The 230,686-nt window shown below is 68.7% G+C and carries 168 protein-coding genes, 1 tRNA gene and 4 pseudogenes (2 of these 173 cut by a window edge); 100 read left to right on the top strand and 73 right to left on the bottom strand.

Annotated features, from left to right (window positions below; all coding sequences use genetic code 11):
- The 14 genes and pseudogenes from pheT to G6N37_RS05690 form a co-directional block, all read left to right on the top strand.
- A protein-coding gene (gene pheT / locus G6N37_RS05625) for a phenylalanine--tRNA ligase subunit beta (RefSeq protein ID WP_163677054.1) crosses the window boundary here: on the top strand, window positions 1-873 show its final stretch. It extends 1,626 nt beyond the left edge of the window; only the last 873 of its 2,499 coding nucleotides appear in the window; its start codon lies beyond the left edge, outside the window; the stop codon is at window positions 871-873.
- A gap of 35 nt (window positions 874-908) precedes the next feature.
- Window positions 909-1,968, top strand: a pseudogene (gene argC / locus G6N37_RS05630) (N-acetyl-gamma-glutamyl-phosphate reductase).
- Entirely contained in the window at window positions 1,965-3,176 is a 1,212-nt protein-coding gene (gene argJ / locus G6N37_RS05635) for a bifunctional glutamate N-acetyltransferase/amino-acid acetyltransferase ArgJ (protein ID WP_163677060.1), read from the top strand. The pseudogene argC and the gene argJ overlap by 4 nt, the downstream one beginning before the upstream one ends.
- Window positions 3,173-4,060 carry an acetylglutamate kinase gene (argB, locus tag G6N37_RS05640; protein WP_163677063.1) on the top strand — a complete coding sequence of 296 codons (888 nt, stop codon included), beginning with the start codon at window positions 3,173-3,175 and terminating at the stop codon, window positions 4,058-4,060. The genes argJ and argB overlap by 4 nt, the downstream gene beginning before the upstream one ends.
- The gene (locus tag G6N37_RS05645; protein WP_163677066.1) at window positions 4,057-5,241 is read left to right on the top strand and encodes an acetylornithine transaminase; all 1,185 of its coding nucleotides are present in this window, start codon (window positions 4,057-4,059) and stop codon (window positions 5,239-5,241) included. Before argB ends, G6N37_RS05645 begins: the two co-directional genes overlap by 4 nt.
- A 50-nt stretch (window positions 5,242-5,291) precedes the next feature.
- Complete coding sequence (gene argF, locus G6N37_RS05650; protein WP_163677069.1) at window positions 5,292-6,215, top strand: ornithine carbamoyltransferase; 924 nt, start codon at window positions 5,292-5,294, stop codon at window positions 6,213-6,215.
- Window positions 6,215-6,715 (top strand): arginine repressor, encoded by a 501-nt coding sequence (locus G6N37_RS05655; protein WP_163677073.1) that lies wholly within the window; start codon window positions 6,215-6,217, stop codon window positions 6,713-6,715. The genes argF and G6N37_RS05655 overlap by 1 nt, the downstream gene beginning before the upstream one ends.
- Window positions 6,716-6,727: 12 nt before the next feature.
- Window positions 6,728-7,936, top strand: coding sequence for an argininosuccinate synthase (locus G6N37_RS05660; RefSeq protein WP_163677076.1), 1,209 nt, complete (start codon window positions 6,728-6,730; stop codon window positions 7,934-7,936).
- On the top strand, window positions 7,933-9,351 hold the full coding sequence (argH, locus tag G6N37_RS05665; protein WP_163677078.1) for an argininosuccinate lyase: 1,419 nt from the start codon (window positions 7,933-7,935) through the stop codon (window positions 9,349-9,351). The genes G6N37_RS05660 and argH overlap by 4 nt, the downstream gene beginning before the upstream one ends.
- Window positions 9,352-9,456: 105 nt before the next feature.
- Window positions 9,457-10,518, top strand: a complete 1,062-nt coding sequence (locus G6N37_RS05670) for a type III polyketide synthase (protein WP_163677081.1) — start codon at window positions 9,457-9,459, stop codon at window positions 10,516-10,518.
- Between the two features lie 85 nt (window positions 10,519-10,603).
- Window positions 10,604-16,975: a type I polyketide synthase gene (locus G6N37_RS05675; protein ID WP_163677084.1), complete on the top strand. Its 6,372-nt coding sequence runs from the start codon at window positions 10,604-10,606 to the stop codon at window positions 16,973-16,975.
- Window positions 16,920-23,321, top strand: a complete 6,402-nt coding sequence (locus tag G6N37_RS05680) for an SDR family NAD(P)-dependent oxidoreductase (protein ID WP_372514649.1) — start codon at window positions 16,920-16,922, stop codon at window positions 23,319-23,321. The genes G6N37_RS05675 and G6N37_RS05680 overlap by 56 nt, the downstream gene beginning before the upstream one ends.
- A gap of 1 nt (window position 23,322) precedes the next feature.
- The gene (locus G6N37_RS05685; RefSeq protein WP_163677089.1) at window positions 23,323-26,376 is read left to right on the top strand and encodes a type I polyketide synthase; all 3,054 of its coding nucleotides are present in this window, start codon (window positions 23,323-23,325) and stop codon (window positions 26,374-26,376) included.
- Window positions 26,377-26,503: 127 nt separating this feature from the next.
- A complete protein-coding gene (locus G6N37_RS05690) occupies window positions 26,504-27,565 on the top strand; it encodes a type III polyketide synthase (RefSeq protein ID WP_163677092.1) in 1,062 nt (353 codons plus the stop codon).
- A 5-nt stretch (window positions 27,566-27,570) separates the two neighbouring features.
- On the opposite strand, the gene G6N37_RS05695 is transcribed toward G6N37_RS05690, so the two are convergent.
- The 9 genes from G6N37_RS05695 to G6N37_RS05735 all read right to left on the bottom strand — a co-directional run bounded on the left by G6N37_RS05695 (window position 27,571) and on the right by G6N37_RS05735 (window position 37,780).
- Window positions 27,571-28,326 (bottom strand): SGNH/GDSL hydrolase family protein, encoded by a 756-nt coding sequence (locus G6N37_RS05695; RefSeq protein WP_163677095.1) that lies wholly within the window; start codon window positions 28,324-28,326, stop codon window positions 27,571-27,573.
- A 7-nt stretch (window positions 28,327-28,333) separates the two neighbouring features.
- Window positions 28,334-30,106, bottom strand: coding sequence for an ABC-F family ATP-binding cassette domain-containing protein (locus tag G6N37_RS05700; RefSeq protein WP_163677098.1), 1,773 nt, complete (start codon window positions 30,104-30,106; stop codon window positions 28,334-28,336).
- Between the two features lie 19 nt (window positions 30,107-30,125).
- Window positions 30,126-30,854, bottom strand: coding sequence for a PAS and ANTAR domain-containing protein (locus G6N37_RS05705; RefSeq protein WP_163677101.1), 729 nt, complete (start codon window positions 30,852-30,854; stop codon window positions 30,126-30,128).
- Window positions 30,855-30,925: 71 nt separating this feature from the next.
- Window positions 30,926-32,032 carry an enolase C-terminal domain-like protein gene (locus G6N37_RS05710; protein WP_163677104.1) on the bottom strand — a complete coding sequence of 369 codons (1,107 nt, stop codon included), beginning with the start codon at window positions 32,030-32,032 and terminating at the stop codon, window positions 30,926-30,928.
- Window positions 32,029-33,036, bottom strand: coding sequence for an SDR family oxidoreductase (locus G6N37_RS05715; protein ID WP_163677107.1), 1,008 nt, complete (start codon window positions 33,034-33,036; stop codon window positions 32,029-32,031). Before G6N37_RS05715 ends, G6N37_RS05710 begins: the two co-directional genes overlap by 4 nt.
- Window positions 33,033-34,853, bottom strand: coding sequence for a glycoside hydrolase family 15 protein (locus G6N37_RS05720; RefSeq protein ID WP_163677110.1), 1,821 nt, complete (start codon window positions 34,851-34,853; stop codon window positions 33,033-33,035). The genes G6N37_RS05715 and G6N37_RS05720 overlap by 4 nt, the downstream gene beginning before the upstream one ends.
- Window positions 34,846-36,549 carry a GMC family oxidoreductase gene (locus tag G6N37_RS05725; protein WP_163677113.1) on the bottom strand — a complete coding sequence of 568 codons (1,704 nt, stop codon included), beginning with the start codon at window positions 36,547-36,549 and terminating at the stop codon, window positions 34,846-34,848. Before G6N37_RS05725 ends, G6N37_RS05720 begins: the two co-directional genes overlap by 8 nt.
- Window positions 36,549-37,295 carry a gluconate 2-dehydrogenase subunit 3 family protein gene (locus G6N37_RS05730; RefSeq protein ID WP_163677117.1) on the bottom strand — a complete coding sequence of 249 codons (747 nt, stop codon included), beginning with the start codon at window positions 37,293-37,295 and terminating at the stop codon, window positions 36,549-36,551. Before G6N37_RS05730 ends, G6N37_RS05725 begins: the two co-directional genes overlap by 1 nt.
- A 5-nt stretch (window positions 37,296-37,300) precedes the next feature.
- Window positions 37,301-37,780: a hypothetical protein gene (locus G6N37_RS05735; RefSeq protein WP_163677121.1), complete on the bottom strand. Its 480-nt coding sequence runs from the start codon at window positions 37,778-37,780 to the stop codon at window positions 37,301-37,303.
- A gap of 397 nt (window positions 37,781-38,177) precedes the next feature.
- On the opposite strand from G6N37_RS05735, the gene G6N37_RS05740 reads away from it, so the two are divergent.
- The gene (locus G6N37_RS05740) at window positions 38,178-39,614 is read left to right on the top strand and encodes an HNH endonuclease signature motif containing protein (RefSeq protein WP_163677123.1); all 1,437 of its coding nucleotides are present in this window, start codon (window positions 38,178-38,180) and stop codon (window positions 39,612-39,614) included.
- On the opposite strand, the gene G6N37_RS05745 is transcribed toward G6N37_RS05740, so the two are convergent.
- Window positions 39,615-40,259 (bottom strand): MspA family porin, encoded by a 645-nt coding sequence (locus tag G6N37_RS05745; protein ID WP_163684666.1) that lies wholly within the window; start codon window positions 40,257-40,259, stop codon window positions 39,615-39,617. It lies immediately after the preceding gene.
- Window positions 40,260-40,542: 283 nt separating this feature from the next.
- Between G6N37_RS05745 and G6N37_RS05750 the strand changes: the two genes are divergently transcribed.
- The 3 genes from G6N37_RS05750 to G6N37_RS05760 all read left to right on the top strand — a co-directional run bounded on the left by G6N37_RS05750 (window position 40,543) and on the right by G6N37_RS05760 (window position 44,141).
- Complete coding sequence (locus tag G6N37_RS05750; RefSeq protein ID WP_163677126.1) at window positions 40,543-40,788, top strand: hypothetical protein; 246 nt, start codon at window positions 40,543-40,545, stop codon at window positions 40,786-40,788.
- 157 nt (window positions 40,789-40,945) lie between these two features.
- Window positions 40,946-43,933 (top strand): acyl-CoA synthetase, encoded by a 2,988-nt coding sequence (locus G6N37_RS05755; protein WP_232075299.1) that lies wholly within the window; start codon window positions 40,946-40,948, stop codon window positions 43,931-43,933.
- On the top strand, window positions 43,926-44,141 hold the full coding sequence (locus G6N37_RS05760; RefSeq protein WP_083173841.1) for a Trm112 family protein: 216 nt from the start codon (window positions 43,926-43,928) through the stop codon (window positions 44,139-44,141). The genes G6N37_RS05755 and G6N37_RS05760 overlap by 8 nt, the downstream gene beginning before the upstream one ends.
- Here the strand turns inward: G6N37_RS05760 and G6N37_RS05765 are convergent.
- From G6N37_RS05765 to G6N37_RS05780, 4 genes are all read right to left on the bottom strand, one after another.
- Window positions 44,107-44,730, bottom strand: coding sequence for a TetR/AcrR family transcriptional regulator (locus G6N37_RS05765; RefSeq protein WP_163677133.1), 624 nt, complete (start codon window positions 44,728-44,730; stop codon window positions 44,107-44,109). The genes G6N37_RS05760 and G6N37_RS05765 overlap by 35 nt on opposite strands.
- An 18-nt stretch (window positions 44,731-44,748) precedes the next feature.
- Complete coding sequence (locus G6N37_RS05770; RefSeq protein WP_167527363.1) at window positions 44,749-45,567, bottom strand: ABC transporter permease; 819 nt, start codon at window positions 45,565-45,567, stop codon at window positions 44,749-44,751.
- A complete protein-coding gene (locus G6N37_RS05775) occupies window positions 45,501-46,256 on the bottom strand; it encodes an ABC transporter ATP-binding protein (RefSeq protein WP_163677136.1) in 756 nt (251 codons plus the stop codon). The genes G6N37_RS05770 and G6N37_RS05775 overlap by 67 nt, the downstream gene beginning before the upstream one ends.
- Window positions 46,257-46,404: 148 nt before the next feature.
- Window positions 46,405-47,676 carry an ammonium transporter gene (locus G6N37_RS05780; protein WP_163677139.1) on the bottom strand — a complete coding sequence of 424 codons (1,272 nt, stop codon included), beginning with the start codon at window positions 47,674-47,676 and terminating at the stop codon, window positions 46,405-46,407.
- Window positions 47,677-47,747: 71 nt separating this feature from the next.
- Here G6N37_RS05780 and G6N37_RS05785 point away from each other — a divergent pair, with 71 nt between their 5' ends.
- Complete coding sequence (locus G6N37_RS05785; protein WP_163677142.1) at window positions 47,748-48,359, top strand: DNA-3-methyladenine glycosylase; 612 nt, start codon at window positions 47,748-47,750, stop codon at window positions 48,357-48,359.
- 6 nt (window positions 48,360-48,365) lie between these two features.
- Here G6N37_RS05785 and G6N37_RS05790 read toward each other — a convergent pair whose 3' ends face one another.
- Window positions 48,366-49,250: a bile acid:sodium symporter family protein gene (locus G6N37_RS05790; protein WP_163677152.1), complete on the bottom strand. Its 885-nt coding sequence runs from the start codon at window positions 49,248-49,250 to the stop codon at window positions 48,366-48,368.
- A 129-nt stretch (window positions 49,251-49,379) separates the two neighbouring features.
- Here G6N37_RS05790 and tyrS point away from each other — a divergent pair, with 129 nt between their 5' ends.
- The 13 genes from tyrS to xerD all read left to right on the top strand — a co-directional run bounded on the left by tyrS (window position 49,380) and on the right by xerD (window position 62,393).
- The gene (gene tyrS, locus G6N37_RS05795; protein WP_163677154.1) at window positions 49,380-50,651 is read left to right on the top strand and encodes a tyrosine--tRNA ligase; all 1,272 of its coding nucleotides are present in this window, start codon (window positions 49,380-49,382) and stop codon (window positions 50,649-50,651) included.
- A 75-nt stretch (window positions 50,652-50,726) separates the two neighbouring features.
- A complete protein-coding gene (locus G6N37_RS05800; protein ID WP_269475753.1) occupies window positions 50,727-51,101 on the top strand; it encodes a DUF732 domain-containing protein in 375 nt (124 codons plus the stop codon).
- A gap of 27 nt (window positions 51,102-51,128) precedes the next feature.
- Window positions 51,129-51,917, top strand: a complete 789-nt coding sequence (locus tag G6N37_RS05805) for a tetratricopeptide repeat protein (RefSeq protein ID WP_163677160.1) — start codon at window positions 51,129-51,131, stop codon at window positions 51,915-51,917.
- Complete coding sequence (locus G6N37_RS05810; RefSeq protein ID WP_163677178.1) at window positions 51,914-52,915, top strand: HAD-IIA family hydrolase; 1,002 nt, start codon at window positions 51,914-51,916, stop codon at window positions 52,913-52,915. The genes G6N37_RS05805 and G6N37_RS05810 overlap by 4 nt, the downstream gene beginning before the upstream one ends.
- A gap of 12 nt (window positions 52,916-52,927) precedes the next feature.
- The gene (locus G6N37_RS05815; RefSeq protein ID WP_163677181.1) at window positions 52,928-53,113 is read left to right on the top strand and encodes a hypothetical protein; all 186 of its coding nucleotides are present in this window, start codon (window positions 52,928-52,930) and stop codon (window positions 53,111-53,113) included.
- An 8-nt stretch (window positions 53,114-53,121) separates the two neighbouring features.
- Complete coding sequence (locus G6N37_RS05820; RefSeq protein WP_163677185.1) at window positions 53,122-53,931, top strand: TlyA family RNA methyltransferase; 810 nt, start codon at window positions 53,122-53,124, stop codon at window positions 53,929-53,931.
- On the top strand, window positions 53,928-54,860 hold the full coding sequence (locus G6N37_RS05825; protein ID WP_163677188.1) for an NAD kinase: 933 nt from the start codon (window positions 53,928-53,930) through the stop codon (window positions 54,858-54,860). Before G6N37_RS05820 ends, G6N37_RS05825 begins: the two co-directional genes overlap by 4 nt.
- A gap of 23 nt (window positions 54,861-54,883) precedes the next feature.
- The gene (gene recN / locus G6N37_RS05830) at window positions 54,884-56,641 is read left to right on the top strand and encodes a DNA repair protein RecN (protein ID WP_163677191.1); all 1,758 of its coding nucleotides are present in this window, start codon (window positions 54,884-54,886) and stop codon (window positions 56,639-56,641) included.
- Between the two features lie 190 nt (window positions 56,642-56,831).
- Complete coding sequence (gene steA, locus G6N37_RS05835; protein ID WP_163677193.1) at window positions 56,832-58,013, top strand: putative cytokinetic ring protein SteA; 1,182 nt, start codon at window positions 56,832-56,834, stop codon at window positions 58,011-58,013.
- A gap of 7 nt (window positions 58,014-58,020) precedes the next feature.
- Window positions 58,021-58,965, top strand: a complete 945-nt coding sequence (locus G6N37_RS05840) for a copper transporter (RefSeq protein ID WP_163677196.1) — start codon at window positions 58,021-58,023, stop codon at window positions 58,963-58,965.
- A 122-nt stretch (window positions 58,966-59,087) separates the two neighbouring features.
- The gene (locus G6N37_RS05845; protein ID WP_163677199.1) at window positions 59,088-60,839 is read left to right on the top strand and encodes a CTP synthase; all 1,752 of its coding nucleotides are present in this window, start codon (window positions 59,088-59,090) and stop codon (window positions 60,837-60,839) included.
- On the top strand, window positions 60,832-61,455 hold the full coding sequence (locus tag G6N37_RS05850) for an NUDIX domain-containing protein (protein ID WP_163677202.1): 624 nt from the start codon (window positions 60,832-60,834) through the stop codon (window positions 61,453-61,455). Before G6N37_RS05845 ends, G6N37_RS05850 begins: the two co-directional genes overlap by 8 nt.
- The gene (gene xerD, locus G6N37_RS05855) at window positions 61,452-62,393 is read left to right on the top strand and encodes a site-specific tyrosine recombinase XerD (RefSeq protein ID WP_163677205.1); all 942 of its coding nucleotides are present in this window, start codon (window positions 61,452-61,454) and stop codon (window positions 62,391-62,393) included. Before G6N37_RS05850 ends, xerD begins: the two co-directional genes overlap by 4 nt.
- A gap of 13 nt (window positions 62,394-62,406) precedes the next feature.
- On the opposite strand, the gene G6N37_RS05860 is transcribed toward xerD, so the two are convergent.
- Entirely contained in the window at window positions 62,407-63,159 is a 753-nt protein-coding gene (locus tag G6N37_RS05860) for an O-methyltransferase (RefSeq protein WP_163677207.1), read from the bottom strand.
- A 194-nt stretch (window positions 63,160-63,353) separates the two neighbouring features.
- Between G6N37_RS05860 and G6N37_RS05865 the strand changes: the two genes are divergently transcribed.
- The 8 genes from G6N37_RS05865 (at window position 63,354) to G6N37_RS05900 (ending at window position 69,063) form a co-directional block, all read left to right on the top strand.
- Window positions 63,354-64,217 (top strand): ParA family protein, encoded by an 864-nt coding sequence (locus tag G6N37_RS05865; protein ID WP_179961881.1) that lies wholly within the window; start codon window positions 63,354-63,356, stop codon window positions 64,215-64,217.
- Window positions 64,214-65,029 (top strand): segregation/condensation protein A, encoded by an 816-nt coding sequence (locus tag G6N37_RS05870; RefSeq protein WP_163677210.1) that lies wholly within the window; start codon window positions 64,214-64,216, stop codon window positions 65,027-65,029. The genes G6N37_RS05865 and G6N37_RS05870 overlap by 4 nt, the downstream gene beginning before the upstream one ends.
- A complete protein-coding gene (scpB, locus tag G6N37_RS05875; RefSeq protein WP_163677213.1) occupies window positions 65,030-65,725 on the top strand; it encodes an SMC-Scp complex subunit ScpB in 696 nt (231 codons plus the stop codon).
- Window positions 65,725-66,468: a pseudouridine synthase gene (locus tag G6N37_RS05880; protein WP_163677216.1), complete on the top strand. Its 744-nt coding sequence runs from the start codon at window positions 65,725-65,727 to the stop codon at window positions 66,466-66,468. The genes scpB and G6N37_RS05880 overlap by 1 nt, the downstream gene beginning before the upstream one ends.
- A complete protein-coding gene (gene cmk / locus G6N37_RS05885) occupies window positions 66,465-67,148 on the top strand; it encodes a (d)CMP kinase (protein ID WP_232075303.1) in 684 nt (227 codons plus the stop codon). The genes G6N37_RS05880 and cmk overlap by 4 nt, the downstream gene beginning before the upstream one ends.
- Window positions 67,145-68,545 (top strand): ribosome biogenesis GTPase Der, encoded by a 1,401-nt coding sequence (gene der / locus G6N37_RS05890; protein ID WP_163677219.1) that lies wholly within the window; start codon window positions 67,145-67,147, stop codon window positions 68,543-68,545. Before cmk ends, der begins: the two co-directional genes overlap by 4 nt.
- A gap of 166 nt (window positions 68,546-68,711) precedes the next feature.
- Entirely contained in the window at window positions 68,712-68,927 is a 216-nt protein-coding gene (locus tag G6N37_RS05895; RefSeq protein ID WP_163677222.1) for a hypothetical protein, read from the top strand.
- A gap of 59 nt (window positions 68,928-68,986) precedes the next feature.
- Window positions 68,987-69,063 (top strand) — tRNA-Pro (locus G6N37_RS05900).
- A 182-nt stretch (window positions 69,064-69,245) separates the two neighbouring features.
- Here G6N37_RS05900 and G6N37_RS26120 read toward each other — a convergent pair.
- The 6 genes and pseudogenes from G6N37_RS26120 to G6N37_RS05925 form a co-directional block, all read right to left on the bottom strand.
- A pseudogene (locus G6N37_RS26120) lies at window positions 69,246-69,527 on the bottom strand (tyrosine-type recombinase/integrase); the annotation flags it as partial.
- Window positions 69,528-69,696: 169 nt separating this feature from the next.
- Window positions 69,697-69,984, bottom strand: a complete 288-nt coding sequence (locus G6N37_RS26125) for a hypothetical protein (protein ID WP_232075307.1) — start codon at window positions 69,982-69,984, stop codon at window positions 69,697-69,699.
- Window positions 69,985-70,735: 751 nt separating this feature from the next.
- The gene (locus tag G6N37_RS05910) at window positions 70,736-75,733 is read right to left on the bottom strand and encodes an ATP-binding protein (RefSeq protein ID WP_163677225.1); all 4,998 of its coding nucleotides are present in this window, start codon (window positions 75,731-75,733) and stop codon (window positions 70,736-70,738) included.
- A complete protein-coding gene (mads7, locus tag G6N37_RS05915; RefSeq protein WP_163677227.1) occupies window positions 75,730-77,433 on the bottom strand; it encodes a methylation-associated defense system protein MAD7 in 1,704 nt (567 codons plus the stop codon). Before mads7 ends, G6N37_RS05910 begins: the two co-directional genes overlap by 4 nt.
- A complete protein-coding gene (locus G6N37_RS05920; RefSeq protein ID WP_163677230.1) occupies window positions 77,430-81,161 on the bottom strand; it encodes a protein kinase domain-containing protein in 3,732 nt (1,243 codons plus the stop codon). The genes mads7 and G6N37_RS05920 overlap by 4 nt, the downstream gene beginning before the upstream one ends.
- Window positions 81,154-82,770, bottom strand: a complete 1,617-nt coding sequence (locus G6N37_RS05925) for a 3'-5' exonuclease (RefSeq protein ID WP_163677234.1) — start codon at window positions 82,768-82,770, stop codon at window positions 81,154-81,156. Before G6N37_RS05925 ends, G6N37_RS05920 begins: the two co-directional genes overlap by 8 nt.
- Before the next feature lie 548 nt (window positions 82,771-83,318).
- On the opposite strand from G6N37_RS05925, the gene G6N37_RS05930 reads away from it, so the two are divergent.
- Together G6N37_RS05930 and G6N37_RS05935 are read left to right on the top strand one after the other, a co-directional pair.
- Complete coding sequence (locus G6N37_RS05930) at window positions 83,319-83,840, top strand: hypothetical protein (protein ID WP_163677237.1); 522 nt, start codon at window positions 83,319-83,321, stop codon at window positions 83,838-83,840.
- Between the two features lie 313 nt (window positions 83,841-84,153).
- Window positions 84,154-84,507 carry a DUF2283 domain-containing protein gene (locus G6N37_RS05935; protein ID WP_163677241.1) on the top strand — a complete coding sequence of 118 codons (354 nt, stop codon included), beginning with the start codon at window positions 84,154-84,156 and terminating at the stop codon, window positions 84,505-84,507.
- 8 nt (window positions 84,508-84,515) lie between these two features.
- Here the strand turns inward: G6N37_RS05935 and G6N37_RS26595 are convergent, their stop codons facing one another.
- From G6N37_RS26595 to G6N37_RS05950, 3 genes are all read right to left on the bottom strand, one after another.
- A complete protein-coding gene (locus tag G6N37_RS26595; protein ID WP_372514650.1) occupies window positions 84,516-84,749 on the bottom strand; it encodes a DUF4258 domain-containing protein in 234 nt (77 codons plus the stop codon).
- Window positions 84,746-85,129, bottom strand: a complete 384-nt coding sequence (locus G6N37_RS05945; protein ID WP_163677247.1) for a DUF6941 family protein — start codon at window positions 85,127-85,129, stop codon at window positions 84,746-84,748. Before G6N37_RS05945 ends, G6N37_RS26595 begins: the two co-directional genes overlap by 4 nt.
- 573 nt (window positions 85,130-85,702) lie before the next feature.
- Complete coding sequence (locus G6N37_RS05950; protein WP_163677250.1) at window positions 85,703-86,380, bottom strand: TetR/AcrR family transcriptional regulator; 678 nt, start codon at window positions 86,378-86,380, stop codon at window positions 85,703-85,705.
- Between the two features lie 215 nt (window positions 86,381-86,595).
- Here G6N37_RS05950 and G6N37_RS05955 point away from each other — a divergent pair, with 215 nt between their 5' ends.
- Window positions 86,596-87,717: an NDMA-dependent alcohol dehydrogenase gene (locus G6N37_RS05955; RefSeq protein ID WP_163684673.1), complete on the top strand. Its 1,122-nt coding sequence runs from the start codon at window positions 86,596-86,598 to the stop codon at window positions 87,715-87,717.
- Window positions 87,718-87,737: 20 nt separating this feature from the next.
- On the opposite strand, the gene G6N37_RS05960 is transcribed toward G6N37_RS05955, so the two are convergent.
- Window positions 87,738-88,961: a cytochrome P450 gene (locus tag G6N37_RS05960; RefSeq protein ID WP_163677253.1), complete on the bottom strand. Its 1,224-nt coding sequence runs from the start codon at window positions 88,959-88,961 to the stop codon at window positions 87,738-87,740.
- Between the two features lie 313 nt (window positions 88,962-89,274).
- Here G6N37_RS05960 and G6N37_RS05965 point away from each other — a divergent pair, with 313 nt between their 5' ends.
- Genes G6N37_RS05965 through G6N37_RS05985 form a run of 5 tightly spaced genes read left to right on the top strand, consistent with a single transcriptional unit; the run spans window position 89,275 to window position 95,831 of the window.
- Complete coding sequence (locus tag G6N37_RS05965; protein ID WP_163677256.1) at window positions 89,275-90,477, top strand: amidohydrolase family protein; 1,203 nt, start codon at window positions 89,275-89,277, stop codon at window positions 90,475-90,477.
- Between the two features lie 4 nt (window positions 90,478-90,481).
- Window positions 90,482-92,014, top strand: a complete 1,533-nt coding sequence (locus G6N37_RS05970) for an aldehyde dehydrogenase family protein (RefSeq protein WP_163677261.1) — start codon at window positions 90,482-90,484, stop codon at window positions 92,012-92,014.
- 45 nt (window positions 92,015-92,059) lie between these two features.
- Window positions 92,060-93,226: a CaiB/BaiF CoA transferase family protein gene (locus G6N37_RS05975; RefSeq protein WP_163677264.1), complete on the top strand. Its 1,167-nt coding sequence runs from the start codon at window positions 92,060-92,062 to the stop codon at window positions 93,224-93,226.
- On the top strand, window positions 93,227-95,590 hold the full coding sequence (locus tag G6N37_RS05980; protein ID WP_163677267.1) for a CaiB/BaiF CoA transferase family protein: 2,364 nt from the start codon (window positions 93,227-93,229) through the stop codon (window positions 95,588-95,590).
- A gap of 49 nt (window positions 95,591-95,639) precedes the next feature.
- On the top strand, window positions 95,640-95,831 hold the full coding sequence (locus tag G6N37_RS05985) for a ferredoxin (RefSeq protein WP_163684675.1): 192 nt from the start codon (window positions 95,640-95,642) through the stop codon (window positions 95,829-95,831).
- An 83-nt stretch (window positions 95,832-95,914) separates the two neighbouring features.
- Here G6N37_RS05985 and G6N37_RS05990 read toward each other — a convergent pair whose 3' ends face one another.
- Window positions 95,915-96,343: a DUF4189 domain-containing protein gene (locus G6N37_RS05990; RefSeq protein ID WP_163677270.1), complete on the bottom strand. Its 429-nt coding sequence runs from the start codon at window positions 96,341-96,343 to the stop codon at window positions 95,915-95,917.
- A 245-nt stretch (window positions 96,344-96,588) separates the two neighbouring features.
- On the opposite strand from G6N37_RS05990, the gene G6N37_RS05995 reads away from it, so the two are divergent.
- On the top strand, window positions 96,589-96,819 hold the full coding sequence (locus tag G6N37_RS05995; RefSeq protein WP_163677273.1) for a DUF6400 family protein: 231 nt from the start codon (window positions 96,589-96,591) through the stop codon (window positions 96,817-96,819).
- A gap of 255 nt (window positions 96,820-97,074) precedes the next feature.
- Here G6N37_RS05995 and G6N37_RS06000 read toward each other — a convergent pair whose 3' ends face one another.
- Window positions 97,075-98,343, bottom strand: coding sequence for an aldose epimerase family protein (locus G6N37_RS06000; protein WP_232075312.1), 1,269 nt, complete (start codon window positions 98,341-98,343; stop codon window positions 97,075-97,077).
- Window positions 98,344-98,492: 149 nt separating this feature from the next.
- On the opposite strand from G6N37_RS06000, the gene G6N37_RS06005 reads away from it, so the two are divergent.
- Window positions 98,493-99,395, top strand: coding sequence for an alpha/beta fold hydrolase (locus G6N37_RS06005; protein WP_163677276.1), 903 nt, complete (start codon window positions 98,493-98,495; stop codon window positions 99,393-99,395).
- Between the two features lie 22 nt (window positions 99,396-99,417).
- Here the strand turns inward: G6N37_RS06005 and G6N37_RS25825 are convergent, their stop codons facing one another.
- Together G6N37_RS25825 and G6N37_RS06010 are read right to left on the bottom strand one after the other, a co-directional pair.
- Complete coding sequence (locus G6N37_RS25825; protein ID WP_167527365.1) at window positions 99,418-99,576, bottom strand: hypothetical protein; 159 nt, start codon at window positions 99,574-99,576, stop codon at window positions 99,418-99,420.
- Window positions 99,577-99,590: 14 nt separating this feature from the next.
- The gene (locus G6N37_RS06010; protein WP_163677279.1) at window positions 99,591-100,265 is read right to left on the bottom strand and encodes a DUF2510 domain-containing protein; all 675 of its coding nucleotides are present in this window, start codon (window positions 100,263-100,265) and stop codon (window positions 99,591-99,593) included.
- Between the two features lie 175 nt (window positions 100,266-100,440).
- Here G6N37_RS06010 and G6N37_RS06015 point away from each other — a divergent pair, with 175 nt between their 5' ends.
- From G6N37_RS06015 to G6N37_RS06025, 3 genes are all read left to right on the top strand, one after another.
- Window positions 100,441-100,740 carry a hypothetical protein gene (locus tag G6N37_RS06015; RefSeq protein ID WP_163677283.1) on the top strand — a complete coding sequence of 100 codons (300 nt, stop codon included), beginning with the start codon at window positions 100,441-100,443 and terminating at the stop codon, window positions 100,738-100,740.
- Window positions 100,741-100,900: 160 nt separating this feature from the next.
- The gene (locus G6N37_RS06020; protein WP_163677286.1) at window positions 100,901-101,665 is read left to right on the top strand and encodes a cutinase family protein; all 765 of its coding nucleotides are present in this window, start codon (window positions 100,901-100,903) and stop codon (window positions 101,663-101,665) included.
- Window positions 101,666-101,790: 125 nt separating this feature from the next.
- Complete coding sequence (locus tag G6N37_RS06025; protein WP_163677288.1) at window positions 101,791-102,618, top strand: isocitrate lyase/PEP mutase family protein; 828 nt, start codon at window positions 101,791-101,793, stop codon at window positions 102,616-102,618.
- Window positions 102,619-102,633: 15 nt separating this feature from the next.
- Here the strand turns inward: G6N37_RS06025 and G6N37_RS06030 are convergent, their stop codons facing one another.
- The 4 genes from G6N37_RS06030 to G6N37_RS06045 form a co-directional block, all read right to left on the bottom strand.
- Window positions 102,634-103,068 carry a DUF4383 domain-containing protein gene (locus tag G6N37_RS06030; RefSeq protein ID WP_163677291.1) on the bottom strand — a complete coding sequence of 145 codons (435 nt, stop codon included), beginning with the start codon at window positions 103,066-103,068 and terminating at the stop codon, window positions 102,634-102,636.
- Window positions 103,069-103,153: 85 nt separating this feature from the next.
- Window positions 103,154-103,732: a cyclic nucleotide-binding domain-containing protein gene (locus G6N37_RS06035; RefSeq protein WP_163677294.1), complete on the bottom strand. Its 579-nt coding sequence runs from the start codon at window positions 103,730-103,732 to the stop codon at window positions 103,154-103,156.
- Window positions 103,733-103,804: 72 nt separating this feature from the next.
- Window positions 103,805-105,361, bottom strand: coding sequence for a succinic semialdehyde dehydrogenase (locus G6N37_RS06040; RefSeq protein WP_163677297.1), 1,557 nt, complete (start codon window positions 105,359-105,361; stop codon window positions 103,805-103,807).
- 120 nt (window positions 105,362-105,481) lie between these two features.
- The gene (locus G6N37_RS06045) at window positions 105,482-106,261 is read right to left on the bottom strand and encodes a GAP family protein (RefSeq protein ID WP_163677300.1); all 780 of its coding nucleotides are present in this window, start codon (window positions 106,259-106,261) and stop codon (window positions 105,482-105,484) included.
- Window positions 106,262-107,385: 1,124 nt separating this feature from the next.
- Here G6N37_RS06045 and G6N37_RS06050 point away from each other — a divergent pair.
- Window positions 107,386-107,607, top strand: coding sequence for an MbtH family protein (locus G6N37_RS06050; protein WP_163677303.1), 222 nt, complete (start codon window positions 107,386-107,388; stop codon window positions 107,605-107,607).
- Between the two features lie 52 nt (window positions 107,608-107,659).
- Window positions 107,660-138,769, top strand: coding sequence for a non-ribosomal peptide synthase/polyketide synthase (locus tag G6N37_RS06055; protein WP_163677319.1), 31,110 nt, complete (start codon window positions 107,660-107,662; stop codon window positions 138,767-138,769).
- An 18-nt stretch (window positions 138,770-138,787) separates the two neighbouring features.
- On the opposite strand, the gene G6N37_RS06060 is transcribed toward G6N37_RS06055, so the two are convergent.
- Window positions 138,788-139,126 carry a DUF732 domain-containing protein gene (locus G6N37_RS06060; RefSeq protein WP_163677323.1) on the bottom strand — a complete coding sequence of 113 codons (339 nt, stop codon included), beginning with the start codon at window positions 139,124-139,126 and terminating at the stop codon, window positions 138,788-138,790.
- Between the two features lie 537 nt (window positions 139,127-139,663).
- Here G6N37_RS06060 and G6N37_RS06065 point away from each other — a divergent pair.
- The 4 genes from G6N37_RS06065 (at window position 139,664) to G6N37_RS06080 (ending at window position 147,130) form a co-directional block, all read left to right on the top strand.
- Window positions 139,664-141,469: an N-acetylglutaminylglutamine amidotransferase gene (locus G6N37_RS06065; protein ID WP_163677326.1), complete on the top strand. Its 1,806-nt coding sequence runs from the start codon at window positions 139,664-139,666 to the stop codon at window positions 141,467-141,469.
- Window positions 141,466-143,259 (top strand): N-acetylglutaminylglutamine synthetase, encoded by a 1,794-nt coding sequence (gene ngg / locus G6N37_RS06070; RefSeq protein WP_163677329.1) that lies wholly within the window; start codon window positions 141,466-141,468, stop codon window positions 143,257-143,259. Before G6N37_RS06065 ends, ngg begins: the two co-directional genes overlap by 4 nt.
- A 55-nt stretch (window positions 143,260-143,314) precedes the next feature.
- A complete protein-coding gene (locus tag G6N37_RS06075; protein ID WP_163677333.1) occupies window positions 143,315-144,799 on the top strand; it encodes an MFS transporter in 1,485 nt (494 codons plus the stop codon).
- Window positions 144,800-144,952: 153 nt separating this feature from the next.
- Window positions 144,953-147,130 carry a glutamine synthetase III family protein gene (locus G6N37_RS06080; protein WP_163677336.1) on the top strand — a complete coding sequence of 726 codons (2,178 nt, stop codon included), beginning with the start codon at window positions 144,953-144,955 and terminating at the stop codon, window positions 147,128-147,130.
- Between the two features lie 70 nt (window positions 147,131-147,200).
- On the opposite strand, the gene G6N37_RS06085 is transcribed toward G6N37_RS06080, so the two are convergent.
- The 6 genes from G6N37_RS06085 to G6N37_RS06110 form a co-directional block, all read right to left on the bottom strand.
- Complete coding sequence (locus G6N37_RS06085) at window positions 147,201-147,563, bottom strand: hypothetical protein (protein ID WP_163677339.1); 363 nt, start codon at window positions 147,561-147,563, stop codon at window positions 147,201-147,203.
- A 100-nt stretch (window positions 147,564-147,663) separates the two neighbouring features.
- Window positions 147,664-149,178 carry a serine/threonine-protein kinase gene (locus G6N37_RS06090; protein WP_163684679.1) on the bottom strand — a complete coding sequence of 505 codons (1,515 nt, stop codon included), beginning with the start codon at window positions 149,176-149,178 and terminating at the stop codon, window positions 147,664-147,666.
- 97 nt (window positions 149,179-149,275) lie between these two features.
- Window positions 149,276-150,100: a DUF1707 SHOCT-like domain-containing protein gene (locus tag G6N37_RS06095; protein ID WP_163677342.1), complete on the bottom strand. Its 825-nt coding sequence runs from the start codon at window positions 150,098-150,100 to the stop codon at window positions 149,276-149,278.
- An 8-nt stretch (window positions 150,101-150,108) separates the two neighbouring features.
- On the bottom strand, window positions 150,109-151,899 hold the full coding sequence (locus G6N37_RS06100) for a serine/threonine protein kinase PknE (RefSeq protein WP_163677345.1): 1,791 nt from the start codon (window positions 151,897-151,899) through the stop codon (window positions 150,109-150,111).
- A gap of 101 nt (window positions 151,900-152,000) precedes the next feature.
- Entirely contained in the window at window positions 152,001-152,342 is a 342-nt protein-coding gene (locus G6N37_RS06105; RefSeq protein ID WP_163677383.1) for a hypothetical protein, read from the bottom strand.
- A 195-nt stretch (window positions 152,343-152,537) separates the two neighbouring features.
- Complete coding sequence (locus tag G6N37_RS06110; RefSeq protein WP_163677386.1) at window positions 152,538-153,290, bottom strand: DUF2182 domain-containing protein; 753 nt, start codon at window positions 153,288-153,290, stop codon at window positions 152,538-152,540.
- A 114-nt stretch (window positions 153,291-153,404) separates the two neighbouring features.
- Here G6N37_RS06110 and csoR point away from each other — a divergent pair, with 114 nt between their 5' ends.
- From csoR to G6N37_RS06130, 4 genes are all read left to right on the top strand, one after another.
- Complete coding sequence (gene csoR, locus G6N37_RS06115; RefSeq protein ID WP_163677389.1) at window positions 153,405-153,761, top strand: copper-sensing transcriptional repressor CsoR; 357 nt, start codon at window positions 153,405-153,407, stop codon at window positions 153,759-153,761.
- Between the two features lie 73 nt (window positions 153,762-153,834).
- On the top strand, window positions 153,835-154,113 hold the full coding sequence (locus tag G6N37_RS06120) for a DUF1490 family protein (protein ID WP_163684681.1): 279 nt from the start codon (window positions 153,835-153,837) through the stop codon (window positions 154,111-154,113).
- A gap of 62 nt (window positions 154,114-154,175) precedes the next feature.
- Window positions 154,176-156,527: a copper-translocating P-type ATPase gene (locus G6N37_RS06125; RefSeq protein ID WP_163684683.1), complete on the top strand. Its 2,352-nt coding sequence runs from the start codon at window positions 154,176-154,178 to the stop codon at window positions 156,525-156,527.
- 36 nt (window positions 156,528-156,563) lie between these two features.
- The gene (locus G6N37_RS06130; RefSeq protein ID WP_163677393.1) at window positions 156,564-157,148 is read left to right on the top strand and encodes a hypothetical protein; all 585 of its coding nucleotides are present in this window, start codon (window positions 156,564-156,566) and stop codon (window positions 157,146-157,148) included.
- A 29-nt stretch (window positions 157,149-157,177) separates the two neighbouring features.
- Here G6N37_RS06130 and G6N37_RS06135 read toward each other — a convergent pair whose 3' ends face one another.
- The 6 genes and pseudogenes from G6N37_RS06135 to G6N37_RS06165 form a co-directional block, all read right to left on the bottom strand.
- Window positions 157,178-157,867 carry a pyrimidine reductase family protein gene (locus G6N37_RS06135; protein WP_232075314.1) on the bottom strand — a complete coding sequence of 230 codons (690 nt, stop codon included), beginning with the start codon at window positions 157,865-157,867 and terminating at the stop codon, window positions 157,178-157,180.
- A gap of 2 nt (window positions 157,868-157,869) precedes the next feature.
- Window positions 157,870-158,367, bottom strand: coding sequence for a flavin reductase family protein (locus G6N37_RS06140; RefSeq protein ID WP_163677396.1), 498 nt, complete (start codon window positions 158,365-158,367; stop codon window positions 157,870-157,872).
- A gap of 46 nt (window positions 158,368-158,413) precedes the next feature.
- Window positions 158,414-158,821 carry an ArsI/CadI family heavy metal resistance metalloenzyme gene (locus G6N37_RS06145; protein ID WP_163677400.1) on the bottom strand — a complete coding sequence of 136 codons (408 nt, stop codon included), beginning with the start codon at window positions 158,819-158,821 and terminating at the stop codon, window positions 158,414-158,416.
- A gap of 26 nt (window positions 158,822-158,847) precedes the next feature.
- Window positions 158,848-160,357, bottom strand: a pseudogene (gene arsB, locus G6N37_RS06155) (ACR3 family arsenite efflux transporter).
- On the bottom strand, window positions 160,354-160,680 hold the full coding sequence (locus tag G6N37_RS06160) for an ArsR/SmtB family transcription factor (RefSeq protein WP_163677410.1): 327 nt from the start codon (window positions 160,678-160,680) through the stop codon (window positions 160,354-160,356). Before G6N37_RS06160 ends, arsB begins: the two are co-directional and overlap by 4 nt.
- Before the next feature lie 38 nt (window positions 160,681-160,718).
- A complete protein-coding gene (locus G6N37_RS06165) occupies window positions 160,719-161,966 on the bottom strand; it encodes an APC family permease (protein WP_264065457.1) in 1,248 nt (415 codons plus the stop codon).
- Window positions 161,967-162,030: 64 nt separating this feature from the next.
- Between G6N37_RS06165 and G6N37_RS06170 the strand changes: the two genes are divergently transcribed.
- Window positions 162,031-162,771 (top strand): arsenate reductase/protein-tyrosine-phosphatase family protein, encoded by a 741-nt coding sequence (locus G6N37_RS06170; RefSeq protein ID WP_197745728.1) that lies wholly within the window; start codon window positions 162,031-162,033, stop codon window positions 162,769-162,771.
- Between the two features lie 46 nt (window positions 162,772-162,817).
- A complete protein-coding gene (locus G6N37_RS06175) occupies window positions 162,818-164,236 on the top strand; it encodes a multicopper oxidase family protein (protein ID WP_163684691.1) in 1,419 nt (472 codons plus the stop codon).
- A 13-nt stretch (window positions 164,237-164,249) separates the two neighbouring features.
- On the opposite strand, the gene G6N37_RS06180 is transcribed toward G6N37_RS06175, so the two are convergent.
- The gene (locus G6N37_RS06180; RefSeq protein ID WP_163677413.1) at window positions 164,250-165,374 is read right to left on the bottom strand and encodes an FAD-dependent oxidoreductase; all 1,125 of its coding nucleotides are present in this window, start codon (window positions 165,372-165,374) and stop codon (window positions 164,250-164,252) included.
- 104 nt (window positions 165,375-165,478) lie between these two features.
- Between G6N37_RS06180 and G6N37_RS06185 the strand changes: the two genes are divergently transcribed.
- Window positions 165,479-166,336: a hypothetical protein gene (locus G6N37_RS06185; RefSeq protein ID WP_174813914.1), complete on the top strand. Its 858-nt coding sequence runs from the start codon at window positions 165,479-165,481 to the stop codon at window positions 166,334-166,336.
- 4 nt (window positions 166,337-166,340) lie between these two features.
- On the opposite strand, the gene G6N37_RS06190 is transcribed toward G6N37_RS06185, so the two are convergent.
- A complete protein-coding gene (locus G6N37_RS06190) occupies window positions 166,341-167,261 on the bottom strand; it encodes a TIGR03619 family F420-dependent LLM class oxidoreductase (RefSeq protein WP_163677416.1) in 921 nt (306 codons plus the stop codon).
- Window positions 167,262-167,394: 133 nt separating this feature from the next.
- Between G6N37_RS06190 and G6N37_RS06195 the strand changes: the two genes are divergently transcribed.
- Window positions 167,395-168,084 carry a PadR family transcriptional regulator gene (locus G6N37_RS06195; protein ID WP_163677419.1) on the top strand — a complete coding sequence of 230 codons (690 nt, stop codon included), beginning with the start codon at window positions 167,395-167,397 and terminating at the stop codon, window positions 168,082-168,084.
- Here the strand turns inward: G6N37_RS06195 and G6N37_RS06200 are convergent.
- On the bottom strand, window positions 168,081-169,793 hold the full coding sequence (locus tag G6N37_RS06200; protein WP_163677434.1) for a 3-ketosteroid-delta-1-dehydrogenase: 1,713 nt from the start codon (window positions 169,791-169,793) through the stop codon (window positions 168,081-168,083). The genes G6N37_RS06195 and G6N37_RS06200 overlap by 4 nt on opposite strands.
- A gap of 102 nt (window positions 169,794-169,895) precedes the next feature.
- On the opposite strand from G6N37_RS06200, the gene G6N37_RS06205 reads away from it, so the two are divergent.
- Together G6N37_RS06205 and G6N37_RS06210 are read left to right on the top strand one after the other, a co-directional pair.
- A complete protein-coding gene (locus tag G6N37_RS06205; RefSeq protein ID WP_163677438.1) occupies window positions 169,896-171,032 on the top strand; it encodes a Rieske 2Fe-2S domain-containing protein in 1,137 nt (378 codons plus the stop codon).
- Window positions 171,032-171,322, top strand: a complete 291-nt coding sequence (locus G6N37_RS06210) for a hypothetical protein (RefSeq protein WP_047323870.1) — start codon at window positions 171,032-171,034, stop codon at window positions 171,320-171,322. Before G6N37_RS06205 ends, G6N37_RS06210 begins: the two co-directional genes overlap by 1 nt.
- An 84-nt stretch (window positions 171,323-171,406) precedes the next feature.
- On the opposite strand, the gene G6N37_RS06215 is transcribed toward G6N37_RS06210, so the two are convergent.
- The 7 genes and pseudogenes from G6N37_RS06215 to G6N37_RS06245 form a co-directional block, all read right to left on the bottom strand.
- A complete protein-coding gene (locus G6N37_RS06215; RefSeq protein ID WP_163677441.1) occupies window positions 171,407-172,483 on the bottom strand; it encodes a hypothetical protein in 1,077 nt (358 codons plus the stop codon).
- 67 nt (window positions 172,484-172,550) lie between these two features.
- Window positions 172,551-173,512, bottom strand: a pseudogene (locus G6N37_RS06220) (alpha/beta hydrolase); the annotation flags it as partial.
- A gap of 1 nt (window position 173,513) precedes the next feature.
- Window positions 173,514-174,386 carry an SDR family NAD(P)-dependent oxidoreductase gene (locus G6N37_RS06225; RefSeq protein WP_163677446.1) on the bottom strand — a complete coding sequence of 291 codons (873 nt, stop codon included), beginning with the start codon at window positions 174,384-174,386 and terminating at the stop codon, window positions 173,514-173,516.
- A complete protein-coding gene (locus G6N37_RS06230; RefSeq protein WP_163677449.1) occupies window positions 174,383-174,862 on the bottom strand; it encodes a nuclear transport factor 2 family protein in 480 nt (159 codons plus the stop codon). The genes G6N37_RS06225 and G6N37_RS06230 overlap by 4 nt, the downstream gene beginning before the upstream one ends.
- A gap of 70 nt (window positions 174,863-174,932) precedes the next feature.
- Complete coding sequence (locus G6N37_RS06235) at window positions 174,933-175,958, bottom strand: acyl-CoA dehydrogenase family protein (protein WP_163677452.1); 1,026 nt, start codon at window positions 175,956-175,958, stop codon at window positions 174,933-174,935.
- Window positions 175,955-177,094: an acyl-CoA dehydrogenase family protein gene (locus tag G6N37_RS06240; protein ID WP_163684695.1), complete on the bottom strand. Its 1,140-nt coding sequence runs from the start codon at window positions 177,092-177,094 to the stop codon at window positions 175,955-175,957. The genes G6N37_RS06235 and G6N37_RS06240 overlap by 4 nt, the downstream gene beginning before the upstream one ends.
- Window positions 177,095-177,119: 25 nt before the next feature.
- The gene (locus G6N37_RS06245; RefSeq protein WP_163677465.1) at window positions 177,120-178,706 is read right to left on the bottom strand and encodes an acyl-CoA synthetase; all 1,587 of its coding nucleotides are present in this window, start codon (window positions 178,704-178,706) and stop codon (window positions 177,120-177,122) included.
- Window positions 178,707-178,808: 102 nt separating this feature from the next.
- On the opposite strand from G6N37_RS06245, the gene G6N37_RS06250 reads away from it, so the two are divergent.
- A complete protein-coding gene (locus G6N37_RS06250; RefSeq protein WP_163677468.1) occupies window positions 178,809-180,740 on the top strand; it encodes a flavin-containing monooxygenase in 1,932 nt (643 codons plus the stop codon).
- Window positions 180,737-181,624, top strand: a complete 888-nt coding sequence (locus tag G6N37_RS06255; protein WP_163677471.1) for an SDR family NAD(P)-dependent oxidoreductase — start codon at window positions 180,737-180,739, stop codon at window positions 181,622-181,624. Before G6N37_RS06250 ends, G6N37_RS06255 begins: the two co-directional genes overlap by 4 nt.
- A 23-nt stretch (window positions 181,625-181,647) precedes the next feature.
- On the opposite strand, the gene G6N37_RS26130 is transcribed toward G6N37_RS06255, so the two are convergent.
- From G6N37_RS26130 to G6N37_RS06285, 7 genes are all read right to left on the bottom strand, one after another.
- Window positions 181,648-182,274 (bottom strand): Dabb family protein, encoded by a 627-nt coding sequence (locus tag G6N37_RS26130; RefSeq protein ID WP_232075316.1) that lies wholly within the window; start codon window positions 182,272-182,274, stop codon window positions 181,648-181,650.
- Complete coding sequence (locus tag G6N37_RS26135; protein WP_232075318.1) at window positions 182,267-182,614, bottom strand: hypothetical protein; 348 nt, start codon at window positions 182,612-182,614, stop codon at window positions 182,267-182,269. Before G6N37_RS26135 ends, G6N37_RS26130 begins: the two co-directional genes overlap by 8 nt.
- Before the next feature lie 10 nt (window positions 182,615-182,624).
- Window positions 182,625-183,434, bottom strand: coding sequence for an IclR family transcriptional regulator (locus G6N37_RS06265; RefSeq protein WP_163684698.1), 810 nt, complete (start codon window positions 183,432-183,434; stop codon window positions 182,625-182,627).
- A gap of 152 nt (window positions 183,435-183,586) precedes the next feature.
- Window positions 183,587-185,053, bottom strand: coding sequence for an FAD-dependent oxidoreductase (locus G6N37_RS06270; RefSeq protein WP_163677474.1), 1,467 nt, complete (start codon window positions 185,051-185,053; stop codon window positions 183,587-183,589).
- A complete protein-coding gene (bphC, locus tag G6N37_RS06275; RefSeq protein WP_163677477.1) occupies window positions 185,050-185,958 on the bottom strand; it encodes a biphenyl-2,3-diol 1,2-dioxygenase in 909 nt (302 codons plus the stop codon). The genes G6N37_RS06270 and bphC overlap by 4 nt, the downstream gene beginning before the upstream one ends.
- A gap of 9 nt (window positions 185,959-185,967) precedes the next feature.
- Window positions 185,968-187,152, bottom strand: coding sequence for an acyl-CoA dehydrogenase family protein (locus tag G6N37_RS06280; protein ID WP_163677480.1), 1,185 nt, complete (start codon window positions 187,150-187,152; stop codon window positions 185,968-185,970).
- A gap of 91 nt (window positions 187,153-187,243) precedes the next feature.
- Entirely contained in the window at window positions 187,244-187,522 is a 279-nt protein-coding gene (locus tag G6N37_RS06285) for a 2Fe-2S iron-sulfur cluster-binding protein (protein ID WP_163677482.1), read from the bottom strand.
- 126 nt (window positions 187,523-187,648) lie between these two features.
- On the opposite strand from G6N37_RS06285, the gene G6N37_RS06290 reads away from it, so the two are divergent.
- The 3 genes from G6N37_RS06290 (at window position 187,649) to G6N37_RS06300 (ending at window position 190,755) form a co-directional block, all read left to right on the top strand.
- Entirely contained in the window at window positions 187,649-189,265 is a 1,617-nt protein-coding gene (locus G6N37_RS06290; protein WP_163677485.1) for a flavin-containing monooxygenase, read from the top strand.
- Window positions 189,262-190,062 carry a mycofactocin-coupled SDR family oxidoreductase gene (locus G6N37_RS06295; RefSeq protein WP_163677487.1) on the top strand — a complete coding sequence of 267 codons (801 nt, stop codon included), beginning with the start codon at window positions 189,262-189,264 and terminating at the stop codon, window positions 190,060-190,062. The genes G6N37_RS06290 and G6N37_RS06295 overlap by 4 nt, the downstream gene beginning before the upstream one ends.
- 99 nt (window positions 190,063-190,161) lie before the next feature.
- Entirely contained in the window at window positions 190,162-190,755 is a 594-nt protein-coding gene (locus tag G6N37_RS06300; RefSeq protein ID WP_163684700.1) for a PaaI family thioesterase, read from the top strand.
- A gap of 5 nt (window positions 190,756-190,760) precedes the next feature.
- Here the strand turns inward: G6N37_RS06300 and G6N37_RS06305 are convergent, their stop codons facing one another.
- On the bottom strand, window positions 190,761-195,248 hold the full coding sequence (locus tag G6N37_RS06305; RefSeq protein WP_163677489.1) for a cation-translocating P-type ATPase: 4,488 nt from the start codon (window positions 195,246-195,248) through the stop codon (window positions 190,761-190,763).
- 355 nt (window positions 195,249-195,603) lie between these two features.
- Between G6N37_RS06305 and G6N37_RS06310 the strand changes: the two genes are divergently transcribed.
- A complete protein-coding gene (locus G6N37_RS06310; protein WP_163677491.1) occupies window positions 195,604-196,086 on the top strand; it encodes a nuclear transport factor 2 family protein in 483 nt (160 codons plus the stop codon).
- Between the two features lie 20 nt (window positions 196,087-196,106).
- Here the strand turns inward: G6N37_RS06310 and G6N37_RS06315 are convergent, their stop codons facing one another.
- The 4 genes from G6N37_RS06315 to G6N37_RS06330 form a co-directional block, all read right to left on the bottom strand.
- Entirely contained in the window at window positions 196,107-196,970 is an 864-nt protein-coding gene (locus G6N37_RS06315) for an alpha/beta fold hydrolase (RefSeq protein WP_174813796.1), read from the bottom strand.
- 48 nt (window positions 196,971-197,018) lie between these two features.
- Window positions 197,019-198,413, bottom strand: coding sequence for a WS/DGAT/MGAT family O-acyltransferase (locus G6N37_RS06320; RefSeq protein WP_163677494.1), 1,395 nt, complete (start codon window positions 198,411-198,413; stop codon window positions 197,019-197,021).
- 183 nt (window positions 198,414-198,596) lie between these two features.
- Window positions 198,597-199,037, bottom strand: a complete 441-nt coding sequence (locus tag G6N37_RS06325) for a nuclear transport factor 2 family protein (RefSeq protein ID WP_163677497.1) — start codon at window positions 199,035-199,037, stop codon at window positions 198,597-198,599.
- 42 nt (window positions 199,038-199,079) lie between these two features.
- Window positions 199,080-199,262: a hypothetical protein gene (locus G6N37_RS06330; protein ID WP_163677500.1), complete on the bottom strand. Its 183-nt coding sequence runs from the start codon at window positions 199,260-199,262 to the stop codon at window positions 199,080-199,082.
- A gap of 227 nt (window positions 199,263-199,489) precedes the next feature.
- Here G6N37_RS06330 and G6N37_RS06335 point away from each other — a divergent pair, with 227 nt between their 5' ends.
- The 4 genes from G6N37_RS06335 (at window position 199,490) to G6N37_RS06350 (ending at window position 203,942) form a co-directional block, all read left to right on the top strand.
- Entirely contained in the window at window positions 199,490-199,915 is a 426-nt protein-coding gene (locus tag G6N37_RS06335; protein WP_163677503.1) for a PPOX class F420-dependent oxidoreductase, read from the top strand.
- A 51-nt stretch (window positions 199,916-199,966) separates the two neighbouring features.
- Window positions 199,967-202,207 (top strand): molybdopterin-dependent oxidoreductase, encoded by a 2,241-nt coding sequence (locus G6N37_RS06340; protein ID WP_163677506.1) that lies wholly within the window; start codon window positions 199,967-199,969, stop codon window positions 202,205-202,207.
- A gap of 116 nt (window positions 202,208-202,323) precedes the next feature.
- Window positions 202,324-203,430: a type III polyketide synthase gene (locus G6N37_RS06345; protein ID WP_163677509.1), complete on the top strand. Its 1,107-nt coding sequence runs from the start codon at window positions 202,324-202,326 to the stop codon at window positions 203,428-203,430.
- Window positions 203,431-203,438: 8 nt separating this feature from the next.
- The gene (locus tag G6N37_RS06350) at window positions 203,439-203,942 is read left to right on the top strand and encodes an isoprenylcysteine carboxyl methyltransferase family protein (RefSeq protein WP_163684704.1); all 504 of its coding nucleotides are present in this window, start codon (window positions 203,439-203,441) and stop codon (window positions 203,940-203,942) included.
- A 15-nt stretch (window positions 203,943-203,957) separates the two neighbouring features.
- On the opposite strand, the gene G6N37_RS06355 is transcribed toward G6N37_RS06350, so the two are convergent.
- Complete coding sequence (locus tag G6N37_RS06355; RefSeq protein ID WP_163677512.1) at window positions 203,958-204,803, bottom strand: SDR family NAD(P)-dependent oxidoreductase; 846 nt, start codon at window positions 204,801-204,803, stop codon at window positions 203,958-203,960.
- Window positions 204,804-204,989: 186 nt separating this feature from the next.
- Between G6N37_RS06355 and G6N37_RS06360 the strand changes: the two genes are divergently transcribed.
- Window positions 204,990-206,027, top strand: coding sequence for an alpha/beta hydrolase (locus G6N37_RS06360; protein ID WP_163677515.1), 1,038 nt, complete (start codon window positions 204,990-204,992; stop codon window positions 206,025-206,027).
- 322 nt (window positions 206,028-206,349) lie between these two features.
- On the top strand, window positions 206,350-209,016 hold the full coding sequence (locus tag G6N37_RS06365; RefSeq protein WP_163677518.1) for an ATP-binding cassette domain-containing protein: 2,667 nt from the start codon (window positions 206,350-206,352) through the stop codon (window positions 209,014-209,016).
- Window positions 209,017-209,028: 12 nt separating this feature from the next.
- Here the strand turns inward: G6N37_RS06365 and G6N37_RS25830 are convergent, their stop codons facing one another.
- Window positions 209,029-209,193: a hypothetical protein gene (locus G6N37_RS25830; protein WP_167527366.1), complete on the bottom strand. Its 165-nt coding sequence runs from the start codon at window positions 209,191-209,193 to the stop codon at window positions 209,029-209,031.
- Between the two features lie 258 nt (window positions 209,194-209,451).
- On the opposite strand from G6N37_RS25830, the gene G6N37_RS06370 reads away from it, so the two are divergent.
- The 9 genes from G6N37_RS06370 to fadD1 are packed head-to-tail and all read left to right on the top strand — an operon-like array spanning window position 209,452 to window position 218,485.
- Entirely contained in the window at window positions 209,452-210,630 is a 1,179-nt protein-coding gene (locus tag G6N37_RS06370) for an acyl-CoA dehydrogenase family protein (RefSeq protein WP_163677522.1), read from the top strand.
- A gap of 3 nt (window positions 210,631-210,633) precedes the next feature.
- On the top strand, window positions 210,634-211,758 hold the full coding sequence (locus G6N37_RS06375) for an acyl-CoA dehydrogenase family protein (RefSeq protein WP_163677525.1): 1,125 nt from the start codon (window positions 210,634-210,636) through the stop codon (window positions 211,756-211,758).
- The gene (locus tag G6N37_RS06380) at window positions 211,755-212,255 is read left to right on the top strand and encodes a MaoC family dehydratase (RefSeq protein WP_163677527.1); all 501 of its coding nucleotides are present in this window, start codon (window positions 211,755-211,757) and stop codon (window positions 212,253-212,255) included. The genes G6N37_RS06375 and G6N37_RS06380 overlap by 4 nt, the downstream gene beginning before the upstream one ends.
- Window positions 212,256-212,262: 7 nt before the next feature.
- Window positions 212,263-212,706, top strand: a complete 444-nt coding sequence (locus tag G6N37_RS06385) for a hotdog family protein (RefSeq protein WP_163677530.1) — start codon at window positions 212,263-212,265, stop codon at window positions 212,704-212,706.
- Window positions 212,703-213,905 (top strand): thiolase family protein, encoded by a 1,203-nt coding sequence (locus tag G6N37_RS06390; RefSeq protein WP_163677534.1) that lies wholly within the window; start codon window positions 212,703-212,705, stop codon window positions 213,903-213,905. Before G6N37_RS06385 ends, G6N37_RS06390 begins: the two co-directional genes overlap by 4 nt.
- Before the next feature lie 2 nt (window positions 213,906-213,907).
- Window positions 213,908-214,309: a Zn-ribbon domain-containing OB-fold protein gene (locus G6N37_RS06395; protein WP_163677537.1), complete on the top strand. Its 402-nt coding sequence runs from the start codon at window positions 213,908-213,910 to the stop codon at window positions 214,307-214,309.
- Between the two features lie 27 nt (window positions 214,310-214,336).
- Window positions 214,337-215,293 (top strand): alpha/beta hydrolase, encoded by a 957-nt coding sequence (locus tag G6N37_RS06400; protein WP_163677539.1) that lies wholly within the window; start codon window positions 214,337-214,339, stop codon window positions 215,291-215,293.
- A 19-nt stretch (window positions 215,294-215,312) separates the two neighbouring features.
- The gene (locus G6N37_RS06405; protein WP_163677542.1) at window positions 215,313-216,899 is read left to right on the top strand and encodes a flavin-containing monooxygenase; all 1,587 of its coding nucleotides are present in this window, start codon (window positions 215,313-215,315) and stop codon (window positions 216,897-216,899) included.
- Entirely contained in the window at window positions 216,896-218,485 is a 1,590-nt protein-coding gene (gene fadD1 / locus G6N37_RS06410) for a fatty-acid--CoA ligase FadD1 (RefSeq protein ID WP_163677545.1), read from the top strand. Before G6N37_RS06405 ends, fadD1 begins: the two co-directional genes overlap by 4 nt.
- Here the strand turns inward: fadD1 and G6N37_RS06415 are convergent.
- The gene (locus G6N37_RS06415; protein WP_232075320.1) at window positions 218,461-219,330 is read right to left on the bottom strand and encodes a DMT family transporter; all 870 of its coding nucleotides are present in this window, start codon (window positions 219,328-219,330) and stop codon (window positions 218,461-218,463) included. The two genes, fadD1 and G6N37_RS06415, sit on opposite strands and share 25 nt — an antisense overlap.
- Window positions 219,331-219,587: 257 nt before the next feature.
- On the opposite strand from G6N37_RS06415, the gene G6N37_RS06420 reads away from it, so the two are divergent.
- The 5 genes from G6N37_RS06420 to G6N37_RS06440 all read left to right on the top strand — a co-directional run bounded on the left by G6N37_RS06420 (window position 219,588) and on the right by G6N37_RS06440 (window position 224,858).
- Window positions 219,588-220,685, top strand: coding sequence for a ferredoxin reductase (locus G6N37_RS06420; protein WP_163677548.1), 1,098 nt, complete (start codon window positions 219,588-219,590; stop codon window positions 220,683-220,685).
- Window positions 220,686-220,701: 16 nt separating this feature from the next.
- A complete protein-coding gene (locus G6N37_RS06425) occupies window positions 220,702-222,108 on the top strand; it encodes a fatty acid desaturase family protein (protein WP_163677551.1) in 1,407 nt (468 codons plus the stop codon).
- Between the two features lie 70 nt (window positions 222,109-222,178).
- Window positions 222,179-222,919 carry an SDR family oxidoreductase gene (locus tag G6N37_RS06430; RefSeq protein ID WP_163677554.1) on the top strand — a complete coding sequence of 247 codons (741 nt, stop codon included), beginning with the start codon at window positions 222,179-222,181 and terminating at the stop codon, window positions 222,917-222,919.
- A gap of 57 nt (window positions 222,920-222,976) precedes the next feature.
- Window positions 222,977-224,341, top strand: coding sequence for a molybdopterin-dependent oxidoreductase (locus G6N37_RS06435; RefSeq protein ID WP_232075498.1), 1,365 nt, complete (start codon window positions 222,977-222,979; stop codon window positions 224,339-224,341).
- Entirely contained in the window at window positions 224,334-224,858 is a 525-nt protein-coding gene (locus tag G6N37_RS06440) for a hypothetical protein (RefSeq protein ID WP_163677557.1), read from the top strand. The genes G6N37_RS06435 and G6N37_RS06440 overlap by 8 nt, the downstream gene beginning before the upstream one ends.
- Here G6N37_RS06440 and G6N37_RS06445 read toward each other — a convergent pair.
- Window positions 224,835-225,194 carry an SHOCT domain-containing protein gene (locus G6N37_RS06445; protein ID WP_163677560.1) on the bottom strand — a complete coding sequence of 120 codons (360 nt, stop codon included), beginning with the start codon at window positions 225,192-225,194 and terminating at the stop codon, window positions 224,835-224,837. The genes G6N37_RS06440 and G6N37_RS06445 overlap by 24 nt on opposite strands.
- 923 nt (window positions 225,195-226,117) lie before the next feature.
- On the opposite strand from G6N37_RS06445, the gene G6N37_RS06450 reads away from it, so the two are divergent.
- The 5 genes from G6N37_RS06450 to G6N37_RS06470 form a co-directional block, all read left to right on the top strand.
- The gene (locus tag G6N37_RS06450; RefSeq protein WP_163677563.1) at window positions 226,118-227,716 is read left to right on the top strand and encodes a class I adenylate-forming enzyme family protein; all 1,599 of its coding nucleotides are present in this window, start codon (window positions 226,118-226,120) and stop codon (window positions 227,714-227,716) included.
- Window positions 227,713-228,486, top strand: a complete 774-nt coding sequence (locus G6N37_RS06455) for a class II aldolase/adducin family protein (RefSeq protein WP_163677566.1) — start codon at window positions 227,713-227,715, stop codon at window positions 228,484-228,486. Before G6N37_RS06450 ends, G6N37_RS06455 begins: the two co-directional genes overlap by 4 nt.
- Before the next feature lie 116 nt (window positions 228,487-228,602).
- A complete protein-coding gene (locus G6N37_RS06460; protein WP_163677569.1) occupies window positions 228,603-229,871 on the top strand; it encodes an amidohydrolase family protein in 1,269 nt (422 codons plus the stop codon).
- 121 nt (window positions 229,872-229,992) lie between these two features.
- Window positions 229,993-230,463 carry a GbsR/MarR family transcriptional regulator gene (locus tag G6N37_RS06465; protein ID WP_163677572.1) on the top strand — a complete coding sequence of 157 codons (471 nt, stop codon included), beginning with the start codon at window positions 229,993-229,995 and terminating at the stop codon, window positions 230,461-230,463.
- On the top strand, window positions 230,460-230,686 hold the beginning of the coding sequence (locus tag G6N37_RS06470) for a class I SAM-dependent methyltransferase (protein ID WP_163677575.1). Its footprint extends 595 nt past the window's final position; the window shows 227 of its 822 coding nt (coding positions 1-227); its start codon is at window positions 230,460-230,462; the stop codon falls past the right edge of the window. The genes G6N37_RS06465 and G6N37_RS06470 overlap by 4 nt, the downstream gene beginning before the upstream one ends.

Genomic DNA, 230,686 nt, shown 5'->3' on the forward strand with positions numbered 1-230,686 from the left:
GACCCGCGGCGCACCACCACCCAGGTGCTCAACCCCCTGGAGGCCGACCGCCCGCATTTGGCCACCACGTTGCTGCCCGCGCTGCTGGAAGCCTTGGTGCGCAACGTGTCCCGCGGGCTGGTGGACGTCGCGCTGTACGCCGTGGCGCAGGTGGTGCAGCCGACCGAGGAGACCCGCGGCGTGCGGCCCATCCCCGTGCACCGCCGGCCGACCGACACCGAGATCGCCCAGCTGAACGCCTCGCTGCCGCGCCAGCCGCAGCACGTCGCGGCCGTCCTGGCGGGCCTGCGCGAACGCCGCGGACCGTGGGGTCCCGGCCGCCGCGCCGAGGCCGCCGACGCCTTCGAGGCGGCGCGCATCATCGCCCGCGCCAGCGGGGTCGAGGTCAGCCTGCGGGCGGCCCAGCACCTGCCGTGGCACCCCGGCCGGTGCGCCGAGGTGCTCGTCGGGGAGACCGTCGTCGGCCACGCCGGGCAGCTGCACCCGGCGGTGATCGAGCGATCCGGCCTGCCGAAGGACACCTGCGCCGTCGAACTCAACCTCGACGCGATCCCCGTCGCGGTGGCGTTGCCGGCACCCAAGGTGTCGCCGTTCCCGGCCGTCTTCCAGGACCTCAGCCTGGTGGTGCCCGCGCACGTGCCGGCCCGGGCGGTGGCCGACGCGGTCCGGGAGGGCGCCGGCGAGCTGCTCGAAGACCTGCAACTGTTCGACGTCTTCACCGGCCCGCAGGTCGGGGAGGGCCGCAAGTCGCTGACGTTCGCGCTGCGCTTCCGCGCGCCGGACCGCACGCTGACCGAGGACGACGCCAGCGCGGCCCGCGACGCCGCGGTCCGGCGCGCCGCCGGGGCGGTCGGCGCGGAACTGCGCGCCTGACCCGTCGGAATGGATTTGCAAAGCACTGCATAACCATGCAGAATCGGCGGAATGGCCGACGTACTGAAGGTGGCCGTTGCCGGGGCCAGCGGCTATGCGGGCGGGGAAATCCTGCGCCTGCTGCTCGGGCATCCCGCCCACGCCGACGGCCGCCTCGCCATCGGGTCGCTGACCGCCGCCACCAGCGCCGGCAGCACGCTCGGCGAACACCATCCGCACCTGACGCCGCTGGCTCAGCGGGTGGTCGAGCCCACCGAACTCGCCGTGCTCGCCGACCACGACGTGGTGTTCCTGGCCCTCCCGCACGGGCATTCGGCGGCGCTGGCCGATCAACTCGGCCCCGACACGCTGATCGTCGACTGTGGCGCCGACTTCCGGCTGACCGACGCCGCCGACTGGGAGCGGTTCTACGGCTCCGCGCACGCCGGCAGCTGGCCGTACGGGCTGCCGGAACTGCCGGGCGCGCGGGAGCGGCTGCGCGGTGCGCGCCGCATCGCGGTGCCGGGCTGCTATCCGACCGCGGCGCTGCTGGCGTTGCTGCCCGCCGTGGCCGAGGACCTCATCGAGCCGGCGGTCACGGTGGTCGCCGTCAGCGGCACCTCCGGGGCCGGTCGCGCCGCCAAGACCGACCTGCTGGGCTCCGAGGTGATCGGGTCCGCGCGGGCCTACAACATCGCGGGCGCCCACCGGCACACCCCGGAGATCGCCCAGGGGCTGCGGGCGGTCACCGACCGCGACGTCACGGTGTCGTTCACGCCGGTGCTGATCCCGACATCGCGCGGCATCCTGGCCACCTGCACGGCGCGCACCCGCTCGCCGCTGTCACAGCTGCGGGCGGCCTACGAAAAGGCTTACGACGCGGAACCTTTCGTCCACCTGCTGCCCGAGGGGCAGCTGCCCCGCACCGGGTCGGTGATCGGCAGCAACGCGGCGCATCTCGCGGTCGCGGTGGACGAGGCCGCAAGTGCGTTCGTGGCCATCGCCGCCATCGATAACCTCGTCAAAGGCACCGGCGGCGCCGCGGTGCAGGCGATGAACCTGGCGCTGGGCTGGCCGGAGACGGAAGGCCTCTCGGTGGTCGGGGTCGCGCCGTGACCTCCACGGCCGAGGCGCGCCTGGTGCGCGAACAGGGCGTCACCGCGCCGGCGGGGTTCCGGGCCGCCGGCATCGCCGCCGGCATCAAGGCGTCGGGCAACCGCGACCTGGCCCTGGTCCTCAACGAGGGACCCGACTACGCGGCCGCCGGCGTGTTCACCCGCAACAAGGTCAAGGCCGCGCCGGTGCTGTGGACCCAGCAGGTGCTGACCACCGGCGCGCTGCGCGCGGTGATCCTCAACTCCGGTGGTGCCAACGCCTGCACCGGCCCGGGCGGCTTCCAGGACGCCCACGCCACCGCCGAAGCGGTCGCGGCCGCGTTGTCCGACTGGGGCACCGAGACGGGGGCCATCGAGGTCGCGGTCTGCTCCACCGGCCTGATCGGTGACCGGTTGCCGATGGACAAGGTGCTCGCCGGGGTGCGGGCCGTCGTGCAGGACATGGCCGGGGGGCTGAGCGGCGGCGACGAGGCCGCGCGCGCGATCATGACCACCGACACCGTGCCGAAACAGGTTGCGCTGCACCACCCGGGCAACTGGACGGTCGGCGGGATGGCCAAGGGCGCGGGCATGCTGGCGCCGTCGCTGGCCACCATGCTCTGCGTGCTCACCACCGACGCGGCCGTCGACCAGGCCGCCCTCGACCGGGCGCTGCGCCGCGCCACCGCCCAGACCTTCGACCGGCTCGACATCGACGGCTGCTGTTCGACCAACGACACCGTGCTGTTGCTGGCGTCGGGGGCCAGCGAGATCACCCCGGCCCAAGCCGAACTCGACGAGGCGGTGCTGCGGGTCTGCGACGACCTGTGCGCGCAGCTGCAGGCCGACGCCGAGGGCGTCACCAAGCGCGTCACCGTGACCGTGACCGGGGCGGCCTCCGACGACGACGCGCTGACCGCCGCGCGGGTGATCGCCCGCGACAGCCTGGTCAAGACCGCGGTGTTCGGGTCGGACCCCAACTGGGGCCGCGTGCTCGCGGCGGTCGGCATGGCGCCGGTCACCCTCGACCCGGACCGGATCCGGGTGTCGTTCAACGGTTTTGCCGTGTGCGTCGACGGCGTCGGCGCGCCCGGCGCGCGCGAGGTGGACCTGTCCGGCGCCGACATCGACATCACCGTCGACCTGCGCGTGGGCGACGGCCGCGCCGCCGTGCGCACCACCGACCTGTCACACGCCTACGTCGAAGAGAACTCGGCGTACAGCTCATGACCATCGACACCCGCGAGTTGCCCACCGCGGTCAAGGCGCAGGTGCTGGCCGAGGCGCTGCCCTGGCTCAAGCAGCTCTACGGCAAGGTCGTCGTCATCAAGTACGGCGGCAACGCCATGACCGACGACACGCTGCGGCACGCCTTCGCCGCCGACATGGCCTTCCTGCGCAACTGCGGCATCCACCCCGTGGTGGTGCACGGCGGTGGCCCGCAGATCACCGCCATGCTGCGGCGCCTGGGCATCGCGGGCGATTTCAAGGGCGGCTTCCGGGTCACCACACCGGAAGTGCTCGACGTGGCGCGGATGGTGCTGTTCGGGCAGGTGGGCCGCGAACTGGTCAACCTGATCAACGCGCACGGGCCCTACGCCGTCGGGATCACCGGCGAGGACGCGCAGCTGTTCACCGCGGTGCGGCGCAGCGTCACCGTGGACGGCGTGGCCACCGACATCGGGCTGGTCGGCGACGTCGAGCGGGTCAACACCGCCGCGGTGCTGGATCTGATTGCGGCGGGCCGCATCCCGGTGGTGTCGACGCTCGCCCCGGACGCCGAGGGCGTGGTGCACAACATCAACGCCGACACCGCCGCGGCGGCCCTCGCCGAGGCCCTGCGGGCCGAAAAGCTGTTGATGCTCACCGATGTCGAGGGCCTCTACACCAGCTGGCCGGACCGCGATTCGCTGGTCAGCGAGATCGACACCGCCACTTTGGCGCAACTGCTGCCCACGCTGGAGGCCGGCATGATCCCCAAGGTGGAGGCGTGCCTGCGGGCTGTGACGGCGGGCGTGCCGAGCGCGCACGTCATCGACGGGAGGGTCAATCACTGTGTGCTGGTGGAGCTTTTCACCGACGCGGGAACCGGCACCAAGGTGGTGAGCGCATGACGAACGCGGATGCTATGAGACACCGCTGGGAAGCCGTCATGATGAACAACTACGGCACCCCGCCGCTGGCCCTGGCCACCGGCGACGGCGCCGTGGTCACCGACGTGGACGGCAACACGTACCTGGACCTGCTGGGTGGCATCGCCGTCAACGTCCTCGGCCATCGTCACCCGGCGGTCATCGAGGCCGTCACGCACCAGATGACGACGCTGGGCCACACCTCCAACCTGTATGCCAGCGAACCGGGCATCGCGCTGGCCGAAGAGCTGGTGGCCCTGCTCGGGGCGGACGCGCCGGCGCGGGTGTTCTTCTGCAACTCGGGAACCGAGGCCAACGAGGTGGCTTTCAAGCTGTCCCGGCTGACCGGGCGCACGAAACTGGTTGCGGCGCAAGGCGGTTTCCACGGGCGCACCATGGGCTCGCTCGCGCTCACCGGTCAGCCCAGCAAGCAGGCGCCGTTCGAGCCCCTGCCGGGATACGTCACGCACGTGCCCTACGGCGACGCCGCCGCGCTGGCCGCCGCGGTCGACGACGCCACCGCCGCGGTGTTCCTCGAACCGATCATGGGGGAGGGCGGCGTCGTCGTCCCAACGGAGGGCTACCTGAGCGCCGCGCGTGACATCACCTCGCGGCACGGCGCGCTGCTGGTGCTCGACGAGGTGCAGACCGGAATGGGCCGCACCGGAGCCTTTTTCGCCCATCAGCACGACGGCATCACCCCGGACGTCGTGACCATGGCCAAGGGACTCGGCGGCGGGCTGCCCATCGGCGCGTGCCTGGCCATCGGTCCGGCCGCCGCCCTGATGACCCCGGGCCTGCACGGCAGCACCTTCGGCGGCAACCCGATCTGCGCCGCGGCGGCGCGGGCGGTGCTGCGGGTGATCGCCGACGAGGACCTCGCCCGGCACGCCGAGGTGCTGGGCAAGTCGCTGCGCCACGGCATCGAGTCGCTGAATCACCCGCTGGTCGACCACGTGCGCGGACGCGGGCTGCTGCAGGGCATGGCGCTGACCGCGCCGCGCGCCAAGGACGCCGAAATGGCCGCGCGCGAGGCCGGATTCCTGATCAACGCCGCCGCGCCCGACGTCATCCGGCTGGCCCCGCCGCTGATCGTCACCGAAGCCCAGCTCGACTCCTTCGTCGCGGCCCTGCCCGGCATCCTCGACAAGGCCGCGGCATGAGCCCCCGGCAACGACGATGCAGAGCGAAGCGATGAGGAGGAGTGGCGCACATGCCTAAGCACTTCCTGCGCGACGACGACCTGTCACCCGAGGAGCAGGCCGAGGTGCTGCAGCTGGCCGCGGAACTGAAGAAGGACCCGTTCAGCTGCCGGCCGCTGGAGGGGCCGCGCGGCGTCGCGGTGCTCTTCGACAAGAACTCCACCCGCACGAGGTTCTCCTTCGAGGTGGGCATCGCCCAGCTCGGCGGGCACGCCGTGGTCGTCGACGCCCGCAGCACCCAGCTGGGCCGCGACGAGACGCTGCAGGACACCGCACGGGTGCTGTCCCGCTACGTCGAGGCCATCGTGTGGCGGACCTTCGCGCAGGACCGCCTCGAGGCGATGGCCGAGGTGGCGACGGTGCCGGTGGTCAACGCCCTGTCCGACGAGTTCCACCCCTGCCAGGTGCTCGCCGACCTGCAGACCATCGCCGAACGCAAGGGATCGCTTGCGGGACTGCGGATGTCGTACTTCGGCGACGGCGCCAACAACATGGCCCACTCGCTGCTGCTCGGCGGGGTGACCGCCGGCATCCACGTCACCATCGCCGCGCCGGACGGCTTCGCCCCCGCACCCGCCTTCGTCGCGGCGGCCCACGAACGCGCCGAAGCCACCGGCGGTTCGGTCACCCTCACCGCCGACCCCGACGCGGCCGCGGCCGGCGCCGACGTCCTGGTGACCGACACCTGGACGTCGATGGGGCAGGAGGACGACGGGCTGGACCGCCTCACACCGTTTCGGGCGTTCCAGGTCAACCAGCGGCTGCTGGGCCTGGCGGACCCGGAAGCCATTGTGCTGCACTGCCTTCCGGCCCACCGCAACGACGAGATCACCGACGAGGTGATGGACGGGCCGGCCAGCGTCGTCTGGGACGAGGCCGAGAACCGGCTGCACGCCCAGAAGGCGCTGCTGGTGTGGCTCTTGGAGCGGCGCTGATGACTCGTAGCAAGACCAGCCCCGAGACCACCCGCGCCGGCCGGCAGGACCGCATCGTGGCGATCCTGTCGTCTGCGTCCATCAGCAGCCAGAGCGAGCTGGCGGCCCGGCTGGCCGACGAGGGCATCGAGGTCACCCAGGCCACCCTGTCGCGCGACCTCGAGGAACTCGGCGCGGTGAAGCTGCGCGGCGCCGACGGCGGCGTCGGCGTCTACATCGTCCCCGAGGACGGCAGCCCGGTGCGCGGCGTATCGGGCGGCACCGCCCGGCTGTCGCGGCTGCTCAGCGAGCTGCTGGTGTCGGCCGATGCCAGCGCCAACCTCGCCGTGCTGCGCACCCCGCCCGGCGGCGCCAACTATTTGGCCAGCGCGATCGATCGCGCGGCGCTACCGTACGTCGTCGGCACCATCGCCGGCGACGACACGGTCTTCGTCGCGGCCCGAGACCCGATGACCGGCGCCGAGCTGGCCCGCACGCTCGAAAGCCTCACCACAACCTAAGGAGATTGGTTCATGTCGGATCGCGTCATCCTGGCGTATTCAGGCGGTCTGGACACCTCGGTCGCGATCAGTTGGATCGGCAAGGAGACCGGCCGCGAGGTGGTGGCGGTCGCGATTGACCTCGGCCAGGGCGGCGAGGACATGGAGGTCGTCCGCCAGCGGGCCCTGGACTGCGGGGCGGTGGAGGCGGTCGTCGTCGACGCCCGCGACGAGTTCGCCGAGGGCTACTGCCTGCCCACCATCTTGAACAACGCCCTCTACATGGACCGTTACCCGCTGGTGTCGGCCATCAGCAGGCCGCTGATCGCCAAGCACCTGGTGGCGGCCGCCCGCGAGCACGGTGGCAGCATCGTGGCGCACGGCTGCACCGGCAAGGGCAACGACCAGGTCCGGTTCGAGGTCGGATTCGCTTCGCTGGCACCGGATTTGGAGGTGCTGGCGCCGGTCCGCGACTACGCGTGGACGCGGGAGAAGGCGATCGCGTTCGCCGAGGAGAACGCCATCCCGATCAACGTCACCAAGCGCTCGCCGTTCTCCATCGACCAGAACGTATGGGGCCGCGCGGTGGAAACCGGCTTCCTGGAACACCTTTGGAACGCGCCGACCAAGGACATCTACGCCTACACCGAAGACCCCACCATCAACTGGAACACCCCCGACGAGGTGATCGTCGGGTTCGAGCGCGGGGTCCCGGTGACCATCGACGGCAAGCCGGTATCGGTGCTGCAGGCCATCGAGGAGCTCAACCGCCGCGCCGGCTGCCAGGGGGTGGGACGGCTCGACGTGGTCGAGGACCGGCTGGTGGGCATCAAGAGCCGCGAGATCTACGAGGCCCCCGGGGCGATGGTGCTCATCACCGCCCACACCGAGCTCGAACACGTCACGCTGGAGCGCGAATTGGGCCGGTTCAAACGGCACACCGACCAGCGCTGGGCCGAGCTGGTCTACGACGGGCTCTGGTACTCGCCGCTGAAGACCGCGCTGGAGGCCTTCGTCGCGAAGACGCAGGAACACGTCACCGGCGAGATCCGAATGGTGTTGCACGGCGGCCACATCGCCGTCAACGGCCGGCGCAGCGCGCAGTCGCTCTACGACTTCAACCTGGCCACCTACGACGAGGGCGACAGCTTCGACCAGTCGGCCGCGAAGGGCTTCGTCTACGTGCACGGGCTGTCGTCCAAGATCGCGTCGCGCCGCGACCTGGCGGCCGACGAAGCGTGAGCACGCGCGAGGGGTCGCTGTGGGGCGGGCGGTTCGCCGACGGCCCGTCGGACGCGTTGAGCGCCCTGAGCAAATCCACCCACTTCGACTGGGTGCTCGCCCCCTACGACATCGTCGCCTCGCGGGCCCACACCGTGATCCTGTTTCACGCCGGGCTGCTCACCGAGGAGCAGCGCGACGGGCTGCTGGCCGGCCTGGACAGCCTCGCCGAGGACGTCGCCGACGGCAGCTTCACGCCGCTGGTGACCGACGAGGACGTGCACGCCGCGCTGGAGCGCGGGCTGATCGACCGGGTCGGCCCCGACCTGGGCGGGCGGTTGCGGGCCGGGCGCTCGCGCAACGACCAGGTGGCCACCCTGTTCCGGATGTGGCTGCGCGACGCGGTGCGCCGGGTCGCGGCCGGGGCGCTGGAGGTGGTGGCCGCGCTGGCCGCCCAGGCCGCCGAGCACCCGACGGCGATCATGCCGGGCAAGACGCACCTGCAGTCCGCCCAGCCGGTCCTGCTGGCCCACCACCTGCTCGCCCACGCGCACCCGTTGCTGCGCGACGTCGACCGCATCGTCGACTTCGACCGGCGCGCGGCGGTGTCCCCCTACGGCTCGGGGGCGCTGGCCGGCTCGTCGCTGGGGCTGGACCCGGACGCGATCGCCGCCAAGCTCGGTTTCGCGGAGGCCGCAGCCAATTCCATCGACGCGACCGCCGCGCGGGATTTCGCCGCCGAGGCCGCGTTCATCTTCGCGATGATCGCCGTGGACACCTCGCGGCTGGCCGAGGACATCATCCTGTGGAGCTCGACGGAGTTCGGCTACGTCAGGTTGCACGATTCGTGGTCCACCGGCAGCTCGATCATGCCGCAGAAGAAGAACCCGGACATCGCCGAGCTGGCCCGCGGCAAATCCGGGCGGCTGATCGGCAACCTGGCCGGGCTCCTGGCGACGCTGAAGGCCCAGCCGCTGGCCTACAACCGCGACCTGCAGGAGGACAAGGAGCCGGTGTTCGACTCGGTGGCCCAGCTGGAGCTGGTGCTGCCGGCGATGGCCGGCCTGGTGGCCAGCCTGACGTTCGACGTCGAGAGGATGGCGGCCCTGGCCCCGGCCGGGTACACGCTGGCCACCGACATCGCCGAATGGCTGGTGCGCCGCGGGGTGCCGTTCCGGTCCGCGCACGAGGCCGCCGGGGCCGCCGTGCGCGCCGCCGAGGGCCGCTCCGTCGGGCTCGACGAGCTGACCGACGACGAGTTGGCCGCCATCAGCCCCGAACTGACGCCGGAGGTCCGTGAGGTGTTGACGATCGAGGGCTCGGTGTCCTCGCGCGACGGGCGGGGCGGGACCGCGCCGGCCCGGGTCGCCGAGCAGCTCGAAGCCGTCCTGGCCGAGGCCGAGGAGCTACAGGCCCGGCTCGGCGGCAGGGAATGAGATGACGCCGTTTACGCGCCGGTCAATTCCCAGCGGACTAGACTTCCGGCTAGCGATGCGGCTGAACCTGTCAGGCCAAATCTTCGTCACCAAGGGGTGGGACCAATGAGCGTCGTCGCGGGCGTATTCGGTGCGTTGCCGCCGTATCGGTACTCGCAGCGGGAGCTCACCGACTTCTTCGTCAGCATCCCGGAGTTCGACGGCTACGAGGACATCGTCCGGCAGCTGCACGCCAGCGCCAAGGTCAACAGCCGGCACCTGGTGCTGCCGCTCGAGCGCTATCCCACCCTGACCGACTTCGGCGTGGCGAACCGGATCTTCATCGACAACGCCGTCGACCTGGGCTGCGAGGCGCTGTCGGGCGCGCTGGACGAGGCGGGCCTGCGCCCGCAGGACCTGGACGCGCTGATCACGACGACGGTCACCGGCCTCGCGGTGCCCTCGCTGGACGCCCGGATCGCGGGGCGGCTGGGCCTGCGCGACGATGTGCGCCGGGTGCCGCTGTTCGGCCTGGGCTGCGTGGCCGGGGCCGCCGGCGTGGCCCGGCTGAACGACTACCTGCGGGGCGCACCGGACGCCGCCGCGGCCCTGATCTCGGTCGAGCTCTGCTCGCTCACCTACCCCGGATACCAGCCGTCGCTGCCGGGCCTGGTCGGCAGCGCGCTGTTCGCGGACGGGGCGGGCGCGGTGGTGGCCGTCGGGGAGCGCCGCGCCGAACAGGTAGCCGCCCGCGGGCCCGCGATCCTGGACTCCCGCAGCACGCTGTATCCCGACTCGCTGCGCACCATGGGCTACGACGTCGGCGCGGCCGGATTCGAGCTGGTGCTGGCCAAGGACCTGGCCCAGGTGGTCGAGGAGCACATCGAGCAGGACGTCTCCGGGTTCCTCGGGGCGCACGGGCTCACGACGACCGACATCGGCGCCTGGGTCAGCCACCCCGGCGGCCCGAAGATCATCGACGCGATCAACGCGAGCCTGGGCCTGCCGCCGGATGCGCTGGAGCTGACCTGGCGGTCGCTGGGCGAGATCGGCAACCTCTCGTCGGCCTCGGTGCTGCACGTGCTGCGGGACACCCTGGCCAAGCCGCCACCCAGCGGAAGCCCCGGCCTGATGATCGCGATGGGTCCGGGATTTTGTTCCGAACTCGTCCTGCTGCGCTGGCACTGACATCCAAGGCGTTGCTTCTTGTGCCCCGCAGAGAATCAGTGATGGAACGGCGAACGACCCCGCTTCCCCGCCCAGGTCGCGCTTCATGACCGGCACCTCCGAAGAACTCGTCCAGGCCCTCCGTGCGGCGCTGAAGGACAACGAGCGGCTGAAGCGGGAGGCCCGCGAATACCTCACCGCGGCAACCGAACCCGTGGCGGTGGTCGGGATGGCTTGCCGCTATCCGGGGGGTGTGGATTCCCCGGAAGCCCTGTGGCAGATGGTGGTCGAGGGCCGCGACGTGGTCTCGGACTTCCCGGCGGACCGGGGCTGGAACCTGGCGGGGCTGTTCGATCCCGACCCCGACGCGGTGGGGAAGTCCTATGCCCGGTGCGGCGGCTTCCTGGCCGACGTGGCCGACTTCGACGCCGCGTTCTTCGGCATCGCGCCCAGCGAGGCGCTGGCGATGGACCCGCAGCAACGCCTGCTGCTGGAGGTGTCCTGGGAGGCGTTGGAGCGGGCCGGGATCGACCCCGCCGAGTTGCGCGGCTCGGCGACGGGCGTGTTCGCCGGGATCTTCCACGGCTCGTATGGGGGCCAGGGCCGGGTGCCGGGGCACCTGGAGCGCTACGGCTTGCGCGGGTCGACGTTGAGCGTGGCGTCGGGCCGGGTGGCCTACTCGCTGGGCCTGGAGGGCCCGGCCGTCTCGGTGGATACGGCGTGTTCGTCGTCGCTGGTGGCCCTGCACCTGGCGGCGCGGTCGCTGCGCGCCGGCGAGTGCGACCTGGCGCTGGCCGGCGGCGTGACGGTGATGGCCACCCCGGCGATGTTCGTCGAGTTCAGCCGGCAGCGGGCGCTGGCCGCCGACGGGCGGTGCAAGGCCTATGCGGGTGCCGCCGACGGCACCGGCTTCTCCGAGGGCGTCGGCGTGCTGGTGCTGGAACGGCTGTCCGACGCGCGCCGGCTCGGCCATCGAGTGCTGGCGTTGCTGCGCGGCTCGGCGGTCAATCAGGACGGCGCCTCGAACGGGCTGGCGACGCCCAACGGGCCCTCGCAGCAGCGGGTGATCCGGGCCGCGCTGGCCGACGCGCGGCTGAGCAGCGCGGACGTCGATCTGGTGGAGGGTCACGGGACCGGCACCACCCTCGGGGATCCGATCGAGGCGCAAGCGGTTCTGGCGACCTACGGGCAGGACCGGCCGGCCGACCGGCCGCTGTGGCTGGGGTCGATCAAGTCCAACATGGGCCACACCTCGGCGGCGGCCGGCGCCGGCGGGGTGATCAAGATGGTGCAGGCGATCCGGCACGGGGTGATGCCGAAGACGTTGCACGTGGATGTGCCCACGCCACACGTGGATTGGTCGGCGGGCGCGGTGTCGCTGCTGACCGAGGCGCGGCCATGGCCGACGGAGGACCGGCCGCGTCGCGCCGGGGTGTCGTCCTTCGGGATCAGCGGCACCAACGCGCACGTCATCGTCGAGCAGTCACCGCAGGAGACCGAAAGCCCCGCGCCCGCCGGCGATGACGCGCCGGCGCCATGGGTGCTGTCGGCCCGGTCGGCCGACGCGCTGGCCAACCAGGCGTCGCGGCTGCTGGCGCGGGTGAGCGACGACCCGGGCCTGCGCATGGTCGACGTGGCCTGGTCGCTGGTTTCGACGCGTTCACTGTTCGAGCACCGGGCCGTGCTGGTCGGCGGCGACCGCGAGCGCCTGCTGGCGAGGTTGGCCGAAGTGGCCGTCGGCGCGCCGGGAGCGGGCGCGGTGGTGGGCCGGGCGCAACCGGTGGGCAAGACGGTGTTCGTGTTCCCCGGCCAGGGCTCCCAATGGGTCGGCATGGGAGCCGAATTGCTCGACCGTTCAGTGATTTTCGCCGAGCACCTGCAGCGCTGCGAGAAGGCGCTCGCCGAACACGTGGACTGGTCGCTGCTCGACGTCATCCGCGGGACGCCCGGGGCGCCGGGGCTGGACCGGGTCGACGTGGTGCAGCCGGCCCTGTGGGCGGTCATGGTGTCCCTGGCCGAGTTGTGGCGCTCGCTCGGCGTGGTCCCCGACGCGGTGATCGGTCATTCGCAGGGGGAGATCGCGGCGGCGTACGTCGCGGGGGCTCTTTCGCTGGAGGACGCCGCCAGGGTGGTGGCGCTGCGGAGCCGGCTGCTGGTGGGGCTGTCGGGTGCGGGCGGCATGGTGTCGCTGGCCTGCGGCCAGGCCAGGGCCGAAGAACTGATCGCCGAGTGGGGCGATCGGTTGAACATCGCCGCCGTCAACGGCGTTTCGGCGGTGGTGGTGTCCGGCGAGGTGGCGGCGCTCGACGGGCTGATGCGGCGCTGCGAGGCCGACGACGTCCGCGCCCGCCGGATCGACGTCGACTATGCCTCCCATTCCCGGCACGTCGACGCCATCCGCGCGGCGCTGGCCGAGGCGCTGGCCGGGATCGAGCCGCGGTCGTCCTCGGTCGCGTTGTTCTCCACGGTGACCGGCGAACTCCTGGACACCGCGGGCCTGGACGCCGACTACTGGTATCGCAGCATCCGGCAAACGGTGCAGTTCGAACGGGCGGTGCGCAACGCGTGCGGCGCCGGCTATGGCGTGTTCGTCGAATCCAGCCCGCACCCCGTGCTGCTCGCCGCCGTCGAGGAGACGCTGGCCGACTGCGGCCACGATGCGATCGTGGTCCCGTCCCTGGGCCGCGATGACGGTTCCCTGCAACGGTTTTGGCTTTCGGCCGGTCAGGCCCACGTGGCCGGCGTGGCGGTGGACTGGCGCGCCGCCATCGCCGGGCTGGGCGGGCGGCGCGTGGACTTACCGACGTATGGCTTCGCGCGGCAGCGGTTTTGGCTGCCCGGCGGCGCCACCGGGTCGGGCGACGTGGCCACCCTGGGGCTGGCGGGCGCGCAACACGCGCTGCTGGGTGCGGTGGTGGCGCGGCCCGATTCCGGTGGGGTGGTGCTGACGGGCCGGCTGTCCACGGCCGCCCAGCCGTGGCTGGCCGACCACGCGGTGGGCGGCACGGTGTTGTTCCCCGGTGCGGGATTTGTGGAACTGGCCGTCCGCGCCGGTGACGAGGTCGGCTGCGCCGTCCTCGAGGAGCTGACGTTGTCGGCGCCGTTGGTGCTGCCGGCCGCGGACGGTGTGCAGGTGCAGGTGGTGGTCGGTGCCGCCGCCGAGTCGGGCCGGCGCGGGGTGTCGGTGTATTCGGCCGGCGCGCAGTCGGAGTGGGTGCTGCACGCCCAGGGCCTGTTGGGCGCGGCTGCGGTCGCGCCGGCCGCCGACATGTCGGTGTGGCCGCCGGTGGGGGCGACGCCGGTGGAGGTGGGCGACGCCTACGCGCGGCTGGCGGAGCGGGGCTACGAGTATGGCCGGGCATTCCGCGGCCTGCGCGCGATGTGGCGGCGGGGCGACGAGATCTTCGCCGACGTCGCCCTGCCGGACGACGCCGGCGCGCAGGACGGCGGGTTCGGCATCCACCCGGTGCTGCTGGACGCGGCGCTGCACGCGATCGGTGTCGCCGCCGAGCAGACCCAGACCGTGCTGCCGTTCTCCTGGCAGGGGGTGTCGTTGCACGCGGCGGGCGCGTCGCGGGCGCGGGTCCGGATAGCGCCCGCGGGCGCCGGGGCGGTCTCGGTGGAATTGGCCGACGGCTCCGGTCTGCCGGTGTTGTCGGTGCGCTCGCTGGCGATGCGCCCCGTTTCAGCCGAGCAGTTGTCCCTCGCGGCCGCACCCGCCGAGGGACTGTTCGAGGTGGCGTGGTCGCCAATCGCGTTGACGGGCAACGGCTTCAGTGCGGATGCCACGGTGTGGGAGCCGGTTGCGCACGCCGGTGACGCCGCGCGATCGGTGCACGCGGCGACCACCGAGGCGCTGGGCGTGCTGCAAACCTGCTTGGGCGATGCCGGGTCGCCGGTGTTGGTGGTGCAGACCCGGGGCGCGGTCGCGCTCGCCGGTGAGGACGTCACCGACCTGGCCGGCGCGGCGGTGTGGGGCCTGGTGCGCTCCGCCCAGGCCGAGCATCCCGGCCGGGTGGTGTTGATCGACTCCGACGGATCGCTCGACGCGCGGGCCGTGATCGGGTGCGGCGAGCCGCAGTTGGCCGTCCGCGCGGGCGTGGCCTACGCGGCCCGGATGCGGCCGTTACGACGGGGTTCGGTGCTCCGGCTTCCGCCCGGGGGGTGGCGGCTGGATGCCGGCGGCGGGGGCACGCTGGAGGACCTGGTGGTGAGCCCGTGCCCGCGGCCCGAACTGGAGGCCGGGCAGGTCCGGGTGGCCGTGGCCGCGGTCGGGGTGAACTTCCGCGACGTGCTGGTCGCCCTGGGCATGTATCCCGGCGGCGGCCAATTGGGGGCCGAGGGCGCCGGCGTGGTCGTCGAGGTCGGCCCCGGGGTGACCGGGCTGGCGGTCGGCGATGCGGTGATGGGGCTGCTCGGCGTCGTCGGTGCCGAAGCGGTGGTGGATCAGCGCCTGGTGACACCGGTGCCGGAGGGCTGGTCGCTGGTGACGGCCGCGGGGGTGCCGGTGGTGTTCCTCACCGCGCTCTACGGGTTGTCGGTGCTGGCGGGGTTGCGCCCCGGCGAGCGGGTGCTGGTGCACGCCGCCACCGGCGGGGTGGGCATGGCCGCGGTTCAGCTGGCGCGCCATTGGGGCGCGGAGGTGTTCGCCACGGCGAGTCGCGGCAAGTGGGACACCTTGCGCGCGATGGGATTCGACGACGACCACATCGGTGATTCGCGGACGCTGGACTTCGAGGAGAAGTTCACGTCGGCGACCGGCGGGGCCGGGGTAGACGTGGTGCTCAATTCGCTGGCCGGTGACTTCACCGACGCGTCGCTGCGGCTGCTGGCTCCCGGCGGGCGTTTCATCGAGATGGGCAAGACCGACGTCCGCGATCCGGACGTCGTCGCCGAACGGTACCGGGGCGCGCAGTATCGCGCCTTCGACCTGATGGAGGCCGGCGCCGACCGCACGGCGGCGATGCTGGCCCAGATCGTGCAATTGCTGCGGGACGGGGCCCTGGAGCCGCTGCCGCTCAAGACGTTTGACGTCCGCTGCGCCTCGGCGGCCTACCGGTTCGTCAGCCAGGCCCGCCACATCGGCAAGGTCGCGCTGACCGTTCCGACCGGGCCCGGCGCGGTGCTCAGTGGGTGCGGCGGGCTGGCCGGCGGCAGCGTGGTGATCACCGGCGGCACCGGCATGGCGGGTTCGGCGCTGGCCCGCCACCTCGTCGAGCGCTACCGGGTGGCCCACGTGGTCCTGGCCAGCCGCGCCGGCGCCGGGGCGGCGGGGGTCGCCGAGTTGGTGGAGCGCCTGCAGGAGGCCGGCGCCGGCGTGTCGGTGGTGGCCTGCGATGCCGCGGACCGCGACGCGGTCGCGGCGATGCTGGCGCAGATACCGCGGCAGTATCCGCTGCGCGGAGTGGTGCACGCGGCCGGCATCCTCGATGACGGGCTGGTCTTGTCGTTGACGCCGGAGCGGCTGGACGCGGTGTTGCGGGCCAAGGTCGACGGGGCGTGGCACCTGCACGAGCTGACGCGGGAGCTGGATTTGTCGGCGTTCGTGGTGTTTTCGTCGATGGCCGGCATCGTGGGCACCCCCGGCCAGGCCAACTACGCGGCGGCCAACAGTTTCCTCGACGGGCTGGCCGCGTATCGGCGTGCGCGCGGGCTGCCGGGTCTTTCGCTGGCCTGGGGCCTGTGGGAGCAGGCCTCGGCGATGACGGCCCACCTCGGCGAGCGTGACAAGGCCCGGATGAGCCGGATCGGGATCGCGCCGCTGTCGACCGAGCAGGCACTCGAGTCGTTCGATGCCGCCATGCTGACCGAGGCCCCGGTGCTGATGGCCGCCCGCCTGGACCGGGTCGCCTTGTCCGACAACGCCGCCGGGCTGCCCCCGCTGTTGAGCGAGCTGGGCGCCCGTACCACCCGGCGCGTCATCGACGACGCCGATACGACCGCCCTGATGACCGGCCTGACGGCGCGGCTGCACGGCCTGACCCCCGAGGCGCGGCAGCGTGAACTGGTCGACCTGGTCTGCGGCAATGCGGCCACCGTGCTGGGGCTGCCGAATCCCGCCGACATCAACGCCGGCCGCGCATTCCAGGACCTGGGCTTCGATTCCCTCACCGCCGTCGAGCTGCGCAACCGGCTGAAAACCGCCACCGGGCTGACGCTTTCGCCCACGCTGATCTTCGACTATCCGACCCCCGCGGTGCTGGCCGGGCACCTGGACACCCAACTGGCCGGCGCGGGGCCGGACGACCAGCCGGACCTGATGGCGCGCTTCACCGACATCACCCGCGAACTGCAGGCACTGCTCAGCCGGCCCACTTGGGCCGCGGGCGACAGATCGGCGCTGCGGGCCCGCCTGCACACCCTGCTCGCCACCCTGGCCCCTGACGATCACCCCGACACCGAAGGCCTGGACTCCGACCTCGATGCCGCCACCGAAAGCCAACTCTTTGCCATCCTCGACGAAGAACTCGGCCGCTGAGACCGCGATGCCGGATACCTCGCAGCACGTCGACTACCTGAAACGCCTGACGGCCGATCTCAGGCGGGCGCGCCGACGCGTCTCGGAGCTGGAAGGCCAGCTATCCGAACCGATCGCGGTGGTCGGCATGGCGTGCCGCTACGCGGGCGGGGTGGATTCCCCGGAATCCTTGTGGGACTTGGTGAATGACGGCCGTGACGCGGTATCCGACTTCCCGTCGGACCGCGGCTGGGATGTTGAGGGGCTCTACGACCCGGATCCCGACGCGGCGGGCAAGATGTACACCCGCCAGGGCAGCTTTCTGCGCGACGCGGCGGACTTCGACGCCGGATTCTTCGGGGTCGGGCCCAGTGAGGCCCTGGCGATGGATCCCCAGCAGCGGCTGATGCTGGAGATTTCGTGGGAAGCGTTGGAGCGGGCGGGAATTGACCCACTGGCGCTGCGCGGCTCGGCGACCGGGGTGTTCGCCGGTGTCATCCACGCCGGCTACGGCGGCGAGGTGAAGGGCGAGCTGGAGGGGTACGGGCTGACCGGTTCGACCCTCAGCGTGGCCTCGGGCCGGGTGTCCTACGTGCTGGGCCTGGAAGGCCCAGCGGTGTCGGTGGATACGGCGTGTTCGTCGTCGTTGGTGGCGATGCATCTGGCGGCGCAGTCGCTGCGCTCCGGGGAGTGCGACCTGGCGCTGGCCGGCGGCGTGACCGTGATGGCGACCCCGGCCGCGTTCGTGGAGTTCAGCCGGCAGCGGGCGCTGGCCCCGGACGGCCGGTGCAAGGTGTACGCGGGTGCGGCGGACGGCACGTCGTGGTCGGAGGGTGCCGGCGTCCTGGTGCTGGAGCGGCTGGCGGACGCGCGGCGGCTCGGGCATCCGGTGCTCGCGGTGCTGCGGGCCACCGCGGTGAACCAGGACGGCGCCTCCAACGGCCTGACCGCGCCCAACGGGCCGTCCCAGCAGCGGGTGATCCGCGCCGCGCTGGCCAACGCCGGTTTGACCACCGCGGACGTCGACGTGGTCGAAGGCCACGGCACGGGAACGGTTTTGGGTGACCCGATCGAGGCCCAGGCCCTGCTGTCGACGTACGGGCAGGACCGGCCGGCGGACCGGCCGCTGTGGCTGGGGTCGATCAAGTCCAACATCGGTCACACCTCGGCCGCGGCCGGAGTGGCCGGGGTGATCAAGATGGTGCAGGCCATGCGGCACGGGGTGATGCCCAAGACGCTGCACGTGGACGTGCCGTCACCGCACGTGGATTGGTCGGCGGGCGCGGTGTCGCTGCTGACCGAACCCCGGCCGTGGCCGGCGCGGGACGGCCGCCGCCTGGCGGGGGTGTCGTCGTTCGGGATCAGCGGCACGAACGCCCACGTGATCGTCGAGCAGCCCCCGGATGAGCCGGAAACCGTTGCAGTGCAAGGTGATCCACCGGATCCCGTGGTGGCCTGGGTGGTGTCGGCCCGGTCGGCCGACGCGCTGGCCGCCCAGGCCGCGCGGCTGTCGGCCCGGCTGGACGCCGAGCCGGGCCTGCGGGCCGTGGACGTGGGCTGGTCGCTGGCCACCACCCGGGCGGCCCTGGAACACCGCGCGGTGCTGGTGGGCGCCGACCGCGACACCCTGGCCGCCGGGCTGGCGGGCGTGGCGGCCGGACGGCCCGGCCCGGGCGTGGCGGTCGGGCGCACCCGCGCCGTCGGTAAGCGCGCGTTCGTGTTTCCCGGCCAGGGTTCGCAGCGGCTCGGGATGGGACGGGACCTGCACGGGCGCTTCCCGGTGTTCGCCGAGGCCTTCGACGAGGCCGTGGCGGCGGTGGACGCCCACGCGCGGCTGCCGCTGCGCGACGTGATGTGGGGCAGCGACCCGGAGCTGTTGCAGAGCACGGAATTCGCCCAGTCGGCGTTGTTCGTGCTGGAGATCGCACTGGCTGCCCTGTGGCGGTCCTGGGGCGTGACACCCGACGTGGTGATCGGCCATTCGGTGGGGGAGATCGCCGCGGCCTGCGTCGCCGGCGTGTTGTCGCTGCCGGACGCGGCGCGGGTGGTGGCGGCCCGCGGCCGGTTGATGGCCGCACTGCCGGCCGGCGGGGTGATGGTGGCGGTGACCGCCACCGAGGCCGAGGTCGCGCCGCTGCTGAACGGCGACGTGAGCATTGCGGCGGTCAACGGCCCCGAAGCGGTGGTGCTGTCCGGCGAACGGGCCGCGGTGACGAGTGTGGCGGATCGGCTGACCGAGCGCGGCAGGCGGGTGCGGCAGCTGGCCGTCTCGCACGCGTTCCACTCGCCGCTGATGGAACCCATCATCGAGGAGTTCGCCGCGGTGGTGGCCGGAGTGTCACCCGGCGCGCCGCGAATCGACCTGGTGTCCAACGTGACCGGGCAACTGGCCGGGCCGGGATACGGATCCGCCGACTATTGGGTCGAGCACGTGCGCCGCCCGGTGCGGTTCGTCGACGGTGTGCGCGGGGCCGAATCACTGGGCGCCGGCACGTTTTTGGAGGTGGGCCCGGGCGCGGCGCTGACGGCGGCGGTGGAACAGTCCCTGGCGGCCGAGCCGGCCGTCGCGGCGGTGTCGATGCCCAAGGACCGCCCCGAGATCGAGGCGCTGCTGCTGGCGGCGGGGCAGCTGTTCGTGGCCGGCGCCGACGTGAATTGGGCCGCGGTGTACGCCGGCCTGCCCGCCCACCGGGTCGACCTGCCGACGTATGCCTTTCAGCGGCGCAGGTTTTGGCTTCCGACCGAGTCGGTGGGCGCCCGCGACACCGCCGGCCTGGGGTTGGCGGCGGCCGGGCATGCGCTGCTGGGCGCGGTCGTCGAGCGGCCCGATTCGGGCGGCGTGGTCCTGACGGGCCGGCTGTCGACGGCGGCCCAGCCCTGGCTGGCCGATCACGCGGTGACCGAGACGGTGTTGTTCCCCGGCGCGGGGTTCGTGGAGCTGATGCTGCGGGCCGGCGACGAGGTGGGCTGTCCGGTGATCGAGGAGCTGATGCTGTCGGCCCCGTTGCCGCTGCCGGCCGCGGGCGCGGTACGGGTGCAGGTGGTGGTGGATGCCCCCGACGAGAGCGGAACCCGTTCGGCGGCGGTGTATTCGCAGGCCGGGTCGCAGTGGACGGCGCATGCCCAGGGTGTGCTGAGCGAAGGCTCGCCCGCGCCGGCTGCCGACCTTTCGGTGTGGCCGCCGGTCGGCGCCACGGCGGTCGACGTGACCGGCGCCTACGATGATTTGGCCGCGCGCGGCTACGGGTACGGCCCCGCCTTCCGGGGTCTGCGCCAGGTGTGGCGGCGTGGTGCCGAGATCTTCGCCGAGGTGGAGGCCCCGCAGCAGGCCGGCGTGACGGTGGGCGGCTTCGGGATTCATCCGGTGGTGCTGGACGCGGCCTTGCATGCCCTGGGGGTGGCCGACCAGGGGGCCGAGACCGTCCTGCCGTTCTCCTGGCAGGGGGTGTGTCTGCATGCGGCCGGGGCGTCGCGGGTCCGGGTGCGGCTTGCGCCGGTCGGCAAGGGCGGCGTGTCGGTCGAACTCGCCGATCCCTCGGGCCTGCCGGTGCTGTCGGTCCGGGAGTTGGCGACGCGTCCGGTCTCGGCCGCGCAGCTGTCGGCGGCCGCGGCGGCGCGATCCGGGGGCGGCGAGTTGCTGGAGGCGGTCTGGTCGCCGGTTCGGTTGCCCGACAACGGCACCGGCGCGGCCCCCGAGGTGTGGCGGCCGCCGCTGCATGCGTCGGGGGTGGTCGGATCGGTGTACGCCGCCACCCATGAGGCGTTGCGTGTCCTGCAGTCCCGCGGTGATGGGGCCGGGCCGTTGGTGATCCTGACCCATGGCGCCGTCGCGCTGCCGGGCGAAGACGTGTCGGACCTGGCCGGCGCGGCGGTGTGGGGGCTGGTGCGCTCGGCGCAGGCCGAGCATCCGGGCCAGGCGGTGCTGGTCGACTCCGACGGATCCCTGGACCTCGGTTCCGTGCTCGGCTGTGGTGAGCCGCAAGTGGCGGTGCGCGAGGGGGTCGCCTACGGCGCCCGGTTGAAGCCGCTCACGGCGCACCCGGTGTTGCGGGTGCCCGAGGCGCCGTCGGTCTGGCGGCTGGCCGCCGGTGCGGCCGGGACGCTGGAGGACCTGGCGGTGCAGTCCGGCCCGCCCGCGGAACTGGCGGACGGCCAGGCGCGGGTGGCGGTGGCGGCGGCCGGGGTGAACTTCCGCGACGTGTTGGTGGCGCTGGGGATGTATCCGGGCGCCGCGCAGTTGGGCGCCGAAGGCGCCGGGCTGGTGACCGAGATCGGCCCCGGTGTAACGGATCTGGCCGTCGGTGACGCGGTCATGGGAATCTTGGGCCTGACCGGGTCCGAGGCGGCCGTCGATCGGCGGCTGGTGACGCGGGTTCCGCCGGGCTGGTCGTTCGCCGAGGCCGCGGGAGTGCCGGTGGTGTTTCTGACCGCGTATTACGGGTTGTCGGTCCTGGGCGGCTTGCGGGCCGGTGAGCGGGTGCTGGTGCACGCCGCCGCGGGCGGGGTGGGCATGGCGGCCGTGCAGCTGGCCCGGCACTGGGGCGCCGAGGTTTTCGCGACCGCCAGCCGCGGCAAGTGGGACACCCTGCGCGCCATGGGTTTTGACGACAAGCACATCGCGGATTCGCGAACGCTGGACTTCGAGGACGAGTTCTCCATCGTCACGGGCGGTGCCGGAATGGACGTCGTGCTCAACTCGCTGGCCGGCGAGTTCACCGACGCCTCGCTGCGGTTGTTGGCCCCCGGCGGGCGATTCATCGAGATGGGTAAGACGGACCTACGCGACCCGGCGGTCCTCGCCGCATCCGGTATCGGCTACCGCGCGTTCGATCTGATGGAGGCCGGACCCGACCGCATCGCCGAGATGCTGGCCGAGCTGATGCGGTTGTTCGCCGCCGGGGTGCTGACGCCGCTGCCGGTCAAGGCCTTTGACGTGCGGCGCGCCGCAGACGCTTACCGCTTCGTCAGCCAGGCCCGCCACATCGGCAAGGTCGTGCTGACCATGCCCGACGGGCCCGCCGGGCTGGCCGGCGGCACCGCACTGATCACCGGCGGGACCGGCATGGCGGGTTCGGCGGTGGCTCGCCACCTGGTCGAGCGTTACCGGGTGCCGCACGTCATGCTGGTCAGCCGCAGCGGTGAGCGGGCCGACGGGATGTCCGGTCTGGTCGCCGAACTGCGCGACGCCGGGGCCCAGGTGTCGGTGGTGGCCTGCGACGTCGGCGACCGGGACGCCGTGGCCGGGCTGCTGGCGCGGGTCCCGGCGCATCTCCCGCTGCGCGCGGTCTTCCATGCCGCGGGCGCGCTGGACGACGCGATGATTGCGTCGCTGACGCCGGAGCGCATCGACACGGTGCTGCGGTCCAAGGTCGACGGGGCGTGGCACCTGCACGAGCTGACCCGGGAGCAAGATCTCGCGGCATTCGTGATGTTTTCCTCGATGGCGGGGATCGTCGGCGCCCCGGGGCAGGGCAACTACGCGGCCGCCAACAGCTTCCTCGACGCGCTGGCGGCGTACCGCCGCGCCCACCGGTTGCCCGGCTTGTCCATCGCCTGGGGGATGTGGGAGCAGGCGTCGGCCATGACCGAGCACCTCGGCGACCGCGACAAGGCCCGGATGAGCCGCGCCGGGCTCGCCGCGCTGCCCACCCGGCAGGCGCTCGGCCTGCTCGACGCCGCGCTGCTGGCCGAGCCGCCGGTCGTCGTGGCCACCCGGCTCGATACCGCCGCGCTGGCGCACGCCGGCGCCGCGCTGCCGCCGCTGTTGAGCCAGTTGGCATCTCGGCCGGCGCGGCGGGTGCTCGACCCCACCGACATGGTGTCGCTGACGGGCCTGCGGGCCCGGCTGGAGGGCCTGGGCCCCGAGCAGCGTCGCCGCGAGCTGGTCGAGCTGGTCTGCGACAACGCCGCCACGGTGTTGGGGCACAGCACCGCGGACGTCAACCCCGAGCACGCCTTCGCCGATCTCGGCTTCGACTCGCTGACCGCCGTGGAGCTGCGCAACAGGCTCAAGATCGCGACGGGACTGACCCTTTCGCCGACGCTGATCTTCGATCACCCCACGCCCGCGGCGCTGGCCGAGCATCTCGACGGGCAGCTGACCACCGGGACCACCGGCGAGCCGCCCGACCGGTTGGCCCGCTTCAACGACGTGGCCCGCGAACTGCAGGCGCTGCTCGGCCAAGGCGACTGGAGTCCCGGTGACAAAGCGCAGCTCGTCACCCGGCTGGAAGGCCTGCTGAACAGCCTGACCGGCCCCGGGCAGGTGCCCTATTCGGAGCCCGCCGACGACCTGTTCGACGACGACATCGCCACCGCCACCGAAAGCCAGCTCTTCGCCATCCTCGACGAGGAGATCGGCCCCTAGCATGACGGACGTCGCGATCATCGGTCTCGCCTGCCGATTCCCCGGCGCGGAAAATCCGCGCGAGTTCTGGGAGGTCCTCCGCGACGGTCGCGAGGCGACGCGGCTGCCCGGCGACGTCGCCGAGTTCGACGCCGACTTCTTCCACGTCTCGCCGCGCGAGGCGTGCGCGATGGACCCCCGCCAACGGCTGGCGCTCGAACTGGCCTGGGAGGCATTCGAAGACGCCTTCGTGGCGCCGGAAACGATGCGCGGCGAGGCGATTTCGGTGTACGTCGGTGCTATGGCCGACGACTACGCCGTGCTGACGCTGCGCGACATCGCCGACAACCTGGACCACCACTCGTTCGCCGGGATCAGCCGGGGGATGATCGCCAACCGGATCTCGTATGCGTTCGGGTTGCACGGGCCCAGCATGACCGTCGACTCCGGGCAGTCGTCGTCGCTGACCGCGGTGCACCTCGCCTGCGAGAGCCTGCGTACGGGCGAGTCGGCGCTGGCGATCGCCGGCGGGGTCCACCTCAACCTGGCCGACGAAACCGCGATGCTGGAACGCGAATTCGGCGCGCTGTCGACATCGGGTCACACCCACGCGTTCGATCGACGCGCGGACGGCTACGTGCGGGGCGAGGGCGGGGGACTGGTGCTGCTCAAGCCGTTGCCCGCGGCCCTGCGGGATGGGGACCGCATCCACGCGGTGATCCGGGGCAGCGCCGTGGGCAACGCCGGGCACAGCGCCGCGGGCCAGACGGTGCCCTCGGTTTCCGGGGAGGCCGACGTGATCAGGCGGGCACTCGCCGCCGCCGGCCTGGGCAGCGGCGACATCGACTTCATCGAGGCCCACGGCACCGGCACCAAGGTCGGCGACGACGCGGAGGCCAGTGCGCTGGGCGAGGTGTTCGGTGCGCGCGGGCGCCCGCTGAACGTGGGTTCGGTGAAGACCAACATCGGCCACGCCGGCGGCGCCGCGGGAATCGCGGGCCTGCTCAAGGCCGTGCTCGCGCTGACGCATCCGGTGATCCCGCCGAGCCTCAACCACGCCGGCGCCGATCCCGAACTCGAGCGCCTGGGGCTGCGGGTCAACACCGCCGCGCTGCCGTGGCCGGTGGCCGACCGACCGCGCCGCGCCGGGGTGTCGTCGTTCGGCATGGGCGGCACCAACGCGCACGTCGTCGTGGAACAAGCTCCCGCGCAACCGGATACGCCCGCGGACGCGCCCGACCGGCCGGTGGCGTGGGTGCTGTCGGCCCGATCCGAGCAGGCGCTGGCCAACCAGGCGCGCCGCCTGGCGGCGTGGGCGGCCGACCCGGGGGTGACCCCGGCGGACGTCGGGTGGTCGTTGGTGACGACGCGCTCGGTGTTCGACCATCGGGCGGTCGTCGTGGGCGGCGATCGCGAGGCGCTGACGCGCGGCCTGGCCGGCGTGGCGGCCGGGGAGCCGGCGCCCGGTGCGGTGGTCGGCCGCGCCGGCCCGGCGGGCAAGACGGCCTTCGTGTTCCCCGGCCAGGGCTCGCAATGGCCCGGGATGGGCCGCGAGCTCCATCACCGGTTCCCGGCCTTCGCGCACGCCTTCGACGAGGCCGCGGCCGCGGTGGACGCCCACCTGCGGGCGCCGGTGCGCGACGTGATGTGGGGCGACGACGCGGAGTCGTTGCGGGACACCGAGTTCGCGCAGCCGGCGCTGTTCGTGCTCGAGGTGGCCCTGGCCGCGCTGTGGCAATCGTGGGGTGTGACACCCGACGTGGTGCTGGGCCATTCGGTGGGGGAGATCTCGGCGGCGTGTGTGGCGGGCGTGTTGTCGCTGACGGACGCGGCGCGCGTCGTGGCGGCGCGTGGCGAATTGATGGCCCGGTTGCCGGCGGGCGGGGTGATGGTGGCGGTCAGCGCCGCCGAGGCCGAGGTGGCCCAGATGCTGACCGCGGGTGTCGGCATCGCGGCGGTCAACGGCCCCAACGCGGTGGTGCTGTCCGGTGAGCGCGCCGCGGTGGGCGCAACGGTGGATCGCCTGGCGGGCGCCGGCCGGCGGACGCACCGGTTGGCGGTCTCGCACGCCTTTCATTCGGCATTGATGGAACCGATGCTCGACGCGTTCTCACAGAGGGTCGCCGACGTCGGACCGCGGCAGCCGCGAATCTGCCTGATTTCCAACGTGTCCGGCGAACCGGCCGGCCCGGGGTACGGGTCCGCGCGGTATTGGGTCGACCATGTGCGCCGGCCGGTGCGGTTCCTCGACGGCGTGCGTGCCGCCGAGGCCCTGGGGGTAACGGCGTTCCTCGAGGTGGGCCCGGGCGGTGGGTTGAGCGCGGCGGTGGATCAGTCGCTGACCACCGAGCGGCCGGTCTCGGTGGTCACCATGCCCAAGGGCGGTCCCGAGATCGAGTCGACGCTGCAGGCGGCCGGCCGGCTGTTCACCTCCGGGGTGGGCGTGAGCTGGCCTGCGGTGTTCACCGGCTCGCGAGCGCGCCGGGTCGACCTGCCGACGTATGGCTTTGCGCGGCAACGATTCTGGCTGGGAAGCGGACGGGATACACTGCCCGCCAAGGCAACCCGCGCCCCGGACCTGGCCGAGCAGTTGCACGCCCTGCCCCCCGCGGAGCAACTGCGGCGGCTGGTCGAGCTGGTCTGCGGGCACGCCGCCGCCGTCTCGGGGCACCCGGGCGGCCGTGCCATCGACCGCGACCGCGCCTTCGCCGACCTCGGATTCGACTCGCTGACCGGCGTCGAACTGCGCAACCGGCTCACGACGGCAACCGGCCTGGCCCTGCCGCGCACCCTGATCTTCGACTACCCCACCCCCGCGGCCCTGGCCGATCTGCTGCGGCAGCAACTGTTCCGCGGCGACGACGGCGAATCCGACGAGGAGAAGTTGTGGTCTTCGCTGCGCAGGATTCCGCTCGCCGAGCTGCGCAGGACCGGATTGCTCGACAAGCTTCTGTTACTGACCGGTGAAGCGGAAAGCCCTGGCGCCGAACCGGAAATCGACATGATCGATTCGCTGAGTCCCGAGGCGTTGGTCGCGATGGCGCTCCACTCGACGGACGACGAGGGCGCCAAATGACGAAATCCCAACGCAATTGGGCACATGTCGAATACGCCGAGTTTTTGCCGGAGTACTCGGATCGGCCTACACTTCAGGAATTGGCTCAAGTCCCGTTTGAGCTGGGATGCAAGCAAGAGGGTGGGGCATGAGCGTCATTGCGGGTCTGTTCGGAGCGTTGCCGCCGCATCGTTACAGCCAGGCCGAAATCACCGATCAGCTCGTCGAATTCCCCGCTCTCAAAGAGCACGAGGGGGTCGTCCGGCGGTTGCACGCCGCCGCCAAGGTCAACAGCCGTCACCTGGTCCTGCCGCTCGAGCGCTACCCGTCGCTGACCGATTTCGGTGAGGCCAACGAGATCTTCATCGAACACGCCGTCGACCTCGGCTGCGAAGCGCTGCTGGGCGCGCTCGACGAGGCCGGCCTGCGGCCGGAGGACATCGACATGATCGCCACCACCACGGTGACCGGCGTCGCGGTGCCGTCGCTCGACGCGCGGATCGCCGGGCGGCTCGGCCTGCGCCCGGATGTGCGCCGGATGCCGCTGTTCGGGCTGGGCTGCGCGGGCGGGGCGGCGGGAGTGGGCCGGCTGCACGACTACCTGCGCGGCGCGCCGGACGGCGTCGCGGTGCTGGTGTCGGTCGAGCTGTGCTCGCTCACCTTCCCGGCGGTCAAGCCGACCGTATCCGGCCTGGTGGGCACCGCCATGTTCGGCGACGGCGCGGCCGCCGTGGTCGCCGTCGGCGACCGTCGCGCCGACCGGCTGAGCCCGGACGGGCCCGACATCGTCGATTCCCGCAGCCGCCTCTACGCCGACTCGCTGCACATCATGGCCTGGAACGTGAGCTCGGCCGGGCTGCACCTGGTGATGGCCCCGGAGCTGACCAATCTCATCGACCGCCACCTGGCCGACGACGTGAGCCGGATCCTGGGCCCCCACGGCCTGACGAAGGACGACATCGGCTCCTGGGTGGCGCATCCCGGCGGCCCCAAAGTCATCAACGCGATCGCCAACAGCCTCGAGCTGCCCCCCGATGCCCTCGAGCTGACCTGGCGGTCGCTGGGCGAGGTCGCGAACCTGTCGTCGGCGTCGGTGCTGCACATCCTGCGCGACACCATCGCCAAGCCGCCGCCGGGCGGAAGCCCGGGGCTGATGGTGGCGCTGGGCCCGGGGTTCAGCTCCGAGCTCGTGCTGTTGCGCTGGCGCTGAGCCGGTCAGCTCGCCCCCGCGGGGGAGTCCAGGAAGCCTTGCACGGCATCGGTGAGAATTCGGCCGCCGCGGGTGTTCAGGTGGATGCCGTCGATGTGAAACTCCCATCCGTTCATCCGGGAGATCTCGTCGAAGCTGCGCCGCAGCAGCGCCTCCCGGATCAGATAGTCGCGGTAGAACGACGGGAAAGAGAACCGGGTGAACGGCTTGGCGGTGTTGGCGCGGACCAATTGGTCCTGGAAGGCTTCGAAGAACCCGATGTAGTCCGTCCCCTCGCGCGACGCCACCGCCCGGATCGCGTCGTTGTAGGCGGCGCATTCGTGGTTCAGCCGCGCCTGAACGACGTGCCGGGAATGCGGGTCTTCCCCCACGGGCGCAAGGGAACTCAGCGCGATCCGGGCGTCGGTCTCGTGCCGCAACCTGCGCGTGATGATTGCCAGGGTCTCCTCGAACCGCGGCGCGCTCGGCTCGGCGGGCAGCCCCTTCCACACCCGCACCACCCTGCGGAAGTTGGGAAAGACGCTGGCCAGAATGTCGTTGGTGCCGATCAGGACGATCACCCGGTCGGGCCGGCTGGCCGTCACGCGGCGCAGCCGCCGAATGGTGTTGAACGACAGGTCGCCACCCACGCCGAAATTCAGGAATCGGAACCGCCCGTTGCGCGGCCGGCCCTCCAGTTCGGCGATCCACCGATAGGTTCCCTTGGCCGCGGTGGTGCTCGAGCCGACGCATGCCACCGTTTCGGGGAAGTCGGAAGTCACAGTCGCATTATTCGAGGATCTCCGACAGGTCCAGCCAGCGACTCTCGGTCGAGGCGACCTCGTCTTCCAGCGCGCGCAGCTCCTGGGTGAGCCGCGCGATGCCGATGTGGTCCGATTGGTCGTGCTCGGCCAGTTCGTGGTGTTTGGCCGCGATCCGGTCGGCCAGGCGCGCAAGCTGGCGGTCCATGCCGGCCAGCTCCTTCTCCGCGGCCCGGCGCTCGGCGCCCGACAGCGCCGGCTCCGGGGCGGGGGCGGGCGCGGGGGCCGGTGGGGCGGCCCGGCGGGCGGCCAGCCGCAGGTACTCGTCGATGCCGCCGGGCAGGTGCCGCAACCGGCCGTCGAGGATCGCGTACTGCTGGTCGGTGATCCGCTCGAGCAGGTACCGGTCGTGCGAGACGACGATCAGCGTGCCCGCCCACGAGTCGAGCAGATCCTCCATGGCGGTCAGCATGTCGGTGTCGACGTCGTTGGTCGGTTCGTCGAGGAGCAACACGTTGGGCTCGGACAGCAGGGTGAGCATCAGCTGCAGCCGCCGCCGCTGCCCGCCGGAGAGTTCGCCGATCCGGGCGGACAGCTGGCCGCGACCGAAGCCGAGCCGCTCCAGCAGCTGGGCCGGCGTCACCTCGCGGCCTTCGACTTCGTAGCCGACGCGCAGCCGGCCCAGCACGTCGGCGATCCGGTCGTCGATCAGCTCGGCCAGGGCGTCGCCCTGCTGGTCGAGCACGGCGAGCCGAACCGTCTTGCCGCGCTTGACCCGTCCGGTGTCCGGCGTGACGGTGCCGGCGATCAGCCCCAGCAGCGTCGACTTGCCGGCGCCGTTGGCGCCGACGATGCCGGTGCGTTCGCCCGGGGCGATCCGCCACTCGACGTCGCGCAGCACCGGGCGGCCGTCAAACGCCACCGACACGTCGAGCAGGTCGACGACGTCCTTGCCCAGCCGCGCCGTCGCCAGCTTGGCCAGCTCGACGGTGTCGCGCAGCGGCGGCACGTCGGCGATCAGCTGGTTGGCCGCCTCGATGCGGAACTTGGGCTTCGAGGTGCGCGCGGGCGCGCCGCGCCGCAGCCACGCCAGCTCCTTGCGCATCAGGTTCTGCCGCTTGGCCTCGGTGGCGGCGGCCATCCGGTCCCGCTCGACGCGCTGCAGCACGTAGGCCGCGTAGCCGCCCTCGAACGGCTCCACGATCCCGTCGTGCACCTCCCACGTCGTGGTGGCGACCTCGTCGAGGAACCAGCGGTCGTGCGTCACCAGCAGCAGGCCGCCGGTGTTGCGCGCCCAGCGCTGTTTGAGGTGCTCGGCCAGCCAGGTGATGCCCTCGATGTCCAGGTGGTTGGTGGGCTCGTCGAGCGCGATGACGTCCCACTCGCCGACCAGCAACTCCGCGAGCTGGACCCGCCGGCGCTGACCGCCGCTGAGCGTGGCGATCGCTGCGTCCCAACCGATGTCGGACACCAGGCCGGCGACCACGTCGCGGACGCGCGCGTCACCGGCCCATTGGTGTTCGGCCGCCTCGCCCACCAGCGTCCAGCCCACCGTGCGGTCCGGGTCCAGGGTGTCCGCCTGGCTCAGCGCGCCGACCCGCAGGCCGCTGCGCCGGGTTACCCGGCCGGAGTCGGGCGCCAGGTGACCGGTCAGCAGGCGCAGCAGGCTGGACTTGCCGTCACCGTTGCGGCCGACGATGCCGATGCGCGCGCCGTCGTTCACGCCGAGGGTGACCGAGTCGAAAACCAGTTGGGTCGGGTATTCGAGTCGGACGGCCTCGGCCCCCAATAGGTGCGCCACCGGCCCGACCCTACTGGCGCTATTCGAGGGTCAGCAGCGCCCGGTCCACCTGGCTTTGCGTCTCGGCCGACGCCTTGCTGGTCAGGGCGTCCAGGAAGCGGCCGGCGAGGTCGCGCAGTTTGAGGTTGGTTTCCTGGGAGCGCCACACCAGGATGTCGAACGCCCGCTCGGCGGAGATGCCGTAGGCGGCCATCAGCACGCCCTTCGCCTGCTCGATTCGGGCGCGGGCGTCGGCCACCGCCGACAGCACGTTGTTGATGTCGGTCTGCAGCGAGTCGGTGACGTCGACGTAGAAACCGGACGTCCCGATCAAAGTGCCGCTGTCGTCGACCATCCGGTCGCCCGCGACGACGACGCAGCGGGTGCGCCCGCCGGTGTCGATGATGCGGTGGCGGCTGCTGAACGGCTTGCCCTGCATCACGCGATCCAGGACGGCCGCCACGCGCTCGCGGTCGTCGGGATGCTTGTGCTTGAGCAGCAATTCCGTGGTGGGCTCCACCTGGCCCGGCCGATACCCGTGCATGCGGGCGACCGCCGCCGACCACTCCCAACGGTGGCCGTCCAGATAGAACCGGAACCGGCCGACGCTCTGCGGCTCGCCGAGGCCCAGGACCACGTCGACCGCGCTGAGGTCTCGTTCTTCGACGGCGTCGGACATGAACGCCTCACACGCCGAGTCCGCCGAACCGTCGCGGGCGGGCTCGCCGTCGCGGCCCTGCACGGCCTCGTCTTCGAAGTTCACGGTCATCGCGCGTTGCCCTTCAGATCCGTAACTATGTCCCCTGCATATCAATGCCCACTTTTGCGCGGGTCCATGCATCAGGCCTTCCGGTAGGGCTCGGCGTCGGCGCGTCTGAATTCCAGGCCCAGACCGGGCCGATCCTGGTCCGGCCGCAGCGCGCCGCCGTCGGGCGCGAGCGCGCCGTCGAACAGCAGGTGTTCGATGCGGTGATGATCGTGGAAGTACTCCAGGTGCCGCAGATTGGGGATCACGCTCGCCACCTGGGCGTGCAGGTTGGGGGCGCAGTGCCCGGACACGTCGACGTTGTGGGCGGCGGCCACGGCGGCGGCCCGCAGCCAGTCCGTGATGCCGCCGCAGCGGGTGACGTCGATCTGCAGGCAGTCGACCGCCCCGGCGGCGAGCATCCGGTGGAAGTAGGCCAGGTCGTAGCCGTACTCGCCGGCGGTGACGTCCGGGCTCACCTGGTCGCGGACCTCCCGCAACCCGGCCAGGTCGTCGGAGGGGACGGGTTCCTCGAACCACGTGACGTCGTGGTCGGCCATCGCCTGGGCCACCCGGATCGCCTGCTTGCGGCGGTAGCCACCGTTGGCGTCGACATACAGTTCGACGTCCGGCCCGATCACCCTGCGGGACAGCGCGATTCGGTCGAGGTCGCGGCGCTCGTCGGAGCCCCACGACTCGCCGATCTTGATCTTGACCCGGGGGATCTTCCAGTCGCCGACCCAGCGTTCGAGTTGAGCCCGGGTCGTGCGCTCGTCGTACGTGGTGAACCCGCCGCTGCCGTAGATCGGTACCGCGTCGTGCGCCATGCCGAGCAGCCGGCAGACGGGCAGGTCCAGCAGCTTGCCCTTGAGGTCCCACAGCGCGGTGTCGACCGCCGAGACCGCGCACGACACCAATCCGGGCCGGCCGTTGTTACGCATCGCCCGGACCATCGCCTGCCACCGCCCGGTGATGTCGAGGGCGCTGTGCCCGGTGAGCGTGCCGGCGAGCGGCCCGGTGATCAGCTCGCCGCACGCGCCGCCGGCGTAGGTGTAGCCGATCCCGCGCCGCCCGCCCGCGGTCACCTCGGCCAGCACCAGGGTGGTCGACGACCAGGACAACGTTCCGTCGGCTTCCGGTGCGTCGGTGGGGATTTCGAAGACCTGCGCGGTGACCTCGTCGATGGGTGCGTCGACGTTCATCGGGCCCACCGGCGCGCCGCGAGCCACGCGCCGAGTCCCGCCGCGCCCAGCGCGCCCGTGCCGCTGGCGACGGGATGGTGGGACGCCCACAGTTGCGGGCTCAGCGTGTGGGAGTTGCCGTCGAACCCGCCGTGCGCGCCGTGGTCGCTGCCCGGTTCCTGGTCGAGCGGCCGCCACAGGTTGTGGGGCCGCGCGGGGCTGACGTGCTCGTCGGTCTGTTGCGAGTCGTATCCGGTGCGGCCCAGGTAGCGGTCCAGCAGCGGCGCGACGAACTTCTGCGCCAGCAGCGTCGCCGCGGTGCTGTCGCCGACCCAATATTGTTTGCGCTCCGGATGATCGGCGGCATACAGGACGCCGCGGGCGGCGACCTCGGGCTGGTAGATCGGCGGCACCGGTTGCGGATGGCGCGGCAGCCGCGAGAGCACCCAGGAGAACTGCGGGGTGTTGACGGCGGGCATCTGGGCCACGGTGATGCGGACCTTCGAGTGCTCGTGCAGCAGCTCGCAGCGCACCGATTCGGTGAACCCGTTGATGGCGTGCTTGGCGCCGCAGTAGGCCGACTGCAGCGGGATGGACCGCTGGCTGAGCGCGGAGCCGACCTGCACGACGGTGCCGCGGTCGCGCGGCCGCATCTTGGCCAGCGCCGCCATGGTGCCGTGCACGTAGCCGAGGTAGGACACCTCGGTCACGCGTTTGAACTCCTCGGCGCTGATCTCGCTGAACGGTGCGAACACGGAGGTGAACGCGACGTTGACCCAGACGTCGATGGGGCCGAACGCCGCCTCGGTCTCGTCGGCGGCGGCGACGACGGCCGCGTGGTCGGCCACGTCGACGGGGATGGTCAGCGCCTTGCCGCCGCCGGATTCGACGTCGCGGGCCGCGCCGTCCAGCCCGGCGGCGCCGCGGGCGAGCAGGGCGACGTTCGCCCCGCGCCGGCCGAACAGCTGGGCGGTGGCCCGGCCGATGCCGGCGCTGGCTCCGGTGATCACCACTGTCTGCGTCATCGCGCGATCTCCTTTCCGTTCAACAGGTCATGGTGGACGGCGTCGTCGGCGAGCGTGGCCGTGCATTCCAGCATCAGCGCGTGCGCGAAGGCCTGCGGGAGGTTGCCGCGCAGCTGACGCTGCCTGACGTCGTATTCCTCGCAGAACAACCCGGGTGGCCCGCAGGCGGCGCGGTTGCGTTCGAACCAGCGCATCGCGCAATGCGCGTGTCCCAGTTGATGTTCGGCGAGCGCCATCATGAACCCGCAGAGCAAAAACGCCCCCTCGGCGTCGCCGAGGTCACGCTCGTCGTGCCGGAAGCGGTAGACGAATCCGTCGTGGCTGAGCTGCCTGCGGACGGTGTCCAGCGTGGCCCGGGTGCGCGGGTCGTCGGCGGGCACCGCGCCGCGCACGGGTGGCAGCAGCAGCGACGCGTCCACCCCGGGCAGCCGCGGGCTGCGTTGCCAGTAGCCGCCCTGCGGGTGCAGGCTGCCGGCGGCCGTGTCGGCCAGGATCCGGTCGGCTAGCGACGCGCAGGCGGCCACCTCGGCGCCGCCGCCCGCCACTTTCGCGATCGCGCGCAGGCCGGCGACGCACGCCAGGCGCGACTGCGTCCAGTGCTCGTCCTCGATCTCCCAGATCCCGGCATCCGGGTCGCGCCAGCGCTTTTCGATCGCGCCGATCGCCGTCTGCGCGGCCCGCCAGCCCTCGGCGTCGAGGCGGCCGGCGTTGCCCGCCCAGGCCAGCAGCTGCAGCGCCTCGCCGAACACGTCGAGCTGGAACTGCTGGTTGACCCAGTTGCCCACCTTGTCGGTGCCCCCGGGATAGCCGGGCAGGTCGAGGGTTTCCTCGCTGGGCACGCTGTCGCCCGTGACGGTGTAGGCCGGCTTGAGGTCGGGCCCGTGTTCGAGCAGCCGGGCGCCGACGAATTCGACCGCGCGGTCGAGCAGTTCCGTCGCCCCGACGGTCGCGGCGGCGATGCCGGCATAGACCTGATCCCGGATCCATGCGTAGCGGTAGTCGTAGTTCTGGTTGGCGTGCGCGCGCTCGGGCAGGCTCATCGTGGCGGCGGCCACCATGCCGCCGCCGCTGCTGGTCAGCCCGCGCAGCACCGCGTAGGAGTGGCGACCGTCGCGGGGCGCGATGGTGCAGTTCAGCTCGGGCACGCTGCGATGCCAGGCGGCCTCCGTTGCGTCCCAGGCGATGTCGGGATCGGGCGGCTGGTCGGGAAGCGCGCGCTCGGAGAGCTCCAGCACGAAGTCGTGCTGACCGCCCTCGTCGACGGTGATCTCACACATGAGCAGTTCACCGCGCCCGTCGGCCGCTTTGACGGCGCGCGCGTCGCAGGCACCCAGCCAGCGCCAGTGCAGCCGCCCCGACGTGCCGCGCCACACCCCGTCGTCGGCGCTCAGGTCGCCGGGGCCGTGCCGACCGAACGCCGCGCCCGGCTGCAGCAGCACCCGCACCCGAGCGCTCCCGCGGCGACCCATGAGACGGCGCAGCAGCACCGCGCGGTCGGGATCGCCGGGGAAGGCGAGCGCCTCACGGCATTCCACGATGCCGTCGCGGGTGATCCAGCGATTGCGCCAGATCAGGGTGCCCGGCTCGTAGTAGCCGCCCCACACGTGTCGCACGTCGGTCGGCGTGATCGCGTATATCCCGCCGCCCCCAATGAGATTGGAGAAGACCCCGTCGGAATCCCACCGCGGCGCGCACATCCAGGCGACGTCGCCCTGCGGGCCGATCAGGGCGCCCCGCTCGCCGTCGGCGAGCAGCGCGTACTCGCGCAGCACCCGCGGCGAGAACGTCGCCTCGATGTCGATCGTGCGGTCAGCCACGGGCCCCCGCCTTTACCCGCCGGCCGGCCGGGGCGTCGCGGCGGATCTTCCCGGTCGCCATCCGCTCGGCCAGCCGCGAGGCCAGCGCCATGATCGTCAGTGCCGGGTTCGCCGAGCCCTGCGTCGGGCACACCGAGCCGTCGGCGAGGAACAGGTTCGGCACGCCCCACACCCGGTGGTCTGAGTCGACGACGGAGTTGTCCGGCCGGGTGCCCATCCGGGCGCCCCCGATGAGGTGGGCGAAACGCTCGATGGTCAGCACGTCCTGGGCGCCGGAGGCGTGCAGGATGTCGCCGATCACCTTGGTGGAGTAGGCCATGTTGGCCTTGTCGTTGTCGCACAGCGTGTAGTCGAACCGGGCGACGGGGATGCCGTACGGGTCGGTTTCCCGGGCCAGGGTGACCCGGTTGTCCGGCAGCGGCAACAGCTCGTTGAGCACGCCGATGGTCGCCCAGTGGTTGTAGTCGCGCATGTACTCGCGTAACGCGCGGCCCCAATGCCCGTCGGCCAGCACGTGTTCGGCCCACCCGATGGGCAGCGGCGACACGGTCTGGATGGAGAAGCCGCGGGCGAACCCGCGCGACGGGTCGGTCTCGTAGAACTGCTCCGAGGACACCTCCGGGGGAGGGGCCTTGTACATCCGGACCTCGTCGGCCCACCGGCCCGCGGACTGCGTGGCGCCCTGCACCATCACGTAGCGGCCGACCTGGTCTTCGTTGTTGCCCAAGCCGTTCGGGAAGCGTTCGCTCGCCGAGTTCAGCAGCAGGCGCGGCGTTTCGATGGAATACCCGGCGATGGCGACGACCTTGGCCCGCTGCAGCCGTTCGGTGCCGCCGGCCTCGTCGTAGTAGACCACGCCGCGTGCGGCCCCGTTCTCGTCGAGCTCGACGCGGGCCGCCATGCAGTTGGCCCGGATCTCCACGGCGTGCGCCAGCGCGTCGGGCAGGTGCGTGACGTAGGGGCTGGCCTTGGCGTTGACCTTGCAGCCCTGCAGGCAGTAACCGCGGTAGATGCAGTGCGGGCGGTTGCCGAAGGTGCCGTTGACGATGCCGACGGGCCCGACCCGCATCTCGATGCCGAGCCGCATCGCGCCCCGCCACAGCTTGGCGGCCGCACCCGAAATCGGGTGCGGTGAAAAGGAATACCGATGCGGGTAGCCCCAGGGCCAGTTCTGCCCGGCCACCGGCAGCTCGAGCTCGATCCGCTCGTAGTGGGGGCGGATGTCCTCGTAGCGGATCGGCCAGTCCGCGCCGACCCCGTCGAGGGTGTGGGTGTGAAAATCGCTGGGATGGAACCGCGGGGTGTAGCCGGCGTAGTGGACCATCGAGCCGCCCACCCCGCGCCCGGAGTTGTTCTTGCCCAACTCAATTGGATCCTCGCCGCCGATGATGCGCTTTTGCGTCCAGTACAGGGCGTGCGAACCCGCCTCGTCGGACACCCAGTCCTCGTCCGGGTGCCAGAACGGGCCCGCCTCGAGGATTACCACCCGCCAGCCGGCCCGCGCGAGGCGCTGGGCGAGCACCGATCCGCCGGCACCCGCGCCGACGACCACCAGGTCGACCTCGTCGTCGTCGCGGTAGCGTTGCATCGTTTTTTCGCCGGGCAGGTCGCGCGAGTGCACGTCGAGCAGGAACCGCGATTCGTTGTCCCTGGGCCCGACCGCTCCCTTGAGCAGTCCGCGGGGTCGGTCGCCCATCACAGCTCACCGCGCTGCACCACGCGGACCGGGTCCTCGTCCGTCGCGCCCCTCGTCTCGAACGGTTCGCGCGCCGCGGCGTCCCCGGTCGCACCGCCCAGGCGCATGAACCCGCGCGGGTAGGCCGGGCCGCCGAAACCGATCTCGTTCCACGCCCACGGATGGGAGTAGAACCCGGACAACACCATTCGCATGCACACCGACCACGCGCGTTTGACGTTCAGGCGCTCCCAGGTTCCGCCCTCCAAGCGGCCGTCGGAGAACCGGTCGATGATCGCCTCGCGCGTGTCGGGCTCGGCGGCGGCGAACGAGTCCTTGCCGTAGCGGCTCGACGCGGTCTCGTCGAGCGCGCGCAGCACCAGCCGCCAGGTGTCGCGGTCGTCGGGCATGTCGGCGTACTGGTAGCCGTCGAGCCGGCCGTCGGCGAGCTTGGAGTCGACGGACTCGGCCACCGGCACGCGCGGCTCGGTGTCCTGGGCCAGCACCGTGTCGCAGAACGCGCGCAGACACGGCTCCTCTTCCGCTGTGAAGAACCGCAGCGGGCCGGGCGGCTCCAGCCGCGCCAACACCACTTTCTTGGTGGCCCGGTCCCAGGTGTCGGTCGTCTCGAGCACGTCGAAATCCGGGTACCGGCCGATCATTTGGGGGGTGACTCCCCGGCGTTGTCGGGGGAGCCAGGACGGGTGCGGCGGCTTGCGATCGGGTCGCAGGTTCGGCAGGTGGTCGGGGCGTGTGGTGTCGGCCATCGCGCTCAGCCCCGGAACCGCTCGCGCCGCAGGATGGAGGCCAGCAGCCCCATCCCGCCGACCATGCACATCAGCCCGGGCGCCGCGATCGGTGGGCCCATGGGCACGTTGTAGGACGCGTTCTTCCATCCGCCCGGCTTGCGTGCCACCCCGCGCGCGTGCAGGTACTCGCCCATGAGGCCGTTGGCCGTGTAGACGCCCGCCGTGATCGGCAGCCACAGCTTGGCCCAGCGTCGCGAGAACACCCCGCCGATTCCCGCGACGACCACGGGCGGGGTGACCACGATCGGGCTCCACATCCATTTGTTGCCGAAACTGGCTTTGTAGTGCTCGAAATAGATTTCGGCCGTGGTGACCAGGGCCGCCATGGCCGTCAGCCCGGACAGCGAGCGTTCGAAGCGCCCGTGCGCGACGTCATACAACGCCCGCTCGCCCAACAGCATGGCCTCGTGCTTGCGCCTTCCACCGTTGCCTAACAACAACATTGGTTTCCCTTCCTGGCTCGTTGGTCCATGTGCGTCAGCCGATCGATTACGCGCACTGATCTACGCGGAGATACGGGATGTATTGCGAGGCACGAACTGTCGGGATAGCCTGCCGCTCCGGTGGCCGCGCACCGAGAATGTCGGCCGCCGTCTTACCCATGCGTCACCTCACTCCCGACACGAAACACGCTCAGGCAGCCAGCGCGAGGACCGCCCAGAGAACTGGCATGCGCCCAGCTGCGTGTTTCAACCGAGGTGGCCCCGACGGCCCGTCGTGACCGAAGCGCATCCGGTGCGTACCCGATTCCTGCCGGCGTAAACAGTTCGATCGGTGTCGGGTTGGCGATCCTCGCGCCTCTCAGTGATGTTGTCGGTGGGGCGTCCTACTATCGAACCTATGTTCGAGTATGCCTACGCTTCGCGGTCGACGCCGGAGTCGGCGGCGGTGCTGGCTCGGGTGCGGGAAGCGGGTCGCGCGGAGGCGCGGGCGGCCGCGGAACGTCTTGTGGCAGTCGGGGACTTGCTGGTGTTGCGCTGCCGCGATACCGGCGAGCGGGCGGACTGGGCGGCCGACGCGTGGGCCGCGGTCGCCGGGCAAGTCGGCGCGGCGTTGGGCTGCAGTCTGGCGGTCGCGCATACCCACTTGCGCCATGCGATGGCGATGCGCGAGCGGCTGCCGCAGGTCGGCGCGGCGTTTCAGGCGGGCGACCTGGACTATCGGGCTTTTCAGACGATCGTGTTCCGCACCGACTTGATCACCGACCCCGACGTCATGGCGCGGGTGGATGCCCGGCTGGCGGCGCTGCTGTCGCGGCGCCCGTCGCTGACCCGGGCGGGCCTGAGCGCGGCGGTGGATCGCGTGGTGGCGCTGGTGGATGCCGACGCGGTGCGCCGGGCCAGGGAGGCGATCGCGGATCGGTTTGTGGATGTGCAGGCCAACGAGTCGGGGATGGCGTGGCTGACCGGCAGCCTGTTCGGCGCTGACGGGCATGCGCTGGATCGGCGCCTGGATGAGTTGGCGCGCAGCGTGTGTGGCGCCGATCCGCGCACCCAGCGGCAGCGCCGCGCGGATGCGCTGGGCGCGCTGGCCGCCGGTGCGGATCGGTTGAGCTGTCAGTGCGGCACCCCGGCGTGCGCCGGCGCTGGGCGCGCGCCGAGCAGTGTGGTGATCCATGTCGTGGCCGAGCAGGCCACGGTCGCTGGGCGCGGCGCGGCCCCGGGTGTGCTGCCCGGTTTCGAAGGACTCCTGCCCGCCGAGGTGATCGCCGAGTTGGCGCGCTCGGCCAGGCTGGTCCCACTCAGCGTCCCCGCCCAGGCTGAACCCCGGTACACGCCGTCGGCCAAGCTGGCCGACTTCGTGCGCTGCCGGGATCTGACCTGTCGGGCGCCCGGATGTGACCGGCCGGCCCTCGACTGCGACATCGACCATACGATCCCCTACGCCGGGGGCGGACTTACGCATCCGTCGAACCTGAAATGCCTGTGCCGCCAACATCATTTGCTGAAGACCTTCTGGGGTTGGCACGATCAGCAACTGCCCGACGGCACCGTCATCTGGCGGCTACCCGACGGGCACACCTACGTCACCACTGCCGGCAGCGCGCTGCTGTTCCCCACGCTGTGCGCGCCCACCGGCGACCTGCCCGCGCCCCGCACCACACCCGAGCGCTGCACCGAGCGCACCGCGGTGATGCCCCTGCGCACCCGCACCCGCGCCCAGAACCGCTCCACCCGTATCGCCGCCGAACGCCATCACAACAGCCGGGCCCGCTCGGCGACCCAAACCGCCCAAACCGGCCCCGCGCCACCGGACGACGAACCCCCGCCGTTCTGATCAGACGGACTTGGTGACGCCGACGTAGGACAGCACCACGTCGGATTCGTCGGTCATTTGGGTCAGCGTCGCGTAGGACCGGATGAACGACTGCCCCACGCACCCGTCGATTTTGACGTGGAAGCCGGTGACGATGACCCGGGGATTCGGGCCCTTGAAGTCTTTCCGTGCCACGGGTACGACGAGTACGACACCGGGCTTGAGGCCGACGGTGACCACGCCGTTCAGCGGTGTAGTAATCAAAGGCACGACTGTCGGCGCACCGGTCACCAGGCCCGTGAAGCCAAGGCCCGGGCTGACGCCGGCGCTGCCGGCGATGGTGACGCCGTTGGACGTGCTCATGTCGATTCCGCAGCCGATCTCGTAACCCACCTCGAGGACGCCGCGAGGCTGCTCGAGCCCGCCCAGCGAACCGAAGAACGTTCCGCGGGCGAGGTATTCGCGGGACGAGACGGCGGTGGTCAACGGCGCTATGGGGACTTGCGACTCGTCCTTGGCCGCGAGGGTCAATGTCCAGCCTTCGGGCGTCGTGAAGGTCACCGGGTCGGACGACGGCACCAGCGCGTCGTCCGGTGGCTCCGCAGTGGCCGCGACGTTTTCCGCGTCGGGATCGGCGGGCGCCGGAGGCGCCGAGATCACCGACATGACGACGCACAACGCGAGAATCGCGACGCGACGGACGACGACGGCAACCGGCCACACGACCGATACCGTATGCACGGCACGATTCCGGTCTCGAAATTTGCTGCTCGCCCAGCCGAAGTCGTTGTGCGTTCGTGACCGTTATGGGATAAGGGTGCGGAATTCTGAGGTGACGGGTCGCGCAAGTCGGTGTCGGCCACAAGAAGCCGTCCGCACTTCGTTTGCCACACCGGTAGAATTGTTGCTTCGGTGGACCGCGTTCCGGCCGACGACAGAAGGGGTGGCGATGAAGACCCATCTGCGCGCCCGCGGACTGCTGGCCGGTGCCGTGACCGCCCTGGCTCTCACGGGCGGCGCCGGCGTGGCACACGCGGATTCCGACCCTGCGCTGCCGCCAGGGCCGGGCATAATCAATCAACTCATCACGTCGACTCCGGCGCTGTCTCCGGATCCGGCCGACGAAGACGGCCCATCCATGGGCTCGAATGCTGTCGGCATGTATTGCGAGAACCGATTCGCGCGCTGCCGGTAGCGAGACCGGCGGGACGCATGCCGAGCGGCTGAAGCCACCGCCCTCGGGCCTCGGGCCGGTCCTCATCCGATCGCCCGCGGGCAAATCGCCTGGCCAGAACCATCGGGCCAGCCGGTATGCCATGATGTCGGAGCTGTCAAGACATAGGGGAGCGGCCGTGGATCTCAACTTGTCGATCGTCACGCGACCGGTGGAGCGCCTGATAGCTACGGCGCAGAACGGGCTGGAGGTCGTCCGGCTGGGGGGCCTGGAGACGGGTAGCGTCCCATCGCCGTCGCAAATCGTCGAGAGCGTGACGATGTACAAGCTCCGGCGTTATTTCCCGCCCGACAGCCGCCCGGACAAGCCGCCGGTGGGGCCGCCGGTGCTGATGGTGCACCCGATGATGATGTCGGCCGACATGTGGGACGTCACCCGCGAGGACGGCGCGGTGGGCATCCTGCACGCCAACGGGCTCGACCCCTGGGTCATCGACTTCGGCGAACCCGACAAGGTCGAAGGCGGCATGCGCCGCACCCTGGCCGACCACATCGTCGCGCTCAGCCAGGCCATCGACACCGTCAAGGACGTCACGGGCAGCGACATCCACCTGGTCGGATATTCCCAGGGTGGCATGTGGTGCTACCAGGTCGCCGCCTACCGGCGCTCGAAGAGCCTGGCCAGCATCGTCACCTTCGGGTCGCCCGTCGACACCCTGGCCGCCTTGCCGATGGGCATCCCGGCAAACTTCGCCGCGCCCGCCGCCAACTTCATGGCCGACCATGTCTTCAGCCGGCTGGCCATCCCCAGCTGGATGGCGCGCACCGGATTTCAGATGCTCGACCCGCTCAAGACCGCCAAGGCGCGCGTCGACTTCGTCCGCCAGCTGCACGACCGGGAGGCGCTGCTCCCGCGCGAACAGCAGCGCCGATTCCTCGAACGCGAAGGCTGGATCGCCTGGTCCGGCCCGGCGATCTCCGAACTGCTCAAGCAGTTCATCGCCCACAACCGGATGATGACCGGCGGCTTCGCCGTCAACGGGCAGATGGTCACGCTCACCGACATCACCTGCCCGGTGCTGGCCTTCGTCGGCGAGGTGGACGATATCGGGCAGCCGGCGTCGGTGCGCGGCATCCGGCGGGCGGCCCCGGACGCCGAGGTCTACGAAAAGCTCATCCGCACAGGGCATTTCGGTTTGGTTGTCGGATCCAAAGCGGCGCAGCAGAGCTGGCCGACCGTCGCCGAATGGGTGAAATGGCTCTCCACCGGCGGCGACAAACCGGACGGCATCGACCTGATGGCCGACCAGCCCGAGAAGCACACCGACAGCGGCGTCGCGCTCAGTTCCCGGCTCGCGCACGGCATCGGTGAGGTCTCCGAGGCGGCGCTGGGCGTGGTGCGCGGCGCGGCCAACACGGTGGTCGCGGCCAACAAGTCGGTGCGCACCCTGGCCGTCGAGACGGCCCGCACACTGCCCCGCCTGGTCCGGCTGGGCCAGATCAACGACCACACCCGCATCTCGCTGGGCCGCATCATCGACGAACAGGCCCACGACGCCCCGCAGGGCGAATTCCTGCTGTTCGACGGGCGCGTGCACACCTACGAGGCCGTCAACCGGCGCGTCAACAACGTCGTCCGCGGCCTGATCGAGGTCGGGGTGCGGCAAGGCGACCGGGTCGGCGTCCTGATGGAGACGCGGCCCAGCGCGCTGGTCGCCATCGCCGCGTTGTCGCGGCTGGGCGCGGTCGCCGTCGTGATGCGACCGGACTCCGACCTGGCGGCGTCGGTCCGGCTCGGGGGAGTGACGGAGCTGCTGACCGACCCCACCAACTTGGAGGCGGTGCTGGCGTCGGACCGCCAGGGGCTGTGTCAGGTGCTGGTGCTCGGCGGCGGCGAGGCGCGTGACCTGCACCTGCCCGACGACAGCGACGTCATCGACATGGAACAGATCGACCCGGACGCCGTCGAGCTGCCCGGCTGGTATCGGCCCAACCCGGGGCTGGCCCGGGACCTGGCGTTCGTCGCGTTCAGCGCGGCCGGCGGCGAGCTGGTGGCCAAGCAGATCACCAACTACCGCTGGGCGGTGTCGGCCTTCGGGACCGCATCGACCGCCGCCCTGGACCGCCGGGACACCGTGTACTGCCTGACGCCGCTGCACCACGAGTCGGCGCTGTTGGTGAGCCTGGGCGGCGCGGTGGTCGGCGGCACCCGCATCGCGCTGTCGCGCGGCCTGGACCGCGACCGGTTCGTTCAAGAGGTGCGGCAGTACGGCGTCACGGTCGTCTCCTACACCTGGGCCATGCTCCGCGAGATCGTCGACGATCCCGCATTCGTGCTGCACGGCAACCACCCGGTGCGGCTGTTCATCGGTTCCGGTATGCCGACGGGCCTGTGGGCCCGGGTCGTCGACGCGTTCGCGCCCGCTCATGTCGTCGAGTTCTTCGCGACCACCGACGGGCAAGCGGTGCTGGCCAACGTGTCCGGCGCCAAGATCGGCAGCAAGGGCCGCCCGCTGCCGGGCGCCGGGCGTATCGAGCTGGCCGCCTACGACGTCGAGCAGGACCTGATCCTCGAGAACGACCGCGGCTTCGTCCAGATCGCCGAGCCCAAACAGGTCGGGGTGCTGCTCGCGGTGTCCAACGGCCCGATCGACCCGACGGCGTCGGTCAAACGCGGCGTCTTCGCCGCCGGCGACACCTGGATCTCGACCGAGTACCTGTTCTACCGCGACGACGACGGCGACTACTGGCTGGCGGGCAGGCGCGGCTCGGTGGTCCACACCGCGCGCGGTCCCGTGTTCGACGAGCCGGTCAACAACGTGCTCGGCTGCGTCAACGGCGTCGACCTCGCGGTGACCTACAACGTGCCCGTCGGCGACCGCCAGGTCGCCGTCTCGGCGGTGACGCTGCTACCGGGGGCCAGCGTCACCGCGGCCGACCTGACCGACGCCGTGGCCAAGATCCCCATCGGCGTCGGCCCCGACATCGTTCAGGTATGCCCGGAGATGACGTTGAGCGCGACCTACCGCCCGACGGTCAGCGCCCTGCGCGCGGCGGGAATTCCCAAACCGGGCCGCCAGGTGTGGTACTTCGACGCCGAGGGCAACTTCTTCCGGAAACTGACCCCGAGCGTGCGGGCCGAGCTGAGCGGGCGCGCCGATGGTTGACGATGCGCTGCTCGCCATCCTGGTCTGCCCGGCCGACCGGGGCCCGTTGCTGCTGGTGGATGACGAGCTGCTGTACAACCCGCGGCTGCGGCGCGCCTACCGCATCGAGGACGGCATCCCGGTGCTGCTCGTCGACGAGGCCCGCGACGTCGACGACGACGAGCACGCCCGGCTCATGGCACGAGCCCGGCCGGCAGATCCCCGGTGAGGTAGCGCTGCAGGTTCGGCGCTATGGTCTGCGCGACCTGCTGGGCCGGCAGCGACGCGAACGGCTCCAGCTGCAGGATGTAGCGCGCCATCACCACGCCGACCAACTGCGACGCGACGAACTGGACGCGGATGACCCCGCTTCCCGGCGGATTGTCAACTCGCGGGCCGACTTCCACCGCGATCACGTCCTCGATGAACGTGCGGAACAGATTGACCTCCGAGCCGGCCAGGATGGACCGCAGCGTGGCGATGAATCCCGTGCCCAGGTCGGAATCCCACAGCGGCAACAACATCGAAGGCAGCCGGTAGCCGACCTCCTCGATCGGCACGTCGCGCAGCGGGCCGATGATGTCCATCGGATCGATCGGGATGTGGACGGCCGCGGCGAACAGTTTCTCCTTGGTGCCGAAGTAGTGATGCACCAGCGCCGAATCGACGCCCGCGGCCGCCGCCACCGCGCGGATGGACGTATTGCCAATTCCATTGGTGGCGAACAGTTCCCGGGCGCTGGCAAGAATGCGGTTGCGGGTGTCGGAGCTCCCGGCGGGGCGCCCGGGCCGCCTGCGCCCGGTGTTGGTATCCGTCACGTTAAGCTATCCGCCACGTTAAGGCGTCCGTCGCCGCAACGTCGCGGCGGCCAGGCACAGCGACGCGAGCGCGAAACCCAGCACGACGACGATGTCGCGCACCGCGGTGTAGGTCAGCTGCGAGTGCGCGCCCACCTGCTGCAGCGCCTCCAGCGCGTAGCTGGCCGGCATCGCGTCGCTGACCCACTGCAGCCAGTGCGCCATCAAGGCCCGGGGCACGATGATGCCGGCCAGCAAGAGCTGCGGCACCATCACCAGCGGGATGAACTGCACGGCCTGAAACTCGGTGCGGGCGAAGGCACTACACAGCAGGCCCAGGCCCACACCGAGGACGGCGTTGACGATCGCGATCACGAACACCCACGCGGGGCTGCCTGCGGTGTCGAAGCCGAGCAGCCAGAACGACACGATGCACGCCAGGGTGGCCTGTGCCGCGGCGGCCGTCGAGAAGGCCGTGCCGTAGGCCATCAGCAGGTCGAACCGCCGCAGGGGAGTGGTCAGAATGCGCTCCAGCGTGCCGGAGGCCCGTTCCCGCTGCATGGTGATCGCCGTGATGATGAACATCACGAACAGCGGGAAAAGGCCGAGCAGGATCAGGCAGGCGTTGTTGAACGGCGAGGGCATGCCCGGCCGGTGCGGCTCGTTGGGGAGCATGTAGTACATCAACGTGATCACCAAGACCGGCACGAACAGGATCATCGCGACGCTGCGGTGGTCGGCCGCCAGTTGGCGCAGGATGCGCGTCGTGGTGGCGGTATACCCCTTGAGGCCTAACCGGCCTGGCGCATGATGTTGCGCTTGATGATGGACAGAAACGCGTCCTCCAGTGACGTGCATCCGGTGTCCTCTCGTAGTCGGGCCGGGGTGGTGTGCGCGAGCAGGTGACCGTCGCGCATCAGCAGCAGGTCACCGCAGTGGTCGGCCTCGTCCATGACGTGGCTGGACACCAGCAGGGTGGTTCCGCCGCGGGCGAGATCGGCGAACTGCTCCCACAGGTCCGCGCGCAGGACGGGGTCCAGGCCCACGGTCGGCTCGTCGAGCACCAGCAGCGACGGCCGGCAGACCAGCGCACACGCCAGCGACACCCGGGTGCGCTGACCGCCGGAAAGGTTGCCGCAGAAGGCGGTTCGGTGATCAACCAACCCGACCCGCTCGATCGCGGCGTCGGCGGCCTGGTGGTCGAAACCGTACAGCGAGGCGAAGTACCGGACGTTGTCGACGACGCGCAGGTCGTTGTAGATGGTCGGGTCCTGCGGCAGGTATCCGACCCGGCGGTGCAGCGGCGCCGACCCGGCGGGGTGGCCGAGCACGGTGACGGATCCCGAGTTCACGATCTGAGTGCCGACGATGCACCGCATCAGGGTGGTCTTGCCGCAGCCGGACGGGCCGAGCAGGCCGGTGATGCTCCCGCGTGCGATCTGCACCGAGAAGTCGTGCAGGGCGGGCCGCTTGCCGCGGATCACCCGCAGGTGATCGATGCGGACGACGGGTTCGGTGATTAATTCATCACACGATGAAGTCATCATGTGATGAATAATCGTCCTCGGAGGGGGGACTGTCAAGAGCGCAGACGTAAAGGTTTTCGGTTGCGCAGGGACCCGGGTCATCACGGCGAGGGGCACTGGCTTAAGGGGATTCGCCCCTTGTTCGATGCGACGGCGCCGTGGCGGCGTTTCAACGGTTGGGCGAGCCAGGGCGGCTCTGGGGCAGGTGCCCGTGCACACCCTCGGCGTAGGCCGTCTCGGCGTGCTGCGTGAGGTCGACGCCGGTGGTCTCGTCTTCGGCGCTGACCCGGAAGCCCATCACCCGGTCGATCACCTTCGCGAGCACGAACGACACCGCGAACGCGTAGAGCGCGACGACGACGATGGCGAGCGCCTGCTTGCCCAGTTGGGTGAAGCCGCCCCCGTAGAACAGGCCGCGCGGGCCCGACGTCATGACCGCCGTCGCGAGCAGCCCGATCAAGGACACTCCGACGACGCCGCCGACGAAGTGCACACCGACCACATCGAGCGAATCGTCATAGTTGAAGCGGAATTTCGCGCTCACCGCGAACGAGCACACGACGCCCGCCGCGAGCCCGACGACCGCCGCGCCCAGCGTGTTGACGGTTCCGCACGACGGCGTGATGGCGACCAGCCCGGCCACCACGCCGGACGCCGCGCCGAAGGTCGTGGGGCGGCCGTCGCGGACCTGTTCGACCGACAGCCAGCCCAGCATGCCCAGGCACCCGGCGACGAGCGTGTTGAGGAAGATCGCCGCGGCGGTGCCGTTGGCGGCCAGGGCGGAACCGGCGTTGAACCCGAACCAGCCGAACCACAGCAGCCCGACGCCGAGCAACACCAGCGGCAGATTGTGCGGCCGCATGGCGTCCTTCTTGAAGCCGATGCGGGGGCCGAGCACCAGCGCCAGGGCCAGGGCCGAGGAACCGGACACGATCTCGACGACGAGGCCCCCCGCGTAGTCGAGCACCCCGAGCTTGGCCAACCAGCCGCCGGGTCCCCACACCCAGTGCGCCACAACCGAATACACCACGACCGTCCACACCGGGACGAACACCATCCACGCGGCGAACTTCGCGCGGTCGGCGATCGCGCCACTGACCAGGGCGGCCGTGATGATCGCGAACGTGACCTGGAACGTGGCGTACAGCAGCTCCGGGACCGCGCCGTGCGCGGTGTCGGGGGTGATGCCCAGCATCCCGACATGCCTGAGGTTGCCGAGGAACCCGCTCACCCCGTCCTCGGAGAACGCGATGGTGTAGCCGAGCAGCAGCCACGCCACCGTGACCAGCGGTATGGAGATGAAGCTCATCATGATCATGTTGAGCACCCCGGTGGTGCGGACCATGCCGCCGTAGAAGATGGCCAGACCGGGAGTCATCAGCAGCACCAGCGCGGTGCTGGCCAGTAGCCACGCGGTGGCGGCGGGGTCGATCGGATGCATGACGCGCGCTCCTTCACAGGTCCCAAGACACCGGGATACTGCCATGACGGCGCTGCCGGTACGTTCGGTGGGTGGCCGCACGCCAGCTGCTCGTCGACCCCGTCGCGGCCGCGCAACGGCTCCTCGGCGCCACGCTCACCGGGCGGGGCGTCAGCGCCCTCGTCGTCGAAGTCGAGGCGTACGGCGGCGTACCCGACGGCCCCTGGCCGGACGCCGCGGCGCATTCCTATCGCGGCCTCAACGGGCGCAACGCGGTGATGTTCGGGCCTCCCGGCCGGCTCTACACCTATCGCAGCCACGGAATCCATGTGTGCGCCAACGTGTCCTGCGGCCCGGACGGGACCGCGGCGGCCGTGTTGCTGCGGGCCGCCGCCCTCGAGGAGGGCACCGATACCGCGCGCGCCCGGCGCGGGGAGCTGGTCCGCGGCGCCGCGCTGGCGCGCGGCCCGGGCAACCTGTGTTCGGCCCTGGGAATCACCATGGACGACAACGGCATCGACCTCTTCGACCCCGCCAGCGCGGTGACCCTGGACCTCAACGCGCCGATGGCCGCCGTGTCCGGTCCGCGCGTCGGGGTCAGCCAGGCCGCCGACCGGCCGTGGCGATTCTGGCTTGCTGGCCGCCCGGAGGTGTCGGCCTACCGGCGCAGCCCGCGCGCGCCGGCGCCCGGCACCAGCGACTAGGTGCGACTAGGCGGTGGCTTCCGCGGGGGCGACGGCGCGAAAGGCGGGGTCGACCCGGCGGGCGAGGAAAACGAAGCTGACGGCCAGCAGGGGCGCGACGGCGCTGTATAACGCGGCCGGCATGGCCATTTCGGCGCTGTTCAGCAGCTGCGGGCTCAACGCGACGCCCATCGCCACCACGGCATTGTGCATTCCGACCTCCAGGCTGACCGCCACGGCCTGCCGGGGCGCCAGACGCATCAAGCGCGGCGCGAGATAGCCGACCGTCAAGCTCACGGCGCAGAACGTCACGACGGCTCCGCTGAGCGCGCCGAAGTGATGCCACAACGTCGTTCGTCCTCCGGCGACGGCGCCGAGCACGGCGACGACCAGCAGCACCAACGCGATGATGCGGACCGGCTTCTGCAGCCGCCCGGCCAGCTCCGGGAAGCGGTGGCGGAAGGCCACCCCGATCGCGATCGGGATGAGCACCAGGCCGAACACCGTGAAGAACTTGTCCACCTGAAGCGGGAGGAACCGGCCCCCGCCGAGGAACCAGGTCATCGACACGGCCAGGATCGCGGGCAGCGCGACGATCGACAGCACGGCGTTGATCGCGGTCAGCGTGAGGTTGAGGGCGAGGTCGCCGTTGAAGAGGTGGCTGAGGATGCTGGACATCGTCCCGCCGGGGGTGGCGGCCATCAGCATGAGCCCGACCGCCAGATGGGGCTCGAGGTGGAAGGCCTCGGCGATCGCCAGGCACAGGGTGGGCAACAGCAGCGACTGGCAGGCCAGTGCCACCGCCAGGGGTTTCCGCATGGTCGCGGCCCGCTTGAAGTCGGCGACCGTGAGCGTCAGCCCGAGGGCGAGCATCACCACCACGACGACCAGCGGCCAGTATCGGTTGTCCATAACGCTCCACGTCGTCGGTGCGCTCAGTGGGGGAAGGCGTTGGCGCGACGATGCGCCGCGCAGTCAGCTTGCCTTATCCCGCAGCGCGTGGGCGAATCGCGGCCGCGCGAGCGACTAAAGTCGGCGGCGATGTCTTCCGGGATCCTTGACGAGCTGGGCTGGCGCGGGCTGATCGCGCAGTCCACCGACCTCGACGCGCTGGCCGCCGAGGCACAGCGCGGGCCGATGACCGTGTACGCCGGTTTCGACCCCACCGCGGCCAGCCTGCACGCGGGGCACCTGGTGCCACTGCTGGCGCTGCGCCGGTTCCAGCGCGCCGGCCACCGCCCGATCGTGCTCGCCGGCGGGGCCACCGGCATGATCGGGGACCCGCGCGACGTGGGGGAGCGCACCCTGAACGAGGCGGACACCGTCGCCGAATGGACCGAGCGCATTCGCGGGCAGCTGGAGCGCTTCGTCGACTTCGACACGTCGCCGACCGGGGCCGTCGTCGTCAACAACCTGGACTGGACGGCCCCGTTGTCGGCCATCGAGTTCCTGCGCGACCTCGGCAAGCACTTCTCGGTCAACGTCATGCTGGATCGCGACACCATCCGGCGGCGGCTCGAGGGCGAGGGCATCTCCTACACGGAGTTCAGTTACCTGCTGCTGCAGGCCAACGACTACGTCGAACTGCACCGCCGTTACGGCTGCGCGCTGCAGATCGGCGGCTCCGACCAGTGGGGCAACATCATCGCGGGGGTCCGCCTGGTTCGCCAGAAGCTCGGGGCGGCGGTGCACGCGCTCACGGTGCCACTGGTGACCGCGGCCGACGGCACCAAGTTCGGCAAGTCCACCGGCGGCGGCAGCCTGTGGCTCGACCCGGCGATGACCACCCCCTACGCGTGGTACCAGTACTTCGTCAACACCGCCGACGCCGACGTGATCCGCTACCTGCGGTGGTTCACCTTCCTGTCGGCCGACGAGCTGAGCGAGCTGGAACAGGCGACGGCCGAGCGCCCGCAGCAGCGCGCCGCCCAGCGACGACTGGCCCGTGAGCTGACCGTGCTGGTGCACGGGGAGGCGGCCACCGAGGCGGTCGAGCATGCCAGCCGGGCGCTGTTCGGCCAGGGCGAACTGGACCGCCTCGACGAGGCGACGCTGGCGGCGGCGCTGCGCGAGGCCTCGGTCGCCGAGCTCAAACCCGGCGGCCCGGACGGGATCGTCGACCTGCTGGTGGCCAGCGGCCTGTCCGAGAGCAGGAAGGCCGCGCGCCGCACCATCGGCGAGGGCGGGGTGTCGGTCAACAACGTCCGGATCGACAGCGAGGAGTGGGCGCCGCAACCCACGGACTTCCTGCACGGCCGGTGGCTGGTGCTGCGCCGCGGCAAGCGGACGATCGCGGGGATCGAAAAGGTCTAGGACCGCATCCGCAAAACGCGTTGGTGCGCAAATCTTTACCGTACGGTGTTGCGGTTGTGACCCGCGTTGGCCAGGGTGGTCACGATGACATCCCTCAGGCGTGTGGAATGGGCCCTGCTGCGCGTCCTGGGGGTGAGTGCGTGCGTGGCGGGGATGGCCGCGCCACTGGCGGCGCCCGTCCGCGCCGACATGCGGGGGAACGCGTTCCTGATGGCGCTCAGCAACGCCGGCATCACCTATCCGCACCCGGAGGGCGCCCTGGCGCTGGGCCAGTCGGTGTGCCCGATGCTGGTCATGCCGGGCCAGTCGTTCGACTCGGTCGCCGACGAAATGGCCAGCCGCAGCGGCCTGGGCTACGAGTCGGCGGGCCTGTTCACCATCGTCGCGGTGGCCAACTACTGCCCGGCGGTGATCGCGCCGCTGCTGCAGAACCGGCTCACGGCGTACTAGCGATCCAGCCCCCGTATCCTCGGCTGCGTGGTCGACGACAGGCAGCGGCAGCGGGGTGAACGGCGCCCGCGCCCGTCGGGCAACTGGTCGGGGCCCGGCCGTGCCCGGCCGGTCCAGCCGCAGCAGCCCGACGCCCGCCGCACGCCGGAGCCCGGGCCGCCGATACCGCCCGGCGTCGAGGCCCGGCAGCTGGCGCCCGAGATCCGTGGCGAACTCAGCACCCTGGACCGCGCCACCGCCGACGCGGTGGCGCGCCACCTGGTCGCCGCCGGTGAGCTGCTCGACGAAGACCCGGAGGCGGCGCTGAGCCACGCCCGCGCCGCCCGCGCGCGGTCCAGCAGGATCGCCGCGATTCGCGAGGCCGTCGGAATCGCCGCCTATCACTGCGGTGACTGGGCGCAGGCGCTGGCCGAATTGCGCGCCGCCCGCAGGATGGGCAGCAAGTCCAACCTGCTCGCCCTGATCGCGGATTGCGAACGCGGCCTTGGCCGCCCGGAACGGGCCATCGAGCTCGCGCGCGGTCCGGAGGCGGCCCAGCTCGACGGTGACGACGCCGACGAGCTGCGCATCGTCGCCGCGGGGGCACGCGCGGACCTCGGGCAGCTGGAGCAGGCGCTGACCGTCTTGTCCACGCCGCAACTCGACCCGGCCCGCAGGGGCTCGACGGCGGCGCGGTTGTTCTACGCCTATGCCGACACGCTCCTGGCCCTCGGCCGCGATGACGAAGCGCTGCAATGGTTTCTGCGCTCAGCGGCCGCCGACGTCGAAGGCGTCACCGACGCCGAAGACCGGGTCAGCGAGCTGGGCTCCCGATGACAAGCGTTGCGCGCCAATACGATTGCCTGCTACTCGACCTGGATGGGACGTTGTTCCGCGGCCGCCGGCCCACCGAGGGCGCGGTGCAAGCCCTGGCCGAGGTAAAAAGCCGCGCGTTCTTCATCACCAACAACGCGTCGCGCAGCGCCGCCGAGGTCGCCGCACACCTGACCGAACTCGGCTTCACCGCCACCGCCGACGATGTCGCCACCAGCGCCCAGAGCGCGGCCCGGCTGCTGGCCGCTCAGCTGCCGGCCCGGTCGCCGGTGCTGATCGTGGGCACCGACGCGCTGGCCGACGAGGTCGCGGCCGTCGGGCTGCGCCCGGTGCGCCGGTTCGACGACGACCCGGTCGCCGTCGTCCAGGGTCTGTCGATGAGCATCGGCTGGCCGGACCTGGCCGAGGCCGCGCTGGCCATTCGGTCCGGCGCGCTGTGGGTGGCGGCCAACGTCGACCCGACGCTGCCCACCGAGCGGGGCCTGCTGCCGGGGAACGGGTCCATGGTCGCCGCGCTGCGCGCGGCCACCGGCGCCGAGCCCCAGGTCGCGGGCAAACCGGCGCCCGGACTGCTCACCGATGCGGCGGCCAGGGGCGATTTCCGCGCGCCCCTGGTGGTCGGCGACCGGCTGGACACCGACATCGAGGGCGCCAACGCGGCCAAGCTGCCCAGCCTGATGGTGCTCACCGGGGTCAACTCCGCGCGCGACGCCGTGTACGCCGAACCCGTCCACCGGCCCACCTATATCGGCCACGACCTGCGGGCGTTGCACCAGGACGGCGAGCGGCTGGCGGTCGGGCCGCAGCCGGGCTGGCGGGTCGACGTCTGCGAGCGGGCGGTGACCGTCAGCGCTGACGGGCCCGACGACGGCGACGGGCTGGCGATCGTGCGGGCCGTCGCCGGCGCGGTGTGGGGCGCGCGGCGGGACGGGCGGCCGATCACCGTCGAGGCCGGCGACGCGCGCGCCCGCGAGGCGCTGCAGCGGTGGTCTCTGGGCTAGCGTTAGAGCGCAATGACTATCGATCCTGAAGAGATTCGCGCGGAAATCGACGCCCTGCTGGCCCAGCTGCCGGAGCCGGGCGCCCCGGAAAGCCCGGACAGCGGGCCGTCCCTCACCGAGCTCGAAGAGATAGCGCGCCGCCTCTCCGAGGCGCACGACGTGCTGCTGGCCGCGCTGGAATCGGCGGAGAAGGGCTGAGTGCCCGCATGTCTCGCCGCGCCCGCGTCGACGCCGAGCTGGTCCGGCGCGGCCTCGCGCGATCGCGTCAGCAGGCCGCGGAGTTGATCGGCGCCGGGCGGGTCAGCATCGACGGGCTGCCGGCCCGCAAGCCGGGCACCGCCGTCGCCCTCACCGCGGCGCTGACGGTGACCGACGACGGCGAACGGGACTGGGTGTCGCGCGGCGCGCACAAGCTCATCGGCGCGCTGGACACCTTCGGGATCGACGTGGCGGGCCGCCGCTGCCTGGACGCCGGGGCCTCGACGGGCGGCTTCACCGAGGTCCTGCTGGACCGGGGCGCCGCGGAAGTGGTCGCCGTGGACGTCGGCTACGGCCAGCTGGCGTGGTCGCTGCGCTGCGACCCGCGGGTGGTCGTCGTCGAGCGGACGAACGCCCGTGACCTGTCCCGGGAGGCGATCGGCGGGCCGGTCGACCTGGTGGTGGCCGACCTGTCGTTCATCTCGCTGGCCACCGTGTTGCCCGCGCTGGCTGGATGTGCTTCCCCCGCTGCGGATATCGTTCCCATGGTGAAGCCGCAGTTCGAGGTGGGCCGGGGCCAGGTCGGCGCCGGCGGCGTCGTGCACGACCCCGCCCTGCGCGCCGACGCCGTGCTGGGCGTGGCGCGGCGCGCCGGCGAGCTGGGCTGGCACACCGTCGGCGTCACCGCGAGCCCGCTGCCGGGCCCGTCGGGCAACGTCGAATACTTCCTGTGGCTGCGCGCCCGGACCGATCGGGGATTGGCGGATGAGGAGTTGGTGACGGCGGTGCGGAACGCCGTGAGCGAGGGCCCGCAATGACCGCTTCGACCGAGCACCGCACCGTGCTGATGGTGGTGCACACCGGCCGCGAGGAAGCCACCGAGACGGCGGCCCGCGTGCAGAAAGTGCTGAGCGACAACGACATTGCCCTCCGTGTGCTGTCCGCCGAGGCGGTCGACCGCGGCTCGTTGCAGGTGGCTCCCGACGACATCCGGGCGATGGGCGTCGAAATCCAGGTCGTCGACGCGGATCCGCATGCCGCCGACGGCTGCGAACTGGTGCTGGTACTCGGCGGGGACGGCACGTTCCTGCGCGCGGCCGAACTGGCACGCAACGCAGGGATTCCGGTGCTGGGCGTCAACCTGGGCCGGATCGGGTTTCTGGCCGAGGCCGAGGCGGAGGCCATCGACAAAGTGCTGGACCACGTGGTCGCCCGCGACTACCGGGTGGAGGACCGGTTGACGCTCGACGTGGTCGTGCGCGCCGGCGGTCGCGAGATCGAACGCGGGTGGGCGCTCAACGAGGTCAGCCTGGAGAAGGGCCCGCGGCTGGGCGTGCTGGGGGTGGTGGTCGAGATCGACGGGCGGCCCGTATCGGCGTTCGGATGCGACGGGGTGCTGGTGTCGACGCCCACCGGGTCGACCGCCTACGCGTTCTCCGCGGGCGGCCCGGTGCTGTGGCCGGACCTCGAGGCAATCCTGGTGGTGCCCAACAACGCTCACGCACTGTTCGGCCGGCCGATGGTCACCAGCCCCGCCGCCACCATCGCCATCGAGGTCGAGGCGGACGGCCACGACGCCCTGGTGTTCTGCGACGGTCGCCGCGAAATGCTGATCCCGGCCGGCAGCCGGATCGAGGTGAGGCGCTGCGACACGCCGGTGAAATGGGCACGGCTGGACAGCGCCCCGTTCACCGACCGGTTGGTGCGCAAGTTCCGGTTGCCGGTCACCGGGTGGCGTGGGAAGTAACGGCGCGGCTCGGAGCTGACTGAATGCTGACCGAAATCCGCATCGAGTCGCTCGGTGCCATCAGCGCGGCGGTCGGGGAGTTCGACCGCGGCCTGACCGTGCTGACCGGCGAGACCGGCACTGGCAAGACCATGGTGGTGACCGGGCTGCACCTGCTCGGCGGTGCCCGCGCCGACGCCACCCGGGTCCGGTCGGGTGCCGACCGCGCGGTCGTCGAAGGCCGTTTCACCACAACCGATCTCGAGGACGCCGTGGTGGCGCAGCTGGACGAGATGCTGGAGGCGTCGGGCGCTGAACGCGACGAGGACGGCAGCGTGATCGCGCTGCGCTCGGTCAGCCGCGACGGGCCGTCGCGGGCTTATCTGGGCGGTCGCAGCGTGCCCGCCAAGTCGCTGGGCGACTTCACCACCGAGCTGCTCACGCTGCATGGGCAAAACGACCAGCTGCGGCTGATGCGGCCCGAGGAGCAACGCGCCGCCCTGGACCGGTTCGCCAAGGCCGGAACCGCGCTCGAGCGCTACCGCAAACTGCGCGACGCGTGGCTCACCGCGCGCCACGACCTCGCCGACCGCCGGAACCGCATGCGCGAACTCGCGCTGGAGTCCGACCGGCTGACCTTCGCGCTCAACGAGATTGACGCCGTCGACCCACAGCCGGGCGAGGACGACGCGCTGGTCGCCGATATCGTGCGGCTCTCCGAATTGGACACGCTGCGCGAGGCCGCGACCACCGCGCACGCGGCGCTGTCCGGGGCTCCCGACGACGTGGAGGCCTCCGGACACAGCGCCGCCGACGGCCTGGGCCGCGCGAAGGCGGCCTTGGAGTCGACGGACGACGCGAAGCTGCGGGCGCTGGCCGGGCAGGTGCGCGAGGCGCTGACGGTGGTCGCCGACGCGGCCGGCGAACTGAGCGGATTCCTGGACGAGCTGCCGGTCGACGCCAGCGCGCTGGAGGCCAAGCTGGCCCGGCAGGCCGAACTGCGCACGCTGACCCGCAAGTACGCCGCGGACGTCGACGGGGTGCTGCGCTGGGCCCAGGAGTCGCGGCAGCGGCTGGCCCAACTCGACGTCTCCGAGGAGGGTTTGACGGCGCTGGCGGCCCGGGTCGACGAGCTCGCGCGTGAATTGGCCCAGGCCGCAGTCGATCTGAGCGGAATCCGGCGTAAGGCGGCCAAGCGGCTGGCCAAGGAGGTCACCGCCGAGCTGTCCGGGCTGGCGATGGCCGACGCGCAATTCAGTATCGACGTGAGCGACGACGTCGTCGCCGACAAGGACGATCCGGCCGCGCTCGCGCTCCCGTCCGGCGGGCTGGCCCGCGCCGGCATCGACGGCGTCGACCAGGTCGAGTTCGGTTTCGCGGCGCACCGCGGGATGGACCAGCTGCCGCTGGCCAAGAGCGCGTCCGGCGGCGAGCTGTCCCGGGTGATGCTGGCGCTGGAGGTGGTGCTGGCGGCCTCGGCGGCGGGCACCACCATGGTGTTCGACGAGGTCGACGCCGGCGTCGGCGGCCGCGCCGCGGTGCAGATCGGGCGGCGGTTGGCGCGGTTGGCGCGCACCCACCAGGTGATCGTGGTGACGCATCTGCCGCAGGTCGCGGCGTACGCCGACGTGCACCTGGTGGTGCACAGCGCCGGGCCCAAGGGCACCAGCGTGGTACGGCGGGTCACCGGCGACGAGCGGGTCGCCGAACTGGCGCGGATGCTGGCGGGGCTGGGCGAATCCGACAGCGGGCGCGCGCACGCCCGGGAACTGCTCGACGCCGCCCAGCGGGACGAGATCTGAGCCGCCGCCCCGCCCTGCGGCGAGGGTGCGTGTTTGTCCGAGGACACGCCGCGCAAGCCGCGCAACTGCGCACCGTGGCGCGACCAACCCGTTAGGAGCTTGTGACTAATGGGACTCTAGATAACTTCTGAGGCTGGTGTTACGGCGCGCCTCCACGCCTGATCCGGGCATCACCGACAGAATCGCCCCCATGAAGATGTCAGGGCTGCTTACTCGTAACACCGCCCGGCCGGGCCTCGTCGGCACCGCACGGGTGGACCGGAACATCGACCGACTGCTGCGCAGGGTGTGCCCCGGCGACATCGTGGTGCTCGACGTCCTGGACTTGGACCGCATCACGGCGGACGCCCTGGTGGAAGCCGACATCGCCGCGGTCGTCAACGCCTCGCCCTCGGTGTCGGGCCGCTATCCCAACATGGGTCCCGAGGTGCTGGTCAACAACGGGGTCACCCTGATCGACGAGACCGGACCCGACATCTTCAAGAAGGTCAAGGACGGCGCCAAGATCCGGTTGTACGAGGGCGGGGTGTACTCGGGCGACCGCAGGCTGGTGCGCGGCACCGAGCGCACCGACCACGACATCGCCGACCTGATGCGCGAGGCCAAGAGCGGCCTGTCCGCGCACCTGGAGGCGTTCGCCGGCAACACGATTGAGTTCATCAAGAGCGAGAGCCCGTTGTTGATCGACGGCATCGGCATCCCCGACATCGACGTCGACCTGCGCCGCCGGCACGTGGTCATCGTCGGCGACGAGCCCAGCGCCGAGGAGGACCTCAAGTCGCTCAAGCCGTTCATCAAGGAGTACCAGCCGGTGCTCTTCGGCGTGGGCAGCGGCGCGGACGTATTGCGCAAGCAGGGTTATCGTCCGCAGGTCATCGTGGGCGACCCCGACCACATCAGCGCCGACGCCCTCAAGTGCGGCGCCCAGGTCGTCCTGCCCGCCGACGCCGACGGCCACGCACCCGGGCTGGAGCGCATCCAGGACCTGGGTGTGGGGGCGATGACGTTCCCGGCGGCGGGTTCGGCGATCGACCTGGCCCTGCTGCTGGCCGATCACCACGGCGCCGCGCTGCTGGTGACCGCGGGCCACACCGCCAACATCGAGACGTTCTTCGACCGGACGCGCGCGCACAGCAACCCGTCGACGTTCCTGACCCGGCTTCGGGTGGGGGAGAAGGTGGTGGACGCCAAGGCGGTGGCCACCCTGTACCGCAATCACATCTCGGCGGGCGCCATCGCGTTGCTGGCGCTGACCATGTTGATCGCCGTCATCGTCGCACTGTGGGTGTCCCGCACCGACGGCGTGGTGATGCACTGGATCACCGAGTACTGGAACCACTTTTCCCTGTGGGTTCAGCACCTGGTGACCTAGGTTTCTGATGATCTCGCTGCGCCAACACGCGTTATCGCTGGCCGCCGTCTTCCTGGCGCTGGCCGTGGGAGTCGTGCTCGGATCCGGCTTCCTGTCCGACACCCTGCTGTCCAGCCTGCGTGACGAGAAGCGGGATCTGCACTCGCAGATCGACGGGCTCAACGACCAGAAGAACGTGCTCAACGAAAAGCTCAGCGCGGCAAACAACTTCGATACCCAGCTGGCCGGCCGGATCGTGCACGACACGCTCGGCGGCAAGTCGGTCGTGCTGTTCCGCACCCCGGACGCCAAGGACGACGACGTGGCCGCGGTGTCGAAGTTCATCGGCCAGGCCGGGGGCGCGGTGACCGGAACCGTGTCGTTGACGAGTGAGTTCGTCGAGGCCAATTCCGCGGAGAAGCTGCAGACCGTGGTGAACTCGTCGATCCTGCCGGCCGGACAGCAGCTGAGCACCAAGCTCGTCGACCAGGGCTCGCAGGCCGGCGACCTGATGGGCATCGCCTTGCTGATCAACGCCAATCCCGCGATCCCGCCCGTCGACGAGGCCCAGCGGGGCACCGTGCTGGCGGCGCTGCGCGACACCGGGTTCATCACCTATCAGCCCGCCGAGCACATGGGCGCGGCGAACGCCGCGCTGGTCGTCACCGGCGGTGCGCTACCCCAGGACGCCGGCAACCAGGGCGTCAGCGTCGCCCGGTTCGCCGCCGCGCTGGCGCCGCACGGGTCGGGCGCCCTGCTCGCCGGGCGCGACGGCTCGGCGACCGGCGGGGCGGCCGTCGCCGTGGCCCGCGCCGACGCCGGGATGAACTCCGTGGTGAGCACCGTGGACGACGTCGACACCGCGCCCGGCCGGATCACCGCGGTGCTCGGCCTGCACGACCTGATCAACGGCGGGCACGCGGGGCAGTACGGCACCGGTCACGGCGCGACTTCGATCACGGTGCCCCAGTAGCGGGCGTGTTCCCCACGCCACCGCGGTGGTGGATGTTAGGGTGGGTTTCCGTGGGTCGGCAGGCCCTACTAGTTATTCGCTAGCAAAATTCGACGCCCTGCCCGTCTTCACGGAGGTCGCCTGTGCGAAAGCACCCGCAATCCGTCACCAAGCACCTCTTCGTCAGCGGGGGCGTCGCGTCCTCGCTGGGCAAGGGCCTCACCGCCAGCAGCCTCGGTCAGCTGCTGACGGCCCGCGGGTTGTACGTCACCATGCAAAAGCTCGACCCGTACCTCAACGTGGACCCGGGCACCATGAACCCGTTCCAGCACGGCGAGGTGTTCGTCACCGAGGACGGCGCCGAGACCGACCTCGACGTCGGCCACTACGAACGGTTCCTGGATCGCGACCTGTCCGGCTCGGCGAATGTCACGACGGGGCAAGTGTATTCGACCGTCATCGCCAAGGAGCGGCGCGGCGAATACCTCGGCGACACCGTTCAGGTGATCCCGCACATCACCGACGAGATCAAGCGCCGGATCACGGCGATGGCCGAGCCGGACGCCCACGGCAACCGCCCCGACGTGGTCATCACCGAAATCGGCGGAACCGTCGGCGATATCGAGTCGCAGCCGTTCCTGGAGGCGGCGCGCCAGGTCCGCCACGACCTGGGCCGGGAGAACGTCTTCTTCCTGCACGTCTCGCTGGTGCCGTATCTGGCCCCGTCGGGCGAACTCAAGACCAAGCCGACCCAGCACTCGGTGGCCGCGCTGCGCAGCATCGGTATCACGCCGGACGCGCTGGTGCTGCGCTGCGACCGGGACGTCCCCGAAGCGCTGAAGAACAAGATCGCGCTGATGTGTGACGTCGACATCGACGGGGTGATCTCCACCCCGGACGCGCCGTCGATCTATGACATCCCCAAGCGGCTGCACCGTGAGGAACTCGACGCCTACGTGGTGCGCCGGCTCAGCCTGCCGTTCCGCGATGTCGACTGGACCGAGTGGGACGACCTGCTGCGCAGGGTGCACGAGCCGCACGAGACGGTGCGAATCGCGTTGGTGGGCAAGTATGTTGAGCTCTCCGACGCCTACCTGTCGGTCACCGAGGCGCTGCGCGCCGGCGGGTTCAAGCACCACGCCAAAGTGGAGATGCAATGGGTGCCCTCCGACGACTGCGAGACCGCGGCGGGCGCGGCGGCGGCGCTGGCCGACGTGCACGGCGTGCTGATCCCGGGCGGCTTCGGCATCCGCGGCATCGAGGGCAAGATCGGCGCCATCCGGTACGCGCGGTCGCGAGGGCTGCCGGTGCTGGGCCTGTGCCTCGGCCTGCAGTGCATCGTGATCGAGGCCGCGCGCTCGGCCGGGCTCACCGAGGCCAACTCGGCCGAATTCGACCCCGACACACCGCATCCCGTCATCTCCACGATGGCCGACCAGGTCGACGCGGTGACCGGGCAGGCCGACCTGGGCGGCACCATGCGGCTGGGCGCGTATCCCGCTGTGCTGCAGCCGGATTCGATCGTGGCCCAGGCCTATGGCACCACGGAGGTGTCGGAGCGGCACCGGCACCGCTACGAGGTCAACAACGCCTACCGTGACAAGATCGCCGAGAGCGGCCTGCGGTTCTCCGGGACCTCGCCCGACGGGCATCTGGTGGAGTTCGTCGAGTACCCGCCCGAGGTGCACCCGTTCATCGTCGGCACCCAGGCGCACCCGGAACTCAAGAGCCGCCCCACGCGGCCGCACCCGCTGTTCGTCGCGTTCGTCGGGGCGGCCATCGACTATCAGTCGGGCGAGCTGCTCCCGGTGGAGATCCCCGAGCACGCCTCGAACGGCAACCAGCAGCGGGACGGCGTCACCCAGTCGCTACCCGAGCCCGCGACCCGTGGCTGAGCACAACTTCGAGACGGCGTCATCCGAAACGCTGTACACCGGAAAGATTTTCGCACTGCGCAGTGACCAGGTGCGGATGCCGGGCGGCGCCACCGCGATTCGTGAAGTCGTCGAGCACTACGGGGCCGTCGCCATCGTGGCGCTGAACGAGGACAACAACATCGCGATGGTCTACCAATACCGCCACGCATTCGGCCGGCGGCTGTGGGAGCTGCCGGCCGGCCTGCTCGACGTGGCGGGGGAGCCGCCACAGGAGACGGCGGTCCGCGAGCTCCAGGAGGAGGTCGGCCTGCGGGCCGGAACCTGGCAGGTGCTGGTGGACCTCAACTCCGCGCCGGGCTTCAGCGACGAGTCGGTGCGGGTGTACCTGGCCACCGAGCTGACCGAGGTGGCGCGGCCCGAGGCGCACCACGAGGAAGCCGACATGACCATGCGCTGGTTTCCCGTCGCCGAGGCGGTCCGGATGGTGTTCAGCGGCGAGATCGTGAATTCCATTGCCATTGCCGGGATTTTGGCCGCCCACGCGGTGACCGCAGGCGTCGCGGAGCCGCGCCCGGTGGACAGCCCGTGGCCCGACAAGCCGACCGCGTTCGCCGCGCGCAAGGCCGCGCGATGACGACGGCGGCCCTGGACACCCAACTGCAGGGCTATCTGGACCACCTCACCATCGAGCGGGGTGTCGCCGCGAACACGCTCAGCTCCTATCGCCGCGACCTGCGCCGCTACACCAAGCACCTGGCGGACCGGGGAATCCACGATCTGGCCAAGGTCGGCGAGGACGACGTCAGCGAGTTCCTGGTCGCGCTGCGCCGCGGCGACCCCGACTCGGGGACCGCGGCGCTGTCCGCGGTGTCGGCGGCGCGCGCCCTGATCGCGGTTCGGGGCCTGCACCGGTTCGCCGCCGCCGAGGGGCTCGCCGAGCTGGACGTGGCGCGCGCGGTCCGCCCGCCGACGCCGGGCCGCCGGCTCCCCAAGAGCCTGACGATCGACCAGGTGCTGGCGCTGCTGGAAGGCGCTGGCGGCGACAGTGCGTCCGACGGCCCGCTCACGCTGCGAAACCGCGCGCTGCTGGAGCTCCTGTACTCCACGGGGGCGCGCATCTCGGAGGCCGTCGGCCTCGACGTCGACGACATCGACACCCGCGCCAGGTCGGTGCTGCTGCGCGGCAAGGGCGGCAAGCAGCGGCTGGTGCCCATCGGGCGGCCGGCCGTGCAGGCACTCGACGCTTACCTGGTCCGCGGCCGCCCGGACCTCGCCCGCCGCGGCCGCGGGACGCCGGCCATCTTGCTCAATGTGCGCGGCGGGCGGTTGTCGCGGCAAAGCGCGTGGCAAGTGCTGCAGGACGCCGCCGAGCGCGCCGGGATCACGTCGGGGGTGTCGCCGCACATGCTGCGGCACTCGTTCGCGACCCACCTGCTCGAGGGCGGCGCCGACGTGCGGGTGGTGCAGGAGTTGCTGGGGCACGCCTCGGTGACGACGACGCAGATCTACACGATGGTCACCGTGCACGCGCTGCGTGAGGTGTGGGCCGGCGCCCACCCCCGCGCGCAGTAATCGGGATCGGTATCTAACCCAGGTACTCGGATTCCAGGACCAGGTCGGACACCAGCGACTGGTATTCCAGGTGCGTCTTGTGTTCGACGGTGTTCCATTGCTTGCCCTGCTGCCGGCGCATGTACTCGCGGTACTTCGGCGCGCCCGGAATCCTGACGTTGTCGGCGACCACGACGGCGCCCGGGCGCAGCCAGCCGCGCGCCGCGATGCTGTGCAGGTCGTCCAGGTAGGCGTCCTTGTCGTGGTCGAGGAAGACGAAGTCGAGCCCGCCGGGCGTGAACCCGTGCTCGTCGGCCAGGGCGTCCAGGGTGCGTCCGCCGTCGCCGATGGTGCCGACCACGCAGGTCACCCGGTCGGCGACGCCGGCATGGGCCCACATCCGCCGGGCGTTGGCGGCGTTGGCCTCGGCGAGTTCGACGGAATACACCTTGGCGGTCGGGGCGGCCCGGGCGATGCGCAGCGCGCCGTATCCGACGTAGGTGCCCAGTTCGAGTGCCACGGCGGGATCGGCCCGGCGCACCGCGGCGTCGAGGATCCGCCCCTTCTCGTCGCCGACGTTGATCAGCATCGACTTCTCGTAGGCGAATTTGTCGATGGTGGCCAGCACGTCGTCGATGTCGCCGGCCTTGGCGTTGCGCAGGACGTAGTCCACCGCGGCGGCCTCGCGTCCGTCGCCGATCTGACCCGTCGTGGTGATGTTGCGCGCCCCGGTCGCCATCCGCCAGACCGACCAGCGCAGCAGGGGGATCCGTCGCTTGAGGTCCATAGGAATCCACCTTAGGCCGGGGACGGGCGCGCCCCGATGGTGCGGATGTGGCTGGTGTGACAGGGCGTGCGAAAACTGGCTGCGACAAGCGATTTCCGCGCATATTGGCTGGTAAATTGCCTGCGGGTCGCCCGGCTTCCGCGCGCGAACCGGTTAGACTTTCGGTCGATGTTCACCTCGCGAACACCCCCGCCATGACCGAGCAGCCGGATAGCGGCGTCGAGCTCGGCCTGACCGGGCGGCCGCCGCGGGCGATCCCGGAACCGCAGCCGCGCACCTCGCACGGCCCGGCCAAGGTCGTCGCGATGTGCAACCAGAAGGGCGGCGTCGGCAAGACCACGTCGACCATCAACCTGGGCGCCGCCCTCGCCGAATACGGCCGGCGGGTGCTGCTGGTGGACATGGACCCGCAGGGCGCGCTGTCCGCCGGGCTCGGCGTCCCGCACTACGAGCTGGAGAAGACCATCCACAACGTGCTGGTCGAGCCGCGGGTGTCCATCGACGACGTGCTGCTGCAGACCCGGGTCAAGTACATGGACCTGGTGCCCAGCAACATCGACCTGTCCGCCGCCGAGATCCAGCTGGTCAACGAGGTGGGCCGCGAACAGACCCTGGGCCGGGCGTTGCATCCGGTGCTGGATCGCTACGACTACGTCCTGATCGACTGCCAGCCGTCGCTGGGGCTGCTCACCGTGAACGGGCTGGCCTGCGCGGACGGCGTGGTGATCCCCACCGAATGCGAATTCTTCTCGCTGCGTGGCCTGGCGCTGCTGACGGACACCGTCGACAAGGTCCGCGACCGGCTCAACCCGAAGCTGGAGATCAGCGGCATCCTGCTCACGCGGTACGACCCGCGCACGGTCAACTCCCGCGAGGTGATGGCCCGGGTGGTGGAACGGTTCGGCGACCTGGTGTTCGACACCGTCATCACCCGAACCGTCCGATTCCCCGAGACCAGTGTGGCCGGTGAACCCATCACCACCTGGGCCCCGCGCTCCACGGGCGCCATCGCCTACCGCAACCTGGCCCGCGAGTTCATCGACCGATTCGGCGCGTGACGGCCAGCGCAAACGGTGAGGCGCCAGCCAAGAACGGTTTTCAAGTCCGCCTGACCAACTTCGAGGGTCCGTTCGATCTGCTGTTGCAGCTGATCTTCGCCCACCGGCTCGACGTCACCGAGGTGGCGCTGCACCAGGTCACCGACGACTTCATCGCCTACACCCGTGAGATCGGCTCGCAGCTGGATCTGGAGGAGACCACCGCCTTCCTGGTGGTCGCCGCGACGCTGCTCGATCTCAAGGCCGCCCGGCTGCTGCCGGCCGGGCAGATCGACGACGAAGAGGACCTGGCGCTGCTCGAGGTGCGCGACCTGCTGTTCGCCCGGCTGCTGCAGTACCGCGCGTTCAAGCACGTCGCGGAGATGTTCGCCGAGCTGGAGGCGACCGCGCTGCGCAGCTACCCGCGCGCCGTGTCGCTGGAGGACCGGTTCACCGAACTGCTGCCGGAGGTGATGCTGGGCGTCGACGCCGAACGCTTCGCCCAGATCGCCGCGATCGCGTTCAGCCCGCGGCCGGTGCCGATTGTGTCCATCGGGCACCTGCACGACGTGGCGGTCTCGGTGCCCGAGCAGGCCAAGAAGCTGCTGGCGATCCTCGAGTCCCGCGGCAGCGGCCAATGGGCCACGTTCTCCGAGCTGGTCTCCGACTGCGAGGCGCCGATGGAGGTCGTCGGGCGCTTCCTGGCGCTGCTCGAGCTCTATCGGAGCCGGGCGGTAGCATTCGACCAGTCGGAGCCGCTTGGCGTGCTCCAGATTTCATGGACCGGGGAACGTCCGGCCAACGAAGCCTTGCTAGAAGTGCGGGACGAATAGATGAGTGAATCGGAGCCCGACGTCGATCTGGACGTCGGCATCCCGGACATCGCCGAGGCGGCACCCATGGACGCCGAGGAACTCGGCTCCGTCCTGGAGGCGCTGCTGCTGGTGGTCGACACCCCGGTCACCGCCGAGGCGCTGGGCGCGGCCACGCAGCAACCCGTCTACCGGGTCGCCGCCCGGCTGCAGCAGATGGCCGACGAGCTCACCGAACGCGACAGCGGCATCGACCTGCGCCAGACCAGCGAGGGCTGGCGGATGTACACCCGGGCGCGGTTCGCGCCGTATGTGGAGAAGCTGCTGCTGGACGGCGCGCGGTCCAAGCTGACCCGCGCCGCTCTGGAGACCCTGGCCGTGGTGGCCTACCGCCAGCCGGTGACCCGCGCGCGGGTCAGCGCGGTCCGCGGTGTCAACGTCGATGCCGTCATGCGCACGCTGCTCGCGCGCGGCCTGATCACCGAGGCCGGGGTGGACGACGACACGGGCGCAGTGACTTTCGCGACCACCGACCTGTTCCTGGAACGGTTGGGGCTGACGTCGCTGGCCGACCTGCCCGACATCGCCCCGCTGCTTCCCGACGTCGACACCATCGAGGACTTGAGCGAATCCCTGGACAGCGAGCCGCGTTTCATCAAACTCCGGGGCGGGCAGCCGTCCGAGCAGGCGCTGACGTTCGACGTGGACCACGATTGATGGTCGAGACCGAAGGAATCCGGCTGCAAAAGGTGTTGTCCCAGGCCGGGATTGCGTCGCGGCGCGCCGCCGAGAAGTTGATCATCGACGGCCGTGTCGAGGTCGACGGGCAGGTGGTGAGGGAGTTGGGCACCCGGGTGGACCCCGATGCGTCGGTGATCCGGGTGGACGGCGCCCGGGTGGTCCTCGACGAGTCGCTGGTGTACCTGGCGCTGAACAAGCCGCGGGGCATGCACTCCACCATGTCGGACGACCGGGGCCGCCCGTGCATCGGCGACCTGGTGGAACGCAAGGTGCGCGGCAACAAGAACCTCTTTCACGTCGGGCGGCTGGACGCCGACACCGAGGGGCTGATCCTGCTGACCAACGACGGCGAGCTGGCGCACCGGTTGATGCATCCCTCCCACGAGGTGCCCAAGACGTACCTGGCCACGGTGACGGGGTCCGTGCCGCGGGGGCTGGGCAAAAGGCTGAAGGCGGGCATCGAATTGGACGACGGCCCGGCCCGCGTCGACGAATTCGCCGTGGTGGACGCGATTCCGGGCAAGACGCTGGTGCGGGTCGTGTTGCACGAAGGGCGCAACCGCATCGTGCGCCGGCTGCTGGGCGCGGCCGGCTTCCCGGTAGAGTCGTTGGTGCGCACCGACATCGGTCCCGTGTCGCTGGGCAAGCAGCGGCCGGGCACCTTTCGGGCTCTGAGCCACGGCGAGGTCGGGCAGCTGTACCAGGCGGTCGGCCTGTGAATCGTGTGGTGGTGGCCATCGACGGGCCCGCCGGGACCGGAAAGTCTTCGGTGTCACGGGGATTGGCGCGCGCGCTGGGCGCCCGCTACCTGGACACCGGGGCGATGTACCGGATGGTGACGCTGGCGGTGCTGCGCGCGGGCGTCGACCCGACCGACGAGGCGGCCGTCGGGCGCATCGGGTCCACGGTGCGGCTGTCGGTGGAGTACGACGCCGACGGCGACCGCTATTTCCTTGCCGGAGAAGATGTTTCAACCGAGATCCGCGGCGATGAGGTGACCCGCGCCGTCTCGGCCGTGTCGTCGGTGCCCGCCGTGCGCGCCCGCCTGGTCGGGCTGCAGCGCGAGATGGCAGAGGGGCCCGGCAGCGTCGTCGTCGAGGGCCGCGACATCGGCACCGTCGTCCTGCCCGACGCCCCGGTGAAGATCTTCCTCACCGCGTCGGCCGAAACCCGCGCGCGGCGCCGCAACGACCAGAACGTCGCGACCGGCCTGGCCGACGACTACGACGCGGTGCTGGCCGACGTCCGGCGCCGCGATCACCTGGACTCCACCCGCGCCGTGTCGCCGCTGCGCGCCGCCGCCGACGCGGTGGTCGTCGACACCAGCGAGATGACCGAGGGGCAGGTGATCGACCACCTGCTGGAACTGGTCGAGCAGCGAAGCGGGGCGGTGCGGTGACTTCCGACGGCACCTGGACCGACGAAAGCGACTGGGAATCCGTCGAATCCGGGCTCGACGAGCAGGCCGAGGCCGGCCCCGCGCCCGTCGTCGCGATCGTCGGACGGCCCAACGTCGGCAAGTCGACCCTGGTCAACCGGATCCTGGGGCGGCGCGAGGCGGTCGTGCAGGACATTCCCGGCGTGACCCGCGACCGGGTGTCCTACGACGCGCTGTGGACCGGCCGCCGGTTCGTCGTGCAGGACACCGGGGGATGGGAGCCCGACGCCAAGGGGCTGCAGCAACTGGTGGCCGAGCAGGCGTCGGTCGCCATGCGGACCGCCGACGCGGTGATCCTGGTGGTCGACGCCACCGTCGGCGCCACCGCGGCCGACGAGGCCGCCGCCCGGATCCTGCTGCGGTCGGGCAAGCCGATCTTTTTGGCCGCCAACAAGGTTGACAGCGAAAAGGGCGAAGCGGACGCCGCGGCGTTGTGGTCGCTCGGGCTCGGCGAGCCGCACGCCGTCAGCGCGATCCACGGCCGCGGGGTCGCCGACCTGCTCGACGAGGTGCTGGCCGCGCTGCCGGAGGTGTCCGAAGCCGCACCCGCGCCGGGCGGCCCGCGACGGGTGGCGCTGGTCGGCAAGCCGAATGTGGGCAAGAGCTCGCTGCTGAACAAGCTGGCCGGGGACGAGCGCTCGGTGGTGCACGACGTCGCCGGGACGACCGTGGACCCGGTGGACTCACTCATCGAACTCGGCGGCAAGGTATGGCGATTCGTCGACACCGCGGGCCTGCGGCGCAAGGTCGGCCAGGCCAGCGGGCACGAGTTCTACGCGTCGGTGCGCACCCACTCGGCGATCGACTCGGCCGAGGTGGTGGTCGTGCTGATCGACGCCTCGCAGCCGCTGACCGAACAGGACCAGCGGGTGCTGTCCATGGTCATCGAGGCCGGCCGGGCGCTGGTGCTGGCCTTCAACAAGTGGGACCTGGTCGACGAGGACCGGCGCGAGCTGCTCGAGCGTGAAATCGACCGCGAGCTGGTGCAACTGCGGTGGGCCCAACGGGTCAACATCTCCGCCCGGACGGGCCGGGCGGTGCAGAAGCTGGTGCCGGCGATGGAGACGGCGTTGGCGTCCTGGGACATGCGCATCCCGACGGGCCCGCTGAACGCGTGGCTGAAAGAGGTGGTGGCCGCGACGCCCCCGCCGGTGCGCGGGGGCAAGCAGCCGCGCATCCTGTTCGCCACCCAGGCCGCCGCCCGCCCGCCGACGTTCGTGCTGTTCACCACCGGTTTCCTGGAAGCCGGCTACCGGCGTTTTCTGGAGCGGCGGCTGCGGGAGACCTTCGGCTTCGAGGGCAGCCCGATCCGGATCAACGTGCGCGTGCGCGAAAAGCGGGCCGCCAAGCGGCGCTGAGGGCTTCGGCTTCGGGCTCTCCCGAACCAATCGGCGACTCTCGAACTTGATAGCACCGGCGATATCGCGTCGGCGAATCGCCAAGTGGTCCGCGGCGTTGCCTTTCCGACCCACGATGGGGAATGTGGAAGCTGGATCGCAGGAATTTGTGTCGGTTTTTGCAGCGGTGACGGACATACGGTTCTCGACCTTCGTCAACAGGTGGTGTCGCCGCACGGTGCGGGGAATCGGCGCGTTGGGGGCGTTGCACCAGGGCGTCTACGGGCACGCGGTGGCCGCCAGCGTGCCCGTGCCGGCCGTGCTACGGTCGCGACGCCGAACTCGCGGGGCCCTGCTGAGCTGGGTCGACAGGGCCGGCGCCGCGTTGGGGAAGGTCGATTAGCAAGTTGTCCGGTCGTCTGCGGTAGGCTTTCGACCTGCTGCCGCCGATTCGGGCGGCACCGGGCTGTGGCGCAGTTTGGTAGCGCACTTGACTGGGGGTCAAGTGGTCGCAGGTTCAAATCCTGTCAGCCCGACCAGACAAGTAGCAGTTCAGAGGCGGTTTTCGAGAAATCGGGAGCCGCCTTTCTCATACTCAAAGGGAGGATGGATGGCAACGCGGATGGCAACCCGGCGGCAGAATGGGGCCGGATGGCAATGAAGGCAAACTGCAGTCTGCAGTTCTGGCCGACCCCGGCCCGGTGTCTGTAGTTCGTAGATCTCAGAGACCGAGTGAGGCGCTGAGCCCGTCAACCGCTGCCCGCGCCGAATCGTCGGACGTGTGCCCGTAGATGTCGCCAGTGATCGCGATTGACAATTGCCCGAGCAGATCGGCGACCGCCTTGATGTGGACGCCAGCCTCCAGCCAAGCCACCGGGGCGCTCTGCCTCAGCGTGTGAACGTCGGCCTCAACCCCGGCGGCCTTCGCGGCGACCTCGATGGTGCGCAGGAGGTTGCGCGGATCGACCGGCTTACCCAATTCGGTGGTGAACACCAAGCCGCTGTTTCCCGCTGATTCGCCGCCCGCAGCCGCTCAGCCGCCTGGACCGCCTTGTTGCTTGTGGAGCCTCGCAACAACCGCGGGGGAGACCGGCACCGTTCGCCGCGACCGCACTGTCTTGGGGGTGTGATGACCAGCTGGCCGTCCACCCTGCCGACCGTGGCAAGCACCTTCAACACGCCGTAGTCCAGATCGACCCGATCCCACCGCAGCGCCAAGACTTAACCCCGACGCAACCCGCTTGCAGCAGCGCATCTTGGTACCGCGACCCCTCGGCGGCGGCGAGCACCTTCGTCACCGCGTTGCGATCCAGATGCTTCGCCTCGGTGCGCTCCACGCCGGGCCACTTGACGACGACTGCAGGATTCTTCGCTAGCAGGCCGTCGCGCACCGCGCCGTCGAGGCCCGTCCGCAGCACCGTGTACACCTGCCGGATCGTCGAGTCGGACAACGCCCGCACCGGATCACTAGGATCGCCGTCGGCCTCGTTCTGGCCCGGCGCGCATCGACAACACCAGCTTCTCAATATCTGACGGCTTATCTGACGGCCTCAACTTATCCAGTCGGATCGCGCCGAACGGATCGGGTTCGAGATGCCGCCGGGACAAGTTGGAGTACAGCTCGCGGGTGGCCGGCTTGCGGGCGCTGGTCCCGAGCGTGGTGGCACGCCAGTGCGCCGGCCACGCCCCGACGGGCATTGTCGCGTCGCGAGCCGGCGCTCCGGACTCGATGCGCTCGCGAGCCTTCTTGAGCTTGTCGCGGGTGTCGGCGCGTGTCGGCCCAGACACCCGCACCCGCTTCGTTACGTCGTCGGGATCGGTGTAGGTGAACGCGCCGGCGTACCCGGCGGGGCGACCGTCGCGGGTACGCTTTGTAGATCGAGCCTTCGCCGTTCGCGTTCTTCGCCATACGCCCGCCCCTGATGTAATTTGCGTTACTGAGATCAAGTGGTCGCCCTTGGCGGAATGGACATGAACGAGATGGAACTCTCACGAGGCGAGATCCGCGCCGGCCTTCTCGGCATCGTCGGGTTCCTGCGGCTCGGCGCACTGGTAGCTAAACAATCCCCGACTCCGTGAAGGACCTGCGTCCGCAAACGTTTTTCAGGAAGTGGAGGTCTCACCAACTTCCGAGGTGCTAAAGAATGCCCCGCGCACGAATATCGATTGGCGAGGGCTGGTGCTCTGGAGTGCCCCGCTGCAGCGGATGCGCTATTGAAACATCGCCGTCTTGCGCGCCTGCGGTACATCAGCTGTTGCGACGTAGGCTTGCCCGACTCCGAGTTTTTCGACTTCGACGCTGAGATCCTGCCCGGCGCGGCCGCGAAGGTATCTGGCGACCGACTTACTTTCTGGGTGGTTCGTCCGGAAAACGATCTTCATTCCGGCGTTGCCCAGCACGTCGCGGTGGAAATCGGACAGACCCTGGCTTGCCACGACGACGACGACACCGTACTTGCGGCCTTCTTTCATCAGCTTGGGCAGCGTGACGTCCTTAGCGACGCGATGTGCCTCATCGAGGACGATCGCCAGCTTGAGCGTGCCGTCCTGCGGCCAAGAAAACATGTCTCGGTAAACCTTACGCAACAAGAACGAAGTGGCTGCGATCTGAACTTCCTCCAACACCAGCTTGCTCAGATCCACAACCATCCCGGCTTGGCGCGGGTTGAAACCGCCTGACGCGCTTTCGTCGAACAGCCCAAAGTCAGTGAGCGGCCGTACGCGTTCCCGTGCGTTTTGCGCACCGCGCGCACGTCGCTCAATGTCCTCCAAAGCGGTAGCGAACTCCGTGAGAGTCGGCACTCGCATTTCGCCGATAGCTAGCTTGTAGACCTCTTGGAGGGCCTTGTAGACATTGCTGCGTTGAATCTCGCCCATGGATCCGACGAACTGGATGACCTCGGCGAGCTCCCAGGCTGCTTGATTAATCTTCGCAGATTCATCGGAGGTGAGAGCGTCGAAAGGTGTGAACGGCAGCCCGGTCTCGGCGCGTAGCACTTGCGCATTGGCCGGGGGATTGGCGGCCATATCCCCGTGAAAGTCCATGACGAGCGAAGGCAATCCCTGCCGCGCCAGCTCCCGGATGATCAGCCGTGTCGTTACCGACTTGCCTTGGCCAGGGATGCCAACGATGAACGCGTGAGGGCTGCCCTTAATGCTCGGCTCCCAGGTGACAACGGTACCTGCAGTGTCCTTGCCAATCGATACCTCGACGTTGCGAACTCCCGTCCCCTCCTCCGGCGCTTCGGTATGCGATTCGGCAGCCTGGTCGCCGGCACCCCCAGTAGACGCCTCCGCCTTGCTTGGTGGCCCCACCGGCTTCACCTCGGGGCGTTGCTCCGCGGCGCCGGCATCATTCTCCCGATTCAGCTCGTCGTTTACCTGGTCACTTTCAGGCTCGTGCTTGTCGTCGGGCTCAGAGCTAGGCACAGACTCGTAATCATCTGACTTCGAGTACCTTTCATCTTCACCGATGCCTGATTCCGCACTTTGGCCGTCGTTGGATTCTGCCGTTTCGGCGGTCGGTGATATCGTAAAGCCCAGTCGGCCAAGGTCGGAGGCAGTAAGCACGGAGATGGGAATGCCGCGATGTTTGGCTGGGATACCCTCGGCCCCAGTCAAACTGATGACGTAGCCGTGCATCAGTATTTCGACGTCCACGCCTCCTTCTACGAGGCTGTCGATGTGCTTGTGGGTTTCTGCAACTTTGTCGGAAGCGATGAGCCCATTCGTCACGGCGCGGTCGGCATAGTAGTGCAGCAGTCCTGCGAGTTGGGCGCGTTGGAGTCTAGCGTCGATACGTGGCGGGTCGGTGGCGAAATAGCGTTGCTCTAGTAGGTCTCGGGTATTTTCGAGCTGGTCAGCGATGCCATCGGCGAGCTCGGCGGGAAGGGCCGCGTAGCGTCTGGATTTGACTTCGACGCATTCAATGCTGAACTTGCGTGGGCTGACGCGCACGATGAGCATGTCGCAGCGGCGGCCCGTTTCGTTGCCCGGCGCGTTTCGGCCGAAGATTTCCTGATGTGAGTCGACCGGCACAATGATTGCGCCGTCTAGCTTGTTCTGACCGCGCAGGTGTGCCACCAGCGCTGCCAGACTTACGGATTCGCGAGCGAAACCTTCACTACTTTGCAGGCGCAGTATCAGTCGCCCTGAGACGGTCATCAGGTCATCAAGCACCTGGGTTGAGCTAGCCTCGAGGGCATCAAGTCCGAGGTCGGTCATCGCGTTCTTCAGGATTGAGGTCACCTCTGCACGATGCGATGTGGTGACTGTCAGCCGATGGCTCATCCCGTCGATGAAATCCGGCGCGTAATCAAGGATGTAATTGGTGGTGCCTTGGCGGAAGTGTCCACTTTCGTAGAAGTTGAGGCCAACGAAGCGGTCGAGGGTAAGAACCCAGTCTGATCGTTCGTGCAACACCCTGATGTCGTCGAGGGTGTCACCGGTGACCTCAACACGCAGCGCGGGGGGCCCGTCGAGGCCAAGGGTCGCGCCTGCCGCACTCTGATGAGAGTGGTGACTGGCGACGAGGTAGGAATTGTCACCAGTGGTGCGCGGGTTCAGCGCTGGAGACACCGTCCATCCGCGTTCGCCGTCCGGCATATTGGTGGTGACCAGAGGGGACAGCAGGTCGTCGAGGGAAGCGAATCTCTTCAGAGCCGCCGGCGGTGTTGGCGCCTTCTGCAGATTGCTGATCCCGGTGGCAAGCGCGACGTGAATTGACTCTGGGTCGCTGACGATTCTGTCCAGCGGGCGCAGTGACGCTCCAATGGGTGGAAAAAGCGGACTCTGTTTGGCTTTTCGGCCGCCCGTCTCGGCGGTGTCGCCGGTCTGATCGGCCGATCCCGCCCCTGTCGTTTGTCCGTCGCGCGCAACTTGCAGACGGGTGAGCGGCGCCAGCGGCTCGGCGTAGCGGTCACGCTGTCCGTAGGCAACGACCTCGAGCCGCAGACTGTCGTCTTGGGTCCGTTTGTAGAAGGCGGCGAGGGCATCTGCGAGAACGGCGCCATCTCCAGGATGCATAGCTGCCAAACGGATTGCTCTTGGGTCGAGATGCGCTTTGCGGTACTCGATGAGTCGATCGGCGATCATCGTCGCATCCGAGGACATCGACGCAGACTGACGGATAAGGCCGAACACGCTGCTCATCGTTGCCGCGAGGACCTCCGGCGCCGGGTGACCAACGGGAAGTAAAAGCCCTAAGCCAAAAGTCAATTCGTCGAAGTAGACGTTTAACTCGCGATGGGCGGTCGCCACCGTGAAAGGAATATTGATCGGCGCTATTCGGGTTAATCCATCGAAGTCGATCAGGTTTTTGCGCTCAGCGGCAGTGGCTGCCCGCTGGATGAGATCCTCGCCCCAGTTGCGGCTGAGCTCGTCGTAAGCGGCTAACCAGGCTAGACGAATCGGGTGCAGTGGTAACACCACAGTGGCTCGTACCGAGCCGGCTGCGGCGCTTCCCACCGCGAGCTCAATGGTGTCCAGGCGCTGAAGTACTTCCAGCGCATGGCCTTCCGCCGCGTCAAGAGCACGTTTGTAGGACTGCAGATACTCCTGGACGGTCGCTCGGCCGTGATCACTCCACGGAAACACTTCCGGAACGTCGCGGGGTGCCGCAGTGACCAGCAACTCCATCACTTGTTGGCGTTTCTTGGCCAATGCCGGCGGCAACTCGCCGCGCAGCGGCTCGAAGGCTTCGGCTTGCAGCGCCAGCCCATAGGGGGACTCGGCACTGTAGCCAGTAATTGTTGGATCATTCGTGATCTGTCTTTGCAGCGCGACCGTCGTCGCATTTGCGGGGACCTGTACGCTTCGCGATCCGCCGATTCGCAGACAGAACACCTGGCGATTCCACTCCCAGACGGGATGGGTTTCCTCGAGGGTGTTGGCGCCGTTGGATACTGCGCGCAGGCGCGCCACGGCCAGACTGTGGGCGGTTGCAGACGAACGGGTTAGTTCCAGTGGTTGAGGATCCTCGATGATTACGAGTTCGAATGCTTCTGACTCGGTCAGTGCCGACTCAGGAAGCTCGACGGGCTGACCGTCGGCGTCGAGGGGGAGCACCTCCACGACAAATAGGCGGCCGCCGGTGATGTCGTCGCTTGCAAGGTCTAGTTTCAGTGTCGCGCTACGTTTCGTGCCTGCGACCCGTGTCTCGACCAGAGCGGCCTCGCCCTCTTCACGGAGATCGTCTGGGTGTACGAGGCGCAACAGCCACCGGTGCACGCGTTTGGTCTTGGTGGGCGTGGTGCGCCACTTGATCAACACCTTGCCCGTTGAATCCTCTGGGATCTCACAGACCAGGTTGTCGTCGACCAGAACCAGCCCGGTGGACTTGGCTACCGTTCCTGTCGGGGAGCGAAAGGGCAGCACTTCGAGATCGTCGAGATCGGAGTCGCTCTCCGCCTCAACGAGTTTGAACTGGTCGAACTTTACGCCGATATGCTCGGCAATCGCCTTCGTCCACTCTCGTGCGTCGTCGAGGTGATCTTCCCGGTCGGTCAACACCCGAAGGATTTGGTCAAACTGGCGACCGGGGGCCAGGCGAGTCTGGCGCAAGCGATCGTCGATGGCATGCCCAGCCGCAGCCGGGTCGATAACCTTGCGGACAAATGCGTCGTTATCGCGCAGACGCCCCTTGGCTGCGTCGTCGTCTCCACCGTCAGGCACCAACCCGACGTACCAGAGGTACTGACCGAAGGGTTGGAGGGGGTTGCGGTCGATAGATTCGAGGAATTCCAACCAGTACTCGATCGGAGTTCGGCCGCGGGTCAGGCGAAGTAGTTCGTTGGCCGGAAAGTCGGGTCGTGTGGCGCGAATGCGATCGATTGCACGGTCGGCCGCAGCCTCAAGGAGATCCGCGTAGGGCAAACGTTGAAAGGCATTGTCGAGTGAACTTGCTTCGCGCGCCAGAGTCGGGGGTACCAGGAGAATCAAGATGGCTCCGTGCTGATCGCTAAGAGCGACGTCGTTGCGTAGCCCGACAGCCTCCTCAATGGTGACACGTCCTTCACCACCGACCTGATCCAGGACACGAACCTTCACCGGTGTCTGAAACTTGCGCTCACTCAGCACGTCGGTGACGGCAGCCTGCAGCTCCATAGCCTCGTCGGCGGTGAGATCGTCAACGCGCAGACAGTGGCCGGGTTTGGCCGTCGTGATAGCCGAGAGAAGAAGCTCAGATAGCGTCTCAGTGCGTGGTGTCATTGTGTCTCTCCAATGAGCAGCGGGTTGAGGACAACCTGAGCACTGAAGTCGTCACTGAGGCCGTCGAAGACGCCCAGCAGCTTGAGCCGGCGCTTGAAGGCGTCAAAGTTATCGCTCGCTGCGGACCGCGCGGCCACCGTATCTAATTCCGGTGGTGGCTGGTCGATGAGAAGCCCGAATCGGTCGGCGAGTTGGACCAAGACATCGCTGAGCATCATCTCGCGGCGGGCCCTCCCATGATCGTCGGTGAACACAATGCCCAAAAGTGCCGTCAACAGGTCGTTTCCAGGCGCATAGGCCCAGGTCTCGCGGCGCCGCGAGTCTCCGACCAGCATCCCGTTAGATCGGTTGAGCCCCCCGGTGTCGCGGAACCAGCTCAGCGCGGCATGCCTAGCGCGAGCTTTGGTGGCTTCGAAAAGCGCGGTCGTCAGACGTTCGAGGGCTGGGCGCGTGGGATCGGCAAGTCCGGCCAAGAACGCGACTGTCTCCTCGTCCTCGGCGCCGTCGTTGGCTCTGCGAACTGCCTGCAGGTCCTGTTTGAAATATGGTTCGAGATCGGCGTTGTCTCGCAGCTCAGCCAGATACTGGAATCGCTGCGGCCCAGACCATTCTTCGTAGTCTTTGGCCAGCACTTCGCTGGTCTCGGCAGCTCGCCGTACCGTCTTGAGCACCAACCGATCCCGCAGACCGGTGTGGATGAGCCGCAGATCGCGCTGGACGCAGGCGCGTGCGAGTTCACGCGAGTCCGAGGTGGCGTCACCAGAGAAGTCAATGTACTCGTCGAGTGAATTGGCGGCCACACTGTTCTCCATGTCAGGCGGCAGCTCATGGTGCTCAAGGAGGTGATGGATCGCCCTCGAGGTCCGCAACGGCAGCTGGAAAAGGCGGAACCCCAAGATCGCGGTGAGGTGTTGGGCCGTCTGCAGCGGGGTGGAGTGACGATAGGTCACCAGGTACGTCACCACATCGCGACCCAGGGGGGAGGCCGCCGCCGGTACCGCGGGATCGGTCCGGTAGCGCGCATCGCGGCTTTTAGCTCCCTTTTTGACGGTCTCATCCCGCGCCGAGACGGCCTCGAACCCCTCTAAGAACAGCAGAGTCAACAGAGTGGAAATGTCGACCTCGGTGTGGCCGTCGTATTCGGGCGCCCACTGCGGTGGGTCGGTGATTTTGACGCCATCCCCGACGGACTCTCGAACCATTTCGCGAAGGACTTGCATGGCAGTGCCGTTGCCAGCGAGGAGGCCCTGCTCTTTGCGTCGCTCGACCTCTTGAAGCATCTGGGCGTATGTGACGCTGTCGGCCTGTCGGCTGCGGCGCCGATCCGGGAAACCCGCACGATATGCCGCGAGGGTGCGTGCCCGAATAAAGTCCATCTTGTCAACACGTTGGGAGAGGCCGGACCTGCCGAAGGCCACCACCGAGGAGCGGAGCCAGGCGTCGATGACGTCTTTGCCCATCGAAGTATCAAAGCCGATGATATTCTCCTCACGCCCCAGCAGCCTGGGTAGGTAGATGTCCTCGTAGGCTTTCGCCGAGAAGTCCTTTAGCGCCGGGGCGTGTCGGCCGCCCTTGATTGCGGACTCGTATATGTGTGGCAGCAGCCGATCAACCTCGATTGAGTTCAGCTCGACCAGGTTCAGCTCGGTGAATACGAAGCTTCTCAGCTCCTTGGGCTCTTTGGGCAGGCTGATTTTCATACGTGATTCTCCAGAACGATTGCGCCGCTTCGTGCCGCCACTGCCTGCGGGACGCCGGCGGGGTTAACGACAATTGCTGACGAGGCGGGCTGCAACATCAGCTTGCCGGCCAACAAGGACAACTCGAGCTTGATCGCGCTAGCCGCAGCGTCGTTAATGAGTTCTCCGTCGCTAGCTCGCAAGATCAGCTCAACGGAATCTAACGTCAACGTCAGATGTGCGCGGGGATGGATGAGGACCAGTTCATCGGCTTGCTGCTCGACGTAGGGTGACGGGGCGGGACGGCGCTCAAGGCGGAAGTCCGCGGCCGGAATTTCCCGAAGGACCGCCCAGCCATTGTTCTCTCCGTCCTGAAGGGCGAGTTTGGATCCCTCATAGCCGAAGGCGCCCAATAGACGGCTGAGCCCCTGCAGGATTCGGCTTAACAGCTGCCCGGCGGCCTCGTCACTGCCCAACGCCAATTGGAAGTCCTCTAGGTAACGATATGGCGTTGCCTCACGCTGGTGGACGGCATCACGGACAAGGTCGCCGAAGAACGCTCGTCGGTTCAGCGACTCTCGGCGATGCCACGGCTCGTGGCCGTCCGAGGCGCGATCGTCGCGCTCGAGTGCTGCTACGGGGAGCCGGGTCGGGTCCAGATCCGCCCATTCACGAATCAGGTAGTCCGTTGACCGTGGGTCGAAGGCTAAGTCGAAGTGCAAGGCGTCGTCGCCCAAGCGCAAGTCAATCTGATTGTCGACCGCCGCGTGCACATCGCCGCAGCCTCGATCGCCAGTGATTATCCATCCTGCGGCGGAACGGAAATCGCGGAAGGTAGCTCGGCGTTGGCGACGCAAGTGGGAGATTGTCACCAAGTCCAGCAGACGTGCCCGGCCGGTGCCAAGCAGTTGGTTTCGGTTCCTCAGGATTGGACATACTTCACGGGCATTACAGCCTTTGCATTCTGTCCACCGCGCATCGTGAGTGAAGGTGTCGAGCGTGCGTCCGGCGATGCCATCGGCGTCAGCCGCTGTCGGGGCTAGCGAGCGGCGTTTCAGATCGACGTAGGCGACTCGACTTGCCTCGTCTGGGTTTTCGCCGTGCAAGCCTTTGCGTATCGCCTTGTGGTAGGCGGCGTATTGGTCGGAGTAGTCCTGAATGAAGAACTGGCGCAAACGGCCGTCGTTGATCGCCAGGAGCGCGGTATGTCCGATTTGCGGCTTGGGGGCGGTCAAGGCTTCGATCACCAGCTCGTCGGAGGTCTTCCCGTCGCGTGCTTCGCTGGCGTCGTAGACCGCCGAGAAGGTACGCGTGGAGGTTTCACAGGTCCAGCCGCCAAGTCCGTCGTTGAGCATTTTGGCGCCACCGTCGACGAGGTAGCCGCGCAGCTTCTTCAGATATGAGGTTTTTCCGTCACCGGGGTTGCCGGTGAGGATCACCAGATCAAGTTGTCCGTGAACGATTTTGGGAGTCAGCTCGGTGTCGAGCATGGTGTCGACGTAGGTGGTCTCGGCGAAGTCGGTGTCGAGCCCGCGGTTGCCGGCATTGCCCAGTGCGCTGCCGCGGTAGAGCTGGCGCAGCAAGTCGACTGTCGGATTGACTTTGGGCCTGCCGGGTTCGGCGGCAATGGGGGCGGCGCGGCGCAGGTCGTCGGCGAATTGCCGCGCTGACTCCGGCCGTTGAGTCGCCTCTGGCGCGATAAGTCGGAAAAACTGCTCGGCGACAGCAACTCCCAGCGGACCTAGCGTCGTCATTTCCTCTTCGCTGAGCGGTCTAAGCGCCGTCTTGTCATAGTCGCCGTCGACCTCCTGATAGGGGAAGCGCCCCAGCATGCAACGAAGAAATGTCGCGCCTAGCCCGTAGAGGTCGCAGGAGGTGCTGCGTTTAGTGTGACCGGCCAACTCCGGCGCAGCGAATAGCGGTGTCAAGCCAAGTTGGGTTTCGGATTCTCTCCACCGAGCCAGACCAAAGTCGATTAGGCGAGCGCGCCCATCGGGTTCGATGATGATGTTGCCGGGGGTGATGTCGTTGTGCAGGAAATCGTGGTCGTGCATATACGTCAGGGCCTCAAGGATGTCGAGCGCGTAGCGGCGATAGTCCTCAGCTGAGATCGGCGACTTGCAGGCATTGTGGAGGCTCTCGCCGTCGACGTAATCCGTCACCAGGAACGCTGGGTCAAAGTAGATGTCCCACACCCTGGCGCAGCGATCGTGAACGATGCTGGAGGCCGCCTTAAACTCCTTCTTGGCAGTATCGCTGGGCACCGAATCCGAATACTGCTTGAGAACTCGCTTCTGGGTGGTCTTTTGGTCAGTTGCCAGCCAGGATTTCGCGAAGCCGCCCTCTCCTAAGGGGCGCTCAATAAGGTATCTGCCGGCGACGAGCTCACCCGGAGCGAAGTTTTCGCTAATAGTCATGGGCACCAATTCCGTTAGCTCAGCGATGATCGCATCGATAGAGGGCCGCTTCGCTGGATCGGGCGCGGTGCACTGACGAAGCGTGGTAGCGGCCGCTGCGAGCTCTGGTTCTTTCGGGCTCGCGTCGACGCTGGGGGCGGCGTTGGGATCGGCATGTAGCCACCACAGCAGGCACAGCCCCAACGAGTAGACATCCGACGCGGCTGTTGCAGCGCCGATGCAGTCTCTACATTCAGGTGCGCGGAAAGGCACGCCAAGGTCGGCTAGCTCGTTGAGTGAAGCTGCCACGGTCACTTCGCCGCTGAGTTGGGCCAGATACAAGTCGGTGAATTTCACCGTCCCCTCGCCGTCGATCACCACCCTGGACGGTGCAACACCTCGGTGGACAACGCCTTCGGAGTGAATATCCTGCAAACCGCGGAACGCATCGATGAGTAAATGGATGACATCGGCGGCATCGCTGGTGGCCGGACTGACCGGCGATGTCGGCATGGTCAGAAGCTGTACAAGGTTCTTCATTGGTTCCATTACAATGGGAACCACGATCCAACGGTGCAAATCTTCAGCGAAGACAGGCTGGCTTTGAAGGGTGCGCCCGCTACGGGAGAGTTTCTCAATTGCCTTGCGCTCGCGACGAATGACGTTGCTGGGGTCGACGTTTGGGCCCCACCCGTCCATCGGATAGCAGCGCAGGAAGACGAGGTTGTTGACATCGTCGTGGGCGGCGAATACCCGTGCGCGCCCGAGGGGTGCGACTTCTTGGACGACCCGGTAGGCGCCGATTTCCGTCGGGACCTCGCTTCGTCCCTTCCACCCGTCGAGGTAGGCGATCGTCGACTCGCGGGCACCCTGCAGCGCAGAGACTGCCGCGGCATCCTCGGCTTCAAGCGCTTGGGCCGCCTCAGCCAGTAGCACCACCATGTCGGACTCTGGGCCGGCCTCCGACCAGTCGACTTGCACGCCGGGATAGGACAGCACGACGTGGCTTGTGACCAAGCGGCCCCTCTTCGGATACCCGGACACCTTGTTCCGCAGCAGCCCGGCGAGTTTGCGTGCCAAGAAGGACACACGATCGGTAGGGTTCTGACGGGATTGCTTCTTGACGATCCATGCGCCGGGAGTGACCTTGATCGACGGGCCCCAGTGTTTGTCCTCTAGGACGAAGATAAGATTGCTTCCGATGACGGTGAGATCGAGGTCATCGTGTTCTTGGGTCGGCAAGGATCGGTTCGCGATCACCACCCAGTCGCCGGGGAGCTGATCCGCCAGCGTTTCGGCGGTCAATTGCTCACCAGGACCACGGTATTCCCCTACGACACGCAGCTCAGCCACTGGCAGCCTCCTCGTAGTCATCGGGCCAGCTGTATCGCGCCACGTCCTTCTCGTCGGAACTGAGCCGTGTAAGGAACTTGTTGTCGCGCGTGTAGGTGATGATCAAGTTGTCCATTGCGCGTGTCGCCCCGACGAAGGCCACCCGAGCACGCCGCAAAGTTTCTGGATCGGAGGCGTCGGGGTCTGGGAGTGCCTCCAGGCCGAATAGAATGACCACCTTGAACTCGTAGCCTTTAGCCGAATGCACTGTGAGCAGCTTCACCGTGTTGGAGAAGAGGTCGAAGTCGCTCTTGTCCTTGGGGTCCATTGCGCTGTAAGGGATCTCGTACTCGTCGAGTGCGCGTTTTAGGCGCCCGTAGGCGCCGCGGTACTGGGTGACCAGGATGCCGATGTCGCGGGGCTCTAGACCACGATTGGCTAGCATGGTGGCGGTTTCGCAGGCAACGCAATTGGCTTGTTCGTCCCAACTTGCGGCCCACACCAAATCCACTGGGGGACCCTCGGGCGCGTCGTCAAGACCGACGATGGCGAACGCGGGGTCTAGGTTCTGCACCGCAGAGAGGATTTGTCTCGTACTGCGGTACGGTCGACGCAGCTCCAGGTGCTCGGGGTGGATCTTCCGCAGGTACTTCTCGGGGTCGCCTTCCGTGTAGAGGGCCTGGGCATGGTCCCCCGCCAGTAACATGCCGCCGCGGCCGGGCCGCAGGAGGGCATGCGCTAGCTCGATCCAGGCTGTCCGGAAATCTTGGACCTCGTCGATTAGCACTGCATCAAAGGACTGAGGCAATCCCGCGTGTTTGGCGGCTTTGAGTCCCGCGGAGACCACGTTGTCGTCGGAGTAGGAGAACCGGATGCCGAACTCGTGGGCGATTTCCCAAACGCGGCTCACCTTAACGTTGGGCAAGCCGGCAACCAAGCGCCGAAAGTAGGGCACGAGTGTCTTGTTGTAGCAGAGCATCTGAATGCGCCAGTCGGGATGCTCGGTGGCGAGTCGGCGGGCCCGCGCCGCCAGCACCAGCGTCTTGCCACTGCCGGGCGGCCCCGTCAGCAGAAGCGCGTCGGCAATTTCTCGCTCGGCGATTTGGGCTTGTTGCTGGTCGAGCACGACCCGCAGGGCGGCGCGATCGTCGGCACCCTCCTGAGAGATGCCGCGCCGCAACTTGGCCGTGAATACGATGCTGGGGAAAAGCGTCGCTCGGACTTCTTCGAGAGCGTGTGGATCCGGTGTCTTTGTCGGGATGAGGTCGAGCCAACGCCAGTCACTGATTTGCGCGACGGGAACGAGTACCCGGCCAGCCACCGATCGGGCTGTCGTTGACAGGCCGTTGCCGACCGCAAGCACGCGCGCAATCGGCAAGTCCTCATCGGGCTGGGTATCCGCGCGGAACGCTTCGATGCGGCGGTTGAGCTCGACAAATTCCGCGCGAGCCTCGTCATCCACTGAGCGGTGAACATCGACCGCAATAAGGCCGCGGGTGGAGTCGACAAAGACGAGATCGGGATACGCCGGCGACGTGGGTGGAGCGATCTCAACAGGGCAGTGTTGATGGCCAAGGGAGGCCCGTAGGTCGGCAACAAGGGTTTCGGCCGTGTCGCTGTTATGCCTCATTCACTCCTCCCCCCGGGAACAATACTGTGAGTGGTTCTGGTACACCGGCGAAACAATTAGGTGACATCGAAACCAAGTGGCGCGCTAGACGGCTGACCTGGTCGAGCGTCGCCAGGTGTCACGGTAACCAACCGCGCTGACATCAGCGGCCAACGCGGACCGCGCCGCGGTTCATGAAGTGCCGTGCACGCCGGGGCCTAGCAAACTTGGTGTGGTCGATGAAGCGAGGGTGTCGCACGCCGAGATCCGTCGCGCCGTCCGGTCGTCGCCGCCCTAGTGAACGGTTGCGATGTGACATTGCCTCACGGACTGTGGCCGAGGCCGGAAGTTTCACGACACGCAATGCCTTCGGAACTGTCGTTAAATGACTGTGTCCTAGCTAGTTGTAGCCGGGCGCTGGAAAAAAACCCCGGGGGTATATGTCGCCTATGCCCGCGAGAGGTGGGCGACCAAACCGGGGGTCACCCCCCAGGGCGCGCAGTCGCTGGAGGCCCTCGAGAGGTCTGTTTGTGCTTCGACAGGCGCCTGCCGTACATAGGATCCGGTGCGTGGAAATGCCGCCCAAGAATCTTGATGAGGATCCGCCGGATCCTGATGCGGATGCGCTTGAAGGTCTCAAGAACGGACCTCGTTACCCGTTTACGGAGTCGCCCAGGCGTCACATCAAGATGGACGTGCGCGCTGGGGTCTACACGATCTGGCGTGGCGACGAGTTGATTTATGCGGGCTACTCGGGGCGTGACGGCACGAAGAGCGGTCCGGCCGGCCGACTCTCCGCGCATAGGAGCGGGCAGCGGTCGGGGGACAAGTTCTGTGTTTATGTTTTCGACCGCTTCATCCTGCCGAAGTTGACTGCAGACGAGATTAGGCGTGCGGCGGCAGGGGATCTGAACTTGGACGAGATCATCCGGGCTTTCATTGCCGAGGAGTTGGAGTACCGATATGTGCCGCGTGACAGTCAAATGGCGGCTGAAGCTCTTGAGCGGCGGGTCATTCGTGGGGAGCTTGGATCTAGGCCGCTGCTGAACTCGATCCGGGACGATGAGGGGGACACGGGCGACGCTGGCTGACCTCTAGAGGCCGGTTTTCGGCAGTCCCGAGTGGGTAACCGCCGCTCAGCGGGCTTGAGGGGCCGCGCAGGGTGTGAGGGGTCGCCATGGATGTGTCTATCGGTGGCTCATCCACCGATTCAACTGCCAAACCCAGGTGCGTGATACTGGATCGAGCCATGCGGCGCGCACTGGGTACCCGACCGCTGCCTCTACTTATGTCGGTGCTGGGTCTTGGCACACCCGATGCCGTCGTTCTTGAGAGATTCATCGCCGGCGGGATCACGGCGAACCAACTCAGCCCATTCTTCGCAGGAGGGACTACAGTAGTTCTGTGGGAACCAGCCAGCCACTTGCCGAATTCGCCGGGCTTCAAGTGCGGATAGACATGGACGCCAACGCGGCGTACGTCAGGTTTCGGTGTGCTCCAGTAGCTCAGACCAAACGGTTTGCGGATTCCGAGAACGTTCTGGTTGACGTTGATGCGCAAGATCATTTAATTGGCATTGAGATCATCGGCTTGCAGACAGACATCCCGATCGAAAAACTCTCTCAGGCCTTCGGCTTCTCCGAGAACACTATCTACGCGCTCAAGGAGATTCAGTATTCGCTGCACCAGGGGACAGTCATTTCCGTTGGTTCAGACGGAGGACTTAGTACTGGGACGCTGCCCTGGAGTAAACGGTAACCCCGGTTTCATTCCCAGTAGGCAGTCACAATTTTTACTGGGTCAAGAGCGACGCCTGGACGTTCCGCAATGACGTTTAGAATTCTCGTCCCAACCCCTACATAGCCGATGTAACGGACGGTGGTGTCTGTACCGCCGGGCTGCGAGTCATGGAAGTGCTCTAGCACGGACCGAACGTCGTCCTCCGTAATATCGCGACAGGCCATTTGTTCACGTGCATGAACCGTGAACCTCGGTATCACGGTGAGACGGCCTCGAAAGCGAGTGTCCTCGCGTGCTCTCCGTCTATCGAGATCTCAATCCGGAAGAGTCCGTGGGTTGATAAGGGCACCCCCGTCCGGAGAGCGAACAGAATGCCAACTTTGCCGTCATATACCTGGTGGCCATCTGTTCGAAGCTCGCTTTGCCAGGTGATCTTCGTGCTGTCATCTGGAGCGACAATCTGGATCGCGAGGTCGACAATTCCGGCTTCTACAGGTGCGCGGACCCTGCCGGCGACGGCGAATTGGAACACGGCTGGAACTGGGGTGGTGACCGCGATGAAGCTAGCGTTTACTGCCGTGAGCTTGCCATCTATGACCTGCGCAAACTCGGCAAGATAGGCATAATCAAGTTCGGCCACGGAGCGCAACGATACCTGGCTTGTTGGTTCTCGCCGGGTGCTACTGAGATCGACCGCTACAAGAGGCGTGCCGATCTATCTGTGTAGCGGGTTGCGGAGCTACGCGGGTATACCGCAACCGGTGCAGCAACAACCTGCCGGATTTCGGGCTTTCCCTATCTGAACGTCATGGACCTCAGTACGTCTTTTCAGCATTCCCGGGCGACAACCTGCACAAGCAACCTCGACTGGTCGCATCACATCATGGACATCTGCGATGTTAGGCCCGCGAGCGGACTAACGACGCACCCGTTGGGTGGCAACGCGGATGGCAACGTGGGGCATTTTGCGTGTTTTCGGCGGTCTTCGCCCGCCATCGCGAAATCCTTGTAGCTGCGAAGACAGGTCGCCGGCGAAGGCGGGCGAAGGCCACTCCGCAATCTGGGGGTCAAGTGGTCGCAGGTTCAAATCCTGTCAGCCCGACCAGACAAGACACCCGCCGGCGACAGCCGAGCGGGTTCCGCTCCGGGCGGGGTACATGATGCTGGGGCCGAGCGCGGGGAAAATACGACCGTCGGCTACCGCACGAGCGTCCTAAGCACCCGATCGTGATCGTGGCCGACGCCCCGTCGAGCGCTTAATGACTTTGCGCGGAGATGACGGCCGGACGCCGTCGGCGAAGATTCGCGCCCCGACTTTTATCTGGGTGCGGACGTCGGCCTCGGCGGTACCGAACCAGCGGGGCCCGACAGTTGCCGTGAAGATCGTGAAGTTGGCGAGCAGTTCGGCCACGGTGGCAGGGTCAACGTCGGGCGTGACTTGGCCTAGATCTTGATAGTGGGCGACGCCCTCGGCGATCACCGACACTCGGTGTTCGTGATTGGGTCGCATGACTCGCATGGAGAACGAGGGGTCAGATAGGGCCCGTCCCGCGATGTCCCAGCCCGGCACAGTGCCGTGACCCCGGTGCAGTCGCGTCTCGAATAGCTGCTCGACGAATTCGACGAACTCGTTCGGCAGCGCCTCCATGACTTTGTCTTCTGATTCGGTTACCGCCTCCGCGATCTGGCGCGATACCACCTGTTCGAAGATTCCTTGCTTGTCGCCGAAGTAGTGGAAGAGCATCGCCTCCGAGCAGCCGGCGCGTCGAGCTATCTCCTTGGTCGCTGCGGCATCAAACCCCTGTTCCGCGAAAACCTCAGTCGCCGCCTCCATCAACGCGCGTTGCTTCCCGTCCTTGTCTCGGACCCGCTTCACCCCGCTCCCGCTCATTCGGACACAGTAACGCGGGGCACCGTTGCGCGAACCGGCCATGATTGCAGAGTCATACCGCCCCGAATCGGGCCACGAGCCGTGTAGGTTTCTGGCAGCCCATCCGGAGAGCCTTTCGCATAGGGGGCCCAGCTGGGCTGAGCCGGTCACCTCTATGCAACCACTATCGAGCAACACTTGACAGCATCACCGCGACGTCGTTAAATGCGTCGACAATGAAGATGAATGCAGCGGTGCTATGGGACCTGCACCAGAAGTGGAGCGTCGAGGAGGTCGAGCTCGACGGCCCCCAAGAAGGCGAAGTGCTCGTTTCCTACGAGGCGACCGGGCTGTGCCATTCCGACCATCACGTCCGCGAGGGCGACCTTCCCCTGACACTTCCGCTGGTCGGGGGGCACGAGGGGGCCGGCATCGTCCAAGAGGTCGGACCGGGCGTGCGGAACCTGAACGTCGGCGATCATGTCGTGGGCCTGTTCTTGCCGTCGTGCGGCCGATGCCGATGGTGTTCGAGCGGCCACCAAAATCTGTGCGACCTCGGTGCCCAGATGGCGACCGGCGAGCAGGTCGGCGGCGGCTTCCGCCGTCACGCCAAGGGCCGGGACATCGGCGCGCTGGCCTGGCTCGGCGCATTCGCGCAATACGGCACTGTGCCGGAGGCATCGGTGGTCAAGATCGACGAGGACCTGCCGCTGAACCGGGCCTGTCTCGTCGGCTGTGGGGTGACGACCGGCTGGGGATCGGCAGTGAATACCGCGCAAGTAAAACCTGGCGACACCGTCGTGGTGATCGGATGCGGCGGTATCGGCAGTGGCGCGATTCAGGGCGCGCGGTTGGCGGGTGCCGAGAAGATCATCGCCGTGGACATCGTTGAGGCCAAGCGCGACATGGTTTCTCAGTTCGGTGCCACCCACTTCGTGACATCGATGCCCGAGGCAACCGCCTTGGTCGCGGAACTGACCCGCGGCGTGATGGCCGACTCGGCCATCGTGACGGTCGGACTGGTCGAGGCTCCGATGATCGTCGACGCACTCAACATCGTCAGCAAGAACGGGGCGGTCGTGGTCACTGCACTGGGGTCGATGCTCGACACGACAACGACCCTGCCGATGTCGATGGTCGCGATGGTGACTCTTTTTCAAAAGCGCTTGCTGGGAAGCCTTTACGGCCAGGCCAACCCGCGCTCCGATATTCCGCGCCTACTCAGCCTGTACCGCGAGGGCAAGCTTCTCCTGGATGAAACGGTCACCACGGAGTACAAGCTTGCCGACATCAACGACGCCTACGACGACATGCTCGCCGGCCGCAACATCCGGGGTGTGATCGTCCACGACCACTGACGGCCGAACGGCACGAAACGTCAGTCGAGTGCAACGCGGGACCCCGGTGTGAATACGACTGGGACTTCCCGATATCCACGCGTCACCGAATTGCCGTGGAAGATCGACTCAGCATCGGTCGCCACGGTGAAGTCGGGCATTCTGGCCAGCACCCGCTCGACGCCGGTACGGAACTCCAACCGTGCGAGGTTCGACCCCAGACAGCGGTGAACGCCGGCGCCGAACCCGAGATGACGGTTGGTTTCGCGGTCGAGGATGCACCGGTCCGCATCGGGGAACTCGCGGTCGTCGCGATTGGCCGACGCGTAGTTGACGATGACCTGCTGTCCAGGGCACAGCTTCTGCCCACCGAATTCGACGTCTTTGGTCACTGTTCGCGGAATGCCGTGGATCGACCCGGCGAAGCGGATCAGTTCTTCGACCGCGGTCGACATGAGCTCGGGTTCGCGGATCAACCGGTCCCGTTCGTCGGGATGGCTGCCCAGGTAGTGGAAGGCGCATGACATTGCGCTTGCAGTCGTCTCCAAACCCGCCTGCACCAAGAGCATCGCATTTGACACCACGTCATCGAACTTCAGCTTGACGCCGTCGATCTCGGCCGATAGCAGGACGTCGATCATGTCGTCCTGAGGTTCGCCCTCCATTCGAGTGGTGACGGCGTTGGTGATGTGCTGATAAAGGCCTACCCAGGCTGTTAGCCGGATCGCCTCAGTTTCCCCGTTCAGTGCGGTATCGGTGAGTTCGATGCACAACGGCACATCGCCAACCGGCATGCCAAGCAGATACTTGAAGAACACGATCCCGGGCTGCTGCCAGGCGACAGTCGCCAGATCGCCGCGACCCTCTTCGATGAAATTGTTGATGAGGGCGTCGGTCTCGGCGCGGATCTGCGGTTGCAGCAACTTCATCCGACCGGGGGAGAAATACGGGTTGAGCACCTTGTGGAGCTTCTGTTGGCGTGGCGGATCCAAGATGATGACGACGTCACCCGACATCTGGATCGCATCGTTGGGACCGGGCGTGCTCGAGAAGGTTTCCCAGTCTCGAAGGATTTCGTAGCACTCGTCGTAGGCCATCGCGAGCCAGGCGCCGTCTTCCCGCGGGGTCAGAAACGGGAAGTCGGTATGCGCGATCGCTGCCTTTTCACGCATATGCGAGTAGACCTCGTACAGATACTCCGGGTCGTTGAAATCCTCGTGGCGAAGATCCAGATTTTCGGCGTGGTCCTCGAGCGACTTGGGCACTGGGGCGAAGTCCTTCTTCTCTTGATGCAACCGAGACTGAGTTGTCGCGGCCGCACCGGGCGGTCGTCCAGCAGCGGTCAGCCTCGGGCCGACGTGCGTCCGAAAGCCGTGTTTTCGCACGATAGATCGCGGATATCTGCTAGTCAAGTGACACTTGATAGCTGACCGAAAGATTATCGAGTAGCACTTGACAAGTCCGGTGCTCGCTCATACTGTCCGAACTGGTTGGGCCTAGTGGCGATCGAACGAGCCCCTCTGCTCGACCAGCCCGACGCGCATTCCGCGGACGGTCACAACGGCCCAGGGAGTATCGGTGGAAGAAGATCTGCACTGGCTCATCTCCGTTGACGATCACATCATCGAACCGCCGAACGTCTGGGTGGACCGGGCATCTGCCGCAGATCGCGACCGCGTGCCCCACGTCGAACGCATCGACGGTGTCGACACCTGGGTCTACGAGATGCACCGCGCCACAGTCATGGGCATCTTGGTGGCTGCCCATCAGCAGCCCGATGACTACTCTCCATTGTCGGTGAACTACGACGAATTGCCGGAGGTCTACTACGACCCCGCGGCAAGAATCCCCGACATGGATGAGGATCACGTCATCGCGGGATTGAACTTCCCGTTCTTTCCGCGCTTTTGCGGACAAGTATTTTCGCAAGTTCGGGACCGCGAACTTGGTCTGAAATGCCTTGCCGCATACAACGACTACATCATCGATGAGTGGTGCGGGACGGCGCCGGGTCGCTACATTCCAATGATCATCGTGCCCCTGTGGGACGAAGCACTGGCCGTCGCCGAGGTGCACCGGTGTGCAGACAAGGGCGCGAAAGCGATCGCGTTTTCAGAAAACGTTCATGCGCTTGGCTTCCCGTCGATCCACTCGGGGGAGTGGGATCGGTTCTTCGCGGCCGCGAACGAAACGCAGATGCCGCTCTGCACGCACATCGGGTCCTCGTCGGTCAGCCCGAACACCTCACCGGACGCACCGTTCGGGGTGCAATCGGTGAACATCGGCCTCAACCTCGCCCACTCGACAACAGATTGGCTGTTCTCGGGCAAGTTGCAGAAGTTCCCCGACCTCAAGATCGTGTTGGCCGAAGGGGGCATCGGGTGGATTCCGTATCTGCTCGAGCGTGCGGAGCACGTCGCCTCCGAATATCGCTATCTGCGCGCCAACAACTGGACCGTCGATCCGGCAACCATGCGGATGAGCGCAATCGAAACGGACCCGGCCATCTTCCCGGAGTCGCCCCGGCAGTTGTTCCGCGATCACATATACGGCTGTTTCATCGAGGATGAGTTCGGCGCTGCGAACCTCGATTACATCGGTGTCGAGAACGTGATGATCGAAACCGACTACCCGCATACTGACAGCCTGTGGCCGCGTTCTCTGCAAGCCGCGCTCAAGAGCCTCGAGGGCAGGTCGGACGCGGACAAGTACAAGGTGCTGCAAGGCAATGCCCGGCGCGTCTTCAATTTCGAGCCCGCTCCGTACCCGGTCGCGAAGTAGCGGCGTGGCGATCCGCCAGTACGAGAACTTCATCGACGGGCGATGGACCAGTGACAACGCGGGCCCGTCAATCGATGTGATCGATCCAGCCACCGAAGAGGTGGTCGGCCGGGTTCTTGATGGCGGCCTCAAGCAAGCGGTCATGGCTATCGAAGCGGCGCGCCGGGCGTTCGACGAGGGTCCGTGGCCGTGGATGTCCGTGCGAGACCGCGCGAGAATCTTGAAGCGCTTCAGCGAAATCATGGAGTCGCGGCACGACGAGCTCCGCGAGCTCATTGTTTCCGAGATCGGTTCGACGAGCTTTCTCACCGATTTTCTTCAGGTGGGCGGAGCGATCGAAGCATCGCACTACTACAGCGATTTCGCCGAGCACGACGTCACATGGGTGGAAGCCCCCGGCGGCCCGACGGTGTCGCCGACCGGACTCGGCGGCACGGTTGTCGTTCGCGAACCGGTCGGGGTGGTCGGCGTCATCACACCGTTCAACTTCCCCTTCTCGATCAACCTGCAAAAGTGTTTGCCCGCGCTGGCGGTCGGTTGCACGGTCGTATTGAAGCCACATCCGTGGACACCGATGAACGCGCTGGAACTCGCCGGCATAGGCGAGGAAGCCGGTCTACCGGCCGGTGTCTTCAACGTCGTGGTGGGCGGCGGTGACGTCGGGGAGGAGTTGTCGACGAATCCCCTGGTGGACATGATCGCCTTCACCGGGTCGACGGCGACCGGAAAGCGCATCCGGGAGGTATCGGCGCGGACGATGAAGCGGGCCCAGCTGGAACTCGGCGGCAAGAGCGCGCACATCGTTCTCGACGACGTGACCGAGTCCGAAGTCGCCGGCATCGGTTTCGGACAAGTGCTCATGCATTCGGGGCAGGCGTGTGTTGCCGCGTCCCGCCTGTTGCTACCAGAGCACCTGCTCGATGCCTACATCGACGGCGTGAAAGCCATGGCGCCGAACCTCACGATCGGTGATCCCCGCGACCCGGCCACGGTGGTGGGTCCGCTGATCCGTGAGCAGCAGCGGCAGCGAGTCGAGAGCTATGTGGAATCGGCGCTCGACGAGGGAGCCACGCTGGTTGCCGGCGGCAGGCGGCCGCCGCATCTGGGCAAGGGCTTCTTCTACGAGCCGACGGCATTCATCAACTGTCGCAACGACATGCGGATCTGCCAGGAAGAAGTCTTCGGCCCCGTTCTGACCGTCCTGACATACCAGAGCCAGCAGGAGGCGGTACGGATTGCCAACGACTCCGACTTCGGACTCGCGGGCGTCGTGATGACGCGCAACGCCGCACGGGGTTTCAACGTGGCACGCCAAATCCGCACCGGCACAATCATTGTGCAGACCACCGGTGGTGGGGCGGCTGATCCTGGGCCCAATCCGGGGAACGGCTCGGGTCCGGGCTGGTCCGTGCCCGGGCGTGGGCTGTTCAACGGCGGGGGCCCGTTCGGTGGTTTCAAGCACAGCGGCATTGGCCGCGAGCAAGGGCGGTGGGGCTTCGAGGAGTTCACCGAGATCAAGTCGATCTCCTGGATGTGAGGCGAAGGTGCACAAGGGCTTCGGATATCTGAGAGGTTAGCGGCTGTGCTTCACGATGTCCGTGTCCTCGAGCTGTCTCTGTTCTCGCCTGACGCCCTCGGTGGGCACCTCGCCGACCTGGGCGCTGAGGTGATCAAGGTCGAACAACCTGGGGGAGGCGGATTCCGCGGCGACCTCTTCCCGCCGGACAACGTGCAAAACCTCCAGTGGAACCGCGGCAAGAAGAGCGTCACGCTCAACTTGAAATCGGAGAAGGGCGTTGGGATCTTTCGCCGCCTCGCCGCCGAGGCCACGGTGGTGATCGACGGCTTGAGGGCGGGAGCCGCCGAGCGACTCGGCCTCGGCTATGACGACGTCGTCGCAATCAACCCCACGATCGTCTATTGCAGCCTCAACGGAATGGGCAGCTACGGCCCATACGCGAAGCTTCCCACGCACGGATTGTCCTTCGATTGTTTCGCCGGCCTGAACCCGCCGGTGATTCAAGCCGACGGAACCCCGCGCCTGTCGGCCGGCGCCACCGGCACCACGGGAGTGTTGGCAGGTCCTCTCTATGCCGCGATGGCCGTTCTCGCGGCACTTCACAGCGCTCACCGCGACGCGAAACCGCAATACGTCGAGGTCTCCCAGGTCGACGCCGCGATCGCGTGGAACTTCCAAAAACTGACGGCGCTCGCGAACGGGCTGTTCGGCTACTCAGACGGTATGCAGGCGTCGTTGCGGTATCAGTATTACCGGACCAGCGACGGCCACTACGTGGTGTTCAACGCGTTGGAAGACAAGTTCTGGCGTCGATTCTGCGACGCAGTGGACCGGGCGGATCTCTATGAATCCGGACAAGCCCCCCTGGGCGCCGACCCGCAAGCAGACGAACACCTGCGCGGTGAACTCACCACCATCTTCAAGAGCCGTACCCGCCGTGAGTGGACCGAGTTCTTCATCGCCACCGATATCGCCGGAGCGCCGGCCTTCGAGAGCACCGATCTTCTCGACGACGAACACGTCAAAGCACGCGGCATGGTGTACGAGCCGCCTGACCACGGCCGACCGCCCTTGCGACTCATCGGAATTCCTGTCAAGACGAGGCCGGACCGTCCGTTCGCCGCGGACCTCCCGCCGGCTGTCGGCGCACACACCGACGAGGTGCTCAGGACGCTGGCCGGCTGCGATGAATCAGAACTCGCTCAACTCCGCCGAGACGGAGTGATCTGAATGAACATCCTCCAGGGTGTGCGGATCGTCGAGATCGCCGACGAGATTGCCGGACCGTACTGCGGCAAGCTGTTCGCAGACGTTGGCGCCGAAGTGATCAAGGTCGAGTCAGCACAGGGCGATCGGCTTCGCCGCAGGGGGACGGGGCGGCGCGCGGGCGACGACGGGGCCCTGTTCACGTTTCTGAACGCCGGAAAGCGCTCGGCCGTGGGGGTTTACGGTGAACCGCACATCGACGATTTGATCGCCGGAGCCGACATCGTGATCGATGCCGGAGTCTGCGGACGGATCGACCACGACGAATTGCTTCGTCGATTGCCGCATCTGGTAATCGCAGCGATGTCACCGTTCGGCTTGACCGGGCCGTATCGCGACAAGCCTGCGACAGAGTTCACGCTGCAGGCCGAAAGCGGGACCATGGGCTTGCGAGCTCGACCGGATCAGCCTCCGCTCCAAGCCGGGGGCCGGGTGTTCGAATGGGTTCTCGGAAGCTACGCGGCGGTCGGTGCTTTGGCTGCATACCTCAGCGCCCGAGACGGACGCGGCGGCGAGATCATCGACTGTTCGCTGATGGAGGCATGCCACCTCAGTGCCAGCGGCTTCATCGACATGTACTACGCCCTCGCGGGCAGTCCGCCGATTTCGGCTCCGCCGCGAATGACTGAACTGCCCTCAATCGAGCCGACAGCCGACGGCTGGATTGGGTTCAATACCAACACCCGTCAGCAATTCGAATCCTTCTTGCTCATGATCGAGCGCTACGACCTTCTCGAAGAGGACCCGGCCTGGGCCCTCGCGCCGACTCGATACGAGCGAATGGAGGAATGGAACAAGATCGTCCGTGACTGGACCACCCGGCACACTACCGAAGAGATCGTCGACCTCGCCTCGGCACTTCGCATTCCCGTCGCACAGGTCAACAACGGCCAGACCGTTCTCGACCACCCCCACTTCAACGCCCGCGGCGTCTGGAGCGTCAGCGCCGACGGCTCATTCACCCATCCGCTTCCGCCCTACCGCATCGACGGCACGAGACCGGGCAGCAGACCCAAGCCCGCGCCGCGACTCGGAGAGCTCAATGTCGTTGAGCTTCCTGCGAAGCCGAGGCAACCGGACACCGCCCGATCAGCCGGGAGCCTTCCCTTGGCGGGCATCCGCATCATCGACGCGACGGCGTGGTGGGCCGGGCCTTCGTCCACCCACATCCTCGCCGCGCTGGGCGCCGACGTGATGCACCTCGAGTCGATTCAGCATCCGGACGGCGCGCGGATGACAGCCGCAGCGTTCATTGACCAACCCAGCTGGTGGGAACGTTCGGCCATGTTCTTGGCCACCAACACCAACAAGCAGGGCCTGACCCTCGACCTTTCCTCCGCGCGAGGCCGAGAGGTGTTCTTCCGGCTTGTCGAACAAGTCGACGTTGTGGTCGAGAATTTCTCGCCGCGCGTCTTTGAGAATTTCGGTATCACGTGGAAAGCATTGAGTGCCGTCAACCCACGGCTGATCATGACCCGCATGCCTGCCTTCGGTCTGGACGGACCGTGGCGGAATAATGTCGGTTTCGCGCAGACCATGGAGCAGATGACCGGCATGGCGTGGGTGACCGGCCACGAATATGACCAACCCCGGATCCCACGTGGCCCATGTGACCCGCTGGCAGGCATGCATTCCGCCTTTGCGATGCTTGCCGCCCTGAGGCGGCGTGAGCAGACCGGTCGTGGCTCTTTCGTCGAAGTTTCGATGGTGGAGGCGGCCCTCAACGCTGCCGCTGAGCAGCCGATTGAGTACACCGCTTACGGCGCCATACTGTCGCGGTTAGGCAACCGGAGCAGGGACGCAGCCCCGCAGGGCCTGTACCCATGCCGCGGTGACGAACGATGGTTGGCTATTTCCGTCGCCTCCGATGAGCAGTGGACTGCGCTGAAGACTGTGCTCGGTCAGCCCGACTGGGCAGATGACCCCTCGCTCGACACGCACGACGGACGTTGGCGTGCACATGATTTGATCGACAAGCACCTCGAAAAGTGGGCCGGCGGCCAAGACTGCGTCGATGCGGCGGCCGCGCTGTCGGCTTCCGGAGTTCCTGCCGCACAGCTCTACGATGCGCGCCTCAGTCCTCAACACCCGCAGCTGGCCGCGCGTGGCTATTTCGAACAAGTGGATCACCCAATTGTCGGTAAGCACCACGTGCCGACCATTCCGTTCCGATTCCGCAGTGTCGGTCAATGGTGTCGGTCCTCAGCACCCACCGTGGGAGAGCACAACGAGTCGATCCTGAAAGAACTGCTCGGATTGGACGAGGCCGCAGTCGAGGCGCTTGCCGCAGAATCTGTGGTTGGCTCGCGACTCAAGGGCGTCGAATAACCGCATGTCGGAATTTCGATTGACTTCGGATGCAGGGGAGAGGGCAACGATGCGTTTACGGATAGACCTCGATGCCTGCCAGGGTCACAGTCGCTGTGCCTTGGCCTATCCCGAGATTTTCGACGTCGACGACGACGCAAAGGCATTCGTTCATGTCGACAGCGTTCCCCCGGAATGGGAAGACAAAGCGCTGATCGCGATTGCGAACTGCCCTGAGCGCGCCATCAGCATGGACGAATGACGACGCCAGTGATCCCGCAGAGGGGCGATACATAAAAAACGGACGATTTGGGCAGCGCAAGGCGACAGCGCGCCACGGCCTCGCTACTGTGTGGCCACGAACGAGAAGTTCCTGGCAGAGGAGACCAGATCCGGGTCGACGACGCAGCGAGTGCCGTCGACGTTTGCCTGCCCCGACACCACCCTGGCCGCCGCCGCGGCGCCGGCGGCATTGCGGGTGGGGCCCCAGCCGCCGACCAGGCCGTGGCCGTTATCCGACAGGGCCACACAGCCACCCCGGCCCTCGGCAAGAACGTGGCAATCGGTTGCGCCATGCCGCTCGGCGCAATGACTCATCGCGTACGCCTCAACGTCGCCGAGGCTGGCCGTGTTGCTGCCAACCGTGACTTCGACAGCGTGGGTGGAATCCGAGCCCGCGATCACGATGTACCCACCACCCTGGGCCTGTGCCGGTGCGGCCAGCTCGACAGCACAGACAGCAAGAACAACGGCGGACGCAAGAGGCTTGAACACGTGCTTCCTTTCGCGGCGCCCGGGCAGTAAGGAGCGCCGTAGTAATACGGTGCTCGCTCACCGGGGGATGTGCCCCGTCATTAACAAGGCCTTGACACGCGCGTAGCAAATCTTCACAGGGGGTGCCCCCGTGCGAGGCGGATTGTGACGAGCCTCAACCAGCTAAAGTGACGCACCTCATAGCCTGACCAGCGTCAATTAGGTCATCCTAACCATCGTTCGTGTATCTGATGGCTGGGAGCGCGATGGCCGACCTGAACTTTGCCTATGACCTGACCCTCGACGAGGCGCGTCGACGCAGCGCGGTGCTCGAGGCGATGGGGGACGACTGGGACCCGGTCGCCGTCCTCGCGGAGGAAGAGACGGCCTACGACATGCTCTACTCGAACTTGGACGCCGAGCAGCAGCGGGTCTACGACGAGCTGGTCCGCGCCGGCGTCCTGCCCTCACGGACGGCTGATCGTGTTACCGATTGATCCGACGGCCGACCGTAGCCGCCGCGCCTGGCTGCCCTGTCCGCGCTGCGACCACCGCGCACACTGTGGTGAATGCCGCGACCGGCGGAACTGCGATACGCACTGGCAGTACCTGCTGAGCAACAGGGGGACGCTGGTGCACTTGCAGTGCTCGGATTGCGGTCATCTCTGGTCGACGGACACGCATCGCCGCACCGCCTGACCCGCCGGGCACGATGTGACCAGGACAGTCGATGCTGTGTGCTCGCCAACCGGTCATCGCGCGCTGAAGGCTAAAACCGTTGTCGAGTCGTAGGTCTGGTCCGGGTTGAGCGTGGTGCTCGGAAAGGTCGGGTGATTCGGAGAATCGGGGTAGTGCTGGGTTTCCATCGTGAATCCCGCACCCTGCCGGTAGGTATGCCCGCTGGTGCCCGTGAACGTCCCATCGATGAAGTTGGACGTGTAGAACTGCAGACCTGGCTCGGTCGTGGAGACAGTCAATGTGCGCCCAGACTTCGGGTCCTCGGCCCTGGCCGCCACCACCGGCCCGCTGTTGTTGCCGCGGTTGATCACCCAGTTGTGGTCGTAACCCCGGGCCAGCAACAGCTGCGGGTCATCAGCGCTGATATGCGCGCCGATAGCGGTCGGTGATGTGAAATCAAACGGTGTGCCCTTCACCGGGGCGATCTGACCGGTCGGGATCTGTGTGGGGTCGGTTGGAAGGTAGTTGTCGGCATAGATGGTGACCTTCTGGTCGTAGACGTCGAGCGTGTCCTCACCTGCCAGGTTGAAGTAGCTGTGATTGGTCAGGTTGATCACGGTCGGCGCATCGGTGGTCGCGTGGTAGTCGATGCGCAGTTCGTTGTTCTGGCCCAGGGTGTAGGTGACGGTAGTCGTCAGCATTCCGGGATAGCCCATTTCACCTGCGGGACTGACATATTGGAGCTTGAGGCTCACGCTGTCGCCACCGTTTTGTTGAGTGGCCTGCCACACCTTCGTATCGAATCCCGCGGTGCCGCCATGCAGGCTGTTGCCATTATTGTTGGTCGGCAAGTGATACTCGTTGCCGTTCAACGGGAAAGATCCCTTGGCGATCCGGTTGCCATAGCGGCCGATGATCGCGCCGAAATAGGTCTTGGCGGGCCCCGTGTTGTTCAGGTATCCGACCAGGGTCGGAAAGCCCAGCACCACATTGTCGACGCGTCCGGTGCGATCGGGGACCTCGATCGACTGAATGATGCCGCCGTAGGTCAGGATTCGGACGCGCACGCCGTGCCCGCTGGTGAGCGTGTAGCGGATCACCGGGGTCCCACCGACTTGACCGAACGGCTCGCTGGTGATTGATGGCGGACCTGCGGGCATCGATCTATTGCCACTGTCCGCGGTGGAGTTCGTCGTCGTGTTGCCACATGCCGCCAGCCCCGTCGCACCGGCGAGTGCGATCAGTTGAAGTAGCCGTTTCCCGCGCATCGCGCTCCTCGCATTGGTACCGAAACCACCCCGGCAGCTCGTGATGAGGAAGGATATGGCCGTCGGCGTGATCACCGCGCCAGACCCTGGTCGAGGATAGCGCTGGCGTCGCGCGGATCGGCTTGATCGGAACACCGAGTTCACGGCGCATTCCCGGTGGTGATCGAGCAGTTTGCGCGGTGACCGCTCGCGCGAACCCCGATGGCCGAAGGATGATGGCTGTCATGGACGCTGAACTCAAACGCTGGCTGGACTCCGGGGAGTACTTCGACTACCTCGGGTTCGACATCTTCTACCGAGTGGAGGGCAGCGGACCGCCATTGCTGCTGATTCACGGATATCCGTTCAATTCCTTTGACTGGGCCCGCATTTGGCCTACGCTGTCCCAACGGTTCACCGTGATCGCCCCGGACATGATCGGCATGGGGTTCTCCGCCAAGCCCGTGGCCTACGAGTACTCGGTGACGGACCACGCCGACATGCACGAAGCTTTGCTGGCGCACCTCGGCATCGGCAGCGCGCACATTCTGGCCCACGACATCGGCGACTCCGTGGGCCAGGAGTTGTTGGCCCGTCACGAGTTCGGCCAACAAACGTACGGCGAGTGGCACATCGACTCGATCACCTGGCTCAACGGGGGGATGTTCATCGAGGCCTACACGCCCAGGGCGGCGCAGAAGCTGATGTCGGGCACCCCGTTGGGCGACATCTTCAGTCATGTGCAGAACAGCCCGGTGTCCCGGCGGCTGTTAGAGCCGACGCTGCGCGAGATGTTCGGCCCGAACACCAAGCCGACCCGGCACATGATGGACGTGTTCAACCAGATCTTGGATTACCACGACGGTCGCCGCGTGCTCCACAAGGTCGGCCGGTTCATCAACGATCGCTACACGCACCGCAATCGGTGGGTGCGTGCCATGCGCCAGACCGCGGTGCCGATGCGGTTGATCGACGGGCCGGTCGACCCCAACTCCGGTGCCCACATGGCGCGCCGCTACGCCGAAGTGATTCCCGAACCCAATGTCGTGATGCTGGCCCACGACATCGGGCACTGGCCCCAAATCGAGGCGCCCGACGCGGTGCTGACGCACTTCCTCGCCCACATCGACCGCGTCGCCGCCGACTGAACCACTCGTCGTCTGGGATCGGCTAGCCGTGATGCGGCGGTCGCTCGTCGCGCAGGCGGCCCTCGTCCGACGCCGCGCGCATCTGCTCCTCGTCACCGAACCTCTCCAGGTCCTCGGGCGTGACGCGCGGAGTCGGCGGCTTGGGCGCGGCCGGAGTGGGGCGTGGGGGTTCGGCGGGCACGACGCGATTATCGCCTACGGCTGAAACGCCGGGAGGATCGTGCCGGAATCGCGAATCTCCCAGATGCTGGCTTTGGTGATGCCGTCGAAGTTGATCTTGTTCAACGTTGCTCGCGAATACGTCAGATCGATGGCGACCTGGGTCGAGGTGTTGCCGTACGGGTCGGTCATCGGGAAGGTGCCCTGCACGTTCACGGCGGACGCGTCGGGATACGTGGCTCTCGCGTACTTGAGAATGTCGATGGTGTCCATCCGGGCGCCGTCCTTGATCATCTGCTCGGTGTAGTTGTCTCGAATGGCGAATCGCGCGTCGACCACGTCGCCGTTCGGGCCCGGCGCAACGGTGAAGGTGACGCCGTCCGGCTTCTTGGGACCGGCCGGCGTCGACGGCGCCGCCTCGGTCGGTGCGGGCGGTGCGGCCGTGGCCGAGCTGCTCGACGGGATGTCCTTCTTCTCGTCGAAAACCCAGTTCCTGCCGATGACGACCAGGAGGACGAGGGCGCCCAGTGCCGCCAGGGCCAGGGCCGCCTTTCCGGAGTCGCCCTTCTTCGACGGCTCCGTGGCGAAAGCCCAATCGCTGGTCCAGTTGGTGCCGTCGAAGTACCGTTGTAGCCCGTGGCCTACCCCCGCGGGATCGGGGTACCAGCCCGGCGCCGATTGCGGCGGGGGCGGGGCCTGTTCAGACGGCATGTATCCATTTTCGTCGCGACGGAGACATCCCGGCTACCCGTTGCGCCGGCCGCCCGAAACGGGACGGAAGCAAGACGCCTGGCCATGTGAACCCGAGATGGCCCTGGCGTGACGGTTCGGCGCGAGGCCGGGCATTCGATGCGCCCGGGTGGCCGGTAACCGCTATGACATTACGGTGAGCAACCGCCAGGTGAACCTGACCCAGCAGGAAAGTTCGTTGATCGGCGAGAGTCATCCCGAGGCTCTCACGCGTATGGACGAGCAGTCGCTGAAGGAATTGCAGAGCCGCCTCAGGCACGCGCGCGACAAGAACTTCAGCCTCTTGCGGCGTCAGGGTGCGGCCCGGGTGGAGGCCGAAGGTGCCCGCGGCGCGGTCCAGCCGGCCAACGAAAAGCGCGGCGAGAAGGTCGAGATCTTCGACGCGGCGCTGGCTCGGGTGAGCGAGCGCCTTGACGACCTCCGCGGCACCGAGTAGCGGCTCACGTATCGAGCTCGTGGTGTACGAACCCCAGTTCGCCGAGTGCGTTTCTTGCGAACCTCGTCAACGACGGCGAGCTGGCCGGTGACGGGGGAGGACCCGGTCGGCGCAGGAAAAATCGTGGTTTAGAAACGGCAGTTGTTGGGCAAACACCGCCATGGCCGCGCGTCATGGCGCCTGTTTTCTTGCTTCCGCGGTAGTCGCGGTGTCGGGCGTAAGTGCTTCGATCGTCGCTTCTGCCATACCGCTTGCCTCCGCCGATCCTTGTCCGGACGTCCAGGTGGTGTTCGCCCGCGGTACCGATGACCCGCCGGGTCTTGGTCCGACCGGGCAGGCATTCATCGACTCGCTGCGCCCGCGCGTTGGCGCAAATTCGTTCGACGTATATCCGGTCAACTATCCCGCCACCCATGACTGGACGAATGCGGGCGAGGCGGGCATCAGGGACGCGGGCGCGCACGTCGTTTCGATGGCACACGACTGCCCCAACACCAAGATGGTGCTCGGCGGATATTCCCAGGGCGCGGCCGTGATGGGCTTCGTCACCTCGGCTGTCGTACCGGCGGGGATCGACCCTGCGAGCGTGCCCAAACCGTTGGACCCCGAGGTGGCTAACCACATCTCCTCGGTCGTGCTCTTCGCATTGCCAAGCGACAAGGCGATGAACTTCTTCGGCGAGCCGCCGGTAGTCATCGGCCCGCTCTATCAGGCCAAGACCATCCAGGTATGCGCCGCCGGCGATCCGATCTGCTCCGACGGGATGAACTTCGCCGCACATGACACGTACTCGACCAACACGGCAATGATCGACCAGGGTGCGGCGTTTGCGGCCAGTCGCCTTGGCGGAGGTTCCGGCCCGGCGTGGGTTGCGGGTCCGGGCGCGTCGACGAGCGCCGGCGGGCTTCCAGGCGCTCCCGGCTGAACTCGGGTTCGGCGTACGTCCGGAAGCGCAACTCGAATATCAATTCGCACAAGCTATTTCGTGTCCCATGTCGGTCGAACGCCGCGCGCGGCGAGTGCCCGCAGGACGCGGGCATAATCGGGGTGGTGGACTCAGACGGCGGCGTTGGAGCGCATTTTCGTCGGCTACATCAAGAGGGGTGTTTTGTCATCCCGAACCCGTGGGATGCCGGCTCGGCAATCGCCCTGGAAAAGCTTGGCTTTCCCGCGCTGGCCACGACGAGCGCCGGGCTGTGCTTCGCGCGCGGCCTGCCCGACACGGTGACCGCGCTCTCCGTCGACGAGGCGCTGGAGAACATCGCCGAAATAGTGGCCGCGGTCAGCCTGCCCGTCAACGCGGACTTCCAGGCCGGCTACGCCTCCGACTCCGAGGCGCTCGCCCAGAATGTGGCGCGCTGCGTGGCCACCGGCGTGGCCGGGCTGTCGATCGAAGACGGCACGGGTCTCGCCGATTCGCCGCTCTTCGAACCGGCCGAGGCCACCGATCGCGTCCGCGCCGCGCGTGCGGCGATCGACGAGTCGGGAGCCGACGTCGTGCTGACCGGCCGCGCCGAATGCTTCCTCTACGGCCACCCCGACCCCCTCGCCGAGGCCATCAGGCGGCTGCAGGCTTACGCCGAGGCGGGAGCTGAGGTGCTCTTCGCGCCGGGAATCCGCACGAGGACGGACATCGCGACTCTCGTCGACGCCGTGGCGCCATACCCGGTCAACGTTTTGATGTCGTCCGACACGGGGTTGACGGTGACCGACCTCGGAAAGCTGGGGGTGCGGCGGATCAGCCTCGGGTCGGCTTTCAGCCGGGTCGCGTGGGGTGCGTTTCTGGCCGCCGCGCGCAAGTTGGTGGAGGACGGGTCGTTCGCGGGACTGACCCAAGCGGCGAGCTTCGACGAGCTGAACGCGCTGTTCACCGGGTAGCGGCGGCCGGAGGTCCTAACGCGCCTTCCGGAGATCGGCGAGAGAGTTTCGCAGTCCACCGTCCATGCGGATCTGCACGGCCGCCACCGCCACCATCACCGCCGCGGTCACCAGGTGCACCACCGCGTCGGTGACGTTGTTGGGAAAGGTGAAAACGACCGCGACCTGGTGGGAGAAGAAGGCCCAAATGCCCGGCAGCGCACCGGCTATCGCGGCCAGCAGCAGATACAGGACGGCCCAGGACTTGCGCATCGCGAACACCAGGCCGGGAGCGAACAGGGCGAGACCGGCGACGGCGTGCCAGCCGTTATAGTCCATGCCGAGCAATTGCACGGTCGGCGCGGACGGCCCGGTCGCGAAGCTCGGATTCATGATGAAGCCGATCACCGCCTGCACGACATGAAAAGCGCAAATGATCAGCAGCCCGATCTGGGCGAAACTCCACCTCACGTTGCACCCCCTTGTGCACGGTGGGATAGCCCAGATACTACGCTCAGTAGTAGACCCTGGCAACGAAAACGGCGGGCCGCGATGGCTACGCTGTGCCGTTCCGTTCGATCCACTGAGTGATCGCGTCTTCGAGCGCGGTCGCGACGTCCACACCGGCGCTGTCGGCGGCCTGCTCAAACCGCTCGACCAGCTCGGTGCGGACCGAAGCGCCCAATTTCGTGCGCTCCGGTTTTGGCTTCGGGGGCAGGTCTACCGGGACGTGTCGCGCGACAGACGCGTCAATGATTTCGCGAAGTGCCGGGATGTCGTCGAGCAATCTGGCGAGATCGTCGCGCTCGATACGCAGTACCTCAGCCGGCCCGATCGTCGTTACGGTCGCAGAACGCAGTTTCCCACGGTGGAGCGCCGATTCGCCGATCACCTCGCCCGGCCCGAGCACGGCGATGCGGTCCCGCCCGACGTACACGCCCACCTCGCCGCTGAGCAGGATGTAGCAGGAGTCCGACGGCGTCTGCTCATGAATCAGCGGCAATGGAGCCGACGTCGAAGTGCGGTGAGCCGCTCGGGCGAGACGCTGCAGTTCAGCGTCCGAGAAGTTCGCGAAGGTTGCGTACTGGCGCAACCGGCGAGCGTCTTCCTCATATTGCTTTTCGTCGGCCTTCATGCGGACTCCTGACGTGCGACTTGACGCTATATCGAGGAGCGTAACGCGGAATTGCCCGACAAATGGCGAAAGTCAGTTCCGGCCGGGCAGCTTCATGATCGTCCGCACGACGGGCAGTAGCGACTTCTGCCACACGGTCCCCGGAATGCCAAGGGGCGGATCGAGATTGAACACACGGGCCGTCGCGATGGTCTGGGATTCGGTGTACTTCAGCAGGCCCTCGGGGCCGTGCCGGCGGCCGACGCCGGATTGACCCATTCCGCCCATCGGGGCGCTGAGGCTGCCCCAGGCGAACGCGTAGCCCTCGTTCACGTTCACGGTTCCCGACCGCAACCGTGCGGCGATCTGCTCGCCCTCCGCGGACGAGCCGGCCCACACGCTGGCGTTGAGCCCGTACGCGGTGTCGTTGGCCTTCTCGACCGCCTCGTCCACGTCGGCGACGGGATAGATCGAGACGAGCGGCCCGAAGGTCTCGTTGGCCGCGCACTCCATCTCCGGCGCGACGTCGGTCAGCACCGTCGGCTCGTAGAACAGCGGCCCGATGTCGGGCCGTGCCTTGCCGCCCGCGATCACCTTGGCGCCCTTGGCTTTCGCGTCGTCCACGTGGTCCGTCACCGTTTCCAGCTGGCCCGCGGAGATCAGGCTGCCCATGTCGACCGAGAAGTCGTACGCGGTGCCCAGCTTCATGTTCCGGACCGCGGCACCGAACTTACCGGTGAACTCGTCGGCGATGTCTTTCTCGACGTAAATCCGCTCGATGGAGATGCACAGCTGGCCCGCGTTCGAGAAGCACGCGCGGGTTGCCGCCCTGGCCGCCTTGTCGAGGTTGGCCCCCCGCGTGACGATCATCGCGTTCTTGCCCCCGAGCTCGGCCGAGAAGCCGATCAGGCGGCGGCCGCAATGCTCCGCGAGCTGCCTTCCGGTGGCGGTCGAGCCGGTGAACATCAAGTAGTCGCAGTTGTCGATGATCGCGGTCCCGACCACCGAGCCCGGCCCGGGCACGATCGCGTAGAGCGCTCGCGGCAACCCGGCCTGATAGAGCAGCTCGGCGCAGGCCAGCGCGCAGTACGGCGTCTGGCTGTCCGGCTTGAGCACCACCGCGTTGCCCGCCAGCAGCGCCGGCACCGAGTCGGACGCCGTCAGGGTCATGGGGTAGTTCCATGGCGAGATCACCCCGACCACGCCCTTGGGCTGGTAGGCGACCGTGGTCTTGCCGATCCCCGGGAGCAGCGACTGCACCTTGCGCGGCTTCAGCAGGTCGGCGGCGACGCGCGCGTAGTAGTTGGCGTTCGCCATCAGGTCGACGATTTCCTCCTGCGCCGCCCAGCGGGCCTTGCCGGCCTCGGCTTGCAGCAGGTCCATGAGGAAGTCGCGGTTCTCGATGACGAGGTCGCGATAGCGGGCGATCACGTCGACGCGCTCGGTGACCGGCCGCTTCGCCCACTCGACCTGGGCGGCGCGCGCCTCGGCGAAGGCCGCCTCGACGTCGTCGGCCGTGCCGATGGGGATCGTGGTCAGAGGTCTGCCGGTGAAGACCTCGTCGATCGCCTTGGTCTCGCGGGCGGTGACGTCTTTGATCGCGGCCAGCTGACGCAAACGGTCAAAGACTTCGGCTGACGGTGCAGGCATGTCGCTTCCTCTCGCAGAAGCACGGGCGGTCAAGACACCAGGCTATGCCGTGCGGTGTCGGACCAACCAGAAAGCTCAGCTCGGCACACCACCCGGTCATGCGGCGGCGGCATCGCCGGCTCAGAGGATCTGCATGCCCTGGGCCAACTGTGTCACTCCGACCACCGTGAATACCGTCACCAGGATCTGCCGGTGGTAAGCCCGCACCCAGTCGTGCAGCTGACGCAATACCGCGTGGGTTCGGGCCGGCGCGGCCACATAGCCGACCAAGATCATCTCGACGACGGAATACATCAGCAGCACGAACGCGATGGAGGCGCTGACCTGCGTGGCGACCGCAGCCCTCGACGCCACGATGATCGCGAGAATGAAGAGAACCCCGTCGACCGGCACCGACGCCAAGCCGATGACCCACGCGATCCACAACGACCCCTTCTCCCACGCGCGGTGGGCGCGGTGGAGCAGCCGCCGGAGTCCGGAGCGGTCCTCGGGGGAGACGTCTTGTGCGCGGCTCAGGAATCGTGGAACCGCGATCGGCGCCCCGGGGCCCGGCGTCGACCTCGAGGTCGCGCGCGCCTCCGCCCGCCGACGCGTCCAGAAGCGCACCGCCATCAGCGCGGCGATCGACAACCTGAGCACCCCGAGGCCAATTTGGATGTGCGGGAGGGTGGAGCTCGCCGCCGGGCCGGCCGAACCATGCCGGAACGATCCGAACGCGGACGTGAAGTTCAACAGCATCAGCGGCGCGAGCAGCTCGGGCACGCATACGGTCAGACCACCGACCCAGTAGGCCAGCAGGTTCGGCCCGGGTCGCGGCCTGGAGATCATCAGGAGGGCAAGGCCGAGGCGCACCGGATTGAGCGCCGCCAGAATTCCCAACCCCAGCACTGACCCCCACATTGCCGCAGCTCTACCCGGGCCCCCCGGTGTCTAAACCCTCGCGCCGCGGGTCGGTGTCGCCGAGAAGGACGGCACCAGTTTGGCCGGCCGAGCATATTCGGCGAATCGAAATCCCGTTCTCACGCAACACGTTCGGACGCCGCTCGCGGCGGCATGGACGGATGAACGCTCCGCCAACCCCGCGTGAATGCGCCGGAGCAAACCCTCGTGAGGCGAATCACAACGGGCGGGGCCCATGGGCGGTGAGGTAGCCAGCCGCGGCCCCAGCCGCGGAGGCCAACGGCCGTCGGGTGCGATGCCGCTGGCGCAGCGTCTCCGTCTCCAGCTAAGGCGCAGTGCCGGTGGGTAGGAGTCGCCGCCGTGTTCGGTGCCGGGAACCAGCAAGCTCCCGCGGTGTTCTCTCCCGGCCGCGCCGGTGGTAATTCGAAAAAGGTTGACAAACCATCTCAACGGTCGCGGTTGGCAACTACGATGCGTCAATGCCGGTTCTCGTCCCCGTCATGCCGCAGCCAGAGGGCTGCTTGCCGTGGGGTGAACCGGAACGTGATCGCAAAGCGAGTGCGGTCGTTTCGGCGGCGTGTGCGTGCCGGGTCAGCAAATGGCGGCCGCTGCGGCCGGAGGGCGTCAAAAAGGTGGGGCCTCTTCTCTGCGTCGGGATGACAGAGTGGGCGGGGACAAAGGTTGGTTTTGCTGAAGAACGAAGAATGCGCCCGGCGGCTTGGGCGTGCGAATCTCTTATGCAAGAAGGAAATTCACAGGTTTGACGGCGCGGGCAGGCGGGTAACCGGCGAGCCGTGGAGTACGACATCCGAGGTCGTCGTGCCAGCATGCTAGCGGTCCGCTGGTGCATCGACGGGGAACCCCCGCGGAATGCCTTCCGCGGTTTCGGGGTTACCGTTGACATTGCGGACGGTATTGCGAGTCGGGCTGGGGAAGAACTGGGGCCCGAACTGCAGCCAGTCACATCACCACGGGGATATCCGCGACGACGCCCACCGGCGTCGTGCCCATGGGTGGATCGGCACACTGGTCGAAACTAACGGCCAATCCTGAAGCGCTGCACAGCTTTTTGTGCTGCGCGTAGGACTTCTGCAGTTCTCGTCTCGGTTCTAGGAGGTCGTCCGATGCAGTCCAATCCCTTCGATGACGACAGCGGCAAATTTTTCGTGGTGGTCAATAAAGAGGAACAGCACAGCCTTTGGCCGGTCTTCACCGATGTGCCGGCCGGCTGGCGGGTGGTGTACGGAGAGGCCGACCGCGCCGCGTGCCTCGAGTACATCGAACAGAACTGGCCCGACATCCGGCCGAAGAGCCTGCGTGAGAGGTTGGCCGCTCCCGGTTTGTGATGTGTAGATGGTCTAGGTATGAAGGAGTTGGGAAAGCTCTTGGGGGGACTTAGTGGAACGCAGTGACCGCGGCTTGCCGTTGACGCGGGCGCAGCTGGATATTTGGCTCGCGCAGCAAACGGGTCACTTCGACGTGGCGTGGCAGCTCGGTGTGCTCGTCCGGATCGAGGGCGCGGTCGACCGCGCACTATTCGAGCAAGCGATCCGTCACGTGGTCGGTGAGGCCGAAAGCCTCCGGGCGTGCTTCTTCGAGGTGGACGGCCAAGTCTTCCAGAAGGTGATCGAAGACCCGGATGTCGACCTGCCCTTCTACGACCTCAGCGACTCGCCCGATCCCGAGCGCGAGGTCCGGGAGCGGGCGTCGGCCATCCAACGGACGCCGATGCCGCTCACCGGTCCGATGATCAACTTCTACCTCTTCCAAACGGCGCCCGATGAGTACTACTGGTTCACCTGCTGCCATCACATCGCGATCGACGGGTTGGGCATCGCGCTGCTTGGCCGCCGGATCGCGGCCGTCTATTCCGCCCTCGCCTCCGGTGCGGCCATCTCGCCGGCGTTCTTCGGCTCGTTGCGCGACCTTGTCGACAGCGAGTCGGAGTACGCGGCTTCCCCGGAATACGTGGCGGATCAGGCCTATTGGGCCGACCACCTTCCTTCGGCGGGCGAACCGGATTATCGGTTGACCCAGGCCGCCAGTGAGCGCGATCCCTACACGCCCTCTGCGCCAGTCCAATTGGACTCTTCGGTGGTCGGCCTCATCAAACAGTTGTCCAAAGCGCTGGGCATCCGCCGGTCGTCGGTCCTCACCGCTGCGTGCGCGCTGTTGGTGCGCGGGTTCCGCGCTGAGAATTCGGACGAAGTGGTGCTCGACTTCCCGGTCAGCCGCCGGCTTGATCCGGAGTCGAAGACGCATCCCGGAATGCTCGCCGGGGTCGTGCCGCTGGTCTTGAACGCGCCGCCGCACCTGGCGGTCGCCGATTTCCTTCAGCAGGTCGATACCCGTTCACGGGAGGCGTTGCAGCATCAGCGGTTTCCCGTGCACATGCTCGGCGGCAACGGCGGCTTCCGCGGCGCGCCGCAGACGTCCAACCGCGTCGTCGTCAACTTCGTCCCTGCTCGACTCACCCTCAGCCTGGCCGGCGTCCCGGCGACCGCGACCTACACCACCTTCGGCCCCGTGGGCCACTTCGGGCTGTTCTTCCTCGGCTTCGGGGATCAGCAGTTCCTGAGCACCGTCGGTGTCGGGCAACCGTTCGCGAACTTCGATGTCTCGGATTTGGCGGAGCGCTTGCAGCGGGTGTTGGTGGCGTTGGTGGCTGATCCTTCGCGGGCGTTGTCGTCGGTGGAGGTGGTGGGTGAGGTTGAGCGGTCGCGGTTGGCGACGTTTGGTAATCAGGGGGTTTTGAGGGGTCCGGGGTCGGTGTGGGGGTCGGTGCCTGCGTTGTTTGCCGGGCGGGTGGTGTGTGCGCCGGGGGCGGTGGCGGTGTCGTGTGGTGGTGTGTCGGTGTCGTATGGGGAGTTGGATGCGGCGTCGAATCGGTTGGCGCATCGGTTGGTGGCTGAGGGTGCGGGTCCGGGACGGATTGTGGCGCTGGTGTTGTCGCGGTCGGTCGAGGCTGTTGTGGCGATGTTGGCGGTGCTTAAGACCGGGGCGGGGTATGTGCCGATTGATCCGGTGTCGCCGGATTCGCGGGTCGGGTTCATGCTCGCCGATGCCGCACCGGTGGCCGCGGTCACCACCGCGGAGTTCGCCGGGCGGCTGGCCGGTCATGGGGTGGCGGTCGTCGATGTCGATGATTCCCGAATCGACGCCGAACCCGAGGTGGCGTTGCCCGAGCCGGACGCCGAGGGTGTGGCGTATGTGATTTATACCTCGGGGACTACGGGTGTGCCCAAAGGTGTTGCGGTGACGCATCGTAACGTGACGCAGTTGATCGGTTCGCTGGATGCGGGGTTGCCGGTGCCGGGGGTGTGGTCGCATGCGCACTCGCTGGCGTTCGATGTGTCGGTGTGGGAGATTTTCGCGCCGTTGTTGCGTGGTGGGCGGGTGGTGATCGTTGATGAGGACACCGCGCGGGCGCCTGAGGAGTTGCGCGCGGTGCTGGTCGCTCAGGGTGTGACGGTGTTGACGCAGACGCCCTCGGCGGTGGCGATGCTGGATCCGGCGGGCCTGGATGGGGTGGCGTTGGTGATGGCTGGGGAGGCCTGCCCGCCGGAGGTGGTGCATCGGTGGGCGCCGGGTCGGGTGATGGTCAACGCTTATGGTCCGACCGAGACGACGATGTGTGTGGCGATCAGCGCCCCGCTGACACCGGAATCGGGGGTGGCGCCGATTGGGTCGCCGGTGCCGCAGGCCGGGGTGTTCGTGCTCGATGGCTGGTTGCGGCCGGTGCCGGTCGGGGTGGTCGGGGAGTTGTATGTGGCCGGGGCCGGGGTGGCTACCGGTTATGTGGGGCGGGCGGGGTTGACCGGGGCGCGGTTTGTGGCGTGCCCGTTCGGTGCGGCCGGTGAGCGCATGTATCGGACCGGGGACCTGGCGTGCTGGGGTGCTGATGGGCAGCTGCGCTATCTGGGTCGCGCTGATGAGCAGGTCAAGATCCGCGGGTATCGCATCGAGTTGGGTGAGATCCAGGCCGCCCTGGCCGGTTTGGACGGGGTGGGGCAGGCGGTGGTGATCGCCCGTGAGGACCGCCCCGGCGACAAGCGTCTGGTCGGCTACATCACCGGGACCGCCGATCCCGCCCAGCTGCGCGCCCAGCTGGCCCAGCGGTTGCCGGGGTTCATGGTGCCCGCGGCGATCGTCGGGCTAAAGAACCTGCCGCTGACCGCCAACGGCAAGCTGGACACCCACGCGCTGCCCACCCCCGAATACAGCACCGGGGACTACCACCCCCCGCACAACCCCACCGAAGAAATCCTGGCCACCATCTACGCCGACGTCCTGGCCATCGACCGCGTCAGCACCCACGACTCCTTCTTCGAACTCGGCGGCGACAGCATTTCGGCCCTGCAGGTGGTGTCGCGGGCACGGGCCGCCGGCCTGAGGTGCCGGCCCCGCGATGTCTTCGTCGAGCAGACCGTCGCCCGCCTGGCGCGCGTGGCGGCCGTGACCGGCGGCGAAACCGACGTGATCGACGAGGGTCTCGGTGCGGTGCTGGCCTCCCCGATCATGCGGTGGCTGCACGGCGTGAACGGCCCGGTCGACCAGTTCAACCAGACGATGCTGCTGCAGGCGCCCGCAGGCGTCACCGATGCCGACGTGGCGATTGTGTTGCAGGCCTTGCTGGATCGGCATGCGACGCTGCGGCTGCGCGTCGACGGCGACGGGTCCCTTTGGGTACCCGAGGCGGGGTCCGTGGACGCGGCCGGGTGCCTGCGGTCGGCAGACGTCTTGTCCGGCGAGGTGCTGGCGGAGGCGCGGTCGCGCCTGGATCCGGCCGCCGGAAGGATGCTGAGCGCGGTGTGGGCCGGCCCCAACCGTCAGCTCGCGTTGATCGTCCACCACCTGGCCGTCGACGGGGTGTCCTGGCGAATCCTCTTGGAGGACTTGAACATCGCGTGGGCGCAGCACCGCGGCGGCCAGCCGGTGGCGTTGCCGCCGGGCGGCACGTCGTTCGCCCGGTGGGCGTCGTTGCTCGACGCGCACGCGCGCCGGCCGGAGGTCATCGAGCTGGTCGGGGCCTGGAAGCGGATCGCGGAGACCCCGCCGGCCCTGCCGGCGGTGCGCCCCGAGGCCGACACCTACGCCACCGCCGGGCAGCTGTCCGTGTCGCTGGACGTCGACGTCACCCGGACGCTGATCGGCGCGGCGCCGGCGGCCTTTCACGCTGGCGTGCAAGACATTCTGCTGATCGCGTTCGCGCTGGCGTGGGCGGAGTTCCTGGACCCCGACATTGCCAGTGCCGCACCGATAGCCATCGACGTCGAGGGGCACGGCCGCCACGAGGAACTCGCTCCCGACGTGGACCTGTCGCGTACCGTCGGCTGGTTCACCTCCAAATACCCGGTCTCTTTGACCGTCGGCGGGATGTCCTGGAGTCAGGTGCTGGCCGGCGAGCCGGTGTTGGGAACGCTGATCAAAGACGCCAAGGAACAGCTCCGCGCCGTGCCGCACCCGCTGACCTACGGCGTGCTGCGCTACCTCCACGGCGACGCGGACCTGGACGGCGCCGACCCGGCGATCGGCTTCAACTACCTCGGCCGCCTGGTCGCGGCGAGCGATCCGTCCGATGAGCTGTGGCGGCTGCACCCGGAGAGCCTGGCCCTGACCGCCGCCGCCGCGGCCATCCCGATGCCGTTGGCGCACACCGTCGAACTCAACGCCGGGACCGTCGACACCGACGCCGGCCCGCGGCTGCACGCCAATTGGACCTGGGCGCCGTCGGCGCTCGATGAAGCGCAGATCGGCCGGCTGAGCCAGTTGTGGTTCGACGCCCTATCCGGCATCTGCGCGTACGTGCGGGCCGGGGGTGGCGGCCTCACGCCGTCGGACATCGCGCCCGCCCGGCTGAGCCAACCCCAAATCGACGAGCTGCACCGGCGATACGACCTCGCCGACATCCTGCCGCTGACCCCGCTGCAGCAGGGCCTGCTCTTCCACTCCAGCACCGCGCACGGCGACGACATGTACGCCGTGCAACTGGATTTCACGCTCACCGGCCCGCTGGACCCCGACCGCCTGCACGATGCGGTGCGGACGGTGATCAACCGGCATCCGCACCTGGCGGCCCGGTTCTACGAACGGTTCGACGAGCCGGTGCAGATCATCCCGGCCAATCCCGTGGCGGAGTGGCGGTACGTCGAGCTCGACACCGAGCGGCAGATCGAGGAGCTCTGCGCCGCCGAACGCGCCGGCGTCGCCGACCTGGCCGACCGGCCGCCCTTCCGGGTGGCGGTGATCCGCACCGGGGAGAACCTGCACCGGTTGGTGCTGACCAACCACCACATCGTGCTCGACGGGTGGTCGCTGCCGATCCTGCTGCGCGAAATCTTCACCAGCTACTACGGTGAACGGCTGCCCGCCGCGGCGCCCTATCGCAGCTTCGTCACGTGGCTGGCCGATCGCGACCTCGACGCCGCCCGCGCGGCCTGGGCCGAGGTGCTCGCCGACTTCGAAACGCCCACATTGGTCGGCCCAAATCGGTTGGGGCAGGGACGACGCGGAGCGGCATCGTTCCGCGTGGCCGAGGAGACCACACGCGCCCTCACCGAGCTGGCCCGCTCCTGCCACACCACCGTCAGCACCGTCCTGCAGGGCGCCTGGGCGTTGCTGCTGAGCTCGCTGACCGGTCGGCATGACGTCGTCTTCGGCACCCCGCGGTCCCGGATGGGCCAGCTCGACGTCGACGGCGCGGAATCGATGGTGGGGCTGCTGATCAACACCGTGCCGGTGCGGGCCACCATCACCGTGACCACCACCGCCGCCGACCTGCTGCGCCGGCTGCAGGACACCAACAACGACACGCTCGAGCATCAGCACCTGGCGCTCAACGACATTCATCGCCTCACGGGTCACGAGCAGCTGTTCGACACCCTGTTCGTCTACGAGAACTACCCGATCGGCGACGGCATGCAGCTGGGTCCCGACGGGCTGGCCATCGCGGAGTTCACCAACCGCGAATACAACCACTACCCGCTGACCATGGAGGCCCTCCCGGGCCGCGAACTCGGCCTGCACGTCGAATTCGACGCCGACGTGTTCGACACAGCGGGCATCGAGGCGCTCGTCGAGCGGTTCCGGCGGGTGTTGGTGGCGATGACATCGCATCCCGGACGGCGCCTGTCGGCGGTGGAGCTACTCGACCCCGGGGAGCGCGACCTGGTGCTGGCGGAGTTTTCCGGCGCCGGGGTGTCCGCGCCGGTGGGCGTGGCGCCGGAATTGCTGGCCGCGGCGGTGGCGGCCGACCCCGATGCCGTCGCCGTGGTCGACGGCGAGCGGCATGTGTCGTACGGCCAACTCGACGACTGGTCGAACCGCCTGGCGCGCAAGCTGATCGACGCCGGCGTGGGCCCCGGGCGCGCGGTGGGCGTGGCGATAGATCGCCGCCTCGAGTTGGTGGTCGCGTGGTGGGCGGTCGCCAAGGCGGGCGGCGCGCACGCACCGGTGGATCTGGACCACCCCGTCGAGCGGATCACCACGGTGCTTCAAGCCGCGGGTGCGGTGTGCGTGTTGGCTTGCGGCACCAATCGAGTCGCCGCGGCCGGGACACGTCCGGTGCTGCGCATTGACGGGCTCGACCTGTCCGGGGTCAGCCCGGACGCGATCACCGACGCCGATCGGTTGGCGCCACTGACGTCCGACGATGCCGCCTATGTGATCTTCACATCCGGGTCGACCGGCATCCCCAAAGGTGTGGTGGTGGGTCACGAGGGACTGCTGGGATGGGCTGCCGCACAACGTGAGTCGTGCGGGTTGGACGCGGCAACGCGGGTGCTGATGGTGGCCGCACCGACCTTCGACGCGTCGGTCGGCGAGATGCTGTTGGCGGCGGTGTCCGGGGCGGCGCTGGTGGTGGCACCTCCCGGGGTGTACGCCGGGGAGCCGCTGACCGCGTTGCTGGCGAACCAACGCGTCAACGCGGCATTCCTGACCCCGACGGTGCTGTCGTCGCTGGATCGTTCCCGGCTGCCCGAGTTCGACAGATTGCTGGTCGGCGGCGAGGCCTGCCCGGCGGAGTTGGTCGCCGCCTGGGCGCCCGGCCGGCGCATGTTCAACGTCTACGGCCCGACCGAAACCACCATCTGGGTCACCATGAGTGCACCCCTGTCGGCCGAGGGGCCGGTTCGCATCGGCACCCCGATCCCGGGTGTGTGCGCCATGGTGCTCGACGCCTGGCTGAACCCGGCGCCGATCGGCGTGGTGGGTGAGCTGTATGTGAGCGGGCCCGCGCTGGGGCACGGCTACATGGGGCGCGTGGACCTGACGGCGGAACGGTTCGTAGCCAACCCATTTGGCGGCGCCGGGTCGCGCATGTACCGGACCGGCGACCTGGTGCGCTGGACCCGCGACGGCTCCCTGGATTTCGTGGGTCGCGCCGACAACCAGATCAAACTGCGCGGACAGCGCATCGAATTGGGTGAGGTCGAGAACACGCTGCTGGCCTGCCCGCACGTCACCCAGGCCGCCGTCACCGTGCACGACGGCGCCGCCGGCTCCCATCTGGTCGCCTACGTCACCCTGGACCACAACACCAACGCCGACCACGACGTGGAAGACGTCGAAGAGTGGCAACACCTTTACGACGACCTGTACGGCGCCGATCTCGGATCCCGTTTCGGCATGGACTTCCGCGGCTGGAACAGCAGTTACACCGGCGAGCCGATCCCGCTCGAGGAGATGATCGAATGGCGTGCCGCCACGGTGGATCGCATCATGGCGCTGCGGCCGCGGCGCGTGCTCGAGATCGGCGCGGGGTCGGGATTGCTGCTGTCGCAGATCGCCCCGGAGTGCGATCAGTATGTGGCCACCGACTTCTCGCCGGTGGCGATCGACAACCTGGCCCGCTCCCTGGAGCAGATGCAATTCGGCTGGCGGGACCGAGTCGAGTTGCTCACCCAGCCCGCCCACGTCACGGGCCCGTTGCCGCAAGGCCATTTCGACACCATCATCGTCAACTCGGTCGTCCAGTATTTCCCCAACGCGGGATATCTGGCCGAGGTCATCGACCACGCGATGGGGCTGCTGGCCCCCGGTGGGGCGCTCTTCATCGGCGACGTCCGTAACCACGCACTGCAGGGCGCGTTCCAGACCGGGATAGCCCTGTCCCGCAGCGCCGAAGCCGCCGACGCCGACGAGATCCGCAAGTGGGTTCGCCACGCCATGCTCGGTGAAACCGAATTGCTTTTGGCCCCGGACTTTTTCACCACCTGGGCCGGCAACCGCGCATCGGGGGGCGGACTGGACATCCAAGTCAAACGCGGCGTGGCCGACAACGAGCTGAACCGGTACCGCTACGACGTCGTCATCCACAAGGCACCCGCGCAGGTGCGGTCGGTGGCCACCGCACCCACCTGGTCGTGGGCCGAGCGCGCGGGCCTGGATGCACTGCGCGACGACTTGACGTCGCTGCGCCCTGCCGTCGTCCGCGTCACCGACATCCCCCAGGCCGGGGTGGTTGCCGACGTCCGCGTCCAAACCGCGCTCGCCGCGGGCCTATCCGTCGAGGACGCGCTCGCCCAGGCCGGTCCCGACGTCCCCGTCGCCGTCGCCGAAGAACTGCATCGCCTCGGCGACTCCACCGACTATCGCGTCGGTGTTACCTGGGGTACCCAACCCGGCACTCTCAGTGCGGTTTTCGTCGACGCCGACGACCAGCCCGCCGCGGCCCTGACCGATCTCTACCTGCCGCCGGGCGGAACCCGGCAGCGCACCAGCCACGCCAATGATCCCCGCACCAACACCAAGATCGGCGAGGTGCGCGAGCAGCTGAACGCGTGGTTGCCCGAATACATGGTGCCGACACACATCGTGGCGCTCGAGGAATTCCCGATGACCTCCTCGGGCAAGCTCGATCGCAGGGCCCTGCCCGAACCGGAGTACCAGGACGTGGATCGTTACCGCGCCCCGTCCACTCCCGCCGAAGAGATCCTCGTCGGCATCTACGGACAGGTGCTGGGGCTGGAGCGGGTCGGCGTCGACGACTCGTTCTTCGACCTGGGCGGGGACTCGCTGTCGGCGATGCGCCTGATCGCCGCGGTCAACGCCAGCATGAACGCGAACCTCGGGGTGCGGTCCGTCTTCGAGGCGCCCACCGTCGCCGAGTTGGTGCTTCTCATCGGTGACGAAGCCAACCGGCCCGAGCCCCTGGTGGCGCGCGACCGCCCGGCGGTGATCCCGCTGTCGTTCGCCCAGACCCGGCTGTGGTTCATCGACCAGTTCCAGGGCCCCTCACCGATTTACAACGTCACCATCGCGTTGCGGCTGCGCGGGCACCTGAACGCCGACGCGCTGGGCGCGGCGCTGGCCGACGTCGTGGCCCGCCACGAAAGCCTGCGCACGGTGTTTGCGGCCGCCGACGGGATCCCGCAGCAGGTGGTGATTCCCGCCGAGCGGAGAGGCTTCGCCTGCGAAGTCGTGGACGCCCGCGGGTGGCCGGACGACCGGCTGCGTGAGCGCATGGCCGCGGCGGCCCGCTACACGTTCGATCTGGCAAGCGAAAGCCCGCTGCACACAGAGCTTTTCGCCATCGGCAACGACACACACATTCTGGTCGTCGCGGTGCACCACATCGCCGCCGACGGCTGGTCGATCACTCCGTTCGCGCGTGACCTTGGGGTGGCATATGCCAGCCGGTGCGCCGGGCGGGCCCCCGACTGGGAGCCGCTGGCGGTGCAGTACGTCGACTACACGCTGTGGCAGCGCGCGCATCTCGGCGACGTGGACGATGCCGACAGCCGCATCTCGGCGCAGCTGAACTTCTGGGCCGACGCTTTGGCCGGACTTCCCGAACGCCTGCAGCTGCCCACGGATCGGCCCTACCCCCAGGTCGCCGACCACCGCGGCGCCCGTCTGGCGCTGGACTGGCCGGCGGAGTTACAGCAGCAAATTCGCCGCGTGGCACGCGAGCACAACGCGACCAGCTTCATGGTGATCCAGGCCGCGTTCGCCGCGCTGCTCGCCAGGATCAGCGCGAGCGACGATGTGGCAGTGGGCTTCCCGATCGCCGGGCGATCCGAGCCGGCGCTGGACGAACTGATCGGCTTCTTCGTCAACACCCTGGTGCTGCGGGTCGACGTGGCCGGGGACCCCACGTTCGCCGAGCTGCTGGCGCAGGTGCGACGGCGCAGCCTGGCCGCCTTCGAACACCAGGACGTGCCCTTCGAACTGTTGGTGGAACGGCTGAACCCCGCGCGGAGCCTGACCCATCATCCGCTGATTCAGGTGTTGGTGGGCTGGGAGAACTTCCCCGGGGAGGTCGCCGCCCCGGCGGGCGGGTTGGAGCTGGGTGATCTACAGGTCATGCCGATGCCGGTGCACACCGACACCGCCCGGATGGATTTGACGTTCTCTCTGGCCGAACGCTTCACCGAATCCGGTGCGCGCGCCGGCATTGTCGTGACGGCGGAATACCGCACCGACGTGTTCGACGCCAACACGGTCGAGCGATTAATCGAGCGGTGGCAGCGGCTGTTGACGTCGGTCGCCGCGGAACCGGAGCGACGGTTGTCGTCGGTGGACCTGCTCGGTGCCGGCGAGCACGCGCAGCTGCAGAGGTGGGGCAACAGGGGAGTGCTGGCCCGGCCCGCGACGCCGGCGTCGGTTCCGGCGTTGTTCGCGGCGCAGGCGGCGCGCACCCCCGAGGCCGTCGCGCTGGTGTGCGACGGCAAGTCCATGACCTATCGGGAGCTGGACGAGGCCGCCAACCGGCTGGCGCACCTGCTGATCCACCACGGGGCACGGCCGGGTGAGCGTGTGGCGCTGCTGTTCTCGCGTTCGGCAGAGGCGATCGTGGCGATCCTGGCCGCGCTCAAATCCGGGGCCGCCTACCTGCCGATCGACCCCGCACTGCCGGCGGCCCGGATGGAGTTCATGCTCACCGACGCCGCGCCGATCGCCGCGGTCACCACCACCGCGTTGACCGACCGGTTGAGCGGGTTCGACCTGGCGGTCGTCGACGTCAGCGACCCCGCCGTAAACGCCCAGCCCAGCACGGCGCCGCCCGCGCCCGCGCCCGACGACCTCGCCCACATCATCTACACCTCCGGCACCACCGGGGTGCCGAAAGGCGTTGCGGTAACCCACTACAACGTCGCGCAGCTCTTCGACTCGCTGCAGATCGGCATCGAGCTCAAGCCGGGACAGGTGTGGACCCAGTTCCACTCCTACGCCTTCGACTTCTCGGTGTGGGAGATCTGGGGCGCGCTGCTGCACGGCGGGCGACTGGTGGTGGTGCCCGAATCGGTGGCCCGCTCACCGGAGGAATTCCACGCCCTGCTGGTCGCCGAGCGCGTCACCGTGCTCACCCAAACCCCGTCGGCCGTGGGGATGCTTCCCACGGACGGCTTGGATGCGACCGCGCTGGTGATCGGCGCCGAGCCCTGCCCGCCCGAGCTGGTCGACCGCTGGGCACCCGGACGGGTGATGGTCAACGTCTACGGCCCAACCGAAACCACGATGTGGGCATCCAAGAGCGCGCCGCTGCAAGCGGGATCGGGCTTCCCCCCGATCGGCTCCCCGGTCACCCGGGCGGCGTTCTTCGTGCTCGACGAATGGCTGCGGCCCGTCCCGGCCCGCGTGGTCGGCGAGCTGTACCTGACCGGCGACGGCGTCGGCGTCGGGTACTGGCGGCGGTCCGCGCTGACCGCGTCGCGCTTCATGGCCTGCCCGTTCGGCGCCCCCGGAACCCGCATGTACCGCACCGGTGACCTGGTGTGCTGGGGCCCCGACGGGCAGCTGCGCTACCTGGGCCGTGCCGACGAGCAGGTCAAGATCCGCGGCTACCGCATCGAGCTCGGCGAAATCCAGTCGGCGCTGGGCAGTTTGGACGGCGTGGAGCAGGCGGTGGTCGTCGCCCGCGAGGACCGGCCCGGCGACAAGCGCCTGGTGGGTTACGTCACCGGCGCGGCCGACGCGGGCAAGGCCCGTGCCGCGCTGGCCGAGCGGCTCCCCGCCTACATGGTCCCGGCGGCGGTCGTCGTGCTGCCGGCGCTGCCCATGACGGTCAACGGCAAGCTCGACACTCGGGCCCTGCCCGCACCCGACTACCGGGACGTCGACAACTACCGCGCCCCGACCACCGCGACCGAGGAGATCCTGGCCGGCATCTACGCCGAGGTGCTCGGCACCGAACGCGTCGGGGTCGACGACTCGTTCTTCGACCTCGGCGGCGACTCGCTCTCCACGATGCGGCTGATCTCGGCGATCAACTCCTCGCTGGACACCGACCTCCCGGTGCGCGTCGTGTTCGAGGCGCCCACGGTCGCGCAGTTGGCGCCCCGCATCGACGAAGGCGCGGGCCGGCTGGCCCCGCTGGTGGCCGGCGACCGGCCGCCGGTGATCCCCTTGTCGTTCGCCCAGAGCCGGTTGTGGTTCATCCAGCAGCTGCAGGGCCCGTCACCCATCTACAACATGGCGGCCGCGTTGCGGCTGAGCGGGCGCCTCGACGCAGGCGCGCTGCGTGCGGCCCTGGCCGATGTGGTGCGCCGTCACGAAAGCTTGCGCACCCGATTCCCCGCCCGCGGCGGAACGCCCGAGCAGGTGGTGGTTCCCGCCGAGGAGGTCGATTTCGGCTGGGACGTCGTCGATTGCACGGGATGGGCGGACGGCGAGCTCGACGAGGCCATCGGAGCGACGACCAGCCACACCTTCGACCTCGCTGCCGAAACACCGCTGCGCGCACGGCTGTTCGCCCTCGGCGAGCTCGAACACCTGTTGGTGATCGTGGTGCACCACATCGCCTCGGACGGGTTGTCGCTCACGCCGCTGGCCGCCGACCTGGGTGTGGCGTACGCCGGCCGGTCCGCGGGGCAGGCGCCGGGCTGGCCCGACCTGCCCGTGCAGTACGTCGACTACACGCTGTGGCAGCGCGCGCAATTCGGTGAACTGGACGACAGCGCCAGCCCCATCGCGGCCCAGCTGTCCTACTGGCTCGACGCCCTGGCCGGCATGCCCGAGCGGTTGCAACTGCCCACCGACCGGCCCTACCCGCCGGTCGCCGACCAGCGCGGCTCGAGCGTGGTCGTGGACTGGCCGGCGGAACTGCAGCAGCAGATCCGCCGGGTGGCCCGGCAACACAACGCCACCACGTTCATGGTGGTGCAGGCCGCGCTGGCCGTCCTGCTGTCGAAGATCAGCGCGAGTTCCGATGTGGCGGTGGGCTTCCCGATCGCCGGGCGGCGCGACCGCGCGCTCGACCAGCTCGTCGGCTTCTTCGTCAATACGTTGGTGCTGCGGGTCGACCTGGCCGGCGACCCCAGCGTCACCGAACTGCTGGCGCGCGTCCAGGCGCGCAGCCTGGAGGCCTTCGAAAACCAGGACGTGCCGTTCGAGCTGCTGGTCGAGCGGCTCAACCCGGCCCGAAGCCTGACCCACCACCCGCTGGTGCAGGTGATGCTGGCCTGGCAGAACTTCGCCGGGCACGACGATCCGGCCGCCGGTCTGACGCTGGGCGACCTCGAGGTCACCTCCGTGCCCGTCGACACCCATTCTGCCCGCATGGATCTAGTGTTCTCCCTGGCCGAACGCTGGAACGAGACCGGTGAGGCCGCCGGCATCGGCGGCCGTGTGGAATTCCGCACCGACGTGTTCGATGCCGAGAGCATCGAGACGCTGATCGAACGCCTGCGGCGGGTGCTGGCCGCCATGACCGCCGACCCCGGTCAGGTGTTGTCGTCGGTGGAGGTGCTCGCCGACGATGAGCGCAGCCGGTTGGCGACGTTTGGTAATCAGGGGGTTTTGAGGGGTCCGGGGTCGGTGTGGGGGTCGGTGCCGTCGTTGTTTGCCGGGCGGGTGGTGTGTGCGCCGGGGGCGGTGGCGGTGTCGTGTGGTGGTGTGTCGGTGTCGTATGGGGAGTTGGATGCGGCGTCGAATCGGTTGGCGCATCGGTTGGTGGCTGAGGGTGCGGGTCCGGGACGGATTGTGGCGCTGGTGTTGTCGCGGTCGGTCGAGGCTGTTGTGGCGATGTTGGCGGTGCTCAAGACCGGGGCGGGGTATGTGCCGATTGATCCGGTGTCGCCGGATTCGCGGGTCGGGTTCATGCTCGCCGATGCCGCACCGGTGGCCGCGGTCACCACCGCGGAGTTCGCCGGGCGGCTGGCCGGTCATGGGGTGGCGGTCGTCGATGTGGATGATTCCCGAATCGACGCCGAACCTGAGGTGGCGTTGCCCGAGCCGGACGCCGAGGGTGTGGCGTATGTGATTTATACCTCGGGGACTACGGGTGTGCCCAAAGGTGTTGCGGTGACGCATCGTAACGTGACGCAGTTGATCGGGTCGCTGGATGCGGGGTTGCCGGTGCCGGGGGTGTGGTCGCATGCGCACTCGCTGGCGTTCGATGTGTCGGTGTGGGAGATTTTCGCGCCGTTGTTGCGTGGTGGGCGGGTGGTGATCGTTGATGAGGACACCGCGCGGGCGCCTGAGGAGTTGCACGCGGTGCTGGTCGCTCAGGGTGTGACGGTGTTGACGCAGACGCCCTCGGCGGTGGCGATGCTGGATCCGGCGGGCCTGGATGGGGTGGCGTTGGTGATGGCTGGGGAGGCCTGCCCGCCGGAGGTGGTGCATCGGTGGGCGCCGGGTCGGGTGATGGTCAACGCTTATGGTCCGACCGAGACGACGATGTGTGTGGCGATCAGCGCCCCGCTGACACCGGAATCGGGGGTGGCGCCGATTGGGTCGCCGGTGCCGCAGGCCGGGGTGTTCGTGCTTGATGGCTGGTTGCGGCCGGTGCCGGTCGGGGTGGTCGGGGAGTTGTATGTGGCCGGGGCCGGGGTGGCTACCGGCTATGTGGGGCGGGCGGGGTTGACCGGGGCGCGGTTTGTGGCGTGCCCGTTCGGTGCGGCCGGTGAGCGGATGTATCGGACCGGGGACCTGGCGTGCTGGGGTGCTGATGGGCAGCTGCGCTATCTGGGTCGCGCTGATGAGCAGGTCAAGATCCGCGGGTATCGCATCGAGTTGGGTGAGATCCAGGCCGCGTTGAGCGCCCTCGAGGGTGTGGGGCAGGCGGTGGTGATCGCCCGTGAGGACCGCCCCGGCGACAAGCGTCTGGTCGGCTACGTCACCGGGACCGCCGATCCCGCCCAACTGCGCGCCCAGCTGGCCCAGCGGTTGCCGGGGTTCATGGTGCCCGCGGCGATCGTCGGGCTAAAGAACCTGCCGCTGACCGCCAACGGCAAGCTGGACACCCGCGCGCTGCCCACCCCCGAATACAGCACCGGGGACTACCACCCCCCGCACAACCCCACCGAAGAAATCCTGGCCACCATCTACGCCGACGTCCTGGCCATCGACCGCGTCAGCACCCACGACTCCTTCTTCGAACTCGGCGGCGACAGCATTTCGGCGATGGGCTTGATCTCCGCCATCAACAGCACCCTGGGCGTCGGCCTTCCCGTGCGCGTCGTGTTCGAGGCCCCCACCGTCGCCCAGCTGGCGCTGCGGATCGGTGAGGGCACGGGCGGGCTGGAGCCGCTGGTCGCGGCCGAGCGGCCCGCGGTCGTTCCGTTGTCGTTCGCGCAGAACCGGCTGTGGTTCCTCGACCAATTGCAGGGCCCGTCACCGGTTTACAACATGGCGGCCGCCCTGCGGCTCACCGGGCCGCTCGAGGCCGCCGCGCTCGGCGCCGCGCTGACCGACGTGGTGGCCCGGCACGAGAGCCTGCGCACCCTGATCGCCGCGCCCGAGGGCACCCCCCAGCAACTGGTGACCCCCGTCGAACAGGCCGATTTCGGCTGGGAGATCGTCGACGCCAGCGGCTGGTCGGCCGGCCAGCTCGGCGAGGCCATCGGGGATACGGCGCGCTACACCTTCGACCTGGCCACCGAAATCCCCTTGCGCGCAGAGCTTTTCCGCATCGACGACGACGAGCATGTGCTGGTGGCCGTGGTCCACCACATCGCCGCCGACGGGATGTCGATCACCCCGCTGGTGCGCGACCTGAGCGTGGCGTATGCCAGCCGGTGCGCCGGGCACCCGCCCGCCTGGGCGCCGCTGCCGGTGCAGTACGTCGACTACACGCTGTGGCAGCGTGCGCAGTTCGGCGACCTCGACGACCGCGAGAGCCCCATCGCCGCCCAGCTGGCCTACTGGGAAGAGGCCCTGGCCGGCATGCCCGACCGGCTGCAGCTGCCCACCGATCGGCCCTACCCGCTGGTGGCCGATCAGCGCGGCGCCACCGTCGAAATCGACTGGCCGACCGCGCTTCAGCGGCAAGTCGGCGCGCTGGCCCGCAAGCACAACGCGACCAGCTTCATGGTGGTCCAGACCGCCCTGGCGGTGCTGCTGTCCAACCTCAGCGCGAGTTCCGATGTGGCGGTGGGCTTCCCGATCGCCGGGCGGCGCGACCCCGCCCTCGACGACCTCGTCGGGTTCTTCGTCAACACCCTGGTGCTCCGGGTCGAGGTGGCCGGTGATCCCACGTTCACCGGCCTGCTGTCCCAGGTGCGCCAGCGCAGCCTGGCCGCCTACGAACACCAAGACGTGCCGTTCGAGGTGCTGGTCGAACGGCTCAACCCGGCCCGAAGCCTGACCCACCACCCGCTGGTTCAGGTCATGCTGGCCTGGCAGAACTTCGCCGGGCAGGACGGCGGCGGCCCGGCCGCCGGGCTGTCCCTGGGCGGCGTCGAGATCACGCCGATGCCGGTGGACACCCAGACCGCCCGGATGGACCTGACCTTCTCGCTGGCCGAGCGCTGGGACCCCGCCGGGGAGCCCGCCGGCATCGGCGGGACCGTGGAGTTCCGCACCGACGTGTTCGATCCGGACAGCATCCGGGCGCTCGTCGGACGGTTGCAGCGGGTGCTGACGGCCATGACCGCCGACCCTGCCCGGCCGCTGTCGTCGCTGGATCTGCTCGACGACGCCGAGCACGCCCGACTCGACGAGATCGGGAACCGGGCGGTGCTGACCGCGCCGATGGCGGCGCCGGCGTCCCTTCCGGCGCTGTTCGCCGCGCAGGTGGCCCGCACCCCCCAGGCCGTGGCTCTGGTGTGCGGTGGCCGGTCCATGACCTACCGCGAGCTGGACGAGGCCGCGAACCGGTTGGCGTTCGTGTTGGCCGGCCGCGGGGCCGGCCCGGGAGAGTCCGTAGCGCTGCTGTTTTCGCGTTCGGCCGAGGCGATCGTGTCGATCCTCGCGGTGCTCAAGGCCGGGGCGGCGTACCTGCCGATCGACCCCGCGCTGCCCGAGTCCCGAATCGGATTCGTGCTCTCCGACGCGGCCCCGATGGCCGTCGTCACCACCGCCGACCTGGCCGACCGGCTCCTCGGCCGCGACGTGCCGGTCATCGACGTGGGCAACCTCGAGCCCCCCACCCGGCCCGGCACGGCGCTGGAGGCGCCGGCACCCGAGGACCTCGCCTACCTCATCTACACGTCGGGCACCACCGGTGTCCCCAAGGGCGTCGCGGTCACCCACCAGAACGCGACCCAACTGCTGGCGCGCATGGACGCCGGTCTACCGCGCGCCGGCGTGTGGTCTCAGTGGCATTCGCTGGCCTTCGACGTCTCGGTCCACGAGATCTTCGGCGCGTTGCTGCACGGCGGCCGGCTGGTCGTGGTGCCCGAGTCGGTGGCGCGGTCACCCGAAGACTTCCACGCGCTGCTGGTGGCCGAGCAGGTCGACGTGTTGAGCCAGACGCCGTCCGCGGCCGCGATGCTCTCGCCCGACGGGCTGGACGCCGTCGCCCTGGTGGTGGCCGGGGAGGCGTGCCCGGCCGAACTGGTCGACAAGTGGGGTGCGGGCCGGGCGATGATCAACGCCTACGGCCCGACCGAGGCCACGGTGTACGCGGCGGTCAGCGAGCCCCTGGAGCCGGCCTCGGTCGAGTCCGGCCCCGAATCACACATAGTGCCCATCGGCTCGCCGGTACCCGGTGGCGCGTTGTTCGTGCTCGACGGGCGGTTACGGCCGGTGCCCGTCGGCGTGGTCGGCGAGCTCTACGTCGCCGGTGCCGGCGTGGCGTGCGGATATTGGCATCGGGCGTCCCTGACGGCGTCGCGGTTCGTGGCCTGCCCGTTCGGCGGGGCCGGAAACCGCATGTACCGCACCGGGGACTTGGTGCGCTGGCGCGCCGACGGGCAGCTGGACTACCTGGGCCGCGCCGATGAGCAGGTCAAGATCCGCGGGTACCGCATCGAGCTCGGCGAGGTGCGCGCCGCGCTGGCCTGGCTCGACGGCGTGGAGCAGGCGGTGGTCGTCGCCCGCGAGGACCGGCCCGGCGGTACGCGGTTGGTCGCTTACCTCACCGGAACGGCCGACCCGGCCGGCGTGCGCGCCGCGCTGGCCGAGCGGTTGCCGGCGTACATGATCCCGGCCGCGGTGGTGGTGCTCGACGCGTTGCCGCTGACACCCAACGGCAAGCTCGACATCCGCGCCCTGCCCGCACCGGAATACTCCGACGCCGACCGCTACCGGGCCCCGGACACCGCCGTCGAGGAAATCCTGGCCGGCATCTACGCCCAGGTGCTGGGGCTGGACCGGGTCGGTGTCGACGACTCGTTCTTCGACCTCGGTGGCGACAGCATCTCGTCGATGCAGGTGGTGACGCGGGCCCGGGCCGCCGGCCTGATCTGCCGGACCCGTGACATCTTCGTCGAGCAGACCGTCGCCCGGCTGGCGCGGGTGGCCGAGGTGGCCGACGCCCGCGCCGACGTGGCTGACGAGGGCGTGGGTCCCGTGCCGCCCACCCCGATCATCCGCTGGCTGCAGGGCGTGGATGGCCCGGTCGACCAGTTCAACCAGGCGATGCTGGTTCAGGCCCCCGCCGGGGCCGGCGAGGCCGACGTGCTGGTGGTGCTGCAGGCCCTGCTCGATCGGCACGCCATGCTGCGGCTGCGTGTCGACGACGGATGGTCGCTGGCGGTGCCGGAGCCGGGTGCGGTGGACGCCGCCGAATGTCTGCACACCGTGGCCGAGTTGTCCGACGCGGCGCTGGTCGAGGCGCGGTCCCGGCTGAACCCGGCCGCCGGGGCGATGCTCAGCGCGCTGTGGGTCAGCTCCACCGCCCAGCTGGTGGTGATCATCCACCACCTGGCCGTCGACGGCGTGTCCTGGCGAATCCTGTTGGAAGATTTGAACATCGCCTGGGCCCAGCACCGACTGGGCCAGCCGGTGGCGTTGCCGGCGGCGGGGACGTCGTTCGCGCGGTGGGCGGCGCAGCTGACCGAGCGCGCCAACGACCCTGACGTGGTGGACCAGCTGGAAACCTGGAGGCACGTGGTGGCGACGCCCGCGACGCTGCCCGCGGTGCGCCCCGACGTGGACACCTTCGCCGCCGCCGGGCAGCTCTCGGTGGAGCTGGATGCCGAGACCACCGGCGCGCTGCTCGGCGAGGTGCCCGCGGCGTTCCACGCCGGCGTGCAGGACATCCTGCTCATCTCGTTCGCCCTGGCCCTGGTCGAATTCCTGGGCCCACGCATTGCCGGCGCGGCGCCGACGATCGGCATCGACGTCGAAGGCCACGGCCGCCACGAGGAGCTGGGCCGCGACGTCGACCTGTCGCGCACCGTGGGGTGGTTCACCGCCAAGTACCCGGTGTCATTGGCGACGGGTGAATTACGTTGGGCGCAAGTCGTTTCCGGCGACCCCGCGGTGGGGGCGGCGATCAAGGACGCCAAGGAACAGCTGCGCGCCCTGCCCGATTCACTGACCTACGGGCTGCTGCGCTATCTGAACACCGATGCCGACCTGGAGGGATCCGACCCACCGATCGGGTTCAACTACCTGGGTCGCCAGGGTGGGGCCGAGCTCACCGAGGAGATGTGGCGGCCCGTGCCGGGCTCGGTCACCGGCGCGGCCGCGGCCATCCCGATGCCGCTGATGCACACGCTGGAGCTCAACGCGGCCACCGTCGACATCGAGACGGGACCGCACCTGCAGGCGCATTGGACGTGGGCGCCGTCGGCGCTGGACGAGGGGCAGGTCACCCGGCTGAGCCGGTTGTGGTTCGAGGCGCTGGCCGGGATCTGTGCCCACGTGCGATCCGGCGGCGGCGGATTGACGCCGTCGGACCTCGCGCCCGCCCACCTCAGCCAGCAACAGATCGACCGGCTGGAGCGGCAATGCCGCATCGCCGACGTGCTGCCGCTGACCCCGGTGCAGCAGGGGCTGCTCTTTCACGCCAACACCGTGCGGGGCGCCGGACAGGATGCCAGCGACCTCTACGCCGGCCAGCTCGACATCGCCATCACCGGCCCGCTCCACCCCGGCCGCCTGCGCGACGCCGTGCTCGCGGCGGTCCGGCGGCATCCGAACCTGGTGGCCCGATTCTTCGACCAGTTCGACGAGCCGGTGCAGGTGATCGTGGCCGACCCCGCGCCGGCCTGGCAGTACCTGGAGCTGGGCGCCGAGGTTGACGTCGACGAGCGCGTCGAACGGCTCTGCGCCACCGAACGCGCCGCCGTCTGCGACCTCGACAGCCAGCCGCCCTTCCGGGTGGCCCTGATCCGCACCGCCGTTGACCGGCACCGGCTCGTGCTGACCAACCACCACATCGTGCTCGACGGCTGGTCGATGCCAATCCTGTTGGGCGACATCTTCGCCGGCTACTACGGCCAGCGGCTGCCCGCCGCGGCGCCCTACCGCGACTTCGTCACCTGGCTGACCGCCAGGGACCGCGACGCCGCCCGCGCCGCCTGGGCGGAGGAATTCGCGGGCTTCGACGCGCCGACGCTCGTCGGCCGCCAAGACCGGTTGCAGCCGGGCACGCAGGGCCTCCAAACGCACAGCCTGCCGGCCGATCTCAGCCGGGCCGTCGGCGAACTGGCCCGCTCCTGCCACACCACCGTCAACACCGTGCTGCAGGCCGCCTACGCGCAACTGCTGTGCTGGTTGACCGGGCAGCACGACGTCGCCTTCGGCACCACGGTCTCGGGCAGGCCGGCCGAACTCCCGGGTGCGGAATCGATGGTCGGCCTCATGATCAACACCGTGCCGGTGCGGGCGAACATCACCCCGACGACCAACGCCGCCGAGCTGATCGAGCAACTGCAGGGCGCCACCAACGACACCTTCGATCACCAACACCTGGCGCTCAACGACATTCACCGCATCACCGGTCACGAGCAGCTGTTCGACACCCTGTTCGCCTACGAGAACTATCCGATCGACGCCACCGCGTTATCGGGTGATCAGGAGTTGTCCATCACCGGCATCACCAGCCGGGAGTCCACCCACTACCCGCTGACGATTCAGGCCCAGCCCGGCGAACAGCTGCGCCTGCAGGTCGCATACGACACCGACGTTTTCGACCCCGACGCGGTCGGGACGCTGATCGAGCGGCTGCGCCGGGCGTTGGTGGCCATGACCACCGAACCCGGGCGGCGGTTGTCGGCGACGGACGCGCTGGACGCCGCCGAGCACCGCAGGCTCGACGAGATCGGCAACCGGGCGGTGCTGAGCCGGCCGTGGGTGCCGGTGTCGATTCCGGCGTTGTTCGCCGCGCAGGTGGCCCGTACCCCGATGGTGACGGCGGTCCGTTTCGAGGGTCGGTCGATGACGTATCGGGAGCTCGATGAGGCGTCGAACCGGTTGGCGCACGCGTTGATTGGCCGCGGCGCGGGCCCGGGGGAGTCGGTGGCGGTGCTGTTGGAGCGTTCGGCCGAGGCGATCGTGGCGATCCTGGGTGTGCTCAAGTCGGGGGCGGCGTATCTGCCGATCGACCCGGGGTTGCCGGCGGCGCGCATCGAGTTCATGCTCGCCGATACCGCGCCGGCGGCGGCGGTGACCACCGCGGAGCTGGCCGAGAAGCTGGCGGCTCGCGTGCTGCCGGTCGTCGACGTGCACAGCCCGGCCCTGCAGGCGCAGCCAACGACGGCGTTGCGGGGGCCCGATCCGGAGGATGTCGCGCACATCATCTACACGTCGGGGACCACGGGGGTGCCCAAGGGGGTGGCGGTCAGTCACGCGAATGTGACGCGGTTGTTCGACGCGCCGGCGGTGGGGGTGGCGTTGGCGCCGGATCAGGTGTGGACCCAGTTCCATTCGTATGCCTTTGATTTCTCGGTGTGGGAGATCTGGGGTGCGTTGTTGCATGGGGGGCGGTTGGTGGTGGTGCCCGAGGCGGTGGCCCGCTCGCCCAAGGATTTCCACGCTTTGCTGGTCGCCGAGCGGGTCACGGTGTTGAGTCAGACCCCGGCGGCGGTGCGGATGCTCTCACCGCAGGGTCTGGATTCCACGGCGCTGGTGATCGGGGCCGAGCCGGTGCCGGCGGAGCTGGTGGACCGGTGGGCGCCGGGGCGGGCGATGATGAACGTCTACGGGCCGACCGAGAGCGCGATCTTTGCCTCGATGAGCACCCCGTTGGCCGCCAAATCGGGGGCACCGCCGATCGGGTCGGCGGTGCCCGGGGCGGGGTTGTTCGTGCTGGACGGGTGGTTGCGGCCGGTGCCGGTCGGGGTGGTCGGTGAGTTGTATGTGGCCGGTCGCGGGGTGGGGCTGGGGTATGTGCGCCGGGCGGGGTTGACCGCGTCGCGGTTCGTGGCGTGCCCGTTCGGCGGGCCCGGTGAGCGGATGTATCGGACGGGCGATCTGGTGTGCTGGGGTGCTGATGGGCAGCTGCGGTATGTGGGGCGCGCCGACGAGCAGGTCAAGATCCGCGGCTACCGCATCGAGGTCGGCGAAGTCCGCTCGGCGCTGGCCGCCCTGGACGGCGTCGAGGACGCGGTGGTCATCGTGCGGGAAGACCGCCCCGGCGACAAGCGCCTGGTCGGCTACCTCACGGGCACCGCCGACCCCGACGGCGTGCGCACCGCGCTGGCTCAGCGGCTGCCCGGCTACATGGTCCCGGCCGCCATCGTCGCACTCGAGTCACTGCCGATGACCCTCAACGGCAAACTCGACACCCGCGCCCTGCCCGCACCCGAATACACCGCGTCCGGGTACCGCGCCCCAACCAATCCCACCGAGGAGATCCTGGCCGGCATCTACGCACAAGTCTTGGGCCTCAAACGCGTCGGCATCGACCAGTCGTTCTTCGAACTCGGCGGAGACAGCATTTCAGCGATGCGCCTGATCGCCGCGGTCAACACCGACCTCGACGAGTACCTGTCGGTGCGCGCCATCTTCGAGGCGCCCACCATCGCCCAGCTGGCACCCCGGATCGGCGAGGGTGCGGGCGGCCTCGCGCCGCTGGTGGCCGGCCCCCGGCCCGCTGCGATCCCGCTGTCGTTCGCCCAGAGCCGGTTGTGGTTCCTCGACCAATTGCAGGGTCCGTCACCGGTTTACAACATGGCGGCGGCCATGCGGCTGCGCGGCAGGCTCGACGCGCAGGCGCTCGGTGCGGCGCTGGCCGACGTGGTGGCCCGCCACGAAACCCTGCGCACCGTGTTCGCCGCGCCCGGCGGAACACCGCAGCAGGTGGTCATCCCCGCCGAGCGGGCCGACTTCGGCTGGCGGGTCGTCGACGCGCATGACTGGTCGGCGAGCCGACTGGAGGAGGCCGTCAAGGACGCGGCCCGCGACACCTTCGACCTGGCCACCGATATTCCGTTGCGCGCCTGGCTTTTCCGCGTCGCCGACGACGAGCACGTGCTGGTGGCCGTGGTGCACCACATCGCCGCCGACGGCTGGTCGCTGCGGCCGCTGGCCGCCGATCTCGGTGTCGCGTATGCCGCCCGCTGCGCGGGGGAGCCCCCGGGGTGGACCGAATTGCCGGTCCAGTACGTCGATTACACGCTGTGGCAGCGCGACCAGTTCGGCGACCTGAAGGACCGCGACAGCCGCATCGCCGCCCAGCTGGCCTACTGGGAGAAGGCCCTGGCCGGCATGCCGGAGCGGTTGCAGCTGCCCACCGACCGGCCCTACCCCCAGGTCGCCGACCAGCGCGGCGCCACGGTGGCGATCGACTGGCCCGCCGACCTGCAGCAGCAGGTCGCCGCGGCCGCCCGTGAGCACAACGCGACCAGCTTCATGGTGGTGCAGGCCGCGCTGGCGGTGCTGTTGTCCAAGGTCGGCGCGAGTAGCGATGTGGCGGTGGGGTTCCCGATCGCCGGGCGCCGCGACCCCGCGCTCGACGACTTGGTCGGGTTCTTCGTCAACACCCTGGTGCTGCGGGTCGACGTGGCCGGCGACCCCACCTTCGCCGAGCTGCTGGACCGGGTGCGCGCGCGCAGCCTGGAGGCCTTCGAGCATCAGGACGTGCCGTTCGAGGTGCTGGTCGAGCGGATCAACCCGACCCGCAGCCTGACCCATCACCCGCTGATCCAGGTGATGCTGGCCTGGCAGAACTTCGGGGGGCAGGACAGCGACGCCGCGACCGGACTGGCCCTGGGCGACGTTCAGGTCACCTCGATGCCGCTGGACATCCAGGTCGCCCGCATGGACCTGACGTTCTCGCTGGCCGAGCGCTGGACCGAGGCGAACGAGCCCGCCGGCATCGGCGGGCGGGTGGAGTTCCGCACCGACGTGTTCGACGCCGGCAGCATCGAGACACTGGTCGGGCGGCTGCAGCGGGTGCTGGCGGCGATGACCATCGATCCCACCCGACCCGTCTCGTCGGTCGACCTGCTCGACGCGGCCGAGCGTGCCCGCCTCGACGAGCTCGGCAACCGGGCGGCGCTGACCGCGCCGGTTGCCGCGCCGGTGTCGATTCCCGAGGCGTTCGCCGCCCAGGTGGCGCGCACGCCGCACGGGCCGGCGCTCGGCTGCGGCAAGCGGTCGTGGACGTATCGCGAGCTCGACGAGGCGTCAAACCGGTTGGCACACCTGTTGATCAGCGCGGGCGCGGGCCCGGGCCAGGCTGTGGCGCTGATGTTTTCGCGGTCGGCCGAGGCGATCGTGGCGATCCTCGCGGTGCTCAAAACCGGGGCGGCCTACCTGCCCGTCGACCCCGCCCACCCGGCGGCCCGCATCGGTTTCATGCTCGCCGACGCCGCGCCGGTGGCGGTGGTCACGACCGCCGAGCTGGCGCACCGGCTGGACGAGCACGACACCACGGTCATCGACGTGGACGATCCCGCCGTCGAGGCCCAGCCCGCCACCGCCCTGCCGCCGCCCGGCGCGGAGGACATCGCCTACCTCATCTACACCTCGGGGACGACCGGGACGCCCAAGGGCGTGGCGGTCAGCCACCGCAACGTCACCCAGCTGGTGGCGTCGGTGGACGCCGGCCTGCCGGACGCCGGGGTGTGGTCGCAGTGGCACTCCTACGGCTTCGACGTGTCGGTGTGGGAGATCTTCGGCGCGCTGCTGCGCGGGGGGCGCCTGGTGGTGGTCCCCGACGCGGCGGTCCGCTCCCCGGAGGACCTGCACGCGCTGCTGATCGCCGAGCGGGTCAGCGTGCTAAGCCAGACCCCGTCCGCCGCGGCGATGCTGGACCCGCGGGGGTTGGAGTCGGCCGCGTTGGTCGTTGCCGGCGAGGCCTGCCCGCCGGAGCTGGTCGACCGGTGGGCGCGCGGGCGCGTGATGATCAACGCCTACGGCCCCACCGAGACCACGGTGTACGCGGCGATCAGCGCGCCGCTCAAGACCGGAGACGCGGTGGTTCCGATCGGCTCCCCGGTCGCCGGCGCGGCGTTGTTCGTGCTCGACGAGTCCCTGCGGCCGGTGCCCCCCGGGGTGGTCGGCGAGCTGTACGTGGCCGGGGGCGGGCTGGCCCGCGGGTACTGGCGGCGGGCGGCGCTGACGGCGTCGCGGTTCGTGGCGTGCCCGTTCGGCGGCCCGGGGGCGCGGATGTACCGCACCGGTGACCTGGTCCGCTGGGGCGCCGACGGGCAGCTGCAGTACCTGGGCCGCGCCGACGATCAGGTCAAGATCCGCGGCTACCGGATCGAACTCGGCGAGATCCAGGCGGCACTCGCCGAGCTGCGCGGGGTGCGGCAGGCGGCCGTCGTCGCCCGCGAGGACCGGCCCGGCGAGAAGCGCCTGGTCGGCTACGTCACCGGGTTCGCCGACGCGGCGGATCTCCGCGCGCGGCTGGCCGACCGGCTGCCCGCCTACATGGTCCCGGCGGCCGTCGTGCCCCTCGACGCGCTGCCGCTGACACCCAACGGCAAGCTCGACACCCGCGCCCTGCCGGCGCCGGAATACTCCGACACCGACCGCTACCGCGCCCCCGGCAGTCCCGTCGAGGAGGTCCTGGCCGGCATCTACGCCCAGGTGCTCGGCGTCGAGCGGGTCGGGGTCGACGACTCCTTCTTCGACCTGGGCGGCGACAGCATCTCGTCGATGCAGGTGGTGACGCGGGCCCGCGCCGCGGGCCTGGCGTGCCGGACGCGCGACGTCTTCGTCGAGCAGACCGTCGCCCGGCTGGCCCGCGTCGTCGGGGTGCCCGACGGCGACGCCGACCCCACCGACGAGGGCACCGGGGAGCTGCCCGCGACGCCGATCATCCGCTGGCTGCAGGAGGTCGACGGGCCGGTCGACCAGTTCAACCAGACGATGGTCGTGGAGGCGCCCGCCGGGGTCACCGAGCCCGACGTGCTGGCGGTGCTGCAGGCCCTGCTGGACCGGCACCCCATGCTGCGGCTGCGCATGGGCGCCGCGGGGTCGCTGACGGTGCCCGAGGCCGGGTCGGTGCACGCCGCCGACTGCCTGCACACCGTGGACGACCTGTCCGGCGCGGCGGTGGTCGAGGCGCGGTCGCGGCTGAACCCGGCCGCCGGGGTGATGCTGAGCGCGCTGTTCGCCGCCCCCGCCCGCCAACTGGTGCTGATCGTCCACCACCTGGCCGTCGACGGGGTGTCCTGGCGAATCCTGTTGGAGGACTTGAACATTGCCTGGGCCCAGCATCGCGGCGGGCAGCCGGTGGAGCTGCCGCCGGGCGGGACGTCGTTCGCCCGCTGGGCCGCCCTGCTGAGCGAGCACGCGCACAGCCCGGCGGTCGTCGGGCAGGCCGACGCCTGGAGGCGGATCGCGGCGACCCCGCCCGCGCTGCCGGCGCTACACCCCGACGCGGACACGTACGAGACCGCCGAGCACCTGGCGGTGCAGCTCGACGCCGAGACCACCCGCACGCTGCTCGGTGAGGCGCCGGCGGCCTTCCATGCCGGCGTCAACGACATCCTGTTGATCGGCTACGCCCTGGCCTGGGCGGAGTTCCTGGGCGGCGCCGCACCGATCGGCATCGACGTCGAGGGCCACGGCCGCCACGAGGAGCTCGCCGCCGGAGTCGACCTGTCGCGCACCGTGGGCTGGTTCACCACCAAATACCCGGTGTCCCTGGCAGTGGGTGAGTTGCCTTGGGCGCAAGTGGTTTCCGGCGATCCCGCGCTGGGGGCGGTGCTCAAGGAGGTCAAGGAGCAGCTCCGCGCCCTGCCCGACCCCCTGACCTACGGGCTGCTGCGTTACCTGAACGCCGAGGTCGACCTGGCCGGCTCCGACCCGGCGATCGGCTTCAACTACCTCGGCCGGGTGGGCGGCGCCGCGGCCGAGCTGTCGGATGAGCTGTGGCGGATCTCCCGCGACGGCTCCCCGGTCACCGGCACCAGCACGGCGGTGCCCATGCCGCTGATGCACACCGTGGACCTCAACGCGGGCACCGCCGACACCGAGGCCGGCCCGCAGCTGCATGCCAACTGGACGTGGGCGCCCTCGGCGCTGGACCGCGAGCAGGTCACCCGGCTGGCCCGGCTCTGGTTCGAGGCGCTGGCCGGCATCTGCGCCCACGTGCGATCGGGCGGTGGCGGGCTGACCCCGTCGGACCTCCTGCCGGCCCGCTTGACGCAGCGGCAGATCGACGAGCTCGAACGGCACACCCCGATCGCCGACGTGCTGCCGCTGACCCCCCTGCAGCAGGGGCTGCTGTTCCACGCCACCACCACCCGGGGCAGCGCGGACGACCTGTACGTGGTGCAGCTGGACATCGGCGTCACCGGCCCGCTCGACCCCGCCCGGCTGCGCGACGCGGTGCAAACCGTGGTGGACCGGCACCCACACCTGGTCGCCCGGTTCTGGGACCAGTCCGACGAACCGGTGCAGATCATCCCCGCGAACCCGACGATGGCATGGCGCTACGTCGGACTCGACGACGATGACCCCGGCGCGCGCGTTCAGGAGCTCTGCGCCGCCGAACGCGCCGCGGTCTCCGACCTGGCCGACCGGCCGCCCTTCCGGGTGGCCATGATCCGCACCGCGAACAACCGGCACCGGCTGGTGCTCACCATCCATCACCTCGTGCTGGACGGCTGGTCGGTGCCCATCCTCGTCAACGAGACCTTCGCCGCCCTCACCGGGCAGCGGCTGGCCCCGCCGGCGCCGTATCGGCGCTTCGTCGCCTGGCTGGCCGACCGCGATGTGGACGCCGCGCGGGCGGCGTGGGGTCAGGTGCTCGCGGGCTTCGACACCCCGACGCTCGTCGGGCCGCCGCAACAGCTGGAGCTGGGCGCCCGCGGCCTCGAGACGTTCGCGGTGTCGGCCGAGACCACCCGGGCGCTCGGCGAGCTGGCCCGGTCTCACCAGACCACCGTGAGCACCGTGCTGCAGGCCGCGTGGGCGCAGCTGCTCACCTGGCTGACGGGCAACTACGACGTGGCGTTCGGCACCACCGTCTCGGGCCGGTCGGCCGAGGTGGCCGGTGCCGAGTCGATGGTGGGCCTGTTGATCAACACCATCCCGGTGCGCGCCCGCATCACCCCGGAAACCAGCACCGCCGACCTGCTGGACCAGCTGCAGAGCGCTCACAACGACACGCTCGAGCACGAGCACCTGTCGCTCAACGAAATCCACCGGATGACCGGCCACGAAAAGCTGTTCGACACGCTGTTCGCCTACGAGAACTATCCGTTGGAAACGTCCGCGATGGCGGTCAACCACGAGCTGTCCATCACCGACTTCGACGTCTTCGAACGCAACCACTACCCGCTGACCATGCAGGCCGCCCTCTCCGGCGAACGGCTCGGCCTGCGCGTGGAATACGACGCGGGCGTGTTCGACGCGCACACCGTCGCCGCGCTGACCGAACGGCTGGAGCGGGTGCTGGTGGCGATGACCACCGACCCGGCCCGGCGGCTCTCGTCGCTCGACCTGCTGGACGCGTCGGAGCATGCCCGGCTGGACGACATCGGCAACCGGGCGGCGCTGACCCGGCCGGTGCCCGCGCCGGCGTCGATCGTCGAGTCGTTCGCCGCGCAGGTCGCGCACCGCCCGGACGCGGTCGCGATCGGCTGGGCCGACGTGTCCATGACCTACCGGGAGCTGGACGAGGCGGCGAACCGGCTGGCGCACCTGTTGGTCGCCGAGGGCGCCGGTCCCGGTCAGTCTGTGGCGCTGCTGTTCTCGCGGTCGGCGCAGGCGATCGTGGCGGTCCTGGCGGTGCTCAAGACCGGGGCGGCGTACCTGCCGATCGACCCGGCCGCCCCCCGCTCCCGGATCAGCTTCATGCTCGAGGACGCCGCCCCGGTCGCCGCGGTCACCACCGCGGGATTGCGGTCACGGCTGAACGGGTGCGACGCGCGCGTGATCGACATCGAGGACCCGCGCATCGACGGCTCTCCTTGCGGTCCGCTGCCGGCGCCCGCGGCGGACGGCGTGGCCTACATCATCTACACCTCGGGGACAACCGGTGTGCCCAAGGGCGTGGCGGTCACCCATCAGAACGTGACCCGGCTGATCGGCTCGCTCGACGCCGGCCTGCCGAACCCCGGTGTGTGGACGCAGTGCCACTCGTACGCCTTCGACGTGTCGGTGTGGGAGATCTTCGCCCCGCTGCTGCGCGGCGGCCGGGTGGTCGTGGTCCCCGAGTCGGTGGTGCGCTCGCCGCGGGACTTCCGCGCCCTGCTCCTCGACGAAGGCGTCACCGTGCTGACCCAGACCCCGTCGGCGGTGGCGATGCTGGACCCGGCCGGGCTCGAGGGTGTGTCGCTGGTGATGGCCGGCGAGGCCTGCCCGGCCGAGGTGGTCGATCGCTGGGCGCCGGGTCGGGTGATGGTCAACGCCTACGGCCCGACCGAGACCACCATGTGCGTGGCCATCAGCGCCCCGCTGACGGCCGGGTCGGGCGCACCACCGATCGGCTCGCCGGTGGCCGGCGCCGGGCTGTTCGTGCTGGACGCCTGGTTGCGGCCGGTGCCGCCCGGGGTGGTCGGCGAGTTGTACGTGGCGGGCACCGGGGTGGCGGCCGGCTACCTCGGGCGGGCCGGGCTGACCGGGTCGCGGTTCGTGGCCTGCCCGTTCGGCGAACCCGGCGCACGCATGTACCGCACCGGTGACCTCGTGCAGTGGGCCGCCGACGGGCAGCTGCGGTACGTGGGCCGCGCCGACGAGCAGGTCAAGATCCGCGGATACCGCATCGAACTGGGTGAGGTCCAGGCCGCGCTGGCCCGGCTGGACGGCGTCGACCAGGCAGTGGTGATCGCCCGCGAGGACCGCCCCGGCGACAAACGGCTGGTCGGCTACGTCACCGGGACGGCCGACCCCGCCGAGGCGCGCACCGCGCTGGCCGGACGCCTGCCGGTCTACATGGTGCCCGCCGCCGTGCTGGGACTCGACGCGCTGCCGCTGACACCGAACGGCAAGCTCGACGCCCGCGCCCTGCCCGCACCGGAGTACGCCGGCGGCGCATACCGGGCCCCGACGAACGCGACGGAGGAGATCCTGGCCGGCATCTTCGCCCAGGTGCTCGGCGCCGAGCGGGTCGGCGTCGAGGACTCCTTCTTCGACCTGGGCGGCGACAGCATTTCCGCCATGCGACTGATCGCCACGATCAACGCCAACCTGGCCGTCGACCTGGCCGTGCGCACCCTGTTCGACGCGCCCACGGTCCGGAGTCTGAGCCAGCGGCTGGTCACGGACACCTCGCCCGCCCAGGACGTCGTTCCGGTACAGACCCTGAAGCGGGGCGCCGGCGTTCCGCTGTTCTGCATCCACCCGGCGGGCGGCGTGAGCTGGCCGTATCAGGTCCTCGGCAATTACCTGGACTGCCCGATCGTCGGGATCCAACAGGTCCGCCGGGGCGGGGAAAGCGCGCCCCGGTCGATCCGGGAGATGGCGGAAAACTACGCCGACAGGCTGCAGGAGGTTTACCCCTCCGGCCCCTATCACCTGCTCGGCTGGTCGTTTGGCGGGGTCGTCGCGCACGAACTCGCGGTTGAGCTTCAGCGGCGCGGATGCGTGGTCACCCGCCTGATCCTGCTCGACGCCCAACCCGCCATCGACGACGGCGTAACCCTGCCTGGCGACGCCCTGGGCGAGGACCAGCCGGCGCAGGCCCCGCGATCCGGGCGGCTGCTCGACCTGCTCGCCGAAAACCTCCGCGAGAACGTCGAGCGGTACCGCGCTCACCGGCCGAGGGTCTTCAACGGCGACGTCACCGTCTTCTGCGCCGCGCAGGACGCGGGTGATCGCGGTGGATCCCTGTCGCGGTCCTGGCGGCCGCACGTCGCCGGCGAGGTCCTGACGTACGCGATCGAGTGCGGGCACGACGACATGCTGACCAGCGAATCGGTGGGCCTGTACGGGCAGCGGCTCAGGCGTTCGCTGGCCCTGGCGGAACGGCGGCTCGAGCTCGCCGGTGGCGGTCAGCGCCCCGCGGCGTCGCGCGACGACAAGCTGCCCGGGGAGCGCGCCGGTTAGCGGCCCGCACCCGGCGGCTCAGGACGCCGAGGCGCCCACAGCGGCCCGGTGCTGGGGGCAATAGGACGCCACGGAAGCGCCGAGAAGGAAGGCCGCTTCGTGTGCCGACAGATCGGTGGCCCGCACGACGTTGAGCACCAGGGAGGTCGGCGTCTTGCCCTTGTCGAGTCCGGCGCACATGTTGTGCCCCGCGGCGATCGCGGCGCCACGGTCGGTGAAGACGACGCCGTTTCGCTGAATCTCGGCAATGAACGAATCGTCGATTTGATCGGCTGACGCCGGGGCGGAAAAAAGCACCCCGGCGGCCGCGAGCGCGACCGCGCCGATTGCCGACCAATTTCCACGATGCGCATTCATTCGCGTCAAGGTCTTCCTCAATGTGCGGCTGAGCCCGGTGGTTCCAACGGTGGCTGAACATTAGCCAGAATCGGGGCATCTTTCTCGCCGGCGCCAACCGCGCCACCTCACACGATTCGGCCCGGTGGCGGTGAGACCGCTCGCCGGCTCGTGGCCGGGGCCGCCGACGGCACCGGGCGCAAGATGCGGTGAAAGCCGTTGTGCCGCAGCGCAGTCCCGCAGCGGGCGTCCCGTCACGCGGCTGCCGACCGGCGAGAGCCGGGAGCGCGGGCGTCGCGACCGGCCCGCGCGGGACCCGACGGCGAGAGCAGAGCGCAACCAAGATTTAACCGTCGCGGGGATCGCGGCGCGCAAAATCGGGCACCGCGGCGCATAACCCCGCCGGCTTATTCCGAACCATTCGGTGGCCGTCGCCCGTGTGCTCGCACCGGCGCGAGCCGGAACACCACGATTGCCCGTTGACCCGAACACATCCGCCGACACATTTCACAGCGGCCTTACGGGCGCGCCGCAACCACCTTCGGTATGGTCCAAGGAGTGTGCGGAGTCACCGGGGAGGTACGGCTCGACGGGCGGGTCCCCGATGTAGCAGCGGTGTCGGCGATGGCCGCGGTGATGACCCCAAGGGGTCCCGACGCGTCCGGCGCCTGGTCACAGGGCCGCGTCGCGCTCGGTCATCGCCGCCTCAAAATCATCGACCTCAGCGAGGCCGGCGCCCAGCCGATGGTCGACTCGGAGCTGGGGCTGGCCATCGCCTTCAACGGCTGCATCTACAACTACAAAGAACTGCGCAGCGAACTCACCGGGCACGGCTACCGGTTCTTCTCGCACAGCGACACCGAGGTCCTGCTGAAGGCCTACCACCGCTGGCGCGACGATTTCGTCAGCCACCTGCACGGCATGTTCGCCTTCGCCATCGTCGAACGCGACAGCGGCCGGGTGCTGCTCGGCCGCGACCGGCTCGGCATCAAGCCGCTCTACCTGACCGAGGACGCCCACCGGATCCGGTTCGCCTCGGCCCTGCCGGCGCTGTTGGCGGGCGGCGGCGTCGACACCCGCATCGATCCCATTGCGCTGCACCACTACATGACGTTCCACTCGGTGGTCCCCGCGCCGCTGACCATCCTGCGGGGCGTCCGCAAGGTGCCGCCCGCGTCGCTGATCGCGATCGAGCCCGACGGCCGGCGCGTCACGACCACGTATTGGACCCCGGACTTCACCCGGCACCAGGACCGCGCAGGCTGGTCGGAGACCGACTGGGAAGACGCCGTGCTCGACGCGCTTCGGGTGGCGGTCAAGCGCCGGCTGGTCGCCGACGTGCCGGTCGGCTGCCTGTTGTCCGGCGGCGTCGACTCCAGCCTGATCGTCGGCCTGCTCGCCGAGGCGGGCCAGCACGGCCTGATGACCTTCTCCATCGGCTTCGAGGCGGCCGGCGGCGTCGAAGGTGACGAGTTCCGGTGGTCGGACATCATCGCCCAGCGTTTCGAAACCGACCACCACCAGATCCGCATCGGAACCGACCGGATGCTGCCCGCGCTCGACGGGGCCATCGGCGCGATGAGCGAACCGATGGTCAGCCACGACTGCGTCGCCTTCTACCTGCTCAGCCAGGAGGTGGCGCGCCACGTGAAGGTCGTGCAGTCGGGCCAGGGCGCCGACGAGGTGTTCGCCGGCTACCACTGGTACCCGCCGATGCGCTCGCCGGCCGCGGCGTCCCTTCCGGGGGCGGTCGCCGAGTACCGCGGCGCCTTCTTCGACCGCGACTCGGCGGAGCTGGCGGGCCTGCTGGGGCCGGGCATCATGGCCCCGGGCGACCCCAGCGAGCGCTTCGTCAGCGAGCACTTCGCGCGCGCCGGCGCCGAGACGGGCGTCGATCGCGCGTTGCGGCTCGACACGACCGTCATGCTGGTGGACGACCCGGTGAAGCGGGTCGACAACATGACGATGGCCTGGGGCCTGGAGGGCCGGGTGCCGTTCCTCGATCACGAGCTCGTCGAGCTGGCGGCGACCTGCCCGCCCGAGCTGAAGGTCGCGCACGAGGGCAAGGGCGTGCTCAAACAGGCGGCGCGGCGGGTGATTCCGTCGTCGGTCATCGACCGGCCCAAGGGGTATTTCCCGGTTCCCGCGCTCACCCACCTCGAGGGGCCCTACCTCGACATGGTGCGCGACGCGTTGTACGCGCCGGTCGCCAAGGAGCGCGGCCTGTTCCGCACGGAGGCGGTCGACGCGCTGCTGGCCGACCCCAACAGCAAGCTGACCCCACTGCGCGGCAATGAGCTCTGGCAGATCGCCCTGCTCGAACTCTGGCTGCAGCGGCACGGAATCACCGGTCCGGTGGCATGACCGTCATCGATCCCTCCGGAGACCCCACCGAGGCGATCACGATGGGCCTCCACGACGCCTCGCCGCCGGAGCTGGTGGAGGCGATGGCCAAGGATGTCGAGCTGGAACTGGGCTGGGGCCGGCTCATCTTCGGCCAGACGTTCGCCGATTCCCAGCAGCTGGTGGAGGCGCTGCGGCGGGAGGGGCCCGGGCGTCGCGACATCTGCATCTACGCCCGCGAATCCCACGTGGTGGTCGCCGAAGCGCCGACCGAGCTCTTCATCGACCCCAGCCACACCTATCGCCTGCGCTTCGCCGATTCCTCGCCGGAGGATCTGTCGCCGTCGCCGCTGGGCATCACCGTGCGCACACTGAACGACCCGGTCGACGCCGACGCCATGAACCGCGTCTACGTGCGCTGCGGCATGGTGCCCGCCGGGGTCGACGTCATCTGGAACAACCACCTCAACGTGCCGGCGGTGACCTACCTGCTGGCGGTGCGCGACGCGGACGGCGCCGTGGTGGGCACCGTCACCGGCGTCGACCACGAGTTGCTGTTCTCCGACCCCGAGCAGGGGTCGAGCCTGTGGACCCTGGCCGTCGACCCGGCGGCTGGGCTGCCCGGTATCGGCGCGGCGCTCACCCGGGCCCTGGCCGAGCGCTTCCGCAACGCCGGGCGCGCCTACATGGACCTCTCGGTCGCCCACGACAACGCCGCCGCCATCGGCCTGTACGAGAAGCTGGGTTTCCGCCGCGTCCCGGTGCTGGCGATCAAGCGCAAGAACGCCATCAACGAGCCGCTGTTCAGCCCGCCGCCCGAGACGGTCGACGACCTCAACCCCTACGCCCGGATCATCGCCGACGAGGCACTGCGCCGCGGCATCTGGGTCGAGGTGCTCGATGCCGAGACCGGCGAGATGCGGCTCACCCACGGCGGCCGCAGCGTCATCACCCGCGAATCGCTGTCCGAGTACACCTCGGCGGTCGCCATGTGCCGCTGCGACGACAAGCGCCGGACGCGGCGCCTCGTCTCCGAGGCGGGCATCACGGTGCCGCGCGCCCGCCTGGCCACGTTCGACGAGGGCGACTACACGTTCCTCGCCGAAGTCGGCGAGGTGGTCGTCAAACCGACCCGGGGCGAACAGGGCAAAGGCATCACCGTGGGGGTGACCGCCGACAACGGTCCCCAAGAGCTCGCCGACGCGCTGGCCCGCGCGCGTGAGCAATACCCGGACGTGCTGATCGAGCAGCGGGTGCAAGGCGACGACCTTCGGCTCGTGGTGATCGACGGCCGGGTGGTCGCCGCCGCGCTGCGGATGCCGCCCGAGATCATCGGCACGGGGGAGCACAGCATCCGGGACCTGATCGCGGCCGAAAGCCGGCGGCGCTCGGCGGCCACCGGCGGCGAGTCCCGCATCCCGCTCGACGACCTGACCGAGGCGACGGTCGCCGAGGCGGGCTGGACGCTGGACGACGTGCTGCCCCAGGGCACCCGGCTGCGCGTTCGCCGCACCGCGAACCTGCACCAGGGCGGGACGATCCACGACGTCACCGCCGTGGTGAACCAGGAACTGTGCCGCGTCGCGGTCACGGCGGCCGAGGCGATCGGCATCCCCGTCACGGGCATCGACCTGCTGGTGCCCGACGTCACCGGCGCCGAGTACGCCTTCATCGAAGCCAACGAACGGCCGGGGCTGGCCAACCACGAGCCACAGCCCACGGCCGCGGCTTTCATCGACTTCCTGTTCCCCGGACACCCCGGCCAGCCGGCGGCCTGGACCCCCGAGGAGTCGCGCACCGACCGTGGCTGACGCTTGCCATCCGCTTCGCTCGGGTATTTCTGAAGATCACTCGGAGAGGAGCTCGATGAGCGACAGCGTGCGGACCGGGACCATCACCACCCACGTGCCGGCGCGGCTGGACAGGCTGCCCTGGTCGCGATTCCACTGGCGGGTCGTCATCGGCCTCGGCGGGGTGTGGATCCTCGACGGGCTCGAGGTCACGATGGTGGGCAACGTGTCGGCCCGCCTCACGGAAAAGGGCAGCGGCATCGACCTGAACCCGGCGCAGATCGGCATGGCGGCCGCGTTCTACATCGCCGGCGCGTGCCTGGGCGCGCTCTTCTTCGGACACCTGACGGACCGCTTCGGGCGGCGCAACCTGTTCATGCTGACGCTGGCGGTGTACCTGGTCGCCACCGTCGCGACCGCATTCGCCTTCGCCCCCTGGTACTTCTTCCTCGCGCGGTTCTTCACCGGCTCCGGCATCGGCGGCGAATACGCCGCGATCAACTCGGCCATCGACGAGCTGATCCCCGCCCGCCTGCGCGGCCGGGTCGACCTGATCATCAACGGGACATACTGGCTCGGCTCGGCCGCGGGAGCGGCCGGCGCGCTCGTCCTGCTGGACACGTCGAATTTCGCGCCCAACATCGGCTGGCGGCTCGCCTTCGGCGTCGGCGCCATCTTCGGCATCTTCGTGCTGCTCGTGCGGCGCAACGTCCCGGAGAGCCCGCGCTGGCTGTTCATCCACGGCCGCGACGAGGAGGCCGAGCGCGTCGTCGGCGAGATCGAGGACGCGGTGCGGGCCGAAACCGGCGAACCGCTGCCCGAGCCGCAGGGGCGCAAGCTGAAAATCCGCCAGCGCGAGACCATTTCGTTCCGCGAGATCGCCAGGGTGGCGTTCAAGCTCTATCCGCAGCGCGCGGTCCTCGGGCTGGCCCTGTTCACCGGGCAGGCATTCCTCTACAACGGCGTGACGTTCAACCTGGGCACCCTGTTGAGCGGGTTCTACGGGGTGCCGTCGGGGAAGGTGCCGCTGTTCTTCATCCTGTGGGCCCTGAGCAACTTCGTCGGGCCGCTGGCCCTGGGGCACCTGTTCGACAGCATCGGCCGCAAGCCGATGATCACGGCCACCTACATCGGCTCCGCGGTGGTGGCGGTCGTGCTCGCGATCCTCTTCGTGACCCAGACCGGCGGCGTCTGGGCGTTCATCGGCGTCCTCGCCGTCGCGTTCTTCCTGGCCTCGGCCGGCGCCAGCGCCGCCTACCTGACGGTCAGCGAGATCTTCCCGATGGAGACCAGGGCGCTGGCGATCGCGTTCTTCTACGCGGTGGGCACCGCGATCGGCGGCATCACCGGCCCGTTGCTGTTCGGGCAGCTGATCAATTCGGGCGAACGCGGCCAGGTGGTGTGGTCGTTCCTGACGGGCGCCGCGGTCATGGCGATCGCGGGGCTGGTCGAGCTGCGGCTGGGCATCGCGGCCGAACGACGTCCGCTCGAGGAGCTGGCGCTGCCCCTGACGGTCGAGGACGCCGACCCCCACGACCGCCGCGAAGGCGGGACGCCGTAGCCCGGCGGGTTCGCGACTTCTGTTCGCAACCATCGCGGCGGTAGCGTTGACGCGCGTGTAACAAGCTCGCCATCGAGAGTTCCTACAGTGAGCCGGTCCACCCCGTTTGTTCCAGGACAACCGGTGGTGCCCCCTTGAGCGATAGGAATTCCATTGAGCGGCAACGCTGTCCGCCTGCAGGCGATCAACAACGTCGAGGCATACGTCCCTCCGGCCATCAGCTTCGTCCCGGGCGAACTGCCGGGCGAGATCTTCGGTTCCAACGTCTTCACCAAGGCGGAGATGCAGGCCCGGCTGCCCAAGGCGGTGTACAAGTCCGTCGTGGCGACCATCGACAAGGGCGCCAAGCTGGACCCGGCCGTCGCCGACGCGGTCGCCGTCGCCATGAAGGATTGGGCGTTGGAGAAGGGCGCCACCCACTACGCGCACGTCTTCTACCCGATGACCGGGCTGACCGCCGAAAAGCACGACAGCTTCCTCGAACCCGTCTCCGACGGACAGACACTCGCCGAATTCGCCGGCAAGACGCTGATCCAGGGCGAGCCCGACGCCTCCAGCTTCCCCTCGGGCGGGCTGCGCAGCACCTTCGAGGCGCGCGGCTACACCGGCTGGGACGTGACCAGCCCGGCCTACGTGCTGGAGAATCCTAACGGCAATACCCTTTGCATCCCAACGGTTTTCGTGTCGATGACCGGCGAAGCGCTCGACTACAAGACGCCGCTGCTGCGCAGCCAGCAGGCGATGGGCGTCCACGCCGAGCGGATCCTGAAGCTGTTCGGGCACCAGGACCTGAACAAGGTGGTGTCCTTCTGCGGGCCGGAGCAGGAGTACTTCCTCGTCGACCGCCACTTCTTCCTGGCGCGGCCGGACCTGATCAACGCCGGCCGCACCATGTTCGGTGCCAGGCCGCCCAAGGGCCAGGAATTCGACGACCACTACTTCGGCTCGGTGCCCGAGCGGGTCCTCGGCTTCATGATGGACACCGAACGGGAGCTCTTCAAACTCGGCATCCCCGCCAAGACGCGGCACAACGAGGTCGCCCCGGGCCAGTTCGAGATCGCCCCGATGTTCGAGCGGGCCAACATCGCCTCCGACCACCAACAGCTGCTGATGACGGTGTTCAAGACGCTGGCCAAAAAGCACGGCATGGAATGCCTGTTCCACGAGAAGCCGTTCGCCGGCGTGAACGGCTCGGGCAAGCACGTCAACTTCTCGGTGGGTAACTCCGAGCTGGGTTCGCTGCTGGTGCCCGGCGACACCCCGCACGAGAACGCCCAATTCCTGGTGTTCTGCGCGGCGGTGATCCGCGCCGTGCACAAGTTCGCCGGACTGCTGCGCGTCTCGGTCGCATCGGCGACCAACGACCACCGACTCGGCGCCAACGAGGCGCCGCCGGCGATCATCTCGATCTTCCTCGGTGATCAGCTCGCCGACGTGTTCGAGCAGATCGCGAAGGGTGCGGCGACGTCGTCAAAGGGCAAGGGCACCATGATCATCGGTGTCGACACCCTGCCGCACCTGCCGACGGATGCGGGCGACCGCAACCGCACCAGCCCGTTCGCGTTCACCGGCAACCGGTTCGAGTTCCGGGCACCCGGTTCGGGGCAGACGGTCGCCGTCCCGATGATCGTCCTCAACACCATCATGGCCGAGTCGTTCGATTACATCGCAACCACTTTGGAGAAGGCCGTCGACGGCGGCGAGGACTTCGACGCCGCGGTGCAGAAACTCCTCACCGAGATCATCACCGATCACGGCGCGGTGGTCTTCAACGGGGACGGGTATTCGGAGAACTGGCAGATCGAGGCGGCCGAGCGCGGCCTGCCCAACCTGAAGACCACGCTGGACGCCATCCCGGAACTGATCAAGCCGGAATCGATCGAAGTGTTCGAGAAGTACGGCGTTTTCAACGAACGCGAGCTGCACAGCCGTTACGAGGTGCGCCTGGAGCAGTACGCGCTGACGATCGGGGTCGAGGCGAAGCTGACCCTCGAGATCGGGACGACGGTCATCTTGCCGGCGGCGCTGCGGTACCAGACCGAGCTGGCCTCCAACGTCGCGACGCTGAAGGCCGCCGGGGTCCAGCCGAGCATGGCCGCGCTGGAAGCGGTTTCGGCTCCGCTGGCCGACCTCACCGCCGCGCTGACATCGTTGGGGGCGGCGCTGTCGGAGCACTCGGCGGCCTCGGCGCTCGAGGAGGCCAGGCACGCCCAAGAGGAGCTGCTGCCGGCGATGGAGGCCGTGCGCGCCGCGGCCGACGCGCTGGAAGGCGTTGTGGCCGACGACCTGTGGCCATTGCCGACCTACCAGGAGATGCTCTACATCCTCTGATGGATGAGGTCACCAGCAACATGGGAGCCGCGCAGACGAAGGGCCGACGCGACGAACCGAATTTGTCAGCTCACCGGGGTGCCGAGTGTGTTGGTGGCGTCGGCGGCAGCGAGGGCCCCAGCTTTGGCCCCAGCGGGAGGTCCTGAATGCCTCCCTTGCTGTCCATAGCCGCTGTACACACATGCGTGTTCTGGTTCCAGGTTCCGTGGGCCCACAGGCAGCAAGCCGCGTGGTAGGTCTCTTCAGAGTCCTCGACATGCGGCTGGTGCATGCAGTTGTTGTACGTCGTCATGTTGAATTCGGCGCTGGCGATCGCGATGTGTCCGAACGCGTTGGCTGCGAGGGCGATCGCCCCGGCGAGTAGGGCGGCACATGAAATCCTGCGCACCCCTGCGGGACGGGCGATGACCATGGTCGAGTTACCGATGCTCATGGATATTCTCCTTCGGTGTTCGCAGGCCGGTTGGCTGCGTCCACCAGCTAGGAGCGACCAGGAACCCAAGCGGTGACACATTTCTGTCATCCTCTAGGGATCAGCCGTAGGCGTCCCACCACGTGTGCAGGTCCTCGACGGTGGCCGGGTCGCCGGAGACGTCGCTGAGCATGAGTTTCTCGTCGTTGGTCCAGACGACGTTCGGGTGGTTGTTGTACGTGCCGCAGGCGATCAACCCGGCCATCTCGTTGGGGGTCTGGTCGTAGTGCCAGCTGACGGGTGAGCGGCCCTCGCCGGGGCAGTTCACCAGGCTGACGTTTCCGATGTCGTCGGTGAAGGCCTTCTTCAGCCGGTCGGGCGTCGGGAAGAGCCCATAGGTGGCGTGGCTGGGGCCGCCGGGCTGGGTGTTCTGCCCGCAGGTCACCATCGCCACCGCGTGCACCCAGATGCTGCCCGATTCCGGGGTGGCCGGCGTGCACGTGCCGGCCAGGTAGCCGGGCGGCAGCAGGCTGATCAGCCGCGCCTGCGCGTCGTTGGGGGCGGCGCTGGACGGCGGGGGGGTTTTGCCGACGGTGGCCTTGGCGTGGCGCTGGCTGGAGGGTCTGAGCAGGAGCCACAGGCCGACGGCGCAGACCGCCACGACGAGCGCCGCTGCGGCCGCCACGATCGGCCAGCGGTTCCGACGGCGCGGTGCGGCCGGCGCGCCCGGGTGCCCGGAATCCGGCGCGGGAGCAAGGATTTCACTTTGGCGCAGGATCGTTTCGGCGCGTTCCCGCTCGGGGGCGCTGAGCGCCTTGTGGGCGGCCTCGGCCAGGGCACCGGCGGTGGGGTAGCGCTCGATCGGGTTCTTGGCCATGCCGGCGGCGATCACCGCGTCGAACGCCCGGCTCACTCCGGAGCCCTGCTCGCTCGGTTTGGGGATGGGCTGCATCATGTGGGCGCTGACCAGCATGCCGGTGCTGTCGGCGCGGTAGGGCGGGGTCCCGGTCAGGCATTCGTAGAGCACGCACGCCAGCGCGTAGACGTCGGCGCGCGGGGTCGCCTCTTCGCTGGAAAATCGTTCGGGCGCCATGTATTTCAGGGTGCCCACCGCGGTGCCCAGCTGGGTGAGTTTGTCGTCGCTCTGCGCGCTGGCGATCCCGAAGTCGACGAGGTAGGCGAAGTCGTCGGCGGTGATCAGGATGTTCTGCGGTTTGACGTCACGGTGGGTCACCCCGGCCGCATGGGCGGCGTCCAGGGCCGACGCGACCTGCCCGATGATCGCCACCGCCCGGGGCGCGGGTAGCGGCCCGTCCCGCTCGAGCAGGCTGCCCAGGTCGACGCCCTCGATGAGCCGCATCTCCAGATACAGCTGCCCGTCGATTTCGCCGTAGTCGTGGATGGGGACCACGTGGGGTTCCAGCAGCCGGCCGGTGATGCGGGCCTCGCGTTCCATCCGCTTGCGGAACACCGGGTCCTGGCTGAAGGTGTGCGACATCAGCTTCAGCGCCACCGTCCACTGCTTGACGGTGTGCTCGGCCTCGTAGACCTCACCCATCCCGCCGCGGCCGAGCAGCCGCTTGAGACGGTAGGGGCCGAACGTCGACCCCACCCGCGAGCCCTGCGCGCCGGTCAACTGCTGACTCCCGTCGAAGAGGTGAGCGCCCAGCGGTCCCACCGCAGGAAAAGTAGAACATGACCGCGCAGGCGTGGCCCGTCAAGCGCGACCGCGATCAGTGGACCGGGGGAGCGATGTCGGTGACGGTGCCGTCCGCGGCCAGCACGATGGTGCCGCTGAGGGCGCCGTCGCTGGCGTTGATCTGCAACCGCAAGCCACCGTCCTTGCGGGACTCGATCGTCAGAAAGAGTTGGTTGGCGTCGTAGATGTGCAGGGTTTGGGGCGCCTGCTGGACGACGCTGACGACCGCCTGCACGTCGAACGTGCTGAGATCACCGACCACCAGTCTCGACGCGACGGCCATCTCGGGCCCGACGCTCGTCCAATTCCCGTCGCGGAAAAGCCATGAGACCACCTTGTGGGGGTTGGCGGTGTCGGGACGTTCGACCACCGCCTGTTCCTGGTAGATGTTGAGCTGATAGCCCAACGTGTCGCCGAACTGCGCCCGCATCTGGGCCAGGAACCCGCTCACCCCGCTCAGGGTCAGCAGCCGCGGCGGCGGGGGCGCCGGCGGACTGGTGGTGGTCGCTGAGCTGCCCGCGGCGACGGACCCGGTGGTGGGGGTGGTCGAAGCCGAAGGGCCGGAAGGGTTGTCGCCCTGCAGTCCCCAGGCGATGGCGGCGGCGAGCAGCACCAGTGCAACCGTGACGGCGATCCACGCCCGGCGCCCATGGAGCCTCGACGCCGGCTGCTCGGTGGCCGGGTGGATCTGCAAGTCGGCGACCAGAGCCTGCAGCTCGCGCAGCGTGGTGGCCCGGGTGGCGGCGCTCACCCGCTCGCGGTGCTCCTCGGTCGACAGCTGACCGTCACCGAGCGCCGCGTCGAGCGCCTGACAGATGCGGTTACGGTCGTTGTCGCTCGCCCTGAGGTCGTCGCTCATCTCCCCGGCTACCCGATCAGCTTGGTCAGCCAGGTCGGGTCGGAGTAGTTCACCGACGCGGTGCCGTCCCACACGAACGGTGTGGAATTGGCGTTCAGGCCGGACAGCGTCGCATACCCGTTCGCGGACTTCGCCTTCCCCATGCCGACGTCGTCTCCCGACTTGATGCAGGTCAGCACTTCCCCGTTCGCGCCGACGTTCTTGGCCAGTTGGGCCAGTTCGCCGTCGGTGCGGTCCTCAGCGGCGTCCTCGGCGGGCTGAAAGTTGCTGGCGAACAACCCCGAATAAAAGGCCGAGTACAGCTTGGGGTCGTTTTGCGCGGCGACGCAGTACGACGCCGCCACCGCCCGGGTCGAGTAGTTCTTGCTGTGCGACTTGTCGTCGAGAAAGTCGAGCAGGTGGTAGCGCACCGCGAGCTTCTTGTTGTTCACCGCGGTCTCGATGTCGCCCGCATTGGACCGGATGAAGCTGCCGCACGGCGGGCAGATGGGTTCGTTGAAGATGTCGATCGTCATCGACGCCGCCGAACTGCCCACGAACACGCCGTCGTCGAGGACGCGCAGCGCGACGGCGTCCGGTGGTGGCGGCTGCGACGTCGGCTCGGCCGGCGACGACGAGTCCCACGGCCGGACGATGGCCAGGACCAGGCCCACGACGGCGATCAGGGCGACGCCGGTGACGCCGACCCACAGCCAGGGCTTCCGGCTCGGTCGCGGCGGTTGACCCCACGGCTGCGCCCCGACCGGCCCGGCGGTACTGGGTCCCCACGCGGGGGCGCCGCCCCAGCCCGTCGGCTGGAGCACCTGACCCCCGGGCGCCGGCGGCGCCGCCCACATCGCGCCCGAGGCGGGGGCGTGTGCCGGGGGAGCCTGGGCGATCCCGGCGGCTTGGTGGTTGGCGAATGCGGCCGGTAGCCGTGCCACCTGGCTGCGCTGCAGGATGTCGGTGGCCCGGTCCTGATCGGGTTCGGCCAGCGCCGCGTAGGCGGCCGCGGACAGGTCGCCGCAGGTGGCGTAGCGCTCCGCGGGATCCTTGGCCATGCCGCGGGCGATCACCGCGTCGAAGGCGACCGGGATGCCCGGCCGCGCGGCGCTGGGCTGCGGGATCGCCTGGTGCAGGTGGGCGCCCATCACGCTGACCTGGTCGCCGGTGTACGGCGGGGATCCCGTCAAGCACTCGTAGAGCACGCAAGCCAACGCGTAGATGTCGGCGCGATGGGTGACCTCGGCGTCGCTGAACCGCTCGGGGGCCATGTACTTGACGGTGCCCACGGTGGTGCCGAACTGGGTCAGCTTCTCGTCGGACGTGGCGCTGGCGATCCCGAAGTCGACGAGGTAGGCGAAATCGTCGCCGCTCACCAGGATGTTCTCCGGCTTGACGTCGCGATGCAGCACCCCGGCGGCGTGCGCGGCGTCGAGCGCCGAGCCGATCTGGCGCACGATGGCCACCGCCCGCGGCGGGGATAGCGGCCCGTACCGGCTCAGCATGGTGGCCAGGTCCTTGCCGTCGATCAGGCGCATGTCGACGTAGAGCTGGCCGTCGATCTCGCCGAAGTCATGAATCGGCACGACGTGCGGTTCCTGCAACCGGCCGGCTGTGCGGGCCTCCCGCTGCATGCGGGACCGGAAGACGGGGTCGTTGGACAGCGTCTGCGACATGAGTTTCAGCGCGACGACCCGCTCCCGGACCGTGTCCTCGGCCTCATAGACGTCGCCCATGCCGCCGCGGCCGACCAGCCGCCGCAGCCGATACGGACCGAACTGCGAACCCTCCCGCGAATCCGCGGTCGTGTCACCCATCCCGACTCCTCAGCCACCGACCGTGCGCAGGCATAAGGCTAAGGTTTCACCGGCCGCTGGGCACGGCGAATAGCGAAAGCCAGCTCATTCGGTGACGGGGATCAACGGAGTTCGTCGTCACCGCTGGTGCGTTCGGTCAGCCCCTCGCGGGACAGGGCGCGGACGAATCCGAAGGCCTGCATCCCGGCGGGGCCGGGGTTTTCGGTGATCCAGTCGTTGATCTTGCCCAGGGCGTTGGCCAGGTCGTCGCGCTTGACCCGGACGAGATACGTCAGTCGGTCGTCGTCCGGATCGTCGATGGATTCGGCGACGGCGACGGGATTTTTGAAGGCGTACGCGATTCCGTGCACGGCGTCATGGTTCAGCGCCCATTGAAGTTCGCTGGGCCGCAGCCGGTTCACCGCCAGGTTGCGGTAATCGTGGTCGTCTTTTGAGCTGCTCACCTGGCCGATGGTCCTCCTCTGTGCGGCTCGAGAAAGTGGACGGCGAGGAACTGAATACGATGCCGCTGAGGCGATTCGATTTCAGTGTGCAACCGGGCCTTTCCATCATAGGAAGCCGCTCCCTCGGCTGCATGTCGAGCGGTGGACCGACAACTCGGCCCCGGGTGCCACCCGCTGCGGCCTGCACGGCCGAGATCAGGAGATGAGGTGGCTGACAAGTGTCGGGTGGACCAGCAACGTGATACCCAGAAGTACCAGGATCGCCGTCGTCAGGCGCCTCAGCTGGTCGCCGAAGGGGGTCGACTTTTCCAGCCAGATCACCGCCGCGAGCGCCACCATCCATGCCAATTGCATTGTGCCGAAGGCGATCATCAACAACATGAGCAACCAGCAGGAGCCTACGCAGTAGACGCCGTACCGGCCTCCGGCGAGAAGTGCGCGGCCCGCCCCGCCGAGGCGGCCGGATCCGCCGGGCGCGGACATCGGCCATCGGCAATGCCGCAGGCATGTCGCCTTGAAGGGCGTGAGCTGATGCAGACCCGCGAGCACTGCCACCGCACCGGCGACGCGGCCGACCCACGAGCACGTGTGGACCATCGGATCCAAGCGGATTGAAGCCAGGTAGGCCGGAACGCCCACGGCGCCCCACACGCCCAGATATCCGGTGACGAACATGATCGCCGGCGCGGCCTCGTCGGCGGCGGCGTGGGCGTAGCGCCGGACGACGGGCAGGACGGGCGGCAGCATCATCGCGGCCATCATCGCCGCCCATGCGATGAGGAACGCGACCAGCGACATCGCAGACTGGGCATTCATCCGCATCGAGTCGCCTGGCATGGCCGCGGCGCCGGCTACCGACCACCACCAACCGAGACCCGCTATCGCCAGCAGGATTGCCGGCAACCAGATGTCGGTCCACGTCCACCCCCGTTGTTGGCTGCCGTCCACGACCACTCCCTTCGTTGATGCCCAGCGCAATTTGATGGGGACCCTACCCCACCCCGGGTGGGGTAGGGTACGGTGAAGGCGATTGGTCCGTACGGCACCAGGAGGGAGCAGGTCATGGGCGACGAGTTGACGGATAAGAAGCGCGCGGCGCTGAATCGGCTCAAGACGGTTCGGGGCCATCTCGACGGGATCATCCGGATGGTGGAGTCCGACGCGTACTGCGTGGATGTGATGAAGCAGATCTCCGCGGTTCAGTCCTCGCTCGAGCGCGCCAACCGGGTGATGTTGCACAACCACCTTGAGACCTGTTTTTCCGCCGCGGTGCTCGATGGCCGTGGCCCGGCCGCCATCGACGAATTGATCGATGCGGTCAAGTTCACGCCCGCATTGACGGGCCCACAGGCGCAGTTGACCGGCGCCGCGGTCGGCGAGGCTGCGGACAACGAACCGGCGACGGCGGGAAACCGGTGATGAGGACCGGATTCGTAGTGCCGGCGACGGCACCCTTGAGCCGGGCAACAACACGAAGGGATCGGTGAAAACGATGGCGGTGCATGGATTTGTGGCAAAGGCGATGCCCACGGTGGTGACCGGCGTGGTTGGGGTCGCCGCCTACGAGGCCTTGGCGAAAGCGCCGTGGCGGAAGGCGACCGTGATGGCTACCGCCTGGGGGATGCGCGTCGTCCGCGAGGCGGAGCGCAAGGCGGGCCAGAGCGCCGAGCAGGCTCGATTGACGGTCGCGGATGTGGTGGCCGAGGCGAGAGAGCGTGCCGGGCAGGAAGGCTCACCGCTGACGGTTGCGGGCTCGGGCGACGACGAATGACCACTGGTGTCCTGTGCGACGTCGACGTCGCGTTGAAGGTCGTGTCCAACGCGTTCGGGCGAATGCGGGTGCACGTCAACGGGTTTGATGTCGACCCGGTCCGGGCCGTCGCGATCGAGGAGACGGTCGCCAAGGTGGCCGGCGTGCAAGCCGTCCAAGCCTATCCGCGGACGGCGTCGGTCGTGATCTGGTATTCGCCCCAGCAGTGCGACACCGCTGCCGTGTTGTCGGCGATCGGCGACGCCGAACACGTCCCCGCGGAGTCGGTCCCCGCGCGCGCCCCGCACTCCGCCGACATCCCCAAGACAGGTGTGGTGCGCAGGATCGCCGGCGGGATCGGGCTGGCGCTTCTGGGCCTGCGCCACCGCACGTCCGAGGGTTCGGCCGATGCCGCGAATTGCGGCGGCTGCGGTTCCGCACCGGTCACCGGGGTAGCGCTGTCGCCGGACGAGCAAAGTAGGCGCGAGCGACGCACATGGCTTCGTCGGGTGTTGCTGGCCTTCCCCTTGGGTCTGGTCGCGATGGCGTCGACGATGCTCTTCGGTGCTTATCCCTGGGCCGGGTGGTTGGCGTTCGCCGCCACCGTGCCGGTGCAGTTCGTCGCCGGGTGGCCGTTCCTCAAAGGGGCGGTACAGCAGGCGCGGGCATTGACGTCCAGCATGGACACGCTGGTCGCGCTGGGCACGCTGACCGCGTTCGTCTACTCCACCGCGCAGTTGTTCGTCGGCGGCCCCCTGTTCTTCGACACCTCGGCGCTGATCATCGCGTTCGTGGTGTTGGGCCGGTATTTCGAGGCCAGGGCCCACGGCAAGGCGCGAGAGGCGATCAGCAAGCTGCTGGAGATGGGCGCCAAGGAGGCCACGCTGCTCGTCGACGGTGACGAGCGGCGCGTGCCGATCGATCAGGTCCGAGTCGGAGACCTGGTGCGAGTGCGCCCCGGCGAGAAGATTCCCGTCGACGGCGAGGTCGTCGACGGGCGCGCGGCCGTCGACGAGTCGATGTTGACCGGCGAGTCGGTTCCGGTCGAAAAGTCGGTGGGTGACCACGTTGCCGGAGCGACGGTCAACACCGATGGAGTCTTGACCGTGCGCGCCACCGCGGTCGGGGCGGATACGGCGCTGGCCCACATCGTCCGATTGGTGGAACAGGCGCAGGGTGGTAAGGCCCCGGTACAGCGGCTGGCCGACCGGGTCTCGTCCGTGTTCGTCCCGGCGGTCATCGGCGTTGCGGTCGCGACGTTTGCGGGCTGGACGCTGATCGCCGCCAACCCGGTCGCCGGTATGACCGCCGCGGTCGCGGTGCTGATCATTGCCTGTCCCTGCGCGCTTGGTCTCGCCACCCCGACGGCGATCATGGTCGGGACCGGGCGGGGCGCCGACCTCGGGATCCTGGTCAAGGGTGGCGAGGTGCTGGAAGCGTCGAAGAAGGTCGACACGGTGGTGTTCGACAAGACCGGCACCCTCACCCGGGCCCAGATGCGGGTGACCGACATCGTCGTCGGCAAGCGGCGCCAGCCCGATCCGGTGTTGCGGATCGCCGCCGCGGTCGAGTCGGGCTCCGAACACCCCATCGGCGCGGCGATTGTCGCCGCCGCGCGCGAACGGGAGCTGAAAGTTCCGGCCGCCACGGCGTTTACAAATATCGCCGGACACGGGGTGCGGGCAGAGGTCGACGGCAAGTCGGTGGTCGTGGGACGGCGCAAGCTCGTCGACGAGCAGGATCTGCAGCTGACCGGCGACCTCGCCGCGGCGGCCGCCGAGCTGGAAGGGCAGGGTCGCACCGCGGTATTCGTTGCCCAGGACGGCCACGTCGTCGGTGTGCTCGCCGTGGCCGACACGGTGAAAGACGATGCCGCCGCCGTAGTCCGACAGCTGCACGACATGGGCCTGCAGGTCGCCATGATCACCGGTGACAACGCCCGCACGGCTCATGCGATCGCCGAACAGCTCGGCATCGACCGCGTGCTGTCCGAGGTATTGCCGCAGGACAAAGTCGCCGAGGTGCGCCGGCTGCAGGACGAGGGTCGCGTGGTCGCGATGGTCGGCGACGGCGTCAACGACGCCCCCGCCCTGGTGCAAGCCGATCTCGGCATCGCGATCGGCACGGGCACCGACGTGGCCATCGAGGCCTCCGATATCACGCTGATGTCCGATCGCCTTGATGGTGTGGTGCGCTCGATCCAGCTGTCGAGGCAAACCCTGCGCACCATTTATCAGAACCTCGGGTGGGCCTTCGGGTACAACACCGCTGCTATCCCGCTTGCCGCCCTGGGCTCGCTGAATCCCGTGGTGGCTGGTGCTGCGATGGGGTTCTCCTCGGTCAGCGTGGTGACCAACTCGTTGCGGCTTCGCCGCTTCGGTCGTGAGGTTGCCCAGAAGGTAGACGATGCCGACTCGAAAACCGTTGGTATTTAAGGCGTTCGGAGAGTACTGATCCCAGGAGGTGTGCAGATGGCCGAATTCACGCGGCGGACGGCGCTCGCGGCGCTCGGCGCGACCGCGGCGGTGGGCATCGGATACGCATTGCGCGTCGCCGCCGGGCCCGCCTTGCGGATCCGCTTGACCGACTGCGGCGGCATGATGGGCGCCGGTCACGCCGACATGCGGCTCTACATGGACATGTTCAACCGGCACACGGAGATCACCCGCACAGTTGAGGAGATACCCGGCGGCGTTCGCACCACGACCGAGTCGGCGATTCCCGATCTCGCCGCGCAACTGCACGCGCACGTGTCGAGCATGTATGCGCATCTGGATCAGGGCACAGAGGTGATGTGTATGAGCCAGAGCCTGCCGACGCTGTTCCGCAATGCCGGTGGTTACCGCCGGGAGCTGACGCTTACTCCCACGGGCGTCATCGCCGAGGAAACGTCCGATGATCCCGCGCTCGCCGAGGTGATTCGTGCCCACGCCCGTGAGGTGACCGGGTTCGTGCGCGACGGCATGCCGGCGATGATGCGGGGAATGATGGGGCCCGGGTGCATGAGAGGGCCCGGCGGCATGATGGGGCCCGGGGGCATGATGGGACCGCGCTGACATCACCCGTTGGTAGCGTCCCCGTTTGATCAGCGGCGGTATCTCAAGAACAGGTAGTCGTCGCAGACCAGCGCGTGTTCGAGGCGCATCGGCACCGGTACGGGCAGGGCCGACGGCGTCAGGCGCTGACCCACCGGCTGGCCGGCGGCCAGTTTGGGGGCCACAGTCACGCAGATCTCGTCGACGACGTCGGCTTCCACCAGCTCGTCGAGCACGGTCGGCCCGCCCTCGCACAGGATGCGGTGCATACCCCCCGCGCGCAGCAGCGCGACGGCGAGCGCGACGTCCACGGATTCCTCGCCGGCCAGCAGCACCTGCCGTCGCCCGTCGTCGCCGGCGTCTCGGGCCGCCGCCGAGCGCGCGCACGTCACCAGGATCGGCGGCCGGTCGGGGTCACCGAACAGCCTCGGGGGCAGCTGGCCGCTGCGGCTGATCACCGCGATCGGGGGCGGTGCGCTTCGCCCCGGATCGACGAGCCGCACCGGGCCGTAGTTCTCGGCGCGCGCGGTCCCGGCGCCCACCAGGACGACGTCGGCGAAGCCGCGCAGGATCTTCAGGAGTTGTTGATCCACGGGACACGACAGCGGGCCCGCCCGGCCGCCGAACGCGGCGGCGCCGTCGGCGCTGAAGATCATGTTGGCCCGCACCCCTTGCGGGGGTTCGGCGTAGAACGATGCGAGTTCGGCGACGCCGGCCACGGTGCCCACCCGGGGAGCCACCGCTACGCCTCGTGGCCGGGTTCCAGGTGGCGGACGTCGCCGAAGGACACCCAGCTCTCGAGTTCTCGCGGCGGCTGGCCGTCGACCGGCGCGAGCAGATGCCCGACGTGGTCGCCCAGCGAGAACCGCTCGATCACCTCGCCGACGAACCATGCGGCGGCGTCGTCGAGGATGGGCACTCCCGCCGGGCCGCTGTGCCACGAGCACCGGTCGAACTTGTTGATCGTGTCGCCGGTTTGGCTGCCGAAGAGCTCCACGATGCCGAGGTGGTCGTGGTCGAACACGTGCACCGCCAGGTGCGTCGCGTTGCCGGCGACCCGGAACGTGTGGTTCTTCCTGGACAGGCCGACCAGGAACCGGGGCGGGTGAATGCTGGTCTGGCTGGCGAATCCGACCAGACAGCCCGCCGCGACGTCGTCGGCCCGCGTGGTCACCACGAACATCGGGTAGTTCAGCAGGCTTACCAGCTTTTCGAACGCGTCTTCTCCCCGGTCGGTCATCCGCTCAGTCTTCCCGTTCGAGGCGCGGCGGAACCCGGCGGTGCCCCTAGGCCTGGCAGCAGGGTTCGTCGGCGGGGGCTCCGAAGGTGTCGGAGTCGGCCAGGACGGTGTAGACCTCCCAGCGTTCTCCGCCCGGGCCGGTGACCCAAACCTTGTCCTGGTTGGCGAAGCAGCAGGTGGTGTCGAGTTCCTCCTCGGTCACCAGCCCCCCCTCGGCGAGGCGGGCGATTTCGGCGTGCACGGTGTCGCTCGAGGCGACTTCGACGCCCAGGTGGTTGAGGCTGCCGCCGTGGCCCGGGTTTTCGAGCAGCACCAGTTTGAGCGGGGGCTCGGCGATCGCGAAGTTGGCGTAACCGGGTTTGACCTTGGCCGGCTCCGCGTCGAACAGCTTGGAGTAGAACGCGATCGCCTCCTCGAGGTCGTCCACGTTGAGGGCGAGTTGCACACGAGACATGGTGTGTCCTTTCTTTCCGGTGCGGGCTATGGGGTTGTGGTGGGCAGGAGTTCGGCGATCAGCTCCTCGACGCGCCTGGCGATGTCGTCGCGGATGGCACGCACGGTGGCCAGGGGTTGGCCGGCGGGGTCGGGCACCTTCCAGTCGCGATAGGACACTCCGGGAAAGTAGGGGCAGGTGTCGCCGCAGCCCATGGTGATCACGACGTCGCTGGTCTGCACGTCCTCGCCGGTGAGGATCGTCGGGTTGGCGGCGGTGATGTCGATGCCCCGTTCCGCCATGGCGGCAATCGCAACGGGGTTGACCTCGTCGGCGGGTTGCGTTCCCGCGGAACGGACTTCGATGCGGCCGTCGGCCATCCTGCTCAGCAGCGCGGCGGCCATCTGTGAGCGCCCGGCGTTGTGCACGCAGACGAACAGGACGCTGGGCTTACCGGTCATCGGCGGGGGCTCCTCGTGTTGAGTCTTCGGTGAACAGCCGGGCGCGCAGCGCGAGCGACACGTAGACCAGGCCGACGAGGACGGGCACCTCGATCAGCGGGCCGACCACCCCGGCGAGCGCCTGCCCGGACGTGACGCCGTAGGTCGCGATGGCCACCGCGATGGCCAGCTCGAAGTTGTTGCCCGCGGCGGTGAACGCGAGGGTCGCGGTGCGGGCGTAGCCGAGGCGCAGCAGGAGCCCGAGGGCATATCCGCCCGCCCACATGATCGCGAAGTAGGCCAGCAGCGGGATCGCGATGCGGGCCACGTCCCACGGCCGGGAGGTGATCGCATGGCCCTGCAGGGCGAAGAGAATCACGATGGTGAACAGCAACCCGTACAGGGCCCACGGACCGACGCGGGGGAGGAACCGCGTCTCGTACCAGTCGCGGCCCCGGAATCGTTCACCCAGCCGGCGTGAGGAGTAGCCGGCCAACAGCGGAATGCCGAGAAAGATGAGCACCGCCTTGGCGATCTGCCATGGAGAGACGTGGATTCCGGTTTGGGGCAGGCCCAGCCAGCCCGGCAGCACGGACAGGTAGAACCAGCCCAGCGCGGCGAACATGACCACCTGGAACAGCGAATTCAGGGCGACGAGCACGGCGGCGGCCTCCCGGTCCCCGCAGGCCAGGTCGTTCCAGATGATGACCATGGCGATGCAGCGAGCCAGGCCGACGATGATCAGGCCGGTGCGGTACTCGGGCAGGTCGCCCAGCAGTGCCCAGGCCAACGTGAACATCACCGCGGGACCGACCACCCAGTTGAGCAACACCGAGGACACGATCAGCTTGCGGTCGGCGGTGACCTCGTCGAGCCGGTCGTAGCGGACCTTGGCCAGCACCGGATACATCATGACCAGCAGGCCAATGGCGATCGGGAGCGAAATACCTTGGACGGCAACGGCGCCCAGGGCCGAATTGAGATGTGGAAAGATCCGGCCCAGCAGCAGGCCGGCGGCCATCGCCGCGCCGATCCATACCGGCAGGAGTCGGTCCAACAGGGGGAGCCGGGTCGTCGCCGTCGCCGCGGGGGACGCCGCGGCGTGGGTTCCGGTCATGGCTTCAGCACCGACGAAAGTCGCTGCAGCGCACCCGGAATCACCCAGTAGTACACCCAGGTGCCGCGCCGCTCGCAGTCCAGCAGTCCCGCCGAGCGCAGGAGCTTGAGGTGATGGGAGATCGTTGGCTGCGAGACGTCGAAGGTCGCCGATATCTCGCAGACGCAGGCCTCACCGCCGGGGTGGCTGGCGATCAGGTTCAGCAACCTCAGTCGCACCGGGTCGCCCAGCGCTTTGAACATCGCCGCCAAGTCCGTGGCCTGTGCCTCGTCCATGGCGGCCGTCGCCAAGCCCGGGCAGCAGGCGAGCTGTTGTTTCGACATGCTTCTATATAAACACTTATCGAATCAGGGCGCCACCCCTACTTCGCCCGGATCCGCCGAATCGCGTAGGCGGCGACACCGATCGCGAGCACCACCAGGCCGGACAGCACCGACGCCGGCGGCATCGCCAGCGCCAACACGACGCAGCCGATCAACCCGATCACCGGGATCGCCGGGACCGGCCGGCCCTCGCCCGGCCGGAGGGTGACCGCCGAGGCGTTGGCGACCGCGTAGTAGATCAGCACGGCGAACGACGAAAAACCTATTGCGCCCCTGAGGTCGACGGTGGCGGCCAGCACCGCCACCACGGCGCCGATCAGCAACTCGGCGCGGTGCGGCACCCCGAACCGCGGGTGGACGGCGGTGAGCGCATGGGGCAGGTGGTGGTCGCGGGCCATGGCCAACGTGGTGCGCGAGACGCCCAGGATCAACGCCAGCAGGGAGCCGAGCGCCGCGACCGCCGCGCCCACCTGCACGACGGGGACCAGCCAGCCCGTCCCGGCCGCCCGCACCGTGTCGACCAGCGGCGCCGTCGCCTGGCCGAGGCGTTGTGGCCCCAGCACCGCGAGCGCGGCCACCGCCACCAGGGCGTAGACGGCCAGGGCGATGGCGAGGGCGACCGGTATGGCGCGCGGGATGGTGCGCGCCGGGTCGCGCACTTCCTCGCCGAGGGTGGCGATGCGCGCGTAGCCGGCGAAGGCGAAGAACAGCAGCCCGGCGGCCTGAACCACCCCACCCACGGTCGTGCCGACCGGGCGAAGCGCCTCGGCGCCGGCCGCTCCCGAGGTGAACGCGGCGACGATCACCGCGGCCAGCACGGCCAGCACGAGCGCGACGATGAGGCGGGTCAGCCATGCCGACTTCTGCACCCCGGCGTAGTTCACCGCGGTGAGCGCCACCACCGCGGCGACGGCAACCGGGTGGGCGTGCGACGGCCACGCGTACGAGCCGATGGTCAGGGCCATCGCGGCGCACGAGGCGGTCTTGCCGACGACGAAGCCCCACCCCGCCAGGTATCCCCAGAACTCACCCAGCCGCTCGCGGCCGTACACATAGGTGCCACCGGATGCGGGGTAGCGGGCGGCCAGCCGGGCGGACGAGGTGGCGTTGCAGTACGCCACCACCGCGGCGACCGCCAGGCCCAGCAGCAGTCCCGGGCCCGCGGCGCGGGCCGCGGGGCCGAGCGCGGCGAAAATCCCGGCCCCGAGCATCGAGCCCAGTCCGATCGTCACCGCGTCGAACACGCCCAGGCTTCGGCGAAGCTCACCGGTGTGGTTGTCGGCCAATGGGTCTCCTCACCGCGCACGCATCGGCAAACCTATCAAATGAGTTTGATGTATTCTCGCCGGGATGGTGGCTGGCAAGACGGCGGTTCCGTCGCTGATGCGGATGGCGTCGCATCCGGTGCGCTGGGCGCTGCTGACCGAACTCGCCGGCAGCGACCACCGGGTGCGGGAGCTGGCCGCCGCCGTGGACGAGCCGCAGAACCTGGTCTCGTATCACCTGCGGCTGCTGCGCTCGGCCGGGCTGGTCGACGCGCGGCGCAGCAGTTTCGACGGCCGCGACACCTACTACCGCCTGAGCCTGACGGGATGCGCCGGGGCATTCCGGGACGCGGCCGCCGCGCTGCATCCCGCGCTCGCGCCGCAGCCCGTCGCCACGCCCGCGGCGCGGTCGGTGCTGTTCTTGTGCACCGGCAACAGCGCGCGCTCACCCATGGCCGAGGCTCTGCTTCAGCGCCGCGGGCAGGGCCGCATTCGTGCCGCGAGCGCGGGCAGCCATCCCAAACCGCACCTGCACCCCGACGCGATACGCATCATGCGCGACAGGTACGGCATCGACCTCGCCGGGCGCCGGCCGCAACCGTTGACCGCGGTGGCCCGGCGCCGCTTCGATTGCGTGATCACCCTCTGCGACAAGGTCCGCGAGTACGCACACGACCATGGCCTGGACACGACGACGCACTGGAGCCTGCCCGACCCGTCGGCCCCGGGCGCCGGCTATCGGGAATTCGACCGGGTGGCAAGCGAATTGGAGGACCGCATCGACTTCCTGTTGCCCGCCCTCGACGCTAATCCGCGGGGGCGATGACGTGTCGCTCGATCGGCGTGACTTCTTCAAGTGGGGCGGGCTGGCGATGCTGGCCGCAACCGGAAGCGCCGGTGCCGCGACCGCCTGCGGGCGGACACCACCCGGCGGTAAGGCCGACTACACGCTGCGGATCGGCACCGGCGCAGTCGAATTGGCGCCTGGCCACGTCGCGTCGACCTTGACCTACAACGGCCAATTCCCCGGCCCGCTGCTGCGGTTCACCGAGGGCCGGCGGGCGGCGGTGGATGTCTTCAACGACACCGATTCCCCCGAGCAGCTGCACTGGCACGGCCAGCACGTCGGCGCCGACGTCGACGGCTCCGCCGAGGAGGGAACGCCCTACATCCCCGCGCACGGCATGCGGCGGATCTCCTTCGTCCCCGGCCCGGCGGGTTTCCGCTTCTACCACACCCACGTCGTGCCACGCGCCGACCTGTCCCGCGGCCAATACAGCGGCCTGGTCGGCCCGGTCTACATCGAACCCAAACAGAACTTCGGTGCCTACGACCAAGAAGTCTTTCTGACGCTCAAGGAGTTTGACCCCAGTTTCGTCCGCGGCGGCGACATGGCCGCGGACTTCCTGGCCGGCGACCCCGAGCCCGACCTCAAGGACGGGGGCGAATCGTCGATGGCGGCGTCGCTCGGCCGCGGCGACCCGCGCGGCTTCGAGGTCAGTTACGGGGCGTTCGCCGTCAACGGACGGATGCTGGGCCACGGCGACCCCATCCGGGTGCGCACCGGCCAGCGGGTGCTGCTGCACGTGCTGAACGGCAGCGCCACCGAGACCCGCAGCCTGGCGTTGCCCGGGCACACGTTCACCGTGGTCGCACTCGACGGCAACCCGGTGCCCAACCCCGCGCCGGTCCCGGTGCTGTGGCTCGGTGCGGCCGAACGTGTTTCGGCGCTGGTGTCCATGACCAACCCGGGGGTGTGGGTGCTGGGGGACGTGTCCGACGACGACCGCGGGCACGGGATGGGCGTCGTCGTGGAATACGCCGGACGCGGCGGGGATCCGCAGTGGGTGTTACCGCCGCCGTTCACGTGGGATTACCGGCTGTTCGCGCGGCCGGCGCCCGTCCCGCCGCCCGACCACACGATCGTGCTGCTGATCGAGAAGCGCAACGCCGCCGACAACGGGTTCAACGTGTGGACCTTCAACGGCACACCGTTTTCCATGGACGCCAACCGTCCGGTGCTCACCCTGGAACGCGACAGGCGCTACCGGCTGCGCTTCCGCAACGCCAGCGACGACCTGCACCCGATGCATCTACACCGGCACACGTTCGAAATCACCCAATTCGCCGGCGCGCCAACGGCCGGCGTGCGCAAGGACGTCGCGATGCTGGGCGGCTACCAGAGCATGGACGTCGACTTCGTCGCCGATCAGCCCGGCCTGTCGCTGCTGCATTGCCACCAGCAGATCCACATGGATTACGGCCTGATGCTGCTGCTCAACACCGGATGACCCCGGCGACCGCTCACCCCAGCGGATTGTTCTCCCGCACACCGCGATACATGCCCCACCGCACGATCCACGGCATCACCACGCGCTCGACCGACCACGACGGGAACCGGAACGCGTGCCCGGTGGGCAGAAAGACCTCCAGCCCGTCGGGCTGGATGCCCACCAGCGAACCCCACCGCCGCGTCGGTGCCCGGTAGGCCCCCAGCCGCCCGCCGCTGAGCTCGGCGCGGACGTTGCGGGCCACCAGCGCGTCCCCGCGGTTGCGGGCCGAGCTGCGCAGGGGATCGGTCGCCGCCACGTCGCCGACCGCGAAGACGCCCCGGTGGCCCGGCACCCGCAGCTCCGGAGTCACGCGGACGAACCCACGCTCGTCGAGTAGCTCCCGGGGCAGCCAATCGGTATTGGGCCGCACCCGCCCGATCGCCCACAACACCGCGTCGGCGCACGCCGGGGGCTGCCCCGTGCTCCAGCGCACCGGTTCGCCGGTGATCTCGTCGCCCGTGAACCCGTCGGGCAGCACGGCGCGGTGGCCCGGATGAATGCCCACGCCCAGGCCGCTGAGCCGCCCGCGGATGCGGCTCCAGATCCGCGGGTGGTGCCCCTGCAGCGCCGATCGCCCCGGGAAGTACAGGTCGATCCGCTTGGCCGGCCAGGTGGTGGCCATGTTCAGCGCGCTGCTCACCGCCGCCGCTCCGCCGCCCACGACGATGATCGAGCCGGCGGCGGCCAGCCGGTCATGCGCGGCCCGCAGCTCCGCGCCCACCTCGGCGGCCGACTGCAGGGTCGGGCGGCGCCAGAAGCCGTTGCTCACCCCCGTCGAGATGATCAGCGCGTCGTACTCCTCGGCGAGCGTCGCGCCGTCGGCGTGTTTGCCCAGGACCGTGCGGGCGGCCAGGTCCACGCCGGTCAGCTCGGCCTGCACCGTGCGCACGCGGTCCAGGCGGCGGAACCTGTCGAACGGAATCCAGTAGTCGCGGGCCCAATCGTCCGGGCGGGACAGCCGAACGCCCAGTTCCTGACCGCTGACCAGCGCGGGCTTGGCGGAGATGCCGACGACGTCGGCGTGCCCGGACAGCCGGATCGCGGCCAACACACCCGCGTCTCCGAGTCCGGCAATGACGACACGCTTGCGGTTCATGCCGTTATCCTGCCTGGGACCAAGTTCGGGCCCGCCCACCGCTCGACCGATTGCCAGGAGAACGTCACTTGACCACGCCGCCCGCGGGCGGTCGCGCCGAACGCATGACCGATCCGCTGGAGTCGACGCACCCACACGTGCGCGCCGCGCTGCGCGCCGCCGTGCGCGCCTCGGCCCCCCGCCCCGCCGCCGCGCGCCGGGCCGCCGCGGACTTCGAGAAGCCGGACCTGTGGGCGGCGGTGCTCGCGGAGATCCGGTGGGCGTTCACCCCGCCGCGCAACTGGTTGACGGGCGTGGTCGTCAACGTGGTGTTCGCTGCGGCGTGGCTGCTGGTGCAGCCGCTCACCATCGGCCTCCACCGCAGCGACTGGGTGATCCTGGTCGGCACCTACTTCTCGTCATGGGTGCTGGCCGACGTCACCACCACCAACCTGCTCGGCGCCGATCAATACCGCGTTCGCAAGGCCTTGTCCGACGGCGTCCCGCTCTGGCGGATCCTGCTGATCAAAAACCTTGCCCTGCTCGCGATCGTCGGGCTGCCCACCCTGGTGGCGGCGGTGGTGTTGACGCTGTGCCTGGAAACGCCAGGGCGGCTGGGGATCACGGTCCCGACCGTGGCGGTGCCCATCATGTCCTGGCTGGGGGTGGGCAACCTCGCCTCGGTGCTGCACCCGGTCGGTGCCGAACCGCTGATTCGGCGGTGGCGCCAGCGCGGCGACCGGCGCCGCACGGCCGGCTGGCTTGCGGTCATGACCATGCCGTACGCGCTGTACTACATCGCCGACCCGATGAACGGGGTCGAGCACAAGGTGATCTGGACCAAGGTGCCCGCGTGGATCTGGCCGGTGTTCGGGCGCGATTCCAAGAGCTTCATGCACCTGGGCATCGCGACGGCGATCTGGATCGCCGGCACGGTCGCCGCGCTGGTGTGGGTGCGCAAGCGCGGGTTGACGATCAAGTGATCGGTTACGGCACTTTGGGTTTGATCTCCTCGATCACCCATTGCGCGTAGTCGAGGTATTCGTCGACGCCACCGACGGCGGGGATGGGTACGGCGCTAACCGTCACGCCCTGCTCGGCGAGCCAGCCCAACCGGTCGACGATCTCGTCGGCGCTCATGCCGGGCCGTCCGTTCGGATCGTCACGGGCGACGTGCCCGTCGCCGACCCGGTTGGTGCTCAGCCCGTGCATCACCTCGAACGGCCGGCCGTCATAGGACGGCTGCGACTTGATGTAGTCCAGTTTTTCGGCGATCCGCTCGGGCGGTGTCAGAAACGGCCACCAGCCGGACGCGAACGTGGCGGTCCTGCGCAGCGCCGCATCGGCGTCGCCGCCGATCCAAATCGGAAGGTGGGGCTTTTGAACCGGTTTCGGTTCGAACGCGATGTCGTCGAACGACACGTAGCGGCCCTCGAATCGCGGTGCGTCACTGGTCCACAGCTCCACGATGGCCGCCAGGTATTCGTCGGCGATCCGGCCCCGCTCACCGAAGGGCACCCCGAGGAGTTCGAATTCCCGAGCCAGCCAGCCGACCCCGAATGTGACCATCATCCGGCCTCCGCTCATCCAGTCCGCGGTGGCCAGCGCCTTGGCCAGGGCGATCGGCTGGTGCAACGGCAGGATGGTGACGCAGGAATTGACGGCGACCCGTTCGGTGGCACCGGCGATGTAGGCCTGGGCGGCCGTCGAGTGCAGGTAGTGGGGCCCGGACAGCTCGACGTGCTCGGTGGGGATGACGAGATGCTCGGGGACGGCGATCATGTCGTAGCCCCACCGGTCGGCGCATCTGACCATGCGGGTCTGGTCGGGTCCTGTGACCGCCGCTTCCCAGGGCTGTGTGATCGCAGGCAGGCGCAGCATGTGGGGAAGGGGGAAGGCGAATTTCATCTTGGGTTTCCTCCAAAGCCATCACGCGGGTCCGCGGACCGGCAGTCTCCTTGCGACCATCGCCCACAACAACTGCATCCCGCCTAGCGGTCCGCGTCAACAGATCCTCGTCCCTGGTTGTTAACCTTGCGCCGTGGACTCCGAACCGGACCCTACCGGCGAAAACAGGTCGAAGGCGGCGCTTGCCGCTACGAGTTGGGCGCTGCTGGGCATGATGTCCTATGAGGAGGAGGTCTCCGGCTACGACCTGAAAAAGTGGATCGACTGGAGCGTCGATCTCTACTACTGGAGTCCGTCGTACAGCCAGATCTACACCGAGCTGAAGAAGCTCGAGGGGCTGGGCCTGGTGACCTCACGCGTTGAGCGCGACGAGGGTACGCGCACCCGCCGGCTCTATAGGATCACGCCAGCCGGGATGGCCGCCGTCACCGACTGGACAAACAACGCCCCGGTGGACCCCCCGGTGCTCAAGCACAGCGTCCTGCTGCGGGTGACGTTTGGTCACCTCAGTAACCCGGCCCGGCTCAAGGAGCTGCTGGCCGAACACGTCGCCTACGCCGAAGCCAGGCACCGCAAAGCGGTCGAGGACGCCGACGGCGCCGAGGCCCAACCCGCATGGGCGTATTCGGTGATCGCGCTGCGCTGGGCCGCCAAGTATTACGCCGCGGAGCGCGAATTCGCGCTCGAACTGATGAAGGACATCGACGAGGCGGACGCCGTTCTGAAGAAGGCGGCCAAGGGGGGCTTCGGTCAGCCGCGCCCGATGCCCGGCTACTGGCGTGAGGTCGAGAAGCAGGTCGAGGCCAAACGCAAAGCGGACTAGCCCTTCGCGTCGGGCGCCGCCGCATCGCGGGCCGCGATGTAGCCGTACACCAGGCCCTGCGCGATCGTCGCCCCCGCGCCCGGGTACGTCGTGCCGAACGCGTTGGCGGCGGTGTTGCCGATTGCATAAAGTCCGGCGATCACGCTGCCATCCTCGCGGAGCACCCGTGCGCGCTCGTCGGCCTTCAGCCCGCCGCACGTGCCGAGGTCGCTGAGCACCATCTTCACGGCGTAGAACGGGCCCTTGGCCAACGGGCGCAGATTGGGGTTCGGCTTGATCGTCGGGTCCCCGTAATAGCGGTCGTAGGCGCTGCGCCCTCGGCCGAAGTCGGGATCCTCACCGGCAGCGGCGTTTTGGTTGAAGTGAGTCATCGTCTCGCAGAATTCCGGAACCGGAACGTTCATTCGGGCACCCAGCTCGCCTAGGTTGTCCGCCCGCACCGCGATGCCCGCGTCGTACCAGGCTTGGGGGATGCGCATGCGCGGGAACAGTTCGGCGCCAAAGACATAGCTGTTGCGGTACTGCTGGTCGAAGACGATCCACATCGCCTCCACCGGGCTGCCCGACCGCTCCAGCTCCAGCAATCGCTGGCCGAAGGACATGTAATCTGCGGACTCGTTCGAGAATCGGTGGCCGTATTGGTCGACGATGAGACTTCCAGGCAGTGAACGTTCGGCCAGCATTACCGCCGGCGCCTTGCCCGGCAGGGGCGCGATGGCGGGAAACCACCAGGCTTGAGCCATCAAGGCGATATCGGCGCCGAATTCCTGCCCCGCACGAATGCCGTCGCCCGTATTGGATTTGGCACCCAGGCTCAGATTGGCGCCCAGCGACTCGGACTGAAACTTCCACCTCATGTCCATGCTGTGCTCGAAACCACCGGTTGCCAGTACCACTCCGCGCCGGGCGGTGATCGTCACCTCGTGCCCGTCATGGTCGACGACCGCGCCAGTCACCCGCTCCCCGTCGCCTTCCAGGCGCACGAGCGGGCTGTCGGTCCACACCGGGACACCCGCGCGCAGCACCCCCGCGAACAGCCCGGCCATCAGACCCTGGCCGCCCGCGGCGTAGCGCCGACCGATCATCCTCCCGCCGAACCCCTGCGCCACCCGCTTGCCGAACGTCGGAATGCCCTTGCTCGGCACCCGGGCCACGAGGTTCATCCACCGGTAGTCGGCTCCCGTCGTCGGTATCGAGACGCCGGCCTCGAGCACGCCGGGCCGCAACCGGGTGCGGTACCGGCCGAGGATCGATGTGTCAAACGGGTGGCATTCGCACGTCCGGCCTGCCGCGCTGCCACCCGGCTCCTCGGGGTGGTAGTCGGAGTAGTCGCGGGCCCAGAACAGCCGCAGCGGGGTCGTTCGGCGCAGCATGTCGACCGTCGCCGGGACATGAGCCACGAATTCGGCCGATCGCTGCGGCGGGGCCGAACCCGCCACTACCGAGTCCAAATACGCGGCGGCGCGTTCGGGGGAGTCCTCGGCGCCGGCATCTCGCAGCACGGGACTGTCGGGTAGCCACAACGCGCCGCCCGACCGGGCTGTCGACCCGCCCACGTACGACGACTTCTCCACGATCAGCACCGACAGCCCGAGTTCGCGGGCGGCCAGCGCCGCGGCCATGCCGGTCCCGGACCCGACCACCAACAGGTCGACCGTCGTATCGGCCACGGGAAGCCCGGCGGGGATCGTCGTGCTCTGGGGGTTCACGCGCAAAACCGTATGCCGAGGCCGCCCGGCAACGGAAGAGCCGTCCTGATCAGTGGGAACAAGCGGCCCCCCGAACGGGGCGACGGGAGTTTAATCTTCCCTATGACGACGCAGTCTGAGGTCGACGAAGTTCGGCAGATTGAAGCGCAGGCCGCGCCGACGCGGTTTGCCCGCGGCTGGCACTGCCTGGGCCTGATTCGGGATTTCGGCGATGGCAAGCCGCACGCGATCAACGCCTTCGGACAAAAGCTCGTTGTCTTCCGCAGCGCGAACGGCACCATCAACGTCCTTGACGCCTTCTGCCGGCACATGGGCGGTGATCTCTCGCAGGGCGAAGTCAAGGGCGACGAGATCGCCTGCCCGTTCCACGACTGGCGCTGGGGCGGTGACGGGCGGTGCAAGCAGGTGCCCTACAGCCGGCGCACGCCGAAGCTGGCGCGCACCGCGGCGTGGACCACGCTGCAGCAGGACGGGATGTTGTTCGTGTGGAACGACCCGGAACGCAAACCGCCGCCCGCGGAGGTCACGATCCCCCGCATCGAGGGCGCCACCAGCGACGAGTGGACCGACTGGCACTGGTACACCACGGTCGTGCACAGCAACTGCCGCGAGATCATCGACAACGTGGTGGACATGGCCCACTTCTTCTACATCCACGGCTCGTTACCCACGTATTTCAAGAACATCTTCGAAGGGCATGTGGCCACGCAGTACATGAACGGCGGGAGTCGTCCCGACATCGGTAGCCCCGAGGGGACCACGATGCTGGGGACCACGTCGGTGGCGTCCTACTACGGGCCGTCCTTCATGATCGATGACCTGACCTACCACTACACCGACGGCGACGCCAAGACGATCCTGATCAACTGCCATTATCCGATCGACTCGAATTCCTTTGTGCTGCAATATGGCATCATCGTCAAGAAGTCGGACAAGTTGTCTGGCGATGAGGCGCTGAAGACTGCGATCAGCCTGGGCGACTTCGTCAAAATCGGTTTCGAGCAGGACGTGCAGATCTGGCGGCACAAGGCGCGCATCGACAACCCGCTTCTCGTCGAGGAGGACGGGCCGGTCTACCAGTTACGTCGCTGGTACCAGCAGTTCTACGTCGACGCCGCCGACGTCCAACCGGATATGGTGGACCGCTTCGAGTTCGAACTCGACACCACCCGGCCCTACGAGGCGTGGATGAAAGAGGTCGAGGCCAACATGGCCGCGCAGGGTGCTGGCCAGATGTGATGTCGCTCGATTCGTCCGTGCGCCAAGATAATCGCCTCGACGAGATGCCGATGCGCCCTGTGGGGTGCCGTAGGTGCGGGGCGCAGGTACTTGCTCGCAAAAGTAGCTGGAATCAGACCAGCGTGCAGTGGAACGCCGATGCGACGGCCCGGTGCGTCGAGCGTGCCGAAGCGCAGAGGATTTCCACGCCCGGCGGTCGCGGCGTGTTCCTGGCGTGTTCGGCGTTGCAGCAGTCGATGCTCGAAGCCGTGCGGCGTGGCGGTTTGGCCATCGTCGACGAAACTGTTTGACCCTTATTCCGCCGAACGTCGAATTATGCTGCCGTTGAAGGTTTTCGCGCAAATAAGTCGACGCTCGGCGGTGGGGTGATCCCATCATGCGAGCTGGAAGGCGCTGATGGGCGCCTCTTCGGGGTAGACGGCGGGGCCGCCCAGGTCGTAGCCGGCGTTGAGCGCGCTGATGAACGCCGGGTCGTGCAATGGTTCGCTGGGAATGTCAAGCTTGATGCCCCTGCCGCTGAGGTCGTCGACCATGATGTCGATGGCCTTCTCGATGGTCAGGTCGTGCGAGCCCTCCATATTCTTCTTCAGCTCGTCGTGGTCGGTGAACACCTCGGCGGACCAGTGCACCAGGAACCGCAATTGGTCGGTGTGGTGGCGGGCGATCACCTCGTCGCCGTTTTTGAGCAACCACTGATCCCGGTCACCGGGGTCACCGGAAAAGACGGTGTCGAAGGACAATCCGGCCGGAACTTGTTGCTCGAGTGGTCCGTTCGCTTCGCCGCGATGCACCATCATTTCGTTCTGCACCACCACGCCACGGTTGTTGATCGGCGGCAAAACGCGTCTGGGTGCCTTGAGCGGCCCGTCGGGCCAGTAGGTGAATCCGCTCCCGGGGTCGAGCGAGAACCACGTGATCACCTGCGCCATTTTGATCAGGTAGTCGCCGAACAGGCCGGATTTGCCCATCACGCTGGTGAGCCAGGTCGGCGCGTTCTCGTGACGCACACCGCGAAAGCTCGGCGAGTCCAGATGTCCCGGGTCGCGGTTGGCGCACGGCCCGTTGATGTTGAACAGCATCAGCTGCGGTTTGGCGTACTGGGCGTTCCAGTAGCTTTTGGCCATCTCGAGGAACCGCGCGTTGTAAAAGCAATCGTGCAGCTGTGGGTAGAGCACCGCGCCGTAGTTGGCGAGGTAGCCGCGGAAGGTCGGGGTCAGGAACAGGTCGAGCGATGGGGTGAATCCCTCTGGGAAAAGGCCGCTCATGGTGGCGATCAGCTCATCGGGGGACGCGAAGTGTTGCGCGATGATCAACCGCCACGGCCCCTCGGTGCGTACCACGTCGAGCAGGCGTTCGCGCTGATCGTCGGTATAGACGTTGTCGACCTCGCGCGGCGGCGCGGCCGGCCGCAACACGTCGGAAAGCTCGATCCGCCGGTCGTCGCTGAGCATCGGCTGTCTCCTTTTGCAGTTCGTGCTCTGATTGTGGGCGGCGCGGTGGCGATGTGCGGGGCGGCAGCCCGGTCACCGGGACGTCAAAACTCCGACCGGATGGCCGAACTTGGCCTGCAGTAGCGCGCCGATCTCGGCGATGGCCAGCCGGCCCCGCGCCGTGGCATCGGAACGCATCAGAAATCCGTGGCACATACCGGGATAACGGGTCAGGGTGGTCTGCACGCCGGCATCCCGCAGCCGTGTCGCATACCGCTCACCCCAATCCCGGATCGGGTCGCACTCCGCGGTGACGACGATGGCCGGCGGGAGGCCGGCAAGCTCGGATGCGTAGGCGGGAACCAGGTATGGGCTGCTGGGCGGACCCGCGTCGCCGTCGACCAGGGAGTGCATGTAGTCGATGTCGTCGCGGGTGAGCATCGGGGCGTCCGCCAGGGAGGTGACGGACGGAGCCGTCATGTCGCGGTCCAGGCCCGGATACAGCAACACCTGCGCGCAGATCGGCGGACCGCCACGGTCGCGCGCGGCGAGCGCGACGCCGGCGGCGAGTGCGCCACCCGCGCTGTCGCCGATCACCCCGAGTCGTTCGCGGTCGACCCCGAGATGACGGGCATTGCGTGACACCCATTCCGTCGCGGCGTACGCATCGTCGAACTGCGCGGGCGGCGGCCACTCCGGGGCCAGGCGGTAGTCGACCGCTACGACGGTGGCTGCCGACGCCGCGGCCAGCTCACGCGCCAGAGGCTCGAACGAGTGGTTCGAACCCATCACGAGCCCGCCGCCGTGCAAATACACCAGCACGGGTCCGCCGCTCTCGGCGTCGGGGCGGTAGACCCGTGCCGGGATGTCGCCCGCGGGACCGGGTATGGCTACTTCTGTGACGGCGGCCATCTCGGCCATCGACTCGGGCGGTGGCGCGGATTCGAGCGCGGCGCGCACGGCCGCGAGCCCGCGCTGGCGCATCGGTGGGATGTCACCGAACGAAGCGATGCGGGCGGCGGCATCGGGGTCCAGCTCGGAGGTCCCCATGTCAGAGCTGGTTGGCACCGAACCGGCGTTCCGTGCGCAGTGCCGGCCGTCGTTGCGTGGCAAGCACTTCCGCGCGCTCCGCCATCGCCGAGCCGACATACGCGGGATGGGTGAGCAGGTAGAAACGGCCCTCGGCGGCCTGTTGGAACAGTATTTCGGCGGCCGCCAATGGGTCCATCGCGACCGCTTTGATGTCCAGCATCGCTTCGCGATGCGTCTCGGCGGCGCCGATGTCAGCGGCCTCGGTGGCATCGACACCCCCCGCGGATTCGAAGATGCTGGACACCACCGGCCCGGGCAACACGGCCTGCACATGTATGTGGTGGTCGTGTCCCGCCAATTGGACCTCGGTGCAGAGGCATTCGGTCATCGAGAGCACAGCGTGCTTGCTCACGATGTAGGGCGTCTGCAGCGGCATTGTCACAACGGCGCCGACTGACGCAACGTTCCACACCCACGCCTGCTCGTCGGCGGCCATCATTTTCGGCAGAAATGCCCGCACGCCGTGGAAGACTCCGCTGATGTTGACGTCGACGACGCGTTGCCAGTTCGTCACCGGCGTATCCCACAGATAGCCGAACTGTTCGACACCCGCGTTGTTCACCAGCAACCGCACCGCGCCGAAATCCCGATAAACCCGGTCCGCGAGGCCCTGTACCGCCGCGGGATCACGCACGTCGCAGACGATGTCGACGGCCGTACCTCTGGTCGCGCACAGTTCGTCGCGCAGCGCGGCGATGCCGTCGGCGTCGATGTCGGCGAGCACCACGGTCATGCCCAACCGGTGGGCGTGCCGCGCCAAACCGGCACCGATCCCGGATCCAGCCCCGGTGATGACGGCGACGCCGCCGGAGAATGTGCCGCGGGCGGTCATGATGGGGCGGTGCTGTCGGCATGCAGGTCGGCCAGCAGGACCGAGTTGGTCGCATCGAGAACGACGTCCATCTTGGTCAATTGCAGCCCGTTGTCGCCGCGTCGGACGGCGACGTTGACAATCCCGCTGGAGACCGCGAACGGCACGAAATTGGCGATCTGGTTGACGAGTATGTAGAACCGCGCGCGGGTGACGTCACCGTCAGCGCCGGTGCGGTGGACATTGGTGGCGTGGTGACGCAGCGGGTACGGGCTCTGCTTGCGATGCTGGGACAACCACTCCATCACCGCGTCCCGGCCGTTGAGCTCGGGCGACATGAGTTCCTCGAAAGGACTTGCGCCCGAGTCACTTCTCGTCACGTAGTGCACGTCATGGGCATATCTAGCCGCCAGCTCGTCGTAGTGGGCCTCGTCGTAGTGGTACCAGAACTCGCCGATGAACTCCTGCAGTTCCGACAGGGTGACGTCGTTGTTCATGCCATGGAATGAAACTCCACTGTGGCCGCGGCGGCACGGCGACCGCCCGATGAGTGGAACACCGTCCGCATCACTCGGTGATGAGGCTCCACAAGCCCCCGACGCTCGCGTGCATTGCAGCGTCGGCGACGACGTCGTCCCAGTAGCGCATCGAACCGAACTCCGATCGCCACGCGAGCGCAGCCCTGGTGAATTCATGCAGGCGGTGCTCACGGGTGGTGCCGATGGCACCGTGCACTTGGTGGGCGTTTCTCACCACCAGGGATGTCGCGTGGCCCGCGCACGAGCGCGCCGCGGCCACAAGGAATTCCAAGGCCGGGCCCGACCACTCTCGCGTGATGCCTGCCGTCAACGCCGCCTCGGTTGCGGCCCGGGCGAGCGCGGCCTCGGCGGCAACGTCGGAGACCAGGTTCTGAACGCCTTGGAATTTCGACAACGGGCGCCCGAACTGGGTTCGTGAGGTCACGTGCTCGATGCAGAGTTGCAGTATTGAGTCCAGGGCGGCACACACCTGGATCGCCCGCACCAACCCCGACTTCAGCCGCAGCTGGCTGACCAGGCCCGCGCCGATGGGCGTTCCCTGCCAGCCGGAGAGTTCGGCAGCCACGGTGTCGCGTGGTTCACCGATCAAATTGGCGCCGCGGGTGATGGTGAGCATTTCGGCTGCAACGTCGGTGACGCGATATTGCCGGTCGACGTGCCATACGACCACCACGCGATCGGCCATGCTCGCCCATGGCACGTGCGTCGCGACGCCGTGCTTGTCGACCAGGCAGACCGTCCGCGCCGCGCCGTCGGCGGCCAACCCGCTGGCCTCCAGGAGCCAGCATGCCAACAAGTCGTGCTCCGCGAGCGGGATTCGAATGCCGCTGCGCACCGCCGCCTTCAGGAGTTCGGCCGCCTCGTACCACCCAGCGCCGCTGCCACCGTGCTCGACCGCACCGGTGAGGCGCAGAAGACCGAGCTCAGCGAGGTGGTGCCACAGGTCAGAGCCCCGATCGACGATCGTTTCGCCCGCCAGCTTTTCGCGGTGGCCGGCAAAGACGGCACCCATCATGTCGGCCAGGGCTTCGTCGACGGAAGGCGTGGTGCTCACCGCAGCCCCAATCCGCGCGCAATGACTCCGCGAAGCACCTCATTGGTGCCGCCGCGCAGGGTGAACCCCGGCCGCTGGTCCACGGCGGCACGCACCAACGCCGCGAAGATCCGATCGGGGGAGTCCTGCAGGTCGGCGAACTCTGCGATGTCGCCTTCGGTGACGGTGCCGAGCACCTTGACCAGGGCGGCGGGGATGTCGGCCGGCTCGCGCCGTTCCAACGCGCCGGCCACTGCGGTGGACATGTGGTGCAGACCGGTGACACGCGCAACGAGCCTCCCCAGATCCGCGTCGCGGGGGATGGCGTTCGCCGCCATCCGGTCCGCGCACGCGGCCAGCAGGACGAAGGTCGACAGGTACCGCTCGGGTCCGCTGCGCTCGAAGCTCAGCTCGGAAGTCACCTGCCGCCAGCCGTCACCGATTGCGCCGAACACCATGTCGTCGGGGAGGAACGCCTCATCGAGTATCACCTCGTTGAAGTGGTGGGCGCCGTTCATCGAGACGATCGGGCGCACGTCGACGCCGGGCCCGCGTAGGTCGACGATGAACTGGCTCAGTCCGGCATGCCGGTGCTCTGGATCCAGTGGCGCTGTGCGGGCGAGCACGATGAACGCGTGGGCGAGGTGTGCGCCCGACGTCCAAACCTTGGTGCCGGTCAGCGACCAGCCTCCGTCGACGCGCACCGCCCGGGTGCGCACGCTCGCCAGGTCGGAGCCGGACTCCGGCTCGCTCATGCCGATGGCGAAGAAGCACTCGCCACGCACGATCCGCGGCAGGAAAGCCAACTTCTGTGACTCCGTGCCGTATTTCAGCAATGACGGCACGATCTGCCGGTCGGCGATCCAGTGCGCAGCGACGGGGGCGCCGGCGGCGAGCAGCTCCTCGGTGACGGCAAACCGCTCCAGGAATGAACGCCCGTGGCCGCCATATTCGACGGGCACCGTCATCCCCAACCAGCCGCGCGCCGCGAGCGCGGCGGTGAAGTTTTCGTCCCATCCCGACAGCCAGGCGTCCACCGACGGGGTGAACGCGCCGGCAGCCCGTTGGTCGTCCAGGAACTCCCGCACCTCGTCGCGAATCCCCTGCGTCGACAATGGGTCGACTGAGACAGGGGGCACCAACCGGGAGAACGCCATCACCGTATCTTCCACCCTGCGCATTTCACCGATCAGCTGATCCCGAGCTGAATCGCTCGCGCAGCATGCGTTTCAGCAGCTTGCCGCTGGGGTTCTTCGGTAGGAAATCGACAAAGAAGACTCGCTTGGGCGTCTTGAACCCGGCCAGGTGCGCGCGGCAATGTGCGAGTATGTCGTCCTCGGCGAGGTCGACGCCGTCGCGAAGCACCACCGCCGCGACAACGGCCTCGACCCAAACCGGGTGGGACAGGCCGAACACCGCGACTTCTTCGACGCCGCTGTGTCGGTAGATGACTTCTTCGACTTCCCGGCTCGCGACGTTTTCCCCGCCAGTCTTGATCATGTCCTTCTTGCGGTCCACGACATGGAGCAGCCCGTGCCCGTCGTAGTAGCCGAGGTCGCCGGAGTGGAACCAGCCGCCCCGGAAGGCCTCGGCTGTCTTCTGTGGGTCGTCCAGGTAGCCCAGCATCAAATGAGGGCTGCGGTGGGCGATTTCACCGACGACGCCCGGGGCAACGGGGGCGCCGTCGTCATCGAGGATCGCCGTCTCCACGTTGGCGACCGGACGCCCTGCCGAACCTGCGTGCGCGTCCTGTTCGTCGGGTCCGAGCGCGGAGGCCAGCGGCGCCATTTCGGTCTGGCCGTAGAAGTTCCACAACCTCAGACGTGGCAGGCGCTCCCGAATCTCGCTGAGGATCTCGATCGGCATCGCTGAGGCGCCGTAGTACCCTTTGCGCAGGCTGGACAGGTCGACGGTATCGAAGACGGGTGATCGCAGCAACGAGATCCAGACCGTCGGTGGGGCGAAATAGTTGGTGACGGCGTAGCGCTCGATAGTGCGCAGGACGAGTTCGGGATCCGGCCGCGGCAGGATGATGCTGGTGGCGCCGAGATAGACATCGGTGGCCAGGAAGTTGTCGAGTTGTGCGCAGTGGTAGAGCGGCAGGGAATGGATCTCGACATCGTCGGCGGACATGTCGCCGGCCAGGATCGTGCTGATGTAGTTCCACATCAGGCTGCGGCTGGTGTGCATGGCGCCCTTGGGTCGGGATTCGGTGCCGCTGGTGTACATCAGGCGCAGCAGTTGGTCGTCGTCGATGTGGGGACGTGGGGCCGTCGATGTGGTGCTCAGCCACTCGGCGAAGTCAGACCAGCCAGCCGGAGCGGACTGCCCGGGCGGCAGCAGCGCCGCCTTCGTCGTCACCGATCCACCCAGTCGCATGGCTTGCTCAGCGGTGGGTGTCAAGTCCGCTTCGACGATGAATCCTCGTGCGTCACTATGGCCGAGGATGTAGGAGACCTCCTCGGCGGTGAGCATGAAGTTGACCGGGACGAGGACCACCCCCACCCGTGCAGTAGCGAATACCAGGACGGCGTATTGCCAGCAGTTGCGCGACAAGAGCGCCAACCGCTCACCGGCTCTAAAACCGTTGTCGCCCAATGCCGCGGCCGCGCGGTCCACCAGGTTCTCGAGTTCGGCGAAACTCAGCACGACGTCACCGTCGACAATCGCGATCTTGTCCGGGTGCCTGCGCGCGGACCGGCCGGGAATGTCGCCGAGTGAATGGCTGCGTGCGCGCGCGACGGTGACGTCAAGGTCGCCCAACTCCATGCGGGCCACGCTAAGCCCTGATATCCGGCGGATTGCCGACGGTGTCCCGCTGAGTAGACAAGGGCTGCCCGCTGGCGATGGGCGGCGTCGATACTCGGCGTCATGAGTACTGGCGCACCCGCGAGAGCCGACCGCACCGGGCTGGTGGATGTCGACCCGGACGAACTGCGGGCCAACCTGCTTCGGGCTGACCCCGGTGTGCTCGTCGCGGTGCTGGCGCAACTGACCGGTGACGCCGGGGTGGTCGACCGCTTCGCGCCGAAGATCACCCACGTGCCCGACCCGCCCGAGCAGGCGGGCACTACCGACCCGGAGACGAGGGTGGCCATCGTCGAGGCAGTGGTGACCGCGCTGCAGATGCCCCGGTCTCTTCACGCCGCCCCTGCCGACGACCCCGCCCTGTTCGCGCGGATCGCGCCGCTCGCACTCGGCGGGACGATCGGTCCCGAGTACATCCCGCTACTGTTGGAGCAGGGCGGATTCCAGCCGCCACAGCCGGTGCTGCCACGCACCGCGAAGCTCCCCGACGACTTCCGGGTGGCGATCATCGGCGCCGGTATTGCGGGATTGACCGCCGCGTTGGAGCTGGCCGATGCCGGCGTGGACTACCAGATTTTCGACCGTAACGACGAGGTTGGCGGCACCTGGTACACGACCACCTATCCCGGAATCGGTGTTGACACCCCCTCGGCGTACTACTCATTGTCGCGCGACGTCAACGGCGACTGGTCCTGCTATTACCCGATGGGGCCGGAGTATCAGTCCTATCTGGTGTCGGTGGCCGACAAGTACGAACTGCGGGAGCGCACCCGCTTCGGCACTGAAGTCGAAGCCCTTTGGTGGGACGACGAACGTCATCAGTGGCAGATCCGTGCGCTGGGCCCCGACGGTGCCCGTGAGATCAGCTACGCCAATGTGGTGATCCCCGCCGCCGGCTACCTCAACCGGCCTCGCTGGCCGCAACTGAATGGAAGGGGGACTTTCGCGGGAGTCGAAGTCCATTCGGCGCAGTGGTCTCCCGGTCTGGATCTGACCGGCAAGCGGGTTGCCATCATCGGTGCGGGATGCACCGCGGTGCAGATCGTCGACGCGTGCGTCGACCAGGTGTCGCACCTGACGGTGTTCCAGCGCCAGCCGCACTGGGTGGCACCGCGGCGGCGGCTCACCGATGACGTGCCCGACCATCAGCGATGGCTGGGTACCCGATTGCCTTTCTACGCCAATTGGATTCGACTCAAATCCTATTGGGGAACCGCAGACAACAACTACCCCGTAATCTTGTACGACGCCGAATGGGCGCGCGGCCATATGTCCATTTCACCGGCCAACGATGTGCTGCTGCAGATGTGCCTGAAGTACATCGACGACGTCTTCGGCGCCGGGAGCGAACTGGCGCGGAAGGTCACGCCAGACTTCGCGCCGTACGGCAAGCGGATCATCCGCGATCCCGGCGGATACTATGCGGCGCTAGCCCGCGAGCACGTCGACGTCGAAGCGAGCGAGCCGGCCCGGGTCAACGAGGCGGGCATCGTGACGGCCGACGGCCGGCAGATCGACTTGGACGTCATTGTCTACGCGACCGGTTACTATCTGGATTTCTTGTCCACCATGGAGATTCGGGGGCGAGACGGCAAGAAGCTGGCCGAGGAGTGGGGCAACCGACCGCGGGCTTACCGGGGTGGGACCGTCCCCGGGTTTCCCAACTTGTTCATCTCGTCGGCGCCCAATTACAGCCCGGGACACGGTGCGGGCCACAATTTCGGCGTCGAGGTGATGGTGCACTACGTCATGGAATGCCTCCAGCTCATGGCGCTGCGAGCGGCGCCGACAATTGAAGTGAAGCAGCGCGCTTACAACGACTACGTCGCCGACATCGACGCGACGATGGAGGGCACGGTGTGGTGCCACACCCCGTCCGCGCACACGTACTACCGTTCGGGCGGCGGACGAATCGTGACAGCCTTCCCATACCGGCTGCTCGACGTATGGCGTGATCACCGTGCACCGGTCGAGGACGATTTCGAGTTGCGATGAGCGAGTTGCTCTCCGGGAGGACGGCTTTGGTCACCGGCAGCAGCCGCGGGATCGGTCGGGCGATCGCCCAGCGCTTGGCTGCGGAAGGCGCCACCGTGGCAGTCACGGCCCGCTCGCACGCCACGTCGTCATCCGTCCGCGGTGGAGCGGCGACCACGCTTCCCGGCACCGTCGCCGAGACGGTCGAGTTGGTCGAGGCCGCCGGCGGGAAGGCATTCGCCGTCGCGGCCGATCTCGAGGATGCCGGGCAGCGCGACGGGCTGATCGACAAGGTGCTCGACCGCACCGGCCGCATCGACATCCTGGTCAACAACGCAGGTTTCGCGGACTACTCCCTGGTGGAGGACATGAGTCTGGAAACGTTCGACCGCACGGTGGAGCACTACCTGCGCACGCCGTTCGTCTTGACGAAAGCCACTGTGCCGCGGATGCGCAAGCAGGGCGCGGGCTGGATCGTCAACATCGGCTCGGTGACGGGCGTAGCCCCGGTGCGACCGTATCGCGACTACAACAAGACCTCCGGCGACGTGATCTACGCATCATGCAAGGCCGCCCTGCATCGCTTCACCCAGGGCGTCGCCGCCGAATTGCTCGATGCCAACATCGCGGTGAACTGCGTCGGCCCATCGACGGCCGTTCGCACGCCCGGTGCTGCCCAGCTCATTCCGCATGGCTTCCCGACCGAGCCGGTGGAATACCTGGCGGAGACTGTGCTGGCGATGTGTCACCTGCCCGCCGCCGAGCGCACCGGACTCGTCGCGTTCAGCCTGCACTTTCCGTGGTCGCAGCAACTGCCCGTGCACAGTTTGGATGGAACCGCGGTGCTGCCGCCGCTGCCACCACCGCCGACGGCCAACCCGAATATCCGGGCCGCGGGGCTCTAGTTCGCCGCATCACGACTCGTCCTTCAGCCGAGAACCGGGTCGTGGCAAGCGCAGAAGCTGTGGCAGACGCGGTCGTGGATGATGACGTCGGGACACTCGGGGTCGAACCAGCGGTCCACGACGGCCCAGTGGATCGGATGCATCAAATACGGCCCCATCAGTCCGCCGACGTCGGAGAACTCTTGCTCGAACACGTGAGTCCAGGCGGAGGTGCCGACGCCCTCGGACACCCGGCTCAGTTGCCATGCGCGGATGGACGAGACATAGCGCGCCATCGACGACAGTTCGTGCTCGAAGCGGGCGACCATCGCGGCCGGGGCGTCGGAGGACACCCGAAGTAACAGGGCGCGATACACCGTGCCCGGCGTTTCGCTGCGGCGAACAGGCCTGCCCCAATAGTTCGCGCCGTTGACCCGGGTGACTGCGAAGTCGGTAAGAAGAGGGGTGAATCGCCTTAGGGCGAGACCGGCCCGGTCTTCGGCATCGAACCTCAGGTGCACCAGGATGTCTCCGCCGTTACGCGCCCCCGGCAAAGTCGGCTGCACCACCCAGCGCAACGCTCGGGCGTCGCGGGCTACCGCCCGCAACTCGGTGAGCATCCGGTCGCGTTCATGCTTGACGACGTCTAACAACCTGGTGACGCTAAACATCGCAAAGCCGGTCCACGTCCTCGGGGGTCGCGGCGAACGATCGGGACCGCTCCTGCACGAGTTCGGCTATGTTGCACCACCATTCGCCGAGGGCCGGGTCCGGCCTGCCCTTCCACGTCATCTCCCACCACGCCCGCACGTTGGGCAGCGTCCAGGTGATCGTCACGGTGTTCGTTTCGTCATCGAACCAGATCGGCGGGCTGACCAGGACATCGCGCAACGTCATCCCGCGCTCCCGTGCGCCAGGGGCGTACTCGGCGAGGTAGGCGTCGACGAACCGCCGAGCGCAGCCGGGCCGGGTAACCACCCGGTCGATCACGAAGACCTGGCCGCCCGCCATGTGCACGCGTTCACGCGTACTGAAGGGCGGGCCGCGCCGGCGGACCTGCGGGACGCAGCGGGCGCAGCGGCTGCAGAGTTGGAGCGACGCGCTGCGGGCCGTCCTCGACGTTGCGCCAGATGCCCATCGCGGTCATGCGCACCGGGGCCGTCAGTCGCTGGTCGAACATCATGCGGTTCATTGGACCGCACACCGACACCGCCGCCACCGTCTCACCGGGCCCGCCGATCGGTGCTGCCACGCAACCGAATCCGAGCAGCGACTCCTCGCGCTCGAACGCGACGCCATGGGCCCGCACCTTGGCTAACTCGACGGCCAGCTGGGTGCCGCTGGAGATCGAGTATCTCGTCTTCCGAACCCGCAGATCGAGCTCGGCACCCTCATCGCGATAGGCGAGGATCGCCTTGCCGACCGCGGTGCAGTGGGCGGGTTGGCGACCACCCACCCGGGTGGGGATTCTCTGGTCACCGATCTTGTCCAGGTAGACAACGTCCGGGCCGTCGAGCACGGCCAGGTGCACGACAAGGCCGGTGGCGCGGTGCAATTCACCCAGCAGCGGGCCGGCCGCCCGCACCAGCCGGTCCTGATGCACGGCGAGCGATCCGAGTTCGACGAGGCGCATGCCCAACTCATAATCGCGGCCGCTGCGGCGCAGCCAGCGCAGCTGTACCAGGCGTTCGAGCATCCGATGCGCCGACGAGCGCGGCAGGCCGGTGCGCCTGACGATCTGCGCCAGGGTGAGCCGCCCCGGACCCTCGAAGGCGTCGAGAACCAGCGATATGCGGTCGATGACGGCCGTGGGGGTGGCGGGTTCAGCGATACCTGACATCGATCCCTCCAAATGTACCTGACCGGTATATTCCTATTAGGAATATATTCCTAGCACACCGGTGTGGCGGTTGTCACGCATGGCGGACCGGGGAGTCGGCGGGCTTGGAGGCAGTGGTTGCGGCGGTGAAGTTGCGGCTGGCCTCAGCCCTTGGCCGCGGATCGTCCCGCGCGGCGGCCGTAGAAACTGCCGTCACCGAGCGAGATACCGCTGGCGTAGCCCCACGCGGCCAGCCCGGCGGTGCAGCGCCCGGCGGCGAAGAGACCGGGAATGGGTTGACCACTGACGTGGAGCACCTCGGCGTCGAGCGTGGTGGCCAAGCCCCCCAATGTGAAACCGCCGGTGTTCTCCCGCAAGTCGATGGCGCCGACCGGGGAACCGATGGGCTTCAACCACTCCGGCTTCTTGTGCAGCAGCGGGTCCTCGCCGCGGGCGGCGCCCTCGTTGTAGGCGGCCACGGTGGCCTGCAGGGATCCCGGCGCGAGGCCCATGTCGCGTTCCAGGTCGGCGACGCTGTCGGCCACCCAGGTCGCCGGGCGCAGCATGAACTTCGGGGACCACGACGCCATCGCCTCTTGCTGGGCGTCGTCGTCGATGATCAGGAAGGCGATGTTGTCCTGCTGGTAGAGCGTGAGCTGGCCGATGCGGCCAGGATAGGTGTCCTCGGCGACGTAGCGCTGGCCGCGGCCGTTGACCAGGATGCCGCGCACCAGTTGTTGGGGGTCGATGAAGATCGCGACCTCGGTGGCGTCCATATGCGCCAAATCGGCGCCCAACGCCTGCGCCATGCGGATCGCCTGCCCGTCGTGCTGCTCGATGGATGCGGCCGGGCGGCCCGCGATTCGCGGGGCGTAACGGGCCACCATCGCGTCGTTGTAGGCGAAGCTGCCCGTCGCGAGCACCACGCCCTTGCGGGCACGGACCGCAATGTCGTTGCCGTACTGACGCGCGCTGATCCCGACCACCCTGCCGTCGGCTTCCACAATGAGGCGTTGCACCCGCACGTCGTAGAGCGCGCGTGCGCCGGCGGCGGTGGCGGTCTCGACGAGCGGCTTCATCAGCATGTAGCCCGCGCTGGCTTCGCCCTGCTTCTTGTTCGACATCTGCGGGACGTGCCCGCGCGGGGCGGGGGAGGCGATCGTGTTGAAGGGGTAGGCGTTTTCGCCGCCGCTGTACATCAGGCCCTGGTCACCCATCGGTTCCCAGCCGGGTTCGGAGAAGAACTCCGCCTTGAACGGAACGCCGCACCCGACCAGCCAGTCAAAGTGGGCGACGCTGCCGGCGCAGTAGTCGGCGATCCGGTTCTCGTCGGCGCCGGGTCCCATCGCGACGTTGAGGAAAGCCGCCATGTTGTCGACGGAATCGTCGAAGCCGCAGGCCTTTTGCAGGGGTGTGCCGCCGCCGAGGTAGATGAACCCGCCGGCCATCGCCGCCGCCCCGCCCCAGGACCCGGTGCGTTCCAGCACCAGCACGTCGGCGCCGGAGCGCGCCGCCTCCACCGCCGCGGCGGCGCCGGCCACCCCGTAGCCGGCGATGACCACGTCGGCCTCGTCATCCCACGACGGGATGGACGCGGCCGGGATCGGCGTGACCTCGGTATCCGGCGTCATAGCCGCATGGCCGCGGGCATTTCGCCGATCCACTGGTGGCCCCAGTAGCTGTCGGCGGTGATTTCCTCTGCGGTGTAATACGTTTCGTCGACGCGCATGCCGTCGGTGCCGAACTCGATGTCCCAGTCACCGGGCGCCCGGACGTAGAACGACACCATCTTGTCATTTGTGTGCCGGCCCAGCGTGGAGGACAGCTGGAAGCCCTCGGCGTTCACGCGGTCCAGTGCCTGCCCGACGGCGTCCAGGCTGTCGACCTCCACCATGATGTGCACCAGGCGCGGGTCGCGCTGGTGTGCGGCCGGCACGATCGCCAGGCTGTGGTGGCGTTCGTTGATGCCCAGGAAGCGAACCCGCACGGGCCCAAACTCTTTGGGCAAGGGCACCCGGAACGCGCCGCGGGAGCGGAACCCCAGCACCTCCGTGTAGAAGTCGAACAGCCCGTTGGGGTCCATCGCGGGCACCACCACGTGGCCCATGCCCTGGTCGCCGGTGACGAACTTCGCGCCGAACGGGGTGACGACGGGGCTGTGGTCGAGCACCGCACCATGGAAGACCTCGAGCGTGGTGCCGGCCGGGTCCTCGAAAGTGATCACCTCTTCCACGCGGCGGGCCTCGGCCTCGTCGGTGGACAGTTGCTTGAACGGGGTCCCCGCGGCGTCCAGCGTCGCCTTGACCCGTTGCAGCGCCGGGCGGTCACGCACCTCCCAGCCGACCGTCAGCACCCGGTCCGCCTCACCGGGTAGCACGATGAGCCGGGCGGCGCGCTCGTCCATCCGCAGGTACAGCGCCTCGGGGTCGGGGCCCTTGCCCTTTGCGAAACCCAAGACACCGAAGGCGAATTGCCGCCAGCGGTCGATGTCTGTTGTCGAAATGGTGATGTAGCCCAGGCTTTTCAGGTCGGTCAACGTGTTCTCCTAGATCAAAGCCCGCAGGGGACCCTCGGGCGGATCGATGCCCAGCGAACTCAGGGCCGAGGCGTGATAGGTGGTGCCCGGCATGTGGATGGCGTGCAGCTGGCCGACATGCACGTCGCGCCAATACCGTTGCAGTGGCTTGTCCATGCGGGCCGCGTTGCCGCCCGAGCGGGCGAAGATCTCGTCGACCGCCGCCACCGCGCGCCATACCGCGCGGATCTGGTTGCGCCGACCGGCCGCGCGGTCGGCGAACGACACCTCCTTGCCCGCGGCGACCATGTCGTAAATGCGGTCGGCGTTGGCCAGCAGCTCCTGGCGGGCTGCGTTGATGTCGGCGGCGGCCTCGCCGATCGCGAACATGACGTAGGGGTCGTCCTTGATGGCGGTGCCGGTGGCGCCGACGCGCTCGCGCTGGTAGTCCAGGTGCGCGGCCAGGGCCCCCTCGGCGATGCCGATCGTGGCCGCCGAGATGCCCAGCGGGAACATCGTCGACCACGGCATCAGATACAGCGGCTCGGTCATGCCGGCCTCGCGCTGGGCGGTGCCGTCCATCACCTTCGTCGCGTCCATCGTCCGGTAGGACGGGACGAAGGCGTCCTTCACGATCACGTCCTTGGAGCCGGTTCCGCGCAGCCCCACCACGTTCCACGAGTCCTCGATGATCTCGTAGTCCTTGCGGGGCAGGATCATGTGCAGCATCTGCGGCGGCATGATCGGTATGCCGTTGTCGTCGCCCAGCATCGCGCCCAGGATGATCCAGTCGCAGTGGTCGGTGCCCGAGCTGAACTGCCAGCGGCCGTTGAAGATGTAGCCGCCGTCGACGGGCTTGGCCACCCCCTGCGGAGCGTACGGCGAGGCCATCCACGTGTCGACGTCGTCGGCCCAGATCTCGGCCGCGACCTTCGGGTCCGCGTAGGCCAACTGGTAGGGGTGCACGCCGACCACGCCGACGATCCAGCCGGCCGCCGGGTCCAGCGCCGCGGTCGCCATCGTCGTCTCGGCGAACTCGCGGGGGTGGACCTCGAAGCCTTGATATTGCTTGGTTTGCAGCAGCCGGATCAGGCCGGCGCCCTTCATCAGCTTGACGGTGTCGTCGGTGAGCCGCCCGATCCGCTCGGCCTCGGGGGCCTGGTCGCGCAACTGATCCGCCATCGCCACGACCCGGTCGAGTACCCGTTCGCTCATGTTGGTGTCCTTACGTCTGGGGGCTTAGTAATGGTCTACCGCAGTTCGTGCCTCAGGCGGAGCCGTTCCCGATGAGCGGAAGCAAATGCGGTCAGAATCGAATGCACAATGCGGCGCTCACGGGCAGGGCCTGGCACGCCAGGATCAGGCCCTCCAGCCGGTCGGTTGGCTCGAGGATGTCGTTCGCGATCATGTCGACCTCGCCCTCGACGACCGTCGCCACACAGGACCCGCAGCGGCCCTCCCGGCATGAGTGGGGCACATCAATGCCCGCACCGAGCAACACGTCGACGAGCGTCTGATCGGGTGGCCAACGAAGCCGGTGACGCCGACCATCCAGGTCGACCTCTAGCCGCGCAACCTCCGCCATGCAGGAATAATCTGCCTCCGAAATCGTGCCCGCATACGCGCGTTCCCGATGGCCGGGACAACGTCACCGCAGTGTCCGGTGACCGGGAACCGGCCCCGGCGGTCGAGGCGGTAGGACATACCGTCCGTGCCTGTGAATAGCGCGGAGCTGGTCGACGTTGTCGTGGTCGGCGCCGGGTTCGCCGGCCTCTACGCCCTGCACAAGCTCCGCAGTCAGGGACTGTCCGTGCGGATTCTGGAGGCGGCGCCGGAGCTGGGCGGCACCTGGTACCACAACCGATACCCGGGGGCGCGGTGTGACGTCGAAAGCGTTGATTACTCCTATTCATTCTCGGACGAACTGCAGCAAGAGTGGGACTGGACCGAGAAGTACGCCACCCAGGCGGAGATCCTCGCATACCTGAACTGGGTGGCCGACAAACTCGACCTGCGCCGCGACATAGCATTTCGGACCCGGGTCGTGTCCTCGGCGTTAGACGAGACAACGCTGCGCTGGGTGGTTACCACCGACGGCGGTGACGTGCTGTCCGCCCGATTTTGCCTGATGGCGACGGGCCCGCTGTCGGCGGCTTTGACGCCGAACTTCCACGGCCTCGATTCGTTCGCGGGCGAGATTTACCACACCGCCGCGTGGCCACAGCATCCGGTCGATTTTGCGGGAAAGAGGGTCGCCGTCATCGGCACCGGTTCGTCTGGCATTCAATCGATTCCGATCATCGCCGAACACGCCAGGCATCTCTTTGTCTTCCAGCGCACACCTAACTACAGTGTCCCGGCCGGCAACAAGCCATTGAGCAAAGGGGAACTCGACCACATCAAGGCGAACTACGCAGAACGGCGGCGGCTCTCGTGGCGCAGCAGCGGCGGGTCACCACACATTACGGCGCCTAAGCCGACGATGGAGTTCACGCCGGAGGAACGTCGGGCGGCGTTCGATAAGCGTTGGCAGCTGGGAGGTGTGCTGTTCTCTAAGACGTTCCCTGACCAGATGACCGACTTGACCGCCAACGACGAGGCCCGAAAGTTCTACGAGGAGAAGGTGCGCGCGGTCATCGACGACCCTGCGCTGGCGGACCTGCTTATCCCCGACGATCACCCGATCGGCACAAAGCGGATCTGCACCGACAGCAACTACTTCAGCACCTTCAACCGGCCGAACGTGTCGCTCATCAGCGTGCGCGACACACCGATCGAATCCGTGGACACCACTGGGATCCGAACCGCTGGCGCGCACTACGACGTCGACATAATCGTGCTGGCAACGGGTTTCGATGCCCTCACGGGTGCGTTGGCCAAGATCGACATCATCGGACGCGGCGGTCGTCGGTTGCGGGACGACTGGGCGCAGGGGCCGCGCACCTACCTGGGGCTGGGCGTCGACGAATTTCCCAACCTGTTCCTGATCTCCGGTCCCGGGGCGCCCGCCGTGCTGGCGAACATGGTGCTGCATGCCGAGGCGCAGGTGAATTGGATCGCCGCAGCCATTGCCTACCTGGATGACCACGGGCTGGCCGCGATCGAAGCGACCCGCGACGCCGTCGACGGCTGGGGAGCCGAATGCGCCCGACGTGCCGAGGCTACGCTGTTCACCAAGGCGGAGTCCTGGTACATGGGCGCCAACGTGCCCGGAAAACCAAGGGGGTTCATGCTATTCGTCGGCGGCTTCGCGACTTATAACGACATCTGCGACGAGGTGGCCAGAGCGGGTTACCCGGGCTTCGATTTGGTCAAGAGGCCGCGATGAAGAGACTGCTTGGCAAGGTGGTGCTGGTCACCGGCGCCGCCAGGGGCACGGGACGGGTGCATTGTCAGCGGTTCGCCGACGAGGGCGCAAATGTGATCGCGCTCGATGCCACCGCAGCGACCGACGAGTTACCCGACACGGCAAGGGATGTCGAAAGCCGCGGTCGGCGCTGCGTGACGGGTGTTGCCGACGTGAGTGACTTGGAGGCTGTAACGGGCGCCGTAGCCAACGGCGTAACGGCACTGGGGCGCCTCGACATCGTCGTCGCAAATGCCGGAATCCACATTGCGGGCGGACGTACATGGGAACTTGACCCCCGGGACTGGCATCGCACGCTCGATATCAACCTGACCGGCGTATGGCACACGGTCAAGGCTGGCGTACCGCACATGGGCGCGGGGGGCGCCATCGTGATCATCAGTTCGACGAATGGTCTTCGCGGGACGCCCAATACCGCGCATTACACCGCGAGCAAGCACGCGGTGGTGGGGCTGGCGCGCACTCTCGCGAACGAGCTCGGGCCTTCCGGCATCCGGGTCAACACCGTTCATCCCGGGCCGGTCGCGACCCCAATGGTGCTCAACGACAGGACGTTTCGACGCTTACGCCCGGATCTCGAGAAACCGACCGCCGCGGACGCCGCGGAAGTGCTGCGGGCGCGCAACCTGCTGCCGGTGCCGTGGGTGGAGCCCGTCGACGTTGCCAATGTGGCGGTGTTCCTGGCCTCCGAGGAGGCCCGCTACATCACGGGCACCCAGCTCGTCGTAGACGCCGGCCTGTCACAGAAGGCGACATGAGCAGCAGGCCGGATACATGGTCAGCATGCTCGGGGGGTGGCGCGATGAACCGTGCTTGCGCCGGCCGCGCTCTTCGCGCAACAAGGGATGGTGGGAATGATGGGAATCGATGGCAGCGGCGCACCGGAGTATGAGCCGCTCGCCCAGTCCGTTCGCCGACTGATCGACGTGACCATCCGCACCGAGGCCGGCGCCGGTGCCGTCGCGGCGGCGAAGACGCACATTGATTGCGCGGTAGAGCAATTGAGCGAAAGCCTCATGCCGGGCTCATTCGGTGTTCGCCATCCGTTCGACGGCCAACCGGTAACCTCCGGCAACGTCATGATCGGCGCACGCAACCCGGTCGCACCTCCGCTGGTAATTCATCGCGACGCCGGTGGTGCCGTGTGGACGGAAATCACACTCGGCGCCGCTTACGAAGGGCCTCCGGGACATGTCCATGGCGGAGTGTGCGCCTTGGTCCTCGACCACGTCCTGGGCGCGACGGCGCACGAACCCGGTCGACCGGCCTATACCGGCACGCTCACGCTGCGCTATATCCGGGGGACCCGGTTAGGTCTGGTGCGGGCAGGAGCGTGGGTCGAGCGCGTCGAGGGCGTGAAAACCTTCGCGAAGGGGCAGATCACCGATGGCCAGGGAATCACGGTCGGTGCAGAGGGCGTGTTCATCAAGCCGCGCGGTGACCGTGACTGAGGAACTCACGGGCGATCGGTGGCGGCCTCTGCCGAGATCCGATGCTGGTGTTGATCCACCAATTTCAGTGCACGCGCGGCCTTCGCGGGAGCCATCAGGACCGCGGTATGCGGAGCCCGGGATCCGCTGTGCTGCGGTGGTTGTGGGGCGGTCTCGGCGGGCTCGTCGAGTTCTGGCTCACCGCTGAGTGGTGACTCTTCGTCCCGGCGGCCCGACCGCAACCGATTGGTGGCGGCGACGGCGAGGACGGCGGCCGCGGCGGTGCCCAGCCCCTGGGACCAGCCCAAGGGGCCGACCGGTGTGCAGCCCAGCAGTTGGCTGATCCCCGGGGTGCTGATCATCGCGGTGAATGCGGCGAACGAGCCGGCGGCGGTGAGCAGCACCAGGGGCGCGTGCGAGTCGACCACGGTCTGGCCGAGCTCGACCGCGACCAATGAGATCAGCGCGACGGTGGAGGCGCGCTGCGGTAGCCCGGTCACCGAGGCCATCACCCAGGCCGCCGTGGCGGCCGTGGCGGTGAGCGCTCCCCGCGCGGCAACGGTTTGCCGTAGTGCGCGTTCGTCGATGCCGCGCCCGACGCGTTGTACCGGCCCCGCCGGGGTGCTGACGGCGACCGCGGTCGCGGGCAACGCGTCGGTGAGCATGTTGATCAGCAGCAACTGCCGGGTGTTCAGCGGAGAGGTCCCGGTGAGCGCGGTGCCGATGACCGAGAAGATGACCTCGCCGGCGTTGCCGCCGAGCAGGCCCGCCACGGCCGCCTGGACGCCGCGCCACAGTCGGCGTCCCTCGTCGATGGCGGCCACCAGCGTCTCGATGCGGCCGTCGGTCAGGACCAGGTCGGCGGTCGTGTGGGCGGAGTCGCTGCCGCGGGCGACCACACCGACGCCGACGCTTGCCGCCCGGATCGCGGCGGCGTCGTTGGCGCCGTCGCCGACCATGGCGCACACCCGCCCGGCGCGCTCGAGCGTCTGGACGACCTGCACCTTGTTCTCCGGTGACATCCGGGCGAAGATCACCCGCTCGGACACCGCGCGCTGCTGATCGTGGCGCGACAGCGCGTTCCATTCGGACCCGGTGATCACCTGGTCGGCGCTCACCGAGACCCCCAGTTCGCGGGCGATGGCCGTGGCGGTGACGGGATGGTCGCCGGTGATCAGCCGGATGGCCACGCCCCGGGCGGCCAGGTCCGCCAGCAACCGCGGCGCCTGGGGACGCGGGGTGTCCGAGAGGCCCAGGAATCCGGTGAGTGTCAATCCCGTCTCGCACAATCCGGTGATGCTGTCGGGGTCTTTCCGCAACGACCGCGCCTGTGCCGCGGCCAGGCGGCGTTGGGCCACCGCGATCGTCCGCAGCCCGGCCGTCGTCAGGGCCGCGACCGCGGCGTCCACCTCCGCGCCGGCTTCCCGGCACGCCGCCAAGACCACTTCGGGTGCGCCCTTGACGGTCAACGTCGTGCCCGTCACCGAGGCCGAGAACGCCCTGCCGGACCGGAACGGCAGGTGCGCGTCGGGCTCGGGTCGTGAACCGGACCCCGCCACCGCGTCCGCCGCCTTGACGATGGCTTCGTCGGTGGCGTGGACGTGGGGATTGCCGTCGTCCGCCGGTGCAGCCTGGGCGGCGCACCGCAGGACGTCATCGCGGGAATGGTCCGCCACCGGGTGCACCTCGGCGACGCGAAGACGGTTCTCGCTCAGCGTTCCGGTCTTGTCGAAGCAGACCACCTCGACACGACCGAGCGCCTCGGCCGCGCGCGGCACCCGCACCAGCGCCCCGCATTCGCCCAGCCGCTGGGCCGACGCGGACTGGGCGAGGGTGGCCATCAAGGGCATGCCCTCGGGGACGGCCGCCACGGCGACCGCGATGGCGCTGCCGAGGGCTTGGCGCAGACCGCCGGCCCTCAGCAGGCCGAGCGCTCCGACCAGGATGCCGCCGCCCGCACTGAACGGGAACGCGCGGCTCATCAGCTGGCTGAGTTGGTGGTGCAGGCCGACGGTCGGCAGTTCACCGGACGCCAGCTCGGCCGCGCGGCGGCTCTGGGTGTCGGCCCCGACGGCGGTGACGAGCGCGACCGCGGTGCCGGCCACCACGGTGGTTCCGGCGTAGATCATGCAGCGGCGCTCGGCCAGTTCGGCCCCGGGCGTGGGCTCGACCTGCTTCTGGACCGACAGGGATTCACCGGTCAGCGACGATTCGTCGACCTCGAGGTCGTGTGCCTCGATGACCCGGGCGTCGGCGGGCACCACCTCGTCGCTGCGTACCTCGATCACGTCGCCGGGCCGCAGCTGCTCGATGACGACTTCGCGGTAGCCGCGCGCGGCGTCGGGCCCCTGGGTGACCACGCGGGCCGGCGGGGTCTGCTGAGCGAGCAGGCGGTTCAGCCGGTTCTCGGCCCGAAGCTGTTGGGCCGTCGACAGCAGCGCGTTCCCGGTCAGCACGGTGCCGACCAGCACCGCGTCGGTCGGTGACCCCAGCACCGCGGTGGCTGCCGAACACAATCCGAGGATTGGCGTCAACGGGTCACCGGTCAGCTCGGCGACTGCGGCCCTGGCGAACTCCCACGCCGCGGCGGGGAACCCTGCGCCGTCTTGCGCGGAATCCGTTGCGGCAGAGGGTTCATCGGGGTCGCATAGCGCCGCCAGCACTTCGCGGACCCGCTCGGCCGACATCGCGTGCCACTCGAACGCCGGTGCCGGCCGGGGCACGGGCGTTCGAATCGTGCCGAGCGCCAACAGGTATCCCGACAGCAGCCCCGCGACGGCGCCGACGGTCACCGGGCCGGGCCCGCGCAACCGGCGCACCCCGGGCACCATGAACAACGCGCCCAGCGCCGATGCGCCTACCGAGATCGCGATGCCCTGCTGGCTCGCCCTCCTGGCCGCCGGTAACGCATGCAGCACCCGCCACGCTCCGGCCAGGTCGTCGAGAATGAGGTCGGCAGTCCACGGCGGGGGAGCATCGGCGTCCGGCCTTAACCCCAGCGCCACGTCGGCGCCGGAAAGGGCTTGCGCGCCAGAACAGGACAGCACCGCGACGATGTGACCGTCGCGCTGCAGCGCGGACACCGCATCGGCGAGCGCGCCGTCGATGTCGCCGTCGCCGACCGGGTGGACGTCGTCGAACGCGGGACGCAGGTCACCGAGCAGGTCGGTGTCTACGGACACCAGGCGCGCACCGGAGTCGCGCGCGCGGGTGATCAACGCCGACGCGAGAGGGTGTGGGGCCGGGGCGACGAGCGCCTCGACCGCACCGCCGCCCTCAACTTCGTCGTCAGAGGTTGCGGGAATCCGGTGCCAGCCCGGGGCCGGGCCGTCGTCGAGCAGCTCCTGCGCGCGGGCCCAGGCCGTCAGCAAGTCGTCGTCGCGGGCACCGCGGACGCGGACCACCCGCATCTGAGCGCCACACAGCACGCGCGGATCGATCAGCAGTGCATCGACCTTGTCGAGCCGGCGCAGACTTTCCGGCCGCAGTGCAAGCACCGCGTGGTGGTCTGCCAAGCCTCGCCCGAGCGTGGCCGCGAACGCCTCATGGGCGGTGCGCATCGCCTTCGGCGAGGCGGCCAGCGCGGCGTTCGACGCCATGGTGACGTTGCGGGTGACGGCCCCGGTCAGGCCGACGCCGACCATCTGTGCCCATGCCACGCGCTTCCCATGACGTTCGATCGGGCCGGGCGGTGCGGGAACCGGGCGCAGGGAACGGTGCATCTCCGACTCGTCGGCATGCCGGGCCAACTCCGGCTCATAACGGGCCCACGCCCGCGCCGCGGCCCGGCACTCGGCGGCCTTGAAAGCCTGCATCGCCAGGTCGACCGAGAGCTTCGCCGGTGACAGCGTGACAACATGCGCGGCGGTGCCGAACACCGACAACGCGGTGTCCGTCGCGCCAGGGCCGATCCCGCCCTCGAGCAGACGCCGCAGCCACGGTTGATAATTCGCGATCGCCGACACGGCCTCGACGGCGATCGGGGCCGCCGGCAACCGCAACGCCCGGCCCGCGACCGCGACCGCGAACCCGGCCGCGTTGACGGCCACCATCGCGCCGCGGGTGGCCAACAGCAGCCCATCACCGGGCAAGCTGTCGGCACGCGTGGAATCGGCTATACCGTCGCCATTTTCGGCGCTGTCGAGCGCGGAGCAGAGCGCGTCAAGCGACGCCCCCTCGTCGATCTCGACGACCACCCGCGACAGCGGACGGTTCAGGCTGACCTGCGTGACGCCGGGCTGTGCCCGCAGCGCAGCAACGGCGGCGCGGCCACGCGCCGCACCGCCCGTGCCGTCGAGGCCACGCACCTCGATCCACACGCGACCGTCGCCGCGCCCGCACCGCCGGGTCAGCGTGGAGCGGGAGACCTCACCCGAGAGCACCTGTGCGCCCACCCGGACCGGCAGCGCGACAACGGCAAGGCCGGCGGTCGCCAGCCTGCCGACCGCGTCGCCAAGTTCGGCGGCGGCGCCGAGTCCCGTCGACACCACCCGCAGGGGTGAAAGCTGTCGCACGCGCAACCCCTTTCACGCACATGACGAATGGCTGCTTCGCGGTTTTTCGCGAGGGAGGCCGCCGACCGACGCTGGCCGCGACCGCAAACCCAACCAACCTAACCCGCGGTCAAAGGGCCAGCAACTTGAGATGGATCCGCGTAAAGAACATGTAAAAAGTGATCGCGGCTGTTAGGGGGACGCGATCAAAATATTCGGGTCGGCTGATTTCTAGATTGAGCAAACCCCCATGGGCCGTTGTGGTTACGCCCGCTCCGGATTGAAGCCGGTCAGCCCTTGATGCTCATGCCGTCCGTCCTAACGTGTGGGGGGTTGATAGTGGTCCGCTGCCGAGATCCCGAGGATGAGGAGCGCCATGAGTGACATCGATGAGCTGTCCGCGCGGTTGCGCCGACTCGAGGACGAGCGAGAGATCGCCCGGCTGATCGCCTCGTACGGCCCGGCGGTGGATGCCGGGAATGCCGAGGCCACTGCGGGACTCTGGGCGAGCGACGGCAGCTACGACGTCGACGGCTGGCGCATGGAGAGCCGGGCCGCCGTGCGCGCCATGGTCGACTCGTCGGCCCACCAGAAGCTGGTGGCCAAGGGGTGCTGTCACTTCCTGGGGCCGTGCGTCGTCACCGTCACCGGCGATTCGGCGGTGGCGCTTTGCGAGTCTCTCGTGCTGATCCGCGACGGCGACTCCTATCGCGTATGGCGTTGCACCGCCAACCATTTCGAGCTGCGCCGGGTCGACGGACAATGGCGGATCGGTGTGCGCACCAGCCGGATTCTGGACGGCAATCCCGACGCCCACGCGCTGCTGACCGCGGGCCTGACGGGGCTGGCCGAGCCCTGACGGCGCGGACGCGCTAGCCGCTAGCCCCGCGACAGAAACGCCAGCACGGTGCTCTGGAACGCCTGCCGGGCCTCGATCATCGCCCAGTGCCCGGAGTTGGGGAAGATGTGCAGCTCGGCATTGGGGATGGTGCGCATCGGGATGAGCGCCATGTCCGGCGGGCTCACCCGGTCGTCGCGCCCCCACGTGAGCAGGGTGGGCGCGGTCAGCTTGTGCATGACGGCCCACGGCATCGGGCGGTCGGAGGCGGCCATCGCGGCGTTCATCGCGGCGAAGGCCGCCTTCCCGTACATGCGGCGCGCGGCGGCCAAGGTGTCGGGGTCGGTGGCCAGTTCCCAGCGTTCCTCGACGAGTTCCTCGGTGATCAGCGCCTGGTCGTAGACCATCGATTTGAGCCAGTCCACGAGCCGCTGCCGGGTGGGGTCCTCGACGAACTCCTGCAGCAGCCGGATGCCCTCGCTCGGACTGGGGCTGAAGATGTTGGTTCCGATGCCGCCGATGGTCACCAACCGGTCGATGCGGTCCGGGTTGTGGGTGGCGAAGTTGATGCCCACGCCGCCGCCCATCGAGTTGCCGACGATGTGCGCCTTGTGCACACCGAGCGCGTCCAGGAAGGGCGACACGGTGCCGAACGCGGTGACCATCGGGTGGCCGCCGAAGTCGTCGCTCACGCCGAATCCGGGAAACTCCAGGATCAGGCAGCGGAAGTGCTCGGCGAAGGTGGGCAGGATGCCGCGGAAGTTGCGCCATCCCGTGACGCCGGGTCCGGAGCCGTGCAGGAACAGCAACACCGGTGCGGATTCCGCACCGCAGTCGTAATAGCGCAGAGCGCCCTTGGGGGTGCTGATTTCGCGCAGGTCATGTTGCGCAACGGTGTTTGGCACGGATGTCACCTTGCCATGCCGTGGCGGCACGGCCGGGCGGGGTTCCGCTCACCGGGTCGCGTCGTGTTTTGGCTCGGTGCAGTTCAACAGCTCTTTGAGCGCGGCGGGGAACGCGTCGGCAAGGTCCCACAGGTCGGCGACGAGATCGGGGCACGAGATGAGGCCGACGCCGAGCCGCCCGTTGAGCGACATGACGGTGATGTTGAGCCCGGCGCCCGCGATGATCGGGCCGAGCGGATACATGGCGTCGAGCCTGCAACCCAGGAAGTAGAGCTGTTCCTGCGGGCCGGGCACGTTGGACATCACCAGGTTGTGCGGCGGTTTCTCGGGCAGGGGTATCCGGGGCAGCAGCCGCGCGGCGCCGAACAGGGTCTGCCCGGCCACCTGCGTCCAGTCCTGCAGCAGGCTGGGCCCCATGGCGGCGGCGTGGTCCTTGGCCGCGGCGTTGCCGTCGGCGATGCTGCTCAGTCGCTCGGCGGGATCGTCGATATGGGTTTCGAGCCGGCAGAGCATCCAGGTGGTCTGGTTGCGGCCCGGCCGGTCGGATCTGCCCCGCACCGAGACCGGCACGCTGGCCACCATGGGCTTGTCCGCCAACTCGCCGCGGTCCAACAAGAACTGTCGCAGCGCCCCCGCGCACAGCGCCGCCACCACGTCGTTGATGGTGACGCCGAACCTGTTTTTGACCTTCTTGACGTCCTCGAGGTCCAGGATGGTCAGGGCGACGTTGCGGCGCCGGGTGAACCGCCCGTTGAACGCCGTGGCCGGCCCGGCGAATGGGGCGGCCATCGTGTGGCCACCGCCGCGGGCGCGCAGCAGCGTCTGCGCCAGCGTCAGCGCGGTTGCCGGCACCACCTTGGCCAGGCGCCACGGCCGCAGTCCGGCGGATATCAGCCCCGACGCGGCGATCTGCAGGGGATGTGCCGGGCCGGGTCGGGTGACGGGTTCCGGCGCCGGGGCGTCCGGCACGCTGCTGCACAACTGGGCCAGCAGGGTAGCGCCGCCCACCCCGTCCACCACCGCGTGGTGAACCTTGAGGACGACGGCCAGTGCCTCGCCGCCGTGCAGGCCCTCGACCACCCACATGTCCCACAGCGGGCGATCGCGATCCAGGGGGAGCCCGGCGACGTGACCACAGATCTCCGCTAACTCTTTGGGTCCGCCGGGTGCCGGCACGGCGGCGCGGTGCAGGTGCCGTCCGAGGTCGAAACCGACGTCGTCGGCCCAGACCGGATGGCCGAAGTTCAACTGGCTGTCGGCCAGCTTGAGACGGAATTCCGGCACCGCATCGAGCCGCGCCGACAGCGCCTCCCGGAACCGGTCGAACGTGTAGCCGCCCGGCATGGTCGCGGGACCCAGCTCGAGCACGCAGCAAACATTCAAGGGCTGTGTCGGTGATTCCAGGTTGAGGAAGAACGCGTCTAATCCACTAAGTCGTTGCACATCCGCTCGTCTCGTCGGTGCGGTAATGACCGCTGGTCACATGGCCCGCGCTCCGCCCACGCCCCACCGGCGAACGCAATCAGGATCAGCCGCAAGTCTCTAGGTGTGATCTCTAGCTGTAGCCGTTTAGCGGCCCGCGGCAAACATCGTCAGCCAGACATTCAACGGAATGGCCACCGACGTTCATCTCCGCTCGGGCCGAGCCATGGCCGAGTTGGACGCCGCCCAGTCGGTCGAGACCCGCCGATGTCCGATCAGCCAGGTGTCGCCAGCGGGCACCAAGGTGTCGCGGTAGCGGCCGGCATGGTCGAGCCCGATGTGGGTGACCACGGTGAAGTACGACGAGACGTGCGCCGTGTCGCGAGTCATTGCGGTGAACAACACGTTGGTGACCAGGTGCCGGACGATCGGTTTGACGTCGGCTTCCCGGGTGACGTTGAGCCCGCGCAGGAACGCGGCGATCGCCGTTCGCCCGCGCAGCGGCTCGACGCCGCGAATCTCCAGGACGCCGTCCGCGCAGAACGTCTCGGCCAGGCCGTCCACGTCACCCTTGTCACCCGACCAGTTGTATCGCGCGAGCGTGTCGCGGATCCGCTCACGCGCAACCAGTTCCCACATCTCCACCGTCGTGACTCCTCGGGCGCAGCTTAACCCGAGCCGCAACCGCTACTTGACGATGTGGGGCCGGAAGCCCTGTGGCGCAGCCGGTGTCACGCCGTTCAGGTCGAAGACGGCGATCAGGGCACGCAGCAGGGCGGGGGACCAGTCCTCGAAGGGTTGCGCGTCCAGTCGATTGAGGACTTCATCGCGGAGATAGTCGATGCCCGACGGCTGCCGAGGCTCGCTCATCGCACACCCCGATGGCCCACGGGATCCGGTTCGGTGGTCAACGAGCCAGCTCCCTTCCGGACGAAATTCTGGCGTCGACGCTAGGTCCGCCGCCTCGCCCTTGTACAGCCGGCTGGGCAGATTCAAATGTCTCTCAAGGAAATCCCTCGTGCCCACGTCAACGTGGCATCCGGCGCCCGGTATTCCGTGGCGGGAATGAATCTCGGGGCAGGGCGGTAGAAGACTGCATGGAACTCAATGCCGCCGCCCGCGAACTCATCGGCAAGGGCGCCGATGCCACCCTGGTGACCGTCAACCCGGATGGCAGCCCTCAGGTCAGCCTCGTGTGGGTCGCGTTGGAGTCGACGCCCGACGGAGACGAACTCGTCACCGCGCACCTCGCCGCGCACAAGAAGGTGCGCAACGTCCGCACTGATCCCCGGGTGGCCGTCACCATCGTGTCGCTGGACAAGGCTGGGCAGGGGATGCGGCCCTACCTGTCCATCAGCGGGACCGCACGGATCGTCGAGGGCGGCGCGCCCGAGCTTCTCGCGCAACTCAACCCGATCCTGGGCGATCCGAACATGACGTTTCCGCCGGACGGCGCCCCGCCCGGGTTCCTCACCCGCATCCGCATCGACAAGGTCGGCGGCATCGGCCCCTGGGCGTCGTGACACTCGATTTTGCCACTTCCGCGACGGCCGGTAGCGGAATACAGTGGGTGGGTGACGACGCCCGAAGACGGTAGGCATCTGCGCACCTGTCCCCTGTGTGAAGCCATGTGCGGCTTGGAGATTCAGGTCGACGGCGGCAGGGTCACCAGCATCCGGGGAAACCGCGACGACGTGTGGAGCAAAGGGCACATCTGCCCGAAGGGCGTCTCGCTCGCGGCAATCCACGACGACCCGGACCGCATCCGCCGCCCCATGATCAAGGTCGACGGCCACTGGCACGAGGTGAGCTGGGACGCCGCGTTCCGCCGCTGCACCGAGTTGCTGACGCCGGTGATCGAGAAATACGGGATCGGCGCGGTCACCGCCTACACCGGCAACCCGCTGGCCCACTCGTTTTCGCTGGCCCGGTACGCGGGCGTGCTGATGGGGATGTCCGGGATGCCGGTCACGTATTCCCCGGGGACGGTGGACCAATGGCCGAAGAACCTGTCGTCGCACCTGATGTACGGCCTCTGGTGGAACTTCCCGGTGCCCGACATCGAACGCACCGACCTGATGGTGATCATGGGCGCCAACCCGGCGGCGTCTCAGGGGTCGCTGCTGGCCGCGCCCGACGTGATGGGCCTGATCGAGGCGATCCGCAAGCGCGGCAAGGTGATCGTGATCGACCCGGTACGCACGCGGACCGCGGCCCGCGCCGACGAGTGGCTGCCCATCGTGCCCGGGACCGACGCCGCGCTGCTACTGGCCGTGGCGCACACGCTGTTCGACGAGGACCTGATCGATCCCGGGCCACACGTCGACGGGGTCGACACGATGCGCCGAGTGGCCGCGGAGTGGCCGCCGGAGCGGGTCAGCGCGGTCACCGGAATCGACGAGGACCGCATCCGGCTCCTGGCTCGCGAGCTGGCCGGAACCCGGAAGTCGGTGGTATACGGCCGAATCGGTCTGTGCAACCAGGAGTTCGGTAGCCTGGCCAGCTGGCTGGTCGACGTCATCAACATCTTGACCGGTCATTTCGACGTGCCCGGGGGAGCGATGTTTCCCAAGCCGGCGGCCTGGTCGATCACCACGCAGCCCCTACCCGGGCTCGAGGGCGGCCTACCGGAATTCGGTCGCTGGCACACCCGGGTGCGCGGCGCGAAGGAAGTGCTCGGCCAGGCGCCGGTGTCGTGCATGGCCGAGGAGATCGCCACTCCCGGCGAGGGTCAGCTCAAGGCGCTGATCACCGTTGCCGGCAACCCGGTCTTGTCCACCCCGGGCGGTGACAAGCTCGACGAGGCGCTGCCCATGCTGGAAGCGATGATCTCCGTTGACCTTTGGCTCAACGAGACGACGCGGCACGCCGACGTGATCCTGCCCGGGCTGTCCCCGCTCGAGCAGCCGCACCACGACGACCTGATCCTGCTTTTCGCGATCCGCAGCATCGCGAATTACTCGGCGCCGGTTTTCGATCCGGGGGATCGCCCGCACGAATGGGAGATCCTGATCAGGCTGACCGGCCTGTGCACCGGCACACCGGCCGAGGATGTCGACGTCACCGCGATCGACGACGGTTTCTTCGACTACCTGGCCTTCACCCGCGGCCTCGACGGCGCGGAGATACGCAAGCTGTACGACAGCGGCGGCCCCGAGCGGATGCTCGACCTCACGCTGCGAACCGGCCCGTTCGGGGACCAGTACGGCAAGAACCCCGGTGGGCTGACGTTGGATTTGCTCAAGGCGAACCCGAACGGAATCGACTTCGGCCCGATGGTCCCGCAACTGCCCGACATCCTCGGCACCCCCGACAAGAAGATCCGGCTCGCCCCGCAATACCTGCTCGATGACCTGCCCCGGCTGGCCGCCCGAATGCAGCGACCGGCCGAACCGCTGGTCCTGGTGAGCCGTCGGCACCTGCGCTCGAACAACACCTGGCTACACAACGTGCCCGCGCTGATGAAGGGAAAGGACCGGTGCACCTTGCTGATCCATCCCGACGATGCGGCGCGTTGCGGCGTCACGGACGACGACATCGTCACCGTGAAGTCGGCGGCCGGCGAAATCAAAGTGCCCGTGGAGGTTACCGACGCGATCAAACCGGGAGTGGTGTCGATGCCCCACGGGTGGGGACACGGCAAGCCGGGCACGCGCATGGCGGTGGCCAACAGCTCGCCGGGGGTCAACACGAATGTGCTTTCCCCACCGACGTTAATCGACGAGCCGTCCGGAAACGGCGCGCTCAACGGCATACCGGTCACGGTCATCGACGACCAGGCCCGATTCCGGCCCGCAGACACCCTGAGTCCCTGACGCTTATCCGCCCCGCCACCCCCTGGGTTGGTAAACGGCAAGCGTCCGTATGTGGTTCATCTCACCAAGGGGACGTTCGGGTGAACCGGGGAGGGAAGCCGGTCGTCGGCATAGGCATGACTGCAACAACGCATCTCACATCGCCGCACCGGACCGCTCACCGCGAGCAGCCGGCGCCGCACATCGCCGGGGCGGCGGTGGCATTCACCCCGCACCGCTACAACCAAGACGAAGTCGCTCGCGAGCTGACCGAATTCACCGATCCGCGGTTCCTGCGTTTCGCGCAAACGACGGGGGTCGACCACCGCAACCTTGCGCTGCCGCTGTCGCGTTACCCACGGTTGAGCGGTTTCACCGAAGCCAACGACGCCTATCTCGAGGTCGCCGTCGATCTCGGCGAGCGGGCGGTACGGTCGGCGCTGTCCGACGCGGGCATCGAGCCGCACGAGGTGGACACCATCGTGATGGTCTCCAGCACCGGCATCGCGGTGCCCACCATCGACGCACGGCTGATGACCCGAATCGGCCTGCGGCCCAACATCAAACGCGTCCCGCTGTTCGGTCTCGGCTGTGTCGCGGGAGCCGCCGGCATGGCGCGTGTGCACGATTACCTGCATGGTTACCCGGGGGATGTGGCCGTGCTGCTGTCGGTCGAGTTGTGCTCCCTCACGCTGCAGCGCGACGACACCTCGATTCCCGCCCTCATCGGTGTGTCGCTGTTCGGCGACGGCGCCGCCGCGGTGGTCGCCACGGGTTCCGACCGAATGACTGTGGGCCACAGCGACCGTCGAGCGCCGCGCATCCTGGGGACCCGCAGCCGCGTAATTCCCGAGACCGTTGACGTCATGGGGTGGAACGTCGGCTCCAACGGGTTTCAGCTCGTGATGTCGCGCGACGTGCCGAAGATGGCCGAGGTCCATCTACGGGAAGAGGTCGACGGATTCCTGGCCGACCACGGCCTGTCCCTGTCGGACGTCTCGACGTGGGTGTGTCATCCCGGTGGTCCCAAAGTCCTCGACTCGATCGAGGACGCGCTTGGGCTATCGCCGGAGGCGCTGGCCCACAGCCGAAACTCGATGCGCGACAACGGCAACATCTCCTCGGCATCCGTGCTGGACGTCCTGCGCCGGACCATCGCCGAGCCGCTGGCCGAAGGGGCGTTCGGGGTCATGCTGGCAATGGGCCCGGGCTTCAGCTTCGAGCTGCTGCTGCTGCAGTGGTGAGGGGCGAGATGTATTACTACCTGTTCATTCTGGCTATCGGCGCCGAACGACTGGTCGAGCTGGCCGTATCGCAACGGAACACCAAATGGTCCCTGGCACAAGGGGGCAAGGAATTCGGCCGTGATCACTACCCGGCGATGGTCAGCATGCATGCGCTGCTGCTGGTTTCGTGTGTCGTGGAGACCTGGGTCTTCGGCCGGCCGTTCATCGGATGGCTGGGCTGGCCGATGCTCGCGGTCGTAGCGCTGAGCACGGTGGTGCGCTGGCGCTGCGTGAGCGTGCTCGGCAGGCACTGGAATCCGCGGCTGATCGTCATTCCGGGGGCACCGTTGGTTCGCGAAGGGCCGTATCGATGGGTGCGCCATCCCAACTACGCGGCGGTCGCCGCGGAGGTGGCCGCGCTGCCGCTGGTGCACTCGGCGTGGCTGACGGCGATTGTGTTCAGCATCGCGAACGCGCTGGTGCTCAACGTCCGGATCCGTGCGGAGAACGCCGCATTGGGCCTGGTGTGAGGACGGCCCAAGGGGTCAGGGCGCGACGGGACGATTCGTCCACTCGCGGTCGGGCCGGCGCGACGAGCGGTACCAGCCGCCCGCCGCGCCGGTGCCGCCGTCGGTCGGGACGGTGTGGCCGGTGACGAACGCCGACAGGTCAGACGCCAGGAACAGGATCACGCGGGCCTGATCCTCGGGAACGCCCATGCGGCCGACCGGAACCCACTGCGGCCACTGCGCCTGCTCGTCGGCGGACAGCCACTGCGAGTAGGGCACCTGTAGCGATTCCGTGACGTCGGGGGCGATCCCGTTGACCCGCACCCCGCGCCCGCCCACCTGCACCGCAAGGCTGCGAGTGAACTGGATGACGGCGGCCTTGAAAGCGGCGTAGACCGGATCTTCCGGGTAACCGCGCAGACCCTCGACGGAGGAGACGTTGACGATCGCGCCGGCCCGCCGGGCGACCATCGCCGGCAGGAATGCATGGGTGACCAGGAAGACGTGGTGCAGATTGATCCGGTAGAGCTCGTCCCAGAATCGGGGGTCGGTGTCGACGAACTCGCCCGGATGCCGCAGCCAGTGGCCCACGTTGTTGACCAGCACGTCGACCCGGCCATAGCGATCCAGCACCGATCGGGCCAGGTCGTCGACCGCGGCCGCGTCCCGGACGTCGCTGACCACGGCCACCGCCGACCCACCCGATTCCGCGATGTCGTCGACCGTCCGGGCGGCCAGCGCGGCGTCGACGTCGACGATGACCACGTGCGCGCCCTGTCCGGCGAACAGCCGCGCGGTGGCCGCACCGATGCCGCCGCCACCGCCCGTCACCACCGCCACCCGGTCGCAAAGCAACCGGTCAGCACGCGTTTCGTCGCTCATCGCTCATATCTTGGGCTACCGGCGCAGATAAGCGACGCCCGGGTCGGCGTAAACCAGAATGATCATGTTTACCCACCTTTACCGGGCGTAAACCGTGACGTACGCAACATTCGCACCGCGTTCCCCACAGTTTTTCTTCGCCGCGCGCGGGTATTCCGACCGCACTTGGCACGAAGGAGGGATTGCATGGTTACTACCACCGATCCACACCGCGTATTGCCAAGTGGCGCAATGAAACGGCGAGTTCACCATCGCCACAGCCCGCAATCGGTCGCTGTCTCGCTGGCGAGCCGGCTGATCGTGAAGAACACGGTGCGCGCCTGGGCCGTTACACCGAACTTGCGCTGGCCATTCGACTACATCGACAGTTTCGCGGGGTTGGTGCCGCGGTTTGGCATCTCGGCGGACATCGAACCCGTGCGACTGGAAAACTGTGCCGCCGAGTGGGTTTGCGCCCCGGGCGCGTCGACGGACCGGGCGATCCTCTATCTGCACGGCGGTGCGTTCCTCACCTGCGGCTTGAACACGCACCGCTCGGTGGTCACCCGCTTGTCGAAGGCGGCGGATGCCGCGGTGCTCACCCTCGGATACCGAAAGCTGCCCTCGCATCACATCACCGACGCGATCGACGACGGGATGAGCGGGCTGCGCTGGCTGCAGGACTGCGGTTTCGACGGTGACCAGGTGGTCGTCGCCGGCGACTCGGCCGGGGGCTATCTCGCGTTCATGACCGCGCTGTCGGCCATTCGCAGCGAGGTGATGAGGCCGGCGGGGATCGCGACCATCTCCCCGTTCACCGACGCCGACCCGGCCCGAAAGCTGCGGCACCGCAATGCGCGCAAGTGTTCGATGTTCACCCGCGGGGCGTTGTCGGTGTTCGCCGGGTATCTCAGCCAGGCACAGGTTTTGGAGGGCGGCGGAGACTCCACTGTGGCTTCGCCGGTGGACGCCGATTTGTCCTGCCTGCCGCCGGTGACCATTCACGCCAGCTCCGACGAGCTGCTGCTTCCCGACGCCGAATTGATGGCAAAGCGCTTGGAGGCCAGCGGAATTCCGTGCGATCTGCACCTGTGGGACGGTCAGATTCACGATTTCCCGCTGGCGGCGGACATTCTGCCGGAAGGAAGGCGGGCGATTCGCTACATCGGCGATTTCGTCAAGGACGTCACCGCCGTGCGCGTGCCGTGGCGCCGTGGCCTGCGCACCGCCGCCGTGGCGGGCTAGCGAACTCGCGGAAGCGGTTGACCCGCAGTCGAATTCCCACACCAATGGGGGCGTGCTGGCGGTCGCCGTCCTCCGAGTGAGTCTCCACCGTTTCATGGTGCTTGTGCCGGTCGGGGCCGGAGGCCTCGACGGGAAAACGGCCCCTCGGACGTCGTGGGGCGGGGCGTCGGTGGTGCCGGCTCGTTGCTCCACGGCATCGGTCGCCCTCACCCATGGACGGCGGGCCACCCGCCGCCCGCAACGCGCCGTGGGCGCGCGTGGCGGTGGACCGGTCGGGATTCGCCGACCCGTATTCGCGCGCCTGCCGATACAGTTGGTCGTAATGAGCCGACCTGCCCCACCTGTGTTGACCGTGCGGTACGAAGGATCCGAGCGCACATTCGCCGCAGGCAACGATGTCGCGATCGGGCGTGACCTTCGCGCCGACGTCCGCGTGGCACATCCCCTGATCTCCCGTACGCATCTCATCGCCCGATTCGACCAGGGCCGATGGATGGCCATCGACAACGGCAGCCTCAACGGCCTGTTCGTCAACCACCATCGCGTGCCCATGGTCGACATCCACGACGGCCTGCGCGTCAACATCGGCAACCCGGACGGCCCGGCGCTGACCTTCGAGGTCGGCCGCCACCAGGGTTCGGCCGGGCGGCCCCCGCTGACGACGTCGATCCCGATCGCCAACCCGGCCAGCGCGGCCAGCCCCCGCGCGACTACCACGCCGCCGCCCGGCGCGCACTGGCCGGGCCAGCCCCAGCAGCCGGCCTCGGCCTCGTTCCGGCAGCCCACGCAGCCGCCCAGCGGGCCCGCTCCGATCCATCCGCCGAGCGGATCGATGCCCAGCCACCCGTCAGCCCCGCAGCCCCGGTACCCCACCGGCGGCCATCCGGCGGCACCGCCCAGCGGGGCGCAACAAGCCCCGCACATCTACCGCCCGCAACCCATGAACGGCCCGCCCGCCCAGGCCGGCGAGCCGACCGGGCTGGAAGCCGGACGGGTCGGCGGTGACGCGTCGAACATCGCGACGTCGATGATGAAGATCCTGCGGCCGGGCAAGGCGGCGGAGTCGGCGCCGGGGGCGATCAAGATCGGCCGGGCCAACGACAACGACATCGTCATTCCCGAGGTGCTGGCGTCGCGCCATCACGCCACGTTGGTCCCGACGCCGCACGGCACCGAGATCCACGACAACCGCAGCATCAACGGCACCTTCGTCAACGGCGCGCGGGTCGACTCGGCCGTGCTGCACGACGGCGACGTCGTCACGATCGGCAACATCGACCTCGTCTTCGCCGGCGGCACGCTGGCCCGCCGCGACGAGAGCGCGACGGCGACCCGCACCGGTGGCCTGGACGTGCGTGGCGTGTCGTGGACGATCGAGAACAACAAGACGCTGCTGGACGACATCTCGTTGGGCGCGCAGCCCGGAACGCTGACCGCCGTCATCGGGCCATCCGGGGCGGGCAAGTCGACGTTCGCCCGGCTGGTCGCGGGGTACACGCACCCGACCAGGGGCACGGTCGCGTTCGAGGGCCACAACGTGCACGCCGAATACGCCTCCCTGCGCAGCCGGATCGGCATGGTGCCCCAGGACGACGTGGTGCACGGGCAGCTGACGGTGCAGCAGGCGTTGATGTACGCCGCCGAGCTGCGGTTGCCGCCCGACACCACCAAGGACGACCGGGCCCAGGTGGTCGCCCGGGTGCTCGAGGAACTCGAGATGACCCAGCACCTGCACACCCGGGTCGACAAACTCTCCGGCGGCCAGCGCAAGCGCGCGTCGGTCGCACTCGAGCTGCTCACCGGGCCGTCGCTGCTCATCCTCGACGAGCCGACCTCCGGCCTGGACCCCGCGCTGGACCGCCAGGTGATGACCATGCTGCGTCAGTTGGCCGACGCCGGCCGCGTGGTGCTCGTCGTCACCCACTCGCTGACCTACCTCGACGTCTGCGATCAGGTCCTGCTGCTGGCCCCCGGCGGCAAGACCGCCTTCTGCGGGCCGCCCAGCCAGATCGGGCCGGCCATGGGCACGACGAACTGGGCCGACATCTTCAGCACGGTCGCGGGCGACCCGGACGGGGCCAAGGCGCGCTACCTGGCGCGCACGGGCCCGCAGCCGCCGCCGCCGCCGGCCCAGCAGCCCGCGGACCTGGGCGACCCGTCGCACACCAGCCTGTTCCGGCAGTTCTCGACGATCGCCAGGCGGCAGGTCCGGCTGATCTTCTCCGACCGCGGCTACTTCGTCTTCCTGGCGGTGCTGCCGTTCATCATGGGCTCGCTGTCGATGTCGGTGCCCGGCAACGTCGGGTTCGGCATCCCCAATCCGTACGGCGCCGCGCCCAACGAGCCCGGGCAGATCCTGGTGTTGCTCAACGTCGGCGCGGTGTTCATGGGGACCGCGCTGACCATCCGCGACCTGATCGGCGAACGCCCGATCTTCCTGCGCGAACAGGCCGTCGGCCTGTCCACCAGCGCCTACCTGCTGGCGAAGGTCTGCGTGTACACGGTGTTCGCGGTCATCCAGTCGGCGATCGTGACGATCATCGTGCTGATCGGCAAGGGCGGTCCGACGCAGGGGGCCGTGGCGCTGGGCCGGCCGGGTCTCGAACTGTTCGCCGACGTCGCGCTGACGTGCGTGGCCTCGGCGATGCTGGGGCTGGCGTTGTCGGCCATCGCCAAGTCGAACGAACAGATCATGCCGCTGTTGGTGGTGGCGGTCATGTCGCAGCTGGTGTTCTCCGGCGGCATGATTCCGGTGACCGGGCGGCTGGCGCTCGACCAGATGTCCTGGGCGACTCCCGCACGGTGGGGCTTCGCGGCCTCAGCCTCTACCGCCGACCTGACCAAATTGGTGCCCGGTCCGCTCAGCCCGAAGGACTCGCACTGGCGTCACACGCCCGGTGCTTGGTGGTTCGACATGGCCATGCTGGTGGCCATTAGCGTGTTCTATCTGAGCTTCGTCCGCTGGAAGATCCGGCTACGGGGCGGCTGAGCCCGCGCCCGGTCAGGCGCCCTTGCGGATCACCTGCTCGGCGGCGGCGCGCATGCGGTCGGACAACTGCAGGAGCGCATGCTCGCCCACGCCGAGCGGAAGCGTGTATGCCAGTTGCCGCAATTCGACCGCATAGTTGCGCAGGTCTTCGCGGAGGCGTGTCTCAACAGTGGGCATGACATCTCCCTCGGGCTGCGGCCGGGCAAGGGTCCTGGTCCCCGTCGACCAGCCGATTGAAAAATTTTTGCAGTCACGCCGCGGATCTGCGAGAGCGCCGATGCGAATTAACGGGAGTTTGACAGCGTATTTACAGTCGATGCCCGCGAATCGTTGCCACCGGGAGTAGCGCCACGGCGAAATCCGGGGCGCAATCTCGCGGCCGCGTTACGCTGGCGCTGCTTGGTGTAAGGCCGGCAGAAAGGCAAAGGGGCCGGAATGGATTTCGAACTCGACGCCGGGCAGCGAGCCTGGTTGGCCGAGGTCCGCGAGTTCCTACACGACAACGTCACCCCCGAGCTGCGAGCCGAGCTCGCCGAGCACGACCTGGAGTTCCCCGGCGGCGAGGTGGCGCGGTTCCGCCGCAAGATCGGGGAGAAGGGCTGGTTCGGGCTGAACTGGCCGCGCGAGTACGGCGGTATGGGCCTCGGCGCCGTTCACCTGCATCTGTTGATGAGCGAATTCGAGTACTGGGGCGTCCCCGGGCCCGACCTGACGGTCACCTCCGTCGCGCCGATGATCATGCGGCACGGCACCGAGCGGAACAAATCCGAATGGCTGCCGCTGATTGCCAAAGGCGAAATGATATGCGCCGTAGGGTATTCCGAGCCCGACGCCGGCACCGACCTGGCCAACCTGCGCACCAGCGCGGTCCGCGACGGCGACGAATGGGTGATCAACGGCACCAAGATCTGGAACAGCGGCGCGCAACGCGCCACCCACGAGTGGCTCTGCGTGCGCACCGATCCCCACGCTGTGCGCCATCGCGGCATCTCGGTCATCATCGTCGGACTCGGCAGTCCCGGCGTGACGATCCGGCCGCTGTACGCGTGGTCGGGCTATCGCACCAACGAGGTGCACTTCCGCGACGTCCGGGTGCCGGTCACCAACCTGGTCGGCGAAGTCAACCGCGGCTGGGCGTACATCATCGGCGCACTGGATCTGGAACGCGGCGCGCTGACCAACGCGGGCGACCTGCGTCGCGCCGTGGAGGAATTGCGCGAGCTCGCTCGGCGCCCGCGCCGGGACGGCACGGTGCCCTACGAGAGCCCGTCGCTGCGACGCAGGCTCGCGCAGGCCGAGGCCGACGTGGCGGTGGCCACGCTGATGGGCTACGAGGCCGCCTCGATCCTCGACAGCGGCGTCATCCCCTCGGTGGAGGTCAGCGTCGAAAAGGTGTTCACCAGTGAGCTGCGCCAGCGCATCGCCCTGCTCGCCCTCGACCTGCTCGGACCGGACGGCCTGCTGGCGCACCGCAGCGATCAGGCGCCCCTGGCCGGCACCTTCGAGCGGCTCTACCGGGCGGCGCCCCTGATGCGTTTCGGCGGCGGGACCAACGAGGTGCTCCGCGACATCATCGCCCAGCGCGGGCACACGATGCCCAGCTATGGGCGCTGACGCATGAGGGCGACACCCACCGCCGAACAGCGCGAGTTCGCCTCCTCGCTGGGCGCCCTCCTCGCCACCGAATGCCCCGTGTCGCTGGTGCGCGCACTGAACGAACCGGCCGCCGACCGCCGCACCCCGGGGCTGTGGAAGGCACTGACCCACGCTGGGGTTCTCGGGCTGGCGATCGGCGAGGAATACGGCGGCTCCGGCGGGTCGCTGGACGATCTCGCCGTCTTCTACACCGAGGCGGGACGCGCGCTGTGCCCGACGACCGTCCACAGCAGCATCCAGGCCGCCCTCGCGATCGACCAGCTCGGCCGGGCGGAGGCCAAGCACACCTGGCTGCCGCGCCTGGCGTCCGGCGCCGTCCGCGGCGCCACCGCGCTGTGGGGCGCGCGCGACGCCGCGCTGGTGTCGCCCGCGCTGCGGGCCGAGCCGGTGTCCACGCGATGGCGGCTGAACGGCGCCGCGGACTACGTCGCCGATGCCGACGTCGCCGATGTCATCGTGATATCGGCTGCGGCGCAATCGCGTTCGCTGGTGTTCCTCGTCGACGCGGGGGCATCCGGGGTGACGATGGAACCGCTCGCCATGGCGGGCGGGCAGCGGGCGTGCACCGTGCGCTTCGACGACGTCACGGTCGGCGCCGACGCGCTCGCGGGCGAGGTCACCGCCGCGGCCTTGCGGCGCCTGGCCAACACCGCGGTGGCATTGGGGTCGCTCGACCTGGTGGGGGTCGGGCAGGCTGTCATCGAACGCACCGTCGACTACACCAAGCTGCGGCACCAATTCGGCCGGCCCATCGCGTCGTTTCAGGCCGCCCAGCACCTGGTCGCCGACATGCACATCGCGCTGGCGGCGGCGCGGCTGGCCGCCCATGCGGCGGTCTTCTGGATCGGCCGCGGCCGCACGGCGACCCGGGAGACGGCGATCGCGCGCATGCACGCGGCCGGCGCGGCCAGGTTGATCACGCTGGACGCCCACCAATTGCACGGCGGCATGGGGTATGTCACCGAGACCGACCTGCATCTGTGGTCCGAGCGGGCGCGGCTGGGCTCGACGTGGGGAGGCGGGGCCGATGTCGCCGCGTCGTGGCTGGAGGAGACGTTGGACGAGAACACCGAGGAGCGCCGGTGAGCGAAGACAGCCTGATCGACGCGGAGTCGGCGTCGCGCGTCGGCACGGTCGCCGCCACGGCGACGGGCGAGGTGAACCGGCGCGACTGGCAACGGTGGGCGGCGGCGATCGGCGACCACAATCCGTTGTGGTTCGACCCGGAGTACGCCAGGGCCAACGGCTTTCGCGACATCACCTGCCCGCCGCTTTTCCTGCAGTACGCCGTGCTCGGGGTCACGCACCTCGAGGCCCTGCGGCCCGACGGCTCCTCCGGCGCGATCTCGGGCAGCCTCGCGTTTCCGCGCGCCCCCAAGCGGATGGCCGGCGGGGAGAGCTTCGCCTTCCACCTGCCCGCCTACCACCGCGACGAGGTCGAGATGGTGCGCACCGTCGCATCCATCGTCGAAAAGCAGGGCCGCTCCGGCAGATTCGTTCTGGTCACCTGGCACACCGTGTACCGCAACCAGGACCGAGACCTGCTCGCCGAAGCGTCGACGTCGATGATCGCCCGCCCCTAGGAGCGCCATGACCGGCCAAGTCTTTTACGAGGACGTCCAGGTGGGCCAGCGCATTCCCGAGCTCACCGTGGACGTCGACGAAACGCAGTTGTTCTTCTTCAGCGCCGCCACCTACAACGGTCACCGCATCCACTACGACAAGGATTGGGCGCGCGCGGTCGAAGGCTACGACGACGTCCTGGTCCACGGCCCGTTGCAGGCCGCGCTCCTCGGCCGGGCCATCGGGGACTGGATCGGCGGGCGCGGCCGGCTGGTCTCCTTCTCCGTGCAGAACCGGGCCGTCGCCCACCCCGGCCAGCCACTGAGCTTCGGCGGCACGGTCACCGGCAAACGCCTCTCGGATGAGGGCGCCGGGTTGGTGGACCTCGAGATCGCCGGCCGCCGCGCGGAGACGGTGCTGACGCCGGGAACGGCGACCGTCGAGCTGCCCCGGCGCGGAAACCCGTCGTGACCGGCCTACGCGGCGAGGCCGCGATCGTCGGCATCGCGGAACTGCCTGCCGAACGCCGTCCCACCCGCCCACCGCTGTTCACCCTCGACCAGTACGCGCTGCTCGCCAAGATGGTGATCGAGGACGCCGGCGTCGACGCCGCATGCGTCAACGGCCTGCTGACCCACGGCATCGCCGAGTCGGCGATGTTCGCGCCGGCCACCCTGTGCGAATACCTCGGGCTGGCCCTGGATTTCGGCGAGCGGGTCGACCTGGGCGGGGCCAGCGCGGCGGGCATGATCTGGCGGGCCGCGGCCGCCGTGGAGCTCGGCATCTGCGACGCGGTGCTGGCCGTGGTGCCCGGATCGGCATCGCAGCCGCAGTCCGAGAAGCACCCGCCGCCGGCCCCGAATTGGTACGGGGCGTCGTCGAACACCTACGGGTCGCCGCAGGCCGAATTCGAGATCCCGTACGGCAACGTGGGCCAGAACGCGCCGTACGCGCAGATCGCCCAGCGCTACGCCGCCGAGTTCGGCTACGACCCCGCGGCGGTGGCCAAGATCGCCGTCGACCAACGCACCAACGCCTGCGCCCACCCCGGCGCGGTCTTTCACGGCACCCCGATCACGGTCGACGACGTCCTCGCCAGCCCGATGATCGCCGACCCCATTCACATGCTGGAGACCGTGATGCGGGTGCACGGGGGAGCGGGCGTCCTGATCGCCAACGCCGACATCGCCCGGCGCGGCCGCCATCGCCCCGTGTGGATCAAGGGTTTCGGCGAACACATCGCCTTCAAGACCCCCACCTATGCCGAGGACCTGCTGCGCACCCCGATCGCCCGCGCCGCCGACCGGGCGTTCGCGATGGCCGGCCTCACCCGCTCCGACGTGGACGTGGCGTCGATCTACGACTGCTACACCATCACCGTGCTGATGAGCCTCGAAGACGCCGGCTTCTGCGACAAGGGCCAGGGCATGTCGTGGATCGCCGGCCACGACCTCACCTGCCGCGGAGACTTTCCACTCAACACCGCCGGTGGACAACTGTCGTTCGGTCAGGCCGGGATGGCCGGCGGCATGCACCACGTCGTCGACGGTGCCCGGCAGATCATGGGCCGGGCCGGCGACGCGCAGGTACGCGACTGCAGCACCGCGTTCGTCACCGGCAACGGCGGCATCATGAGCGAGCAGGTCGCGCTGCTGATGCGGGGGGACTAGCGATGATCATCCCCGTTCCCGAACCGACGCCGGTGTCGCGGCCCTTCTGGGATGCCCTGGCCCGGCACCGCATCCTGATCCAGTACTCGCCCTCGCTGGGGCGCTACGTGTTCTATCCGCGCACGCTCGCCCCGGCAACGTTGGCCGACGACCTGGAATGGCGTGAAATCGACGGCGCCGGAACGCTGTACACGTTCACGATCGCCCGCCGGCCCACCGGCCCGCCCTGGGCGGAGGCGCTGCCCCAGCTGCTCGCCGTCGTGCGGTGGGACGCCGGACCGAAATTCAGCACCGAATTGGTCGACGTCGAGCCAGGCGACATCCATATCGGCATGCGGGTAGCGCCGGTGTTCTACGATCTGCCCGAAGACGGAATCACCCTACTGAAGTACCGGCCGGCGTGACCCTCGACGACGAGGTCGGAGGTGTACATGGACGACCCCTTTGACGGCGTCCGGGCGATGCTGCGCGAGCTGGACGCGGGATTCCCGCGCGTCGAGACCATGACGGCCGCGCAGGCCCGCGCGGCCGTTGCCGAGCGGCGCCGGCCCGTCGACAATCTCGACGACGTCCGCCGCACCGAAGACCGGTCGATACCCGGCCCCGCCGGCAGCATCCCGGCGCGGATCTACCACCCGCACGGCGAGCCGCAACACGACCGCGCCGCGATCGTGTTCTGCCACGGCGGCGGATTCGTGTTGTGCGACATCGAATCCCACGACGGCTTCTGCCGTGCCCTGTCCCGCGGCACCCAGGCGGTCGTGGTGTCGATCGGCTACCGGCTCGCCCCCGAACACCGCGCTCCGGCGGCCGCACTGGACGCCTTCGCGGCCTTCGGCTGGGTGGTCGACCACGCATCCGAACTGGGCATCGACCCGGCGCGGACGGCCATCGCCGGCGACAGCGCCGGCGGCAACCTCGCCGCGGCCACCGCCATCCGGTGCCGGGAAAGCGCGGTCGCCGGGCCCGCCGCGCAACTTCTCATCTATCCGGTCATCGATCCGAGTTTCGACACCGAGAGCTATCAGCGCTGTGCCACCGGTTACTTCCTGACCGCAGCCGCCATGCGGTGGTACTGGCGCCAGTACCTCGGCACCGAAACCTCCTGGGCCGAAACGGCGTTGGTGGCACCGGCCCGTGCGGATTCGCACGCCGGCCTCCCACCCGCGGTGATCGTCACCGCCGGCCTCGATCCGCTGCACAGCGAGGGCTGCGAGTATGCGCGCCGGTTACGCGGCGCCGGGGTGCCCGTGGTGCACCGTGATTTCCCGGGTCTGTTTCACGGCTTTTTGACCATCCCGTCCTTCCCCCCGGCGGCCTCGGCGCTCGACCTGATCTGTGCCGACCTCCGGGCGCTGCTCCAGTCCACCGCCGGCGCGGCGACATGACCGCGAAACGGGGGCCGACGTGGCCGACGTGATCGTCATCGGTGCGGGGTTCGGCGGGCTCTACGCCGTGCACCGGGCCGCGTCGGCCGGCCTGTCGGTGATCGGCATCGAGGCGGCGCCCGACGTGGGCGGCACCTGGTACTGGAACCGCTACCCGGGCGCCCGCTGCGACGTCGAAAGTGTGGACTACTCCTACTCATTCGACGAGGAACTCCAGCGGAGCTGGACGTGGACCGAGCGGTTCGCCGCACAACCGGAGATCCTTGCCTACCTGCGTCACGTCGCCGACCGGTTCGATCTGCGCCGCCACTACCGGTTCGGGGTCGACGTCGCCGGTGCCACCTTCGGGCAGGGTCGATGGCGGGTCCGCACCCGCGACCAGCGCACCTTCGCCGCCCAGTTCCTCGTCGCTGCGACGGGCTGCCTGTCGGCGGTCAACCGGCCGGACATCCCCGGTGTCGACGACTTCGCCGGCGAGGTGTACTTCACCGCCGCGTGGCCGCGCGAGGACCCCGACCTGCGCGGCAAGCGGGTCGGCCTGGTCGGCACGGGATCCTCTGGCATCCAAGCGGTTCCGATCGTCGCCACCCAGGCGGATCGGCTGGTGGTGTTCCAGCGATCCGCGAACTACAGCATCCCGATGCCCAACCGCCCCTGGACGCCGGAGGAACAACGCCAGATCCGGGAGCAGTATCCCGAGCGCCGCCGCATCTCCGCCTACGCGGCGTCGGGTACACCGCACGGCACATACCACAAGAACGCGGTCGACACCGACCCGCAGGAGCGCACCGAAGCGTTGTGGCGGCGCTGGCGCGAGGGCGGCGTGCTGTTCGCCAAGACCTTCCCGGACCAGAACTCCGACCTGGCCGCCAACCACATCGCGCGGGAGTTCGCCGAGGAGCGCATCCGCGAAATCGTGGCCGATCCCCTGGTCGCCGGCGACCTCATACCCGTCGACCACCCGATCGGGACGAAGCGAATCTGCACCGACGCCGGCTATTACGCGACGTTCAACCGGGACAACGTCCGGTTGGTGAACCTGCGCCGCGAACCGATCGAGGCGATCACCACCGGCGGTGTGCGGACGAGCGCCGCGACGTATCCCTGCGATGTGCTGATCTTCGCCACCGGCTTCGACGCGCTGACGGGTGCGCTGACCCGCATCGACCCGGTGGGGCCCGCGGGGGTGCGGTTGCGCGACGTGTGGGCCGGCGGCCCCCTGACCTTCCTCGGGCTGATGGTGCCCGGCCTGCCGAACATGTTCGCCATCAGCGGGCCCGGCAGCCCCTCGGTGCTGGCCAACATGGTGCTGCACGCCGAGGTTCAGGTCGACTGGGTCATCGAGCTGATCTCGGCCGTCCGCCGCCTCGGGGTGACGGAGGTCGAACCGCGCCGCGACGCCGCCGAGGCCTGGACGGACCATGTCGCGAAGGCGGCCGAGCAGACGCTGTTCCCGAAAGCGGCGTCGTCGTGGTATCTCGGCGCCAATATCGAAGGCAAGAAACGGGTCTTCATGCCCTACGCCGGTGGGTTCGGCACCTATCGGCGCCACTGCGACGAGGTGGCGCGCCAGGATTACGCGGGTCTGGTGTTCACCACCCGATGATCGAGACGGTTCAGCAACTGCTGCGGCAGCGCCGGGACGACGACACGCCCGCGCTCGCCCACGGCGACCGCGTGTGGACCTGGCGAGAACACCTCGCCGAGGCCGAGGCGGAGGCCGCCGCGCTGATCGCCGTCGCCGACCCCGCCCGTCCGCTGCACGTCGGGGCCCTGCTGCCGAACTCCCCGGCGATGCTGCGCGCCATGGCCGCGGCCGCGCTGGGCGGCTACGTGCTGTGCGGGATCAACACGACCCGGCGCGGGGCGGGCCTGCTGGCCGACATCCGACGCTCCGACTGTCAGCTGCTGCTCGCCGACCCCGAACACCTCGCCCTGTTGGATGGCTTGGACCTCAACGGCATTCAGGTGCTCGATGTCACCGGCCGGCGCTACGCCGAACTCGCGGCCGCGGCGCCGCCCCTGGTTCCGCACCGCGAGGTCACCGGCGGCGATACCCTGATGATGATCTTCACCTCCGGGACCAGTGGCGACCCGAAGGTCGTCCGGCTCGCCCACGCGATGGCGATCATGTGCGGTGCCAGCCTGATCTTCCAGTACGACATCACCGCCGCCGACGTCTGCTACCTGTCGATGCCGCTCTTTCACTCCAACGGTGTCGCCGCCGGGTGGGCGGTCGCCATCGGCGCCGGCGCCACCATGGTCCCGGCCCGGTTCTCGCCGTCCCGCTTCCTCGACGACGTGCGGCGCCACCGCGTGACGTACCTCAACTACGTCGGCAAGCCCCTCGCGTTGATCCTGTCCACCCCGGAGCGGCCCGACGACGCGGACACCACGCTGCGGGTGGCGTTCGGCAACGAGGCGACCGACCGCGACATCGCCGAATTCGCAAGGAGGTTCGGCTGCCGGGTGGTGGACAGCTTCGGCTCCAGCGAGTTCGCGGTGATCGTCGTCCGTGAGGACGGCACCCCGCCGGGATCGATCGGCAAGCCCTATCCGGGGGTGGGCGTGTACAACTCGACGACGCTCACCGAATGCGCCGTCGCCCAGTTCGACGAACACGGGGCGCTGACGAATTTCGACGACGCGGTCGGAGAGCTCGTCAACACCGAGGGCGCGGGCCCGTTCGCCGGCTACTACAACGACCCGGCCGCCACGGCCGAGCGCATGCGGCACGGCATGTACTGGTCCGGCGACCTGGCCTACCGCGACGCCGACGGCTGGATCTACCTCGCCGGCCGCACCGCGGACTGGATGCGGGTGGACGGCGAGAACCTGGCGGCGGGGCCGATCGAGCGGATCCTGGGGCGCCTGCCCGAGGTCAGCCAGGTCGCGGTCTACGCGGTGCCCGACGACCGGGTCGGTGACCAGGTGATGGCCGCGCTGGTATTGCGTGCCGGGGCGCGGTTGACCCCGGACCGCTTCGCGAACTTCCTTGCCGCGCAACCGGACCTGTCGCCCAAAGCTTGGCCTCGTTATGTGCGCATCAACGCCGACCTGCCGACGACCGCGACGAACAAGATCCTCAAGCGTGCGCTGATCGCCGCGGGCGTCAGCGCGGAGGGCGGTGTCTTGTGGACGCGCCCGGCGCGCGGCACCGCCTACAGTCAGCTGACGGCTTCGCCGGCCTGAGCAGGGACCTCCTGCGGCCCTTCCCCGAACCGCGCCAGCACGAGGGTCGCCGACACCGCCACCACGAAGCCGGCGATGACCAGCCACCCGAGCCCGTCGCGCGCGCTGTCGCCCAGCCATACCACTCCGACGAACGCGGGCGCGATGGTTTCACCGACGACCATCCCCGCGACGGCCGTGGTCACCGAGCCGCGGTGCAGGGCGGAGGTCAGCACCAGGAAACCGGCGGCCCCGCCGGCGGCCGCCGCATACAGCGCCGGATTGGTGTAGAAGGCGCGTTTGGTCGGATCGATCACCTCGATCAGCCGCACGCCGACCTCGATCACCCCGAAACCTGATCCGGCCGCCAGCCCCAGCGCCAGCGCACGCGGCCGGTCCGGCAACCGGCCCGCCACGGCGCCGGCGACGAATATCGCGGCCACTACCCCGAGCAATGCCCAGCCGAGCCCGGCCGGGGCGTGCCGGAAGTGCCCCGGCCCGGCCGCGAGCGCGAGCACGACGAGGCTCGCGCACACCACGCCCACCGCGGTCCATTCCGCCCGCGACAACCGCGCCGACAGCAGCCATGCCGCCGCGATGCCGGTCACCGCTATCGACGCGGCCAGCGCCGCGGCGACCACGTAGATGGGCACCATGCGCAACGCCGCCACCTGAAGGAGGAAGCCGATCCCGTCGAGGCCGACGCCGACGGCGTAGCGCCATTGCCGGGCGGCCCGCATCAGCAGCACGGTGTCGACACCCGAGCCGCTGCCGGCCGCCACCGAACGCGTCGCCGCCGCCTGTAGCACCGACGCCGTGCCGTAGCAGACCGAGCAGCCGAGCGCGAGCAGGAATCCGATCAGCACACGTCGAACAATAGGCCTGCGCCAGGGCTCGCGCGGGCGGTCGGCTTGCTGGGAATCCTCTGAACAAATGTTTGGGCGAAGGCCCGGGTGGGCACGCGACAACTACGCGTGGCTTCGGGACTGATCAGGACCCCATGGAAAATCAGTGAACAGCCAAGCGCATCCATTGTGTCGGCGTACATCTGTCAAACAAAAGCATCACAAAGCAATTCGAAATGCACGTTTAGACTCAGTGTACAACTGTGTACTCTAGCGCCATGGCTGAACGTGGCGCGGAACCCCAGGTCCCACGCGGACGCCGGCTGTTCCTGCGGGCCGTGCGGCGGTTGTTCAGCCCGCTGCAGCCGGACGACTACCTGGAGATGATCAACCCGCTCTGGACCACCAAAGAGCTGCGCGGGAGGGTCGAGGCCATCGAGCAACAGGGCTCGGAAGCTGCCAGCGTCCTGATTCGCCCCGGCTACGAGTGGCCCGGGCACAAGCCCGGGCAGTACGTGCGCCTCGGCGTGGTCATCGACGGTGTGTACCACTGGCGGGCGTACTCGCTGACATCGGATCCCGCGCCCGAGGACGGGCTGATCAGCGTCACGCCCAAGCGGGTCGACGGCGGCGTGGTGTCGCCGTATCTCGTGCACAAGATTCAGCCGGGGGACCTGGTGCGGCTCGGCGAGATCGAAGGCGTGTTCACCCTGCCGGAGCCCGTGCCGGACAAGATGCTGTTCATCAGCGCCGGCAGCGGCATCACGCCGATTATCAGCATGCTGCGCGATCTCGACCACCGCGACGAAATGCGCGACGCGGTGGTCATTCATTCCGCGCGCACCCGCGAGCAGGCCATGTTCCTGTCCGCGCTGGAAGAGCTCGAGGAACGCCACGAGGGCATGCGGCTGGATCTGCGCCTCACCTCCGAACAGGGACGGCTGACGCCCGGGGATTTGGACGCCGTGTGCCCCGACTGGCGCGAGCGCGAGGCGTTCTGCTCGGGTCCCGGCGAGATGCTCGACGCGCTGATCGAGCACTGGGAGGACAACGGGGATCGGGACCGCCTGCATTTCGAGCGGTTTCAGCCGAAGATCGGCGGCGACGCCAACGCCGGCGAGGGCGGCATGGTGTGCTTCCTGGACAGCGACAAGGAAGTCGAATGTGACGGTGGCGCATCGATTCTCGAGGCCGGTGAGAAGGCCGGTCTCAACCTCGCCTATGGCTGTCGCATCGGAATCTGCCATACCTGCGTCGGGACGCTGAAATCGGGCAAGCTGCGCGACCTGCGCTCGGGTGACGTGATCGAACCGACCGAGCAGGACGTCCGAATCTGCATCAACACCGCCGAGGGCGACGTCGAACTCGAACTCTGATGGAAAGGAGCGGCTTGTGACAACTGCCGTGAAGAGGGTTGGGGAGTCACCGCTTTCCCGCCTGGGGGAACAAGAACTGGAAAAGCTCGCGAAGGAATTCGACGCGATCCACGACGAGGTGTTCGCCGATCTCGGCGATCGCGACCGCCGTTACATCAAGAACGTGATCTCGGCGCAACGGCAGATCGTGGTGGCCGGCCGGGTGCTGTTGCTGGCGTCCCGCTCGAAGACCGCGTGGCTGCTGGGCACCGCCTGCCTTTCCATGGCCAAGATCTTGGAAAACATGGAGATCGGCCACAACGTGATGCACGGGCAATGGGACTGGATGAACGATCCCGACATCCACTCCTCGGTCTGGGACTGGGACACGGCGTCGACCGCCGAGTCGTGGAAGCACTCCCACAACTACATCCATCACACCTTCACGAACATCCTCGGCAAGGACAAGGATCTCGGCTACGAGATCATGCGCATCGACCCCAACCAGAAGTGGGCCCCGCGCTACCTGGGCCAACCGATCTACAACCTGCTACTGACGCTCCTGTTCGAGTGGGGTGTGGCCGTCCACGACATGGACATCGACGCGATACGTAAACGCGAGAAGCCGTGGTCGGAGGTGCGCAAGGACCTGCGCGGTATCGGCGTCAAGGCGCGCGCGCAGATCTACAAGGACTACCTCGGCTGGCCGGCCATCAGCGCCGGCGCCTTCGCGCTCGCCCAGCTGGCCTTGCGCGGCCGGCTCGAGCAGCCGGCCAAGTCCCGGCTGGGCAGGAGGCTGCGCAAGATATCCAGCGGCGGCCGCACCGGCGCCGCGGCGACCCTCCTGGACAAGGTCGCTCCGGGCGTCGAGAGCACCTACCTGCGCACGCTCGCCGCCGACGCGCTGGCCAACGTCGTCCGCAACGTGTGGGCGCACGCGATTATCTTCTGCGGCCACTTCCCGGATCAGACCTACACGTTCACGCAGGAAGAGGTCGAGAACGAGACGCGCGGCGGTTGGTATGTACGCCAATTGCTCGGTGCCGCGAACATCGAGGGCAGCCCGCTGTTCCACATCATCAGCGGCAATCTCGGTTACCAGGTCGAACACCACCTCTACCCGGACATGCCGAGCAGTCGATACTCCGAGATCGCGCCGCAGGTCAAAGACATCTGTGAGCGCTACGAACTGCCGTACAACTCCGGGCGGTTCGGGAAACAGTGGCTGATGGTGCACCGCAGCATCTTCCGCTTGGCCTTTCCCGGGGGAAAGCCGCGGCCGAAGCCCGGTCCCTACCACGGCAACGTCCATCGTCCCGACCCCGAGCGGCCGAGCGAGGGCACCCGGTTCCGCGACCGCGTCCCGGCCGAGCACCCGGCCGCGGGCCCCGAACACGAGGGCACCGGCGTCCAGGTGCAACCGCCACCGCGCGGCAAGGACTGACTCGGCACCCGGGGCGCCCCGAGTAGCCTTAATTCGCAAGGGGATTCGGGCTGCTGACTCAGGGGGCGCAATGGCGGGGATCGACGGGCAGGTGGTGGCCATCACCGGGGCAAGCAGTGGCATCGGGGAGGCGACCGCTCTGCTGCTCGCCGAGCGCGGAGCGCGGGTGGTGCTGGGCGCCCGGCGGGTCGATCGGCTCGACGACGCCGCGCGACGGATACGCGAGCGCGGCGGGCAAGCCGTCACCTGCGAGACCGATGTCTCGCGACGTGAACACCTCGTGCGGCTCGTCGCCGCGGCCGCCGGCGAGTTCGGCCGGCTCGACGTTCTGGTGAGCAACGCCGGCATCAGCAAGGTCGGGCCGATGTCCGATCTCGACGTCGACGGGTGGTCGGCGATGATCGACGTCAACCTGCGGGGCGTGCTGCACGGGATCGCCGCGGCGCTGCCGGTGTTTCGGCGCCAGCAACGCGGCCACTTCGTCACGACGGTGTCGACCGCGGGGCTCAAGATCGTCCCCACCATGGCGGTGTACGCCGCCACCAAGAACGCCGTTCGCACCGTGATGGAGGGACTGCGCCAGGAATCCACCGACGGTGTCATCCGGACCACGTCGATCTCACCGGGATTCGTCGACACCCAACTGGACAGCTCCATCGACGACCCGGAGGCGCGCGCGCAGATCCGGCGCAACATGACCGAGTTCGGCCTGCCGCCGGCCGCGGTGGCGCGGGCCATCGCCTTCGCCGTCGAACAGCCGCCCGACGTCGAGATCGGCGACATCACCATCCGGCCGACGGTCCAGGGCTAGCACCGAGTCGCGTGGTCTGAACCATTTTCGTCGACCGCTCGTGGATGATCATCGATGATGCACGGCATCCGCAGATCCGATATCGAAGACACCGAGCCGACGGGTGATTCCGGCGGGTACGGGTTTCCGGCGCGGGTGTGGCGCGTGCTGGACGAGCACCCGCCGCCGGGCGTCGCGCGGGCGCAACGGTGGCGCAGCCCGCTGCGGGGACCGTGGCTGACCTCCGTGTTCGGCTCGGTGCTGCTCGTGACCCTGCCGATCGTCGTCGTCACGGGCCTGCTGTCCTACATCGCCTACGGGCCGAGGTTCGGGCAGGCCATCCCGGGCGACGTCGGCTGGCTGAAGCTGCCGACGTTCGATTGGCCCACCAACCCGTCATGGCTCTACCGGTTGACCCAGGGACTGCACGTCGGGCTGGGGCTGGTGCTGATCCCGGTGGTGCTGGCCAAACTGTGGTCGGTGATCCCCAGGCTGTTCGCGTGGCCGCCCGCGCGATCGATTGCCCAACTGCTGGAACGGGTTTCGCTGCTGATGCTGGTCGGTGGCGTACTCTTCGAAATCGTCACGGGCGTGCTGAACATCCAGTACGACTACGTCTTCGGCTTCAGCTTCTACACCGCGCATTACTTCGGCGCGTGGGTGTTCATCGCGGGGTTCGTCGTGCATATCGCGATCAAGATCCCGGCCATGTGGTCGGGCCTGCGCTCGATCTCACCGCGCGACGTCCTGCGCACCGGGCGCGCCGCGACCGCAGCCCAGGCGTGGGAACCGGACGGACTGGTCGCCGCGGACCCGGCCCCGCCCACGATGAGCCGCCGAGGCGCCCTGGCGCTCGTGGGTGGCGGTGCGCTGTTCATGGCGGTCATCACCGCGGGCCAGACCCTGGGCGGCTTCGCGCGGCCGGCCGCGCTGCTGCTGCCGCGTGGCCGCACCCGCGGGGACGGGCCCAACGACTTCGAGATCAACCGGACCGCCGCGGTGGCCGGCATCTCCGCCGGGGACACCGGCGAACGCTGGCGGCTCACGTTGAGCGGCGGACCCCGCGCCGTCGCACTGGACCGCGCCGCGCTCTCGGCCATGCCACAGCACACCGCCGTGCTGCCGATCGCCTGCGTGGAAGGCTGGTCCACCACCCAAACCTGGACGGGGGTGCGGCTGGCGGACTTGGCCCGGCTGGCCGGCGTTCCCACACCGGACTCGGCGCGCGTCTCCTCGCTGGAGCGCTCGGGCGCGTTCGGCCGCGCGACGTTGCAGGGGAGCCAGGTGCTGCACCCCGACGCGCTGCTCGCGCTGCGCGTCAACGGAACGGACCTTTCCCCGGACCACGGCTTCCCGGCGCGCATCGTCGTGCCGGCGCTGCCCGGGGTGCACAACACCAAGTGGGTGGAGTCCATTGCCTTCCACGTGGCCGCAAATGCATAGCGCGCGAGAGGCTTTCGTAAAAGTCTACGGGTCCCGTCCACTGCATCTGCTCACCCTGATCGCCGGGTTCGCGCTCCTGGGCTACGTGGTGGCCACCATCGGACCGGCCACGCTCTGGAATTCACACGTGTGGTGGCAGTCGATCATCGTGTGGTTCGCCGCGGCCATCGTCGCCCACGACCTGGTGTTGTTCCCGGTCTATGCGCTACTGGACGGGCTGCTGTCGCGCAGCGTTGTTCGGCGCGCGCCGCCACGCGTGCCGGTGATCAATCACATCCGGGTGCCCGCCCTGGGCGCGGGCCTGACGCTGCTGGTGTTCCTTCCCGGCATCGTCAAGCAGGGCACCCCCACGTACTCGGCCGCGACCGGCCAGACCCAGGACCCCTTCCTGGGGCGCTGGCTGCTGCTGACCGCGGCGCTGTTCGCGGTCAGCGCCGCCGTCTACGCGGTCCGCGCGACGATGGCGCACCGGCGGCCTGGGGGAGCGCCCGAGCTACATGTCGGCGATGATGTGTAGCCGCCGGGCGCTGTACTCGGTGTCGGAGATGGCGCCCCGGTCGTGCAGATCCTCCAGCTGCTTGAGGCGGTCGTAGGGCGGCGGCCCGGACGGCGGGAGCGCGGGCGGGTGAGCGTGGCTGCCGCCGCTGTGCGGCACGGTGCCGCCCTTGGTGGTCCACCCCGTGCCCAGGTCGATGAGGCGCAGCGCGAACAGCACGCCGGCGGCGGTGATCGGCAGACCGAGATAGAGCATCCAGCCCAACGGCAGGCCGGCTCGGCTCAGCGCGAAATAACGCGTCAGGAGCACGAGCGCGAGCATCGCGCCGGCCAGCAGCACGACGACCTTGGTCTTCATCCGCGGTGAACCTCCGTAAGAGTTCGGTGCCGGCGGCACCGGGTGGTGGGGCAAGTGCAAACCACCCGTGGCGCTACCGATCCCAAGAGCGCCGGGCGACTTCACCGTCGGTGGCGGTCCTTGAAGGATTCTTGAGGACTTCTTGGAGTGTTCTTGGAGGCCGGGTGTGTCGATACGCATCGTCTGACAGGCGATTACAGTGGGGAATCGTGCCTCATGGACAACGACGGGCAGCGGCCGCGATGTGCGGCTGCATGGCAGCCCTTGTCTTGGCGCTTGGGGACATGGCGGCAACGACGCCGACGGCGCACGCGGTGGCACCGTCCACATCCTCGTCGGCCCACGGCAATGCCTTCGGGGTTGGAGCCTTCGGGGTTGGACCGCCCGGTTCTCCCTGCTTCATCGGCCTCAATTGCGGATGTGTTCAACACTGCCAGCAGCCGCCACATCCCCGTCCTCCGAATGTTGCCGGGGATCCGCAGCGCACCCCTCCCGCCTCGGCGCCGCCGAATCCCTAGTGCCGCCACGAAATGCGCAGCCCCCGTCGACTAACTACAGTGGAGAATCGTGGAGTATCGGCAAGCCCAGCCCGTGACCGCGTTGTGCGGTGTTCTGGCGGCGCTTGTCGTCGCATTCGCGTGGTCGCCCGGTGACGTGGCCCCCAGGGCCTCGACCGCCGCTTCGTCCTCGACCGTGACGCCCCCGCCGAGTCCCGGCGGGGCCCTGCCGGTCCAACCCGCCGGCGGGGGCGGCTGCATCATCGGCCTCAACTGCGGTTGTACGCGCAACTGCCACCAGCCGCCGCGCCCCCGTCCCCCCGCCATAGCCGGCGACCCGCAACACAGCGCGCCCGCTCCCGCCCCGCAGGACCCCTAACGGGCATTAGCCGGCGCGGCCGCGGATCGCTTTCCTATCATCTGCTCATGCAGACCGCGGGCTCGCCGGCATTCACCGACGGGGATTCGGCCCGGTTCCGGGCCGCCGGCTTTTGGTCTGACACGACTCTGTCGGACGCGGTGCGCCGTAACGCCCAACTGGCACCGGATCGTCTCGCCTACGTCGACCATCCTGGAACCGCGCTAACTTGGCGCGAACTCGATCGTGCTGCAACAGGTCTGGCGGAACAGCTGGCCGGAGCGGGGATTTCGCCCGGTGACCGGGTGGCGGTGTGGCACGGCGACTCCGCCGCCCTGCACGTGCTCTTCGTGGCCATCGAGCGCTGCGGGGCCGTCGTCGTCGGCATCGGCGCCCGGGCGGGCACCCGTGAGGTCGCCGCGATACTGCGCGGCGCGCGGCCGAAGATCTTGATCAGCGATCGGCAACGCGGCGACGCGGCGGCGGCTGTCGCCAACGAGCTTTCGCTGCCCACCCTGGGCTTGAGCGCCGATGCCGGCACGCCGCGATTGGACGTCCCGGTGCGGCCCAGGCCGCTGGCCGATGGAATCCGCCTGGGGCCCGACGACGTCTTTCTCATCAACTCCACCTCCGGGACCACTGGCCTGCCCAAGTGCGTGGTGCACACGCAGAATCGTTGGCACTACTTTCACCAGAAGGCCGTCGCCAACGGCCGGCTGACGCCGGCCGACACCTTCCTGCCGGTCATCCCGACGCCGTTCGGCTTCGGGCTCTGGACCAGCCACACCACGCCGATCTACCTCGGCGCGACCGCGGTGCTCCTGGACCGGTTCAGCACCAGGGCAACCTGCGAGGCCATATCCGAGCATCGGGTCAGCGTGTTGTGTTGCGTCAGCACCCAATTGACCATGCTGATGGCTGACCCCGCCACCCGCGACCACGACCTGAGCTCGCTGCGGGTCGTGTTCACCGGGGGCGAGGCGCTGCCCTACCGGCCCGCCGCCGAGTTCGAGGAGCTCACCGGCGCCAAGATTCTGCAGTTCTACGGTTCGAACGAAACCGGGCTGCTCAGCGCCACCACGGTCGACGACCCGCGCGAACGCCGGCTGCGCACCGGCGGCCGGATCGTCCCCGAGATGGCGGTGCGGCTCTTCGACGGGGACCGGGACGTCACCGAGACGGGACGGGGACAGCCCGCGTGCCGCGGCCCGGCGACCAGCCTGGGCTATCTGGGCGGGACCGATCACGACAAGCTGTTCACCCGGGACGGGTGGATGCGCATGGGCGACATCTGCGAAATCGACGCCGAGGGTTATCTGACGGTCACCGGGCGAACGTCGGATTTCATCCTGCGCGGCGGGAAGAACATCAGCGCGACCCAGGTCGAGGACGCCGTCGCGACCCATCCCGCCATCGCGGTTGCCGCGGCGGTCGCGATGCCCGACCCGGTGTTCGGCGAAAAGGTCTGCCTCTACGCCGAACTCGTCGACTCGGCCACCGTGGACCTGCCCGAGCTGACCGAACACCTGCTGGCGCTGGGGGTGTCCAAGGAGCTGTTGCCCGAACGGCTCATCGTGGTCGACGAGCTCCCGCGGTCATCCGGCGGGAAGGTTGCCAAAGGCCGGCTCCGCGAGGATATTCGAGCCAGAATGGAGGGGAGATCATGAACGCTCCTGACGCGCGGCGGGGCGGCCTGGAAGTCTGGGCGCCGTCGGTGGTTCCCCCGCTCGGGACCGAGCTGTCCGACGAGCAGGCGCTCGCCGTGGCCTTCCGCCACCTGGCCGGCATCGGATTCGCCGAGAACATGGCGGGACACATCACCTGGCAGCCGGACGGTCGCACGGAGATGCTCGTCAACCCGTGGGGGTTGTGGTGGCAGGAGATCACCGCGTCCGACATCTGTGTGGTCGACGCCGACGCGCGGGTGCTGCGCGGCCGCTGGGACGTCACCCCGGCGATCCACATCCACACCGAGCTGCACCGCGTCCGCGACGACGCCCGGGTGGTCATCCACAACCATCCCTACTACGTCTGCGTGCTCGCGGCGCTGGGCAGGCTGCCCGAGTTGGTGCACCAGACCGGTTCGCTGTTCCTCGACGATCTCTGCCTGGTGGACACCTACGACGGCGAGATCGACAGCCCCGCGCGCGCGGCGGAACTGGCCGCCCGCATCGGCACCGCCAACCTGACCATCCTGGCCAACCACGGCGTCATCGCGACCGGCCGCAACCTGGCCGAGGCCGTCTACCGGGCGGCGTCGATCGAGCGGGTATGCAAACTGGCCTACGACGTGCTGCTCACCGGCATCGAACCGGTGGCCATGAAGTGGTCGGACATGGCCGGCATGCAGCGGTCGCTCGTCGAACGTGCGGCCGACGTGTACTGGGCGGGGGCGGCCAGAATGACCATCAAGGCCGATCCCGGCGTGCTCGCGTGAGCGGGGTCGTCGAGTGTGCACCCACGGCGGCGACACGCCGAGGGACGCCGCCCTCACCGCACACTCGAAGCCGTGACTTCACACTCAACGACCCCGTCCGGCAAGGAGATTGACGAATGAAATCGATCGACGAGCTGGCCGCCGACCTGAACTTCACCACTGCCAAGACCGGCGGCCAACGCTCGGTCACGTTCCTGCCGGACCCGCCGCGGGCGCCCCGGCGCTACACGGTGATCTCGGTCGACGATCACATCGTCGAACCACCGGACACTTTCGCCGGGCGGCTGCCCCGCAAGTTCGCCGACCGGGCACCCAAAGTCGTCGAGACCGACAGCGGGGGACAGACCTGGGTCTACGACGGCCGGGAACTGCCCAACGTCGGCTTCAACGCCGTCGTCGGCCGGCCGGTTGCGGAGTACGGGTTCGAACCGGTCCGGTTCGACGAAATGCGCAGGGGCGCATGGGATATCCACGAGCGCGTCAAGGACATGGACCTCAACGGCATCTACGCCTCGCTCAACTTCCCGTCCTTCCTGCCCGGGTTCGCCGGCCAGCGGCTGCAGCAGGTGACCAGCGACCGCGACCTCGCGCTGGCCTCGGTGCGGGCGTGGAACGACTGGCACCTCGAGGTCTGGGCGGGCTCCTATCCCGAACGGATCATCCCCTGCCAGCTGCCGTGGCTGCTGGATCCGGAGCTCGGCGCGCAGATGATCTACGAGAACGCCGAGCGCGGGTTCCATGCGGTGACGTTCAGCGAGAACCCGGCGATGCTGGGGTTGCCGAGCATTCACTCCGGGCACTGGGACCCGATCATGGCGGCGTGCGCCGAGACGGACACGGTCGTGAACCTGCACATCGGCTCGTCGGGGTCCTCGCCGTCGACCACCGACGACGCGCCGCCGGACGTGCAGGGCGTTTTGTTTTTTGCCTACGCGATCTCCGCGGCGGTCGACTGGCTGTATTCCGGCCTGCCCAGCAGGTTCCCCGGCCTGAAGATCTGTTTGTCGGAGGGCGGAATCGGCTGGGTCGCCGGGCTGCTCGATCGCCTCGACCACATGCTCAGCTACCACGCGATGTACGGCACCTGGCAGGCGCTGGGCGAGAGCCTGACGCCCGCGGAGGTTTTCACGCGGAATTTCTGGTTCTGCGCCGTGGAGGACAAATCGTCGTTCGTGCAACGCGACCGCATCGGCGTAGACAACATCATGCTGGAGGCCGACTACCCGCATTGCGACTCCACCTGGCCGCACACCCAGCAGACGATCCACGAACAGATCGGCGACCTGCCCGCCGACGTGATCCATAAGTTCAGTTGGGAGAACGCATCCCGCCTGTACCGCCACCCGGTGCCGGCGGAGGTGCAGCGCGATCCCGAGGCGTTCTAGCCGCGTCAGCGGGCGACCGGCCCCGCAGGGAACACACGTGCCAACCCCGAGGTTGTTCCACGACATTCCCCCGGCCGTATACTACGTTTAGTATGTTCTGAACGTAGACGTCAGAGGGGTCATGTCGCCGGAAGAGGCCGAGTTCGCCGACCGCATGGGGCTGTTCTTCGAGCTTCTCGGGGCCACTCGCACCATGGGCCGGGTGTATGGGTGGCTACTGATCTGCGATCCACCCAGCCAATCGTTGACTCAGCTGGCCGAGGCGTTGTCGGTCAGCAAGGCCTCGATCAGCACCGTCGCCCGGCAACTGCTGGAAGGCGGCATGGTGGAGCGATTGCCCAGCCCGAACCGTCAACACCTCTACCGCGTCACGCCAGGTGGGTTCACCAGCGTTCTGGAAACGCAGTTGTCCCTGATGCGGCTGGGGATCGAGCCCGCCGAGTTCGCCCTGTCCGTGCTGGGTGAGGACCGTGCCGCTCAGCGCCGGCGCGTCGAGGATTTCCGCGATTTCTGCGAGTTCTGCACCAATGCCTACCGCGACCAGCTCATGCAGATGTGGACCGAATATCGGGCGGCAAGGAGAAAGCCATGACTTCGACGGGCAAGGTCGACTTCACCGGTGTGCGGTGGGGCTCGGTGGAATGGACCAACCTCGTCACCCTGTATCTACGCGCTCACGAAAGCCGGTCGAGCCGGCCGATTTTGGGGGACGCGGCAGCCGCGGAAGCGGTGGACCGGATCGACTACGACTTCAAGCGAATCCACCGGAGTTCGCTGCCGGCGTCGAACCAGTATCTGGTCGCGTTGCGGGCGCA

This window comes from Mycobacterium seoulense (assembly GCF_010731595.1).
Lineage (GTDB): Bacteria > Actinomycetota > Actinomycetes > Mycobacteriales > Mycobacteriaceae > Mycobacterium > Mycobacterium seoulense.

Bases quoted from the DNA above. Each gene is read 5' to 3' on its own strand.
- argB (WP_163677063.1), top strand. From the start codon at position 3,173: ATGACCATCGACACCCGCGAGTTGCCCACCGCGGTCAAGGCGCAGGTG.
- G6N37_RS05645 (WP_163677066.1), top strand. From the start codon at position 4,057: ATGACGAACGCGGATGCTATGAGACACCGCTGGGAAGCCGTCATGATG.
- argF (WP_163677069.1), top strand. From the start codon at position 5,292: ATGCCTAAGCACTTCCTGCGCGACGACGACCTGTCACCCGAGGAGCAG.
- G6N37_RS05655 (WP_163677073.1), top strand. From the start codon at position 6,215: ATGACTCGTAGCAAGACCAGCCCCGAGACCACCCGCGCCGGCCGGCAG.
- G6N37_RS05660 (WP_163677076.1), top strand. From the start codon at position 6,728: ATGTCGGATCGCGTCATCCTGGCGTATTCAGGCGGTCTGGACACCTCG.
- G6N37_RS05670 (WP_163677081.1), top strand. From the start codon at position 9,457: ATGAGCGTCGTCGCGGGCGTATTCGGTGCGTTGCCGCCGTATCGGTAC.
- G6N37_RS05675 (WP_163677084.1), top strand. From the start codon at position 10,604: ATGACCGGCACCTCCGAAGAACTCGTCCAGGCCCTCCGTGCGGCGCTG.
- G6N37_RS05680 (WP_372514649.1), top strand. From the start codon at position 16,920: ATGCCGCCACCGAAAGCCAACTCTTTGCCATCCTCGACGAAGAACTCG.
- G6N37_RS05685 (WP_163677089.1), top strand. From the start codon at position 23,323: ATGACGGACGTCGCGATCATCGGTCTCGCCTGCCGATTCCCCGGCGCG.
- G6N37_RS05690 (WP_163677092.1), top strand. From the start codon at position 26,504: ATGAGCGTCATTGCGGGTCTGTTCGGAGCGTTGCCGCCGCATCGTTAC.
- G6N37_RS05705 (WP_163677101.1), bottom strand. From the start codon at position 30,854: ATGACCGTGAACTTCGAAGACGAGGCCGTGCAGGGCCGCGACGGCGAG.
- G6N37_RS05710 (WP_163677104.1), bottom strand. From the start codon at position 32,032: ATGAACGTCGACGCACCCATCGACGAGGTCACCGCGCAGGTCTTCGAA.
- G6N37_RS05715 (WP_163677107.1), bottom strand. From the start codon at position 33,036: ATGACGCAGACAGTGGTGATCACCGGAGCCAGCGCCGGCATCGGCCGG.
- G6N37_RS05725 (WP_163677113.1), bottom strand. From the start codon at position 36,549: ATGGGCGACCGACCCCGCGGACTGCTCAAGGGAGCGGTCGGGCCCAGG.
- G6N37_RS05730 (WP_163677117.1), bottom strand. From the start codon at position 37,295: ATGGCCGACACCACACGCCCCGACCACCTGCCGAACCTGCGACCCGAT.
- G6N37_RS05735 (WP_163677121.1), bottom strand. From the start codon at position 37,780: ATGTTGTTGTTAGGCAACGGTGGAAGGCGCAAGCACGAGGCCATGCTG.
- G6N37_RS05740 (WP_163677123.1), top strand. From the start codon at position 38,178: ATGTTCGAGTATGCCTACGCTTCGCGGTCGACGCCGGAGTCGGCGGCG.
- G6N37_RS05745 (WP_163684666.1), bottom strand. From the start codon at position 40,259: ATGTCGGTGATCTCGGCGCCTCCGGCGCCCGCCGATCCCGACGCGGAA.
- G6N37_RS05750 (WP_163677126.1), top strand. From the start codon at position 40,543: ATGAAGACCCATCTGCGCGCCCGCGGACTGCTGGCCGGTGCCGTGACC.
- G6N37_RS05760 (WP_083173841.1), top strand. From the start codon at position 43,926: ATGGTTGACGATGCGCTGCTCGCCATCCTGGTCTGCCCGGCCGACCGG.
- G6N37_RS05770 (WP_167527363.1), bottom strand. From the start codon at position 45,567: ATGCACGTCACTGGAGGACGCGTTTCTGTCCATCATCAAGCGCAACAT.
- G6N37_RS05775 (WP_163677136.1), bottom strand. From the start codon at position 46,256: ATGATGACTTCATCGTGTGATGAATTAATCACCGAACCCGTCGTCCGC.
- G6N37_RS05780 (WP_163677139.1), bottom strand. From the start codon at position 47,676: ATGCATCCGATCGACCCCGCCGCCACCGCGTGGCTACTGGCCAGCACC.
- G6N37_RS05790 (WP_163677152.1), bottom strand. From the start codon at position 49,250: ATGGACAACCGATACTGGCCGCTGGTCGTCGTGGTGGTGATGCTCGCC.
- tyrS (WP_163677154.1), top strand. From the start codon at position 49,380: ATGTCTTCCGGGATCCTTGACGAGCTGGGCTGGCGCGGGCTGATCGCG.
- G6N37_RS05810 (WP_163677178.1), top strand. From the start codon at position 51,914: ATGACAAGCGTTGCGCGCCAATACGATTGCCTGCTACTCGACCTGGAT.
- G6N37_RS05815 (WP_163677181.1), top strand. From the start codon at position 52,928: ATGACTATCGATCCTGAAGAGATTCGCGCGGAAATCGACGCCCTGCTG.
- G6N37_RS05820 (WP_163677185.1), top strand. From the start codon at position 53,122: ATGTCTCGCCGCGCCCGCGTCGACGCCGAGCTGGTCCGGCGCGGCCTC.
- G6N37_RS05825 (WP_163677188.1), top strand. From the start codon at position 53,928: ATGACCGCTTCGACCGAGCACCGCACCGTGCTGATGGTGGTGCACACC.
- recN (WP_163677191.1), top strand. From the start codon at position 54,884: ATGCTGACCGAAATCCGCATCGAGTCGCTCGGTGCCATCAGCGCGGCG.
- steA (WP_163677193.1), top strand. From the start codon at position 56,832: ATGAAGATGTCAGGGCTGCTTACTCGTAACACCGCCCGGCCGGGCCTC.
- G6N37_RS05840 (WP_163677196.1), top strand. From the start codon at position 58,021: ATGATCTCGCTGCGCCAACACGCGTTATCGCTGGCCGCCGTCTTCCTG.
- xerD (WP_163677205.1), top strand. From the start codon at position 61,452: ATGACGACGGCGGCCCTGGACACCCAACTGCAGGGCTATCTGGACCAC.
- G6N37_RS05860 (WP_163677207.1), bottom strand. From the start codon at position 63,159: ATGGACCTCAAGCGACGGATCCCCCTGCTGCGCTGGTCGGTCTGGCGG.
- G6N37_RS05865 (WP_179961881.1), top strand. From the start codon at position 63,354: ATGACCGAGCAGCCGGATAGCGGCGTCGAGCTCGGCCTGACCGGGCGG.
- scpB (WP_163677213.1), top strand. From the start codon at position 65,030: ATGAGTGAATCGGAGCCCGACGTCGATCTGGACGTCGGCATCCCGGAC.
- G6N37_RS05880 (WP_163677216.1), top strand. From the start codon at position 65,725: ATGGTCGAGACCGAAGGAATCCGGCTGCAAAAGGTGTTGTCCCAGGCC.
- G6N37_RS05910 (WP_163677225.1), bottom strand. From the start codon at position 75,733: ATGACACCACGCACTGAGACGCTATCTGAGCTTCTTCTCTCGGCTATC.
- mads7 (WP_163677227.1), bottom strand. From the start codon at position 77,433: ATGAAAATCAGCCTGCCCAAAGAGCCCAAGGAGCTGAGAAGCTTCGTA.
- G6N37_RS05925 (WP_163677234.1), bottom strand. From the start codon at position 82,770: ATGAGGCATAACAGCGACACGGCCGAAACCCTTGTTGCCGACCTACGG.
- G6N37_RS05950 (WP_163677250.1), bottom strand. From the start codon at position 86,380: ATGAGCGGGAGCGGGGTGAAGCGGGTCCGAGACAAGGACGGGAAGCAA.
- G6N37_RS05955 (WP_163684673.1), top strand. From the start codon at position 86,596: ATGAAGATGAATGCAGCGGTGCTATGGGACCTGCACCAGAAGTGGAGC.
- G6N37_RS05980 (WP_163677267.1), top strand. From the start codon at position 93,227: ATGAACATCCTCCAGGGTGTGCGGATCGTCGAGATCGCCGACGAGATT.
- G6N37_RS05985 (WP_163684675.1), top strand. From the start codon at position 95,640: ATGCGTTTACGGATAGACCTCGATGCCTGCCAGGGTCACAGTCGCTGT.
- G6N37_RS05995 (WP_163677273.1), top strand. From the start codon at position 96,589: ATGGCCGACCTGAACTTTGCCTATGACCTGACCCTCGACGAGGCGCGT.
- G6N37_RS06005 (WP_163677276.1), top strand. From the start codon at position 98,493: ATGGACGCTGAACTCAAACGCTGGCTGGACTCCGGGGAGTACTTCGAC.
- G6N37_RS06010 (WP_163677279.1), bottom strand. From the start codon at position 100,265: ATGCCGTCTGAACAGGCCCCGCCCCCGCCGCAATCGGCGCCGGGCTGG.
- G6N37_RS06020 (WP_163677286.1), top strand. From the start codon at position 100,901: ATGGCCGCGCGTCATGGCGCCTGTTTTCTTGCTTCCGCGGTAGTCGCG.
- G6N37_RS06035 (WP_163677294.1), bottom strand. From the start codon at position 103,732: ATGAAGGCCGACGAAAAGCAATATGAGGAAGACGCTCGCCGGTTGCGC.
- G6N37_RS06040 (WP_163677297.1), bottom strand. From the start codon at position 105,361: ATGCCTGCACCGTCAGCCGAAGTCTTTGACCGTTTGCGTCAGCTGGCC.
- G6N37_RS06045 (WP_163677300.1), bottom strand. From the start codon at position 106,261: ATGTGGGGGTCAGTGCTGGGGTTGGGAATTCTGGCGGCGCTCAATCCG.
- G6N37_RS06050 (WP_163677303.1), top strand. From the start codon at position 107,386: ATGCAGTCCAATCCCTTCGATGACGACAGCGGCAAATTTTTCGTGGTG.
- G6N37_RS06060 (WP_163677323.1), bottom strand. From the start codon at position 139,126: ATGAATGCGCATCGTGGAAATTGGTCGGCAATCGGCGCGGTCGCGCTC.
- ngg (WP_163677329.1), top strand. From the start codon at position 141,466: ATGACCGTCATCGATCCCTCCGGAGACCCCACCGAGGCGATCACGATG.
- G6N37_RS06075 (WP_163677333.1), top strand. From the start codon at position 143,315: ATGAGCGACAGCGTGCGGACCGGGACCATCACCACCCACGTGCCGGCG.
- G6N37_RS06085 (WP_163677339.1), bottom strand. From the start codon at position 147,563: ATGAGCATCGGTAACTCGACCATGGTCATCGCCCGTCCCGCAGGGGTG.
- G6N37_RS06095 (WP_163677342.1), bottom strand. From the start codon at position 150,100: ATGAGCGACGACCTCAGGGCGAGCGACAACGACCGTAACCGCATCTGT.
- G6N37_RS06100 (WP_163677345.1), bottom strand. From the start codon at position 151,899: ATGGGTGACACGACCGCGGATTCGCGGGAGGGTTCGCAGTTCGGTCCG.
- csoR (WP_163677389.1), top strand. From the start codon at position 153,405: ATGGGCGACGAGTTGACGGATAAGAAGCGCGCGGCGCTGAATCGGCTC.
- G6N37_RS06120 (WP_163684681.1), top strand. From the start codon at position 153,835: ATGGCGGTGCATGGATTTGTGGCAAAGGCGATGCCCACGGTGGTGACC.
- G6N37_RS06125 (WP_163684683.1), top strand. From the start codon at position 154,176: ATGCGGGTGCACGTCAACGGGTTTGATGTCGACCCGGTCCGGGCCGTC.
- G6N37_RS06130 (WP_163677393.1), top strand. From the start codon at position 156,564: ATGGCCGAATTCACGCGGCGGACGGCGCTCGCGGCGCTCGGCGCGACC.
- G6N37_RS06140 (WP_163677396.1), bottom strand. From the start codon at position 158,367: ATGACCGACCGGGGAGAAGACGCGTTCGAAAAGCTGGTAAGCCTGCTG.
- G6N37_RS06145 (WP_163677400.1), bottom strand. From the start codon at position 158,821: ATGTCTCGTGTGCAACTCGCCCTCAACGTGGACGACCTCGAGGAGGCG.
- G6N37_RS06160 (WP_163677410.1), bottom strand. From the start codon at position 160,680: ATGTCGAAACAACAGCTCGCCTGCTGCCCGGGCTTGGCGACGGCCGCC.
- G6N37_RS06170 (WP_197745728.1), top strand. From the start codon at position 162,031: ATGGTGGCTGGCAAGACGGCGGTTCCGTCGCTGATGCGGATGGCGTCG.
- G6N37_RS06175 (WP_163684691.1), top strand. From the start codon at position 162,818: ATGCTGGCCGCAACCGGAAGCGCCGGTGCCGCGACCGCCTGCGGGCGG.
- G6N37_RS06180 (WP_163677413.1), bottom strand. From the start codon at position 165,374: ATGAACCGCAAGCGTGTCGTCATTGCCGGACTCGGAGACGCGGGTGTG.
- G6N37_RS06185 (WP_174813914.1), top strand. From the start codon at position 165,479: ATGACCGATCCGCTGGAGTCGACGCACCCACACGTGCGCGCCGCGCTG.
- G6N37_RS06190 (WP_163677416.1), bottom strand. From the start codon at position 167,261: ATGAAATTCGCCTTCCCCCTTCCCCACATGCTGCGCCTGCCTGCGATC.
- G6N37_RS06205 (WP_163677438.1), top strand. From the start codon at position 169,896: ATGACGACGCAGTCTGAGGTCGACGAAGTTCGGCAGATTGAAGCGCAG.
- G6N37_RS06210 (WP_047323870.1), top strand. From the start codon at position 171,032: ATGTCGCTCGATTCGTCCGTGCGCCAAGATAATCGCCTCGACGAGATG.
- G6N37_RS06215 (WP_163677441.1), bottom strand. From the start codon at position 172,483: ATGCTCAGCGACGACCGGCGGATCGAGCTTTCCGACGTGTTGCGGCCG.
- G6N37_RS06225 (WP_163677446.1), bottom strand. From the start codon at position 174,386: ATGACCGCCCGCGGCACATTCTCCGGCGGCGTCGCCGTCATCACCGGG.
- G6N37_RS06230 (WP_163677449.1), bottom strand. From the start codon at position 174,862: ATGAACAACGACGTCACCCTGTCGGAACTGCAGGAGTTCATCGGCGAG.
- G6N37_RS06240 (WP_163684695.1), bottom strand. From the start codon at position 177,094: ATGGCGTTCTCCCGGTTGGTGCCCCCTGTCTCAGTCGACCCATTGTCG.
- G6N37_RS06245 (WP_163677465.1), bottom strand. From the start codon at position 178,706: ATGGAGTTGGGCGACCTTGACGTCACCGTCGCGCGCGCACGCAGCCAT.
- G6N37_RS06250 (WP_163677468.1), top strand. From the start codon at position 178,809: ATGAGTACTGGCGCACCCGCGAGAGCCGACCGCACCGGGCTGGTGGAT.
- G6N37_RS06255 (WP_163677471.1), top strand. From the start codon at position 180,737: ATGAGCGAGTTGCTCTCCGGGAGGACGGCTTTGGTCACCGGCAGCAGC.
- G6N37_RS26130 (WP_232075316.1), bottom strand. From the start codon at position 182,274: ATGTTTAGCGTCACCAGGTTGTTAGACGTCGTCAAGCATGAACGCGAC.
- G6N37_RS26135 (WP_232075318.1), bottom strand. From the start codon at position 182,614: ATGGCGGGCGGCCAGGTCTTCGTGATCGACCGGGTGGTTACCCGGCCC.
- G6N37_RS06270 (WP_163677474.1), bottom strand. From the start codon at position 185,053: ATGACGCCGGATACCGAGGTCACGCCGATCCCGGCCGCGTCCATCCCG.
- G6N37_RS06280 (WP_163677480.1), bottom strand. From the start codon at position 187,152: ATGAGCGAACGGGTACTCGACCGGGTCGTGGCGATGGCGGATCAGTTG.
- G6N37_RS06285 (WP_163677482.1), bottom strand. From the start codon at position 187,522: ATGGCGGAGGTTGCGCGGCTAGAGGTCGACCTGGATGGTCGGCGTCAC.
- G6N37_RS06295 (WP_163677487.1), top strand. From the start codon at position 189,262: ATGAAGAGACTGCTTGGCAAGGTGGTGCTGGTCACCGGCGCCGCCAGG.
- G6N37_RS06300 (WP_163684700.1), top strand. From the start codon at position 190,162: ATGGGAATCGATGGCAGCGGCGCACCGGAGTATGAGCCGCTCGCCCAG.
- G6N37_RS06310 (WP_163677491.1), top strand. From the start codon at position 195,604: ATGAGTGACATCGATGAGCTGTCCGCGCGGTTGCGCCGACTCGAGGAC.
- G6N37_RS06330 (WP_163677500.1), bottom strand. From the start codon at position 199,262: ATGAGCGAGCCTCGGCAGCCGTCGGGCATCGACTATCTCCGCGATGAA.
- G6N37_RS06335 (WP_163677503.1), top strand. From the start codon at position 199,490: ATGGAACTCAATGCCGCCGCCCGCGAACTCATCGGCAAGGGCGCCGAT.
- G6N37_RS06345 (WP_163677509.1), top strand. From the start codon at position 202,324: ATGACTGCAACAACGCATCTCACATCGCCGCACCGGACCGCTCACCGC.
- G6N37_RS06350 (WP_163684704.1), top strand. From the start codon at position 203,439: ATGTATTACTACCTGTTCATTCTGGCTATCGGCGCCGAACGACTGGTC.
- G6N37_RS06355 (WP_163677512.1), bottom strand. From the start codon at position 204,803: ATGAGCGACGAAACGCGTGCTGACCGGTTGCTTTGCGACCGGGTGGCG.
- G6N37_RS06360 (WP_163677515.1), top strand. From the start codon at position 204,990: ATGGTTACTACCACCGATCCACACCGCGTATTGCCAAGTGGCGCAATG.
- G6N37_RS06365 (WP_163677518.1), top strand. From the start codon at position 206,350: ATGAGCCGACCTGCCCCACCTGTGTTGACCGTGCGGTACGAAGGATCC.
- G6N37_RS25830 (WP_167527366.1), bottom strand. From the start codon at position 209,193: ATGCCCACTGTTGAGACACGCCTCCGCGAAGACCTGCGCAACTATGCG.
- G6N37_RS06370 (WP_163677522.1), top strand. From the start codon at position 209,452: ATGGATTTCGAACTCGACGCCGGGCAGCGAGCCTGGTTGGCCGAGGTC.
- G6N37_RS06375 (WP_163677525.1), top strand. From the start codon at position 210,634: ATGAGGGCGACACCCACCGCCGAACAGCGCGAGTTCGCCTCCTCGCTG.
- G6N37_RS06385 (WP_163677530.1), top strand. From the start codon at position 212,263: ATGACCGGCCAAGTCTTTTACGAGGACGTCCAGGTGGGCCAGCGCATT.
- G6N37_RS06395 (WP_163677537.1), top strand. From the start codon at position 213,908: ATGATCATCCCCGTTCCCGAACCGACGCCGGTGTCGCGGCCCTTCTGG.
- G6N37_RS06400 (WP_163677539.1), top strand. From the start codon at position 214,337: ATGGACGACCCCTTTGACGGCGTCCGGGCGATGCTGCGCGAGCTGGAC.
- fadD1 (WP_163677545.1), top strand. From the start codon at position 216,896: ATGATCGAGACGGTTCAGCAACTGCTGCGGCAGCGCCGGGACGACGAC.
- G6N37_RS06420 (WP_163677548.1), top strand. From the start codon at position 219,588: ATGGCTGAACGTGGCGCGGAACCCCAGGTCCCACGCGGACGCCGGCTG.
- G6N37_RS06430 (WP_163677554.1), top strand. From the start codon at position 222,179: ATGGCGGGGATCGACGGGCAGGTGGTGGCCATCACCGGGGCAAGCAGT.
- G6N37_RS06435 (WP_232075498.1), top strand. From the start codon at position 222,977: ATGCACGGCATCCGCAGATCCGATATCGAAGACACCGAGCCGACGGGT.
- G6N37_RS06440 (WP_163677557.1), top strand. From the start codon at position 224,334: ATGCATAGCGCGCGAGAGGCTTTCGTAAAAGTCTACGGGTCCCGTCCA.
- G6N37_RS06445 (WP_163677560.1), bottom strand. From the start codon at position 225,194: ATGAAGACCAAGGTCGTCGTGCTGCTGGCCGGCGCGATGCTCGCGCTC.
- G6N37_RS06450 (WP_163677563.1), top strand. From the start codon at position 226,118: ATGCAGACCGCGGGCTCGCCGGCATTCACCGACGGGGATTCGGCCCGG.
- G6N37_RS06455 (WP_163677566.1), top strand. From the start codon at position 227,713: ATGAACGCTCCTGACGCGCGGCGGGGCGGCCTGGAAGTCTGGGCGCCG.
- G6N37_RS06460 (WP_163677569.1), top strand. From the start codon at position 228,603: ATGAAATCGATCGACGAGCTGGCCGCCGACCTGAACTTCACCACTGCC.
- G6N37_RS06465 (WP_163677572.1), top strand. From the start codon at position 229,993: ATGTCGCCGGAAGAGGCCGAGTTCGCCGACCGCATGGGGCTGTTCTTC.